At 69.0% G+C, this 220,726-nt stretch carries 226 protein-coding genes, 2 tRNA genes, 1 other RNA gene and 2 pseudogenes (2 of these 231 cut by a window edge); 114 read left to right on the top strand and 117 right to left on the bottom strand.

All coding sequences use genetic code 11. The features are described 5' to 3' along the window. The 3 genes from GGQ61_RS08345 to GGQ61_RS08335 all read right to left on the bottom strand — a co-directional run. On the bottom strand, positions 1-704 hold the 5' portion of the coding sequence (locus GGQ61_RS08345; protein ID WP_183771455.1) for an acyl-CoA dehydrogenase family protein. It extends 610 nt beyond the left edge of the window; only the first 704 of its 1,314 coding nucleotides appear in the window; it begins with the start codon at positions 702-704; its stop codon lies off the left edge, out of view. 356 nt (positions 705-1,060) lie between these two features. Next, positions 1,061-1,444, bottom strand: a complete 384-nt coding sequence (locus GGQ61_RS08340) for a VOC family protein (RefSeq protein ID WP_183771454.1) — start codon at positions 1,442-1,444, stop codon at positions 1,061-1,063. Positions 1,445-1,525: 81 nt separating this feature from the next. Then, positions 1,526-1,945, bottom strand: coding sequence for a hypothetical protein (locus tag GGQ61_RS08335; protein WP_183771453.1), 420 nt, complete (start codon positions 1,943-1,945; stop codon positions 1,526-1,528). 218 nt (positions 1,946-2,163) lie between these two features. On the opposite strand from GGQ61_RS08335, the gene groES reads away from it, so the two are divergent. Next, entirely contained in the window at positions 2,164-2,451 is a 288-nt protein-coding gene (gene groES / locus GGQ61_RS08330) for a co-chaperone GroES (protein WP_056017581.1), read from the top strand. Positions 2,452-2,504: 53 nt separating this feature from the next. Continuing rightward, a complete protein-coding gene (groL, locus tag GGQ61_RS08325) occupies positions 2,505-4,145 on the top strand; it encodes a chaperonin GroEL (protein ID WP_183771452.1) in 1,641 nt (546 codons plus the stop codon). 64 nt (positions 4,146-4,209) lie between these two features. Here groL and GGQ61_RS08320 read toward each other — a convergent pair whose 3' ends face one another. Then, the gene (locus GGQ61_RS08320; protein ID WP_183771451.1) at positions 4,210-4,560 is read right to left on the bottom strand and encodes a phage holin family protein; all 351 of its coding nucleotides are present in this window, start codon (positions 4,558-4,560) and stop codon (positions 4,210-4,212) included. Positions 4,561-4,668: 108 nt separating this feature from the next. Here GGQ61_RS08320 and GGQ61_RS08315 point away from each other — a divergent pair, with 108 nt between their 5' ends. After that, complete coding sequence (locus GGQ61_RS08315; protein WP_183771450.1) at positions 4,669-4,869, top strand: tautomerase family protein; 201 nt, start codon at positions 4,669-4,671, stop codon at positions 4,867-4,869. Positions 4,870-4,941: 72 nt separating this feature from the next. Here GGQ61_RS08315 and GGQ61_RS08310 read toward each other — a convergent pair whose 3' ends face one another. The 5 genes from GGQ61_RS08310 to GGQ61_RS08290 all read right to left on the bottom strand — a co-directional run bounded on the left by GGQ61_RS08310 (position 4,942) and on the right by GGQ61_RS08290 (position 7,328). Beyond that, positions 4,942-5,778, bottom strand: coding sequence for a TIGR00282 family metallophosphoesterase (locus GGQ61_RS08310; protein WP_183771449.1), 837 nt, complete (start codon positions 5,776-5,778; stop codon positions 4,942-4,944). A 6-nt stretch (positions 5,779-5,784) separates the two neighbouring features. Next, positions 5,785-6,360, bottom strand: a complete 576-nt coding sequence (locus tag GGQ61_RS08305) for a 5-formyltetrahydrofolate cyclo-ligase (protein ID WP_183771448.1) — start codon at positions 6,358-6,360, stop codon at positions 5,785-5,787. A gap of 23 nt (positions 6,361-6,383) precedes the next feature. Further along, positions 6,384-6,545, bottom strand: a non-coding RNA gene (ssrS, locus tag GGQ61_RS08300) — 6S RNA. A gap of 201 nt (positions 6,546-6,746) precedes the next feature. Further along, positions 6,747-7,073, bottom strand: coding sequence for a cell division protein ZapA (locus tag GGQ61_RS08295; RefSeq protein ID WP_183771446.1), 327 nt, complete (start codon positions 7,071-7,073; stop codon positions 6,747-6,749). Between the two features lie 6 nt (positions 7,074-7,079). After that, a complete protein-coding gene (locus GGQ61_RS08290) occupies positions 7,080-7,328 on the bottom strand; it encodes a DUF4164 family protein (RefSeq protein ID WP_343056087.1) in 249 nt (82 codons plus the stop codon). Positions 7,329-7,529: 201 nt separating this feature from the next. Here GGQ61_RS08290 and tkt point away from each other — a divergent pair, with 201 nt between their 5' ends. Then, complete coding sequence (tkt, locus tag GGQ61_RS08285; protein ID WP_183771442.1) at positions 7,530-9,500, top strand: transketolase; 1,971 nt, start codon at positions 7,530-7,532, stop codon at positions 9,498-9,500. A gap of 88 nt (positions 9,501-9,588) precedes the next feature. Further along, on the top strand, positions 9,589-10,788 hold the full coding sequence (gene purT, locus GGQ61_RS08280) for a formate-dependent phosphoribosylglycinamide formyltransferase (protein ID WP_183771440.1): 1,200 nt from the start codon (positions 9,589-9,591) through the stop codon (positions 10,786-10,788). A 49-nt stretch (positions 10,789-10,837) separates the two neighbouring features. On the opposite strand, the gene GGQ61_RS08275 is transcribed toward purT, so the two are convergent. Further along, complete coding sequence (locus tag GGQ61_RS08275; RefSeq protein ID WP_183771438.1) at positions 10,838-11,674, bottom strand: MliC family protein; 837 nt, start codon at positions 11,672-11,674, stop codon at positions 10,838-10,840. Between the two features lie 180 nt (positions 11,675-11,854). On the opposite strand from GGQ61_RS08275, the gene gap reads away from it, so the two are divergent. The 4 genes from gap to GGQ61_RS08255 all read left to right on the top strand — a co-directional run bounded on the left by gap (position 11,855) and on the right by GGQ61_RS08255 (position 15,622). Further along, a complete protein-coding gene (gap, locus tag GGQ61_RS08270) occupies positions 11,855-12,862 on the top strand; it encodes a type I glyceraldehyde-3-phosphate dehydrogenase (RefSeq protein ID WP_183771436.1) in 1,008 nt (335 codons plus the stop codon). Positions 12,863-12,961: 99 nt separating this feature from the next. Further along, complete coding sequence (locus GGQ61_RS08265; RefSeq protein WP_183771434.1) at positions 12,962-14,152, top strand: phosphoglycerate kinase; 1,191 nt, start codon at positions 12,962-12,964, stop codon at positions 14,150-14,152. A 24-nt stretch (positions 14,153-14,176) separates the two neighbouring features. Beyond that, positions 14,177-15,262, top strand: coding sequence for a class II fructose-bisphosphate aldolase (gene fba, locus GGQ61_RS08260; protein ID WP_183771432.1), 1,086 nt, complete (start codon positions 14,177-14,179; stop codon positions 15,260-15,262). Between the two features lie 99 nt (positions 15,263-15,361). Beyond that, positions 15,362-15,622, top strand: coding sequence for a hypothetical protein (locus GGQ61_RS08255; RefSeq protein WP_183771430.1), 261 nt, complete (start codon positions 15,362-15,364; stop codon positions 15,620-15,622). On the opposite strand, the gene GGQ61_RS08250 is transcribed toward GGQ61_RS08255, so the two are convergent. The 3 genes from GGQ61_RS08250 to GGQ61_RS08240 all read right to left on the bottom strand — a co-directional run bounded on the left by GGQ61_RS08250 (position 15,619) and on the right by GGQ61_RS08240 (position 18,325). Next, positions 15,619-17,280: an MFS transporter gene (locus GGQ61_RS08250; RefSeq protein ID WP_183771428.1), complete on the bottom strand. Its 1,662-nt coding sequence runs from the start codon at positions 17,278-17,280 to the stop codon at positions 15,619-15,621. The genes GGQ61_RS08255 and GGQ61_RS08250 overlap by 4 nt on opposite strands. A 247-nt stretch (positions 17,281-17,527) precedes the next feature. Beyond that, the gene (gene bfr, locus GGQ61_RS08245; RefSeq protein ID WP_183771426.1) at positions 17,528-18,019 is read right to left on the bottom strand and encodes a bacterioferritin; all 492 of its coding nucleotides are present in this window, start codon (positions 18,017-18,019) and stop codon (positions 17,528-17,530) included. Between the two features lie 120 nt (positions 18,020-18,139). Beyond that, positions 18,140-18,325: a (2Fe-2S)-binding protein gene (locus GGQ61_RS08240; RefSeq protein WP_183771424.1), complete on the bottom strand. Its 186-nt coding sequence runs from the start codon at positions 18,323-18,325 to the stop codon at positions 18,140-18,142. 139 nt (positions 18,326-18,464) lie between these two features. Here GGQ61_RS08240 and thiE point away from each other — a divergent pair, with 139 nt between their 5' ends. The 3 genes from thiE to GGQ61_RS08225 all read left to right on the top strand — a co-directional run bounded on the left by thiE (position 18,465) and on the right by GGQ61_RS08225 (position 21,105). Then, complete coding sequence (thiE, locus tag GGQ61_RS08235) at positions 18,465-19,115, top strand: thiamine phosphate synthase (RefSeq protein WP_183771422.1); 651 nt, start codon at positions 18,465-18,467, stop codon at positions 19,113-19,115. Positions 19,116-19,243: 128 nt separating this feature from the next. Then, complete coding sequence (locus GGQ61_RS08230) at positions 19,244-20,038, top strand: inositol monophosphatase family protein (protein WP_183771420.1); 795 nt, start codon at positions 19,244-19,246, stop codon at positions 20,036-20,038. A gap of 47 nt (positions 20,039-20,085) precedes the next feature. Further along, on the top strand, positions 20,086-21,105 hold the full coding sequence (locus tag GGQ61_RS08225; RefSeq protein WP_183771418.1) for a glycerophosphodiester phosphodiesterase: 1,020 nt from the start codon (positions 20,086-20,088) through the stop codon (positions 21,103-21,105). 19 nt (positions 21,106-21,124) lie between these two features. On the opposite strand, the gene GGQ61_RS08220 is transcribed toward GGQ61_RS08225, so the two are convergent. Next, entirely contained in the window at positions 21,125-22,975 is a 1,851-nt protein-coding gene (locus GGQ61_RS08220) for an ABC transporter transmembrane domain-containing protein (protein ID WP_183771416.1), read from the bottom strand. Between the two features lie 119 nt (positions 22,976-23,094). Between GGQ61_RS08220 and rpmE the strand changes: the two genes are divergently transcribed. Next, positions 23,095-23,319 carry a 50S ribosomal protein L31 gene (gene rpmE, locus GGQ61_RS08215; protein ID WP_056017645.1) on the top strand — a complete coding sequence of 75 codons (225 nt, stop codon included), beginning with the start codon at positions 23,095-23,097 and terminating at the stop codon, positions 23,317-23,319. 237 nt (positions 23,320-23,556) lie between these two features. Here rpmE and rcdA read toward each other — a convergent pair whose 3' ends face one another. After that, on the bottom strand, positions 23,557-24,063 hold the full coding sequence (rcdA, locus tag GGQ61_RS08210; RefSeq protein WP_183771414.1) for a protease adaptor protein RcdA: 507 nt from the start codon (positions 24,061-24,063) through the stop codon (positions 23,557-23,559). A gap of 135 nt (positions 24,064-24,198) precedes the next feature. Next, a complete protein-coding gene (locus tag GGQ61_RS08205) occupies positions 24,199-24,402 on the bottom strand; it encodes a DUF1192 domain-containing protein (protein ID WP_183771413.1) in 204 nt (67 codons plus the stop codon). 77 nt (positions 24,403-24,479) lie between these two features. On the opposite strand from GGQ61_RS08205, the gene GGQ61_RS08200 reads away from it, so the two are divergent. From GGQ61_RS08200 to GGQ61_RS08180, 5 genes are all read left to right on the top strand, one after another. Continuing rightward, the gene (locus tag GGQ61_RS08200) at positions 24,480-25,457 is read left to right on the top strand and encodes a zinc-binding dehydrogenase (protein WP_183771412.1); all 978 of its coding nucleotides are present in this window, start codon (positions 24,480-24,482) and stop codon (positions 25,455-25,457) included. A 340-nt stretch (positions 25,458-25,797) separates the two neighbouring features. Then, on the top strand, positions 25,798-27,294 hold the full coding sequence (locus GGQ61_RS08195; RefSeq protein ID WP_183771411.1) for an MFS transporter: 1,497 nt from the start codon (positions 25,798-25,800) through the stop codon (positions 27,292-27,294). A gap of 22 nt (positions 27,295-27,316) precedes the next feature. Further along, entirely contained in the window at positions 27,317-28,849 is a 1,533-nt protein-coding gene (locus GGQ61_RS08190; protein ID WP_183771410.1) for an MFS transporter, read from the top strand. A gap of 170 nt (positions 28,850-29,019) precedes the next feature. Further along, positions 29,020-30,501: an MFS transporter gene (locus GGQ61_RS08185; protein WP_183771409.1), complete on the top strand. Its 1,482-nt coding sequence runs from the start codon at positions 29,020-29,022 to the stop codon at positions 30,499-30,501. Between the two features lie 104 nt (positions 30,502-30,605). Continuing rightward, positions 30,606-32,045 carry an MFS transporter gene (locus GGQ61_RS08180; protein ID WP_183771408.1) on the top strand — a complete coding sequence of 480 codons (1,440 nt, stop codon included), beginning with the start codon at positions 30,606-30,608 and terminating at the stop codon, positions 32,043-32,045. 64 nt (positions 32,046-32,109) lie between these two features. Here the strand turns inward: GGQ61_RS08180 and GGQ61_RS08175 are convergent, their stop codons facing one another. The 3 genes from GGQ61_RS08175 to GGQ61_RS08165 all read right to left on the bottom strand — a co-directional run bounded on the left by GGQ61_RS08175 (position 32,110) and on the right by GGQ61_RS08165 (position 35,931). Beyond that, positions 32,110-33,744, bottom strand: a complete 1,635-nt coding sequence (locus tag GGQ61_RS08175) for a ubiquitin-activating E1 FCCH domain-containing protein (protein WP_343056083.1) — start codon at positions 33,742-33,744, stop codon at positions 32,110-32,112. Between the two features lie 114 nt (positions 33,745-33,858). Then, complete coding sequence (locus tag GGQ61_RS08170; protein WP_183771407.1) at positions 33,859-35,667, bottom strand: M2 family metallopeptidase; 1,809 nt, start codon at positions 35,665-35,667, stop codon at positions 33,859-33,861. Positions 35,668-35,757: 90 nt separating this feature from the next. Next, entirely contained in the window at positions 35,758-35,931 is a 174-nt protein-coding gene (locus GGQ61_RS08165) for a hypothetical protein (RefSeq protein ID WP_183771406.1), read from the bottom strand. Positions 35,932-36,102: 171 nt separating this feature from the next. On the opposite strand from GGQ61_RS08165, the gene GGQ61_RS08160 reads away from it, so the two are divergent. Continuing rightward, positions 36,103-37,572, top strand: coding sequence for an NAD-dependent succinate-semialdehyde dehydrogenase (locus GGQ61_RS08160; RefSeq protein WP_183771404.1), 1,470 nt, complete (start codon positions 36,103-36,105; stop codon positions 37,570-37,572). 2 nt (positions 37,573-37,574) lie between these two features. On the opposite strand, the gene GGQ61_RS08155 is transcribed toward GGQ61_RS08160, so the two are convergent. Beyond that, the gene (locus GGQ61_RS08155) at positions 37,575-38,138 is read right to left on the bottom strand and encodes a TetR/AcrR family transcriptional regulator (protein ID WP_183771402.1); all 564 of its coding nucleotides are present in this window, start codon (positions 38,136-38,138) and stop codon (positions 37,575-37,577) included. 46 nt (positions 38,139-38,184) lie between these two features. Here GGQ61_RS08155 and GGQ61_RS08150 point away from each other — a divergent pair, with 46 nt between their 5' ends. The 3 genes from GGQ61_RS08150 to GGQ61_RS08140 all read left to right on the top strand — a co-directional run bounded on the left by GGQ61_RS08150 (position 38,185) and on the right by GGQ61_RS08140 (position 40,304). After that, positions 38,185-38,736, top strand: coding sequence for a dihydrofolate reductase family protein (locus GGQ61_RS08150; protein WP_183771400.1), 552 nt, complete (start codon positions 38,185-38,187; stop codon positions 38,734-38,736). A 68-nt stretch (positions 38,737-38,804) separates the two neighbouring features. Then, the gene (locus GGQ61_RS08145) at positions 38,805-39,506 is read left to right on the top strand and encodes a glutathione S-transferase (RefSeq protein ID WP_183771398.1); all 702 of its coding nucleotides are present in this window, start codon (positions 38,805-38,807) and stop codon (positions 39,504-39,506) included. 99 nt (positions 39,507-39,605) lie between these two features. Next, positions 39,606-40,304, top strand: coding sequence for a DUF899 family protein (locus GGQ61_RS08140; RefSeq protein WP_183771396.1), 699 nt, complete (start codon positions 39,606-39,608; stop codon positions 40,302-40,304). Here GGQ61_RS08140 and GGQ61_RS08135 read toward each other — a convergent pair. After that, entirely contained in the window at positions 40,294-40,959 is a 666-nt protein-coding gene (locus GGQ61_RS08135) for an HAD family hydrolase (RefSeq protein ID WP_183771394.1), read from the bottom strand. The two genes, GGQ61_RS08140 and GGQ61_RS08135, sit on opposite strands and share 11 nt — an antisense overlap. A gap of 89 nt (positions 40,960-41,048) precedes the next feature. On the opposite strand from GGQ61_RS08135, the gene GGQ61_RS08130 reads away from it, so the two are divergent. Further along, the gene (locus GGQ61_RS08130; protein WP_183771392.1) at positions 41,049-42,065 is read left to right on the top strand and encodes a zinc-dependent alcohol dehydrogenase family protein; all 1,017 of its coding nucleotides are present in this window, start codon (positions 41,049-41,051) and stop codon (positions 42,063-42,065) included. Positions 42,066-42,069: 4 nt separating this feature from the next. Here the strand turns inward: GGQ61_RS08130 and GGQ61_RS08125 are convergent, their stop codons facing one another. Further along, the gene (locus GGQ61_RS08125) at positions 42,070-42,942 is read right to left on the bottom strand and encodes a crotonase/enoyl-CoA hydratase family protein (RefSeq protein ID WP_183771390.1); all 873 of its coding nucleotides are present in this window, start codon (positions 42,940-42,942) and stop codon (positions 42,070-42,072) included. A 147-nt stretch (positions 42,943-43,089) separates the two neighbouring features. Here GGQ61_RS08125 and GGQ61_RS08120 point away from each other — a divergent pair, with 147 nt between their 5' ends. Both GGQ61_RS08120 and GGQ61_RS08115 read left to right on the top strand, forming a co-directional pair. After that, entirely contained in the window at positions 43,090-44,067 is a 978-nt protein-coding gene (locus tag GGQ61_RS08120; protein ID WP_183771388.1) for an NAD(P)H-dependent flavin oxidoreductase, read from the top strand. A gap of 169 nt (positions 44,068-44,236) precedes the next feature. After that, positions 44,237-44,740, top strand: coding sequence for a GNAT family N-acetyltransferase (locus GGQ61_RS08115; RefSeq protein WP_183771386.1), 504 nt, complete (start codon positions 44,237-44,239; stop codon positions 44,738-44,740). A 4-nt stretch (positions 44,741-44,744) separates the two neighbouring features. Here GGQ61_RS08115 and GGQ61_RS08110 read toward each other — a convergent pair whose 3' ends face one another. Next, on the bottom strand, positions 44,745-45,122 hold the full coding sequence (locus GGQ61_RS08110) for an MBL fold metallo-hydrolase (RefSeq protein WP_343056082.1): 378 nt from the start codon (positions 45,120-45,122) through the stop codon (positions 44,745-44,747). A 240-nt stretch (positions 45,123-45,362) separates the two neighbouring features. Here GGQ61_RS08110 and GGQ61_RS08105 point away from each other — a divergent pair, with 240 nt between their 5' ends. From GGQ61_RS08105 to GGQ61_RS08090, 4 genes are all read left to right on the top strand, one after another. Continuing rightward, positions 45,363-46,847 carry an arylsulfatase gene (locus GGQ61_RS08105; RefSeq protein WP_183771384.1) on the top strand — a complete coding sequence of 495 codons (1,485 nt, stop codon included), beginning with the start codon at positions 45,363-45,365 and terminating at the stop codon, positions 46,845-46,847. 218 nt (positions 46,848-47,065) lie between these two features. Beyond that, complete coding sequence (locus GGQ61_RS08100) at positions 47,066-52,033, top strand: alpha-2-macroglobulin family protein (protein ID WP_425501001.1); 4,968 nt, start codon at positions 47,066-47,068, stop codon at positions 52,031-52,033. Positions 52,034-52,143: 110 nt separating this feature from the next. Beyond that, on the top strand, positions 52,144-54,231 hold the full coding sequence (pbpC, locus tag GGQ61_RS08095) for a penicillin-binding protein 1C (protein WP_183771380.1): 2,088 nt from the start codon (positions 52,144-52,146) through the stop codon (positions 54,229-54,231). A gap of 64 nt (positions 54,232-54,295) precedes the next feature. Beyond that, complete coding sequence (locus tag GGQ61_RS08090) at positions 54,296-54,661, top strand: endonuclease domain-containing protein (RefSeq protein ID WP_183771379.1); 366 nt, start codon at positions 54,296-54,298, stop codon at positions 54,659-54,661. Positions 54,662-54,663: 2 nt separating this feature from the next. Here GGQ61_RS08090 and GGQ61_RS08085 read toward each other — a convergent pair whose 3' ends face one another. From GGQ61_RS08085 to GGQ61_RS08070, 4 genes are all read right to left on the bottom strand, one after another. Continuing rightward, on the bottom strand, positions 54,664-55,287 hold the full coding sequence (locus GGQ61_RS08085) for a carbonic anhydrase (RefSeq protein ID WP_183771377.1): 624 nt from the start codon (positions 55,285-55,287) through the stop codon (positions 54,664-54,666). Next, positions 55,280-55,924, bottom strand: a complete 645-nt coding sequence (gene maiA, locus GGQ61_RS08080) for a maleylacetoacetate isomerase (RefSeq protein ID WP_183771375.1) — start codon at positions 55,922-55,924, stop codon at positions 55,280-55,282. Before maiA ends, GGQ61_RS08085 begins: the two co-directional genes overlap by 8 nt. Continuing rightward, entirely contained in the window at positions 55,921-56,604 is a 684-nt protein-coding gene (locus GGQ61_RS08075; protein ID WP_183771373.1) for a fumarylacetoacetate hydrolase family protein, read from the bottom strand. The genes maiA and GGQ61_RS08075 overlap by 4 nt, the downstream gene beginning before the upstream one ends. 238 nt (positions 56,605-56,842) lie before the next feature. Continuing rightward, positions 56,843-57,433, bottom strand: a complete 591-nt coding sequence (locus GGQ61_RS08070; protein WP_183771371.1) for a DUF4142 domain-containing protein — start codon at positions 57,431-57,433, stop codon at positions 56,843-56,845. Between the two features lie 125 nt (positions 57,434-57,558). On the opposite strand from GGQ61_RS08070, the gene GGQ61_RS08065 reads away from it, so the two are divergent. Continuing rightward, the gene (locus tag GGQ61_RS08065; RefSeq protein WP_183772427.1) at positions 57,559-58,746 is read left to right on the top strand and encodes a CaiB/BaiF CoA transferase family protein; all 1,188 of its coding nucleotides are present in this window, start codon (positions 57,559-57,561) and stop codon (positions 58,744-58,746) included. Between the two features lie 148 nt (positions 58,747-58,894). Here the strand turns inward: GGQ61_RS08065 and GGQ61_RS08060 are convergent, their stop codons facing one another. Next, positions 58,895-59,119, bottom strand: a complete 225-nt coding sequence (locus GGQ61_RS08060; RefSeq protein ID WP_343056080.1) for a hypothetical protein — start codon at positions 59,117-59,119, stop codon at positions 58,895-58,897. A 208-nt stretch (positions 59,120-59,327) separates the two neighbouring features. Between GGQ61_RS08060 and GGQ61_RS08055 the strand changes: the two genes are divergently transcribed. Continuing rightward, a complete protein-coding gene (locus GGQ61_RS08055; protein ID WP_183771369.1) occupies positions 59,328-59,537 on the top strand; it encodes a cold-shock protein in 210 nt (69 codons plus the stop codon). Positions 59,538-59,597: 60 nt separating this feature from the next. Here GGQ61_RS08055 and GGQ61_RS08050 read toward each other — a convergent pair whose 3' ends face one another. Together GGQ61_RS08050 and GGQ61_RS08045 are read right to left on the bottom strand one after the other, a co-directional pair. Then, positions 59,598-60,293: a VIT1/CCC1 transporter family protein gene (locus GGQ61_RS08050; RefSeq protein ID WP_183771367.1), complete on the bottom strand. Its 696-nt coding sequence runs from the start codon at positions 60,291-60,293 to the stop codon at positions 59,598-59,600. A gap of 25 nt (positions 60,294-60,318) precedes the next feature. Next, positions 60,319-60,870 carry a cytochrome b gene (locus tag GGQ61_RS08045; RefSeq protein ID WP_183771365.1) on the bottom strand — a complete coding sequence of 184 codons (552 nt, stop codon included), beginning with the start codon at positions 60,868-60,870 and terminating at the stop codon, positions 60,319-60,321. Between the two features lie 95 nt (positions 60,871-60,965). Between GGQ61_RS08045 and GGQ61_RS08040 the strand changes: the two genes are divergently transcribed. Continuing rightward, complete coding sequence (locus tag GGQ61_RS08040) at positions 60,966-61,769, top strand: alpha/beta fold hydrolase (protein WP_183771363.1); 804 nt, start codon at positions 60,966-60,968, stop codon at positions 61,767-61,769. A gap of 42 nt (positions 61,770-61,811) precedes the next feature. Continuing rightward, positions 61,812-62,864 (top strand): ATP-grasp domain-containing protein, encoded by a 1,053-nt coding sequence (locus tag GGQ61_RS08035; RefSeq protein WP_183771361.1) that lies wholly within the window; start codon positions 61,812-61,814, stop codon positions 62,862-62,864. On the opposite strand, the gene GGQ61_RS08030 is transcribed toward GGQ61_RS08035, so the two are convergent. Further along, a complete protein-coding gene (locus tag GGQ61_RS08030) occupies positions 62,861-64,270 on the bottom strand; it encodes an HWE histidine kinase domain-containing protein (protein ID WP_183771359.1) in 1,410 nt (469 codons plus the stop codon). The two genes, GGQ61_RS08035 and GGQ61_RS08030, sit on opposite strands and share 4 nt — an antisense overlap. Positions 64,271-64,443: 173 nt before the next feature. Between GGQ61_RS08030 and GGQ61_RS08025 the strand changes: the two genes are divergently transcribed. The 4 genes from GGQ61_RS08025 to GGQ61_RS08010 all read left to right on the top strand — a co-directional run bounded on the left by GGQ61_RS08025 (position 64,444) and on the right by GGQ61_RS08010 (position 66,099). Beyond that, positions 64,444-64,767, top strand: coding sequence for a glycine zipper domain-containing protein (locus GGQ61_RS08025; RefSeq protein WP_183771357.1), 324 nt, complete (start codon positions 64,444-64,446; stop codon positions 64,765-64,767). After that, complete coding sequence (locus GGQ61_RS08020) at positions 64,764-65,156, top strand: hypothetical protein (protein WP_183771356.1); 393 nt, start codon at positions 64,764-64,766, stop codon at positions 65,154-65,156. Before GGQ61_RS08025 ends, GGQ61_RS08020 begins: the two co-directional genes overlap by 4 nt. 79 nt (positions 65,157-65,235) lie before the next feature. Then, entirely contained in the window at positions 65,236-65,862 is a 627-nt protein-coding gene (locus GGQ61_RS08015; RefSeq protein WP_183771354.1) for a superoxide dismutase, read from the top strand. A 63-nt stretch (positions 65,863-65,925) separates the two neighbouring features. Continuing rightward, complete coding sequence (locus GGQ61_RS08010; protein ID WP_183771352.1) at positions 65,926-66,099, top strand: DUF1328 domain-containing protein; 174 nt, start codon at positions 65,926-65,928, stop codon at positions 66,097-66,099. Between the two features lie 32 nt (positions 66,100-66,131). Here GGQ61_RS08010 and GGQ61_RS08005 read toward each other — a convergent pair whose 3' ends face one another. Beyond that, positions 66,132-66,932 carry a metallophosphoesterase family protein gene (locus GGQ61_RS08005; protein ID WP_221220925.1) on the bottom strand — a complete coding sequence of 267 codons (801 nt, stop codon included), beginning with the start codon at positions 66,930-66,932 and terminating at the stop codon, positions 66,132-66,134. Continuing rightward, positions 66,929-67,795, bottom strand: a complete 867-nt coding sequence (locus GGQ61_RS08000) for a diacylglycerol/lipid kinase family protein (protein ID WP_183771351.1) — start codon at positions 67,793-67,795, stop codon at positions 66,929-66,931. Before GGQ61_RS08000 ends, GGQ61_RS08005 begins: the two co-directional genes overlap by 4 nt. Positions 67,796-67,935: 140 nt before the next feature. On the opposite strand from GGQ61_RS08000, the gene GGQ61_RS07995 reads away from it, so the two are divergent. Both GGQ61_RS07995 and GGQ61_RS07990 read left to right on the top strand, forming a co-directional pair. Continuing rightward, entirely contained in the window at positions 67,936-68,271 is a 336-nt protein-coding gene (locus GGQ61_RS07995; protein ID WP_183772421.1) for a YMGG-like glycine zipper-containing protein, read from the top strand. A gap of 94 nt (positions 68,272-68,365) precedes the next feature. After that, the gene (locus tag GGQ61_RS07990) at positions 68,366-68,809 is read left to right on the top strand and encodes an OmpA family protein (protein ID WP_246370587.1); all 444 of its coding nucleotides are present in this window, start codon (positions 68,366-68,368) and stop codon (positions 68,807-68,809) included. 199 nt (positions 68,810-69,008) lie between these two features. On the opposite strand, the gene GGQ61_RS07985 is transcribed toward GGQ61_RS07990, so the two are convergent. After that, a complete protein-coding gene (locus GGQ61_RS07985; protein WP_183771347.1) occupies positions 69,009-69,326 on the bottom strand; it encodes a hypothetical protein in 318 nt (105 codons plus the stop codon). A 132-nt stretch (positions 69,327-69,458) separates the two neighbouring features. On the opposite strand from GGQ61_RS07985, the gene GGQ61_RS07980 reads away from it, so the two are divergent. Both GGQ61_RS07980 and GGQ61_RS07975 read left to right on the top strand, forming a co-directional pair. Next, a complete protein-coding gene (locus GGQ61_RS07980) occupies positions 69,459-69,659 on the top strand; it encodes a hypothetical protein (protein WP_183771345.1) in 201 nt (66 codons plus the stop codon). Between the two features lie 18 nt (positions 69,660-69,677). After that, the gene (locus GGQ61_RS07975; protein ID WP_183772514.1) at positions 69,678-69,956 is read left to right on the top strand and encodes a hypothetical protein; all 279 of its coding nucleotides are present in this window, start codon (positions 69,678-69,680) and stop codon (positions 69,954-69,956) included. Here the strand turns inward: GGQ61_RS07975 and GGQ61_RS07970 are convergent. Then, positions 69,953-70,126, bottom strand: a complete 174-nt coding sequence (locus tag GGQ61_RS07970; RefSeq protein WP_183771343.1) for a DUF1328 domain-containing protein — start codon at positions 70,124-70,126, stop codon at positions 69,953-69,955. The two genes, GGQ61_RS07975 and GGQ61_RS07970, sit on opposite strands and share 4 nt — an antisense overlap. 78 nt (positions 70,127-70,204) lie before the next feature. Continuing rightward, a complete protein-coding gene (phyR, locus tag GGQ61_RS07965) occupies positions 70,205-70,996 on the bottom strand; it encodes an anti-anti sigma factor/receiver protein PhyR (RefSeq protein ID WP_183771341.1) in 792 nt (263 codons plus the stop codon). A 223-nt stretch (positions 70,997-71,219) separates the two neighbouring features. Between phyR and nepR the strand changes: the two genes are divergently transcribed. The 4 genes from nepR to GGQ61_RS07945 are packed head-to-tail and all read left to right on the top strand — an operon-like array spanning position 71,220 to position 73,925. Next, on the top strand, positions 71,220-71,408 hold the full coding sequence (nepR, locus tag GGQ61_RS07960; protein ID WP_056018017.1) for an anti-sigma T factor NepR: 189 nt from the start codon (positions 71,220-71,222) through the stop codon (positions 71,406-71,408). Beyond that, on the top strand, positions 71,405-72,013 hold the full coding sequence (locus GGQ61_RS07955; protein ID WP_425500984.1) for a sigma-70 family RNA polymerase sigma factor: 609 nt from the start codon (positions 71,405-71,407) through the stop codon (positions 72,011-72,013). The genes nepR and GGQ61_RS07955 overlap by 4 nt, the downstream gene beginning before the upstream one ends. Before the next feature lie 12 nt (positions 72,014-72,025). Next, positions 72,026-73,750, top strand: a complete 1,725-nt coding sequence (gene phyK / locus GGQ61_RS07950; RefSeq protein ID WP_183771337.1) for a sensor histidine kinase PhyK — start codon at positions 72,026-72,028, stop codon at positions 73,748-73,750. A gap of 37 nt (positions 73,751-73,787) precedes the next feature. Further along, positions 73,788-73,925 carry an entericidin A/B family lipoprotein gene (locus tag GGQ61_RS07945; RefSeq protein ID WP_183771335.1) on the top strand — a complete coding sequence of 46 codons (138 nt, stop codon included), beginning with the start codon at positions 73,788-73,790 and terminating at the stop codon, positions 73,923-73,925. 110 nt (positions 73,926-74,035) lie between these two features. Here GGQ61_RS07945 and GGQ61_RS07940 read toward each other — a convergent pair whose 3' ends face one another. Together GGQ61_RS07940 and GGQ61_RS07935 are read right to left on the bottom strand one after the other, a co-directional pair. Continuing rightward, the gene (locus GGQ61_RS07940; RefSeq protein WP_183771333.1) at positions 74,036-74,863 is read right to left on the bottom strand and encodes a CheR family methyltransferase; all 828 of its coding nucleotides are present in this window, start codon (positions 74,861-74,863) and stop codon (positions 74,036-74,038) included. After that, positions 74,860-75,225, bottom strand: a complete 366-nt coding sequence (locus GGQ61_RS07935; RefSeq protein ID WP_183771331.1) for a response regulator — start codon at positions 75,223-75,225, stop codon at positions 74,860-74,862. Before GGQ61_RS07935 ends, GGQ61_RS07940 begins: the two co-directional genes overlap by 4 nt. 177 nt (positions 75,226-75,402) lie before the next feature. On the opposite strand from GGQ61_RS07935, the gene GGQ61_RS07930 reads away from it, so the two are divergent. Further along, positions 75,403-76,128, top strand: coding sequence for a glutathione S-transferase N-terminal domain-containing protein (locus GGQ61_RS07930; protein WP_183771329.1), 726 nt, complete (start codon positions 75,403-75,405; stop codon positions 76,126-76,128). On the opposite strand, the gene GGQ61_RS07925 is transcribed toward GGQ61_RS07930, so the two are convergent. The 4 genes from GGQ61_RS07925 to GGQ61_RS07910 form a co-directional block, all read right to left on the bottom strand. Further along, complete coding sequence (locus tag GGQ61_RS07925) at positions 76,125-76,796, bottom strand: MOSC domain-containing protein (protein WP_183771327.1); 672 nt, start codon at positions 76,794-76,796, stop codon at positions 76,125-76,127. The two genes, GGQ61_RS07930 and GGQ61_RS07925, sit on opposite strands and share 4 nt — an antisense overlap. Before the next feature lie 70 nt (positions 76,797-76,866). Then, positions 76,867-77,679 (bottom strand): SDR family NAD(P)-dependent oxidoreductase, encoded by an 813-nt coding sequence (locus GGQ61_RS07920; protein ID WP_183771325.1) that lies wholly within the window; start codon positions 77,677-77,679, stop codon positions 76,867-76,869. Positions 77,680-77,744: 65 nt separating this feature from the next. Further along, positions 77,745-78,623, bottom strand: a complete 879-nt coding sequence (locus GGQ61_RS07915; RefSeq protein WP_183771323.1) for a TauD/TfdA dioxygenase family protein — start codon at positions 78,621-78,623, stop codon at positions 77,745-77,747. A 67-nt stretch (positions 78,624-78,690) separates the two neighbouring features. After that, complete coding sequence (locus GGQ61_RS07910; protein ID WP_183771321.1) at positions 78,691-79,077, bottom strand: VOC family protein; 387 nt, start codon at positions 79,075-79,077, stop codon at positions 78,691-78,693. Between the two features lie 76 nt (positions 79,078-79,153). Between GGQ61_RS07910 and GGQ61_RS07905 the strand changes: the two genes are divergently transcribed. From GGQ61_RS07905 to GGQ61_RS22705, 3 genes and pseudogenes are all read left to right on the top strand, one after another. Then, on the top strand, positions 79,154-80,506 hold the full coding sequence (locus tag GGQ61_RS07905; RefSeq protein WP_183771319.1) for a metal-dependent hydrolase family protein: 1,353 nt from the start codon (positions 79,154-79,156) through the stop codon (positions 80,504-80,506). Positions 80,507-80,588: 82 nt separating this feature from the next. Then, positions 80,589-80,783 (top strand): annotated as a pseudogene (locus GGQ61_RS22160) (DUF805 domain-containing protein); the annotation flags it as partial. 58 nt (positions 80,784-80,841) lie between these two features. Next, positions 80,842-80,922, top strand: a pseudogene (locus tag GGQ61_RS22705) (DUF805 domain-containing protein); the annotation flags it as partial. A 142-nt stretch (positions 80,923-81,064) separates the two neighbouring features. On the opposite strand, the gene chpT reads toward GGQ61_RS22705, so the two are convergent. Next, a complete protein-coding gene (chpT, locus tag GGQ61_RS07895) occupies positions 81,065-81,754 on the bottom strand; it encodes a histidine phosphotransferase ChpT (protein WP_343056079.1) in 690 nt (229 codons plus the stop codon). A gap of 67 nt (positions 81,755-81,821) precedes the next feature. Here chpT and GGQ61_RS07890 point away from each other — a divergent pair, with 67 nt between their 5' ends. Further along, a complete protein-coding gene (locus GGQ61_RS07890) occupies positions 81,822-82,019 on the top strand; it encodes a DUF3553 domain-containing protein (protein WP_183771317.1) in 198 nt (65 codons plus the stop codon). Then, positions 82,016-82,780 (top strand): 3'(2'),5'-bisphosphate nucleotidase CysQ, encoded by a 765-nt coding sequence (gene cysQ, locus GGQ61_RS07885; protein ID WP_183771316.1) that lies wholly within the window; start codon positions 82,016-82,018, stop codon positions 82,778-82,780. The genes GGQ61_RS07890 and cysQ overlap by 4 nt, the downstream gene beginning before the upstream one ends. Here the strand turns inward: cysQ and GGQ61_RS07880 are convergent. Continuing rightward, the gene (locus tag GGQ61_RS07880) at positions 82,777-82,947 is read right to left on the bottom strand and encodes a hypothetical protein (protein ID WP_183771314.1); all 171 of its coding nucleotides are present in this window, start codon (positions 82,945-82,947) and stop codon (positions 82,777-82,779) included. The genes cysQ and GGQ61_RS07880 overlap by 4 nt on opposite strands. 228 nt (positions 82,948-83,175) lie before the next feature. Here GGQ61_RS07880 and GGQ61_RS07875 point away from each other — a divergent pair, with 228 nt between their 5' ends. From GGQ61_RS07875 to GGQ61_RS07850, 6 genes are all read left to right on the top strand, one after another. After that, positions 83,176-85,473 carry a TonB-dependent receptor gene (locus tag GGQ61_RS07875; RefSeq protein WP_343056078.1) on the top strand — a complete coding sequence of 766 codons (2,298 nt, stop codon included), beginning with the start codon at positions 83,176-83,178 and terminating at the stop codon, positions 85,471-85,473. A gap of 87 nt (positions 85,474-85,560) precedes the next feature. After that, a complete protein-coding gene (locus tag GGQ61_RS07870) occupies positions 85,561-86,244 on the top strand; it encodes a Fe2+-dependent dioxygenase (RefSeq protein WP_183771312.1) in 684 nt (227 codons plus the stop codon). 44 nt (positions 86,245-86,288) lie between these two features. Further along, positions 86,289-87,086, top strand: a complete 798-nt coding sequence (locus GGQ61_RS07865) for an enoyl-CoA hydratase/isomerase family protein (RefSeq protein ID WP_183771311.1) — start codon at positions 86,289-86,291, stop codon at positions 87,084-87,086. Between the two features lie 46 nt (positions 87,087-87,132). Further along, entirely contained in the window at positions 87,133-88,323 is a 1,191-nt protein-coding gene (locus GGQ61_RS07860) for an acyl-CoA dehydrogenase (RefSeq protein WP_183771309.1), read from the top strand. A 110-nt stretch (positions 88,324-88,433) separates the two neighbouring features. Then, positions 88,434-91,130: a PAS domain S-box protein gene (locus tag GGQ61_RS07855; protein WP_183771307.1), complete on the top strand. Its 2,697-nt coding sequence runs from the start codon at positions 88,434-88,436 to the stop codon at positions 91,128-91,130. A 75-nt stretch (positions 91,131-91,205) separates the two neighbouring features. Continuing rightward, positions 91,206-92,873, top strand: a complete 1,668-nt coding sequence (locus GGQ61_RS07850) for an MFS transporter (RefSeq protein ID WP_183771305.1) — start codon at positions 91,206-91,208, stop codon at positions 92,871-92,873. Here GGQ61_RS07850 and GGQ61_RS07845 read toward each other — a convergent pair. The 4 genes from GGQ61_RS07845 to GGQ61_RS07830 form a co-directional block, all read right to left on the bottom strand. After that, positions 92,867-93,919, bottom strand: a complete 1,053-nt coding sequence (locus GGQ61_RS07845) for a phosphotransferase (RefSeq protein ID WP_183771303.1) — start codon at positions 93,917-93,919, stop codon at positions 92,867-92,869. The two genes, GGQ61_RS07850 and GGQ61_RS07845, sit on opposite strands and share 7 nt — an antisense overlap. A 66-nt stretch (positions 93,920-93,985) precedes the next feature. Next, the gene (gene modB / locus GGQ61_RS07840; RefSeq protein ID WP_183771301.1) at positions 93,986-94,684 is read right to left on the bottom strand and encodes a molybdate ABC transporter permease subunit; all 699 of its coding nucleotides are present in this window, start codon (positions 94,682-94,684) and stop codon (positions 93,986-93,988) included. Beyond that, on the bottom strand, positions 94,681-95,574 hold the full coding sequence (locus GGQ61_RS07835; protein WP_183771299.1) for a precorrin-2 dehydrogenase/sirohydrochlorin ferrochelatase family protein: 894 nt from the start codon (positions 95,572-95,574) through the stop codon (positions 94,681-94,683). Before GGQ61_RS07835 ends, modB begins: the two co-directional genes overlap by 4 nt. Next, positions 95,574-95,885, bottom strand: coding sequence for an MliC family protein (locus GGQ61_RS07830; protein WP_183771297.1), 312 nt, complete (start codon positions 95,883-95,885; stop codon positions 95,574-95,576). The genes GGQ61_RS07835 and GGQ61_RS07830 overlap by 1 nt, the downstream gene beginning before the upstream one ends. Before the next feature lie 121 nt (positions 95,886-96,006). Between GGQ61_RS07830 and GGQ61_RS07825 the strand changes: the two genes are divergently transcribed. After that, a complete protein-coding gene (locus GGQ61_RS07825) occupies positions 96,007-96,495 on the top strand; it encodes a (2Fe-2S)-binding protein (RefSeq protein WP_183771295.1) in 489 nt (162 codons plus the stop codon). Between the two features lie 14 nt (positions 96,496-96,509). Then, complete coding sequence (locus tag GGQ61_RS07820) at positions 96,510-98,693, top strand: xanthine dehydrogenase family protein molybdopterin-binding subunit (protein WP_183771293.1); 2,184 nt, start codon at positions 96,510-96,512, stop codon at positions 98,691-98,693. Here GGQ61_RS07820 and GGQ61_RS07815 read toward each other — a convergent pair. Continuing rightward, complete coding sequence (locus GGQ61_RS07815) at positions 98,683-99,303, bottom strand: nucleotidyltransferase family protein (RefSeq protein ID WP_183771292.1); 621 nt, start codon at positions 99,301-99,303, stop codon at positions 98,683-98,685. The two genes, GGQ61_RS07820 and GGQ61_RS07815, sit on opposite strands and share 11 nt — an antisense overlap. A gap of 29 nt (positions 99,304-99,332) precedes the next feature. Here GGQ61_RS07815 and moaA point away from each other — a divergent pair, with 29 nt between their 5' ends. Genes moaA through GGQ61_RS07785 form a run of 6 tightly spaced genes read left to right on the top strand, consistent with a single transcriptional unit; the run spans position 99,333 to position 103,266 of the window. Then, a complete protein-coding gene (gene moaA / locus GGQ61_RS07810) occupies positions 99,333-100,370 on the top strand; it encodes a GTP 3',8-cyclase MoaA (protein ID WP_183771290.1) in 1,038 nt (345 codons plus the stop codon). A gap of 4 nt (positions 100,371-100,374) precedes the next feature. Then, on the top strand, positions 100,375-100,614 hold the full coding sequence (locus GGQ61_RS07805) for a MoaD/ThiS family protein (protein ID WP_183771289.1): 240 nt from the start codon (positions 100,375-100,377) through the stop codon (positions 100,612-100,614). Beyond that, complete coding sequence (locus GGQ61_RS07800) at positions 100,611-101,063, top strand: molybdenum cofactor biosynthesis protein MoaE (RefSeq protein ID WP_183771287.1); 453 nt, start codon at positions 100,611-100,613, stop codon at positions 101,061-101,063. The genes GGQ61_RS07805 and GGQ61_RS07800 overlap by 4 nt, the downstream gene beginning before the upstream one ends. Continuing rightward, on the top strand, positions 101,060-101,608 hold the full coding sequence (gene moaB, locus GGQ61_RS07795) for a molybdenum cofactor biosynthesis protein B (protein WP_183771286.1): 549 nt from the start codon (positions 101,060-101,062) through the stop codon (positions 101,606-101,608). Before GGQ61_RS07800 ends, moaB begins: the two co-directional genes overlap by 4 nt. Further along, the gene (gene moaC, locus GGQ61_RS07790) at positions 101,609-102,079 is read left to right on the top strand and encodes a cyclic pyranopterin monophosphate synthase MoaC (RefSeq protein WP_183771285.1); all 471 of its coding nucleotides are present in this window, start codon (positions 101,609-101,611) and stop codon (positions 102,077-102,079) included. Further along, positions 102,076-103,266 carry a molybdopterin molybdotransferase MoeA gene (locus tag GGQ61_RS07785; RefSeq protein WP_183771284.1) on the top strand — a complete coding sequence of 397 codons (1,191 nt, stop codon included), beginning with the start codon at positions 102,076-102,078 and terminating at the stop codon, positions 103,264-103,266. Before moaC ends, GGQ61_RS07785 begins: the two co-directional genes overlap by 4 nt. On the opposite strand, the gene GGQ61_RS07780 is transcribed toward GGQ61_RS07785, so the two are convergent. Next, positions 103,263-104,246, bottom strand: a complete 984-nt coding sequence (locus GGQ61_RS07780; RefSeq protein ID WP_183771283.1) for an XdhC family protein — start codon at positions 104,244-104,246, stop codon at positions 103,263-103,265. The two genes, GGQ61_RS07785 and GGQ61_RS07780, sit on opposite strands and share 4 nt — an antisense overlap. A 101-nt stretch (positions 104,247-104,347) precedes the next feature. On the opposite strand from GGQ61_RS07780, the gene GGQ61_RS07775 reads away from it, so the two are divergent. Next, positions 104,348-105,223: a bifunctional regulator KidO gene (locus GGQ61_RS07775; protein ID WP_183771282.1), complete on the top strand. Its 876-nt coding sequence runs from the start codon at positions 104,348-104,350 to the stop codon at positions 105,221-105,223. Here the strand turns inward: GGQ61_RS07775 and ald are convergent. Together ald and mtgA are read right to left on the bottom strand one after the other, a co-directional pair. Continuing rightward, complete coding sequence (gene ald, locus GGQ61_RS07770; protein WP_183771280.1) at positions 105,220-106,338, bottom strand: alanine dehydrogenase; 1,119 nt, start codon at positions 106,336-106,338, stop codon at positions 105,220-105,222. The two genes, GGQ61_RS07775 and ald, sit on opposite strands and share 4 nt — an antisense overlap. Before the next feature lie 59 nt (positions 106,339-106,397). Then, positions 106,398-107,102: a monofunctional biosynthetic peptidoglycan transglycosylase gene (gene mtgA / locus GGQ61_RS07765; RefSeq protein ID WP_183771278.1), complete on the bottom strand. Its 705-nt coding sequence runs from the start codon at positions 107,100-107,102 to the stop codon at positions 106,398-106,400. Between the two features lie 83 nt (positions 107,103-107,185). Here mtgA and GGQ61_RS07760 point away from each other — a divergent pair, with 83 nt between their 5' ends. After that, positions 107,186-107,851, top strand: coding sequence for a nitroreductase (locus GGQ61_RS07760; RefSeq protein ID WP_183771276.1), 666 nt, complete (start codon positions 107,186-107,188; stop codon positions 107,849-107,851). A gap of 105 nt (positions 107,852-107,956) precedes the next feature. Here the strand turns inward: GGQ61_RS07760 and GGQ61_RS07755 are convergent, their stop codons facing one another. After that, on the bottom strand, positions 107,957-108,922 hold the full coding sequence (locus GGQ61_RS07755) for a WD40 repeat domain-containing protein (protein ID WP_183771275.1): 966 nt from the start codon (positions 108,920-108,922) through the stop codon (positions 107,957-107,959). A 205-nt stretch (positions 108,923-109,127) separates the two neighbouring features. On the opposite strand from GGQ61_RS07755, the gene GGQ61_RS07750 reads away from it, so the two are divergent. Then, entirely contained in the window at positions 109,128-109,559 is a 432-nt protein-coding gene (locus GGQ61_RS07750) for a biopolymer transporter ExbD (RefSeq protein WP_183771273.1), read from the top strand. A 205-nt stretch (positions 109,560-109,764) separates the two neighbouring features. On the opposite strand, the gene GGQ61_RS07745 is transcribed toward GGQ61_RS07750, so the two are convergent. Further along, the gene (locus GGQ61_RS07745; RefSeq protein ID WP_183771271.1) at positions 109,765-110,835 is read right to left on the bottom strand and encodes a CobW family GTP-binding protein; all 1,071 of its coding nucleotides are present in this window, start codon (positions 110,833-110,835) and stop codon (positions 109,765-109,767) included. Positions 110,836-111,009: 174 nt separating this feature from the next. Here GGQ61_RS07745 and dmeF point away from each other — a divergent pair, with 174 nt between their 5' ends. The 15 genes from dmeF (at position 111,010) to GGQ61_RS07670 (ending at position 124,011) form a co-directional block, all read left to right on the top strand. After that, the gene (dmeF, locus tag GGQ61_RS07740; RefSeq protein ID WP_221220922.1) at positions 111,010-111,927 is read left to right on the top strand and encodes a CDF family Co(II)/Ni(II) efflux transporter DmeF; all 918 of its coding nucleotides are present in this window, start codon (positions 111,010-111,012) and stop codon (positions 111,925-111,927) included. Positions 111,928-112,019: 92 nt separating this feature from the next. Further along, positions 112,020-112,520, top strand: a complete 501-nt coding sequence (rplU, locus tag GGQ61_RS07735; protein ID WP_183771269.1) for a 50S ribosomal protein L21 — start codon at positions 112,020-112,022, stop codon at positions 112,518-112,520. 28 nt (positions 112,521-112,548) lie between these two features. Then, positions 112,549-112,815, top strand: coding sequence for a 50S ribosomal protein L27 (rpmA, locus tag GGQ61_RS07730; protein WP_183771267.1), 267 nt, complete (start codon positions 112,549-112,551; stop codon positions 112,813-112,815). A gap of 131 nt (positions 112,816-112,946) precedes the next feature. Then, positions 112,947-113,483, top strand: a complete 537-nt coding sequence (locus GGQ61_RS07725; protein WP_183771265.1) for a GNAT family N-acetyltransferase — start codon at positions 112,947-112,949, stop codon at positions 113,481-113,483. Positions 113,484-113,561: 78 nt separating this feature from the next. After that, on the top strand, positions 113,562-114,611 hold the full coding sequence (gene obgE, locus GGQ61_RS07720) for a GTPase ObgE (RefSeq protein ID WP_183771264.1): 1,050 nt from the start codon (positions 113,562-113,564) through the stop codon (positions 114,609-114,611). Then, positions 114,608-115,732 carry a glutamate 5-kinase gene (gene proB, locus GGQ61_RS07715; protein ID WP_183771263.1) on the top strand — a complete coding sequence of 375 codons (1,125 nt, stop codon included), beginning with the start codon at positions 114,608-114,610 and terminating at the stop codon, positions 115,730-115,732. The genes obgE and proB overlap by 4 nt, the downstream gene beginning before the upstream one ends. Before the next feature lie 69 nt (positions 115,733-115,801). Further along, complete coding sequence (locus GGQ61_RS07710; RefSeq protein ID WP_183771262.1) at positions 115,802-117,367, top strand: aldehyde dehydrogenase family protein; 1,566 nt, start codon at positions 115,802-115,804, stop codon at positions 117,365-117,367. 15 nt (positions 117,368-117,382) lie between these two features. After that, entirely contained in the window at positions 117,383-118,033 is a 651-nt protein-coding gene (locus GGQ61_RS07705; protein WP_183771261.1) for a nicotinate-nucleotide adenylyltransferase, read from the top strand. Between the two features lie 79 nt (positions 118,034-118,112). After that, complete coding sequence (rsfS, locus tag GGQ61_RS07700; RefSeq protein ID WP_343056076.1) at positions 118,113-118,568, top strand: ribosome silencing factor; 456 nt, start codon at positions 118,113-118,115, stop codon at positions 118,566-118,568. 41 nt (positions 118,569-118,609) lie between these two features. Then, the gene (rlmH, locus tag GGQ61_RS07695) at positions 118,610-119,074 is read left to right on the top strand and encodes a 23S rRNA (pseudouridine(1915)-N(3))-methyltransferase RlmH (RefSeq protein WP_183771260.1); all 465 of its coding nucleotides are present in this window, start codon (positions 118,610-118,612) and stop codon (positions 119,072-119,074) included. Between the two features lie 35 nt (positions 119,075-119,109). After that, positions 119,110-119,955, top strand: coding sequence for a murein hydrolase activator EnvC family protein (locus GGQ61_RS07690; RefSeq protein WP_246370586.1), 846 nt, complete (start codon positions 119,110-119,112; stop codon positions 119,953-119,955). Between the two features lie 96 nt (positions 119,956-120,051). Next, positions 120,052-121,449: a S41 family peptidase gene (locus GGQ61_RS07685; RefSeq protein ID WP_183771258.1), complete on the top strand. Its 1,398-nt coding sequence runs from the start codon at positions 120,052-120,054 to the stop codon at positions 121,447-121,449. Positions 121,450-121,576: 127 nt separating this feature from the next. Beyond that, positions 121,577-122,728, top strand: a complete 1,152-nt coding sequence (locus GGQ61_RS07680; protein WP_183771256.1) for a divergent polysaccharide deacetylase family protein — start codon at positions 121,577-121,579, stop codon at positions 122,726-122,728. Positions 122,729-122,738: 10 nt separating this feature from the next. Beyond that, positions 122,739-123,230: an RNA pyrophosphohydrolase gene (locus GGQ61_RS07675; protein ID WP_183771254.1), complete on the top strand. Its 492-nt coding sequence runs from the start codon at positions 122,739-122,741 to the stop codon at positions 123,228-123,230. Positions 123,231-123,237: 7 nt separating this feature from the next. After that, entirely contained in the window at positions 123,238-124,011 is a 774-nt protein-coding gene (locus tag GGQ61_RS07670) for an alpha/beta fold hydrolase (RefSeq protein WP_183771252.1), read from the top strand. Positions 124,012-124,014: 3 nt separating this feature from the next. Here the strand turns inward: GGQ61_RS07670 and GGQ61_RS07665 are convergent, their stop codons facing one another. The 10 genes from GGQ61_RS07665 to GGQ61_RS07620 all read right to left on the bottom strand — a co-directional run bounded on the left by GGQ61_RS07665 (position 124,015) and on the right by GGQ61_RS07620 (position 134,149). Then, positions 124,015-125,946 carry a S9 family peptidase gene (locus tag GGQ61_RS07665; protein ID WP_183771250.1) on the bottom strand — a complete coding sequence of 644 codons (1,932 nt, stop codon included), beginning with the start codon at positions 125,944-125,946 and terminating at the stop codon, positions 124,015-124,017. Between the two features lie 169 nt (positions 125,947-126,115). Beyond that, complete coding sequence (locus tag GGQ61_RS07660) at positions 126,116-126,760, bottom strand: hypothetical protein (RefSeq protein ID WP_183771248.1); 645 nt, start codon at positions 126,758-126,760, stop codon at positions 126,116-126,118. Between the two features lie 201 nt (positions 126,761-126,961). Continuing rightward, complete coding sequence (locus GGQ61_RS07655) at positions 126,962-127,228, bottom strand: ATP synthase F1 subunit epsilon (protein WP_183771246.1); 267 nt, start codon at positions 127,226-127,228, stop codon at positions 126,962-126,964. Positions 127,229-127,233: 5 nt separating this feature from the next. Then, positions 127,234-128,826: a F0F1 ATP synthase subunit beta gene (gene atpD / locus GGQ61_RS07650; RefSeq protein ID WP_183771244.1), complete on the bottom strand. Its 1,593-nt coding sequence runs from the start codon at positions 128,824-128,826 to the stop codon at positions 127,234-127,236. A gap of 19 nt (positions 128,827-128,845) precedes the next feature. After that, positions 128,846-129,715, bottom strand: a complete 870-nt coding sequence (locus GGQ61_RS07645) for a F0F1 ATP synthase subunit gamma (RefSeq protein WP_183771242.1) — start codon at positions 129,713-129,715, stop codon at positions 128,846-128,848. A 20-nt stretch (positions 129,716-129,735) separates the two neighbouring features. Then, complete coding sequence (gene atpA / locus GGQ61_RS07640) at positions 129,736-131,271, bottom strand: F0F1 ATP synthase subunit alpha (protein ID WP_183771240.1); 1,536 nt, start codon at positions 131,269-131,271, stop codon at positions 129,736-129,738. Positions 131,272-131,275: 4 nt separating this feature from the next. Beyond that, the gene (locus GGQ61_RS07635; RefSeq protein ID WP_183771238.1) at positions 131,276-131,830 is read right to left on the bottom strand and encodes a F0F1 ATP synthase subunit delta; all 555 of its coding nucleotides are present in this window, start codon (positions 131,828-131,830) and stop codon (positions 131,276-131,278) included. Positions 131,831-132,016: 186 nt separating this feature from the next. Continuing rightward, positions 132,017-132,304, bottom strand: a complete 288-nt coding sequence (locus GGQ61_RS07630; protein ID WP_183771236.1) for a hotdog family protein — start codon at positions 132,302-132,304, stop codon at positions 132,017-132,019. A gap of 163 nt (positions 132,305-132,467) precedes the next feature. Beyond that, complete coding sequence (locus tag GGQ61_RS07625) at positions 132,468-132,809, bottom strand: DUF8200 family protein (protein ID WP_183771234.1); 342 nt, start codon at positions 132,807-132,809, stop codon at positions 132,468-132,470. A gap of 335 nt (positions 132,810-133,144) precedes the next feature. Next, the gene (locus GGQ61_RS07620) at positions 133,145-134,149 is read right to left on the bottom strand and encodes a MerR family transcriptional regulator (protein ID WP_183771231.1); all 1,005 of its coding nucleotides are present in this window, start codon (positions 134,147-134,149) and stop codon (positions 133,145-133,147) included. 157 nt (positions 134,150-134,306) lie between these two features. Between GGQ61_RS07620 and GGQ61_RS07615 the strand changes: the two genes are divergently transcribed. Both GGQ61_RS07615 and GGQ61_RS07610 read left to right on the top strand, forming a co-directional pair. Next, positions 134,307-135,392 (top strand): hypothetical protein, encoded by a 1,086-nt coding sequence (locus GGQ61_RS07615; RefSeq protein ID WP_183771229.1) that lies wholly within the window; start codon positions 134,307-134,309, stop codon positions 135,390-135,392. A gap of 103 nt (positions 135,393-135,495) precedes the next feature. Continuing rightward, positions 135,496-137,463: a transglycosylase domain-containing protein gene (locus GGQ61_RS07610; RefSeq protein ID WP_183771227.1), complete on the top strand. Its 1,968-nt coding sequence runs from the start codon at positions 135,496-135,498 to the stop codon at positions 137,461-137,463. A gap of 8 nt (positions 137,464-137,471) precedes the next feature. Here the strand turns inward: GGQ61_RS07610 and GGQ61_RS07605 are convergent, their stop codons facing one another. From GGQ61_RS07605 to GGQ61_RS07595, 3 genes are all read right to left on the bottom strand, one after another. After that, entirely contained in the window at positions 137,472-139,316 is a 1,845-nt protein-coding gene (locus GGQ61_RS07605; RefSeq protein WP_183771225.1) for a transglycosylase domain-containing protein, read from the bottom strand. 127 nt (positions 139,317-139,443) lie between these two features. Then, entirely contained in the window at positions 139,444-140,181 is a 738-nt protein-coding gene (locus GGQ61_RS07600; protein WP_183771223.1) for a M48 family metallopeptidase, read from the bottom strand. A 10-nt stretch (positions 140,182-140,191) separates the two neighbouring features. Continuing rightward, the gene (locus tag GGQ61_RS07595; protein ID WP_183771221.1) at positions 140,192-141,463 is read right to left on the bottom strand and encodes a polyhydroxyalkanoate depolymerase; all 1,272 of its coding nucleotides are present in this window, start codon (positions 141,461-141,463) and stop codon (positions 140,192-140,194) included. A gap of 227 nt (positions 141,464-141,690) precedes the next feature. Between GGQ61_RS07595 and GGQ61_RS07590 the strand changes: the two genes are divergently transcribed. From GGQ61_RS07590 to GGQ61_RS07575, 4 genes are all read left to right on the top strand, one after another. Continuing rightward, positions 141,691-142,089 (top strand): YciI family protein, encoded by a 399-nt coding sequence (locus tag GGQ61_RS07590; protein WP_183771219.1) that lies wholly within the window; start codon positions 141,691-141,693, stop codon positions 142,087-142,089. A 22-nt stretch (positions 142,090-142,111) separates the two neighbouring features. Next, positions 142,112-143,374 (top strand): RNA polymerase sigma factor, encoded by a 1,263-nt coding sequence (locus tag GGQ61_RS07585; RefSeq protein ID WP_183771217.1) that lies wholly within the window; start codon positions 142,112-142,114, stop codon positions 143,372-143,374. 80 nt (positions 143,375-143,454) lie between these two features. Beyond that, positions 143,455-144,618 (top strand): amidohydrolase family protein, encoded by a 1,164-nt coding sequence (locus tag GGQ61_RS07580; RefSeq protein WP_221220921.1) that lies wholly within the window; start codon positions 143,455-143,457, stop codon positions 144,616-144,618. Between the two features lie 65 nt (positions 144,619-144,683). Next, a complete protein-coding gene (locus tag GGQ61_RS07575; protein ID WP_183771215.1) occupies positions 144,684-145,280 on the top strand; it encodes a TetR/AcrR family transcriptional regulator in 597 nt (198 codons plus the stop codon). On the opposite strand, the gene GGQ61_RS07570 is transcribed toward GGQ61_RS07575, so the two are convergent. Next, complete coding sequence (locus GGQ61_RS07570) at positions 145,259-146,107, bottom strand: TetR/AcrR family transcriptional regulator (protein WP_183771214.1); 849 nt, start codon at positions 146,105-146,107, stop codon at positions 145,259-145,261. The genes GGQ61_RS07575 and GGQ61_RS07570 overlap by 22 nt on opposite strands. Before the next feature lie 26 nt (positions 146,108-146,133). Continuing rightward, the gene (locus GGQ61_RS07565; RefSeq protein ID WP_183771213.1) at positions 146,134-146,739 is read right to left on the bottom strand and encodes an SCO family protein; all 606 of its coding nucleotides are present in this window, start codon (positions 146,737-146,739) and stop codon (positions 146,134-146,136) included. Positions 146,740-146,790: 51 nt separating this feature from the next. Here GGQ61_RS07565 and GGQ61_RS07560 point away from each other — a divergent pair, with 51 nt between their 5' ends. Next, positions 146,791-148,212 (top strand): ActS/PrrB/RegB family redox-sensitive histidine kinase, encoded by a 1,422-nt coding sequence (locus tag GGQ61_RS07560; RefSeq protein WP_343056074.1) that lies wholly within the window; start codon positions 146,791-146,793, stop codon positions 148,210-148,212. 81 nt (positions 148,213-148,293) lie between these two features. Beyond that, complete coding sequence (locus tag GGQ61_RS07555; protein ID WP_183771212.1) at positions 148,294-148,851, top strand: ActR/PrrA/RegA family redox response regulator transcription factor; 558 nt, start codon at positions 148,294-148,296, stop codon at positions 148,849-148,851. On the opposite strand, the gene mmcB is transcribed toward GGQ61_RS07555, so the two are convergent. The 5 genes from mmcB to GGQ61_RS07530 form a co-directional block, all read right to left on the bottom strand. Further along, complete coding sequence (gene mmcB, locus GGQ61_RS07550) at positions 148,848-149,303, bottom strand: DNA repair putative endonuclease MmcB (RefSeq protein ID WP_183771211.1); 456 nt, start codon at positions 149,301-149,303, stop codon at positions 148,848-148,850. The two genes, GGQ61_RS07555 and mmcB, sit on opposite strands and share 4 nt — an antisense overlap. A 40-nt stretch (positions 149,304-149,343) precedes the next feature. Beyond that, positions 149,344-149,865: a lipocalin family protein gene (locus GGQ61_RS07545; protein ID WP_183771209.1), complete on the bottom strand. Its 522-nt coding sequence runs from the start codon at positions 149,863-149,865 to the stop codon at positions 149,344-149,346. A 101-nt stretch (positions 149,866-149,966) separates the two neighbouring features. Further along, complete coding sequence (locus GGQ61_RS07540) at positions 149,967-151,097, bottom strand: ferritin-like domain-containing protein (protein ID WP_183771207.1); 1,131 nt, start codon at positions 151,095-151,097, stop codon at positions 149,967-149,969. Positions 151,098-151,211: 114 nt separating this feature from the next. Next, positions 151,212-151,535 (bottom strand): YnfA family protein, encoded by a 324-nt coding sequence (locus tag GGQ61_RS07535; RefSeq protein ID WP_183771205.1) that lies wholly within the window; start codon positions 151,533-151,535, stop codon positions 151,212-151,214. Between the two features lie 264 nt (positions 151,536-151,799). Continuing rightward, complete coding sequence (locus GGQ61_RS07530; RefSeq protein WP_183771203.1) at positions 151,800-152,930, bottom strand: ferritin-like domain-containing protein; 1,131 nt, start codon at positions 152,928-152,930, stop codon at positions 151,800-151,802. A gap of 403 nt (positions 152,931-153,333) precedes the next feature. Here GGQ61_RS07530 and GGQ61_RS07525 point away from each other — a divergent pair, with 403 nt between their 5' ends. Further along, positions 153,334-155,037 (top strand): MFS transporter, encoded by a 1,704-nt coding sequence (locus tag GGQ61_RS07525; RefSeq protein ID WP_183771201.1) that lies wholly within the window; start codon positions 153,334-153,336, stop codon positions 155,035-155,037. Between the two features lie 9 nt (positions 155,038-155,046). Here GGQ61_RS07525 and GGQ61_RS07520 read toward each other — a convergent pair whose 3' ends face one another. After that, a complete protein-coding gene (locus GGQ61_RS07520) occupies positions 155,047-155,454 on the bottom strand; it encodes a metallopeptidase family protein (RefSeq protein ID WP_183771199.1) in 408 nt (135 codons plus the stop codon). Then, complete coding sequence (locus GGQ61_RS07515) at positions 155,447-156,037, bottom strand: hypothetical protein (RefSeq protein WP_183771197.1); 591 nt, start codon at positions 156,035-156,037, stop codon at positions 155,447-155,449. Before GGQ61_RS07515 ends, GGQ61_RS07520 begins: the two co-directional genes overlap by 8 nt. Positions 156,038-156,128: 91 nt before the next feature. Between GGQ61_RS07515 and divL the strand changes: the two genes are divergently transcribed. Together divL and GGQ61_RS07505 are read left to right on the top strand one after the other, a co-directional pair. Next, a complete protein-coding gene (divL, locus tag GGQ61_RS07510; RefSeq protein ID WP_183771195.1) occupies positions 156,129-158,447 on the top strand; it encodes a cell cycle protein kinase DivL in 2,319 nt (772 codons plus the stop codon). Positions 158,448-158,621: 174 nt separating this feature from the next. Next, a complete protein-coding gene (locus GGQ61_RS07505) occupies positions 158,622-159,203 on the top strand; it encodes a sigma-70 family RNA polymerase sigma factor (protein WP_183771193.1) in 582 nt (193 codons plus the stop codon). Between the two features lie 57 nt (positions 159,204-159,260). Here GGQ61_RS07505 and GGQ61_RS07500 read toward each other — a convergent pair whose 3' ends face one another. The 7 genes from GGQ61_RS07500 to sdhC all read right to left on the bottom strand — a co-directional run bounded on the left by GGQ61_RS07500 (position 159,261) and on the right by sdhC (position 165,624). Next, complete coding sequence (locus GGQ61_RS07500; protein WP_183771191.1) at positions 159,261-160,442, bottom strand: class I SAM-dependent methyltransferase; 1,182 nt, start codon at positions 160,440-160,442, stop codon at positions 159,261-159,263. 78 nt (positions 160,443-160,520) lie between these two features. After that, positions 160,521-160,841, bottom strand: coding sequence for a 2Fe-2S iron-sulfur cluster-binding protein (locus GGQ61_RS07495; protein ID WP_183771189.1), 321 nt, complete (start codon positions 160,839-160,841; stop codon positions 160,521-160,523). Positions 160,842-160,861: 20 nt separating this feature from the next. After that, a complete protein-coding gene (locus GGQ61_RS07490; RefSeq protein ID WP_183771187.1) occupies positions 160,862-162,091 on the bottom strand; it encodes an NAD(P)/FAD-dependent oxidoreductase in 1,230 nt (409 codons plus the stop codon). Positions 162,092-162,171: 80 nt separating this feature from the next. Further along, positions 162,172-162,954 (bottom strand): succinate dehydrogenase iron-sulfur subunit, encoded by a 783-nt coding sequence (locus GGQ61_RS07485; RefSeq protein WP_183771185.1) that lies wholly within the window; start codon positions 162,952-162,954, stop codon positions 162,172-162,174. A gap of 62 nt (positions 162,955-163,016) precedes the next feature. Next, complete coding sequence (sdhA, locus tag GGQ61_RS07480) at positions 163,017-164,804, bottom strand: succinate dehydrogenase flavoprotein subunit (protein ID WP_183771183.1); 1,788 nt, start codon at positions 164,802-164,804, stop codon at positions 163,017-163,019. Then, on the bottom strand, positions 164,804-165,202 hold the full coding sequence (gene sdhD / locus GGQ61_RS07475) for a succinate dehydrogenase, hydrophobic membrane anchor protein (RefSeq protein ID WP_183771181.1): 399 nt from the start codon (positions 165,200-165,202) through the stop codon (positions 164,804-164,806). Before sdhD ends, sdhA begins: the two co-directional genes overlap by 1 nt. Further along, positions 165,202-165,624 (bottom strand): succinate dehydrogenase, cytochrome b556 subunit, encoded by a 423-nt coding sequence (sdhC, locus tag GGQ61_RS07470; RefSeq protein ID WP_183771179.1) that lies wholly within the window; start codon positions 165,622-165,624, stop codon positions 165,202-165,204. Before sdhC ends, sdhD begins: the two co-directional genes overlap by 1 nt. Positions 165,625-165,812: 188 nt before the next feature. On the opposite strand from sdhC, the gene GGQ61_RS07465 reads away from it, so the two are divergent. After that, the gene (locus GGQ61_RS07465) at positions 165,813-166,697 is read left to right on the top strand and encodes a LysR family transcriptional regulator (RefSeq protein WP_183771177.1); all 885 of its coding nucleotides are present in this window, start codon (positions 165,813-165,815) and stop codon (positions 166,695-166,697) included. On the opposite strand, the gene zapE is transcribed toward GGQ61_RS07465, so the two are convergent. Continuing rightward, a complete protein-coding gene (gene zapE, locus GGQ61_RS07460) occupies positions 166,694-167,812 on the bottom strand; it encodes a cell division protein ZapE (RefSeq protein ID WP_183771175.1) in 1,119 nt (372 codons plus the stop codon). The genes GGQ61_RS07465 and zapE overlap by 4 nt on opposite strands. Before the next feature lie 96 nt (positions 167,813-167,908). Between zapE and GGQ61_RS07455 the strand changes: the two genes are divergently transcribed. Beyond that, positions 167,909-168,124, top strand: coding sequence for a hypothetical protein (locus GGQ61_RS07455; RefSeq protein ID WP_183771173.1), 216 nt, complete (start codon positions 167,909-167,911; stop codon positions 168,122-168,124). On the opposite strand, the gene GGQ61_RS07450 is transcribed toward GGQ61_RS07455, so the two are convergent. Next, positions 168,121-168,762, bottom strand: coding sequence for a hypothetical protein (locus GGQ61_RS07450; protein ID WP_183771171.1), 642 nt, complete (start codon positions 168,760-168,762; stop codon positions 168,121-168,123). The two genes, GGQ61_RS07455 and GGQ61_RS07450, sit on opposite strands and share 4 nt — an antisense overlap. A gap of 37 nt (positions 168,763-168,799) precedes the next feature. Continuing rightward, complete coding sequence (locus GGQ61_RS07445; protein WP_183771169.1) at positions 168,800-170,311, bottom strand: CoA-acylating methylmalonate-semialdehyde dehydrogenase; 1,512 nt, start codon at positions 170,309-170,311, stop codon at positions 168,800-168,802. A gap of 117 nt (positions 170,312-170,428) precedes the next feature. On the opposite strand from GGQ61_RS07445, the gene GGQ61_RS07440 reads away from it, so the two are divergent. The 7 genes from GGQ61_RS07440 to trxA all read left to right on the top strand — a co-directional run bounded on the left by GGQ61_RS07440 (position 170,429) and on the right by trxA (position 180,606). Further along, positions 170,429-171,304 (top strand): GNAT family N-acetyltransferase, encoded by an 876-nt coding sequence (locus tag GGQ61_RS07440; protein ID WP_183771167.1) that lies wholly within the window; start codon positions 170,429-170,431, stop codon positions 171,302-171,304. Beyond that, entirely contained in the window at positions 171,301-171,783 is a 483-nt protein-coding gene (gene tsaE / locus GGQ61_RS07435) for a tRNA (adenosine(37)-N6)-threonylcarbamoyltransferase complex ATPase subunit type 1 TsaE (protein WP_183771165.1), read from the top strand. The genes GGQ61_RS07440 and tsaE overlap by 4 nt, the downstream gene beginning before the upstream one ends. After that, the gene (gene amgK / locus GGQ61_RS07430) at positions 171,767-172,858 is read left to right on the top strand and encodes an N-acetylmuramate/N-acetylglucosamine kinase AmgK (protein WP_183771163.1); all 1,092 of its coding nucleotides are present in this window, start codon (positions 171,767-171,769) and stop codon (positions 172,856-172,858) included. The genes tsaE and amgK overlap by 17 nt, the downstream gene beginning before the upstream one ends. Next, complete coding sequence (locus tag GGQ61_RS07425; RefSeq protein WP_183771161.1) at positions 172,855-173,565, top strand: nucleotidyltransferase family protein; 711 nt, start codon at positions 172,855-172,857, stop codon at positions 173,563-173,565. The genes amgK and GGQ61_RS07425 overlap by 4 nt, the downstream gene beginning before the upstream one ends. A gap of 181 nt (positions 173,566-173,746) precedes the next feature. Beyond that, on the top strand, positions 173,747-176,734 hold the full coding sequence (addB, locus tag GGQ61_RS07420; protein ID WP_183771159.1) for a double-strand break repair protein AddB: 2,988 nt from the start codon (positions 173,747-173,749) through the stop codon (positions 176,732-176,734). Then, positions 176,731-180,201, top strand: a complete 3,471-nt coding sequence (addA, locus tag GGQ61_RS07415; RefSeq protein WP_343056073.1) for a double-strand break repair helicase AddA — start codon at positions 176,731-176,733, stop codon at positions 180,199-180,201. The genes addB and addA overlap by 4 nt, the downstream gene beginning before the upstream one ends. Positions 180,202-180,282: 81 nt before the next feature. Then, positions 180,283-180,606, top strand: coding sequence for a thioredoxin (gene trxA, locus GGQ61_RS07410; RefSeq protein WP_183771157.1), 324 nt, complete (start codon positions 180,283-180,285; stop codon positions 180,604-180,606). Positions 180,607-180,639: 33 nt separating this feature from the next. Here the strand turns inward: trxA and GGQ61_RS07405 are convergent, their stop codons facing one another. From GGQ61_RS07405 to aroA, 13 genes are all read right to left on the bottom strand, one after another. Continuing rightward, the gene (locus GGQ61_RS07405; protein ID WP_183771156.1) at positions 180,640-181,323 is read right to left on the bottom strand and encodes a spermidine synthase; all 684 of its coding nucleotides are present in this window, start codon (positions 181,321-181,323) and stop codon (positions 180,640-180,642) included. Then, on the bottom strand, positions 181,320-182,639 hold the full coding sequence (locus GGQ61_RS07400) for a bifunctional folylpolyglutamate synthase/dihydrofolate synthase (protein WP_183771154.1): 1,320 nt from the start codon (positions 182,637-182,639) through the stop codon (positions 181,320-181,322). The genes GGQ61_RS07405 and GGQ61_RS07400 overlap by 4 nt, the downstream gene beginning before the upstream one ends. Positions 182,640-182,819: 180 nt before the next feature. Next, positions 182,820-183,749 carry an acetyl-CoA carboxylase, carboxyltransferase subunit beta gene (gene accD, locus GGQ61_RS07395; RefSeq protein WP_183771152.1) on the bottom strand — a complete coding sequence of 310 codons (930 nt, stop codon included), beginning with the start codon at positions 183,747-183,749 and terminating at the stop codon, positions 182,820-182,822. A 6-nt stretch (positions 183,750-183,755) separates the two neighbouring features. Next, positions 183,756-184,589, bottom strand: coding sequence for a tryptophan synthase subunit alpha (gene trpA / locus GGQ61_RS07390; RefSeq protein ID WP_183771150.1), 834 nt, complete (start codon positions 184,587-184,589; stop codon positions 183,756-183,758). Further along, entirely contained in the window at positions 184,586-184,720 is a 135-nt protein-coding gene (locus tag GGQ61_RS22450; RefSeq protein ID WP_281372644.1) for a hypothetical protein, read from the bottom strand. Before GGQ61_RS22450 ends, trpA begins: the two co-directional genes overlap by 4 nt. 8 nt (positions 184,721-184,728) lie before the next feature. Beyond that, positions 184,729-185,949, bottom strand: coding sequence for a tryptophan synthase subunit beta (gene trpB, locus GGQ61_RS07385; protein ID WP_183771148.1), 1,221 nt, complete (start codon positions 185,947-185,949; stop codon positions 184,729-184,731). Between the two features lie 14 nt (positions 185,950-185,963). Then, complete coding sequence (locus GGQ61_RS07380; RefSeq protein WP_183771146.1) at positions 185,964-186,608, bottom strand: phosphoribosylanthranilate isomerase; 645 nt, start codon at positions 186,606-186,608, stop codon at positions 185,964-185,966. Positions 186,609-186,649: 41 nt separating this feature from the next. Next, positions 186,650-187,054, bottom strand: a complete 405-nt coding sequence (gene mscL, locus GGQ61_RS07375) for a large-conductance mechanosensitive channel protein MscL (RefSeq protein ID WP_183771144.1) — start codon at positions 187,052-187,054, stop codon at positions 186,650-186,652. Positions 187,055-187,136: 82 nt separating this feature from the next. Next, entirely contained in the window at positions 187,137-187,418 is a 282-nt protein-coding gene (locus GGQ61_RS07370; RefSeq protein ID WP_183771142.1) for an integration host factor subunit beta, read from the bottom strand. 226 nt (positions 187,419-187,644) lie between these two features. After that, entirely contained in the window at positions 187,645-189,606 is a 1,962-nt protein-coding gene (locus GGQ61_RS07365) for a DUF3857 domain-containing protein (RefSeq protein ID WP_246370585.1), read from the bottom strand. 212 nt (positions 189,607-189,818) lie between these two features. Continuing rightward, positions 189,819-191,528, bottom strand: a complete 1,710-nt coding sequence (rpsA, locus tag GGQ61_RS07360) for a 30S ribosomal protein S1 (RefSeq protein WP_183771140.1) — start codon at positions 191,526-191,528, stop codon at positions 189,819-189,821. 178 nt (positions 191,529-191,706) lie between these two features. Then, complete coding sequence (gene cmk / locus GGQ61_RS07355; RefSeq protein ID WP_183771138.1) at positions 191,707-192,354, bottom strand: (d)CMP kinase; 648 nt, start codon at positions 192,352-192,354, stop codon at positions 191,707-191,709. Next, a complete protein-coding gene (gene aroA / locus GGQ61_RS07350) occupies positions 192,351-193,673 on the bottom strand; it encodes a 3-phosphoshikimate 1-carboxyvinyltransferase (RefSeq protein ID WP_183771136.1) in 1,323 nt (440 codons plus the stop codon). The genes cmk and aroA overlap by 4 nt, the downstream gene beginning before the upstream one ends. Positions 193,674-193,795: 122 nt before the next feature. Between aroA and GGQ61_RS07345 the strand changes: the two genes are divergently transcribed. Further along, positions 193,796-194,254 (top strand): TIGR02300 family protein, encoded by a 459-nt coding sequence (locus tag GGQ61_RS07345; RefSeq protein ID WP_183771134.1) that lies wholly within the window; start codon positions 193,796-193,798, stop codon positions 194,252-194,254. Positions 194,255-194,372: 118 nt separating this feature from the next. Further along, positions 194,373-194,448: transfer RNA gene (locus GGQ61_RS07340), tRNA-Ala, on the top strand. 62 nt (positions 194,449-194,510) lie between these two features. Here GGQ61_RS07340 and GGQ61_RS07335 read toward each other — a convergent pair. Continuing rightward, on the bottom strand, positions 194,511-194,912 hold the full coding sequence (locus tag GGQ61_RS07335) for a GFA family protein (protein ID WP_183771132.1): 402 nt from the start codon (positions 194,910-194,912) through the stop codon (positions 194,511-194,513). A gap of 207 nt (positions 194,913-195,119) precedes the next feature. Between GGQ61_RS07335 and GGQ61_RS07330 the strand changes: the two genes are divergently transcribed. Together GGQ61_RS07330 and GGQ61_RS07325 are read left to right on the top strand one after the other, a co-directional pair. Continuing rightward, the gene (locus GGQ61_RS07330; protein WP_183771130.1) at positions 195,120-195,533 is read left to right on the top strand and encodes an Hsp20 family protein; all 414 of its coding nucleotides are present in this window, start codon (positions 195,120-195,122) and stop codon (positions 195,531-195,533) included. A 44-nt stretch (positions 195,534-195,577) separates the two neighbouring features. Further along, on the top strand, positions 195,578-195,832 hold the full coding sequence (locus GGQ61_RS07325; RefSeq protein WP_183772404.1) for a DUF1150 family protein: 255 nt from the start codon (positions 195,578-195,580) through the stop codon (positions 195,830-195,832). Positions 195,833-195,884: 52 nt separating this feature from the next. Here the strand turns inward: GGQ61_RS07325 and ptsN are convergent, their stop codons facing one another. From ptsN to GGQ61_RS07310, 3 genes are all read right to left on the bottom strand, one after another. Next, a complete protein-coding gene (gene ptsN, locus GGQ61_RS07320; protein ID WP_183771128.1) occupies positions 195,885-196,349 on the bottom strand; it encodes a PTS IIA-like nitrogen regulatory protein PtsN in 465 nt (154 codons plus the stop codon). Between the two features lie 70 nt (positions 196,350-196,419). After that, on the bottom strand, positions 196,420-197,058 hold the full coding sequence (hpf, locus tag GGQ61_RS07315; protein ID WP_183771126.1) for a ribosome hibernation-promoting factor, HPF/YfiA family: 639 nt from the start codon (positions 197,056-197,058) through the stop codon (positions 196,420-196,422). A gap of 31 nt (positions 197,059-197,089) precedes the next feature. Continuing rightward, positions 197,090-197,707 carry an exopolysaccharide biosynthesis protein gene (locus GGQ61_RS07310; RefSeq protein WP_183771125.1) on the bottom strand — a complete coding sequence of 206 codons (618 nt, stop codon included), beginning with the start codon at positions 197,705-197,707 and terminating at the stop codon, positions 197,090-197,092. Positions 197,708-197,999: 292 nt separating this feature from the next. Here GGQ61_RS07310 and GGQ61_RS07305 point away from each other — a divergent pair, with 292 nt between their 5' ends. Further along, the gene (locus GGQ61_RS07305) at positions 198,000-199,043 is read left to right on the top strand and encodes an aspartate-semialdehyde dehydrogenase (protein ID WP_183771123.1); all 1,044 of its coding nucleotides are present in this window, start codon (positions 198,000-198,002) and stop codon (positions 199,041-199,043) included. Positions 199,044-199,086: 43 nt separating this feature from the next. Here GGQ61_RS07305 and GGQ61_RS07300 read toward each other — a convergent pair whose 3' ends face one another. The 4 genes from GGQ61_RS07300 to GGQ61_RS07285 all read right to left on the bottom strand — a co-directional run bounded on the left by GGQ61_RS07300 (position 199,087) and on the right by GGQ61_RS07285 (position 202,941). After that, a complete protein-coding gene (locus GGQ61_RS07300) occupies positions 199,087-199,881 on the bottom strand; it encodes a MetQ/NlpA family ABC transporter substrate-binding protein (protein ID WP_183771121.1) in 795 nt (264 codons plus the stop codon). A 17-nt stretch (positions 199,882-199,898) separates the two neighbouring features. After that, positions 199,899-200,555, bottom strand: coding sequence for a methionine ABC transporter permease (locus GGQ61_RS07295; protein ID WP_183771119.1), 657 nt, complete (start codon positions 200,553-200,555; stop codon positions 199,899-199,901). Between the two features lie 4 nt (positions 200,556-200,559). Next, positions 200,560-201,531: an ATP-binding cassette domain-containing protein gene (locus tag GGQ61_RS07290; protein WP_183771117.1), complete on the bottom strand. Its 972-nt coding sequence runs from the start codon at positions 201,529-201,531 to the stop codon at positions 200,560-200,562. A gap of 84 nt (positions 201,532-201,615) precedes the next feature. Then, positions 201,616-202,941 carry an oxygenase MpaB family protein gene (locus GGQ61_RS07285; protein WP_183771115.1) on the bottom strand — a complete coding sequence of 442 codons (1,326 nt, stop codon included), beginning with the start codon at positions 202,939-202,941 and terminating at the stop codon, positions 201,616-201,618. Positions 202,942-203,052: 111 nt separating this feature from the next. On the opposite strand from GGQ61_RS07285, the gene GGQ61_RS07280 reads away from it, so the two are divergent. Beyond that, on the top strand, positions 203,053-203,664 hold the full coding sequence (locus GGQ61_RS07280; protein WP_183771114.1) for a TetR/AcrR family transcriptional regulator: 612 nt from the start codon (positions 203,053-203,055) through the stop codon (positions 203,662-203,664). Here the strand turns inward: GGQ61_RS07280 and rpoN are convergent. Then, the gene (gene rpoN, locus GGQ61_RS07275; protein ID WP_183771112.1) at positions 203,661-205,154 is read right to left on the bottom strand and encodes an RNA polymerase factor sigma-54; all 1,494 of its coding nucleotides are present in this window, start codon (positions 205,152-205,154) and stop codon (positions 203,661-203,663) included. The two genes, GGQ61_RS07280 and rpoN, sit on opposite strands and share 4 nt — an antisense overlap. 201 nt (positions 205,155-205,355) lie before the next feature. On the opposite strand from rpoN, the gene GGQ61_RS07270 reads away from it, so the two are divergent. Beyond that, positions 205,356-206,081 carry a helix-turn-helix transcriptional regulator gene (locus GGQ61_RS07270; protein ID WP_183771110.1) on the top strand — a complete coding sequence of 242 codons (726 nt, stop codon included), beginning with the start codon at positions 205,356-205,358 and terminating at the stop codon, positions 206,079-206,081. Here the strand turns inward: GGQ61_RS07270 and lptB are convergent. From lptB to GGQ61_RS07245, 5 genes are all read right to left on the bottom strand, one after another. Further along, a complete protein-coding gene (gene lptB, locus GGQ61_RS07265; RefSeq protein WP_183772402.1) occupies positions 206,078-206,818 on the bottom strand; it encodes an LPS export ABC transporter ATP-binding protein in 741 nt (246 codons plus the stop codon). The genes GGQ61_RS07270 and lptB overlap by 4 nt on opposite strands. A 29-nt stretch (positions 206,819-206,847) precedes the next feature. Beyond that, on the bottom strand, positions 206,848-207,390 hold the full coding sequence (locus tag GGQ61_RS07260) for an LptA/OstA family protein (RefSeq protein ID WP_183771108.1): 543 nt from the start codon (positions 207,388-207,390) through the stop codon (positions 206,848-206,850). A gap of 81 nt (positions 207,391-207,471) precedes the next feature. Beyond that, the gene (lptC, locus tag GGQ61_RS07255) at positions 207,472-208,089 is read right to left on the bottom strand and encodes an LPS export ABC transporter periplasmic protein LptC (RefSeq protein WP_183771106.1); all 618 of its coding nucleotides are present in this window, start codon (positions 208,087-208,089) and stop codon (positions 207,472-207,474) included. A 7-nt stretch (positions 208,090-208,096) separates the two neighbouring features. Continuing rightward, positions 208,097-208,714 carry a ribonuclease D gene (locus GGQ61_RS07250; protein WP_183771104.1) on the bottom strand — a complete coding sequence of 206 codons (618 nt, stop codon included), beginning with the start codon at positions 208,712-208,714 and terminating at the stop codon, positions 208,097-208,099. Between the two features lie 161 nt (positions 208,715-208,875). Beyond that, a tRNA-Leu gene (locus tag GGQ61_RS07245) sits at positions 208,876-208,962 on the bottom strand. A gap of 156 nt (positions 208,963-209,118) precedes the next feature. Here GGQ61_RS07245 and GGQ61_RS07240 point away from each other — a divergent pair. Continuing rightward, positions 209,119-210,087: a complex I NDUFA9 subunit family protein gene (locus tag GGQ61_RS07240; protein WP_183771102.1), complete on the top strand. Its 969-nt coding sequence runs from the start codon at positions 209,119-209,121 to the stop codon at positions 210,085-210,087. A gap of 162 nt (positions 210,088-210,249) precedes the next feature. Here GGQ61_RS07240 and GGQ61_RS07235 read toward each other — a convergent pair whose 3' ends face one another. Next, positions 210,250-211,056 carry an undecaprenyl-diphosphate phosphatase gene (locus GGQ61_RS07235; protein WP_183771100.1) on the bottom strand — a complete coding sequence of 269 codons (807 nt, stop codon included), beginning with the start codon at positions 211,054-211,056 and terminating at the stop codon, positions 210,250-210,252. A gap of 223 nt (positions 211,057-211,279) precedes the next feature. Here GGQ61_RS07235 and GGQ61_RS07230 point away from each other — a divergent pair, with 223 nt between their 5' ends. Together GGQ61_RS07230 and gltB are read left to right on the top strand one after the other, a co-directional pair. After that, the gene (locus GGQ61_RS07230; protein ID WP_183771098.1) at positions 211,280-212,716 is read left to right on the top strand and encodes an NAD(P)-dependent oxidoreductase; all 1,437 of its coding nucleotides are present in this window, start codon (positions 211,280-211,282) and stop codon (positions 212,714-212,716) included. Between the two features lie 5 nt (positions 212,717-212,721). Beyond that, positions 212,722-217,287, top strand: a complete 4,566-nt coding sequence (gltB, locus tag GGQ61_RS07225) for a glutamate synthase large subunit (protein ID WP_183771096.1) — start codon at positions 212,722-212,724, stop codon at positions 217,285-217,287. A gap of 153 nt (positions 217,288-217,440) precedes the next feature. Here the strand turns inward: gltB and GGQ61_RS07220 are convergent, their stop codons facing one another. Together GGQ61_RS07220 and GGQ61_RS07215 are read right to left on the bottom strand one after the other, a co-directional pair. Beyond that, a complete protein-coding gene (locus GGQ61_RS07220) occupies positions 217,441-217,872 on the bottom strand; it encodes a nuclear transport factor 2 family protein (protein ID WP_183771094.1) in 432 nt (143 codons plus the stop codon). 14 nt (positions 217,873-217,886) lie between these two features. After that, the gene (locus tag GGQ61_RS07215; RefSeq protein ID WP_183771092.1) at positions 217,887-219,062 is read right to left on the bottom strand and encodes a citrate synthase; all 1,176 of its coding nucleotides are present in this window, start codon (positions 219,060-219,062) and stop codon (positions 217,887-217,889) included. 76 nt (positions 219,063-219,138) lie between these two features. On the opposite strand from GGQ61_RS07215, the gene GGQ61_RS07210 reads away from it, so the two are divergent. Next, entirely contained in the window at positions 219,139-220,224 is a 1,086-nt protein-coding gene (locus GGQ61_RS07210) for a citrate synthase/methylcitrate synthase (protein ID WP_183771090.1), read from the top strand. 16 nt (positions 220,225-220,240) lie between these two features. Here the strand turns inward: GGQ61_RS07210 and GGQ61_RS07205 are convergent, their stop codons facing one another. Further along, positions 220,241-220,726 carry the 3' portion of an enoyl-CoA hydratase-related protein gene (locus tag GGQ61_RS07205; RefSeq protein WP_183771089.1) on the bottom strand. The gene runs 390 nt beyond the window's last position, so only the last 486 of its 876 coding nucleotides appear in the window; its start codon lies off the right edge, out of view; its stop codon occupies positions 220,241-220,243.

Below are 220,726 nucleotides of genomic sequence, written 5' to 3'. Positions count from 1 at the left end.
GGGCCCAGGATCTTCACGCCGGGCGCGTCGGTCGGCACCAGGATCTGCGACTGGCGCAGGTGGGGCGGGCCGTCGGGGCTGGTCTGGACCATGGTGATCATGATCTTGCAGCGCGGGTCGCCGGCGCCCGAGATGTAGTGCTTCTCGCCGTTGATCACGTACTCGTCGCCGACCAGAGTGGCGCGGGTGTTGATGTTCTTGGCGTCGGACGAGGCGGCGTTGACCTCGGTCATCGCAAAGGCCGAGCGGATCTTGCCTTCCAGCAGCGGCTTCAGCCACTTTTCCTTCTGCTCCGGCGTGCCGACGCGCTCCAGCACTTCCATGTTGCCGGTGTCCGGGGCGGCGCAGTTCATCGTTTCCGACGCCATCGGATTCTTGCCGAGCTCAACGGCGATGTAGGCGTAGTCGAGGTTCGACAGGCCTTCACCGGTGTGGGCGTCGGGCAGGAAAAAGTTCCAGAGGCCCGCGGCCTTGGCCTTGTCCTTGGCGGCTTCGAGCACTTCGAGCTGGCCAGGGGCGTAGCTCCAGATGTCGGTCTTGCCCTCGCCCAGGCGGTGGAATTCCTCGGACATGGGCTGGACCACGTCCTTGATGAATTGCTTCACCTGATTGTAGAGCGGCAGCGCCTTGTCCGACATGCGCAGGTCGTTCAGTTCGTCCTGCACGTTCAGCGTGAAGCTGGACTGTTTGGCGGCCTCGGTCATCTGGGTCTCTCCTGCTGCGATCTTGGTTGGCGGTAGTTTTGGCCCATATTCTCGCAAAATCAAACAAGCGTTTTAATTTTACGGCGTAGAGCGTTGGACGCGCGCAGGCGCGCGGGCGCAAACCCTTACGGAGCAAGGGTGCGCCCGGCGAAATCGGAACTGGAAGAGACCGCCGCAGAGACGCGGGGTCAGGCGTAGAGCGGGGCCGGCAGGCTCAGCACCACCAGGGCGGCGGCGAGCGCCAGGATCGCCAGCGCCGGAACGATCTTGATGATCAGCATCATGGCCTAAATATGGGAGTGACCGGTCGGTAACACCAGGCCTCGCGGCGCCATTTTCGCCGCGCGCCTATCAGGTCAGCCGTGGTGGCAGACGGCTTCGATGTTGTGACCGTCCGGATCCAGCACGAAAGCCCCGTAGTAGGTCGGGTGATAGTGCTCGCGCAGGCCGGGCGGGCCGTTGTCGCGTCCGCCGGCGGCGAGGGCCGCGGCATAGAAGGCGTCGACCGTGGCGCGGTCGGGGGCGACGAAGGCCACGTGCAGCGAGCCGGTGGTCGCGCCGGCGTCGCCGATCCAGAAGTAGGGCTTGCCGTCCGAGCCGTAGCCAAGATGGCTGGTGCCGCCGGTCTGCTCGGGCGCCACCTCCATCATCACGGCCACGCCGAGCGGCGCGAGCGCGGCGTCGTAGAAGGCCTTGGCCCGCTTGAAGTCGCTGACGGTGAGGCCGAGATGGTCGAGCATGGGTTTGTCCTTTGGATGTCGACCGCCAGCCTTAGCGGCGGGACTGACGCAAACCTGTCAGCAGCCCCGCCGGTTCGCCGCCTATTTCGCGGCCAGGCCCGCGGTGTTCTTGCAGACCGCTTCGACCAGCGCCTTGTCCTCGGCGCTCTTGGCCGCGCCCGGGGTAGCGGTGCGCCAGGTGGTCGAGAGTTCGAGAGGTTTCTTCGGGGAGTAGCCGCCGAGGCTGATCATCGACTTGCCGCTGCAGTCGACGGCGGTCACGAAGCCGACCCCGTCGGCCTTGCCCGGACCCGACGGCCCCATGCGCGGCTCGGCGCCCGGCTTGCCGACCGCCTGCATCACGACTACGCGGCCGCTCTGGACGTCGCGGTACGAGTAGTCGGCGTCATAGGACCATTCGAGGCCGTTGGCGGTCTTGGCGTAGGGGGTCCAGGTCTCGGCCTGGGCGATGGTGGCGGCGGCCAAGGCGCAGAGGCCGGCGAGCGCGAAAATGCGGCGCATGGTGGTGTACTTCTCCTGGTGTTCCCTCAGGCTCCAACCTATCTGCCGCCCGCCGCGGTAACCAAGCGGAATCAAAAACCGCCGCGCGCCGCGCTTGACTCGCCTCGCCCCCTTGCCTACCTCCGCCCTGCGTTAGCACTCAGGGCTCGCGGCTGCTAATAGTCGCGCCCGGGGTCTGACCGATAGGCATTCAACCGTCCCGAACGGAGATATAAGACATGGCGTTTCGTCCTCTGGGAGACCGCGTCCTCGTGAAGCGCGTCGAGGAAGAAGAAAAGACCAAGGGCGGGATCATCATCCCCGACACCGCCAAGGAAAAGCCGCAGGAAGGCGAAGTCGTCGCCGTCGGCCCCGGCGCTCGTGATGACAACGGCAAGCTTCAGCCCCTCGACGTGAAGGCCGGCGACCGCATCCTGTTCGGCAAGTGGTCGGGCACCGAGGTCAAGATCGACGGCAAGGACCTGCTGATCATGAAGGAAAGCGACGTCCTGGGCGTGGTCGAGTAACCACCCCCTTTCGCCTTTCCTCCCCCATCCACTCTTTCTGAAAGACGAGAAAAATGGCCGCCAAAGACGTCTATTTCTCCTCCGACGCCCGTGACCGCATGCTGCGCGGCGTCAACACCCTCGCCAACGCGGTGAAGGTGACCCTCGGCCCCAAGGGCCGCAACGTCGTCATCGAAAAGTCCTTCGGCGCCCCGCGCTCGACCAAGGACGGCGTCTCGGTCGCCAAGGAGATCGAACTGGCTGACCGCTTCGAGAACCTCGGCGCCCAGCTGATCCGCGAAGTCGCCTCGAAGACCAATGACAAGGCCGGCGACGGCACCACCACCGCCACCGTGCTGGCGCAAGCCATCGCCGTCGAAGGCCTGAAGTCGGTCGCCGCCGGCATGAACCCGATGGACCTGAAGCGCGGCGTCGACAAGGCGGTGATCAAGGTCATCGAAGAGATCAAGTCGACCGCCAAGAAGGTCACCACCAACTCGGAAATCGCTCAGGTCGGCACCATCTCGGCCAACGGCGACACCGAAGTCGGTGAAATGATCGCCAAGGCCATGGCCAAGGTCGGCAACGAAGGCGTCATCACCGTCGAGGAAGCCAAGAGCCTGGAAACCGAACTCGACGTCGTCGAGGGGATGCAGTTCGACCGCGGCTACCTGTCGCCGTACTTCATCACCAACGCCGACAAGATGGAAGTCGAGCTCGACGAGCCGCTCATCCTGCTCTTCGAAAAGAAGGTCTCCTCGCTGCAGCCGCTGCTGCCGGTGCTGGAAGCCGTGGTCCAGTCGGGTCGCCCGCTGCTGATTATCGCTGAAGACGTCGAAGGCGAGGCCCTGGCCACGCTGGTGGTCAACAAGCTGCGCGGCGGCCTGAAGGTCGCGGCCGTCAAGGCTCCGGGCTTCGGCGATCGCCGCAAGGCCATGCTGGAAGACATCGCCATCCTGACCGGCGGCGAGCTGATCAGCGAAGACCTGGGCATCAAGCTCGAGAACGTCACCCTCGACATGCTCGGCCGCGCCAAGAAGGTCCAGATCACCAAGGACGACACCACCATCGTGGACGGCGTCGGCGCTAAGGACGCGATCGAAGGCCGCATCGGCCAGATCAAGCGTCAGATCGAAGAGACCACCTCCGACTACGACAAGGAAAAGCTGCAAGAGCGTCTGGCCAAGCTGGCCGGCGGCGTTGCGGTCATCCGCGTCGGCGGTGCGACCGAAGTCGAAGTGAAGGAAAAGAAGGACCGCGTCGACGACGCCCTGAACGCCACCCGCGCTGCGGTGGAAGAAGGCATCGTCCCCGGCGGCGGCGTGGCTCTGCTGAAGGCCTCCAAGGTCCTCGACGGCCTGAAGGGCGACAACGCCGACCAGGACGCCGGCGTCGCCATCGTGCGTCGCGCCCTGCAGGCGCCGATCCGTCAGATCTCGGAAAACGCCGGGGTCGAAGGCTCGATCGTCGTGGGCAAGATCCTCGAAAGCACCTCGCCGACCTTCGGCTTCAACGCTCAGACCGAGCAGTATGTCGACCTGGTTCAGGACGGCGTCATCGACCCGGCCAAGGTCGTGCGCACCGCTCTGCAGGACGCCGCCTCGGTGTCGGGCCTGCTGATCACCACGGAAGCGGCGATCGTCGAGGCTCCGAAGAAGAACGCTCCGGCCGGCGGCATGCCGGACATGGGCGGCATGGGCGGCATGGACTTCTAAGTCCACGACACCCGTCGAACTACGGAAAGGGCGGAGCCGCGAGCTCCGCCCTTTTTCTTTGAAGCTACCGCTTGGCGTCGCCGATCACCACGCCGCCGGCCCAGCTGGCGAGGCCAGTGATGATCGCCGCCGCGACGCCCGACCAGAAACCGTGCACCCAGAAGCCGGGCAGCATCCAGGCCACCAGCCCGATCATCGCCGCGTTCAGCACCAGCAGGAACAGCCCCAGGGTGACGATGGTCAGCGGCAGGGTCAGGACGAACAGGATCGGCCGCACCACCGCGTTCAGGACCCCCAGCAGCAGGGCGGCCAGCAGCAGGTCGACGAAGCTGTCGTAGCCCACGCCCCTGAGCAGATAGGCGGCGAGCGCGAGGCCCAGCGCGGCGAAGATCACGCGGGCGATAAAGCGGGTCATCGAGGAAGGCTCCGTAGCTTTGCTGCAAGCGACGATGAGGCCGGGCGCGCGGCTTTGCAATCGCACCGCCGGAGCCTAAGTCTGCTTCGGAACTGGCCAGGAGTCCTCATGCCCTACGTCAACATCCGCATCACCCCCGGCGCCACCGAAGAGCAGAAGGCCGAATTGATCGCGGGGACGACCGACCTGCTGGTCAAGGTGCTGAACAAGAACCCGGCCTCGACCTTCGTGGTGATCGACGAGGTGCCGGCCGAAAACTGGGGGACGGGCGGCATCAGCGTCGCCGCCCGGGACCGCAGGACCGGCTGAGTTTCAGACCGGTCACAAGCGCCCCGCTTTGGCAAGCTGCCCCCTCGAGACGCTGCGCCCGCGCCTGGCGCGCTAGGCGCTCGCCAGGTCCATCTGCGGGATCTGCTGGCTGAGCCGCCCGCCGATGCGGATCGGCTCGACCCGCCGCGCCAGGCCCGTGGAGTCGTCGGTTTCGACGAACACGCCGCATACGGTCGCTGGGCCCTCGGCCGGCTTGTAGCGGCCGCCGGAGATGCGGGTCGTGAACCGGCGCAGCGGCTCTTCCTTCTGGTTGCCGATGACGCTGTCGTAGTCGGCGCAGGCCCCGGCGTCGGTCTGATAGGCGGTGCCGCCCGGCAGGATCTGGCAGTCGGCGGTCGGAACGTGGGTGTGGGTGCCCACCACCAGGCTGGCGCGGCCGTCGCAGAAGTGGCCCATGGCCATCTTCTCGCTGGTCGCCTCGGCGTGCATGTCGACCACCACCGCGTCGGCGACCATGCCCAGCGGGGCCTTGTCCAGCTCGCGGTCGACGGCGGCGAACGGATCGTCCAGCGAATCCATGTGCACCCGCCCAAGCAGGTTGATCACCACGATCCGCTTGCCCTCGCGTGTCTCGAACAGGTTGGCGCCCCGGCCCGGCGCGTCGGCCAGCACCGGATAGTTCAGCGGCCGGATCAGGCGCGGCTCGCGCACGATGTAGGTCAGCGCCTCCTTCTGATCCCAGGAGTGGTTGCCCAGGGTCAGGCAGTCGGCGCCGGCGTCGAACAGCTCGCGCGCGGTGTTCTCGGTGATCCCGAAGCCGGCGGCCGCGTTCTCGGCGTTGATGATCACGAACTCGAGGCCCAGCGCGCGGCGCAGGTGCGGCAGGTGATCGGCGAGGCCCTCGCGGCCGGCCCGGCCGACGACGTCCCCGAAGAAAGCAAAGCGCATGCGGAATTAGTCCTTTCGGAGCTCCGTATACCCGTTTTCCGTGAGAATGGCGTCCAGCCTTTGGTCGTGCGGCTCCATGACCAGGGCGTCGACCTCCTGGCCGGCATAGGCCAGGCCCAGCATGAACACCGGACCGGCCGCCCGCAGCGCCGCGATCGTGCGGTCGTAATGCCCCCCGCCCCGCCCCAGCCGCCCGCCGGCCTTGTCGAAGGCCAGCAGCGGGCAGATCACCAGGCTGGGCGTCACCTGCGGCGCGCTGGCCGGCGGCGTCGGCACACCGAAGGCGTCGATCTGCGGCTCGTCGCCTGCGCGCCAGGCGCGGAAGATCAGCGGCGCGTCGGCGGCGAGCGTCACCGGCAGGGCCAACCGGCCGCCGGCCTTGACCAGCCGCGCGGCCAACGGGGCAGGGTCGAGCTCCGAACCCACCGCATGGTAGCTGGCGAACCACTCGAAGGCGGGCAGCGCCTCGAGCGGCAGCGCCGCCGCGGCGGCCTGGGCGGCGTCAGGCCGCGCCGCGTCGAGCGCCCGACGGCGCTTGCGAAGCACGCTGCGAAGTTTCGTTTTGTCAGGGGGAAGGTTCACCGCGCGAGCTTAGCGCGAAGGGTGGCGGCGCCGCGAGAGCCGTGAAGGACGGTTTTATCCCCTCGGACCTGGTTAACCAGGTGGGCTCCATATGCCCGGCCCCACGGGACCGGACAGGGACAGATCCCTTCGAAGAAATTAAGGTCTCTGGGATAGATTGCCTTCGACGAGAGCCACAGCATGACCCGCCGGGAACCAAGGTAGGGCCGCGGGGGCGCCGGTACAAGCGGGATGGATCATCCAAAGCTGCCATGCCGGTTTCGGCGCAGCCGAAGACCGGGAGTCATTCGCGCCGCAAGTGCGGAAAAAAGGAGGGCGGATCAGGTTTAGATCCATCTGGTGTTCATGGGTCCCGGTCTTGCTTCGCAAACCGGGATGACACGCTGCTACCCCTGCGCCAGCTTCTCGATGCGCTTGGCGGCGTTTTCCAGGGCGCCGACGGCGCGGGTTTCGACCCGGGCCTGATCGGACTGGAAGCGGGCCAGCTCTGCCTGCACCACCGAGAGGCGGCCGCGCAGGTCTGAGAGTTCGTCGGCCAGCAGCAGCGCGCCCATCAGGAACAGTCGCGTCTCGCCCAGTTGGCCCATGTCCTCGGACACCTGGCGCACCTGGCGGTCGAACAGCCGGGCGAGCTCCAACAGGTGATGTTCCTGGCCGTCTTCGCAGCCGACCGCATAGGGCCGTCCGTTCACGGTGATGTTGACCTGAGCCATGGGCCTTTACGCCTCCTCGGTCTCTTGCGCGGCCGGCTCGCCGGACAGCGCCGCCTTGATCTCGGCGATGGCGCGACCCAGAGCCGCAGAGGCCTCCGCGCCGGCCTCCTCCAGCTCCTTCTCGCGCACCTTGGCTTTTTCAAGCTCGGCCGCCAGCCGGACGCCGTCCTGGTCGAACAGCCCGCCGCCGCCCTGACCGGCCGAGCCGGCAAGGCGTTGCTCAAGTTGAGAGATCGCCCGATCCAGCCGTTTCACAGCCTGATCGAGAGGGCTTTCACCCGCCGGCTCCCGCATAATCACGCGCTCCGAAAGTGTGTTCGTTAATCTATAGACTGCGTCGGCCTTGCGCCGAAAGCCGGACTGTGGCGTGACCTTTCCTTGACCCTGCAAGCCTCGCGTGCGAGGGGCGCGCGCAAATTCCCGCACCATTTCCCGCCAGACTCACCGGAACAGATAATGCCCGCACCGCTGCAATCCATGGCCGACGCCATTCGCGTGCTCTCGATGGACGCCGTCGAGCAGGCGGCCTCGGGCCACCCCGGCATGCCGATGGGCATGGCCGACGTCGCAACGGTGCTGTGGTCCAAGTTTCTCAAGTTCGACGCCAGCGCCCCCGACTGGGCCGATCGCGACCGCTTCGTGCTGTCGGCCGGCCACGGTTCGATGCTGCTCTACTCGCTGCTGCACCTGACCGGCTTCAAGGCCATGACGCTGGAGCAGATCAAGAACTTCCGCCAGTGGGGGTCCAACACCGCCGGCCACCCCGAGTACGGCCACACCCCGGGCGTCGAGACCACCACCGGCCCGCTGGGCCAGGGCCTGGCCACCAGCGTCGGCATGGCGATGGCCGAGCGTCACCTGGCCGCCCGCTTCGGCGCCGACCTGGTCGACCACCGCACCTGGGTGATCTGCGGCGACGGCTGCCTGATGGAAGGCGTCAGCCACGAAGCGATCAGCCTGGCCGGCCGCCTCAAGCTGAACAAGCTGACCGTCCTCTGGGACGATAACGACGTGACCATCGACGGCGCCGTGTCGCTGGCCGAGACCGGCGATCAGGTCGCCCGCTTCAAGGCCGCGGGCTGGGCGGTGAAGTCGATCGACGGCCACGACTACGGGCAGATTCGTCGCGCGCTGGCTTGGGCGACCAAGCAGGATCGCCCCTCGCTGATCGCCTGCAAGACCAAGATCGGCAAGGGCGCGGCGACCATGGAAGGTCACCACAAGACGCACGGTGCGGCTCTGGGCGCCACCGAGATCGCCGCCACCCGCGCCAAGATGGGCTGGGCGGCCGAGCCGTTCGCGATCCCGGACGAGGTCGTGAAGCCCTGGCGTTCGGCCGGCCGTCGCGGCGCCAAGGACCGCAAGGCCTGGCAAGCGCGCCTGGCCGGTTCGGCGCACGCCGCCGAGTTCACCCGCGCCATGAAGGGCGAGCTGCCGGCTGACGCCTTCGCGCGCCTGGACGCCCACATCGCCGAAGCCGCCAGCGCCAAGCCGGCCGCCGCGACCCGCCAGCATTCGGGTTCGGCGCTGGACGCGCTGTTCCCGTCGATCCCGGAAATGGTCGGCGGTTCGGCCGACCTGACCGGCTCGAACAACACCTTCGTCAAGAACACTCAAATCTTCGACACCCCGGACTATTCGGGCCGCTACGTGAACTACGGCGTGCGCGAGTTCGGCATGGCCGCGGCGATGAACGGCATGGCCCTGCACGGCGGCGTCATCCCCTACGGCGGGGCGTTCATGGTGTTCTCGGACTACAGCCGCCCGGCGATCCGTCTGGGCGCGCTGATGGGCGTGCGGGTGGTCCACGTGATGACCCACGACTCCATCGGCGTCGGCGAGGACGGTCCGACCCACCAGCCGATCGAGCACCTGGCCAGCATGCGCGCCATGCCCAACCTCAACGTCTTCCGCCCGGCCGATGCGGTCGAGACCGCCGAGTGCTGGAAGGTCGCGCTGCAATCGCAGAAGACCCCGGCGTTCATGGCCCTCTCGCGCCAGAAGGTCCCGGCCGTGCGCGACAGCGCCCCGGAAAACCTCTCGGCCAAGGGCGCCTACGAACTGAAGGCGGCCAGCGGCGAAGCCAAGGTGACGATCTTCGCCTCAGGCACGGAGGTCTCGATCGCCGTGGCCGCGCGCGAGTTGCTTGAAGCCGACGGCGTCCCGACCCGCGTCGTCTCCACCCCCTGCTGGGAACTGTTCGAAGCTCAACCGGAAGCCTATCGGCAGGCGACCATCGGCAAGGCGCCGGTACGCGTCGCCGTCGAGGCCGCGGCCGGCTTCGGCTGGGAGCGGTTCATCGGTGAAAACGGCGCCTTCGTCGGCATGCACGGCTGGGGCGCCAGCGCGCCCGCCGACCGGCTGTACAAGGAGTTCGGCATCACCGCCGAGGCCGTCGCCGCCGCCGCGAAGGCCAAGCTCGGCTAAGCTGGGCTAGGATCGTCTATCGTCAGCCGCGAAAGCCCATCGGCAGGTTTTCGCGGCCGACCTCCACATAGCTGCCAGGATGGCCCGCATGCGTCTCGGAACCCCGCTCTCGCCGTCGGCCGTCAGGGTCATGCTGCTGGGCTCCGGCGAGCTCGGCAAAGAGGTGGCCATCGAGTTGCAGCGGCTCGGCTGCGAGGTCATCGCCGTCGACCGCTACGCCGGCGCCCCGGCCATGCAGGTCGCCCACCGCAGCCACGTCATCGCCATGACCGATGCGACGGCCCTGCGCGCCCTGGTTCTGGCCGAATGCCCGCACCTTATCGTCCCCGAGATCGAGGCGATCGCCACCGACGAGTTGGTCAAGCTCGAGGCCGAGGGCGTGGCGACCGTCATCCCGACCGCCCGCGCCGCCCAGCTGACCATGAACCGCGAGGGCATCCGCCGGCTGGCGGCCGAGACGCTGGGCCTGGCCACCTCGCCCTACGCCTTCGCCTCGTCCGAGGCCGAGCTGGCCGAAGGCGCGGCGAAGGTCGCCGGCTTCCCCTGCTTCGTGAAGCCGGTGATGTCGTCGTCCGGCAAGGGCCAGTCCTATGTCGAGGGTCCCGAGGGCATCGCCGCGGCCTGGCGCTACGCGCTAGAAGGCGGCCGGGTCGAGCAGCCCCGCGTCATCGTCGAGGGCAAGATCGAGTTCGACTTCGAGATCACCCTGCTGACCGTGCGCTCGAAGGGCGCGGGCGGCGAGATCGAGACCAGCTTCTGCGCCCCGATCGGCCACCGCCAGGTCAAGGGCGACTATGTCGAGAGCTGGCAGCCGCAGGCGATGAGCCCGGCCGCGCTTCAGAGCGCCCAGGACATCGCCGCAAAGGTCACCGGCGAGTTGGGCGGGCTGGGCATCTTCGGGGTCGAGTTGTTCGTGCGCGGCGACGAGGTCTGGTTCTCGGAGGTCAGCCCGCGGCCACACGACACCGGCCTGGTCACCCTGGCCACCCAGTACCAGAGCGAGTTCGCCCTGCACGCCCGCGCCATCCTCGGGCTGCCGACCGACGTCGCCCAGCGCGAGCCGGGCGCCAGCGCGGTGATCTATGGCGGCATGGAGGCCCAGGGCGTCGCCTTCGAGGGCGTTGCGGAGTCGCTGAGCGTGCCCGGGTCAGACCTGCGCCTGTTCGGCAAGCCCGAGAGCTTCGAGCGCCGGCGCATGGGCGTGGCCCTGGCCCGCGGCGCCGACGTCGACCAGGCCCGCGAACGGGCGCGGGACGCGGCCGACCGGGTCAAGCCGGTTAAGGCCTGACGACCCTGAGCGGACGCGGCGGGCGGCTGCGTGTCGCGCCCGCTGCCGCCTAGCCGCCCGGTGACGGCTTCAGGGCCGTCTCGGCGATGCGCCACTTGCGCTGCTCGTCGGTGGAGCCGGGGACGTTGTTGACCCGGCGCAGGTTCACATCGCCCTTCATGCTGACCGGCGCGCCGGTCTTCAGCTGGCCGTAGATCACCACCGGCACGCTGACGAACAGCGACCCGGCCCCGCCCTCGATGTCGCCCGGGGCGCCGATCTGGGCGTTGTAGCTCGCATACTTGTCGAAGCTGGCCGCGAACGCCTGCTGGGTCATGCCGCTGGCCTTGCCGCCGTCGCTCCAGAGCTTCCAGGCGTCAGCGTACTTCTTCTCGCCGATCAGCGCGTAATAGGTCTGCACGACATTGGCCGCGCCCTGGGCGCTGTCGGGCGTGAACGGACCTTCAGAGATCGGGGTCCTGTCGTCGGGCAGGCCGCCGGGGCTGCCGGGCGGCGGCGGGGCGACCGGGACGGCGGCCGGCTCGGGCGCCTTGCAGTTGACGCCTGGGGCGCTGGCTATGTCCTCGCCAGCCGCCAGCGGGCTGAGCTGGGCCTGTGCCATGCCCTTGGTCCACCACTGGACGCCGTCGCCGGTGTAACGCGCGCCGCTGGCCGAGATGGCGATCTTCAGAGTGCGGCTCTTGCCGTCAACCTCAACCACAGCGGTGTCGGTGTCCGGATAGCTGGCGCGCACGGTGCGGCCGTCGTCGCAGGCATAGGTGATCACCGGCGAGGCTGGGGCGACCGCCTTGGCCGGCGGCTGGGCCTGTTCAGCCGGCTTGCTGCAGGCCGCCAGCCCGAGACCCGCCATCACCGCCACCGCGGCCAGATGCTGAAGATTCGCCACTCCGAAGTTCCCTCTATTGTTCGGCTTCGCCATAGCGTGCGACCGGCCTTCGCGTTCCCTGACAGTCGTTTGACAACGATAACGGCAACACGTTGTAGCGTGACTTGACCGCCGCGGGGTTGACTCCCGTCCCCCCGGCCTCAAGAAACCGCCCCAAATCAATTGGCTCAGGAGTTTTCGATGACCGTTCGCGTCGCCATCAATGGGTTCGGCCGTATCGGCAGGCTGGTCCTGCGTTCGATCGTCGAGCATGGCCGCAAGGACATCGAGGTCGTCGCCATCAACGACCTGGGCCCTGTCGAGACCAACGCCCACCTGCTGCGCTACGACAGCGTGCACGGCCGCTTCCCCGGCCAGGTGAAGGTCGACGGCGACACCATCGACGTGGGCTTCGGCCCGATCAAGGTCACCGCGATCCGCGATCCGAAGGACCTGCCGCACAAGGACCTGGGCGTCGACATCGCCCTCGAGTGCACCGGCCTGTTCACCACCAAGGAAAAGGCCTCGGCCCACCTGGAAGCCGGCGCCAAGCGCGTGATCGTCTCGGCTCCGTGCGACAACGCCGACAAGACCATCGTCTACGGCGTCAACCACGACACCCTGACCAAGGACGACCTGGTCATCTCGAATGCCTCGTGCACCACCAACTGCCTGGCGCCGGTCGCCAAGGTCCTGCACGAGCTGGCCGGCATCGAGCGCGGCTACATGACCACCATCCACTCCTACACCGGCGACCAGCCGACGCTGGACACTATGCACAAGGACCTCTACCGCGCCCGCGCCGCGGCGATGTCCATGATCCCGACCTCGACCGGCGCCGCCAAGGCCCTGGGCCTGGTGATCCCGGAACTGCAAGGCAAGCTGGACGGTTCGTCGATCCGCGTGCCGACCCCGAACGTCTCGGTCGTGGACCTGACCTGGGTCGCCGGCCGCAAGATCACCAAGGAAGAGATCAACGAGGCGCTGACCGCCGCGGCCAACGGCCCGCTGAAGGGCGTTCTGGCCGTGACCAACGAGCCGCTGGTGTCGATCGACTTCAACCATGAAGCCGCTTCTTCGACCGCCGCCCTGGCCCAGACCCAGGTGATCGACGGCACCCTCGGCCGCGTGCTGTCGTGGTACGACAACGAGTGGGGCTTCTCGACCCGCATGAGCGACACCGCCATCGCGCTCGCGAAGCTGATCTAAAACACTCGCGACGGGCGCCATCCACCGGGTGGCGCCCGTTTCGCATTTCGAACCTGTCGCACCCCAGGCGCGCCCGCCGGGGTGAGCGGAGATATTTTGATGGCCTTCAAGACTCTCGACGACGCCGACCTGGCCGGCAAACGCGCCCTGGTCCGCGTGGACATCAACGTCCCGATGGCCGAGGGCAAGGTCACCGACGACACCCGCCTGCGGGCCATCCTGCCGACGATCGCCAAGCTTCGGACCGGCGGCGCCAAGGTCATCCTGCTGGCCCATTTTGACCGGCCCAAGGGCAAGGTCGTTCCAGAAATGAGCCTGAAGCCGCTGGCCCAGCCGCTGGCCGACCTGCTGGACGCCCCGGTGGCGTTCGCGGCCGACTGCATCGGCGAGGCCGCCAAGGCCGCGGTCGACAGCCTGAAGGACGGCGACGTCCTGCTGCTGGAGAACGTCCGCTTCCACCCGGGCGAGGAAAAGAACGATCCGGATTTCGCCAAGGCGCTGGCCGCCAACGGCGACCTCTACGTCAACGACGCCTTCTCGGCCGCGCACCGCGCCCACGCCTCGACCGAAGGGCTCGCGCGCCTGCTGCCGGCCTATGCGGGCGAGCAGATGCGCCGTGAGCTGGACGCGCTGGAAGCCGCGCTCGGCGCGCCCAAGCGCCCGGTGCTGGGCATCGTCGGCGGCTCGAAGGTCTCGACCAAGCTCGACCTGCTGAACAACCTGGTGACCAAGCTGGACCGGCTGTCGATCGGCGGCGGCATGGCCAACACCTTCCTGGCGGCGCAAGGGATCGACGTCGGCGCCTCGCTTTGCGAGCACGACCTGGCCGACACCGCCCGCGAGATCATGGAAAGCGCCCGGAAGGCCGGCTGCGAGCTGCTGCTGCCGATCGACGTGGTGACCGCAGAGGACGTGAAGCCGGGCGTTTCGTCCAACGTGCGCGAGCTGAGCGGCATCCAGGCGGGCGACCGCATCCTGGACGCCGGCCCCAAGACCCTGGCCAAGCTGATCGCAGCCATGGACGCGTCGGCGACCCTGATCTGGAACGGCCCGCTCGGCGTGTTCGAGGTGCCGCCCTTCGACGTCGCCACCATGGCGGCGGCCCAGCATGCGGCGGATTTGGCCAAGGCCGGCAAGCTGGTGGCCGTGGCGGGCGGCGGTGATACAGTCGCGGCTCTCAACGCGGCCGGCCGCGCCGACGATTTCACGTTCGTCTCGACGGCGGGCGGCGCGTTTCTTGAATGGATGGAAGGCAAGGAGCTGCCCGGAGTGGCGGCCCTGACCAATTAAACTTCAGACTACGGAGGGCAGGGCATGGCCCGGGTTACTTTGAGACAGCTTCTGGATCACGCGGCCGAGCACGGCTACGGGGTCCCGGCGTTCAACATCAACAACATGGAACAGGCGCTGGCGATCATGGAGGCCGCCGAGGCCACCGACTCGCCGGTGATCATGCAGGCCTCGCGCGGGGCCCGCTCCTACGCCAACGACATCGTGCTGAAGCACCTGATCGACGCGATGGCGGAAATGTATCCGCACATCCCGATCTGCATGCACCAGGACCACGGCAACAACGAAGCCACCTGCGCCACTGCGATCCAGTACGGCTTCACCTCGGTGATGATGGACGGCTCGCTGAAGGCCGACGGCAAGACCCCGGCCGACTACGACTACAACGTCGAAGTCACCCGCAACGTCGTGAACATGGCCCACTGGGTCGGCGCCTCGGTCGAGGGCGAGCTCGGCGTCCTGGGCAGCCTGGAAACGGGCATGGGCGAGAAGGAAGACGGCCACGGCTTCGAGGGCAAGCTCGGCCATGACCAGCTGCTGACCGACCCCGACCAGGCGGTCGAGTTCGTGAAGGCCACCGAGGTCGACGCCCTGGCCATCGCCATGGGCACCAGCCACGGCGCCTACAAGTTCACCCGCAAGCCGGACGGCGACGTCCTGGCGATGAACGTGATCGAAGAGATCCACCGCCGCCTGCCCAACACCCACCTGGTGATGCACGGCTCCTCGTCGGTGCCGCAGGATCTGCAGGACATCATCAACCAGTACGGCGGCGAGATGCCCCAGACCTGGGGCGTGCCGGTCGAAGAGATCCAGCGCGGCATCAAGCACGGCGTGCGGAAGATCAACATCGACACCGACAACCGGATGGCGATCACCGGCGCGATCCGCAAGCTGTTCGCCGAGAAGCCGGGCGAATTCGACCCGCGCAGCTATCTGAAGCCGGCCAAGGAAGCCATGCGCAAGGTCTGCGTCCAGCGCTTCGAAGAGTTCGGCACCGCCGGCCACGCCAGCTCGATCAAGCCGATCCCGCTGTCGGACATGGCCAAGCGCTACGCCTCGGGGGAACTCGCCCCGAAGATCGACGTCAGCCGCCAGGCGGCCGAATAGGCCGATCGGCATAGACGACCTGCAGAGCCGCCGCCTCGCCCGAGACGGCGGCTTTCGCATATCTGGGAACCTTGCACGCCCGTCGCAGATTGCAGGGTCATGCGCCGGACCTGGACCCTGATCGCCCTGCTGGCCGCCCTGGCGGCGGTCGCCGGCCTCGGCGGCTGGACGCTCTACGCCAGTTCGCGCCTTGGCTACGGCTGGGAGGGCCTGGGCCAGGTGCTGATCTTCGTGATCGTCGGCCTGATCGCGGTCGGCGGCCTGACCGGCGGTCTGATGTGGCTGGCGTTCTATTCGGCCCGCCGCGGCTATGACGAACCCTATGACATCAACAAGCCGGGCGGGGGGCGGCGGGGCTAGTCGTCGACATTGGCCCCGCGCATCTCGCGCACGAAAATGAAGCCGATCACCGCGGTCGCCGCGGCGATGACGATCGGATACCAGAGCCCGAAGTAGATGTTGCCGGTGGCCGCGACCATGGCGAAGGCGGTTGTCGGCAGGAAGCCGCCGAACCAGCCGTTGCCGATGTGGTAGGGCAGGCTCATCGAGGTGTAGCGGATGCGGGCCGGGAACATCTCGACCAGGGCGGCGGCGACAGGGCCGTAGACCATGGTCACATAGAGCATCAGCAGGAACAGCAGGCCGACGACCGCCGGCTTGTTGATCTGCGCCGGGTCGGCCTTGGGCGGATAGCCGGCTTCCTGCAGGGCGGCGTTCAGGTCCTTGACCCAGGCGTCGCGGGCGACCTTGAACTGCGCCATGTTCATGCCGGTGGCGTCCAGGCCCTCGAAGCCGCGATCGCCGATCATCACGAAGGTGGTTTCCGACCGCGGGGTGGCCTCGACGCTGTCATAGGACACCCCCGCGTTCGCCAGCGCCGCGCGGGCGACGTCGCAGCCGCTGGTGAAGACCTGCTTGCCGACCGGGTCGAACTGGACGTGGCAGCTGGCCGGGTTGGCGATCAACACCACCGGCGCGCGGGCGGCGGCGTGGGCCAGGGCGGGATTGGCCGCCTCGGTCAGCGCCTTGAAGATCGGGAAATAGGTCAGGGCCGCCAGCAGGCAGCCAGCCAGGATGATCGGCTTGCGGCCGATCTTGTCCGACAGCCAGCCGAACACCACGAAGAAAGGAGTGCCGAGGATCAGGGCGAAGGCGACCAGGGTGTTGGTCGTCGGCCCGTCGACCTTCAGCGTCTTTTCCAGGAAGAACAGGGCGTAGAACTGGCCGGTGTACCAGACCACCGCCTGGCCGGCGGTAAGCCCGACCAGGGCCAGCAACACGATCTTCAGGTTCGACCACTGGCCGAACGACTCGGCCAGCGGCTTCTTCGAGGTCTTGCCCTCTTCGACCATCTTCTGGAACACCGGGCTCTCGTTGAGCTTGAGCCGGATCCACAGGGACACCGCCAGCAGGATCGCCGAGACCAGGAACGGGATGCGCCAGGCCCAGGCCTTGAACACCTCTTCGCCGGTCAGCGAGCGCACCGCCAGGATGACGATCAGGCTGAGGAACAGGCCGAGCGTGGCGGTGGTCTGGATCCAGCTGGTGTAGAGCCCGCGCTTGCCCGGAGGGGCGTGCTCGGCGACGTAGGTGGCCGCCCCGCCGTACTCGCCGCCGAGCGCCAGGCCCTGGATCAGCCGCATGACGATCAAGAGCGCCGGGGCGGCGAGCCCGATCTGGTCGTAGCCGGGCAACAGGCCGACCGCGAAGGTCGACAGCCCCATCAGCAACATGGTCACCAGGAAGGTGTTCTTGCGGCCCCAGAGGTCGCCCAGGCGGCCGAAGACGATGGCGCCGAACGGACGCACCGCGAACCCCGCGGCGAAGGCCAGCAGGGCGAAGATGTAGCCGGTGGTCTCGTTGACCCCCGAAAAGAAGTGCTGGGTGATGAAGCCGGCCAGCGAACCGTAGAGGTAGAAGTCGTACCACTCGAAGACCGTGCCGGCCGAGGCCGCGCCGATCACCATGCGGTGGCTCTTCTTCTCGACGACGCTCTCGCCCGCGACCGCTTCGGCCATTCGCTTCCCCCTTGTCGTTGGGGGGAGCGTAGCGGGATTTCGCCCCCTCTCAAGCTCGTCATGGCCGGGCTTGTCCCGGCCATCCACGCATGAGGGTTAGATGGTGTCATCCCGGTTTCGTCGGCGCAGCCGTCGAAGACCGGGATCCATTGACGCGGCGCGGCCAGGTCAAGCTGGTCCGACATCAGGTGTTCATGGGTCCCGGACAAGCGCTACGCGCTTTCCGGGATGACACCGCGCGGAGGGCTTAGTGCCCCTCGCCGCCTTCGAGTTCGCCGAGCGCGCTCTGCAGGTAGTTCGGCTCGCCAAGGGTGCGGACGAGGTTCAGCTGGGTCTCGAGGAAGTCGATGTGCTCCTCGGTGTCGCTGAGGATCTCACGCAGGATCTCGCGGGTGGCGTAGTCGCCGGTGGCCTCGCACTCGCGGATGCCTTCGATCTGGTCGACGCGGCCGGCGACCTCGACGGCGAGATCCGAGGCGAGGCACTCGGGCACGGTCTCGCCGATCTTCAGCTTGTGCAGGTCCTGCAGGTTGGGCAGGCCCTCGAGGAACAGGATGCGCTTGATGAGCTTGTCGGCGTGCTTCATCTCGCCGATGGATTCGTCGTAGGTGATCTTGCCGAGGCGGGCGTAGCCCCAGTCCTGGTACATGCGCGCATGCAGGAAATACTGGTTAACTGCGGTCAGCTCATTGGTGAGCACCGCGTTCAGCCGCCGGATGATCGCTTTGTCGCCCTTCATGAGGACCTCCTCGAATCCACTTCGAGGGGCAAACTCTTCCCGGGGAAGAATTTAGTCAAAGCCTATGTTTGCAAGTGATTCCGCGTTTCGTTCGCACGCCTGCGCAGGCGGCGGCGAAACCTATTCGGCCGCGTAGCGCAGCGCTTCGCCGCGCTCGCCGATCATCTTGCGCATGTCGCAGACGCAACGGGCGCATTGGGGACGAGAATCGCAGGCGCGAAAGACCTCGGCCGGGCGCGTGGCCCCTGCTTCGATGGCGGCGCGGACTTCACGCTCGCGGATGCCGTTACAATTGCAGACGTACAAGGCGGCTTACTCCCGACGACAAGGCTTTGTACCAAATGCGAACGTCGTTGCAACTCATTTGCAAATCTTGGACCGCCTCCGCCAGGGGTGCGACGCGCGGCCGTTTGTCGCTGACCGCGGGCGCGGCTAGAAGGCGGCCATGACCGCCGATTGCCGCCTCTATCTGATCACCCCGCCCCAGCTCGACGACCTCGCCGCGTTCGGGCGGACGCTGGCCCACGCCCTGGACGCCGGCGACGTCGCCGCGCTGCAGATCCGGCTGAAGGATGTGGACGATGCGGTCATCGCTGCGGCGGTCGACGCGCTCATGCCCATCGCTCAGGCCCGCGGGGTGGCTGTGATCCTCAACGACCGGCCGGACCTGGCCGCGCGGCTCGGCTGCGATGGGGTGCATGTCGGCCAGTCGGACGCGCCCTATGCCGAGGCCCGCAAGATCATGGGCCGCGAGGCGATGATCGGGGTGACCTGCCACGACAGCCGCCATCTGGCCATGGAGGCGGCCGAAGCCGGCGCCGACTATGTCGCGTTCGGAGCCTTCTTCCCGACCACCACCAAGGACGCCCCGACCAGAGCCGAACCTGAGATCCTGACCATCTGGCAGGAGACGATGGAGGTTCCGTGCGTCGCCATCGGCGGGATCACCCCCGAGAACGCCGAGGGCTTGGCCAAGGCGGGGGCCGACTTCCTGGCGGTGTCGGCGGGGGTCTGGAACTATCCGGCCGGGCCGGTCGCGGCGGTGAAGGCGCTGAACGCCGCCATCGCCCGCGGTCTGGCGGCGCGGCGAGGCTAGGCTTCGCCCGGGCCGGCGGCATCTGATTCCTTGCTTTCAAGGTCTTCGCCCACTAGGTTCCGCCGCTCGAAATTCCTCGCCTTTCCGGCGCGATGGCGCACGTCTGGCGCCCAGAACTGGATCTCTCCGTGTCGACCCAATCCGCCCTGCTGAAAGTCATGTCCGACGCCGCCCGCAAGGCGGCCCGCGGCCTCAACCGCGACTTCGGCGAGCTCGGCGAGCTGCAGGTGTCGCGCAAGGCGCCGGCGGACTTCGTCTCGGCCGCCGACCTCAAGGCTGAGCAGACCCTGTTCGAAGCCCTGGAAAAGGCCCGCCCCGGCTACAGCTTCATGGGCGAGGAGCGCGGCCTGATCGAGGGCACCGACAAGACCCACACCTGGATCGTCGACCCGCTGGACGGCACCACCAACTTCCTGCACGCGATCCCGCATTTCGCGATCAACATCGCCCTGGAGCGCGAGGGCGTGGTCGTCGCGGCGGTGACCTACAACCCCGTCACCAACGAGCTGTTCTGGGCCGAGAAGGGCAAGGGCTGCTTCGTCAACGACAAGCGCCTGCGCGTCGCCGGCCGCAAACACCTGGACGAGTCGGTGCTGGGCACCGGCATCCCGTTCCTGGGCCACGGCCAGCACGCCCGGTTCCTGAAGGAACTCCACCAGATCAGCCAGCGCGTCGCCGGCGTGCGCCGCTTCGGCGCCGCCTCGCTGGACCTGGCCTATGTCGCGGCCGGCCGCCTGGACGGGTTCTGGGAACGCGACCTGAAGCCCTGGGACATGGCCGCGGGCGTGCTATTGATCACCGAGGCCGGCGGCAAGGTGACCAACGCCGAGGGCGGCGACGACATCATGGGCTCCGGCTCGATCTGCGCGGCCAATCTCGAACTGCACCCGCTGCTGGTCGAGAAGCTCAAGGCCGCCGCCTAAGGGCGAGCCTTGATGCAGGCGTCACCATGGGCGGCTAGTGTCGCCCTATGGACCTCACCCGACGCGCCTTCGCCCTTTCGAGCGCCGCCCTGGCGGCGAGCCCCGCCACGGCCACGCCCCGCGCCAAGCCGATCGTCATCGCCCACCGCGGCTCCAGCGGCGAGCGGCCCGAGCACACCGCGATGGCCTATCGGCTGGCGGTCGAGGAAGGCGCCGACTTCATCGAACCGGACCTGGTGCTGAGCAAGGACGGCCATCTGGTCGTGCGCCACGAGAACGAGATCGCCGGCACGACCGACGTCGCCGGCCGGCCCGAGTTCGCCGCGCGCAAGGCGACCAAGGTCATCGACGGCGAGCGCATCGAAGGCTGGTTCACCGAGGACTTCACCCTCGCCGAGCTGAAGACCCTGCGCGCCCGCGAGCGTCTGCCGCAGCTGCGCCCGGCCAGCGCCCGGTTCGACGGCCAGGAAGCCATCCCGACCTTCCAGGAGGTCGTGGCCCTGGCCAAGGCCGAGAGCGCCCGCACCGGCCGCGCGATCGGCGTCTATCCCGAGATGAAGCATCCCGCCTATTTCGCGTCCGTCGGCCTGCCGATCGAAGCGCGGCTGGCCCAGGCGCTCAAGGACGCCGGCCTGGACGCCGAGGACGCGCCGGTGTTCGTGCAGTGCTTCGAGGTCGAGCCTTTGAAGACGTTCAAGACCCTGTCCAAGGCCCGCCGGGTGCAGCTGGTCGGAGCGCAGACGCCCGGCATGGTCGACGCCGAAGGCCTGAAGCAGATCGCGAGCTACGCCCACGGGGTCGGCCCCGACTGGTCGCTCGTGATCCCGACGGCCGGCGGGGCGCTGGGCGCGCCGACCCCGCTGGTCAGCCAGGCGCGGGCTCTGGGCCTGGAGGTGCATCCCTGGACGGTGCGGGCCGAGAACCGGTTCCTGCCGGCGATGCTGCGCAGCGCAGACGATCCGGCCGCGCACGGCGACGCCGGCGCGGTGCTGAAGGCGCTCTACGCGGCAGGTGTCACGGGCGTGTTCAGCGACTTCCCCGGGCTGGCGGTGCGGGCGCGGGGGTGACTCTGCCCAGTTGCGCCCTTTACGCCGCGACGTCACCGAACTGCAGGGCCGCCAGGCGAGCGTAAAGTCCGCCGCTGGCGATCAGATCCGCGTGGCTCCCCTGCTCGACCACCTTGCCTGCGTCCATGACCACGATGCGGTCGGCCTTGAGCACCGTGGCCAGGCGGTGGGCGATGACCAGGGTGGTGTGGCCGACCATGGCGTCCTCGAGCGCGCGCTGGACCAGGCGTTCGTTCTCGGCGTCCAGCGCGCTGGTGGCCTCGTCGAGCAACAGGATCGGGGTTTCGCGGATCAGGGCGCGGGCGATGGCCAGGCGCTGACGCTGGCCGCCCGAGAGGCTGCGGGCCCGTTCGCCGAGCGGGGTGTCGAAGCCCTGCGGCAGGGCGTCGAGGAAGCCTTCGGCCTGGGCCGCGCGGGCGGCGGCGCGGACGTCCTCGGGACTGGCGTCCAGCCGCCCGAAGCGAATGTTGTCGGCCGGCGAACCGGAGAACAGCGGCGAGTCCTGCGAGACCAGCGCCATGCGGGCGCGCACCTGAGCGGGATCGGCCTCGCGCAGGTCGACGCCGTCGAGCCGGATCGCGCCGCTGAGCGGATCGTAGAAGCGCAGCAGCAGCCGGAAGACCGTGCTCTTTCCCGAGCCCGAAGGGCCGACCAGGGCGACGGTCTCCCCCGGCGCGACGTGCAGCGAGAAGCCGTCGAGGGCAAGGGCGCCCGGCCGGGCTGGATAGGCGAAGCGGACGTCCTCGAAGGCGATCTCGCCACGCGCCGGCTGCGGCAGCGCCTTGGGTTGGGCAGGCGCGGCGATGGTGGGGGTGGCGGCGAACAGCTCGGAGATCCGCTCCATGGCCCCGGCCGCCTTCTGGACGTCGCCCCAGGTCTCGCCCAGCGCCCCGACCGAGCCGGCGGCCATCACCGCCAGGAAGGCGAACTGGAAGAGCGCGCCCCAGCTCATCTCGCCGCGCAGGCCGGCGTGCACGCCCAGCCAGAAGATGAAGACGACGCCGCCGAACACCAGGCCGATGACCAGGGCGGTCATGATCGCCCGCGCGGTCATGCGGCGCAGCGAGGTGCGGAACGAGGCTTCGACCGCCTCGCCGAAGGTGGCCGCGCCCGCGCCCTCGCGCCCGAAGGCCTGGACGGTTTCGAGCGCGTCGAGGGTTTCGCCGGCGTGGCCGACGGCGGCGGCGAACTGGTCCTGGGTCGAGGTCGTCAGCTTGCGCACCCGCTTGCCGTAGAGAAACAGCGGCGCGAGCACGAACGGGAACAGGGCGACGACGAGGCCGGTCAGCTTCGGGCTGACGATGACCAGCAGCACCAGCGCGCCGATCAGGGTCAGCAGGTTGCGCAGCGCAACGGAGATCGAGGTCGAGAGCAGGCTCTCGACAATCTGGATGTCGGTGGTCAGGCGGGACAGCACCTCGCCGGTGCGGGTCTTGGCGAAGAACGGCTGGTCGAGGGTGAGGATGTGGGCGTAGGCGCCCTTGCGAAGGTCCGCGGTGATCCGCTCGCCCAGCTTGGTGACGAAGAAGTAGCGCAGGGCGCTGGAGGCGGCGAGCGCGAGCGCCACGCCGCCGATCAGCCAGAAACGCGGGGCGACGCTGGCGTCGGTGGCGCCGGGCGCGGTCAAGTGGTCGACCAGCAGCCGCACAGCGCCGGACAGCCCCAGGGTCGAGGCCGCCGCGGTGACGAGGAACAGACCGGCCCAGGCGGTGTCGCCCTTGTGGCGGGCCAGATACGGGGCCAGGGCGCGCAGGGCCCCGACGTTGCGGCTGCGGGTCCGACGCTGGGCGGCTTCGTTCAGATCCTGCGCCATGGCGGCGCCGGCGCTGGGCCGTCCTTCGACCGGGACCTCGGCGGCCAAATCACTCATGGAAACTAGCGCCCTTGCTCTTACCGCGCCTTTTCCTGTATACGCGCGGCTTCCTTCGCGCCCGCCCTTGCGGCGGACCGTGAACTTTCTGCCGCTCCTTTACGTCGGTTGCCCTCGCGATGAAACAAGACACCCACCCGGACTACCATTTCATCACGGTCGTGATGACCGACGGTTCGAGCTATCAGACGCGCTCGACCTACGGCAAAGAAGGCGCGACCCTGAACCTCGACATCGACCCGAAGACGCACCCGGCGTGGACCGGCGGCAACCAGACGCTTCTGGACCGCGGCGGCCGCGTGTCGCGCTTCAACGCCAAGTTCGGCGCCTTCACCCGCAAGTAAGGCCTGCGGCGCGCCTGGCGCGCGCCCCCCGCCCTCCGCGAGCAGATACGAAAACGCCGCGCAGCCCGCGCGGCGTTTTTTGCTGTGTGCTTCACGAGCGTCATCCCGGAAGTCCCGCAGCGGCTGTCCGGGCCCCTCTGAAGACCGGAGCTCGCAGGACGGCCCGCGCGCTTCCAATAGCTAGGGCGAATGGGTCCCGGTCTTGCTGCGCGACCGGGACGACAATTCCAGAAGGGTCTAGGCGCCGAAGGCGGCCTGCAGGCGGCCGAACTGGGACAGCACGGGATTGGCGTCCTCCGGCTCGCTCTCTTCGATGTACATGCGGCGGTCCAGGTGGCGGACGCGCTCGTAGAGCCGCTCGGAGCGGTCGAGCAGCACCAGCAGGCCGGCCGGGAGATCCTCGGTCGTCGCGCCGCGGCAGATGTCTTCGGCCCCCAGGCGGTAGCGGTCCTCGCGGGCGCTTTCCGGCGGCATGTCGCCTTCACGCACGGCGCGCTGCACCAGCAACCAGGAGGCGACCTGCATCAGCCGGGTGGTGAGCCGCATGCTTTCGCCGGCATAGGCCAGGGCGGCGCTGCGCGAGAGCAGTTTCGATTCCTGGCGGCCCGATCCGTCCAGGTAGCCGGCGGTCTCTTCGACCAGATCCATGCCTTCCTGGAAGGTGCGGTCGAACAGCTCGGATCGCGCAAAGTCGGCGATAACGTCGGCTCGCCAGGCGCCGCTCGGCGCAAATCCTTCGGTCATGACAGCACTTAGCCTCTAAAATCCTCGCCCGCAGGTGTCTGCGGCTTCGGCGGCGGAGGTCTGCAACCCCCATGCCAGACGTAAACACCCGTTATCGATGACCCGCGTTTACGTTCGGTTATCCGTAAGCGCCGATCAGCTTGGCTTTGAGAATAACGCGTCGGCCGCCGCCCGGCCCGAGCGCTTGCGCTCAATCTGGGCACGGCACCTGTCGATCTCTTCCTGGAGGGCGGAAATGCGGTCCTCCAGCTCGGCCACGCCATAGAGCTCCAGGTCCTCGCGCATGGCCTCGGCCAGCCGCTGACCGCGCTGAACGCGGGTGTTCACCGGTTCGTCCATCGAAGACCTCCCATTGCCAGATCCGTTTCGGCGTCTATCTGGGAGACTACGCTGAAAACCTGCCGGAGGGCGCCCCTGTGACTGAGACCATGACCGCCATCGCTGTGGAGGGCGGGCGAGGACCTGCGGAAAACCTCAAGGCCCAGACCATCGCGCGGCCCGAGCCGGGACCGGGGCAGATCCTCATCAAGGTCGAGGCCGCCGGCGTGAACCGTCCCGACCTGGCGCAACGCATCGGCGCCTATCCGCCGCCGCCCGGCGCGCCCGATACGCTCGGCCTGGAAGTCGCCGGCGAAGTGGTGGTCGGGGCCGGCCGCTGGAAGGCCGGCGACAAGGTCTGCGCCCTGCTCGGCGGCGGCGGTTATGCACAATACGCCGTGGTCGACGCCCGCCACGCCCTGCCGATTCCCAAGGGCCTGAGCGCGCTGGAGGCGGCCGCCCTGCCCGAGACGGTGTTCACCGTCTTCGCCAACGTGTTCGAGCATGGGAGCCTGAAGGCCGGCGAGACGCTCATGGTTCACGGCGCGACGTCCGGGATCGGGACAACGGCGATACAGATGGCCAAGGCGGCCGGCGCCAAGGTGATCGCCACCGGCCGCGGCGCCGGCAAGGCCGCCGAGGCGCTGAAGCTGGGGGCCGACGTCAGCGTCGACGTGACCAGCCAGGACTTCGCCGAAGTCGCCAAGGCGGAAGGCGGGGTCGACGTGATCCTCGACATGGTCGGGGGCGACTACTTCGCCAAGGGCCTCGACGCCCTGAGGACCGGCGGCCGGATCGTGTTCATCGCCGCCCAGGGCGGCGGCGAGGTGGCGCTGCCCATCTTCCGACTAATGATGAAGCGGGCGGTGGTCACCGGCTCGACCCTGCGCCCGCGTGACGCCGACGAAAAGGCGCGGCTCGCCGCGGCGGTGGAAGCGACCGTCTGGCCGTGGATCGAAGCCGGCAAGCTGAAGCCTCTCATCGACAAGACCTTCCCGTTGGAAGACGCGGCGGCGGCGCACGCCTATCTCGAAGGCGGCGCCCACGTCGGCAAGGTAATGCTGACCGCCGACTGAGTCGGAGTTCTAGGGTGCGGCATGGCGGCGGGACCTAGAGCCCGCCGCCGCCGCGGAATGTTTGCAGAACATCGGTAGCGGCGCCGTCCCGCTCCACGAAATCCCTGTGCGGTAACGGTAAGGCGCCCAGCTGCGGCCACGAAATCCGTTGACGATAGGGAAACCCTCCCTCACGATTTGGCCAATTGATCGTGGGCGTCCGCCACAGCTTCAAGGCTATGGTTTGGCGTCTTCATAATGGCGGCTGCGCAGCATTGATCGCGCGGCGGGAGGAACAATTGGTCGACGGCCCATCCAAGCCGATTCTGTTCGCGTGCGCCGAAGGTCCGAGCGGCCGCGCATGAGCGACTCCCGACCACCCCTGAGCCTGGCCACCAAGCTGTTCTACGCGGTCGGCGCCGTCGCAAACGCCGTGAAGCTGCGCGGGCTCTCGACCTTCCTGATGCTGTTCTACAATCAGGTCGTGGGGCTGCCGCCGACGACGGTGACCTTCGTCCTGATGATCGCCCTGGTGTTCGACGCCATCGTCGACCCGCTGGTCGGGCAGATTTCGGACAACTTCAAATCCCGCCTCGGCCGCCGCCACCCGTTCATGTACGCCGCGGCGATCCCGGTCTCGGTGGCGTTCTACATGCTGTGGAACCCGCCGTCCGGGCTCAGCGACGGCCAGATGGTGGCCTATCTGCTGGCCTGCCTGCTGACTGTCCGTCTGTTCGACACGTTTTTCGAGCTGCCGCACTCGACCCTCGCGCCCGAACTGGCCAAGGACTACGACGAGCGCACCAAGCTGATTTCGCTGCGCATGCTGTTTGCGGTGATCGGCGGGCTGGGCATGACCGTGCTGGCCTACCAGGTGTTCCTGAAAGAGAACCCGGACGGCACCGGCGGGGTTCTGGCCCGCGACGGCTATTTCGCCTACTCGCTCTGCGCCTCCCTGCTGATCTTCGTCTGCATCATGCTGTCGACGGCCGGCACCCAGAACCAGATCCCCTATCTGCGCGCCGCGCCGAACCGGAAGATCACCTTCAAGGCCATGGCCAAGGAGGTCGCGGCCACGCTCAACAACCGCGCCTTCGTGATCGCCACCATCACCGGGATGTTCGTGGCCATCGCCGTCGGCGCCCGCAATGCGCTGGAGATCTATTTCGGCCTCTATTTCTGGGAGCTGACCCAGTCGCAGCTCGCCGGACTGGTGACGGTCAGCGTCGTCGGCTCGGCGATCGGCGTGGTCGCCGCGCCGCGGATCGCTCAGCGCATGGGTAAGAAGCACGGCGCGATCCTGATGTTCGCCACCGCGCTGCTGGTCGGGGTCAGCCCGGTCGTGGCCCGTCTGTTCGGCGTCATGCCCGCCAACGGCACCGGCCTGCTTTACGGCCTGCTGATCGTCGAGACGGTGATCAACACCGCGCTTGCCGGCGGCACCGGCGTGCTGCTGGTCTCGCTGGTCGCCGACGTGATCGAGGACGCCGAGGTGAAGACCGGCCGCCGGTCGGAAGGCTTGCTGATGAGCGCCGACAACCTGTTCAAGAAGCTGGTCTCGGGCGTCGGGGTGTTCATCTCGGGATCAGTGCTGGCGATGATCGCCTTCCCCGAGAACGCCAAGCGCGGCCAGGTCGACCCCGAGATCATTCACAACATGGGCCTGATCTACCTGCCCGTGATCGGCGTGCTGTTCGGCCTCGGGATCGTCAGCCTCAGCTTCTTCAACATCGACAAGGCCAAGCACGAGGACAACCTCGCCCGCCTGGCCGAGCGGTCCGGCGCGCCGCGCCCGAATCCCGAGCCCGAACCGGCGCCTGAGCCCCCCGCCGCATCGCCGCAGCCCTTCAAAGCCTGACCCTAAGTCCAGGATTCACGACATGACCGACGCCGTCGCCGGCCTGCCGCCACGCCCGCCCATCACGTTCACGACCAAGGCGCTCTATGGCCTTGGCGCGGCCGCCAACATCATCAAGCAGCGCGGTATCACGACCTTCCTGCTGCTGTTCTACAACCAGGTCGTCGGCCTGCCGCCGGCCATGGTGTCGACGGCGATCATGATCGCGCTGATCTTCGACGCCTTCATCGACCCGATGGTCGGGCAGATCTCGGACAACACCCGCAGCAAGTGGGGGCGGCGCCATCCGTTCATGTACGCCGCGGCCCTGCCGGTCGCGATCGCCTTCTATATGATCTGGAACCCGCCGATCGGCTGGGAGAACGAGGCGCTGTTCGGCTACATGCTGGTCTGCCTGCTGACCATCCGGCTGTTCGACACCTTCTTCGAACTGCCCTCGTCGGCGCTGCTCGCCGAGCTGACCAGCGACTACGACCAGCGCACCAGCATGATCGCCATCCGCTCGTTCTGCGGCGTGGCCGGCGGCCTGATCATGCAGCTGCTGGTCTACCAGGTGTTCCTCAAGAAGAACGCCGACGGCACCGGCGGCCTGCTGTCGCGCGACGGCTGGCAGACCTATTCGATCGTCGCGGCGATCACGATCTTCACGATCATCCTGATCTCGTCGCGGGCGACCCACCACCAGATCCCCTATCTGCGCCAGCCGCCGAAGCGGAAGATCACCGTCGGCGCGATGGTCCGCGAGGTCGCCGCCACCCTGAACAACCGCTCGTTCGTCGCCCTGACGATCTCGGGCATGTTCATGAACGTCTCGCTCGGCCTGAAGACCGCGCTGGAGCTCTACTTCAACCTCTACTTCTGGGGCCTGACCCAGGGACAGCTGGCGGTGCTGACCGTCACTGGCGTGGTCGCCAGCGTGGTCGGCGTCGTCGCCGCTCCGAAGGTCGCCGCCAAGCTCGGCAAGAAGCTGGCCGCCATCACCATGTTCTTCGGCGCGGTGATCGCCCTGCTGCTGCCGATCGGCCTGCGAATCCTGGGCCTTATGCCCGAGAACGGCACCAATCTGCTGTTCGGCATCCTGATCATCGACTTCATGGCCAACGGCGCCATGGCGATCATGACCGGGGTCATGCTGCAGTCGATGATCGCCGACGTCGTCGAGGACAGCGAGGTCAAGACCGGGCGCCGCTCCGAAGGCCTGCTGTTCTCGGCGGACAACCTGTTCAAGAAGATCGTCTCCGGGGTCGGCGTCTTCACCTCCGGCGTGCTGCTGGCCTATGTCGCCTTCCCGCAGGGCGCCAAGCCGGGCGAGGTGGACCCCGATCTGCTGCGCAACCTGGCGCTCATCTACCTGCCGACGATCGGCGGCTTCTACGCCGTAGCCATCACCTGCCTGTTCCTCTACCGGATCGACAAGACCACCCACGAGGAGAACCTGCGCAAGCTGCAGGAGGGGGCGATGGAGGCTCGCACCACCGACGCCCAGATCGAAGGCGCCAGCCCCGCCGCCACCGGCCCGGCCGGCGACCTCAGCCCGGTCGCGCCCAAGGCTTGACGGGGGCGGCGCCGGCCGGCGCCGCTTACTGACCAGATCCCCTCGCGGCCCTGCCGCGAGGGGATTTTCGTTTGCGCGAATAGTCGCTTGCCAGCGCCCCGGTCATACCGAATATTCGAAGCCGTGACGTCCGCGGCGAAGATCGCGGCGCACCGGCCAGGGAGGAGCGCATGGGCCAGGCCCAAGCGGCGGACGGACGCCTGAGCGTCGGGTCCAAGATGTTCTACGGGTTCGGCTCCGTCGCCTTCGGGGTCGCCACGCTCGGCCTCTCCTCGGCGGTTTTGCAGCCCTATCTGAACCGGGTGATCGGACTGCCTGCGCTGTGGGTCGGCGCCGCGATCATGGCCACCCTGATCCTCGACGCCTTCATCGACCCGGCGATCGGCCAGTGGTCGGACAAGCTGCGCACCCGTTGGGGTCGCCGCCACCCGCTGATGTACGCCGCCGCCCCGCTGGTGGCGCTGGCCTGCATCGGTTTCTGGAACTCGCCGGCCGACTGGCCGCCGCAGAGCATCGGCCTCTACCTGATCGGCATGCTGGTGGTGCTACGGATCTGCGTCAGCCTCTACGAGGTGCCGAGTCAGGCGCTGGCCCCGGAGCTGACCTCCGACTACCACCAGCGCACCAGCCTGTTCAGCTACCGGTTCTTCTTCGGGGTGATCGGCGGTTTCGGGATGAACGTGGTGCTCTACCAGGTCTTCCTGAGCCCAGAGAACGGCGGGATCCTCAATCGGGACGGCTATGCCCAGTACGGGATCCTGGCCGGGCTGGTGATGGCCGCCTCGATTCTGGTCTCCTCGCTCGGCACGCACCGGCATATCCCGCGTCTGGCCGCGCCGCCCGAACGCCAAGCCAGCCTGGGCCAACTGCTGCGCGAGATCGTCGGCACGCTGTCCAATCGCTCGCTGGTGGTGGTGATGACCTCGGGCCTGTGCTCGGGCGTGGCGGCGGGCATGACCAACGCGCTCAGCCAGTACTTCTATCTGGAGTTCTGGGGGCTCACCGCCGCCAACATCTCGATGCTGGCCCTGGCCTCTGTGCTCGCCTCGGTGTCGGGCGTGGCGGTCGCCGCCCCGACCTCGAAGGCGTTCGGCAAGAAGGCCGCGATGCTCGGTCTGTTCAGCGTCGCCACGGTGACCGCCTCGGCCCCGATCCTGCTGCGGCTGCTGCACCTGATGCCGCCCAACCATTCGCCATGGGTGTTCGCCATCCTCTGGGTCGACGCGTTCGTGGCCACGACCCTGGCCATCGCCGGCTATATCATCATCTCCTCGATGATCGCCGACATCGTCGAGGACGCCGCGGTCCGCACCCGGGTGCGCTCCGAGGGACTGCTCTTTGCGGCCAACGGCCTGCTGCCCAAGTTCACCGCCGGCATCGGCGTGTTTCTCAGCGGCCTGCTGCTGACCTTCGTGGCCTTTCCGACCCATGCGCCGGCCGGATCGGTCGGCCCGGACATCATGCGCCAGCTGGCCCTGATCTATCTGCCGATCACCTTCGGAATGAACATGCTCTCGATCCTGGTGCTGGTCTTCTACCGCATCGACCGTGAGACCCACGAGCGTAACGTCGCGGCCCTGGCCGGCGAGCAAACCGTCGGCGACGAGGCCCAGCCGCCGCAGGCCGAGCCGGTGATCGCCAGCGCAGGTTGATGCGGCCCCTTCCCTCGCCCTCCTGGTCGCGTTTACAAAAGCGGACATAGAACAGGGGAAACGCCGTGGCGGAAGCCGTACCAGATGCTCAAAAGCAGGGACGCTTGAGCGTCCCGACCAAGTTTTTCTACGGCTTCGGCTCGGTCGCCTTCGGGGTGAAGGACCAAGGCTTCTCCTATCTCCTCCTGATCTTTTACAACCAGGTGGTCGGCCTGCCCTCGGCGACCGTCGGCCTGGCGATCATGATCGCGCTGATCATCGACAGCTTCCTCGACCCGATCATGGGCCAGGTGTCCGACAACTGGCGCTCGCGCTGGGGTCGCCGCCACCCGTTCATGTACGCCGCCGCCCTGCCGGTGGCGCTGTCTTACCTGCTCCTTTGGAATCCGCCGCAGGGCTGGTCGCATGACGCGCTGTTCGTCTACCTGATCGTCGTCGCGGTGATCATCCGCAGCTTCATCACCATGTACGAGATCCCCTCCTCGGCGCTGGCGGCGGAGTTGACCACCGACTACGACGAGCGCACCAAGGTGATGTCCTACCGCTACTTCTTCGCCTGGTGGGGCGGCCTGACCATGACCCTGCTGGCGCTGAAGGTGTTCCTGACCCCGGACGCCGAGCACCCGGTCGGCCAGCTGAACCCGGCCGGCTACGTCACCTACGGCTATGTCGCAGCCGCGGTGATCTTCTTTGCGATCATCGTCTCGGCGATGGGCACCCACAACCAGATTCCGCGGCTGCGCATCCCGCCGGCCCGCAAGCTCAGCCTGGGCCAGCTGGCCAAGGAGATGGTTGGCACGCTCAGCCACAAGTCGTTCCTGGTGCTGATGGGCGCGGGCCTGTTCAACGCCATGGCCGGCGGCCTGGTGCTGTCGCTGAACCTCTACTTCAACACCTACTTCTGGCAGCTGCCTTCGGCGCAGATCGCCATCCTGGCGATGGCCAACTTCATCTCCGCGGCCCTGGCCTTCGGCTTCGCCGCGCCGCTCTCCAAGCGCCTGGGCAAGAAGCAGACCGCGCAGATCACCAAGGTGCTGTCGTTCGCGATCGCGGTCGCGCCGATCACCCTGCGGCTCACCGGCGTGTTCCCCGACAACAGCTCGCCCGCCCTGCTGCCGATCCTGTTCGTGCAGGCGGTGTTCTCGACCGGCTTCTCGATCATCTCGGCGATCCTGATCTCGTCGATGATCGCCGACGTGGTGGAAGACTCCGAGCTGCGCACCGGCCGCCGTTCCGAAGGCCTGTTCTTCGCCGCCGCCGCCTTCGTGCAGAAGGCGGTCTCCGGCGTCGGCATCTTCGCCTCGAGCATGATCCTGCTGGCCATCGGCTTCCCGCAGAACGCCAAGCCGGGCGAGGTCAGCGAGGGCGTGGTTTCGAACCTCGGCCTGACCTACCTGTTCGTGCTCGGCGGCCTCTATGGCGCGGCGATCCTCTGCGTCTCGCTCTACCGCATCACCCGAGACAGCCACGCGGCCAGCCTCGCCAAGCTGGCGGCCCAGGCCGAGCAGGTGGAGGGCGGCGAAGGCCCCGAGCGGGTCGGCTGACGCCCAAAGAAAAACGCGCCGGGTGCGTGACCCGGCGCGTTCGTCTTCGTCCTCGCGGCGGAAGCTACTTGGAGATCCGCAGCGAGTTGATGTCCTGGGCGATCGCCCGGAACGCCACCTTCAGCTCGGTCCCGCCGCTGGGCGTGTAAGCGTACTCGGGCGACGTGGCGCAGTTGTTCATCATCGCGGTGATGTCGCGGTCACTGCTGACGTTGAAGCCGACCGTGTAGATGATCACGCCCTTCTTCTTCATGTTGTCGCAGAGCTTGGCGGCTTGGACGAGCGGATCGCCATTGATGGAGTTGCAGTTGATGCGGTTACTGGCGCTCGCTGCGCCGGAGCTGGAGTCCGCGTCCTTCGCGGCGACGCCGCGGCAATAGGGCGTATTGAAAATGCCGTCGGTCATCAGGATCACGACCTTAAGGAGCTGCGGCTTGCCGTACTCGGCCGGCGCGCTGCTTCCCGTCCAGACCGTGCTCCACTCCGGGGAGATCATGTACCAACCCCAGGCCAGGCCAATCTGACCTGCCGTGGAACCGCTAGCGCTGAGCGAGTCGATTCGGGACTTGAGCGCGGTCTTGTTGGTGGACAGCGGCATGATCGCGGCCGACGGGCACGAGCCGTCGGAAGAGTAGTGCCAGCCGACCGGCGCCGTGGGCCCGGCGTCGGTGTAGGCTTCAGCTCCCAGACGTTCCGTCGCGCAGGTGGAAGCCTGCCAATAGCTAGGATTGGAGATGAGGCTGTTGTTCGCATTGACGAATATGTGCTGAGCGCAGCCTTCGCCCTTGCATTGAGCCGTGCCACCCGACGTGTAGGCGCCGTAGCTAGTGCCGTTGACGTTGCTCGGATACACGGCGTTGGTCTTCAGCTGGAAGGTGTTCTGCGTGACGCCGGTCGCGACATAGGTGACGCCGTTCAGCTGGGTCATGCCCTTGACGCCCGAGATCGTCACGCGCTCGCCCTCATAGAGCCCGTGGTTCGGCGAGGTGACGACGACCGGGTTGGTCTTGGTCGCACCGGTAATGTTCGTGGCGCCTTTTGTCCCCCCACGCGCCGTATTGGCGTACGTCGAGCTCATGTTCACGCCCACCGAGTAGGGCACGATGGCGACCTTGGTATAGTAGGGGGCCTGCACATCCTTGACGACCAAGTCGACCAGATCCTTTGCGGCGGTCTTCAGGTTGGCCATGTCCGCGCTCATCGAGCCGGTGGTGTCGAGCACCAGGGCGACTTCGACATTGTTGGAATTGCGCAGCACCTCGGAGCTGGCGGCGATGTCGGCCTGCACCCACAGCCGCGGCCCCACCGTCGGCGGGGTGATGGTCGCGCGACCCTTGATGGTGATCTTGTCCGCCGCCAGCTGGAACGAGCTGGAGGTGATCGTCTGGCCTGTCGGCAGCTTGAGGTTGGCGCGCAGGGCCGCGTCGCCGGAATTCTGAATGTCCGTCGCGGACGTCGCGGTCGATCTGGCCACGTAGAGCGTGGCGGTGTCGAGGGCGTCCTGCAGTTGGCCGCGCTGGGTCGTGATCATGTAGAGGTCGATCAGACCCATGGTGGCGGGCGCCAGCAGCAGCAGGCCCACAGCGAAGAAGACGGCGGTCGCGCCGCGCTCGTCGCGGACGCCCGCGACGCACCGGGCTTTCAAGCGCCCGGTCATGCCATGAATACGCCTGGCGACTTGCTTGGTGATCTTTTCCACGCCTGGAGTCCCAGCAGTTCAGAGTTGAATCCGCCGGAGCTTGCCAGAGCAGCGTAAACGAACGGGCGCCGAAGACGGTTAAGGCAAAGCTTAATTCGGCGCCCGTTAACCGACTTACCAGCCGCAGGCCTCGCCCTTGTTCTGGACGGTCAGCCAATCGTTCAGCGGCTTGAAGTAGGCCGTCACCGCGCTGGCGTCGGCGGTCTTCTCGCCGGTGAAGGCGGCCATGGCTTCCGGCCACGGCTTGGAGGCGCCCATCTCCAGCATGGCGTTGAATTTCTGGCCCATTTCCTTCTCGCCGTAGACCGAGCAGCGATGCAGCGGACCCTTCCAACCGATCTGGTTGCAGGCCGCGCGGTGGAACTGGAACTGATAGATGTGGGCCAGGAAGTAGCGGGTGTAGGGCACGTTGGCCGGCACGTGGTACTTGGCCGCCGGGTCGAAGGCGTCGGCCGGGCGCGGGCCGGGCGGCGTCAGGCCCTGGTACTTGAGGCGCAGCTTCCACCATTCGTCGTTATAGCGGTCGGGCGTCGCCTCGCCCGAGAACACCTCCCAGCGCCAGCGATCGACCATCAGGCCGAAGGGCAAGAAGGCGATCTTGTCGAGCGCCATCTTCAGCAGGAACGGGATGTCCTCGTCCGCGCCCGGCGCCTTGTCGAGCAGACCGATCTGCTGGAGGTAGGTCGGGGTCAGGGCCGAGAGGCCGACGAAGTCGCCGATCGCTTCGTGGAAACCATCGTTCGCGCCATTCTTGAACAGGAACGGCTGGTCCTTGTAGGCGCGTTGGTAAACGTTGTGCCCGAGCTCGTGGTGAACGGTGTAAAAGTCGTCGGCGTCGACCTTGGTGCACATCTTGATACGCACGTCGTCGCGGTCGTCGAGGTCCCAGGCCGAGGCGTGGCAGACCACTTCGCGGTCCTTCGGACGGGTGATCATCGAGCGCTGCCAGAAGGTCTCCGGCAGCGGCGAGATGCCGACCGAGGTGTAGAAGCTCTCGCCGGTCTTGACCATCTTCACCGGGTCATAGCCCTTTGAAACCAACAGCTTGTCGAGGCTGTAGCTCGACGAAGCGGTCTTCGGCTGGACGACGTCGTAGATGTTGCCCCACTGCTGGGCCCACATATTGCCGAGCAGATCGGCGCGGATCGGACCGGTGCGCGGCTGCACGGCGTCGCCGTACTTGTCGTTCAGCTGGCCCCGCACATAGCAGTGAAGGTTGCGGTAGAACGGCTCGACCTGGCTCCACAGGCGGTCGGTCTCGGCCGCGAACTTGTCCGGATCCATGTCGTAGTTCGAACGCCAGAGGGCGCCGGTGTCCTTGAAGCCCAGGTCTCGGGCCCCCTCGTTGGAAAGCTGCGCCAGCTTGGCGTAGTCGCCGCGCATCTGCGGGGCGACCGAGTGCCAGCCCTCCCAGACCGCCTTCAGCTGCGCCGGATCACGGCTTTTGGCCAGGATCTCCTCGGCTTCGTTGAGGTTCAGGGTCTTGCCGTCGTACTGGAACTTGCCCGCCGAAAAGGTCGAGTCCAGCCGGGTGGCGATGGTCGCCAGCTCGCCGGCGGCGCCGGGACGGTTGGGAGCCGGCGAGACCAGGAACAGCTTGAGCAGCTTGAGCTTGCGGGCGGTGACCGGATCCACGGCGACCCCGTCGTACTTGGCCGCTTCACGGGCGTAGCGGGCGGTCAGCTCGTTCTGCTCGGCCGTGGCCTTGGCCTCCAGCCACTGGGTGTCCTCGGTGATGTAGGTCGCCCGCACCCAGGCCGACTTGGCCACGTACTGGTTGAAGGCGGCGAGCTCGGCCTCGGCCTTGTCGACGAAGGCCTTGGCCTCGGCAGGGGTCGGCTCGGCGGGCTTGGGGGCCTGGGCCGAAGCCGGTGCGAAGGCGAACAAAGCAACCGCCGTGGCGGCCAGCAACTGAGATTTCATGCGGCGAGACGTCCCTAACGCGGCAAATGCGGCCTTGAAGGCCGCGCTGAACGGAAAGGAACGTCTGGGAAGGACGCCGTCAAGCGGCGCTTAGGCGCGGGCCTCGGACGCCGCCGTGCGGATAGCGCTCTCGACCGACGCCTGGGCGTCAGACTGCGACAAGTCGAGGCCCTGGGCGACGGTTTCGCCGTCCTCGTCGAAGATCCGCCAGGCCCAGCCGCATTCGGCGTGGGCCAGGGAGTAGGCGAACGGAAGATCCGTCACAAGCGCCTCCGCGAAACTCATGCTGCAATGCGGCATGCCTACTTTATGACGACTCCAAGACCCGCCTGAGTCAAGCTTTCGGGCGGTTGCGGCGCAACACGAAAAGTTTCATCGGAACCCCAGGCGGGCCTGGGAACCTATAGCCGGGCGTAACCGAGGAAGGGTTTTTCGATGTCAGATCAACCGTCTGTGGACGAACTGAAGACGGGAGCCGCCCGCCTCATCCGCCAGGCGGCGCTCGTCGACGGCGAGTGGATCGCTGCTGCGGGCGCCAACGTCATCGAGGTCGTCAATCCTGCCGATGGGACGATCGTCGGACGGGTCCCAAAGCTGCCGAAAGACCAGGTCGAGCGGGCGATTCGCGCCGCGGCCGACGCCTTCCGGCCCTGGGCGGCGCTGAAGGGGGCCGAACGCGGGGCGATCCTTTCCCAGTGGGCTCAGAAGGTTAGCGAGCACGAGCACGCCCTGGCCGCGATCATCGCGCTGGAGAACGGCAAGCCGTTCAAGGAGGCGCTGGGCGAGATCCGTTACGCAAACTCTTTCGTCAGCTGGTTCGGCAACCTGGCCCAAAGCCTGGACGGCAAGGCGATCCAGAGCCCCAACGGGCAGGATTTGATCCTCGCCTTCCAGGAACCTGTCGGTCCGGTGGCGGCGATCACCCCGTGGAACTTCCCGGCCGCGATGATCACCCGCAAGGCGGCGGCCGCGTTCGCCGCCGGCTGCCCGGTAGTGCTGAAGCCCGCTTCTGCGACGCCGTTCACGGCGCTGGCGCTGGCCGCGCTGGCGCTGGAGGCCGGGGTTCCGGCAGGTTGCTTGTCGGTGGTCACCGGCGCGCAGGACGTGGTCGGCGGGGCGCTGACCGGATCGCCGCTGATCCGCAAGCTCAGCTTCACCGGCTCGACCCAGGTCGGCCGGACCCTGGCCGCCCAGTGCGCCCCGACCCTCAAGCGGCTCTCGATGGAGCTGGGTGGGGCAGCCCCGCTGCTGGTGTTCGACGACGCGGACCTGGAGACAGCGGTCGAGGGGACGGTGGCCGGCAAGTTCCGCGCGGGCGGCCAGACCTGCGTGTGCCCCAACCGGGTCTATGTGCAGGCCGGGATCCGCGAGCAGTTCGTCGAGGCGCTGGTCGCCAAGGTGAAGACCCTGAAGGTCGGCGATCCCTTTGCGCCCGACACGGTGATCGGGCCGCTGATCGATCGGAAGGGCGTGGCCAAGGTCGAGGACCATATCGCCCGCACCGTGGCGGCCGGCGGCCAGGTGCTGACCGGCGGGTCGCGGATCGAGGGCAACTTCTTCGCGCCGACCGTGACCTTCGGCGGCGACGACGAGCTGTTCTGTCACGAGGAGACCTTCGGCCCGCTGGTCCCGGTGTTCGAGTTCGAGACCGAGGAACAGGCGATCGCCCGGGCCAACGCCTCGGAGTTCGGCCTGGCCGCCTTCCTGTTCACCGACGACCTGAACCGCGCGATGCGGGTCGGGCGGGCCATCGAGTCCGGCATCGTCGGCGTCAACGCCGGGCTGATCTCCAACGCCGCCAATCCGTTCGGCGGGGTCAAGCAGAGCGGCTACGGCCGCGAGGGCTCGGTATACGGCGTCGCCGACTACATGCAGGTCAAGGCGCTGACCCTGGCGCTGCGGTAGGTCTAGAGAACGCCGAGGCCGCGCCCCCAGTCCTCAAGCGCGTCCCGCACCTTCACCGCCGGGTCGGCGTCGCGTCGGAACGCCCACCAGACCAGCGTCCCCTGCCACATGCTGAGCATCTGCCAGCCGAGCCGGCCGCCGCGCTCGGGATCGTCGGTAAGGCGGCGCCCGAGCGCGGCGGCCAGGCGCGCGCCCCAGGCCGCGCCGCGGGCCCGCAGCACCGGGTTGCGAACATCCTCGCGCAGCAGCAGCAGCCCGTCGGTGAAGTCATACTCCGCCGCCTCGGAACGGGTCAGACGCACCAACAGCGCGACGGCGCCGGCGGGGTCGGGCGAAGCCGCCGCATCGGCGCTCGCCGTCTCCTCGTCGAGCCGGTCCCAAGCGTGAAGAAGCACCGCCTCGACCATGCCGGCGCGGGTTCCGAACCGCTGAACCAGGGTGGCGGCGGCGAGACCTGCAGCGCCCGACGCCCTGGCGAACGAGACCTCAGCCGGACCATGCTCCAGCACGGCGCCCAGCAGCCGATCCAATAGCTGTTCGTCGGAAATTATCTTGCCTCGGCCCATGCCTCGATAATAAACGAATGATCGTTTATATTCAAGCAAGCGACCTATGGCGAAAATCCTCGGCTACATCGCCGCCAGCCTCGACGGCTTCATCGCGGCGCCGAACGACAGTCTGGACTGGCTGTTCAAATACGACGGCATGGACCTGGGCGAGCACGACTACGCCTTGTTCCTCAAGCAGGTCCGCACGGTCGTCATGGGCCGCGGCACCTACGACTTTCTCGCCCGCGATCCGGCGCCCTGGGCCTACGGCGACCAGCGGGTCATCGTCGTGACGTCGCGGCCGATCGAGGATCCCAAGGGGCCGCTCGAGACCCGCAGCGACGTGGACGCCCTGATCGCCGAGCTACGCGCCCTGGAGGACGGCGACGTCTGGATGCTCGGCGGCGGGGAGTTGCAGATGGCCTTCATGGAGCGCGGCGCGCTCGACGAGATCGAGATCTACGTCATGCCTGAACTGCTGGGCGGCGGGCGCCCGCTGTTTCCAGCGAGGGGGTTCCAGGCAAGCCCCCGGCTCCTGAGCGCCAAGGCGTTGGACCGCGGCTGCGTGCGGCTGCACTACGCTCTGATCCGCGCCGGACAGCGCCCATCTCCGTGACCACGGGCGGCGCGCCGCGAACGATCGGGCGCTCCACGGCGTTGTTCGCTGGAACCCGGAGCGCCCCGATGTCCGACTATCACCTCTACTACTGGTCCGTGCCGTTTCGCGGGCAGTTCGTGCGGGCGGTCCTCGCGCAGGCCGGCAAGAGCTGGACCGAGGCCGGCGACGCGGCGATCGCCGAGCTGATGGACGGCCCGGTCGCGGAGATGCCGGTTCCGTTCATGGGTCCGCCCCTGCTGATCGACCGCAAGGCCGGGGTCGCGATCGCGCAGACGCCGGCGATCCTGCTCTATCTCGGCGAGACCCTGGACCTGCTGCCGGCCTCGCCCGCCCTGCGCGCCCTGACCTTGAAGGTGGTCGCCGACGCCAACGACGTGATCGACGACCTCACCCTCGACGGCGGCCGGCTGATGTGGACGCAGGAGCGCTGGCGCGAGTTCACGCCCCGGCTGGCGAAATGGATGTCGATCTGGGAGGAGACCGGTCGCCGCCACGGGTTGACCGCAGAGGCCGGCTTCCTGCTGGGCGGCGAGACGCCGGGCCTGGCCGACGTGGTGAGCGCGGTCCTGTGGTCGACGATGGCCGAGCGCTTCGCCCCGCTCGCGACGCTGCTGGACGAGACCGCCCCGTTGACCGCCGCCCTGTCGCGTCGGGTCGCAGCGCTGCCGGCGCAGGCCGACCTCGCGGAGCGGACCCGCAAGGCCTATGGCGAGGCCTATTGCGGCGGCCAGATCGAGGCCTCGCTGCGCCAGGTGCTGGGAAGCTGATCGCAGGAACGCATTTGGCCGCGGACGGTTGTCGGCGTTCGGGGGCGTGGGACGTCCTTTGGGGAGCGGCCGCCTGGCCGCGCATGAAGGAGACCGCCGATGGTGACGTTGGTTCCCGCCGCGCAGCTCGCCGCTCAGGGGCGCACGCCGTTTCCGGGCGAAAGCGCGGCCTATCGCGAGGCGCGCCGCGCCCTGCTGGCCGAGGAGATCGAGTTCCGCCGACACATGACCCGGGTCACCGAGCAGCGCCGGGCCTTGCCCGACGGGCCGGTGATCGAGAAGGACTATCGGTTCAGGGACGCGGACGGCGCCGAGGTCGGGCTGCTTGAGCTGTTCGGCGACAAGGCTGCGTTGGTCTCGTACTTCTGGATGTACGGGCCGCAGCGCGAGCGCCCCTGCCCGATGTGCACCAACTGGCTGGGCGCGGTGGCCGGCAACGCCGCCGACATCGCCCAGCGCGTGGCCCTGAAGATCTTCGGCCGCAGCCCGGTGGAACGGCAACTGGCCTTCGCGGAGGAACGCGGCTGGCGAGGCCTGGAGTTCGTGCAGACGGTCGGGGACGACTATGCGCGCGACCTCGGGCTGCTGAACGAGGACGGCAGCGAGAACCCGGCGCTGGTGGTCTTCAAGCGCGACGGCGACCAGGTGCGCCTGTTCTGGGCCAGCGAGATGACGCTGGCGATGGCCGATCCGGGCCAGGACCCGCGCGATGCGCCGGACGTCGCGGCGCTGTGGTCGATCCTGGATCTGACGCCGGGCGGGCGCGGCACCGACTGGTACCCGAAGCTCAGCTACTGAGCAGGGCCAGCGCGGCGGCGGCGAGGTCCTGCGGATCGCCGACCAGGTCGTCGGCGCCTGCGGTTTCGAGCTCGTCGCGGCTGCCATAGCCCCAGAGCACGCCAAGCGCGCGGACGCGGTTGGCGTGGGCGCCGGAGATGTCGTAGCGGCGGTCGCCGACCATCACGCAGGCGGCCGGGTCCAGGCCGTAGCGGGCGATGATGTGGGCGATCAGCTCGGGCTTGTGGTCGAGGGCGCCGCCGGGCTCGGAGCCGTGGATGGCGGCGAACAGCGTCGCAAGACCGGTGTGATCGAGGATGTGCTCGGCGAACGCGCGGCGCTTGGAGGTCGCCAGGATCAACTGAGCGCCGGCGTCGCGCATCGCAGCGAGCGCTTCTGGGATCCCCGGATAGGGGGTGCTGCCCAGCAGCCCGCGCGCGCCGTAGTCGGCGCGATAGGCGGCGACGCCCTCGCCGACGCGGTCGTCGCCATAGGCGGCCAGCAGCACGTGCATGATGTCCTCGATCGGCGGGCCGATCAGCGCGGCGATGTCGAGCTGCGGCGCCGGGACGTGGCCGAGGGCCGTGAGCGCGGCGCGGCAGCTGGCTTCGATCCCCGGCAGGGAGTCGACCAGCATGCCGTCGAGGTCGAGGAGGACGGTCGGTTGGGGGGCCATGGCCCAGCTTAGCGCATGGCGCAGGACAGTGAACGCGGTTATGAAGCCGGGCGGGCGCGCGAAGCGCGGAGATCGCGGTCGGGGGCGCCATGAAGGCTTATCGGTTCGACAGCTTCGACAGCCTGGAGGCGCTGCGCTTGCGCGAGGAGGCCGATCCGGTCCCGCAGCGAGGCGAAGTTCTGGTGCGCGTGCACGCGGTCTCGCTGAACTATCGCGACCTGGCCATGCTGCGCGGGCGCTATCCCCGCAAGTGCGTGCCGGGGCATGTTCCGACCAGCGACGCCGCCGGCGAGATCGTCGCGCTGGGCGAAGGCGTCGAGGCCTTCAAGGTCGGCGACCGGGTGATCGGCGCCTTCCACCCGCGGTGGTTCGGCGGCGACATGCCTTCGACCATCCAGCGCGACAGCTACGGGGCCGAGAATGACGGCTGGCTTTGCGAGCTGAAGGCCGTGAGCCAGGAGGCGGTGGTCCCGATGCCGCAGAGTCTCTCCTACGAGGAAGCCTCCACGCTGCCTTGCGCGGGCCTCACCGCCTGGACGGCGTTGAGCGGCCCGGCGCCGATCCGGGCCGGACGTACGGTGCTGGTCCAGGGCAGCGGCGGAGTGTCGATCTTCGCCCTGCAGTTGGCCCGCGCGCTTGGCGCGGGCGTCATCGCCACCACGTCCAGCGCCGCGAAGGCCGAGACGCTGAAGGCGCTGGGCGCGCAGGCGGTGGTGAACTATGCCGACGACCCGGAGTGGGGTCGCAGCGTGCGGACGCTGACCGGCGGGCGCGGCGTCGACCGCGTGGTCGAGGTCGGCGGACCGGGCACGATCGGCCAGTCGCTGCGCGCCGTGGCGCTGGGCGGCGAGATCGCCTCCATCGGGTTCCTGAGCACCGAGAACCCCGGCATCGACTTCTTCCAGCTGAAGTCGAGCGGCGCGAGCTTTCGCAACATCACCGTCGGCGACCGCGCCGCGCTGCTGGACTTCACGCGGGCGGTGGAGTCCAGCGGCCTGAAGCCGGTCATCGACCGCACGTTCGCCTTTGACGAGGCCCGCGAAGCGTTCAGCCATCTCGAGGCCGGCGCCCACCTGGGGAAGGTCGTCATCAGCTGCGGGGGCTGAGGCCCTATTCCCATGGGTAGAAGGGCGGCATGTGCGAGGCGCGGCCGGCGAACTGCGGCTCGCGCTTCTCGAGGAAGGCGGCGACGCCTTCCTTGCCGTCGCCGATGCTGGCGTAGAACATCGCCAGGGAGTCGACGCGGTGGGCCTCCAGCGGGTGCGGCTGGGCGGCGTTGCGCAGCAGCATCTGGCGGGCCAGGGCCACGGCTACGGCTGAGCGCCCGGCGATGAACTTGCGGGCCAGGGCCTGGGCGTCGGCGACCAGCGTGTCCGGCGCGTGGACCGAGCGGGCGAGACCGCCGCGCAGGGCCTCGGCGGCGTCGAAGATCTCGGCCGACAGCACCCATTCCAGCGCCTGCTGCGGGCCGACCAGGCGCGGCAGGAACCAGCTGGAGCAGGCCTCCGGCACGATGCCGAGCTTGCCGAACACGAAGCCGATGCGGGCCTTCTCCGAGACCATGCGGATGTCCATGGCCAGCGTCATGGTCGCGCCGATGCCGACCGCCGCGCCGTTGATCGCGGCGATGACCGGCTTCTTGCAGTTGAAGATCGCCAGGGTGACGCGGCCTCCGGTGTCGCGCACGCCGTCGCGGATCACGGGGTCGTCCAGCCGATCGTGCATGTCGGCCATGGTCGGGGTCTGGCTCTCGTCGAGACCGAAGACGTTGCCGTCGGCCGACAGGTCCATGCCGGCGCAGAAGGCGCGGCCGGATCCGGTGACCACCACGGCGCCGACGCCGTCGTCCTCGCTGGCGCGCTCGAAGGCTGCGATCAGCTCGTGGGCCATCTCGACGGTGAAGGCGTTGAGCTGATCGGGGCGGTTGAGCGTCAGGGTGAGAACGCGGTCCTCCACCTCCCAGAGCAGGGTGTTGTAGGTCATCGGCGTCTCCCCTCGTGATCTGCCCGCGCCAGTCAGCACAGCGGCGGGGCGGCGTCCAGAAGCGGTTGCGGGGCGGCGGCCGATAGGCGATGCAAGACGCCGAACAGCGCGCGCCACGACGCGCCTCGCGAACAAGGGAACGCCATCATGAAGACGCGCATTACCGAACTGCTCGGCATCGAGCATCCGATCGTCCAGGGCGGCATGCACTTCGTCGGCTTCGCCGAGATGGCGGCGGCGGTGTCGAACGCCGGGGGGCTGGGGATCATCACCGGCCTGACCCAGGGCACGCCGGAGAACCTGAAGGCCGAGATCGAGCGCTGCCGGGCGATGACCGACAAGCCGTTCGGGGTGAACCTGACCTTCCTGCCGGCGGTGACGCCGCCCGACTATCCGGGCTTCGTGAAGGTGATCGTCGAGAGCGGCGTGAAGGTCGTCGAGACGGCCGGCAACAACCCGGCCAAGTGGCTGCCGATGCTGAAGGAAGCCGGCATCGTGGTGATCCACAAGTGCACCTCGGTGCGCCACGCGCTGAAGGCCGAGGCGATCGGCTGCGATGCGGTCAGCGTCGACGGCTTCGAGTGCGGCGGCCACCCGGGCGAGGACGACGTGCCGAACTTCATCCTGCTGCCGCGGGCCGGCGAGGAACTGAAGGTGCCGTTCCTCGCCTCGGGCGGGATGGCGGACGGCCGCAGCCTCGTCGCCGCCCTGGCCATGGGCGCGGACGGCATGAACATGGGCACCCGGTTCATCGCGACGAAGGAAGCCCCGGTCCACCAGAACGTGAAGGACGCCCTGGTCGCGGCCAGCGAGCTGGACACCCGCCTGATCATGCGCCCGCTGCGCAACACCGAACGGGTGCTGGTCAACGCCGGCGTCGAGCGACTGCTGGAGAAGGAAAAGGAGCTTGGCGACAAGGTGACCTTCGCCGACATCGCCGCCGAGGTGGCCGGCGTCTATCCGCGCATCCTGCGCGATGGCGACATGGACGCCGGCGGCTGGTCGTGCGGCATGGTCGCGGGATTGATCCACGACGTGCCGAGCGTGCAGGAGCTGATCGAGCGCACCATGGCCGAGGCCGAGCAGATCATCCGCGGCCGGCTGGTCGGGCTGCTGGACGCGTAGGAACGCGAGTCTCCTCCCCCATCCGCATGGGGGAGGAATTCAGCCTCCCTGGGCGAGGCTGAGCGCCGGAGGAGCCGATGAGCCGTTTCAGTTCGATGTCCGAGCGCGCTTGGGATCATCGCGGCCTCTTTGCTCGGGCGACCCTGGCGCGCGCACCGGCGGCGCGCCCGTGAGCCTGGCGATCGTGCGGGCAAGCGCGGGGGACGCAGCCCTGCTGCAGAATCTTCTCCAGCTCTACACCCACGACTTTTCAGAGTTCTGGGCCGGGACCGCGCGCGGCGAGCTAGGGGCCGATGGTCGGTTCACGGACTATCCTCTGGAACCCTACTTCGCGCGCCCGGGCTGGTCGGCCTGGCTGCTGAAGGCGAGCGAAGCGCCGGCCGGGTTCGCGCTGATCAACGACGAGGCCCACTCGGGCCTGCCGACGCGGCGGTCGATGGCCGAGTTCTTCGTGGTGCGCAAACACCGCGGCCAGGGGGCCGGGCGCGCCGCGGCCCAGGCGCTGATCGCCGACGAGCCGGGACGCTGGGAGATCGCGGTCGCGCGGGCCAACACCGGGGCGCTGGCCTTCTGGCGCAAGGTGGCGGGCGCGTGCGCGGCCGGGCCGATCGAGGAACTGGACATTCTCAGCCCCGACTGGGACGGGCCGGTGCTGCGGTTCACGGCGCGCTAGGGGATCAGCTCTCCAGCTCGTAGCCGGCGTCGCGCCAGACCTTGAGGGCGACGGCGCGGGCGACGGCGCGGGTGAAGCAGGGTTCGCGCAGCGTGGCCGCGGCCAGGGTCGAGATCTTGTCGGAGCGGCGGGTGTGGTCGGAGGTGTGCAGGGCCTGGATGCGCAGTTCGCCGACGATCAGCACATCGCCGTCGTCGAGCCGCAGGTCGGCGTAGGGGGCGGGGCTGAGGCGGTTCATGACCACTGGGAGCTTCTGCAGCTCGCGGCTGGCCGAGAAATGGTCGGCATGGATGTGGGTGTCGACGATGTAGCGGATGTGCAGGCCCATTTGGCCGGCGAGCGACATAGGGTCGATCTGCGAGAGTTCCGGATCGATCAGCACGGGGGCGCGGGTCGCCTCGCAGGTATCTGCTCGAAGATCGTCGCATGGCCCTTAGCGGCGCGCGGGCGGACAGTCGCGCCAACCGCGGCCGGGCGCAAGCCGCACGGCGTTACGTCTGGGGCGAAGACCCAAGGGGGTCGCAGGGGGGCGCCCGATGGCGTCCTGCGGCGCTCGCGGCGAGGCTGACGTCCTGCGGGGAGACGTGTCCGGCGCCCCCGACGACATCAAGGAGCGCGAGCGATGCCGAACGGCAAACCCAACATCCTATTCATCATGGGCGACGACATCGGCTGGTACAATGTCAGCGCCTACAACCTCGGGGTCATGGGCTACCGCACGCCCAACATCGACCGCATCGCCGCGGAAGGCGCGCTGTTCACCGACTGGTACGGCCAACAGAGCTGCACCGCCGGGCGCGCGGCGTTCCTGACCGGCCAGTCGCCGATCCGCACAGGCCTGACCAAGGTCGGACTCCCGGGCGCGGAGTTGGGGCTGGGCCCCAAGGACCCGTGCATCGCCGAGGTGATGAAGGCGCAGGGCTACGCCACCGGCCAGTTCGGCAAGAACCATCTGGGCGACCGCGACGAGCACCTGCCGACCATGCACGGCTTCGACGAGTTCTTCGGCAACCTCTACCACCTGAACGCCGAGGAAGAGCCGGAGAACCCGGACTATCCGAAGGATCCGAAGTTCCGTGAACGGTTCGGTCCGCGGGGCGTGCTGAAGTGCAAGGCCGACGGCAAGGGCGGCCAGACCATCGAGAACACCGGCGCCCTGACCAAGAAGCGGATGGAGACGGTCGACGAGGAGTTCCTGGCTGCGGCCAAGGACTTCATCACCCGCAACCAGAAGGCCGGCGGGCCGTGGTTCTGCTACTTCAACACCACCCGCATGCACGTCTTCACGCACCTGAAGGCGGAGTCGCAGGGCGTCACCGGGCTGGGCGTCTATCCGGACGGCATGGTCGAGCACGACGGGCATGTCGGACAGCTGCTGGCGCTGCTGGACGAGCTGGGCGCCGCCGACGACACTGTGGTCGTCTACACGACCGATAACGGCGCGGAAGTGATGACCTGGCCGGACGGGGGGACGACGCCGTTCAAGGGTGAGAAGGCGACCAACTGGGAAGGCGGATTCCGCGTGCCCTGCGCGATCCGCTGGCCTGGTGTCATCGAGCCCGGCCAGATCATCAACGACATCTGCGCGCACGAGGACTTCCTGCCGACCTTCGCGGCGGCGGCGGGCGACATGGACGTCGTCGAGCGCGTGAAGAAGGGCGGCAAGATCGGCGACAAGACGTTCAAGGTGCACCTGGACGGCAACAACCTGATCCCGTTCCTCAGCGGCAAGGAGAAGGAATCGCCGCGGGAGGGCTTCCTGTACTGGAGCGACGACGGCGACCTGCTCGCGATCCGCGCCCGTAACTGGAAGATCGGCTTCAAGTCCCAGGACCACACCGGACTGAATGTGTGGAAGCTCGACTTCACCAACCTGCGCGCGCCCGATGTCTACAACCTGCGCTCGGACCCCTTCGAACGCGGGCCGGAATCGCTGGAGTACGGCATGTGGATGTTCCAGCGCGCGTTCTTGCTGGTGCCGGCCCAGGCGATCGTCGGCAAGGTGCTTGAGAGCTTCAAGGAGTTCCCGCCGCGGGCCAAGGCGGCGAGCTTTACGGTCGACGACGCGATGGAAAAGATCGCCACCGCCAGCCCGAACCAGAACTGAGCCGAGGACAGGCTGCAGCGGGGGCGAGTTCGCCTCGTCCCCGTCTTTTTGGGCCGTCGTGTCTGGGGACTGACGCCTACCGAAGATTGACGCCGACGAGCCTTTCGCGTCCCATCGCTGCGACATTCCGTCCAGCTTAAGAGAGACCGATGGCGAGCGATCATACGCCCGAGACGCCGACCCCGAAGGGCTGGCTGGCCAAGCTTCGCGCCAGCAAGATGCCGGGGCTGATGGCGGCGGGCCTGGTGATCGCCGCGTTCGGCGGCGGGGTGCTGTCGGCCAAGGGCGTCGACTGGTTCGGCCGGCCCTCGCAGGAAACCCAGGTCGCGCCGGGCGCGCAGGGCTGGTCGCTGTTCGGCAAGCCGCGCGACGCGAAGGCCGCGCGGCGGGGCATTCCCAAGCCGGAAGGGTTCGCCGTCTGGCGCCACCGGATCGACACCTCGGCCAACCAGCCGGCGGCCTGCATCGAGCTGACCCGGCCGCTGGACCCGGCCAAATCCTATGCCGACTACGTGCTGGTCTCGCCCGACCTGGGCGGCGCGCCGGCCGTCACCGTGAAGGGATCGGAGCTGTGCATCGGCGGGACCGGCTTCGCCGACCGCCGCGTGACGCTGCTGAAGGGTCTGCCGTCGAAGGGCGGCGAGACCCTAGCGGCCAACGCCGACGTCGATTTTACCTTTGGTGAAAGGCCGCCCTTCGTCGGGTTCGCCGGCGAGGGCGTGATCCTGCCGCGCGAGGATTCCGACGGGGTCGGGATCGAGACGGTCAATGTCAGCCGGCTGTCGGTCGAGGTCTGGCGGGTCGTCGACCGCAACCTGGTGCGCAAGTCGATCAGCGCCCCCGACCCCACCGCCGAGGGGGAGTGGCCGAGCGACTACGGCTCGGACAGCCCCGACGACGAGGGCCGGGTGGTCTGGAAGGGCGAGCTGCCGGTGACCACGCAGGGCGCCGGCGAGCGCGTGACCACGGTGTTCCCGCTGGGCGCGGTGCTGAAGGAGATGAAGCCCGGCGCCTATGTGATCAAGGTGCGCGACGCCTCGGGCGGCCGCTCGATCAAGGGCGAAGGCTCCGACGACGACTACGATCCGAACCCGCCGGCCCAGGCGCGGCGCTGGGTGGTGTTCACCGACATGGCGCTGTCGGCCTATGACGGGTCCGAGGCGCTGGACGTGGTGGTCCGCTCGCTGAAGACCGCCAAGGTGATGCCGAACGTGCGCGTGACCTTGGTGGCGCGCAACGGCGAGGACCTGGCCGTGGCGCAGAGCGACGCGCAGGGCCGGGTGCGCTTCGACCGCCCGCTGCTGGACGGCGAAGGCGCAGCCGACGCCAAGATGGTGATGGCCTATGGCGCGCAGGGCGACCTGGCGGTGCTGGATCTCGACCGCGCGCCGGTGGACCTGTCCAAGCAGGGGATCGGCGGACGCACCGAAGACAGCGGCGTCGCGGGCCGCACGGCCCAGACCGCCATCGACGGCTATCTCTATGCCGACCGCGGCATCTATCGGCCCGGCGAGATCGTGCACCTGAACGCCCTGCTGCGCGACCGCGAGGCCAAGGCGGTGAAGGACCGCAAGGGCGCGATCGTCGTGCGACGTCCCTCCGGCGTCGAGTACAAGCGCTATCCGTTCGACAAGGCGCCGCTGGGCGCCGTTCCGGTCGACATCGAGCTGCCCAAGAGCGCGCCGCGCGGCCGCTGGACCGCCAAGCTGGAGATCGACGGGCTGGACAAGCCGGCCGGCGAGCTGTCGTTTCAGGTCGAGGACTTCGCGCCACAGCGGCTGGCGGTGACCGCCGTCGGCCAGGAGGCCGTGCCGCTGAAGGCCGGCGAGACCCGCAACATCGACGTCACCGCCCGTTTCCTCTACGGCGCGGCCGGTGCGGGGCTGCAGACGCAGGGCGAGGCGCGACTGCGCGTCGACCCGAACCCGTTCCCGGCCTTCGAGGGCTATCAGTGGGGCGACCAGCGCGAACCGTTCGCCGAGAAGTTCCTGGAGGTCGGCCAGACCGTCACCGACGGCGCCGGCCGCGCGGTGCTGGCGCTGTCGTCGGAGGAAGCGGGCGACACGCCGCAGCCCCTGACCGCCGCCTTCACCGCCAGCGTCTTCGAACCGGGCGGGCGCCCGGTGCGCGAGGGCCTGGACCTGGAGGTGCGGACCAAGGGCGTCTATCTGGGCGCCAAGATCGAGCAGGGGGATTCCAGCGGGTCGGGCGACCCGACCATGATCATCGACCTGATCGCGGTGAACGCCGCCGGCCAGCGGATCGCCGCGCCGGGGACGACCTACACCCTGATCTCCGAGAACTGGGACTATGACTGGTTCCAGCAGGACGGCCGCTGGCAGTGGCGGCGGACCAGCCGCGACGTGGTGGTCGCCAAAGCCAATGTGAACCTCGCCGCCGGCCAGCGGACCCGGATCAGCCGCCGGCTGGGCTGGGGCGACTACCGGCTGGAGATGACCGGGCCGGGCGGCGCCAAGAGCGTCATCCGCTTCGCCTCCGGCTGGGGCGCGCCGGCCAAGGACGTCGAGGCCCCCGACTTCGTGCGGGTCAGCGCCGGGGCCAAGTCCTATGCGCAGGGCGACACGGTCGAGATCACCCTGAAGCCGCCCTATGCCGGCGAAGCGCAGATCGCCGTCGCCACCGACCGGCTGATCGACCTGAAGACCGTCACCGTCGGCAAGGACGGGGCGACGGTGCGGCTGAAGACCAGCGCCGCCTGGGGCGGCGGGGCCTATGTGCTGGTCAGCGTCGTGCAGCCGCGCGATCCGGTCGCCTCGCCCAAGCCGCGGCGGGCGCTGGGCCTGGTCTATGTGCCGCTGGATCCGAAGGGCCGGAAGCTGAGCGTCGAGCTGAACACCCCGGCCAAGATCGACTCGAAGGCGCTGGTCGAGGTGCCGATCACCATCAAGGGAGCCGGGTTCGCCGGCCGCGCCCGGGTCACCCTGGCGGCGGTCGACGAGGGCATCCTGCAGCTGACCAAGTTCCAGAGCCCCGATCCGGTGAAATGGTACTTCGGCAAGCGGGCGCTGACGCTCGACTACCGTGACGACTACGGGCGGCTGCTGGACCCGAACCTTGGCGCGCCCGCCAACGTCAACTTCGGGGCCGACGGCATCGGCGGCGAGGGCCTGAGCGTCACGCCGATCAAGACCGTCGCCCTGTGGTCGGGCGTGGTCGAGACGGGCCTTGACGGAAAGGCGACGATCAAGCTGCCGGCGGCCCAGTTCAACGGCGAGCTGCGGCTGATGGCGGTGGCCTGGACCGACACCGCGGTCGGCTCGGCCAGCAAGCCGCTGACCGTGCGCGAGGCGGTGGTCGCCGACCTCGCCCTGCCCCGCTTCCTGGCGCCGGGCGACAAGGCGTTCGCGACGCTGGAGCTGCACAACATCGAGGGCAAGGTCGGCTCATACATCGCCGAACTGACCAGCGGCGGCGGGGTGCTGGCCCCGTTCAAGAAGGCCTTCCAGCTGGCCCTCGGCCAACGCGTGGCCGAGAAGATCCCGTTCAGCGCGCCGGGCCGGGCCGGCATCGGCCAGGTGGGCTTCAAGGTCTCCGGCCCCGGTTTCTCGACCGCCAAGGACTATCCGATCCAGACGCGGCTGGGCTGGAGCCCGATCACCCGGACGACCTATGAGCTGCAGCAGCCGGGGGCGGCGTTCACGCCGGCCTCCAGCCTGCTGGCGGGCCTCGCGGCCGGCGACGTCACCCTGCACGTCAGCTACTCGCCGTTCCGCGGCTTCGACCCGGCCCCGATCGCGAACGCGCTGTCGCGCTATCCCTATGGCTGCACCGAGCAGACGGTGTCGGCCGCCTATCCGCTGATCTATGCGGCGGAGGCGGCGAGCGATCCGAAGCTGAAGCGCTCGTCCGTGGCGCTGGCCGGGGCGGTCGGACGGCTGCTGGACCGCCAGACCCTGGACGGGGCCTTCGGGCTCTGGCGGGTCGGCGACGGCGAGGCCGATCCCTGGCTGGGCGCCTACGTCACCGACTTCCTGCTCGAAGCGCAGAAGGCCGGGACGCCGGTGCCGCAGGAGGCGATCGACCGGGCCTTGAGCGCCATGCGCCAGGTCTCGCGGCCGGAGGGCTGGGCCTCGGTTTCCTACCGGATGGAGTATCCGGACTGGTGGGCCGGCGGCTCTGACGCCTCCAAGAAGGCGACCGAGCGGATGCGCAGTCGGGCTTCGGCCTATGCGCTCTACGTGCTGGCCAAGGGCGGCCGCGGCGACCTCGCCCGCCTGCGCTGGTGGCACGACGTGCAGATGAAGAGCGAGGCCTCGCCGCTGGCCAAGGCCCAGGTCGGCGCGGGGCTGGCGATGATGGGCGACAAGGCCCGGGCGCGCTCGTCCTTCCGCCAGGCGATCGCCGCGCTCGGCTATCGCGACGAGGCCGACTGGTATCAGAGCCCGCTGCGCGACATCGCCGCCGTGACGGCGCTGGCCTACGAGGCCGGCGAGACCGACCTGGCCCGCGGGCTGCAGAAGCGGCTGGAGAACGCGGTCAAGGATCCCGACAGCCTCAACACCCAGGAACAGGCCCGCCTGCTGCAGGCGGCGCACTGGATGCTGAAGGCGGCCGGAGCGATCCGCATCGACGCCCAGGGCGCCCAGCCGCTGACCGCGGTCGGCGGCGCCCCGCGCTGGGCGGTCGGCAAGCTGGCCGAGGCCCGTTTCGTCAACGCCGGCAAGGGCGCGCTGTGGCGCACGGTGACGGTGACCGGCACGCCGGTCGCCCCGCCGCCCGCCGAGGACAACGGCATCACCCTCTCCAAGCGGCTGGTCGGGTTCACCGGCGGGTCGGTCGATCCCTCGGCCCTGACCCAGGGCGAGCGGGTGATCGTGGTGGTCTCGGGCCGATCCGGCCAGAGCCGCTCGATGTCGCTGGTGGTCGACGACCCGCTGCCGGCCGGCTTCGAGATCGAGACCGTGCTGGGACCGGACGATGCGCAGAGCGGGCCGTTCAAGTTCCTTGGCGAGCTCTCCAGCGCCGACGTCCAGGAGGCCCGCGACGACCGCTATGTCGCGGCCATGGACCTGGCCGGCAAGGGCGCCTTCACCTTCGCCTATGTGGCGCGGGCGGTGACGCCGGGCGACTTCCTGCTGCCGGGGGCGCAGGCCAAGGACATGTATCGTCCGAGCCTGAACGCGCGCACCGGCGCCAGCCGCACGGTGATCGCGCCCGGGCCATGAGTGGAGGCGTCAGCGAGCCTTCTCCCCTTGCGGGAGAAGGTGGCGGGCGAAGCCCGTCGGATGAGGGGTTGTCCGGCCTGACCGGGGCATGGCGGCGGTGGTTTGCGCGGATGGGTGAGCGCGCCCCCGCTGCCCGGGGCCACCTTCTCCCGCGAGGGGAGAAGGACAGGGTTCGCGCCCTCACACTCGGCCTGATCGCCCTGCTGGGCGTGGAGGTCGGGGTGTTCGCGCTGGACGCCGCCTTGCCGCCGGACATGGGGCGGGCGGAGCGGTCCTCGCCGGTGGCGCTGGACCGGCGCGGGGCGTGGCTGCGGGCGCTGCCGGTGGAGGACGGGCGCTGGCGGATCCGGGCCGACCTGACGCGGACGGACGACAGCTTCCAGAAGCGGCTGGTGCAGATTGAGGACGCGCGGTTCTGGATCCATCCCGGCGTCGACCCGTTGGCGGTGGCGCGGGCGGCGGGATCGGCGGCGGTGTCGGGCCGGGTCAGCTCGGGCGCCTCGACCCTGACCATGCAGACCGCGCGGCTGCTGGAGCCGCGGCCGCGGACGATCCCCGCCAAGCTGATCGAGATGGTGCGGGCGGTGCAGATCGAGGCGCGGCTCTCCAAGCGCGAGATCCTGGCGCTCTACCTGACGCTGGCCCCCTATGGCGGCAACCTGGAGGGCGTGCGGGCCGCCAGCCTATCCTACTTCGGCCATGAGCCCGAGACCCTCACCGACGGCGAGCAGGCGCTGCTGATCGCGCTGCCGCAGTCGCCCGAGGCGCGGCGGCCGGACCTGCGCCCCGAGAACGCGCGGGCGGCGCGGCGCGCGGTGCTGGACAAGATGATCCGCGCCCGGATCCTGAGCGAAACTGCGGCGGCCGAGGCCGAGGACGAGCCCCTGCCCGGCCGCAGCCCGTTCCCGGCCCTGGCCTGGCACGCCGCGGGCGAACTGGCCCGGGCCGCGCCGGCGAGCGAGGCCTCGGTGCTGACCACGCTCGACGCCGGTCTGCAGGCGCGGCTGGAGCCGCTGGCCGCACGGGTGGCGCAGAGCCAGGGCCCCGAGGCGACGGCGGCGATCCTGGTGGTCGAGATCAAGGGCCGGGCGGTGCGCGGGGCGGTCGGCTCCGGCGGGCTGGCGCGGCCGGGCGGCTGGATCGACATGACCCGGGCGGTGCGCTCGCCGGGCTCGGCGCTCAAACCCTTCATCTATGGCTTTGCGTTCGACGACGGGCTGGCCGCGCCCGACACCCAGATCGACGATGCGGCGCGCAGGTTCGGCGACTACCAGCCGGAGAACTTCGACCGCATCTTCCGCGGCAAGGTCACCGCGCGCGAGGCGCTGACCTATTCGCTGAACGTCCCGGCAGTGGAACTGCTGGACAAGGTCGGGCCCGCCGCGTTCGAGGCGCGGATCGACGGGGCCGGGGTGAACCTGGTGCGGCCCAAGGCGCAGACGCGCGAGGCGGGCCTGGCCATGGCGCTGGGCGGGGTCGGGATCACCGTGCGCGACCTGGCGGTGCTGTACGCCGCGCTCGGCGACGGCGGGGTCGCCAAGCCGCTGGCCTGGACGCAGGACGAGGCGGCGCGCCGCGAGCGCCAGGGCGGGCGGCGGTTGATGCGCGAGGAGGCGGCCGAACAGGTGCTGGCCATCCTGCGCGAGACCCCGCCCCCGGCCGGGGCGACGGCGGCGGCGCTGACCAAGGGCCGGCCGGTGATGGCGTTCAAGACCGGCACCTCCTACGGCTTTCGCGACGCGGTGGCGGCCGGCGTGGTGGGCCCGTACGTGGTGGTGGTGTGGACCGGCCGCGCCGACGGCGGGGCGCGCGGCGGGCTGACCGGGCGCGACGCGGCGCTGCCGCTGCTGTTCGACGCCGCCGACCTGATCGACGCCCCGGCCAGCGCGCCGCGGCCGATCGCGCCGCGCGGCGCGCCGTCGGCGCTGACCCGGCTGGAGCAGCGCGAACAGGGCCCGCGGCTGATCTTCCCGCCGAACGGTTCGACGGTGCAGGTCGATGCGTTCGGGCCGTCCTCGCGCGGCCTCGTGCTGGCCGCCGGCGGCGAAGGGCTGTCCTGGTACGTGGCCGGCGAGCCGCTGGCCGCCGATCCCGTCAGTGGACGGACGATATGGCGCCCGAAGGGACCGGGGTTCTACCGGCTGACGGTCGTCGACGACCAGGGCCGCAAGGCCAGCGCCCGGGTGCGGGTGAAGTGACCCGCTTCCTTCTCCCACAAGGGGAGAAGGATGACGTGTCGCGCTGATCCTGCGAAGCTCGGGCATGGCCGAAGCTAAGCTAAAGCAGGCTCGACGGATGCGGCGGACGCCGAGCGTCGCCGAGCGCGTGCTCTGGAAGCTGCTCCGTGGCCGGCAGCTGGAAGGCTGCAAGTTCCGCCGGCAGGTTCCGGTCGGTCCCTACATCGCCGACTTCGTGTGCTTCGAGCATCGGCTCATCGTCGAGGCCGACAGCGCGCTGCACGACCAGGCGAGGGATGCGCGGCGAGACGCGTGGCTGAACGCCGAAGGCTTCCGCGTCCTGCGCTTCGCCAACAGCGAGATCATCACGCGACCGGAGAACGTGCTGATGGCGATCCTCGACGCCATTCCGCGTTCCGAGCCGACAGACGCCCTACGGCCGCTGCGCTGAGCCTACTGTCCCTCGTCGCGGGCCTTGTCGAGGTCTCCGGGGCCGCTGATGGTGCAGTTCTGGTCGGTGACCAGGCCGTTGGCGATCGAGTAGACCCAGCCATGGACGCTGAGGCTCTGGCCGCGGGCCCAGGCGTCCTGAACGAACACGTCGGAGGCGACGTTGCGGACCTGGCGCATGACGTTGAGCTCGATCAGGCGGTCGATGCGCTCGTGGTCGTGCAGGGTTTCGAGCTCGTCGCGGTGCTCGGCGTAGACCTCGCGGATCGGGTGTAGCCAGTGGTCGACCAGACCGCGGCGCTTGCCGTCGACCGCCGCGGCGACGCCCCCGCAGCCGTAGTGGCCGACGACCATGATGTGCTTCACCTTCAGCACGTCGACCGCGAACTGCAGCACCGACAGGTAATTGGCGTCCTGCGGCGGGGCGAGGTTGGCGACGTTGCGGTGCACGAACAGCTCGCCCGGATCGAGATTGACGATCTCGTTGGCCGGGACGCGGCTGTCGGAGCAGCCGATCCAGAGATATTCGGGGCTCTGCTGGGCGACCAGGCGTTCGAAGAAGCCGGGGTCGACGGAGAGCTTTCCAGCCGCCCAGCGGCGGTTGTTTTCCTTCAGGTCTTCAAGCATGCACGGCGTCCGGTTGGCGGTCGGGATGGGCGGCGGCGAAGGCCGGGTGCTCGCCCGCATGGGCGGCGGCCGCGGCGATGGCCGGGAACGGGGTGAGGTCCACCTTGTAGCGCTGGGCCGAGTAGACCTGGGGCACGAGGCAGCAGTCGGCGAGGGTCGGCGCGTCGCCGAACGCGAAGCCCTTGCCGTGGCGGGCGACCATTGGCTCAAGCGCCGAGAAGCCGTCGACGATCCAGCGCTGGCTCCATTCGAGGCGGCCGGCTTCGTCGACGCCGAACTGCTCGAGCGCCTTCTGGATGCGCATGTTGTTCAGCGGATGGATGTCGCAGGCGACGATGGCGGCCATGGCCCGAACCGTGGCGCGGTCGAACGCGTCCGTCGGCAGTAGGGCCGGCTGCGGGTGCGTCTCCTCGAGCCATTCGAGGATGGCCAGCGACTGAACCAGGACGTGCCCGTCCGTTTCCAGCGCCGGGGTCAGATGCTGGCGATTGCGCTTGGTCACGTAGTCGGCGGCGTGCTGCTCGCCCTTCAGCAGGTTCACCCCGACATAGCCGTAGTCGAGGCCCTTGAGGTTGAGACCGATGCGGACGCGGTACGGCGCAGTGGCGCGCCAGTAGGAATGCAGGGTGAGGCTCATGCTGACACCGTAAAGTGGAGTTGGCCGACGCCCTCGACCTCGCCCTCGACGAGGTCGCCGGGGACGATCGGGCCGACGCCCTCCGGGGTGCCGGTGAAGATCAGGTCGCCGGGCGCCAGGGTCCAGAGCTTGGAGGCCTCTGCGATCACCTCGGCCACGCTCCAGATCATGTCGGCGACCTGGCCCTCCTGGCGCAGCTGGCCGTTGACGGAAAGCGCGATGCGGCCCTGCGGCGGGGCGCCGTCCCGCTTGGAGATCGCCGAGATCGGGGCCGAGGCGTCGAAGCCCTTGGCCGCGTCCCAGGGATGACCCTTTTCCTTGGCGGCGTTCTGCAGGTCGCGGCGGGTGAGGTCGACGCCGACCGCGTAGCCGAAGACGAGGTCGAGGGCCTGCTCGACCGGCACGTCGGCCCCGCCGCCCTTCAAAGCAACGACCAGCTCGATCTCGTGATGCAGGTCGGCGGTGCGCGGCGGATAGCGGACCGCTCCGCCCGGCGGGACGATCGCGTCGGCCGGCTTGGCGAAGAAGAACGGGGGATCGCGATCGTCGCCGCCCATTTCGCGGCGGTGAGCGGCGTAGTTACGGCCCACGCAGAGGATGCGCCGGACCGGGAAGACCGCCGTCTCGCCCTCCACGGGCACGGAGGCGGGAGCGGGGGGCGGCAGGACATACGCTGTCATGGCGCCGCCTTACGCCTGGGAAAGGGCGATGTGAACCCTGCCGTAGTGGGAACATGGGAGGTTTTTGCGGGAGGCGAGCGCTTATGACGCCAACCGTGTGTCATCCCGGTTTCGACCAAAGGCCGAAGACCGGGACCCATTCGCGCTGCGGGCGCAGCGCGACACCTGACAGATCAGGTGTTCATGGGTCCCGGACAGGCGCTGAGCGCCTTCCGGGATGCACCATGTTTTTGCCCGCCTACTTCACCGCGTCGCGGATGGCGCGGGCCTTGTCGAGGTGCTGCTGCACCGCCGGGGCGGTGGCGGCGGCGAACGCCTTGATGGCCGGGACGTCGCCGTCCTGGGCGTAGCGCTGCAGGACGTCCAGCGCCGCCTGGTGGGCGTCGACCTGGTTGTCCATATAGGCCTTGTCGAAGTTGTCGGCCTTGCCGAGGTCGGTCAGCTTGTCCTGCAGGTCCTTCGGCAGGACGGTCGGCAGGGCCAAGGCGGTCTGGCCGGAGTCGGCGATCGCCTTCTTGAGGCCCTCGGTGGTCTTGGTGTGGGCCGTGACCATTTCGGCGGCGAACTTCTTCACTTCGGGGCTCTTGGCCTTTGTCGCCGCGAGCTTGGCGGCCTCGACCTCGAACATGTCGCTGGCGGCGGCCTTGGCGACGAAGTCGGGGGCGGCGGCCTCGTTCGACGGGGTGATCACGGTCGCGGCCGGGTTGGCGTCGGGCGTCGCAGCCTGTTCGGCCGGGGTCGCCGAACCCTTGGTGTCGGTCTTCTGCCCACAAGCGGCCAGCGAAATGGCAGCGATAGCCGCGCCCGCGATCAGCAGGTGACGGGTCATCAAACCCTCCTCAAGATTGACTAAGATGATCGGCGCGGGTCCAACGGACGGCGCACGGGTCAAGAACTCACAGACGCGTGATCCGTTCCGGGGAGGGAGCAAACGTGACCGACGCCGCCGCCAACATGGGCCCGCTGCAAGGGCTGAAGGTCGTCGAGATGGGGACCCTGATCGCTGGGCCGTTCTGCGGCCAGATCCTCGGCGATTTCGGCGCCGACGTGGTCAAGATCGAGGACCCGAAGACCGGCGACCCGATGCGCCAGTGGGGCCGGAGCCTGCCCAAGGGGCTGTCGCCCTGGTGGCCGGTAATCGGGCGCAACAAGCGTTCGGTGGGGCTGGACCTGCGCACGCCCGAGGGACGCGACGTCGCGCTCAAGCTGATCGACCAGGCCGACGTGCTGATCGAGAACTTCCGGCCCGGCACGCTGGAGAAGTGGGGCATGGGCTATGAGGCGCTGGCGGCGCGCAATCCGCGGCTGATCGTGGCGCGCGTCTCGGGCTTCGGCCAGACCGGGCCCTACGCCAAGCGCGCCGGATACGGCCTGATCGGCGAGGCGATGGGCGGCCTGCGCCACGTCACCGGCGAACCGGACCGGCCGCCGGCGCGGGCCGGCATCTCGATCGGCGACAGCCTGACCGCCATGCATGCGGTGATGGGGATCACCATGGCCCTGCACGCGCGCGAGCGCACCGGCCGCGGCCAGATGATCGACGCGGCGCTGTACGAAAGCGTGCTGGCGGTGATGGAGAACCTGGTCACCGAATACGACCTGACCGGCTATGTGCGCGAGCGCTCGGGCTCGATCCTGCCCGGCATCGCGCCGTCGAACGTCTATCCGTGCGCGGAAGGCGAGATGATCCTGATCGGCGGCAACGGCGACACGGTGTTCGCCCGGCTGGCCGAGGCGATGGGCCGGGCGGACCTGGCTTCCGACCCGAAGTTCGTCAGCCACGCGGCGCGCGGCGTGAACCAGAAGGAGCTGGACGAGATCATCGCCGCCTGGACCGCGACCTGGAAGCTGCCCGACCTAATCGCGCACCTGGAGGAAAGCGGCATTCCGTGCGGCCGGGTGTTCCGCGCCCCGGACATGCTGGAGAACGAGCAGTATCAGGCCCGCGAGGCGATCGTGGAGCTGCCGCACCCGGTGTTCGGCAAGGTGAAGATGCAGAACGCCTTCCCGAAACTGTCGGAGACTCCCGGCGCCGTGCGCTGGCCAGGGCCGGACCTCGGTCAGCACACCGACGAGGTGCTGGCGGAAGTGGGGCTGAGCGCCGAGGACGTGGCGGGGCTGCGCGCGAAGGGCGTGGTCTAGGAGTCGCGGATCGACAGCCCGGCCTGGCGCCCTGTGCAGGCGCTGACCAGTCTGGCGAGGCCCGACGGCGCCGCCCCGGCCATCGGCGGCGCGACCATGGGCTACGCCGCCTTCCTCTTATGAGATCGCCGCGATCGCCTAGCGGCCGCTAGGCGGCGAAAAAGCCAAGTTCGCCGCTGATGCGGACTTGGCAGGGGCGGCCCTTATCCTGCACCTCACGCGCCCGCCTGTTGGCGGCGGCCTTGGCGATGTCTTTGTCGGACGAGTGCCCGAAGGTGTCCCCGTCCAACTCGACGGCCCAAACGCCGTCACGAAATGCGACCGTCAAAACGGCCCGTTCCAAACCTTTTTGCATGGGCAAGCCATAGCACACCTGCCGCCTCGCGTCGAATTTTCCATATATTTCTTGCCGCCTGCAAAATTTTCCCGCAGGTTGTGCTGGTCAAATGTCGTTTTGGCTCGCTGCCGTGACGCTAGTTCTACTTGAGAGATCAGCTTCACAATTGCCTCCGGACCTCTCCGAAAATTTGATCGCGCGACCCGCTCTGGGCGCGAGAACTCATGTCCGGAAAGGGACAACAATGACTATTGGTGTGGTTAAGTGGTTCAATGCCCAAAAGGGTTTCGGCTTCATCCAGCCTGACGATGGCGGCACGGACGTGTTCGTGCACATTTCGGCGGTGGAGCGGGCTGGCATGGCCACCCTGCACGAGGGCCAGAAGCTGAGCTTCGAGCTGGAGCGCGACCAGCGCAGCGGCAAGAATTCGGCCGGCCAGCTGCAAGCGGTCTGATCAGATCCTGATCGACGGATGAACGGCCCGGCGCAACGCGCCGGGCCGTTTTTCTTTGTCTCAGGCCGCGACGCCGAACAGGGCGCCGACCCCGGCGGTGACGGCCATGGCCATCGCTCCCCAGAAGGTGACGCGCAGCACCGGCTTCAGCATCGGCGCCTGGCCTGCGCGGGCGCCGATCGCACCCAGCACAGCGAGGTAGACCAGCGAGGCGCCCGAGACCGCCGGCACTACGACCGGCAATGGCGCAAGCGCGGCCACCAGCAGCGGCAGGCCAGCCCCGACGGAAAAGGTCAGGGCCGAGGTGAAAGCCGCCTGGATCGGCTTGGCGGCGGTGGTCTCGTTGATGCCGAGCTCGTCGCGGGCGTGGGCGCCGAGGGCGTCCTTGGCCATCAACTGCTCGGCCACCTGGCGCGCGAGTTCTGGCGTGAGGCCGCGCCCCACGTAGATCGCCGTCAATTCTTCGCGCTCGAACTCCGGCTGGGTCGCCAGCTCGGCCCGCTCGCGCGAGAGCTCGGCGGTTTCAGTGTCGAGCTGGGAGCTGACCGAGACGTATTCGCCAGCAGCCATGGACATCGCGCCGGCGACCAGGGCGGCGACCCCCGCGACCAAAATGTCTGAGCGCCCTTGGGCCGCGGCGGCCACGCCGACGATCAGCGAGGCGGTCGAGACGATGCCGTCGTTAGCGCCCAGGACCGCGGCCCGCAGCCAGCCAATACGCTCGACGAAGTGGATTTCCTGATGCTTTGGATTCATCGACGCCCCCGGCTCGCGCCGCCGATCATGCGCGGCGCACCCAGAGCATACGCTGCAACGTGCGGTCGCGGTCGTAAACCAGATGTTTTACGGCCCCGGCGACATGCAGGCCGATGAGCGGCCAGAACAGCTTGGTGGCTGCGCCGTGCACCTCCTCGCAGGCCTCATGCAGCCAGTCTACGCGAGCGGCGAACGGGCTGGGGATCGCAAGCACGTCGAAGACCTGCAACGGCTGCCCGGTCGACCAGACGGCCAGCGGGCCGGTCACGATCAACACCGCGATCATCAGCAGGAAAAGGCCCTGCACCGCGCGGGCGGCGATGCGCAGGACACGGTTCTGTTCGATCGGCCGGGGCGACGGCTGAGACGCGCTCCAGAACAGCCGGGCGGCGAGAAAGGCGATCAGCAGCATCGCGACCGAGACGTGCAGATCGCGCGCGAGGATCTTCTGGGCGCGGTCGGGGGCGTCTTCCATCCGCTCGCCGAGGAAATAAAGGGCGGTGACGCCGACCGCACTGATCCAGTGCAGGGCTATAGCGATCCAGCCGTAGGCGGCGCGTGTGTTGGTGAGCGACATGGGACTCCTTGCCTCTCCGAACGCTAGCGGCGAGGCTGGCGCCCGCATTGATAGAACTCAAAGGCGGCAGCGACTGCCGCAGGACCCAGCACGCCATGCCCTTCGCCACCGTGAACGGACTTCAGCTTTACTTCGAGCGCGCGGGAGCCGGCGCGCCGCTGCTGTTCATCTCCGGCACCGGCGGCGACCTGCGGGTCAAGCCGAACCAGTTCGACGGGCCGTTCCCCAAAGCGTTCGACATGATCAGCTACGATCAGCGCGGGCTGGGCCGGTCGGACAAGCCGGACGAGCGCTACAGCATGGCGGACTATGCCGACGACGCCGCGGCGCTGATGGAGAGCCAGGGATGGGCGAGCGCCCATGTCATCGGGGTCTCGTTCGGCGGCATGGTCGCCCAGGAGCTGGCCCTGCGCCACCCAGGCCGGATCCGCCGGCTGGTGCTCGCCTGCACCTCGCCGGGCGGCGCGGGCGGCGCGTCCTTCGCGTTCCACGAGATCGAGCATCTGAAGGGCGAGGAACGGGCCAGATACCTGACGCCGATCTCGGACACCCGCCGCGACGACGCGTGGGCCGCCGCCAACCCGGAACTCTACGCCCAGATCATCGCCATGACCGCCGCCGATCCCTATGCCGACGAACCCGGCCGAGCGCAGGGCGCCCATCGGCAGCTGGAAGCGCGCGCGGACCACGACGCTTGGGAGCGGCTGGGCGAGATCGCCGCCCCGACCCTGGTGGCGGGCGGCCGCTTCGATGGCATCGCCCTGCCCGCAACGCTGGAGCGGCTGGCCGGCAAAATCCCGGGCGCGGAGCTGCGATTCTACGACGGCGGCCACATGTTCATGATCCAGGACCGGGCCGCGGTGCGCGACATGATCGCGTTCCTCAACGCCGCGGACTAGGCGCGCTTGCGCGGCGGCGATCGCACGGAATAGACACCGACGGTGTCACAGTTCCCGCTTACCGAACCCCGTCCCGAGTTCCTGTTCCTGGCGAGCGCGCCGGCCGGCGGCGAGATCCACATGGCCGTCGAGAGCGGATTCGGGCGGCCCCGGTTCATGGTCTACGGCACAGCCAGCTACCTCTCCTTCATGCCCGAACTGCGCCGGCGCGGGCGAGACCTGTGGCTGGACAACCAGGCCGTCGCTTTCCGATTGAGGCTGCCGCGGGTTCCCCTGGTCAACTACATGGCCGATCCGGATCTCTATGCCGCAGCCCTCGCCAAAGCCGAACTGATCGTCGAGCAATCCAGCCTGCCGGTGCTGAACCATCCCTCCGCGGTGCTGAACTCGCGGCGCGACCGCAGCGCCCGGCGGCTGGCGGCGATCCCCGGCGTGCGCACCCCGCGGACCGTGCGCCTCAGCGCGCCGACCCGGGCCGAACTGATCGTCGCGATCCTTGACGCCGGGCTGGGCTTTCCGCTGTTGCTGCGCCCGGCCGGTCGCCACGGCGGCAAGGGTCTGATCCGGATCGACGGCCGCGCGGAGCTTGAGGCCGCGCACATTCCGTTGGGCGTCGACGAGGCCGTGTACGCCAGCGAGTACGTCGATTTCGCCGACGCCGACGGCCTATATCGCAAGCTGCGGCTGTTCGTGGTCGGCGAACGGGTGTTCTGGCGCCACCTGATCGTCGGCGATCGCTGGCTGCTGCACTCGGGCGACCGCACTGCGAACACCGAGGCCGAAGAGCGCGCTTCGCTAGCGGACTTTCGGACTCTTACCTTGCCGCGCCTCAACCCGGCGCTCATGGCGATCCGGCGAGCGGTCGGGCTCGACCACTTCGGTCTGGACATCTCGCTTCGGCCGAACGGGGAGCTGCTGGTCTTCGAGGCCAACGCCTGCATGAACGCGCTCGACAACAGCACCATCGCGCCGCCGAACATGTGGGAGGCGCCGGTCGCTGCCGTGCGTGCGGCGCTGGCCGAGTTGCACGCCCGGCCCGAGCGCTGGCTGCACCCCGGCGCATGGTCGGCGCCGAAGCTCGCTCAGGCGGTCTAGGAGGCCAGCAACGCGCCGACGGCGGCCGCGACCTGGGTCACGTCGTACGGCTTGCGGATGATCGGGGCGTCGAAACCCATCGGCGCGCCGCTGTCCCCGTAGCCGGTGGCGAACACGAACGGCACCCCGCGCGCGGCCAGCGCCTCGGCCACCGGGGTGACCGCCAGGCCGTTGAGGTTTGCGTCGAGCACGGCCGCATCGATCTGGCCGGCCAGCAAGCTCATCGCCTCGGCCAGTTCGTAGGCGGGACCGACCACCTGGGCGCCGGCGTCCGAGAGACCGGTCTCCAGCTCGAGCGCCAGCAGGACGGCGTCCTCAACGATGAGCACGCGCTTGCCGCGCAGATCGACGGGTCCCTGGGCGGCGGGGGTCGCCTCGATCTTCCGCGGGGCCGGGGCCTCGGGCACGGTTTCGGGCCGCGAGACGACGGCGGCGGAACCGGCGCGCAGGCGCACGTTGACGCCGCCGCGGCGATATTCAAGCTCGACCTCGCCGTTGAGCTCGCGGCCAGTGACCTGGCCCAGCAGGGTCGACCCGAAGCCCTTGTGGGTCGGAACCACCACCGGCGGGCCGCCGGTCTCGGTCCAGAACAACTCGAAGCCGCCGTCGGCGACCTGGGCCCAGCGCACCTCGACGCGGCCGCTTTCCACCGACAGCGCCCCGTACTTCACGGCGTTGGTCGCCAGTTCGTGCAGCGCCAGCGACAGGGCGTTGGCCGCCCGCGGAGTCAGGAACAGTTCGGGCCCTTCCCAGCGGGTCTGGCCCGGCGCGATGCCGCCGAGCTCGGCCGCCGCCAGGTGGGCGATGGCCGCGCCGCGCCAGCGGGCGGCGGTCAGCAGCTCGTTGGCCGAGGCCATCGACTTCAGGCGGCCCGAGAAGGTCGAGAGGAAACTGTCGAGCGAAGTGGTGCGCTTGGCGGTCTGGACGGCGAGGGCCTGGACCGCGGCCAGCACGTTCTTCACCCGGTGGTCGAGCTCGGCCATCAGCGCGCGGCGACGGTCTTCCTCGGCCCGGCGGTCGCCGATGTCCTGGGCCACACCGACGGCACGGGTCGGCCGGCCCTCGTCGTCGCAGACCAGCAGACCGGAGCTGCGCATCCAGACCGTGCGGCCGTCGTCCTCGCGGATGCGGCGGTATTCGGCCTCGAAGCGGCCCTCGGCGCGCATCGAGTCTTCCATGAACTGGCGGGTGCGGTCGCGGTCGTCCGGGTGCACGCCGCGATAGAGGAACTCGCCCTTCTCGGCCGGCCATTCGCCGACCGGCAGGCCGCTGACCTCCGACATCCGTGGGCTGATCCGCACGACGTCCTCGATCATGTCCCACTCGTAGTCGCCCAGGCGCGCAGATTCGAGCGCCAGTTCGAGGCGTTCTTGATCCAGATTGCGTCCGGCGGCGGTCTTCACCATGGCGCGACCATTAAGCGGGGTTCGGGTCCGAGCGACAGGAACCAACGGTTGTATGCCCTGAATTGCCTGCGGAGTCTTTCAGTCAATTTTCGGAACCCCCTATTGCCTTTGACGTTGTGGCAAGGCTTCCATGCCATCCCTGCGTTACCTGCTGAATACTTGGAGAATCTGACATGGCCACCAACGCCGTCGACCACGCGAAAGACGAAGCCAAGGCCGCGGCCCAATCGATGGCCGAATCCGCCTCCAAGCTGTCGGCCGAAGCGCAGCGCAGCTTCGGCGAGGCCGCCAAGAAGTTTGAGAAGGTCGTCGCCGAGGGCCTGGAACAGATCCGCGCCCAAAGCCGCACCTACGCCGACAACGCCGGCGAGCACATCGACGACGCGCAACGCTATGTCGTCGAACGCGTCAAGGAGCGCCCGCTGGTGGCGACCGGCGCGGCGCTCGGCGTGGGCCTCCTGATCGGTCTTCTGCTCTCCAGCGGCCGCAAAAATTGATCCTCAAGCGAGCGCTCTATTACGTCGTCGCCGCCGTCGCGCTCGCCGCGACGGCGGTCGTTTGCGTAGTGTTCCTGGCGATGGCCCTGCATGCGGGTCTCAAGCCGATGGTCGGCGAAGCCTGGGCGGGGGTGCTGGTGGCCGCGGCCGCCGCGCTGCTCGCCGGCTTGATCGGGATGGTGCTGCTGATGATGGCCAACCCGCCCCGCCGCCATCACAAGCGCGATCAGGACAAGGATCTCAGCTCGCGCATGTTCGAGCTCGCCCAGGCCAAGCCCTGGGTGGCGCTGGGCATCGTCGGGGCGGTCGCCGCCGTGGCGCTGAAGAATCCGCGCACGACCGCCACCGTCGTTTCGGCGCTGATGGCCGGCCGCGCCTCCAAATCCTAGAGAACCAAACACCACAGTTCGGGTTAGTGTGGGATCGCGGGCGCACGCCTGCCATCCCTCCCCCCGTAGGAAATTTGCTATGTTTGAACTGCCGAACCTTCCGTACGCCCACAACGCTCTGGAGCCCGTGATCTCCGAGGCCACGATGCACCTGCACCACGGCAAGCATCACAAGCGCTACTTCGACGTCATGAACCAGATGCTCCAGGAAGCAGGCGCCAAGCCCGCCTCGCTGGAAGAGGTGGTGCGCGGCGCGGTCGGTCAGGCCAAGCTGTTCAACAACTCCGCCCAGGCGTGGAACCACACTTTCTTCTGGGAATGCATGAGCCCGCCCGGCCAGAAGGTCGCGGGCGACCTGGCCGCGGCCATCGACCGTGACTTCGGCGGCGTCGACCAGTTGAAGGCGCAGTTCGTGGCCAAGGGCGTCGGCCACTTCGGGTCTGGCTGGGTGTGGCTGGCGGCCAAGGGCGACGCCCTTAGCATCGTCGACACGCACGATGGCGTGAACTTGCTGACCGAAGCGGGCGTCGTGCCGCTGCTGGTCGCCGACCTGTGGGAGCATGCCTATTATCTGGACCACAAGAACGACCGCGAAGGCTTCCTGAAGGCCTGGTTCGACGCGCTGCCGAACTGGACGTTCGCTCAGGCCCAGTACGACGCCGCCCGCAAGGGCGAAGCCGGCTGGACTCATCCCGGTCCGGTCTAGATCCCGGAACGTCAGCCACAGCTGAGCGTTTACATATCCGGACACAATAACCGGAGAAACGACATGCTCGGCTGGGCTCTGACCTTCCTGGTAGTCGCCTTGATCGCTGGCGTACTCGGATTTACTTCGATCGCCGGCGCCGCAATGGGCGTCGCCAAGATTCTGTTCTTCGTGTTCTTGGTGCTGTTCGTGGTTTCCCTCGTCATGCACCTGGTTCGAGGGCGCGGCGCGCTTTAGAACCTAAGGACCGAAACGCCGAACGCCCGCCCCTAACCGGGGCGGGCGTTTTGCTTTCTGCGATCCACAGCCCAGGTGCGCAGCGGCTTGAAGCGTGAACCGCTCCAGCCTTGTGCGATGATGCGGATCTGGTCGGCTTCGGCCTCGATGAGGTTGAAGCTGGGGACCACGCCGCGCTCCCGGACCGACAGAGTGCCGGCCCCGACCGCATGGGCGCAACCGCCCCCGAACGGATAGGGCCAGACGAACGGGGCGTGGATGTGGCCGGACAGCACCAGGTCGACGCCGCCCTCGGCCAGGGCGCGGGCGGCCGCCTCGCCGCCCCAGACCTTGCCGGTCATCGGCCCGCCGATCATCTCGACCAGCGGATGGTGCACGACCGCCACCCTCAGCGCCTCGCCCGGGGCGGCCGCCAGCCACGCCAGGGCCTCGCGGCTCTGCGCGCGCGAGATCTGCCCCTTCGACCAGTTGGCGCGGGGTTGAACGCCCCGGGCGGTGTTGAGCCCGTAGACCGCCAGGCCGGCGCCGGCGAAGGTCTGCGCCTCAGCCGGACCGATGAGCCGCGAGAAGCGGCCGAAGGGGGCGAAGAACCGCTCCCACCAGGCGAGATAGGGCGCGTCGTGGTTGCCAGGGCAGACCAGTTGCGGTCCGGGCACAGAGGCCAGCCAAGCGGCCGCCGCCTCAAACTCGCCGACCGCGCCGAACTGGGTGAGGTCGCCCGAGACGATCGTGAGGTCGAAGCCGCCCTGCCGCAGAATCTCCGCCGCGCCCTCCACCGCCGCGACGTTCTCGCCGCCGAAATGGATGTCGGAGAGATGGGCCAGGCGGATCATCGCGCCTCCTCAGCCGGAGCCAGCAGCCGGGCGACCTGAGGCCGCCAGTCGACCGAGGCGCTGGAGCCCAGCCAGATCGGCTCGCCGTCGAGGACGGCCGGCACCCGGCTCGCCGCCCACACCCGGGCGCGATGGCAGGGTCCGGCGCTGACCGCCGGATCGTTGCGCCAGTCGTCGACCAGGGCCTTGAAGCCGATCCGCGCCGCCTCGCCGACGCTCTGCGGATCGATGACCGCCGCCTCCAGGCTCTGAGCTTCATTGTCCAGGGCGGTGGACGCCAGCGGGCAGAGGAAGGCCAAGGCCTCGGCCTTGCCCCGCGGGCCGTCGTCGAGGGCGTAGCGCAGCCGACCGGAGAAGGCGCGCCGCCAGGCCCGCCGCATGCGCGCAAAGGCCAGCCGCAGTTGGCCCTCGCGCACCGCTTCGCGCGCCGGGGCCCACAGGGCCGGCGCCCCGAGGATCGCGGCGACCAGGAAGCTGCGGCCCTCGATCAGTCCGCCGCCGATGTCGCGCTCCAGCGCGCCGGTCAGCGCTTCGCGCCACGGGACCGCGCCATAGACGGCATGCGGCAGCATGTTCATGGTCCCGCCCGGCAGAGGCGCGATCAGCGGCCCTGTCGGTCCGGCCATGTCGGCGGCCGCGCGGGCGGTGCCGTCGCCGGCCAGGATGACCACCAGATCGGGCGCCGTATCGACCGCTGAGCGCAGCCGCCGCTCGATCTCGCCGCCGTCGGCGACCTGGACGTTGGCATGGGCGCCGTACGCGGACAGCAGGGCGCGCATGTCTTCCGCGTCCTGCGCGCTCGCGCCGCCGGATGAGATGTTCACCACCGCCTCGATGCGGGAAATCTTGGGTGCTTGAGCCATTTGTCCTCTGCCAGCGCCCGTGGGAGCAGCCCCCTAACGGCGGCGGTTGGTCGCGGTTCCGTCCGGAACTCTGCCGTAAGGCGCGCGTTGGGGTCGGCGGGATAAGTAAGGAGAGCCCTATGCTCAAGGCCAAATCTCTCATGCCGTTCGCGGCGCTGGCCGGCGCCGCACTGTTGGCGAGCGCTTGCACGACCACTGGCAACGTCGAACGCAATGCCGCGGGCGGCGCCGCGCTGGGCGCGCTGGCGGGCGCGGTGATCGGTAACAATGTCGGCAGCGGCGACGCCGGGACCGGCGCGGCCATCGGCGCGGCCCTGGGCGGCGGCGCGGGCGCGGTCCGCGGTTGCCGTCAGGACGGCGGATGCGGCGCTCAGACCCAGAACCGCCGCCAGTACTACGACGAGCGCGTGGGCCGGTATTACTACTACGACAACGGCTCGGGCCGTTATTACTGGGAAGACGGCAGCCCGCGTTGATCGCGCGAGCGCAACCTAGACTAGCCTGCGGTGGGCGGTCAGCTATGCTGTCCGCCCATCGTCGTATGAGGGCTGCAGGAACATGGGGCTGGGAATGAAGACGTGGACGATCGCGGCGCTCAGCGCCGGACTGCTGGCTGGATGCGCCACCCTGCCGGCCGGCGGCGCACGGGCGAAGATCGAGACCCCCGCGGCCTGCGAGGACCTCACCGTCCAGATCTATTTCGAGCCCGAGAGCGCCGAGGTCACCGACGAGGGCCGCGCGGTGCTGTCGCAGGCGGCCAGTTCGGCCAAGGCCTGCAAAGTCGAGCGGGTGAAGGTGCTGGGCCTGGCCGACGCGGTCGGCGCGCCGGCCGCCAACCTGGAACTGTCCAAGCAGCGGGTAGCCTCGGTGACCAAGGCGCTGATCGCCAACGGTCTGCCGGCCGGCGAGTTCGATCTGGCCGCCGCCGGCCAGCAGGGCGCGGTCACCCAGGACGGCGAAGCCCGGCCGTTGCGCCGCCGCGCCGACGTAACTTTGCAGCTGACCAAGCCCTAAGATGCGCACAAAAGAAAAGGCGGGCTCTAGGCCCGCCTCTTGAGTGCGCATCATCGAGAAAAGGGGTGCGGAGGCGGCAGACCGGCATGTTCGCCGGTCTCAAGTCGGGGGGGGCGTCGCCGCCTCCGCAATCCATAAACCCACGTGCAGTAGGTTCGTTCCCGTAACGCGCGATTTTTTTCGAGGCGTTTAGCGCCGTCTATTTCGGTGCGACATTGACGGCCGGCATGGCGTTGAACTCCGCCTGGCTGAGCGGCGCCGAGAGTTCGCCGCCCTGCTGGCGCAGCGCGCCGAAGGAGAGACTGCGCGGGCCTGCGCCAGGGGGCGCCTTGGGACGCACCAGCACCTGAGCCGGGGTCCCGTTTTCGCGATAGGTCACACGCTCGACGACGCCGAGCACGACGCCGTTCTGGCCGCGCACGGTCATGCCTTCCAGCGCGGCGGGCGCCTGGGCCTGAGCGGCCCCGGCCAGGGAAAGCGCGGCGACCGCGCCGGCGATAAGCTTGGTGCTCTTCATTCCCCATAGATAAGACTCGGCGCGCAGTTGTCGAACCCCCGACGCCCGCAATTTCGCGTGCGGAACGTCCGCCCCCTGCAGGGCGTTAGCCTGAAGCGGGCAGGTTCGCCCGTCTGGTCAGGGGAGAGGGCCATGATCTACGAGCGGAACGGGCGCTTCGGCGCGGCTGGAACGACGGAGGATCACCATCATTCGCTGCGCCGCCGATGGTGGGCGCTGGCGGTCATCCTGTCGGTGGCGCTCGCAGGCGCCCTGCTTGGCCAGATGTCAGTGGATCGCGGAGATTCCGCGCGGCCGGCTCCGCCCGGACCACTCGACCGACTGACGTTTTAAACCCGGAGACGACCCAACATGGCCACGACCCGATACACTTCCCGCCCCGGACTCAACGCCACGCGTGCGCGTCAGGGACGCATGGGCGTGCACATGTTCTGGGTCCTGGCGGTGTCCACCGCCCTCGCCGCCCTTGCGCTGTTCGGCGCCTGGTCGTGGCGGGCCGGCGAACAGTCCGCGGCGCCGCCGAGCAAGGCCGGGGCGGTTCGCACCGCCCAATCCTTCGACCTCGGCGAACCCGCCCACGGCACCCTTCAGACTACGCCCACGGCGGAACAGCCCTCGGTCGCTCGCTAGAGCACCGAGCGCCCGCGGAAGGCGCGGACCACGAAGGTCGCGATCAGGAGCACCAGGAAGATTACGAACAGGATCTTTGCGATTCCCGCCGCCATGCCGGCCAGGCCGGAGAAACCGAGCACGCCGGCGACCACAGCCAGCACCGCGAACACCAAAGCCCATCCGAGCATGCGCATCTCCTGACAGCAAAACGCCGCGCCGGGATATCGGCGCGGCGTCTGGTGAACGCGAGGACGGGAAGCCCGTTCCTAGGCCGCCTTGCGGTTGTTCCGCGGATGGAAGAACAGCGCCTGGCCGATGGCCGCCTTCACGGTCTCCGGCTGGAACGGCTTGGTGATCAGGAACGTCGGTTCCGGCCGCTCACCCGTCAGCAGCCGCTCGGGAAAGGCGGTGATGAAGATCACCGGCACGTCATGTCGGGCCAGGATGTCCTTGACCGCATCGATGCCAGACGAGCCGTCGGCCAGCTGGATGTCGGCGAGCACGAGGCCCGGGGTCTTGCGATTGACGGCGTCGATCGCCTCGGAGCGGGTGGCGGCGATGTCGACCACGGTGTGGCCGATTTCGGTGACCAGCGCCTCGATGTCGGCGGCGATGACCGGCTCATCCTCGATGATCAGGACGTCGGTGGCGAGTTCGGCGTCGATCTCGGCCTGGGCGTCGGCGATCAGCAGCTCGACCTCGCCGAAATCGACGCCCAGGATCTGGGCCGCTTCGGAGGGCGTGAAGCCCTCGAGGGCGGTGAGCAGGAAAGCCTGGCGCGAGCGCGGGGCGATGCGCATCAGCCGCTGGCTGGCGTCGTCGCCGCTTTCATCGCCCCGAGCCTCGAGCTGAGCGCCGCTAGTGAGCCAGATGGCGTGGAAGACGTGATAGAGGGCCACGCGCGGGGTGAGGCTGGCCTCCAGCACCCGATCCCCTGCAGCCAGCGCTTCAAGCGCCACGCGAACATAGTGGTCGCCAGTCGTCTGGTCGCCAGTCAAGGCGCGGGCATAGCGGCGGACATACGGTAGATGCGGCGCCAACCTGGCAAGAAGACTCAAATCAAACTCCTCCCTCTCGAGTTCGATGCAGCCGCCCAGGATTGGTTCCCTGCGCAGGTCCATCATGTGCCCGAACGTAGGCGTTGGGAACCGGTTCCGTCAGAACAAGGTTTTCCTCTTCGTTATAATCTCTACAGATTGGAACCCTGGGTGGGGTGAGGCGTTGACGGGCGACCAAGACGAACCGAGGGGGCGGGCTCAGCGAAAGCCGGGCGCCGAGGCCATGATAGAACAGCGTGCCACAGAGGACCGTCGTCGAGCGCCTGCCGCTCTGGACGAAGCGCGTCTGCGCCAGCAGGCCATCGGGGTGCGCCTGCGTCAAATGTTCGACGAGGTCGTCAGCGAGCCAGTGCCCGACGAGTTTCTCGCCATTCTTCGCCAAGCGGACAAGAAGTCGGCGGAGAACGGTTGATGGCCGAGCAGAGCAAGGCCCGGCCGAACACCCCTCAGGCTGACGACGAAGCCTTCAAGCGCGAGTTGGTCAAACTGATCCCGCACCTGCGGGCCTTCGCGCGCACCCTGGCCGGCGATCCGGCCAGCGCCGACGATCTGGCGCAGGACGCCATGATGAAGGCCTGGGACGCGCGGGCCAGCTTCCAGATGGGCACCAACATGAAGGCCTGGACCTTCATGATCCTGCGCAACCAATTCTATTCCGAAAAGCGTCGCTCGTGGCGCCAGAGCCAGCTGGACCAGGAGGCCGCCGAGCGGACCCTGGTGGCGGTCGACGATCCGGAGGCGCCGGTGGCGCTCGACGAATTGCGGCTGTCGCTCGCCCAGCTGCCGGCCGAACAGCGTGAGGCGCTTATCCTGGTCGGCGCCGGCGGCTTCGCCTACGAGGAAGCAGCCGAGATCTGCGGCTGCGCGGTCGGCACGGTGAAGAGCCGCGTCAGCCGCGCGCGCAAGGCGCTGCACAGCATTCTCGAGGATGGGAGCTATGAACGGGATGGAAGCGCCGCCGGCGACGCCATGAGCGCCATCCTGGCGGACGCGGAGCGGTTGAGCACCGCTCGCTGATAGGGCGGAACCATGGACGGCACGCCCTGGGGCTCTCTTTCCACCATCCGGGTCCGCCTGACCGCGGCGCTGGCGGCCGCGCTGCTGCCTGTCTTGATCCTCGGCATCCTGCAATCGGCGATGTCGTTCCGGCGTGAAGGCGTGCAGCTGCGCGAGGACCTGGCCGCCGCATCCGAGCGCAGCGCCGCCACGGCTCGTGCGCGGATGGAGGCGGCCGACATCCTGCTGGAGACGCTTGCCCCCGGTTCGGTGGGCTTCAACTGCGCCCAGCGGTTAGCCGAAGTCACCCATCGCATCCCCGGCTACCACAACCTGATCCGCTTCGACCGCCGCGGCCGGGTGGCCTGCGCGGCCGGCGACGTGCCGGCCGACATGGCGCGCGCCACCCGCCCCTGGTTCCAGAGCCTGGCCAAGGGCGACAGCCTGGTGATCACCCGCGATCCAGGGGCCAACTATGCGAGCGTGCCGGCGCTGCTGGCCGCCGTCCCGGCGCACGATCCGCGTGTCGGCTTCGACGGCGCGCTGGTGGCGGTGATCTCGTTGGAAAGCCTGGCCCCGCGCACAGCCGACCGCTCGCTGCCGCAACAATCCGAAGTCGCCCTCGCCGACGGCGACGGCGCCTATATCAACGCCACCGACAAGGAGGCCTTCCCGGTGCTGCCGGCCGACTGGCGGGCCAAGGCGCTGAAGCAGGGCTCGATGGTCTGGTACGCCCGCGACATGCGCGGCGAGCGGCGGGTCTATTCAGCCGCCCCGCTGGTCGGCGACGAGCTGTTCGTGATCCTGTCGGCGCGCTCGGGCGGGTTGTTCTCGTGGGCGACGCTCAATCCGCTGACCAGCATCGTCTTCCCGATCCTGACCTTCATCCTTGCGCTGGTGGCCGTGTCGGTGGTCACCGAGCGGGTGGTGATCCGATGGATCGCCTATCTGCAGCGCATCGCCGCGCTGTATGCCCGCGGACGGCTGAGCGTGCGGCCTGTGCAGGCCGACCAGGCCCCGCCCGAGATCCGCGACCTGGCCGAGACCCTCGAGGACATGGCCGACGCCATCGTCGGGCGCGACGCCTCGCTGCGCGAGTCCCTGGCGCAGAAGGACGACCTGATGCGCGAGATCCACCACCGGGTGAAGAACAACCTGCAGGTCATCTCCTCGCTCCTCAACATGCAGCAGCGCGCCCTGACCGACCCGGCGGCGCGAGCGGCGATGTCGGACACCCGTCAGCGGATCACGGCCTTGGCGCTGATCTATCGCGCGCTCTATCAGGGCCCTGACCTGAAGCGGGTGGATCTGCGCACCTTCATGGAGGAGCTCACCGCCCAGTTGATCGCCGCCGACGGCGCCCATGGCGCAGGCGTCAAAACCGAGATCCATGTCGACGACCTGATCATCGACCCGGACCGGCTGGCGCCCTTGGCGCTGTTCGCCGTCGAGGCGGTCACCAACGCCCAGAAGCATGCCTTCGCCGGGCGCGGCGGCACGCTGCGGGTCAACTTCATCGTGCGCGGAGACGAGGCCGAGCTCGAGATCAGCGACGACGGCCAGGCGCCGGCCGACGCGCTGACCACTTCCGGCGTCGGACGCACCCTGATGACCGCCTTCGGCCGTCAGCTGCGCGGCCGCGCGGAGGTCGTGCGCAACGACAAGGGCGGGATCACCGCTCGGCTGATCTTCCCCACGCCGCTCGACGAACACGCCGGCCGGCGGGCCCCGGCGCGAGGGAACCAGGCTGCGGCTTGACCGTTAGCCTCGTGCGCAATTCAAGGGGAGAACTCTCATGCGTAAGTTCGTTGTGCTCGCGGTTCTGGCCGCCAGTCTGGCCGTCACCGCCTGCAACACCGTGTCGGGCGCCGGCCAGGACGTTAAGGCTGCCGGACAGGCCGTCACCAACACCGCCGAAGACGCCAAGAAGTAAGGCCGACTGCATGTAACGGCGGGTCTTCCGCCGTTGTCATGACGAGGCGATTAGACCGTCACCGGGTCGCTTATGGCGCCGGGTGGCGGTTTTCGCATTTATGGCCCCGATCAGGCCGCGACGCGGTAGGCGGGGTTGCGTGCGTAGAGACCAGGCCGGCCAGCGACCGGCTCGAAGGCGTCAGACAGCCCCGCGGCGGATTCTTGGCCTCCGAGGAAAAGGTAGCCCTCGGGGCTCAGGGCGCGGGCCAGATTGATGAGCAGCCGCCCCTTCATCGGCTCGATCAAGGTCGAGAGCACGTAACGGCAGAAGATCACGTCGAAGCGGCCGGCCGTCGACAGGTCAGCCACCAGGTTGACCCGCCGCCAGCGGATCATCTGGCGCAGGCGCGGCGAGACGCGCCAGTTCTCGTCCGACTGTTCGAAATGGCGGACCAGCTGCCGGATCGGCAGGCCGCGTTGCACCTCGAACTGGGTGTAGAGGCCGCTCTGGGCCTTCTCCAGCTGCCGCTCGCCGATGTCGGTGCCGAACAGTTCGACCTTAAGCCCCGGCAGCCGGCCGCGCTCGTCCTCGACGATCATGGCCAGGGAATAGACTTCCTGTCCGGCCGCGCAGGCCGCCGACCAAATGCGCACGGGTTCGGCGCCGCGTTGGCGCGCCAGGGCAGGCAGCACTTCGTCGCGGAACAGGGCGAACGGCTCGCGGTCGCGGAAGAACGCGCTTTCGGACTGGACCATGGCCTCGACGATCGACCAGGCCAGCTTGTCCTCACGTCGCTCGCGCAGCATGGAGAGCATGTCGCCGACGCTGCCGAAGCCGTCCCGGCGGGCGACCGGGGCGAGCCGGCTCTCGATCAGATAGGCCTTCTCCGGATCGACCCGCACGCCCACGCGGGTCGCGCAGAGCTGAGACACCAGTTCGCGATCGCCTGGCGTCATGCCAGCCCGACCTCGGCGAACTTCGCCGTGATGATGTCGCCGTCGAACGGCTTCATGATGTATTCGTCGGCGCCGCTGTCGAGCGCCTCGCGGATGCGCTCGATGCTGTTCTCGACCGTGCAGAACACCACCGTCGGCTGATCGCCGCCCGGCTCCTGGCGCAGGATGCGCAGGAACTCGATGCCCGACATGGCGGGCATGTTCCAATCCAGAAGAACAGCGTCGGGCATGGCCGCGCGACACCAGGCGAGCGCCTCCAGCCCGTCGGCGGCCTCGGCGATCTCGAAGCCGATGTCCTCCAGGATTCGGCGCGCGACCTTGCGGATCACGCGGCTGTCATCGACGACGAGACAGGTCTTCAACGCGGGCGCCTCCCTGTGGCGTTTCTGCCGCTGCGTTGGTTAAGGAGCCGTATGGCGCAGGGCAGATTTCCGCCGCTTGCCCCGGGAAGCTGGGGAGCGTTTCAGAATTTGTCGATTGAGGCGCCACCCGCCCGGCCTAGGCTGGCGGCCTTACATACCCGATGCAAGAGGACCGCGATGATCGACCTCCATTACTGGCCGACCCCGAACGGCAAGAAGGTGACGATCCTCCTCGAGGAGCTCGGCCTGCCCTACAAGATCGTGCCGGTGCACATCGGCCGCGGCGACCAGTTCACCGACGGCTTCCTCCAGATATCGCCGAACAACCGCATGCCGGCGCTGGTCGACCACGAGCCGGCGGACGGCGGGGCGCCGCTCAGCGTGTTCGAGTCCGGCGCGATCATGATCTATCTGGCCGAGAAGACCGGCCGCTTTCTGCCGGCCGACGTGCGCGGCAAGTACGAGGTCATCCAGTGGGTGATCTGGCAGATGGCCAACCAGGGCCCGAAGTTCGGCGAGCGCGGACACTTCAGCCGCGTGGCCCCCGAGCATGGCGACCAGTCCTACGCTCAGCGACGCTTCAACGACGAGGTTCACCGCCTGTATGGCGTGCTGAACAACCGGCTCTACGACCGCCGCTACATCGCCGGCGACGAGTACTCGATCGCCGACATGATCTCGTTCCCCTGGACCGCCAGTTGGGAGCTGCAGGGGATCGACATGGGCGAGTTCAAGTACTTCAAGCGCTGGTTCGACGAGATCAGCGCCCGCCCGGCCGTGCAGCGCGGCATGGCCGTCGTCGCCGATCCCGGCGAGGACCCGAAGTCGATCACGCCGGAAGAGCAGGAGCGTCGGCGCGGCCTGCTGTACAACCAGCGCGCCCGGCCGGCCCCCGCCGTCTAGCCGCCCAGACGCGCGGACCAGTCCTCGACACGGCGCGTCTCCAGCCGGCGCCGCGCGTACTTGCGCCAGCCCTCGGGAAGGTGATCGAGGGCGGCCATGGCTGCCAATTCCTCGCGATTCAGAGTGTCGATATAGAGCGTCCGCCAGAGCCGGTGGATGGTCCAGTCGGGCGAGCGGCGGTCCTGAAGTTCGAAGCTGTCGCCGGGAGCGACGAGGCCCGGTTCGAGCACCCGGTAGTACCAGCCGGTGCGGCCGGTGGCCTGGACCCGCTGGGCCATGTCGGGGATGTCGAGGCGAAGGTTGAGCTTCCAGCAGGGCTGGCGGCCCTGGGAGACCTCGATCAGCGCCGAGCCCAGGCGGAAGACGTCGCCGATCGCGACGGCGCGCTCGTCCAGGCCACGGGTCGAAAGGTTTTCGCCGAAGCCGCCGGGCGCGGCCAGCGCCGGACGCTCGCCGACCTCGGCGCGCCATGTCGCGTAGTGGTCGAAGGGATAGTGATGGACCGCCTTGTCGGGTCCGCCGTGGACGCGGGCGTCGGCTTGGGCGTCGCCCTCGAAGCCGGTCGTGGTCAGGCGCGAAGGGCCGGCGACCGGCGCCTTGGCGATGCCGCTCAGCGTCGTCCCTAGCGGGGCGACCTGGCCGACGAGCAGGTGATCGAGGCGAAGCATGCGCCTGCGATTAGGCGCAGAAAGGTCTGACCGGAAGGTCCGCTGGGGAACCTCCGGCCAGACCAGTTTCCTAGATCAGCGCCGCCGGCTGGACGTCCAGTTCCTTGAGCAGCGGCTCGGCGTAATCGACCCGGCCGGTGACAGTCTGCGGATCGCCCGAAGCCAGCCGGTAGACCGCCTCGGCGATGTACTCGATCGGCTGCACGCGGCTCTTGGTGGCTTCGTTGATCAGGCCGTGGACCGCCACGCCGGGGGTGTCGACGAGGCCCGGCGAGACCACGTTGACCGCGATGTTGTCAGCATAGACCTCGGAGGCCAGGCCGGTCGAGAACCGCTCCAGCGCCGCCTTGCATATGCCGTAGACGGTGCCGCCGCGGCCGGGGCCGTAGGGCTGCTTGGGATGGATGCCGGCCGGCGAGGAGATGTTGACGATCCAGCCGGCGCCCTTGTCGCGCATGCCGGGGATGACCAGCTGCGAGAGGTGGAACGGCGCGTAGACCTGCACCTCCATCATCAGCTTGAAGCGCTTCTCCGGGAACTCCTCGACCGGGATGAAATAGGTGATGGCGGCGTTGTTGATCAGGATGTCGACCGGGCCGTAGAGGGCGGTCGCTTCCTCGACCAGGCGCTCGCGCTCGGAGGCCTGAGCCAGGTCGGCCTTGATAAAGGCCGCCTCGCCGCCGGCCTTGCCGATGCGCTCGACGGTGTCCTGCAAGGTGCCGGGCAGCCGGCTCTCGCCGCTCTCGGCGGTGCGTGCCGAGGCGACGACCTTGGCGCCCTCCTGGGCCAGGCGGGCGCAGATCGCCTCGCCGATGCCGCGGCTGGCGCCGGTGACCAGGGCGACGCGGCCCTTCAGCGTCCCGTTTGGATTGACGGTGACCATTCTCGAAATCTCCCTAATGAAATGTCTTTGTTTTTATTTGGGGACGAGGCCGCTCGCGGCCTCGCCTAGGTAACGCCCTCCGCCGTCTGGAGAGCGGGCTTGCCCACCGTGGCGGGCCAGGCGTCGACCGTGACGCGGCGCATATGCCGCCGCTGCCCCGGATAATCGTTGAGCGCGAAGTGCCAGACCGAGCGGTTGTCCCAGAAGGCCACCGACCCGGCGCTCCAGGCGAAGCGGCAGGTGAAGGCCTCGTAGCGGGAATGCTCGAACAGGAAATCGAGCAGCGGCTTGCTCTCGCGCTTGCTCCAGCCGTCGATCCGCATCGTGAAGGCCGGATTGACGTAGAGCGCCTTGCGGCCGGTCTCGGGGTGCACCTTGACCACCGGATGGATGAACTCGCCGACCGCCCCCTCGGCCTCGACGACCTTCATCGAGGCGCGCTTCTGGGCCGAATGGCCTTGCGAGGAGTATTCGCGGCCCGCCGAGTGGACGGCGTTCAGGCTCTCCAGCGTCGCTTTCAGGCCGGGCGACAGCGCCTCGTAGGCGGCGGCCTGGCTGGCGAACAGGGTGTCGCCGCCCCACTCCGGGATTTCGACCGCATAGAGGATCGAACCGATGGAGGGGTTCTCCAGGAAGCTCATGTCAGAGTGCCAGCCGCCGCCGAAGTTCACCTTGTCGCCCGGCTCCTTGACGATCTCCATGACCTCGGGATGGCCGGGCATGCCAGCGACATAGGGATGGATATTCAGCGGCCCGAAGCGGCGGCCGAAGGCGAGCTGCGCCTCCGGCGTCAGGGCCTGGTCGCGGAAGAACACCACCTGATGGTGGACGAAGGCCGCACGGATCTCCTCGATCACCGCGTCGGGCAGGTCGGCGGACAGGTCGACGCCGGAAATCTCGGCGCCGAGGGCGCCGGCCACCTTGCGGATCTTGAGGCCTGACATCGGACCATCTCCCTCTTGGCTCCCGCGATCAAACAACGCCTGGCCGCCGAGCGCGAGTCAGAAGGTCTCACTTCGGCTGCAGAAGATCCCACCGGTTGCCGTAGAGGTCCTCGAAGACCGCCACGGTGGCGTAGGCCTCGTCGCGCGGCGCCTCCAGGAACTTCACGCCGGCCGCGGTCATGCGCGCATGGTCGCCGGCGAAGTCGTCGGTGTGCAGGAAGAAGCCGACGCGGCCGCCGGTTTGGTCGCCGACCCGCGCGGCCTGGATCTCGCCCGCCGCCTTGGCCAACAGCAGGCCGCCCTGCGAGCCCGGCGGGGTCACGACGACCCAGCGCTTTCCGCCGCCCATGTCGTCGTCGCGGGTCAGCTTGAAGCCGAGCTGATCCACATAGAAGCCGATCGCCTCGTCGTAGTCGCGGACCACGAGGGCGGTGAGGGCGAGGCTTTGGGTCATATAACCTCCAATTGGACTCTAGACCCCGGCGCCACCGAAGCTAGAGTGCGGGCCGTTTTTAAAGGGGGGAGTATCCATGCGTAGAGTCTCGGCGCCCACCGCCGCTAAAATTCTCAGCGTCGCCATTGTTCTGAGTATGGGCGCGAGCGGCCAGGCCGGCGCCCAAGCCCAGCCGGCCACCGTCATCCATGCTGGCGCGCTGCTGGACAAGCCGGGCCAGGCGCCGCGCGGCGCCTCCACCCTGATCGTCCGCGGCGGCAAGATCGAAGCGGTGCGCGACGGCTTCGTCGAACCCGAGGCCGGGGCCAAGGTCGTCGACCTGCGCGACCAGTTCGTGCTGCCCGGCCTGATCGACAGCCACGTCCACATCTTCAGCGACGACGACAAGGTCAAGGGGCGCATGGAAGCGCCCAACCGCGACCTGGAAGACGATATGGTGATCGGCATCGACAACGCCCGCCGCACCCTGGAAGCCGGTTTCACCACCATCCGCGACGTCGGCAGCGACATCCGCAGCGTCACCGCCCTGCGCGACGGCATCAACAACGGCCTTCTGACCGGGCCGACCATTCTGGCCGCCGGTCGCCCGATCGCCGTCACCGGCGGCCATGGCGACGGCTCCAACAATCTCAACCGCGACCTGACCGAAGCCGCCCACCGCGAGGGCGACAACGTCTGCAACGGCGCAGAAGATTGCCGCCGCGCCGTGCGCGCCCAGATCAGCCAGGGCGCGGACGTGATCAAGTTCACCGCCACCGGCGGGGTGCTGTCGAACGTCGCCGGGGGCCTTGGCGCGCAGATGTTCGACGACGAGATGAAGGCGATCGTCGACACCGCCCACATGTTCGGCCGCAAGGTCGCCGCCCACGCGCATGGCACCGACGGCGTCGTCGGCGCGCTGAACGCCGGGGTCGACTCGATCGAGCATGGCACTTTCGGCAACGCCCAGACCGATGCGCTGTTCAAGAAGACCGGCGCCTACTTCGTGCCGACCATGCTGGCTCCGAAGACCGCCCTCGACCAGGCCCGCGCCGGCGCCCGCTCGAAGGCCTCGCTGGAAAAGGCCGAGATCGCGGCCAAGGCGGCGATGGACAACCACCGCCGGGCCATCGCCAACGGCGTGAAGATCGCCTTCGGCACCGACACCGGCGTCTCCGCCCACGGCGACAACGGCAAGGAGTTCGCCCTGATGGTCAGCGTCGGCATGACCCCGACCGAGGCGATCAAGGCCGCGACGGTCAACGCCGCCGACCTGCTGGGCCGCTCGTCCAGCATCGGCACCCTGGAAGCCGGCAAGGACGCGGACATCATCGCCGTGGCCAAGAGCCCGCTGTCGGACGTCACCCAGCTGGAACACCCGACCTTCGTCATGCACCGTGGCGCCGTGGCCAAGATCGGCGGCCAGCGCGCTCCGTTCCCGCCGAACTAGTCGAACCGCGCCCGCACGCGCGGGAGTTGTCAGCTCCCGAAGTTAGGCTAGGGTCCTCCCTAGCTTAGCTTCGGAGGGCACGATGGACTTGATGTTCCAACCGCTCCGCAAGTACGCGGATTTTACCGGCCGGGCGCGCCGGATGGAATTGTGGCTTTTCTGGCTGCTGCTGATCGGGATCCAGATCGTCTTCTCGATCCTGATCGGCTTGGTCGCCGGACCGACGGCGGGGGTGGCCGACCCGACCGATCCGTTCGCGGTCCTGAACGGGCCGGCCAAGGCGCTCTACGGCGTCTTCTTTCTGATGATGCTGGCGCTGCTGATCCCCAGCCTGGCTGGTATCCATTCGCCGGCTGCACGACACCAACCGCACCGGCTGGTGGCTGCTGCTTGGGCTTATCCCGTTCCTCGGCGCGCTGGTGCTGCTGATCTTCTACCTGCTGGACGGCACGCCTGGCCCCAACAAGTACGGCCCCGATCCGAAGGGTCGGGTCTCGGCCGCCGCGGCGTGACCGGCGATCCGGCGGGGCGCGAGCCTCGCCGGACACCCTGTCGGCGTCAGGCCGGCACCGTCGCCGCGAAGGTGACCTTTTCCTCGGCCACGTCAGCGAACACCCGCCCGCCGGCGTCGCCCATGAACAGGTGGACATAGTAGGCCTGGACCCAGTGGCCGTGCAGGCCGTCGCCCAGCGGCTCGCCGCGCAGGCCGGCCAGCACCTCGGGACGCAGGCGCGCGCGCGGACCGACCGCCTCGACCGCGATGGCGATGGTCGCTTCCTGGGCGACGGCACGCACCTTGGCCACGCCGCCGGTCGGCAACGCCGCGCCGGCCATCTGGGCCAGATTCATCAGCGCGCGGGCGGCCGGTTTGTTCACGGTCGGGGCCTCGACCTGCCACTCCAGCGTCGCGCGCATGTGGTTGAAGACGCCCTGGGCCAACTTTTCCAGTTCGCGCGGATCGAAGGTCTCGGCCGAGGCCGAAGCGCCGAACGCAACCCGGGTGAAGGCCAGCAGGTCGGCCAGCTTGCGCGCCGAACCCGAGATCAGGTTCATCGCGTCGTCCTTCATGTCCTGGGCGCTGGGATCGTCCAGCAGATCCAGGCCCGAGACGATGGCGCTCGCGGGGCTGATGAAGTCGTGACACATCCGCGCGGCCAGGTAGGCGGCCACCTCGGCGGTGCGCGGCGGAGCCTTGCCTTCCGGCACGGTTTCAGGGGTCGATTGGGGGGTGTCTACGCCGTCCATCATTACGCTCGCGAACTTGTCCTGATTTGGCGCTTTGGCAAACGCGCCGCTGCACTCTAGAGAACCGCCCATGGGCGGTCCTGATCCCTTCCTCGAGCCCGGCGTGCTGGTGATGCACCCGACCCGCGAGGACTGGGGCCTGGGCCAGGTGCAATCTGTCGCGGGACGCAAGGTGACGGTGAACTTCGAGCACGCAGGTAAACAGGTGATCGACAGCGCGGTGATCGCCCTGAGGTTCGTGAGCGACGACCCGCGAGGCGCCCGATGAGCGGCGCACGCGACGTCGGCGAAGTGCTGGCCGAGATCTGCGAGGAAGCCGCGGCGCTGATCCTGCCGCTCTGGAAGTCGGAACTGACGGTCTATTCCAAGGCCGACGAAAGCCCGGTGACCGAAGCCGACCGGCGCGGCGAGGCGCTGATCCTGGAGCGGCTGTCGGCCGCTTTTCCCGATATTCCGGTAATTTCGGAGGAGGACGCCAGCGAGTTCGGCACTCCCGACGCGATCGGGCCGCGCTTCTTCCTGGTCGATCCGGTCGACGGCACCAAGGCGTTCGTGCGGGGCGATCCGAACTTCACCGTCAATATCGGCCTGATCGAAGACGGCCGCCCGGTGGCCGGGGCGGTCAACGCCCCCGCCACCGGCGAGACCTGGTTCACCTTGGGCGGCGCGGCGATGAAGCGTACGACTGGCGCGGCGGCGCAGCCCGTACGCACACGCCCGTGGCCGCAGGGCGCGGCGGTGGCGCTGATCAGCCACACCATGAAGGACGAGACCGCGCAGAAGCTGGCCGAGCAGTACGGATTCGACCTGCGCGAGCCGATGGATTCGTCGATCAAGTTCTGCCGTATCGCCGAAGGATCGGCCGACATCTATCCCCGCCACGGGCCGACCATGGAGTGGGACATCGCCGCGGGCCATGCGGTGCTGGCGGCGGCTGGGGGGCAGGTGAAGACCCCGGAGGGGCAGGACGTGGCCTACGGCAAGGCCGAGGCCGGCTTCCGCAACGGCTGGTTCGTCGCCAAGGGCTAGCCGGCCGAAGCGCCCGCGACCGTGGCCATCATCGGGGCCTGCGGGTCCGCGCCCAGGCCGGGCGCGCCCGCGCCGATCGCGACGTAGCCGGCGAAACCGACTGCAAACGCGGTTGCGGCGATCCAGGCGAACGGGCGGACGATCTGGTAGGCGCTGACTTCGGTCACTGGATGTTCCTGTCGAGGCTGACGACAGTGGAACAGCCGAACCGGCGGCCGGTTGCGAGCTCCGCGCGACAAAGTTCGGCGAACCGGCGACCAAGCTGCTCAAGGTCCCGCCGATGCGGCCTGGACGACACACCAGCGTCATTTTGCGAATAATTCGCATTGCCAGGTGACCCAGCTGTAATTAATAGCGCTTCGCAGTTTCATTCGCATACGGCCGAGGGGCATTCGGTGATCAATCGACGGACAAACGGCGTTCGCGCCTATGCGCGCAAGGCGCTCACTCCCGCTGCGGTCGCCGGCGTCGCGGGCCTGGCGCTGGTTCCGCAGCTCGCGCTGGCCGACGAGGCGGACAACGCGACCGAAGTGTCGGGCGTCCAGGTCGATGGCCACCAGACCCTTCAGCCGGCCTCGCCCAAGTATACGGCCCAATTGCTCGACACCCCGCGCAGCGTCACGGTGATCCCGCAGGCGGTGATCACCCAGACCGCCGCGACCTCGCTTTCGGACCTGCTGCGCACCTCGCCGGGCATCACCTTCGGCGCTGGCGAAGGCGGCCAGCCGCTGGCCGACCGTCCGTTCATCCGTGGCCAGGCCTCAGGCAACAACATCTTCGTCGACGGCATTCGCGACTCGGGCGGCCAGGTCCGCGAGGTCTTCAATCTGGAGCAGGTCGAAGTCATCAAGGGGCCGGACAGCGCCTACAACGGCCGCGGCTCGGGCGGCGGCTCGATCAATCTGACGACCAAGCGTCCGAAACTGGAAGAGACCATCGCCGCCGGCGCCGCCGTCGGCACCGGCGGCTATCTGCGCGGGACGGTCGACGCCAACCTGCCGGTCGGCGAGACCGGCGCGATCCGCTTCAACCTGATGGGAACGCAGGGCGACGTCCCCGGCCGCGACAGCGTCGACTTCGACGCCTGGGGCGCGGCGATCAGCGGCGCGGTGGGCCTGGGCGCCGACACTCGCCTGACCGCCAGCTACTATCACCTGACCCGCAACGACATGCCCGACTACGGCGTGCCGCTTTACACCAAGCTGGGCGGGGCCACCGCGCCGCGTCCAAACGCCAGCGGCGTGCTCGATGTGCCGCGTGACTCGTTCTATGGGCTGAAGGCGCGCGATTTCCAGAAGACGGAAGCCGACGTCGGCACCCTGATCGCCGAGCACGACATCAACGAGGCGATCACCTTCCGCAACGCCTTCCGCGTCGCCAGGACCCTGAACGACTACGTGGTCACCAACCCGGGCGACGGCGGCGCCGCGCAGTTCGTGGCCGGCGAATGGTGGATGAAGCGCGGCACCAAGTCCCGCTGGAACGAGGCCGTGACCGTCGCCAACGTCACCGACTTCTACGGCAAGTTCCGCACGGGCGGCATCGAGCACAGCTACGACGTCGGCCTGGAGCTGTCGCGCGAGACCAACAGGAACGCGTCCTACGTGATCTACACCACCGGCGGGTCGGCTTGCCCGACCGGCTTCGCCAACAACGTCACCACCGCAGGCGTCGGCGATTGCACCCGCGTCTATGCGCCGAACCCGAGCGACCCGTGGCAGGGGATCATCACCCGCCCGACCCCGTCGGTGAACTACACCAACACCATCGGCGTCTACGCCTTCGACACCATGTCGTTCGGCGACAAGTGGCTGCTGAACCTCGGCGTACGCTTCGACGACTACTCGGTCACGGGCCGCGACGTGGCCGTCACCAGCGCCAGCGGCGTGGTCACCGGCACGACCATCACTCCGCGCAAGGGCGACTGGCAGTTCACCAATTACCAGGTCGGCTTGGTCTACAAGCCGGTGGCGAACGGCAGCCTCTATGTCTCGTACGGCACTTCCTCGACTCCGCCGACGATCGCGGGCGGCGACCAGAACACGGGCGCGGGCGCCGGCTCGGGCAACCTCGCCAACGTCCTGCTCGATCCGGAGGACATCACCTCGGCCGAGGCCGGCGTGAAGTGGGCGTTCTTCCGCGAGCGCCTATCGGCCTCGGCGGCGATCTTCCACATGACCCGTGAGAACGCCCAGATCCAGATCGCGAGCGGAGTCTACGCCCAGGTCGGCGAGACCATGGTCCAGGGCGTCGAAATCGGCGTCACCGGCCGCGTCACCCCGGCCTGGATGGTGTTCGGCGGCTACACGTACATGGACAGCGAGCTGGTCCGCGGCGCCTACAACGGCGTCAACCAGGGCGAACAGCTGGCCAACACGCCCGAGCACACCTTCAGCCTGTTCACGACCTATGACCTCAACGAGCGCTTCAGCTTCGGCGGCGGCGCCTACTACTCGTCGGACAGCTACGGCGGCAACCAGGGCGGCGCGGGCGGCGGCGGCAACCGCGTCTACGCCCCGGCCTACTGGAAATTCGACCTGTATGCGGCGTACCGCATCCGCGAGAACCTGGACCTGCAGCTGAACGTCAAGAACGTCGGCGACGAGGAGTACATCGCCCAGACCAACGGCGTGCACCACGCCGACTACGGTCCCGGCCGCCAGGCGATCCTGACCCTCAACGTCCGCTTCTAGGCTGCTCGGCGAGCGGACGATCAGGCCCTGCCCCTTCCCGGGCGGGGCCTTTTGTCTTTCGAAAAACCCGAACTAAGGTCCCGCGCGATGATGCTGCATATCCCCGAGGTGCTGACCAAGGCGCAGGTGGCCGAGCTGCGCGCGGCGATCGACGCCGCCGACTGGATCGACGGCAACGCCACATCGGGCACGCAGTCGGCCCTGGCCAAGCGCAACGAACAGCTGCCGGAAGGCTCGGCCGCCGCCCGCTTCGCCGGCGGAAAGATACTCGACGCCCTGTCGCACAGCCCGCTGTTCGTGACCGCCGCCCTGCCCCAGACGGTGTTCCCGCCGCTGTTCAACCGCTATGGCGGCGGCCAGACCTTCGCCACCCACATCGACAACTCGATTCGCCAGAGCCGCGATGGGAGCGTGCGGATCCGCAGCGACCTGTCGGCCACCCTCTTCCTGACCGAGCCCGAGGACTATGACGGCGGCGAACTGCTGGTCGAGGACACCTACGGCGTCCACGAGGTGAAGCTGCCGGCCGGCGACCTTATCCTCTATCCGGCTTCCAGCCTGCATCAGGTCACGCCGGTGACGCGCGGGGCGCGGACCTCGAGCTTCTTCTGGATCCAGAGCATGATCCGCGACGACGCCCGCCGCGCTTTGCTGTTCCAGATGGATATCGCGATCCAGCAGCTGTCGCTGAAGGTCGGCGCCGGCGCGCCGGAGCTTGTGTCGCTGACCGGGACCTATCACAACCTGCTGCGCATGTGGGCCGAGGTCTAGCCGCGAACAACGGCGGCGCGGACCTTCGCGAACGGGAGGGCGCCATGACCTACGAGACCATCACCTACGAGACCCGCGGTCAGGTCGGGGTGCTGACCCTGAATCGTCCCGAGAAGCTCAACGCCATCTCCGCCGAGTTACGCCGCGACCTGGAGGCCGGGCTGATCGCGGCGCGTGACGACGACGCTGTCCGCGCCCTGGTGCTGACGGGAGCCGGTCGCGGATTCTGTTCCGGCGCCGACCTGACCGGCCCTGCGCCCGAGCGCGACGGCCCGCCGCCGCAGAGCGAGCGCCTCGACGAAGAGGCCTGGATGGGGCGCTGGGCGCGCCTGCTGCACGACTTCGACAAGCCGCTCATCGGGGCGATCAACGGCGTCTGCGCCGGCGCCGGAATGGCCTGGGCGCTGGCCTGCGACGTGCGTATCGGCTCCGAGCATTCGCGCTTTAAGACCACCTTCGTCGAGCGGGCGATCTCGCCGGACTCCGGCCTGTCGTTCCTGCTGCCGCGGATCGTCGGCTATGCGAGCGCCGCCGATCTGATCTTCACCAGCCGCATGGTGCTGGCCGAGGAGGCGCTGAAGCTCGGCCTGCTCAACCGCCTGACCGACCACGACACTCTGCTGGACGACGCAGTGGCCTACGGCGAACAGATGGCCCAGTGGCCGCCGCTGGCCATCCGGATGGCCAAGCGCGTGCTGCAGACCAACATGGAGTCCGACTTCATCAGCGCCGTGAAGTACGAGTCCGTCGGCCTGGCCCACGCCCGCCGCGCCGTGAACGACGTCAAGGAGTCGGCTGCGTCATTCCGCGAGAAGCGCAAAGGCGTCTACACGGGCACGTAAAATGAGGTCATAAGGCGCGCATACAGTTCCATTGGGAGACCGCGCCATGGCCCTCGACACCGGCGACCAGCAGAAGACCTTCAACTGGGAAGATCCGCTGGACCTGGCCTCGCGCCTCACCGAGGAGGAGCGGATGGTGTGGGAGAGCGCCCGCGCCTACGCCCGCGAAAAGCTGCTGCCGCGAGTCGTCTCGGCATACGCCAATGAGCGCTTCGATCGCGAGATCATGACCGAGATGGGCGCCCTCGGCTTCCTCGGCGCGACCCTGCCCGAGCAGTACGGCGGGGCCGGCGTCAGCCACGTGGCCTACGGCCTGATCGCGCGTGAGATCGAGTCGATCGACAGCGGCTACCGCTCGGCGATGAGCGTGCAGTCCTCGCTGGTCATGTACCCGATCTACGCCTTCGGCTCGGAAGAGCAGAAGATGAAGTACCTGCCCGGCATGGCCCGCGGCGAGATCGTCGGCTGCTTCGGCCTGACCGAGGCCGACGGCGGCTCGGACCCGGCCTCGATGCGCACCGTCGCCAGACAAGTCGATGGCGGCTACGTGCTGAACGGCGCCAAGATGTGGATCACCAACGCCCCGATCAGCGACGTCTGCCTGGTGTGGGCCAAGCTGGACGGCGTGATCCGCGGCTTCCTGGTCGACCGCGGCTCGGAAGGCCTGACCACCCCGAAGATCGAGAACAAGCTCAGCTTGCGCGCCTCGATCACCGGCGAGATCGCGCTCGCCGACGTGTTCGTGCCCGAGAACCAGATGCTGCCGAACGTGACCGGCCTGCGCGGGCCGTTCTCGTGCCTCAACAAGGCCCGCTACGGCATCAGCTGGGGCGCGATGGGCGCCGCCGAATTCTGCCTTCACGCCAGCCGCGAATACACCCTGACCCGCAAGGTGTTCGGCAAGCCGCTGGCCGCCCGCCAACTGGTCCAGAAGAAGCTGGCCGACATGCAGACCGAGATCGCGCTGGGCTTCGAGGGCGCGCTGGCGCTCGGCCGCCTGCTCGACCAGGGCGCCTGGGTGCCGGAAGCCATCAGCCTGATGAAGCGCAACAACTGCGGCAAGGCACTGGCCATCGCCCGCGAGGCGCGCGACATCCACGGCGGCAACGGGATTTCCGGCGACTATCACGTCATGCGCCATGCCGCGAACCTGGAGACCGTGAACACCTATGAAGGCGCGCACGACGTCCACGCGCTGATCCTCGGCCGCGCCATCACCGGCGAAAACGCCTTCTAGAACTCGCGTCGGAGTTTTGATCCACAACCGATGCGTTAGAAAAATGCGGGTCCAAACGTTACGTTTACCGACCCGCGTTACCTTGCCCGCTGAACAAAGGGGCGGGGGCGATGGCCGCAAGGCGGACACCGCAGGAATCGAAGGCGATCGTCGAGTGGCTGTTCGAGAACAGCCGCGAGGTGATGTTCGTCATCGGCGCGGACAAGCGGTTCAAGCTGGTCAATCCGACCTTCGAGCGGGAGACCGGCTGGACGGAGGCTGAGGTCGTGGGCCAGTACGCCCGCGACTTCATCCATCCGGGCGAAGAAGCCAGCATCGAGTCGCACCTTCAGCGCCTGAGGGACCAAGGCTACAGCGACCACGCCTCGCGCATCCGCGCCAAGGACGGCGGCTGGCGCTGGTTCGAGGGCCGCGCCCAGCTGCTCCCCAACGGCGAGATGATCGGGGTGGTCCGCAACGCCACGCGCGAGCGCGAGCTGGACGCGCGGCTGGTCGCCGCCGAACGCACCGGACAGCTGCTCTCGCAGGCGGCCGGCATCGGCACCTGGTCCTACGAACCGGGCGACGACCGCATCGAGTGGTCGCAGGACATCCTCAACCTGACCGGCTATCGCGACGACGAGATCGACGACATCGACAAGGTCGGGGCGGTGCTGCATCCCGACGACGCCCTGGTCGTCCGCACCGCGGTCATGGAGGGCATCCTCTACGGCAAGGGTGGATCGCTCGAGCACCGGCTGAAGGACAAGACCGGCGGCTGGACGCACTGGCGCAACACCTTCCGCACCGAGGCGCGGCCGGGCGGCGAGTACGCCCTTCGCGGGGTGATGCAGGACATCACCGAGTTGGTGCAGGCTCGCGACGGGGCGGTGCGCGGCAAGCAGCAGATGCTGCAGCTGGTGGAAGGCGCGCCGTTCGCCGTGGCGATGTTCGACCGGCGGCTGCGCTATCTGGTGATGAGCGGCGCCTGGCGGCAGATGTTCACCCGCCAGGACAAGGAACAGATCGGCCTGACCCTGGCCCAGAGCTTCCCGCGGGCGCCCAAGCGGCTGGTCAACGCCATGCAGCGCGCGCTGGACGGCGAGATCGTCGCCCGCAACGAGGACCGCATCAACGACATCGACGACGTGCGCCGATGGGTGCGTTGGCAGGCGCGTCCCTGGCGCGACGCCAAGGGCCGGGTGCAGGGCGTGGTCTGCTATGTCGACGACGTCACTCCGCTGACCCAGGCGCGGCGCGAGGCCGAGGTCAACGCCCGGCGCCTGAAGCTCGCCCTGACCGCCGCCGACGCCGGCGTCTACGAGATCGACCACGTCCAGAAAACCTTCTGGGCGAGCCCGGAATTCGAGCGGATGCTGGGCAAGGACATCCGGGGCTACGAAGACGCCCAGACCCTGCAGTTCCCGCGCTTCCACCCCGACGACCTGGACCATGTGCGCCAGTCGTTCCGCGACATCCGCGACGGCAACCGCGCGCCCGGCGCGGCGTTCGAGGCCCGCGCCATCGGTCCGACCGGCGAGGAACGCTGGATCCGCGTCTTCCATCACCTGTCGACCGACCGTCAGGGACGCTGGCTGAAGGGCGTCGGCCTGGTTCAGGACTTTGACCAGCGCAAGCGCCAGGAACTGGACCTGATCGCCGCTCAGCGCGCCGCCCAGGCGGCCGGCGAGGCCAAGGCCGCGTTCCTGGCCAATATGAGCCACGAGATCCGCACGCCGATGAACGGGGTGATGGGCGTGCTGCACCTGCTGAAGGCCGAGACCCTGTCCGACGAGGGTCGGCGGATGCTCGATGAGGCGCTGTCCTGCGGCCAGATGCTGGCCGAGCTGCTCAACGACGTCATCGACTTCTCGAAGATCGAGGCCGGACGGCTTGAGATGGCGCCGGAGGCGGTCGACCCGCGGGCCCTGATCGAGGGCGTCGCGCGGCTGTTGCGGCCCCAGGCCGAGGCCAAGCACCTGAAGCTCGTCGTCGACGTCGATCCGGCCGTGGGTTGGGTGGTGTCCGATCCGGTGCGGCTGCGCCAGGCGTTGTTCAATCTGGTCGGCAACGCCGTGAAGTTCACCCTGAAGGGCCAGGTCACCATCCGCGCCCGTCTGAGGCCGGGCCCGGTGACCCAGATGCTGCGGCTGGAGATCGCCGACACCGGCGTCGGCATTCCCGAGGCCGTGCAGCCGCGGATATTCCAACGCTTCGACCAGGGCGACGCCTCGACGACCCGCAAGTTCGGCGGCTCGGGCCTGGGACTTTCGATCACCCAAAAGCTGGCCCAGATGATGGGCGGCGGGGTCGGATTCGCCTCGACCGAAGGCGTCGGCTCGGTGTTCTGGCTGGAAGTGTCGGCCGCCCCGTCCGAGCCCGCGGTCGCAGCCGAGGAGACCACCGACGATTGGCTGAACGGTCTGCGGGTGCTGGTGGTCGAGGACAATCCGACCAACCGCATGATCGCGACCAAGCTCCTCGAAAGGCTCGGCGCCGACGTCGAAACCGCCGCCGACGGCTATCTGGGCGTCGAGGCGGCGGCTCGGGCGGCCTTCGACCTGATCCTCATGGACGTACAGATGCCCGGCATCGACGGTCTGGAGGCGGCGCGGCGCATCCGGGCCATCGGCGGCGCCGTGGCGGCCACGCCCATCGTCGCCCTGACCGCCAACGTCCTGGCGCACCAGCGCGCGGCCTATCTGGAGGCGGGGATGGACGGGGTGGTCGGCAAACCGATCTCACCCGCCGCCCTGCTCAGTGAAATCGCACGTCTGGCCGAACGCGACGCCGACGAGACGACGATCGACGCTGCCGCGGTTGCCTGACGACGCTTCGCTCCGCCCCTTCCCACACCACCGTTCTCCGAGTTAGACCTTGGTCGGTTTCGGGGGAGACAAGGGATGGCGGACCTCGCCGGGGAGTCGGGCAAGAAGCCCGCGTCGTTGCGCACCGTGGTGACCGCTTCGTCGGCGGGGACCGCCTTCGAGTGGTACGACTTCTTCGTCTTCGGCAGCCTGACCCACGTCATCTCCAAGACCTTCTTCTCCGGCCTGCCGGAGACCGCCGGCTACATCGCCGCCCTGGCCCTTTTCGGGGCCGGCTTCCTGTTCCGCCCGCTGGGCGCATTGGTGTTCGGGCGGATCGGCGACAAGGCCGGCCGCAAGGGCGCCTTCCTGGTCACCGTCGTGCTGATGGGCGCGGCCACCTTCGCCATCGGCCTGCTGCCGACCTACGCCCAGGTGGGACTGCTGGCGCCGGCGCTGCTGGTGCTGATGCGGATCGTCCAGGGCTTCGCGCTCGGCGGCGAGTACGGCGGCGCGGCGATCTACGTGGCCGAGCACGCGCCGGCCGACGGCCGCGGCTGGGCCACCGGCTGGGTGCAGACCTCGGCCGCGCTCGGCCTGTTCGGGGCGCTGATGGTGATCCTGATCACGCGGTTGGCGGTCGGGCGCTATTTCGGTCCCGAAGCCTTCGATCAGTGGGGCTGGCGGATCCCGTTCCTGGTCTCGGCCGGACTGCTGGCGATCTCGATCTGGATGCGCCTCAAGCTCTCCGAGAGCCCGGCCTTCGCCAAGATGAAGGCCGAGGGGACCGCCTCCAAGGCCCCGTTCGCCGAGGCGTTCGGCCAATGGCGCAACCTGAAGATCGTGCTGCTGGCGCTGGTGGCGGTGATGTTCGCCCAGGGCGCCGTCTGGTACACAGCCTTCTTCTACGTCCAGACTTTCATGGAACGGTTCCTGAAGGTCCCGCCCGAGACCATCAACCTCCTGATGCTGTCGGCGACCGCGGTCAGCGCGGTCGGCTACGTCCTGTTCGGATGGCTGTCGGACAAGATCGGCCGCAAGCCGGTGATGCTGTTCGGCATGGTCCTGATGCTGGCCGCCTACTTCCCCGGATTCCACATGCTGACCCAGACCCTGAACCCGGCGCTTTCGGAGGCCCAGGCCCGCACGCCGGTGGTGGTGGTCGCCGACCCTAGCGACTGCTCGCTGCAGTTTGATCCCATTGGAAAGGCTGCCTTCCTGTCGTCCTGCGACATCGCCAAGAGCGTGCTGTCCGGGGCTGGCGTCTCCTACGACAATGAGGTCGGCGCCGCCGGCGCTCCCGCGATGGTGCGGATCGGATCGACCACCGTCCATTCGGCCAGCGCCGTCGGCCTGGTCGGCAACACCGCCAAGGCCGCCAAGGCCAAGGTCGAGGGCGAGATCAAGGCCACCCTCGCCTATGCCGGCTATCCATCCGAGGCCGACCCCGACCGGATGAATCTGCCCGCTGCGTTCCTGGTGCTGCTGGTCTTCGTGACCGCCGCCACCGCGCTCTACGGACCGATCGCCGCCTGCCTGGTGGAACTGTTCCCGACCCGCATCCGCTACACGGCGATGTCGCTGCCCTATCACATCGGCACCGGCTGGGTCGGCGGCTTCACCCCGTTCACCGCCTTTGCGATCGTCGCAGCGACCGGCCATGTCTATTCCGGGCTCTGGTATCCGTTCGCCTTCACCCTGATCTCGGTCGTCGTCTGCCTGCTGCTGCTGCCCGAGACCCGCGGCCGGTCGCTGGATCAGTAGGACGCTGTCCCAACTAGGAGATCCAAGCTTTCCCTCTCCCCCGCGAGGGAGAGGGAAATCAGGGCCAAGGCCTCGGCGAACTGCGGCGTGCGCATACCCTCGATCGCCGCGGCCAGCCGCGCCCTGACGTAGCCGAACCGGCCGGCTTCGGTTTCCAGCACCGGCTCGCCCAAAGTCAGCGCTTCGTGCAGATCTTCGAGCGAGCGCCCAGAGAGGTCCCGCGCCTGTGGTTGGTCGCCGACGGCGTTCGCCATCACCAGCCCGTAGAACAGGTGGTTCACCTGCCGCATGACCTGCAGCCGGGCGCGGCGGGTCGCGTCCGCCGCCCCGAAATAGGTCGCGAGCAACAGGTCCTCCTGGGCCGGCGTGCGGGCGAAGAGATTGGCGATGCAGGCGAGATCGACATAGCGGTCGGCCAGGAACGCCGACTCCCAGTCCACCAGCCATAGACGCGATCCGTCATAGAGGATGTTGCGCGGGTTGAGGTCGTTATGGCTGGCGACGAGGTCGGCCGGATCGGTGCGGTAGCGTGCGCGAAGCTCGCGATAGCGGTCGAGCAACTCGGCCATGGCGGCCGGCGCTACCAGGCCGCGCGCCTGGAACTGGGCGACGAGGGCGTCGATCCCGTCGAGATAGTCAACCAGCGGCGGAAATGGCGGGCCGGCGTGCAGGGCGCGGACGGTCTGCGCCGCCTCGACCACCAGCTGGTCGGGCGTGCCGCAATACTCCAGCGACAGCGGCCGTTCCTCGATGAAGTCCATGATCGCCACGCCGTCCTCGGCGTCGGCGTAGCGAACCCGCGGGGCCAGCAGCCCGGCCGCGGCGATCCGCATGCAGGCATAGGCGCGCTGCGGATCGCGGAAACCGTCGCGCGCCTGGTCCAGCCGCAGCAGGTAGGCGATGCCGCCGACGCGGATGCGGAACACGCCGGCGCCAGAGAGCCCGCCGCCCAGCGCCACGATGGAATCCGGTTCGGCGACGCCGAAGGCCGCGGTCAGGCCGCGGGCGACGGCGGCGCGGACGGGGGGGGAAAAGTCGAGCGCCATGGCGCGTCCTCCTCTGGGGAGGCCCTTTTACCCGGATATAAATGGACGTCAATATTATCCGGGTAATTATTCCCGGTCGCCGCGGGCCGCCCGCGCCGCCCAACGGCTGACCGCGTCGGAGACCAGCACGGCGGCGACCGCGATCGCGGCGGCGACCAGGCAAAGGGCCGCAGCCCGCGCCTCGTCCCCCGGCGATTGGGTCGCCCCATAGATCGCCGCCGGCAGGGTCAGGGTCTCGCCGGGGATGGCGGCGACGAAGGTGATGGTCGCGCCGAACTCGCCCAGCGCCTTGGCGAAGCCGAGGATCGCCCCGGCCGCCACGCCCGGCAGGGCCAGCGGCAGGGTGATGCGGAAGAAGCGGAGCAGCCGCCCGGCCCCCAGGGTGCGGGCGACCTCGTCCACCTCGCGGTCGACGGCCTCGATGGCCAGCCGGATCGGGCGGACCATCAGCGGAAATGCCATCACCCCGGCGGCCAGGGCCGCGCCGGTCCAGTCGAAGGCGAAGACGATCCCGACCTTCTCCAGCGCCTGGCCGAGCGCGCCGCGGCGTCCGAACAACAGCAGCAGCACGTAGCCGGTCGCCACCGGCGGCAGCACCAGCGGCAGGGTGACGGCGGCGTCCAGCACCACTCGCATCGCAAAGCGGCCGCGGGCCTGGGCCAGCGCCACCAGCACCGCGATCGGCAGGGCCACAAAGGTCGCCGCGCCGGCCACCTTCAGCGACAGCATCACCGCGGTGAAGTCTTCGGGCGTCAGCCCGCTCACGGGGCCGCCGTCGGCAGGATGTCGACCGTGACGCAAGCCGCTTCCAGCGCCGCCAGCTGCGCGCGGTCGGGCGGGCCGGTCGTCACCCAGGCGACGACCAGCCCGGCGCGGGTCAGTTCGGCGAGGCGCTGGGCGCTGGCGTCGGCCGGCGCCAGCCGCTCGGCGTCGCGGCGGGCCAGCGAGAGGACGGCCGGGTCGGCGTCCGCCTCGGCGATCAGAACGTCGGCGGCGGCCAGGGCCCGCACCGCGCGCAGGGTCAGCAGGTCGACCGGACCGCCGGCGACCACGATCCGCACGCGGCCCTGGGCGGCGACGCCGCTGGCCAGGGCCTCACGCAGCAGCCGGGCCGCGCCATCCATGTCGCCGACCATGGCGGCCGCGGCGGCCGGACCGGCCAAGGCCTCCCGCAGGAAGCTCCGGCGTTCGTGCAATTGTGGCCGCGCGGCACGGACTTCGTCCTGCATCTGGCGGAACAGCGCCGCCACCCGGCCGGCGCCTTCGGGAACGCGCTGTTCGATGTCGGCGCGCAGCATGGTCGCCAGCATCGGCGAGGCGCCGCCGGTGCCGATGGCGGCCACCACCTCGCCGCGGTCGATCACCGCCGGGGTGGTGAAGTCGCAGAGCTGAGGGCGGTCGACGACGTTGACCGGCACGTGGGCGGCGCGCGCGGCCGCCGCGGCGACTTGCGCAAAATCGTCGTCGGTGCTGGCCACGAAGGCGAGCGCGGCCCCGGCATAGGCGGTGGGATCGGCGGCTTCGTCGCCCTGCAGATGGACGATGCGGGCCGGCGAGCCCTCGAGCAACCGCAGCTTCGCCTCCGCCGGCTCTCCCGAACCGGCGATCACCACTTTACGGCCGCTGAGCGGGAAGAAGGCGGGAAAGGCGTCCATCAGCCGGTCTTGCAGTCGCGGTAGGACTCGCCCGGAACCCCGGTCAGCATCGCGGTGTCGCCCTTGCTGAAGAGCTCGACCCCGCCGCGCGCGTACTTGGCCCCGGACGCGGAACGCACGTGCGGCAGGCTGTAGGTGCGATCGCCGGCCCGCACGACCGCCTTGTCGCCAGCCAGGTCGTAGGCGGCGGTGAACGAGCGGCCGCCGGCGCAGACATAGGTCTGCGGCGCATCGGTCGCGTCCATCGGCGCCGTGCTGGCGCAGCCCGCGAGGACCAGCGCCGCCCCGATCGCCAACATCACCCTTCGCATCCAGGTCCCCTGACTGTCAGGCGCACAGCCTAGCGGTGGTCGCCGCCGAACGCAGCCACTTTACCGGCGAGGCTGAACGTCGTTAGGATGAGCGAACGCTCACATTGCGGGAGGGATACCCATGGCGATGACTCTGGACGTCAACGGCAAGCCCCTGGCCGTCAAGGCCGCGCCCGATACGCCGCTGCTGTGGGTGCTCCGCGACGAGCTGCAACTGACCGGGACCAAGTACGGCTGCGGCGTGGCCCAGTGCGGAGCCTGCACGGTGATGGTCGACGGCCAGGCGGTCCGGTCCTGCGTAACACCGATCGAGGCGGTCGCCGCCGGCAAGATCACCACCATCGAGGGCCTGGGCGGGCAGCACCCGCTGCAGCAGGCCTGGGTCAAGCACGAAGTGCCGCAGTGCGGCTACTGCCAGGCGGGCCAGATCATGTCGGCCGTCGCGCTGCTGAGCGCCAACGCCAAGCCGACCGACGCCGACATCGATGCGGCGATGGACGGCAACATCTGTCGCTGCGGGACCTATCAGCGCGTTCGCGCGGCCATCAAGGATGCTGCGACCATGCCCGCCAACGCCCCGGCCGCTGCGCCGGCGCCGGCCAAGGCTTGAGGGGAGAACCGTAGATGAACGCTCCCGTGAACAAGAAAGCGATCGCCGGCGCCACCCGCCGCGACGTGGTGATCGGCGCCAGCCTGGTCGGCGGCGCGCTGGTGGTCGGCGCCTGCTCGCCCGGCGACATCCTGTCGATCGGCGCCAAGGAAGACTTCGGCGCCTTCGGCCCCTTCATCAAGATCGCGCCAGACGGCGTGGTGACCGTGGTCTCCAAGCACATCGAATTCGGCCAGGGCAATCATGCGGGCCTGGCGGCCATCGTCGCCGAGGAGCTCGACGCCGACTGGTCCAAGGTCCGCGTCGAGCAGGCCCCGGCCATCGCCAAGGTCTATGCGAACACCGGCATGGGCGTGCAGGGGACCGGCGGATCGTCGGCGATCTCCAACTCCTGGGATCAGCTGCGCAAAGCCGGCGCTTCGGCGCGGGCGATGTTCGTCGAGGCGGCCGCCAACAAGTGGAGCGTGCCGGCCGGCGAGATCGCGGTGAAGGACGGCGTCCTGACCCACGCCTCGGGCAAGAGCGCGGGCTTCGGCGAACTGGTCGCCGATGCGGCCAAGGCGACGCCGCCGGCCACGCCGGTGCTCAAGGACCCAAAGACCTTCACCCTGATCGGCACCGACCGCGTGCGCCGCAAGGACGCCCAGGCCAAGTCCGACGGGACGGCCAGGTTCACCCAGGACGTCCAGCTGCCGAACATGCTGATCGCCATGGTCGCGCATGCGCCGAAGTTCGGGGCCAAGGTCGCCTCGTTCGACGCCGCCGACGCCAAGAAGGTTCCGGGCGTGGTCGAGGTCTACCAGATCCCGACCGGCGTGGCCGTGGTGGCCGAAAACACCTGGGCCGCCAAGCAGGGCCGCGACGCGCTAAAGGTCACCTGGAACGAGGACGAAGCGGAAAAGCGCTCCTCCGACGCGATCCTGGCCCGCTACAAGGATCTCGCCTCCGGCAAGGCCCAGCCGGCCGACAAGGAGGCGTGGCAGACCTTCGAGAGCAAAGGCGACATCGCCACAGTCAAGGGCGAGGCGTTCGAGGCGGCCTACGACTTCCCCTTCCTGGCCCACGCGACCATGGAGCCGATGAACTGCGTGGCCCAGGTGGGTGGCGGCAAGGCCAAGCTGACCTTCGGCTCGCAGATCCCGACCATCGACCAGCTCAACACCGCCAAGATCATGACCATGCTGCCCGGCGCGGTGGAGATCGAGACGCTGTTCGCCGGCGGCTCGTTCGGGCGGCGCGCCAACTTCCAGTCCGACTACGTCGCCGAGTGCGTCGAGATCGCCAAGAAGGTCGGCAAGGACCGGCCGGTGAAACTGGTCTGGACCCGCGAGGACGACATGGCCGCCGGCTACTTCCGGCCGATCGCCCACCACACGGTGCGCGTGACGCTCGACAAGGACGGCTATCCGGCCAGCTGGCGCCAGCGGGTGGTCACCCAGACGCTGATGAAGGGCTCGCCGATGGGCCAGCCCAAGCTGGACGAGACCGCCGTCGAAGGCACGCTGGGCTCGCCGTATCTTAAGGCGACGCCGATCGTCGACGCCCAGCTGATCCAGCCGGACTCGGGCGTGCCGGTGCTGTGGTGGCGCTCGGTCGGCGCGACCCACACCGCCTATGTGATGGAGCACACCATCGACCAGCTGGCCAAGAAGGCCGGCAAGGATCCGGTCGAGTATCGCCGCGCGCTCTACACAAAGGCCGGGGCCAACCGGCATCTGGCGGTGCTGAACCTGGCGGCGGAAAAGGCCGGCTGGACCACTCCGACGCCGGCGGGCTGGACCCGCGGCGTCGCCGTGCACGAGAGCTTCGGCTCGGTCGTGGCCCAGGTGGCGGAAGTGAAGCTGGACGGCGGCGTGCCGAAGGTCGGCCGCGTGGTCACCGCCATCGATTGCGGCACCGCGATCTCGCCCGACCAGATCGCCTCGCAGATGGAAGGCGGCACCTGCTACGGGCTGTCGGCGGCGCTGTTCGGCCAGATCACCCTGAAGGACGGCGTGGTCGAGCAGGGCAACTTCGACAGCTATCGCGTGCTGCGCAACTCCGAGGCCCCGACCGTCGAGACCTACATCGTGCCGTCCGGCAACGCGCCGAGCGGCGTGGGCGAGCCGGGCACCCCGGTGATCGGCCCGGCGGTGGCCAACGCCCTGCTGACCCTCACGGGCCAGCCGACGCTCAGCCAGCCGTTCGTCAAGGCCTAGGCTGGCCAGCCAGGTCGCCGCGCTCGTCGACGTCGAACAGCACGCCGTCGTCGGGCGCCGTCACCAGGGCCAGGGCCGCGCCGAGGTCCTTGAGGATCGCCCGCGCCCCGGCGTCGCCATTCAAGGTCAGCAGCCGCGGCAACAGGCCCGCGCCGATCAGCGCCGGATGGCCTCGCCGGCCTTCGAACACCGGGGCGGCGGCCGGCGCGCCGGCGCGAACCGCCTGCGCCAGGCCTTCCAGCACCGCATGCGGCACGCGAGGCATGTCGCCCAGGAAGACAAACGCGCCTGCACAATCGGCGGGCAGCTCGGCGGCGGCCCGGCGCAGCGACGCGCCCATGCCCTCCTCATGGTCGTCTGCATGGACCACCAGCAGGCGATCGGCCGCGCCCGTTCGCGCGGCGAAGTCGCGGACCACGGCCTCGACCTGCGCCGCTGCCGTTCCGGTGACCACGATCACCCGCCGGACGGGCGCGGCGAAGGCGGCCGCCAGGGCGCCGTCCAGAAGGGCGCCGCCTGCCCAAGGCGCGAGCAGCTTGCCGCCGCCGAACCGCCGCCCCGCCCCGGCCGCCAGAACCACAGCCTCGAATTCAGGCGCCTCTGTCGCCAAACCGTGTTCCCCTCTATCTAATGGGCAGCATGACGCCCTATGACGCCGCACCGCCGCAAGAGGCCCGCGTCCAGCCGCCGTTGATCGACGGCTTCGGACGCACGGTGAGCTATTTGCGCGTCTCGGTCACCGACCGCTGCGACCTGCGTTGCGTCTACTGCATGTCCGAGCACATGACCTTCCTGCCGAAGGCCGAAGTGCTGACCCTGGAAGAACTGGACCGCATCGCCTCGGCCTTCGTGGCGCTGGGCACGCGCAAGCTGCGGATCACCGGCGGCGAACCGCTGGTCCGCAAGGGCGTGATGGGGCTGTTCGAGAACCTGTCGCGACACCTGAAGTCGGGCGCGCTGGACGAGCTGACCCTGACCACCAACGGCACGCGGCTGGAGGAATTCGCCGCCGACCTGGCGCGGCTGGGCGTGCGGCGGGTCAACGTCTCGATGGACACCCTCGATCCGGCCAAGTTCCGGGTGCTGACCCGCGGCGGCCAGTTGCCAAAGGTCATCGCCGGCATCGACGCCGCTCTGGCCGCCGGCCTGTCGGTCAAGATCAACGCCGTGGCGCTGAAGGACGACAACGCCGGCGAGCTGCCGGACCTGATCGCCTGGGCCCACGCCCGCGGCTGCGACATGACGCTGATCGAGGCCATGCCGCTGGGCGAGATCGAGGTCGACCGCACCGACCAGTTCCTGTCGCTGAAGGACGTCCGCCGCGGGCTGGAGAGCTTCTGGACCTTGAGCGAGATCGCCCACCGCACCGGCGGCCCGGCCCGCTACGTCCGGATCGAAGAGACCGGCGGGCGATTGGGGTTCATCACCCCGCTCAGCCATAATTTCTGCGAGAGCTGCAACCGCGTGCGGCTCACCTGCACGGGCACGCTGCACACCTGCCTGGGCCGCGAGGACGCCAGCGACCTGCGCGCGGTGATCCGCGACGGCGCCGACGACGCGGGACTGGTGGACGCCATCCGTCTGGCGATCGACGCCAAGCCGCAGGGCCACGACTTCCAGATCGCGCGCGCCGCCGCCCCGGCGGTGGCCCGCCACATGTCGACGACCGGGGGCTGATGTCATGGCGCGCGTGCTGTTGTTCGGTCGCCTGAGCGACGTCGCCGGCTGGCGCTCGCGCGAGCTGGAGGCTGACTCGATCGCCGCCCTCACCGCCCTGCTCTCGGACGAGGACGCGGACCTGGCCGAGGCGCTGGCGCGGCCCGGCGTTCAGGTCGCCCTCGACCAGGAGATCGTGCGCGGCGACGCGGCGCTGACCGCGAGGTCCGAGGTCGCCTACCTGCCGCCGATGAGCGGCGGATGATCAGCCTGACCGACCAGCCGTTCGAGCCCGGCGCGCTGCTGACCGCCTTCAGCCAGGGCCGCGACGAGACCGGCGCCATCGCCACCTTCACGGGCCTGGCCCGCGCCGAGCGCGGCGCGACCACGACCTTGGAGCTCGAGGCCTATCCCGGCTTCACCGAGGCCGCGATCGGCAAGATCGCGAGCGAGGCCAAGGCCCGCTTCGCGCTCGACGACTTCCAGATCGTGCACCGGGTCGGCGCCATCGCGCCCGGCGAGCCGATCGTCTTCGTGGCCACCGCCGCCACCCACCGCCGCGCGGCCTTCGAGGCCTGCGATTTCCTGATGGACTACTTGAAGAGCCGCGCCCCCTTCTGGAAGAAGGAGACCGGCCCCGACGGCTCGCGCTGGATCGAACCGCGCGACCAGGACCACGCCGACATCGCCCGATGGGAGAGCACCAAGCCATGAACGCCTTCACCCCCGGCGGCCGCATCGACGAGAGCCAGGCGATCAGGCCCGTCCGCATCGCGGTGCTGACCGTCTCCGACACCCGCGACGAGGAAAGCGACACCTCCGGCCACGTGCTGGCCGAGCGGATCAAGACGGCAGGCCACGAGCTGGCCGACAAGGGCATCGTCAAGGACGACGTCGCCCAGATCCGCGAGCAGATCAAAGCCTGGGTCGCTTCCGGCAGCGTCGATGCGATCATCACCACCGGCGGCACCGGCATCACCGGCCGCGACGTTACGCCTGAAGCGGTCGAGCCGCTGTTCGACAAGAAGATCGACGGCTTTTCGGTGATCTTCCACCTGGTCAGCTACCAGTCGGTCGGGCTCTCGACCCTGCAGAGCCGGGCCACAGCCGGCATCGTCGACGGCGTGTTCGTGTTCTGCCTGCCCGGCTCCAACGGCGCGGTGAAGGACGGCTGGGACAAGGTGATCTCGGCCCAGCTCGACAGCCGCCATGGCCCCTGCAACATGGTCGAGCTCATGCCCCGGCTGCTCGAGCAGTAAGTGAGCAAGCTCACCCACATCGACGAGACCGGCCGCGCCCAAATGGTCGACGTCTCGGACAAGGCGGTGACGTCCCGCGAGGCGACCGCCGAGGGCTTCGTGCGCATGGACGCCGCCACCCTGGCCCTGGCGCTGTCGGGCGACGCCAAGAAGGGCGACGTGCGCGCCGTCGCCGAGATCGCCGGAATCATGGCCGCGAAGAAGACCGCGGACCTCATCCCTCTCTGCCACCCGCTAGCGCTCAGCAAGGTCGAGGTGCGGGTCGAGCCGGCAGAGGGCGGCATGTCGGTCACGGCGCGGGTGAAGACCTCCGGCCAGACCGGCGTGGAGATGGAGGCGCTGACCGCCGCCTCGGTCGCCTGCCTCACGGTCTACGACATGCTGAAGGCGGCCGACAAAGGCATGACCATCGAGACCGTGCGCCTCTTGACGAAGAGCGGCGGCAAGTCCGGCGACTGGGCCCGCGCATGAAGCTGATGCCCGTCGACGACGCCCGCGCGGCGATGCTGGCGCAGGTCGCCGCCCTGCCCGCCGAAACGGTCGCCCTGAAGACCGCCATCGGCCGGGTCCTGGCCGAGGACGTGACCGCGGTCCGCCACCAGCCGCCGTTCGACGCCTCGGCCATGGACGGATGGGCGCTGCGCAGCGCCGATGCGCCCGGGACTTTGGCCGTCGTCGGCGAGAGCGCAGCCGGCCACGGCTATGAAGGCGAGCTGAAACCGGGCCAGGCGGTGCGGATCTTCACCGGCGCGGCCATGCCGGCCGGCGCCGACACCATCGTCATCCAGGAGGACGCGACCCGCGAGGGCGACCGCGTCACGGTCTCGGCCTCCGCGCCCGGCGCCAATCTCCGCCCCGCCGGCGGCGACTTCAAAGCCGGCCAGGCGCTGCTGAGCGCCGGAACCCGCATCGATCCCTGGCGGTTGTCCCTGGCGGCCTCCGCCGGGCGCGCCGAAGTCCTCGTCCACGCCCGGCCGCGGGTGGCGATCGTGTCCACCGGCGAAGAGATCGTCGAGGCGCCGGCCGCGCCGGGCCCCTACCAGATCTACGATTCCGGCGCGCCGGCCCTTGCCGCCATGGTCGAGGGCTGGGGCGGCGCGGCCTTCAAGTGCAAGCCAGTGCGCGACGAGTTGGACGCGGTGATCGGCGCCCTGCGCGACGCCGACGCCGATCTGATCGTCACGGTCGGCGGCGCCTCGGTCGGCGACCACGACCTGGTGCGCGCCGCAGCCCAGGCGCTCGGCCTGTCGCTCAAGGTCGCCAGCGTCAATGTCCGCCCCGGCAAGCCGACCTTCTTCGGGGTGCTCGGCGACGGCCGCCGGATGCTGGGCCTGCCCGGCAACCCGGCCTCGGCCTTCGTCTGCGCCGAGCTGTTCCTGAAGCCCATCGTCATGAAGCTGCAGGGCGGGGCCGAAAACCTGCCGATGGCGAGCGCCAAAACCGCCGTGCCGTTGGCCGCCAACGGCTCGCGCGAGCACTGGATGCGGGCCAAGCTCAGCTACGTGGACGGCAGCCTGATCGCCGAGCCCTACCGCGACCAGGACTCCTCGCTGGTCAGCGTCTTCGCCGCCGCCGACGCCCTGCTGCGCCGCGCCGCGAACGCCCAGGCCCTGGCCGCCGGCGACCTGGTCGAGGTGCTGCCGCTGGCGCGGGCCTAGGCCGTCGCCCGCTTCGGGGTCGCCTTGCGCGGTTCCTCGGCGAGGCGCGCATGGCGCAGGGCGGTGATCTCGCCGACCACCGACAGCGCCACCTCCCAGGGAGCCTTGCCGCCGATGTCGAGGCCGATGGGAGCGTGCAGCTGCTGCAGCCGCGCCTCGGGGAAGCCGGCCGCGCGCAGCGGGGCCAGCCGCTCGGACAGCCGCTTGCGCGCGCCCAGCAGGCCGACATAGCCGGCGTCGGACGGCAGGGCCGCGGCCAGCGCCTCGCGATCCATCTCGAGATTGTGGGTGGCGATGGCGATCGCCGTCCAGGCGTCGGTCCCGATCGCCGCCAGCGCAGCTCCCGGCTCGTCGCGGCGATAGGCGATCCCGGCGATCGGCGGCGGGCTCTGCGGGCCCTTGGGCCGCACCAGCGTCGTCTCCATGCCCGATTGGACGCCCAGTTGGGCGATGGCCAGAGCGGTCGGGTCGGCCCCGAACACCACCAGCCGCGGGGTCGGCTCATAGGCCTGGACGATGGCCCCGTCCCAGGGCGTCGGCGCCGTCCCGCATTCGCGGCGGACCCCGTCGCTGACCCAGACCACCGGCCGGCGGGCCTCGTGGGCGGCCAATAGTTCGAGGAGGGCCGGGTCGTCGGGGGTCACGCGCTCGACGAAGATCTCGATCCGCGCGCCGCACAGCAGCTGGATGTCGGGCCAGGGACTGCCCGCGCCGTAGACCAGCCGGCGGGGCGTTCCGTCCTCCAGGCAGGCGAAGGCGTGATCGGCCACGTCGCTTTCCACGCAACCGCCGGAAAAGTAACCGGAGACAATCCCGTGGGCGAACACCATCTGGGTTCCCGGCGGCCGCGGACCGCCGCCTTCGACCGAGGTCAGGGTCGCCAGGGCGATGGGCAGATTCCCTTGCTGGGCTTGGGCCAGCGCGGGGCGGACGTCGTCGGCCATGCCGAACATCGGCCATTCGGGGAGCGGCTCTCGCATGGCTCGACTTTAACTCCCTGGAAAGGTCCTAGACACCGCTTCTTTAGGCATTGCGACGAAGATGGCGCTTCCTCGCTTCCGTATCCAGCGTCACCGGCTTCATGATCTCACCGCTCTCCAAGCTCGGCCTCGGCTCCGCACAGTTCGGTCTGGACCAGACCACGCTGGTGCGCGGCCGCGCGCCCAAGGCCGAAGCCAGGGACATCCTGGACATCGCCGCGCGCGCGCAGTTGCCGGTGCTGGACGTCGACGGCCATTCGGCGGTCGCCGAGGCGGCGCTGGGCGAATCCCTGCCGCGCCCGACCCCGTTCCGCATCTCGATCTCGACCGTGCGCCCCGACCGCGGCCCCGACTATGTCGAGGCCGAGGCCCGCGCCACCCTTCGCCGCCTGGGCGTGGAGCAGGCCGACGCCATCCTGGTGCCCTGCGCCGCCGATCTGTTCGGCCCGCACGGCATGGCGCTCTGGAATCGCCTGAAGGCGATGAAGGACGCCGGCCTGACCCGCAAGATCGGGGTCTCGGTGTTCGCCTCCGATGATCCGCTGGGCGTCGCCCGCCGCTTCCGCCCGGACATCGTCCAGGCCCCCGCCTCGCTGCTCGACCAGCGGCTGCTGATCGACGGCACCCTGGCCGCGTTGGCCGGCCTCGGCATGGAGGTCCACCTGCGCTCGATCTTCCTCAACGGCCTGCTGTTCCTGCCGCCGGACCGCGCCCCGACCCACCTGAAGGCCGCCGCCAGCCGCATCTCGCGCGCTCGCCGGCTGATCGCCGAGGGCCGCTCGGACCCGCTGCAGGCCGCGCTGGGCTTTGCGCTCTCGCGCGTCGAAGCCGCGACTGTTCTGGTCGGGGTGACCTCGGCCGCCGAACTTTCGGCCGTGATCGCCGCGGCCTCCAGCCCGCCGCCGGACCTCGACTGGGACGAGATGGCGATCGACGATCCGGTCGCCCTCGACCCGCGCGCCTGGGCCGCGGCCTAGCGCTTGGCCCAGACCCCGAACGGGTCGACGAAGTCCTTCCCCAGCGCCTGCGCCACCGCCGGGTGAGTGATCGCCCCGTTCAGCACGTTCAGCCCCTTGGCCAGGTGCGGGTTCTCCCGCAGCGCCTCCAGCCCGCGATCGGCCAGCGCCAAGCCGAACGGCAGGGTGGCGTGGACCAGCGCCTCCGACGAGGTTCGGGGCGCAGCCCCCGGCATGTTCGCCACGCAATAGTGCACGACGCCGTCGACCACATAGGTCGGGTCGGCGTGGGTGGTCGGACGCGAGGTTTCGAAACAGCCGCCCTGGTCTATCGAGACATCCACCAGCACCGAGCCGGTCTTCATCTGTTTCAGGTGCTCGCGACGGACCAGCTTGGGCGCCGAGGCCCCCGGGGTCAGCACCGCCCCGATCACCACGTCCGCCTTCAGCACCTCCTCCTCGACCGCGTCGAGCGTCGAGTAACGAGTCAGGATGCGGCCGAGGAACATGTCGTCCAGCTGGCGCATGCGCGGGATCGAGCGCTCGACCACCACCACCTCGGCGCCCAGGCCCGCCGCCATCCGCGCCGCATTGGCCCCGACCACGCCGCCGCCCAGCACGCAGACCCGCGCCGGCGGCACGCCCGGCACGCCGGAAATCAGCAGCCCCATGCCGCCGTTGTGCTTGAGCAGGGTCTCGCCAGCCGAGAACACAGCGATCCGGCCAGCCACCTCCGACATCGGCGCCAGCAGCGGCAGGCCGCCGGCCGCGTCGGTCACCGTCTCGTAGGCGATCGCCGCGCAGCCGGACGCCAGCAAGCCGTCGGCCTGCTCGGGATCGGGCGCCAGGTGCAGGTAGGTGAAGAGGATGTGGTCGGGGTTCAGCCGCGCCCATTCGCTGGGCTGCGGCTCCTTGACCTTCACGATCAGCTTGCTGGCGGCGAAGATCGCCGCGGCGTCTGCGACGATGGCGGCCCCCGCGCGCCGATAGGCTTCGTCGGAATAGCCCGCTCCAGTACCCGCGCCCGCCTGCACCGCCACCTCGTGGCCGCGCTCAACATACTCGCGGACGGCGGTGGGGGTCAGTCCCACCCGATGCTCGTTCGGCTTGATCTCGCTGGGAACGCCGACCTTCATGCAGCCGCCTCCGTCAAGGTTTGAGCCCCCGCGGAATTGGATGGCTTATCGACGCGCGGTCAACCCAGAACGCAGGCGGCCATGCCCTCGCGGTTGATGGTCCCCGCCGCCTTGCCGATCTTGCCCGAGCGGCGCTTCACATAGGGGCCTGGCGTCGCCGCCTTCCACTTCAGCGGGCTGGGCAGGATGGCCGCCAGCCGCGCGGCCTGGGCCGGGGTGAGCTTGGCGGCGCTGACCCCGAAGTTCTTCTGGGCCGCGGCCTCGGCGCCATAGACGCCCGGGCCCCACTCGATGGAGTTGAGGTAGACCTCCATGATCCGCGGCTTGCCCCAGATCACCTCGATCAGCACCGTGAAGTAGGCTTCCAGGCCCTTACGGACATAGGAGCGGCCCGGCCACAGGAAGACGTTCTTGGCGGTCTGCTGGCTGATGGTCGAGCCGCCGCGCAGCTTCTTGCCCTTGGCGTTGGCCTCGTAGGCCTTTTCGATGGCCTGGAAGTCGAAGCCGTTATGCTCGCAGAACTTAGCGTCCTCGGCGGCGATCACCGCGCGCACCAGCCGCGGCGAGATCTCGTCCAGCGGCTTCCAGCGGCGGTCGAAGCCGCGTCCCTCGGTCACCCGCTGGACCATCAGCCAGGTCACCGGAGGCGGCACGAAGCGGTAGATGGCCGTGACCATCACCGGGCCGATCAAGCCGAAGATCAGCACCAGCAGCAGAAGCCCGCGCACCAGCCGACCGAACAAACCCCGAGACGCCTTCGCCAAGACCCTTGCCCTTACCCCACGGCCGGATAGTAGCGATGCTTTGAGCCAGGTTTCCGGTCAAGCCGCCGCAAGGACGCAATCTGTTGAACGTTTCCGACGCCGTCGCCGCCCGCATGTCCGTCCGCGCCTTCAGGCCCGACGTCCCGTCCGCCGCCGTGGTCCGCGAAATACTGGAGGCGGCGGCCCGCGCCCCGTCCGGCGGCAACCTGCAGCCCTGGCGGGTCTACGCCCTGGCCGGCGAGCCGCTCGCGCGCCTGAAGGCGGAGGTTGCGGCCAATCCGATGGGCGAGGCGATGGAGTACGACGTCTATCCCCCGGGCCTCTGGGAGCCCTTCCGCACCCGGCGGTTCAGGAACGGCGAGGAGCTCTACGCCTCGGTCGGCATCCCGCGCGAGGACAAGCCCGCCCGCCTGCGCCAGTTCGCCCGCAACGGCGAGTTCTTCGGCGCACCGGTCGGCCTCTTCTTCTGCCTCGATCGCAAGGTCGGCCCGCCTCAATGGTCGGACGTCGGCATGTACATGCAGACCGTGATGCTGCTGGCGACCGAGCGCGGCCTCGACACCTGCGCCCAGGAGTACTGGGCCCGCTATCCTCAGACCGTGGCCAAGGCGGTCGGGCTGCCGGACGACCACATGCTGTTCTCGGGGATGGCGCTGGGCTGGCGCGACGAGACCGCGCCGATCAACGGCTTCCGCTCCACCCGCGACCCGTTCGAGACCTGGGGCGAACTGAAGGGATTTGAGTCCTAGCTCCTCCCCCGCTGCGCCGCCCAGGGTTGTCATCCCGGTTTGCGAAGCAAGACCGGGACCCATGAACACCAGATGGGCGGGATGAGGCGCCCTTGAGGTCGCCGCCTAGACGCTCGCCACGCCGGCCGCGCCGTCCTCGTCGCCCCAGGCGACGCGGGTCCCGTCCTTGCTCATCGCCAGGGCCGCGATCGCCGCACCCTTCTCGGCCTTCAACGGGATGATCTTCTGGCCAGCCAGGTCGCAGGCCCAGACCCGGCCGTCGTCCAGCCCGGCGCAGACCCACTGGCCGCCCGGCATGCCGTCAACCCGCACGACCATGGCGCTCTCATCAAAGCCGACCTCGGCCGCCTGCTTGCCCATCGGCCCCGTGGCGCCCGCGAAGGGCCAGGCCACCAGGCCGTTGGCGCCGGAGGTGATCAGCAACTGACCCTTGGCGACGAACGACATGCTTTTGACCTTCACCGGATAGCCGCCCATCCGCAGGTTCTTCTCGTCGGCGACCCGCCAGCCGTGCAGGGCGTTCTCCTGCATCGCCGACATCAGGAACTTGCCGTCCGGGCTGAAGGCCAGGCCCACATGGCTGCCGGCCCACTTCAGGACATAGGGTTTCTGCTCGGCGATCTTGGCGTACCAGAGCCAGGCGCCCCCATAGGTCGCCGCGGCGACACGACGGCCCTTCGGGTCGAACACCACGGCGGCCACCGACTTCTCGTGCGTGAAGGTGCGGGCGAAGGCCGGATCGGAGGTGTCGCGGACATGCAGGTCCTTGCCGGCCGAAAAGGCGATCAGCTTGGAGTCCGCCGAGGCGTCGACCGAGTCGATCCAGCGGCCCGGGATCCTGGCGATCTCGACAGCGCCCGAAGTCCGCGACCAGACGACGCGTCCGTCGTCGCCGCCGGTGATCAGGCCCTCGCCGCTGGGGTGCAGGCAGGCGCAGAGAATCGCCCCGTCGTGGGCTTCGATCTGCTCGCCCGACTCGAATCGGACGGTGCCGTCGCCGAGGGCGAACAGGGCTCTGCCGTCCTTTCCGAAAAGGGCGGCGGTGACATAGGCGTCGAACTGGAAAGTCATGGCCGGGTCTTACCTGCCTAACATTGGTCTTGGCGAGAGGCGGAATCACTCGGATTCACGCCTCGCAAACAGGCGCCGAGCAGAGCAGGCCGTCAGATGGACGCAAGTTCGCAGGTTCGGGCTTTACAAGCGCATTTTGATTAGCGAAGGGTGTCGCTGACTGTGCGGCGGCCCCAGTGTAGGGGCCCTAGGGAAGGAAATTCATATGGGTGCGAAGCTGGGAGGCGGAGGCGGCGGCAAGTTCGACCTCGGCCAAAACAGCGACATCAACGTCACGCCCTTCGTGGACGTGATGCTGGTGCTCCTCATCATCTTCATGGTGTCGATCCCCGCGGCGACGGTGTCGATTAAGCTCGACCTGCCGCCGGCGATCCCGCCGCCTCCGGGCGCGAAGGTCGAAGAGCCGACGCTGATCAATGTTCAGCAAGGCGGCAAGATCTTCATCGGCGACGTGCCGACCAGCCTCGACACGCTGCCGGCGGATCTGACCCGCATCCTGGACAAGCCGGAACCGACCGAAGAGCGCGTTTACATCCGCGCCGACCGGACCGTTCGCTACGGCGACTTCATGGCGGTGATGAACACCCTGCAGGGCAACGGCTTCTTCCAAGTCGCCCTGATCAACGAAGAGCTCTAAGCAGATCTTCGGACGCGAATAGAAAGGCCCGCCCAGGGAAACCCGGGCGGGCCTTTTCTTTTGCGCCGGCTTCCACCGCTCCCCGTCGTCATGGCCGGGGCGGCAGGTCCCGGCCATCCATGCACGCGAATCTATCCGCAAGGTCTGAGCATATGGACCCCCGGCGCGCTGTCGCGGCCGAGGATGACGATCATCACAGTGGCCCTTAGGCCGCGCAGGCCTCGAAGCCCTCGCGCAGCTTGGCCTCGTCGAGGTTGCGGCCGATGAACACCAGCCGGCTGTAGCGCTTGTCGCCGTCCTTCCACTGACCTTGGAAGTCGCCTTCGAGGATCATGTGCACGGCCTGGAACACCAGGCGGCGATCCTCGCCCTGGACGTCGAGGATGCCCTTGGCGCGCAGAATGTCCGGCCCCTGGTCCTGCAGGACCTGGTTCAGCCAGTTGGTCACCCGTTGCCCGTGGATCGGTTTGTCGAGCGTGAGCGAGATGCCGCGTATGCCCGCTGCCGCCGCATGGTCCTCATGATCATGGTCGTGGTGACCGTGGTCATGATCGTGGTGATGATGATGGTCGTGATCATGGTCGCAGTCCTCGTCGTGAACGTGGCCCGGTTCGCCGTGGGCGGGATTGAGGAATTCCGGCTGCACCTCGGTGATGCGAGCCAGGTCGAAGCTGCCGCGGCCGAGAATCGCCTCGAGCGGCACCTGAGAGCGTTGGGTGCGGTGGATCGGGGCCAGCGGGTTCAACCGGCGGATAGACGCCTCGACCGCGCGCAGCTCCTCCTCGGTGACGAGGTCGGTCTTGTTCAGCACGATCTGGTCGGCGAAGGCGATCTGCTCGACCGCTTCCCTGGAATCAGCCAGCCGCAGCGGCAGGTGCTTGGCGTCGACCACGGTGGTGACGCTGTCGAGCTGGGTTTTGGCCTTCACGTCGTCATCGACGAAGAAGGTCTGGGCGACGGGGCCCGGGTCGGCCAGTCCGGTGGTCTCGACGACGATGGCGTCGAACTTGCCCTTGCGCTTCATCAGGCCCGAGAGCACGCGGATCAGGTCCCCGCGCACGGTGCAGCAGACGCAGCCGTTGTTCATCTCGAAGACTTCTTCGTCCGCGCCGACGATGAGGTCGTTGTCGATCCCCACCTCGCCGAACTCGTTGACGATGACGGCGTACTTCTTGCCGTGGTCCTCAGTGAGGATGCGGTTCAAGAGCGTGGTCTTGCCGGCGCCGAGATAGCCGGTGAGGACGGTGACGGGGGTCTTGTCGGTCATGGACGTCATCTAGTCACTGATCGTGGCGAAGGGAACAGTCTGCGGCCATCGACCGCTTGACCACTATATAGGTGTTATCGAATAACATCGCGCCCCGGGCCCATCGGCCGAAGTGCGACAACACCCGTTCCTGCGCCCATATCGGCGCGCGCGCTCCCCGATCGCCGCTATATAAGAGCCCTCGTGACCTCCTCCGCCCCTGAACGCCAAGGACAGATGGACGCCTTCCGGGGCGACCGCGTGTATCTGGGCGCCGACCACGCCCGCAACGAGCGGCGGACCTGGCTCGTGGCGGCGATCTGCGTGCTGACCCTGGCCGTCCAGATCGGCGGCGGGCTGGCCTTCAATTCGATGGCCCTTATCGCCAACGGCGTGCACATGGCCGCCCACGTCGCCGCATTGGCGGTGGCGGCCGGCGCCTACCGGATGGCGCGCCGCTACGCTCAGGATCATCGGTTCTCGTTCGGCACCGGCAAGCTCGGCTACCTGGCCGGTTTCGCCAACGCCGCGGTGCTGGCGATCAGCGCCGTGCTGGTGGCGATCGAAAGCGGGCGGCACATGCTCTCGCACGCTCCGGTCGCCTACGACGGGGCGCTGGCCCTCGCCGGCCTGGCTCTGGCGATCAACCTGATCTGCATGTGGCTGCTGCGCCCCGCCCACGCCCATGACCATGACCGCGACGGCGACCTCAATCTTTCGGCCGCACACCTGCACCTGGCGGGCGACGCGGCGGTCTCGGCCCTGGCCATCGTCGGCCTCGGCCTCGGACGCGTGTTCGGCTGGGCCTGGGCGGACGGACTGGCGGGCCTCGCCGGCGCGGCGCTGCTGGCCCACTTCGCCTGGCGGCTGATGGTGCGCACTGGCTCGGTGCTGCTGGACGTCAATCCCTCGCCGGAACTGACCGCCGAAATCCGCAAGCGCATGGAGAGCGGCGGCGAGCGCCTGCTCGACCTGCATCTCTGGCGTCTAGGGCCTGGCCACCACGCCGCCATCGTCGTGGTCGAGGCGCGCGAGGTCGTGGCTGCTGAAATCTACCGCGCGCGACTTGCCGGCTTGCCGGGTTTGAGCCACGTGACCGTAGAAACACGCCAGGCGCGTTGACTCTCAACAGTCCCTCTGTATAAGTCCGCGCCTCTCGCCCGCGGGCTATCTCGCGGGCGCAATCCATTTTGCTATAGTCCAAGGCGCCAACGATGTACGCGGTGATCAAAACCGGCGGAAAGCAGTACCGGGTTCAAGCCGGTGACCTGCTGGTCGTCGAAAAGCTCGACGGTGAACCGGGTGCGGAAGTCGCGTTCGGCGACGTCCTCCTGCTCGGCGATGGTGAGGCCATCACGGTCGGCGCCCCGCTGGTCGACGGCGCGAAGGTCTCCGCCACCCTGATCGAAACCCGCAAGGGCGAGAAGGTGAAGATCTTCAAGAAGATCCGCCGCCAGGGCTATCGCCGCACCCGCGGGCACCGCCAGTCGGAAACCGTCCTGCGCGTCACCGCGATCGACGGCGCCGGCAAGTCGGCCAAGTGGGACGGCAAGGTCGACCTGACCTCGAAGGCCCTGCTGGACGCTCGCGCCCGCAACCTGAAGAACGTGGTCGCCGAACTCGAAGCCGCCGCCGCTCCGGCCCCGGCCGAAGCTCCGGCCAAGAAGGCTGCGCCGAAGAAGGCCGCCGCCAAGAAGTCTGACGCCGCCGAATAAGCGCGCACTAGAGAGTTAGGAGAGAGCTATGGCTCACAAGAAATCTGGCGGCTCTTCGCGCAACGGTCGCGACTCGGCTGGCCGCCGCCTCGGCGTGAAGAAGTTCGGTGGTGAAGCTGTCGTCGGCGGCAACATCATCGTGCGCCAGCGCGGCACGAAGTTCTTCCCGGGCGACAATGTCGGCATCGGCAAGGACCACACCCTCTTCGCGACCGCCGCCGGCGCCGTGAAATTCGTGACCAAGCGCGACGACCGCACCTACGTGAACGTGGTTGTGGCTCAAGCGGCTGAATAATCAGGCGAACCTCTTGAAACCGGGTTCGCCGTAAGGCGGACCGGGCAGAGTGCTTCCGAGGGGGAGTCCGGACCGCCGGACTCCCCCTCTTTGCGTTCTGGGGCCCCGACAGAGGGCCGGGAGGTAGACCGATGTGTGCGATCGAACTGGAGCCTGTCATCACGACGCAGCGGCTGCGGCTGCGTAAGCCCCGCAGGGCCGACGCAGCCCGCCTGGCGGTCTACGCCAACGATTTCGACGTGGCCCGCATGACCACCGGCATGCCCTATCCCTATGGGGTGGAGCACGCCGAGGGCTTTCTCGAAAAGGCCGGCGAGGCCGACCCCGCCCGCGAGGCGGTGTTCGTGATCGACCACCCCGAGCATGGCGCGATCGGCGTCCTGGGCTTCGACGCCCGTGACGGCGGCGAGCGCGAGATCGGCTATTGGGTCGGCCGGCCGCACTGGGGCCAGGGCTACGCCACCGAGGCGGCGAGCGGCGCGCTGGTCTGGGCGCACCGCACCTGGGGCCGACGCTACATGCATGCCGGCCACTTCGCCGACAACCCGGCCTCGGGTCAGGTGCTGTGCAACGCCGGCTTCCTCTACACCGGCGACGTCGAGATGCGCCCCTCGATCGCGCGGGGCGGACTGGCCACCGCGACCCGGATGATGGTGTGGCTGGCGTAAGGCCACACGCGCGATGAATCGAAGCGCCCCGCAGCCGCAAGGCTCGACGGGGCGCTTCCCATGCTACAAAAGGCCCCAATGAAGTTTCTCGACCAGTGCAAGATCTATGTCCGCTCCGGAAACGGCGGCGGCGGCGCTGTGTCGTTCCGGCGCGAGAAGTACATCGAGTACGGCGGTCCCGACGGGGGCGACGGCGGCAAGGGGGGCGACGTCTGGATCGAGGCGGTCGACGGCCTCAACACCCTGATCGACTACCGCTACCAGCAGCACTTCAAGGCCGGCACCGGCATTCACGGCATGGGCCGCAACCGCCATGGCGGCGCTGGCGACGACGTGGTGCTGAGGGTTCCTGTGGGCACCGAGGTCCTCGACGAGGACAAGGAAACCCTGATCGCCGACATGGATGTCGCCGGCAAGCGCGTCCTGTTGCTCAAGGGCGGCAACGGCGGCTGGGGCAACGACCGCTTCAAAGGCCCGATCAATCAGGCCCCGCGCCACGCCAACCCTGGCCAGGAAGGCGAGGAGCGCTGGATCTGGCTGCGCCTGAAGCTGATCGCCGACGTCGGCCTGGTCGGCCTGCCCAACGCCGGCAAGTCGACCTTCCTGGCCGCGGCCAGCGCCGCCAAGCCGAAGATCGCCGACTATCCGTTCACGACGCTGGCCCCCAACCTCGGCATGGTCGATCTCTCGCCCAGCGAACGGTTCGTGCTGGCCGACATTCCCGGCCTGATCGAAGGCGCTTCGGAGGGCGCCGGGCTCGGCACCCGCTTCCTCGGCCACGTTGAGCGCACCGCCGTGCTGATCCACCTGGTCGACGCCACCCAGACCGACGTCGCCGAAGCCTGGCGCACAGTCCGCGGCGAACTGGAAGCCTATGGCGAGGAGCTGGGCGACAAGACCGAGATCGTCGCCCTCAGCAAGATCGACGCCCTCGACGACAGCGTCATCGAGATGCAGCGCGAGGCCCTGGAAGAAGCCACCGGCGGCAAGGTCCGCCTGGTCTCCGGCGTGTCGGGCAAAGGCGTCGTCGAACTGCTGCGGGAGGCCTATGGCATGGTCCGCGAGCGCAAGGCCGAGATCGCCCAGGAGGAGGCCGAACAGACCGGCGGAACGGGCTGGACGCCGTGAGCGGCCTGGGGGAGGCCAAGCGCGTCGTCGTCAAGGTCGGCTCCGCCCTGGTGGCCGGAGAGGCAGGCCCTGACTCGGCATGGCTCGCCGCCTTCGCCGCCGACGTCGCGCGGCTGCGCGCCCGCGGCCAGCAGGTGCTGGTGGTGTCGTCCGGCGCTGTGGCCCTTGGCCGCCGCCGGCTCGCCATGGGCCGCCGCAAGCTGACCCTGCCGGAAAAGCAGGCCTGCGCCGCCGCTGGCCAGTCCGAGCTGATGCGGGCCTGGGAAGAAGCGCTTGAGCCGCACGGCCTGGTCGCCGCCCAGGTGCTGATCACCCGCGACGACACCGAGATCCGCAGCCGCTGGCTCAACGCCCATGCGACGCTCACCACCCTGCTGTCCCTGGGCGTGGTTCCGGTGGTGAACGAGAACGACACTGTCGTCACCGAAGAGATCCGCTACGGCGACAATGATCGCCTCGCCGCCCGCGTCGCCCAGATGATCCGCGCCGAGGCCCTGGTCCTGCTGTCGGACATCGATGGCCTCTACACCGCCGATCCGCGCAACAACCCGGACGCCGAGCATCTGCCGCGCATCAGCCAGCTGACGCCGGAGATCGAGGCGATGGCCGGCGGCGCCAACGCCAGCGCCGGGGTCGGCACCGGCGGCATGGCGACCAAGATCATGGCCGCCCGCATCGCCCAGTCGGCCGGCTGCGCCACCATCATCACCCTCGGCCGCCGCCCCGCCCCCCTCGCCGCGATCGAGGCCGGCGACAAGGCGACGGTGATCGAGCCGTCGGTCTCAGTCGCAGCCGCATACAAGGCCTGGATCGCCGGCTCGCTGGCGACCTCCGGCGCGGTCATCGTCGATAACGGCGCAGCCAAGGCGCTGGCTACCGGCAAGAGCCTGCTGGTCGCGGGCATGCTTGCCGTCGAGGGTCGCTTCGGCAAGGGCGACGCAGTTGTGGTGGTCGACGAGACCGGCCGCGAGATCGCCCGCGGCCTGGCCCGCTACGACTCTGAGGACGCCGGGCGCATTCGCGGCCTGAAGTCCGACGCCATCGAGGGCGTGCTGGGCTTCACCTACGGCCCGATGATCCACGCCGACGACCTGGCGCTGGCGGCGCGCACGCCAGCCTGACCTGACGACGGATTTGCGACGGGCTCCAAAGGAGCCTACTAAACCTCAAACTGAGCATTAGGGCGCGTGATGGACGACGCGGCGGCGAGCACCAAGGCCGAGACGGGAGCCCGGACGGGCAAGCTGGAGACGCTGGTCGCCGGCATGCCGATCCCGTTCGGCGGCGACCGCGTAGCGTATGTCTCCGACAAGCTGGCGGCAGCCTTCGCGCCGGGCGACCGGCTGGTCGTGGTTCAGGAGACCGGCGACCTGCTGCATGTGCCGGCCGCCGTCCAGGCGATCGCCGCCGGCGCCGTGGGCCGCGCCCATGAGGCGTTCGGCCAGCTCGCCCGGGTCGGCGACGAGGCGATCACCGCCTTCTTCGCCGCCTTCGCCGACAACCTCGCCGACGACGGGGCCTGGAGCGCGATCGCCAAGGCCAACGCCGACGACGTCGCCCGCGCCCAAGCCCGCGGCCGCTCCACCACTCGCCTCGCGGTCAGCGAGGCGATGCGCGCCGACATGATCGCCGGCCTGCACGTCTGGCGCGACGCCAAGGTCGGCCGCGGTCGGCTGGTGGAGCGCGTTGAGCATCCGGGCTGGAGCGTCGAGCAGGTCGCCGCCCCCCTGGGCGTGGTCGGCTTCATCTTCGAGGGCCGCCCCAACGTCTTCGCCGACGCCACCGGCGTGCTGCGCACCGGCAACACCGTGGTCTTCCGCATCGGCTCGGACGCGCTGGGCACCGCCCGCGCCATCGTCGAGCACGCGCTCGACCCGGCGATCGAGGCCGCGGGCCTGCCGCCCGGGTCCGCCGCCCTCGTCGACAGCCCCGAGCACGCCGCCGGCTGGGCGATGTTCTCCGATCCGCGCCTGGCCCTGGCCGTCGCCCGCGGCTCCGGCCCCGCCGTCGCCCAACTGGGCGCCATCGCGCGCCAGGCCGGCGCGCCGGTCAGCCTGCACGGCACGGGCGGCGCCTGGATGGTGGCCGCCGCCGACGCCGATCCGGCTCGCTTCAAGGCCGCCGTCTACCACTCGCTGGACCGCAAGGTCTGCAATACGCTCAACGTCTGCGCCATCGTCCGCGAGAGCGCCGACGCGCTCGTTCCGGCCTTCCTCGAAGCGTTGGACCTCGCCGGCGAGCGCCGCCGCAATGTGAAGCTGCACGTGGTCGAGGGGTCGGAAGACGCCCTGCCCGCCGCCTGGCGCCAGGCCCGCGTGGTCGTCGGCCGCGCCGAGGGCGACGTCGAGGAGCCCAAGGTCGAACTGCTGGCCGAGCGCGACCTGGCCCGCGAATGGGAATGGGAAGAGACCCCGGAGCTGACCCTGGTGCTGGTCGACAGCGTCGAGGCCGCCGCCGCCCTCTTCAACCGCTACAGCCCGCAGTTCGCCGCCAGTCTGATCTCAGCCGATCCTGCCGCGCACGAGCTATTCTATGGCGCCGTCAACGCGCCGTTCGTCGGCGACGGCTTCACCCGCTGGGTCGACGGCCAGTTCGCCCTCGACCGGCCCGAGCTCGGCCTCTCGAACTGGGAGCAGGGCCGCCTGTTCGCTCGCGGCGGGGTCCTGTCCGGCGACGGGGTGTTCACCGTCCGCGCCCGGGTCCGCCAGAGCGACCCCAACCTCGACCGCAATCCGGCCACGGCGAAAACGCTTTGAAGTCCGGGGACGTCCATGTGGTTCGCCGGCCCCGCTAGGCGCCGGCCCGGTGCGGGGCGTCCGGGGGCCCTGCGGCTCGGCTTCGAACTGAAGCCGGGAATGCGCGTGGGCCTCTATGGCGGCTCGTTCAATCCGGCCCACGAGGGCCACGCACACGTCGCCGAGACCGCCCGCCGGCGACTGCAGCTCGACCGGGTGATCTGGCTGGTATCGCCGCAGAACCCGTTGAAGTCCGCGCGCGAGACCGCGCCGCTGGCCGAACGCATGGCCGGGGCCCGGACCGTCGCCCGCGGCCGCAGCATGATCGTCAGCGACGCCGAGACCCGGCTGGGCTCGCAGTACACCATCGACACCATCCGCGCCCTCAAGGCCCGCTTTCCGGGAGTCGACTTCGTCTGGATCATGGGCGCCGACAGCCTTGCGACCTTCCACCGCTGGCGCGGCTGGACGCAGATCATGGCCGAGGTCCCGGTGGCCGTGGTCTCGCGGCCGTGGATCTCGCTGAAGAGCCGCTCCTCGCCCGCGGCGCGGCGTTTCGCCACCACCCGGGTCTCGTTGCAGGAAGCCAAGCTGCTCCCCGGGGCCACCCCGCCGCGCTGGGTGTTCCTCACCGGCCCCTTGAATTTCCAGTCGTCCACGGCCTTGCGCGCCCGTCAGGCCAAATAGCCGCAGGCCAGGGCGGGAACGATCCCGAAGCCGCCGGCTTGAAGACTCGTGACGCTGGGCTGACCAAAGCCCCCAATCCGTGCTAAGGGTCTCCCAGCGAGGCAACAAAGGAGCGACCCCGCTGAGCCCTGACCCTGCGCCTAGAGCGCACGAAGCCCCGGTTTCCGGCGCTTCTTCCGACCCCGAGGCGAAGATCACCGCCCTCGGCGACCTGATTCTGCAGCGCCTGGATGATGACAAGGCGCAGGACGTCGTCTTCATCGACCTGAAAGGCAAGAGCGCCGTCGCCGACGCCCTGATCGTGGCGTCCGGGCGTTCGCACCGTCATGTCGGCGCGATGGCCGACCACCTGCTGCGGGCGCTGAAGGAAGAAGGCCTGGGCAAAGCCCGGGTCGAAGGCCTGCCGCACTGCGACTGGGTGCTGATCGACACCGGCGACGTGATCGTTCACCTGTTCCGCCCGGAAGTGCGCCAGTTCTACAACATCGAGAAGATCTGGTCGGTCGATTCCGCGCACCGCACGCCGACGAGCTGATTTTCCTCCTCTCCCATCACGATGGGGGAGGAAAAGACCGCATGAAAATCACGATCCTCGCCGTCGGACGCCTGCCGCGCTCGCCGGAAGTCGAGCTGGTGAAGCTCTATGTCGACCGCGCGACCGCCGCCGGCCGTTCGCTCGGCCTTGGTCCGGTCGATGTCATCGAGGTCGAGTCCCGCAAGCCGGGCAAGGGGCCTGAAGCCGACGTGCTGCGGCCCCACCTCGAAGGCGCCCACGTCATCGCCTGCGATGAGCACGGAACGGCCAGGGCGTCGCGCGCATTCGCCGCCGAGATCGGCCGCCTGCGCGACGACGGCGTGCGCCGTCTGGTTTTCATGATCGGCGGGGCCGATGGCCTGGACCCGTCGCTGCTCGCCGCCGCCCATGGCAAGCTGGCCTTCGGGCCGCAGACTTGGCCCCACGCCATGGCGCGCGCCATGCTGGCCGAGCAGGTCTACCGCGCCGTCACCATCCTCGCCGGCAGCCCCTATCATCGCGATTGAGGGCGCGCGGAGCTCAGTCTATCCCTGATGCGATGATGCGCCGCGGCGTCCTCCTGACCAGCACCTGCGCGGCCGCCGCGACCCTGGCGGCCGGCGCGATCGCCTATGCGGCCACCGAGAGCCAGGCCCGGCTGGAACGGCTCAACGTCCGCGAGACCGTGCTTAGCGCCGAACAGGGGCGCAACCTTAACCGCATGGCCAGGCTGCTGACGGCGCTGGCGCAGTTCCGCCGCGATCCGCCGCCCGCCCTGCTGGTCAGCCCCGGCGACGCCACGGATGCGGTGCGCGCCGCCATCCTGGTCAAGGCGATCACCCCCGAACTGCAGAAGCGCGCCAAGGTCTACGCCGCCGAAGCGGGCGAGATCGCCCGTCAGCGTCGGTTGGCCGCGGTGGCGAGCGAAGCGCTGTTCACCTCCGACTCCGAGCTGGCCGAACGCCGCGAGCGACTGGAGGCCACCCCGCCGGGCGCGGCGCCCGTCGAAAGCGGCCCGATCACCCCGCCGATTCGCCTGCTGGCGCCGGCGAAGGGCAAGCTGGTCCAGCGCTACGGCGCGCCGCTCACCGGCGGCGGCGAGGCGTCTGGCGTCACCTTCGCGGCGGACCACGGCGCCTCGGTCGCAGCGCCCGACGCCGGCCTCGTGCAGTTTGTAGGCCCCGTTAAGGGGTGGGGGACTATTTTGATCTTGCGGCTGGCCGGGGGCTACCATCTGGTATTGGCTGGCCTTGATCGAACGACGGTCGGGGTCGGTCAATCAGTCGCGGCGGGCGCGCCTGTCGGGTGGATGACGGATGGACGAAACTCCCCATCTGAACTCTATCTGGAGGTCCGAGAACGCGGCGTTCCAGTCGACCCGGCCAGATGGCTGGACGGGCTGAGCTGAAAATAGAACCAATTCCGCCGGATTCCTCGCGGAACATGGGTTCGGGAATACCGGTGCGGCGCCGTTTCGCCGCCAAGGGAGGCTTCAAGGCCTGACATGCGTAAGTATCTTCTGATCGGGGCTTCGGCCTTCGTGCTCGGCGCCGGCTCCATGGCCTATGTGAGCCAGCAGGCGCTCGCCTCGGCCCAGGCGCCGAAGGTGAAGACCTACAAGATGCTCGAGCTGTTCGGCGACGTGCTCGACACCGTCGAGCGCCAGTACGTCACCGAGGTCGACGATCAGAAACTGATCGAGGCGGCCATCGACGGCATGCTGACCTCGCTCGATCCGCATTCCGGCTATCTGAACCCCGACTCCTTCGACGACATGCGCGATCAGACGCGCGGCGAATACGGCGGTCTCGGGCTCGAGGTCACCAGCGAAGAAGGCGTGGTCAAGGTCATCTCGCCGATGGACGGCACGCCCGCCTTCAAGGCCGGCGTGAAGCCCGGCGACTTCATCACCGCGGTCAACGGCGAGAGCGTGCTCGGCCTGTCGGTCAACGAGGCTGTCAAGCAGATGCGCGGCAAGCCGGGCGAGGCGGTCACCCTGACCATCGCCCGCGAAAAGTCCGATCCGTTCGACGTGAAGATCGTCCGCGAGGTGATCAAGCCGAAGTCCGCGACCGCCAAGATGGAAGGCGACTACGGCTACCTGCGCGTCTCCGGCTTCAACGAGAAGACCACCGACGAGGCCGAGGCGGCCCTGGCCGAACTCAAGGCCAAGAACCCGAAGATGAAGGGTCTGATCCTCGACCTGCGCAACAATCCGGGCGGCCTGCTCGACCAGGCGGTCGGCATCTCCGACATGTTCCTGGAAGGCGGCGAGATCGTCTCCCAGCGGGGCCGCGATCCGCGCGACATCGAGCGCTACAACGCCCGCGCCGGGGACGTGACCGGCGGCCTGCCGATGGTCGTGCTCGTCAACTCCGGTTCGGCCTCGGCGGCCGAGATCGTGGCCGGCGCCCTGCAGGACCGCAAGCGCGCCGAAGTGGTCGGCCTGACCACCTTCGGCAAGGGCTCGGTGCAGACCGTGATCCCGCTGCGCGGCGGCATGGACGGCGCGCTGAAGCTGACCACGGCGCGCTACTACACGCCCGCCGGCCGCTCGATCCAGAAGACCGGCATCGAGCCCGACCTGGAAGTCGCCGAAACCCGCGACCAGGCCCAGCGTATCGCCAACCGCGCCTTCCAGTTCTCGGAAGCCTCGTTCCGCAACGCGCTGAACGCCGAAGAAGGCAAGGCCCGCCGCGGCGCCCACATCCCGGCCGAAGCCCCGCCCAGCGGCTTCGACGAAGACAAGGGCGACTTCCAGTTGGCCCGCGCCATGGACGTGCTGAAATACGGTTCGGTGGCTGCGACTCCGAAGCTGCCGAAGCCCGAACCGAAGATGGCTGCGGTGGTCTCGCCGAAGGGCGCGCCGGCCCTCGAAAAGGCCTCTCCGGACAAGAAGTAGGCGGCGAAAACGCCGGCGCGATTAGTTAATTGAAAGTTAACGAAAATCGCGCCGGCGTTCACTGTATAAGTCGTTTGTTAACCATATTCGCGGACGCTCCAATGCCGGAACGTTCCGTGATCATGTGATGTTTTCGAAGAAGCACCTCGCCCCAGCGATCGCCGCCCCTGCGCCGGCTCCACCGCTCTCCGAAACCGCGCTGCGCGCCTTGGCGAACCCCTATGTCGGGGCGGGCGCCGCCGGCGCGCTGTTCATCGTCGTGCTGCTGACTCTGGTGGCGCTGATCGGCGACCCCAAGGCCAGTTCGCCCGTCGTGCGGCTGTCGCTGGCCAAGATCGGCGGCGAGGCCGCCCCCGACGGCTGGCGAGAGGCCCTGGCCCGCGGCGGCGGGCAGCCGAGCGTGACCGAGGACATCTTCCGGCTCTCCGAGACCCCGATCGGCGCCGACGCCGCGATGGGCGAGGCGACCATCACCATGCAAGGCGGCGGCGCCTTCCACGCCGCCGACCCGCTGCCCCAGGCCCCGCTGGCCGGCTTCCACTCGCAGGGCCCCAGCGGCCCGCTGCCGATCATCGCGGCCAACGGCAAGACTCCGGCCGAGGCCTATGCCCGTCCCTTCGCGCCGAACGGCCGCCCCAAGGTGGCGCTGGTGATCGGGGGGCTGGGCCTCAACGCCGCGGCCACCCGCCAGGCCATCGACACCCTGCCGCCGGAAATCACCCTGTCGTTCGTGCCCTATGCCGAGGGGCTGCAGGGCTGGATCGACCTGGCCCGCGCGGCCGGGCATGAGGTGCTGCTGGAAACCCCGATGGAGCCCAGCGATTATCCGGACAACGACCCGGGCCCCTATACGCTGCTCGCCGACTCGCCCGGATCGGAGACCGTCAAGAAGCTGGAATGGGTGCTCTCGCGCGCCACCGGCTATTTCGGGGTCACCAACTATCTCGGCTCACGGTTCATGACCTCGGATGCCGGCATGAACGCCTTCCAGACAGCGCTGCGCGGCCGGGGGCTGGCCTTCATTGACGACGGCCAGGCCGCCCGCCGCACCGGTCCGATGCGCGCCTCGGCGGCGCGCATCATCGACGAGCAGCTGTCGGGCCAGGCCATAGACCAGCAGCTGCTGGCGATCGAGGCCGGCGCCCTGCAGCACGGTCAGGCTCTCGGCTCGGGCTTCGCCTATCCGGTTACGCTGTCGCAGGTCGCAAAGTGGGCTGAATCGGTCGAATCTAGGGGTTATCAGCTGGCTCCGGCTTCCGCTTTGATCTCACGTCGCTAAATGGAATGAGATGACCGACCTGACCGCCTATCGCCCGAACGTGGGAGTGGTGCTCTTCCACCCCGATGGCCGGGTGTGGCTGGGCCGCCGGTTCCAGACCCCCGAGCCCTATAACTGGCAGTTCCCGCAAGGCGGCGTCGACGCCGGCGAGGACCTCTATCTCGCCGCCTGCCGCGAGCTGGCCGAGGAGACGGGCGTCGTCACCACCACCCTGCTCGGCCGCACCGACGGCTGGCTGGCCTATGACTTCCCGCCCGGACACAACGGTTCCAAGATCGCCAAGGGCTGGAAAGGCCAGCGTCAGGTCTGGTTCGCCCTGCGCTTCGACGGCCAGGAAAGCGAGATCGACCTCAGCGGGGACGGGCATCCGGAATTCGACGCCTGGCGCTGGGGCAGCCTCGATGAGGCCCCCGGCCTGGTCGTGCCGTTCAAGAAGGCGACCTACGAGACCGTGGTCCGCGCCTTCCATGTCTTCACGGGCCAGCCCGGCCGCGCGGCCTGACCGGCCCATGAGCATCGCTCCGCCGCCGATCGTCATGGTGCATGGCGCCTTCTGCGGCGGCTGGGCGTTCGAGCGCCTGCGCGAGCCGTTCGAGGCGGCCGGCCACTTCGTCCTCACCCCCGACCTGCGCGGCCACGCCGCGGACGACCCGCCCCACGCGGTGCTCGGCGTCTCGGTCACCGACTACGCCCGCGACCTCGCCCGGCTCTGCGCCGGTCTCGACCAGGCCCCGATCCTGGTCGGCCATTCGATGGGCGGGCTGGTCTGCGCCCTGGCCGCCAGCCGCACGCCGGTGCGGGCGATGGTGCTGCTGGCCCCGACCGCGCCCTGGGGCGTGGCCGCCTCGTCGATGGAAGAGGCGATCACCGCTTTCGGCCTTCACGCCCTGGGGCCGTTCTGGGCGCAATCAGTCGCCCCCGACCGCAGTCTGGCGCGCCGCTACAGCCTCGACCGCATGGATGGCGCGGAGCGCGAGGCCGTCGCTTCCCGCATGCGCCCCGAAAGCGGTCGCGCGCTCTGGGAAACGCTGAACTGGTGGCTCGACCCCTTCATGACCACCAGCGTAGGCCCCCTGCACGTGCCGACCCTGGTGATCGGCGGCGAGCGCGACGTCGTCCATCCCCCCGCCACCGTCCGCCAGACCGCCGCGCGCTTCGGCGCAGAGTTCATCGAAGCCCCCGGCATGAGCCACTGGCTGGTCGCCGAACCCGGCTGGCGCGAGATCGCTGAGATCGCGCAGGGCTGGCTGGAGGGGACGCTGGCCTCGGCTCCAGCCGACTAGCGACTACTTCGTCCCCAGCACCTGCTTCAGGAACACGATCTCGCTGGCGCGGACCGCCTCGGCGTTGGCCTTCTTGGCGACCCCGTGTCCCTCGTCGAGGGCCAGCACGTACCAGACCTCTGTGCCCTGTGCGCGCAGCCTGGCGACCATCTGCTCGGACTCCGACTGCGGCACGCGCGGATCGTTGGCGCCCTGATAGATCATCATCGGCTTCTTCATCCGCTCGCTCATGTTGAGCGGCGAGATCTTGTCGAACACCGCGGCCATCTTCGGATCGCGCTCATCGCCGTACTCGGCCCGGCGCAGGTCGCGGCGATAACCCTCGGTGTTGGCCAGGAAGGTCTTCCAGTTGGAGATGCCGTAGAGGTCGATCGCCCCGGCGATGCGGTCGTTGTAGTGAGCGGCCACGGCCAGCGACATATAGCCTCCGTAGGACTGGCCGACGACCGCCACACGGCTGGCGTCCAGGTCCGGCTGCTTGGCGATCCAGTCGAGCAGCGCGCCGATGTCCTTGACCGAGTCCTCGCGCTTCTCGGCGTTGTCGAGGCCGATATAGGTCTTGCCGTAGCCGCTGGAGCCGCGGACGTTCGGGATGATCACCGCGGCCCCGACCTCGTTGACCCAAGACTGGCGGCGCGGATTGAAGCTCGGCTGCTCCTGGCCCTCCGGCCCGCCGTGGATCTGGATGACCACGGGCAGCTTCTCGCCGGCCTTGGCCGCCGGCTTGTAGATGAAGGCCGGGATCGAGCGCTTGTCGAAGGTCGGGTAGCGGAACAGGGTCGGCTCGACCAGCTTGGCCGGCTCCAAGCCGCCCAGCTCGCTCTGCGTCCAGCGGACCAGCTTCTGATCGGCCAGGGCGAAGCTCCAGACGTCGCCGGACGAGGTCGAGGTCGAGAGGCTGAAGCCCAGCTGCTTGCCGTCCGGCGAGAAGCCGAGGCCGGTCAGCACGCCCATCGGCAGCGCCGGGCTCGGCACGGTCTTGCCGCTGGCGACCTCCTTCACGACGATCTTCGAATAGCCTTCCTCGTTCACCAGGTAGGCGATCAGCGCGCCGTCGGGGGACAGGTCGAAGCCCTCGGCCGGCCACTTGGCGCCCGGCTCGAGGTCGCGGACCGCGCCGCTGGCGACATCGATCACGACCGGCCGGGCCATGTCCGACTTGTCGTCGGAGAGCGTGACCACATGGGCGCCGTCCGCGGCGAAGGCGCCGCCGACATATGCGATCGGACGGCCGGTCGGGCCGACCGGCTTCACCGCCCCGCTGGCGATGTCGAGCACGAACAGGTCGGTCGAGGCGACCGAGTTGTAGCGGCTCAGCAGCAGGCTCTTGCCGTCCGGCGAGAAGTCGAGCACCGCCATCGCGCCCGTGCCCTCGTGGACGACCCGGCGGCCTTCGGGCTGGGCCGGGTCGGCCAGCATGATGTCGTAGTTGGGGTCGCCGGGCGTCACCTGGCTCCAGGCCACCAGCTTGCCGTCGGCCGAGAAGGTGAAGTTGGAGTTGCGTGTCTTCGGCGCGGTCAGCTGCGTCTCGTCCCCGCTCAGGCCGCGGATATAGCCCTGGTAGTACTCGGCCCCGCCGACGTCGCGCGGATAGACGAAGCGGGCCTGGCCCGGCTGGCCCTTGGCGCTGTTGACCGGCTCGGGGAAGAAGGTCAGCTGGGTGCGGGCTGCGCCCGGCGCGGCCACGCGGTGGATCTGGTTCACGTCGCCGAAGCGGGTGGCGATCAGGATCGAGCCGTCGTCCATCCAGTCCTCGAAAACCGCCGAGCGGGCGTTGTAGTACGGCGCGATCGCCGTCTTCAGCGCGGCCGGGGTCTCGGGGACGTTGTCGTAGACGATCTGGCCGGACTGGCGCTTGGCCAGCTCCGCGGCCGGGGCGGCGGCGGCGCAGGCGAAGGCGAGGACGGTGCCAAGCAGCAGGGCGCGCGTCGTCATCGGGGGGAACTCCAAACAGTCGAGGTTTGGGCGCGACCCTGGCCGCGCCGGGCGGCCCCCGTCAACGCCCGATCAGCGGGTGGCTTGCGGCGGATAGGACAAAGGGCGCGGGAGAAGCTCCCGCGCCCTTCGGTTGGATATCCGCGCCGCTGAAGGCGGCTTCGACGTCCTAGAACTTGCGTTCCGAGTAGAGCACTTCGGCCAGATCGGCGTTCTTGCCGGCCGGCGTGCCGTCCGGCTTCTTCAGCTGCAGGAACACCAGGCCGATCGATTCCTTGTCGGTGTAGTATTCCCACGAGTTGGTGATGCGCTTGAAGTCCGTCGCCGGCACGAAGTCGTTACGCTGCTGGACCAGCTCGGGCTTGTGCAGGAACGAGAAGATGTTCAGGCCGACGATGATCGGCTTCTCGCCGTCGATCGGATAGCTGAGCGTCAGGCGGCAGACGTCCTTGTTGGAGCCCTGCGGCCAGATGGTCAGGGTGTAAGGCTTCTCGACCAGGGTGCCGACATAGGTCCCTTCGCGCTTGTTCAGCTTGTAGCCGGCCATGCCGCCGGCCAGGGCCTTGAAGTCGCCGCCCTTCACGAGCGGTTTGCAGACCCGGTTGATGACGTCGATGATCTGACCCTCGGCGCCGGTGGTCGGCAGCACGTAGGTCTTTTCTTCGGCGGCCGGCGCGGCCGGCGCGGGCGCGGCGGCGGGGGCCGGCTCAGCGGCGGGGGCGGCGGCCGGCGGGGCCGCTTCGGGCGCCGGCTGGGCGTGAGCCGCCGTGGCGAGCCCAGCGAGAGCGATCAGACTGACGAAGGCGGTGCGCATGGCGAAGTCCCCTAACTTAAGCGTGCCGCATAACACTCGAAACAGGCCGTCCCTCGCAACCCCTCTAGCGAAGCAATTGGACCGATCGGTGGCGATTGCCCGGCCCGAGCACGGCAAAATCGCGTGACTTGCCCGCCAGATACGAAAAGGCCCCGGCGCCTGGGGCGTCGGGGCCTCTGATCGTTGGGCTTCGGCCGGCGGTTAGGCGGCCACTTCCGTCGCCTGTTCGGCGAGGATGGTCAGGCCTTCAGGGGTCACGTCGGCGAAACCGCCTTCGATCTCGAAGACCTTCACGGCGCCGCCGTTATAGACCTTCACCTGTCCGACCTTCAGCGTGGTCATGAAGGGCGCGTGGTCGGCCAGCACGCCGAAGTCGCCTTCCGTGCCCGGCGCGTCGACCTGGTCGACATCGCCCGAGAACAGTTCGCGCTCGGGCGAGACCAGCGAGAAGTGAAGCTTCCCAGCCATGATCCTTAGGCTTCCGCGGCCAGCTTTTCGGCCTTGGCCACCGCGTCTTCGATGGTGCCGACGTTGTAGAAGGCCGCTTCCGGCAGGTGGTCGTATTCACCGTCCACGACCGCCTTGAACGAGCGGATGGTGTCTTCCAGGCTCACGAAGATGCCCGGCATGTTGGTGAACTGTTCGGCCACGTGGAACGGCTGGCTCAGGAACTTCTGGATCTTCCGGGCGCGGGCCACGGTCAGCTTGTCCTCTTCCGACAGCTCGTCCATGCCCAGGATGGCGATGATGTCCTTCAGGGCCTTGTAGGCCTGCAGGGTTTCCTGAACGCGGCGGGCGACGCCGTAGTGCTCTTCGCCGATCACCAGCGGGTCCATGATCCGCGAGGTCGAGTCCAGCGGGTCCACGGCCGGGAAAATGGCCTGGGCGGCGATGTCACGCGACAGAACGGTGGTGGCGTCCAAGTGAGCGAACGAAGCGGCCGGGGCCGGGTCGGTCAGGTCGTCGGCGGGAACGTAGATGGCCTGGACCGAGGTGATCGAACCCTTGGAGGTCGAGGTGATGCGCTCCTGCAGGTTGCCCATCTCGGTGGCCAGGGTGGGCTGATAGCCCACGGCCGACGGGATACGGCCCAGCAGAGCCGACACTTCCGAGCCGGCTTGGGTGAAGCGGAAGATGTTGTCGATGAAGAGGAGCACGTCCTTGCCCTCTTGGTCGCGGAAGTACTCGGCCTGGGCCAGGCCGGTCAGCGCGACTCGGGCGCGGGCGCCGGGGGGCTCGTTCATCTGGCCGTAGACCAGGGTGCAACGGCTCTCGCCGCCGCCGCCGGGCTGGTTCACGTTCGACTCGATCATCTCGTGATAGAGGTCGTTGCCTTCGCGGGTGCGCTCACCCACGCCGGCCAGCACGGAGTAACCGCCGTACGCCTTGGCGATGTTGTTGATCAGCTCCTGCATGGTCACGGTCTTGCCCACGCCGGCGCCGCCGAACAGGCCGATCTTGCCGCCCTTGGTGTAGGGGCAGAGCAGGTCGATGACCTTGATGCCGGTGACGAGCACTTCGGCCGCCGTCGACTGCTCGGCGAAGCTCGGGGCTTCCCGGTGGATCGGGGCGTAGAACTGGGTGTTGATCGGACCGGCTTCGTCGATCGGGTCGCCGATGACGTTCATGATACGGCCCAGGGTCGCCGGGCCGACCGGCACGGTGATGCTGCGGCCGGTGTCGGTCACGGGCTGGCCGCGGGTCAGACCCTCGGTGGTGTCCATGGCGATGGTGCGGACGGTGTTCTCACCCAGGTGCTGGGCGACTTCCAGCACCAGGCGGAACGGGGCGCCGGTCCGCTGGTCGGTGTTGGTGGTTTCCAGCGCGTTCATGATCGCCGGCAGGTGGCCGTCGAACTCGACGTCGACGACGGCGCCGATGATCTGCGAGATGCGGCCGGTGGCGACGCCGGCGACGGCGGCGACCTTCGGAGCATCGGCCTTCGCGGCGGCGGGAGCCTTCGGAGCAGCGGCCTTCGGCGCGGCCTTGGCGGCGGCGGCCTTCGGCGCGGCGGCCGCTTTCGGGGCGGCGGGCTTCTTGGCGGGAGCCTTGGGGGTCGTAGCCATGGGTTCGGACTCTTTCGGGTTAGAGCGCTTCGGCGCCGGAGATGATTTCAATCAGCTCCTTGGTGATCTGCGCCTGGCGTGAACGGTTGTATTGCAGGGTCAGGCTGGCGATCATGTCGCCGGCGTTGCGGGTGGCGTTATCCATCGCCGTCATCTGGGCGGCGTAGAACCCGGCCTGGTTTTCGAGCATCGCCGACAGCACCTGAACGGTCAGGTTCCGCGGCAGCAGGGTCTCGAGGATTTCCTCTTCGCCCGGTTCGTACTCGTAGGCCGCGCCCTTCAGGTCGATGGTCGCGCCGCCGTCCTGAACCTGGGCCGGGATCAGCTGGCTCAGGGTCGGAACCTGCGACACCACCGACTTGAAGCGGCTGAACGCCAGGGTGACGACGTCGATCTCGCCGGCCTCGAACAGCTCGGTGATCTTGTCGGCCACCGGCTGGGCGGTCGCCATCGACGGATTGCCGGCCTCGAAGAAGGCCACGATCTTTTCGCCGTACTGACGCTTCAGCTGGTCACGGGCCTTCTTGCCGACGACGAGGATCTTGACGTCCTTGCCCTGGCCGATCAGCTCGTTGATCTTCTCGCGCGCGGCGCGGATGATCGAGGTGTTGAAGCCGCCGGCCATGCCGCGGTCCGAGGACGTCACGACCACCAGGTGGCGATCGTTCCGGCCCGTGCCGACCAGCAGTTTCGGGGCGCCGTCTCCCGACACCCCAGCCGCCAGGTTGGCGATGACCGAAGCCATGCGCTGGGCGTACGGGCGGGCGTTCTGCGCAGCGTCCTGCGAACGGCGAAGTTTCGCCGCCGCCACCATCTGCATCGCCTTCGTGATCTTCTGCGTGGCTTTCACGCTTCCGATCCGATTGCGCATCTCCTTGAGGCTGGCCATCTCCTAAAAGCCCCGCTGACTTACGCGAAGCTCTTGGTGAAGGCTTCGAGAGCTTCCTTCAGCTTGGCCTCGGTGTCCGCCTTCAGCTCCTTGCTGGTGCGGATGGTGTCCAGGATGTCCTGGTGCTTGCCGTGCAGACGGGCCAGCAGCTCGGTCTCGTAGCGGCCCACGTCGGCGGTCGCGATGCCGTCGAGATAGCCGCGGGTGCCGGCATAGATCACCGCCACCTGCTCTTCGACCTTCAGCGGCGAGTACTGCGGCTGCTTCAGCAGCTCGGTCAGGCGTTCGCCGCGAGCCAGCTGGCGCTGGGTGGTGACGTCGAGGTCCGAACCGAACTTCGCAAAGGCGGCCATTTCCCGATACTGGGCCAGTTCGCCCTTAATCGGACCCGAGGCTTGCTTCATCGCCTTGATCTGGGCCGACGAGCCCACGCGGCTGACGGAGATACCGACGTTCACGGCCGGACGGATGCCCTGGAAGAACAGGTCGGTTTCCAGGAAGATCTGGCCGTCGGTGATCGAGATCACGTTGGTCGGGATGTAAGCCGACACGTCGTTGGCCTGGGTTTCGATGACCGGCAGAGCGGTCAGCGAGCCCGAACCGTTGTCTTCGTTCAGCTTCGCGGCGCGCTCCAGCAGGCGGCTATGCAGATAGAAGACGTCGCCCGGATAGGCCTCGCGGCCCGGCGGACGGCGCAGCAGCAGCGACATCTGGCGGTAGGCGACGGCCTGCTTGGAAAGGTCGTCGTAGATGATGACCGCGTGCATGCCGTTGTCACGGAACCACTCGCCCATGGCGCAGCCGGCGAACGGGGCCAGGAACTGCAGCGGGGCCGGTTCCGAGGCGGTCGCCGAAACGACGATGGTGTATTCCAGGGCGCCGCGCTCTTCGAGCGTCTTGACGATCTGGGCGACGGTCGAACGCTTCTGGCCGATGGCGACGTAGATGCAGAAGAGCTTGGCGCTCTCGTCGTCGCCGGCGTTGACCGACTTCTGGTTCAGGATGGTGTCGACCGCGACGGCGGTCTTGCCGGTCTGGCGGTCGCCGATGATCAGCTCGCGCTGGCCGCGGCCGACCGGGATCAGCGAGTCGATGGCCTTCAGGCCGGTCTGCACCGGTTCGTGCACCGACTTACGCGGAATGATGCCCGGCGCCTTAACGTCCACGCGGCGACGTTCGGCCACGTTCTGGATCGGGCCCTTGCCGTCGATCGGCTCGCCCAGCGGGTTCACGACCCGGCCCAGCAGGCCCTTGCCGACCGGAACGTCCACGATTTCCGACAGGCGGCGGACTTCATCGCCCTCGGCGATGGCGCGGTCTTCGCCGAAGATAACGACGCCGACGTTGTCCTTTTCCAGGTTCAGGGCCATGCCCTTCACGCCGGCCTTGGGGAACTCGACCATTTCGCCCGACTGGACGTTGTCGAGGCCGAAGACGCGGGCGATGCCGTCACCGACGGACAGAACCGAACCGACGTCCGAGACATCAGCTTCTTCGCCGAAATTGGCGATCTGCGACTTGAGGATGGCCGAAATCTCGGCGGCGCGGATATCCATGGGCTTACGCTCTCTTCAGGGCGAACTTGAGGGAGTCGAGCTTCGAACGCAGCGAAGCATCGAACAGACGGGAACCGACCTGCACCTTGATGCCGCCCAGGAGGGCAGGATCAACGCGGGTCTCGATTTCGGGGTCCTTGCCGAGCGCGGTTCGCAACGCGGCGGCGACACCCTTCGATTGGGCTGGGGTCAGCGGCACGGCCGTGGTCACCTGGGCCGAGATCGCGCCGCGCGCGTCAGCCGCCAGGGCCTCGAAGGCCGTGATCACCGCCGGGAGCGCCGAGGCGCGGCCGTTCGCGGCCAGCAACCCCAGGAACTTCCTGGTGGTGGGATTGAGCTTCGCCTTCGCGCCAAGGGCGGCCAACGCCTTGCCCTTGTCGTCGGCGCTGAACGCCGGCGAAGCCAGCAAGGTCCGCAGATCCTTGCTGTCGGCGCTCATCTTTTTCAGCGCCTTTAGGTCGGCCTCGACGGCCGACAATTTCTTCTCATCGTTCGCGAGATCAAACAGGGCTTGGGCATATCTGCCGCCCACATTCGAAACCTTGGAATCGTCCGCCACTTATTTTGTCCGCCCGGTGCGCGCAAAAGGCCGCGGCGAAGAAATCTCCACTGCGACCCTAAAGGCTTGAAAGCGCTTGGAAAAGCACATTGGCCATCGAGACTGGAAAAGCCCCTGGCCCGAAGCCGCGCGCCTGATAGCACGCGATTTTCAGCGTCGCAACCAAACCGGCCGCGACACCTTGTATTATCTGGCGTTCAACCTACGGAAAACTGCAGCCCCGGTGGCAAGCACCGCGCCGTCCTGGGCCAGCACCCTGCCATAGGTGAAGACCAAGGTGCGGGTGGCGCGCTCGACAGCGGCCTCCACATTCACGCCAGCGCCGGCCACGGCGGAAACGCCATAGTCGATGGTCAGGGATATGGGCTCGGCGCCTTCGCCGGCGACCTGCGTCAGCGCGGGCTCAAGCAGGCTGGCGGCCGGGGCCGGGCCAGCGGGAAATACAGTCTCTAATGAAATGGCGTCTTGGGTCATCGCGGCGGGTTCATAAGCGGCGCTTGCGCCGCGGCCAAGCCGGACCGGCGCCGCACACATAGAAAGACGGGCGCCGGAGGGCCCGGCGCCCGAGTTACAGGCTCGACTAGACTAGCGGCTGGGAGGCGCGCCTAGATGTGCGCGAACCTGGATCCTTCAGCCTTTAGCGGTTGGCCACTTGCTGGGCCGGCAGGGCGGCGGTGTTGCACTGCTCGAGCTTGGCCGCTTCCAGCTGCTTACGCGCGCCGCCGAACGAGGCGACGGCGCCGACGTTCTTGGCCACTTCCTTACAGGTCGCCGCGCCGTAGGTGCGCGAGGACGGAGCCGCCGCCAGGCAGGTGTCGCCTTCGCAGGTGAAGACGGCGCCGCCGGCGATGAACTTGGTCTTTTCCGCGACCGGGGTCTGCAGCTTGGCGGTGATCGGATCGTCAGCCAGCGCCGCGCCGGCGGCGAAGGAGACGGACATCATGGCGGCGCAGGCGGCCGCGAGGGTACGGAGCTTCATCGAAAGCCCTCCAGCGTTCGGGGAGAATGTGCGAGTCCGGGTGGGGACACGGCTCGGGCCAATCCGGGGATCCGCAACCGGTATCCCCACCGGTTGCGCGAGTTGAACTAAGCATCGCTAAGATAACGGTGTTAAGATCATCAGCAACCGCTTTTTTCGCAACGCGGTTATGCGAAAATGTTGGGATTGCGAACCGATAGCAGCGTTCCCATGTAGGCGGGCTCGCCTTCCGCGAGCGCCGAGGTTGCGTTGCACGCCTCCTTTCGCCGCCGATTGCGCCACGCTCCCCGCCCCCGATCAAACGATGCTTTCGCCGGATGCTCCGTGAGCTGGGCTCACGAGGCGGCGCGCCCGGCCTCCGGGCGCCAGGCGATCATGCCGTGGGTCCGCGCCCGGACCTGCGGCGGCGCCAGGCACATGGCCAGGGCTTCGTAGCCGGCCGCGCCGGGCTGCAGCGCCACATGGATCGGCGGGCTGTGATTGGCCGGGCAATAGATCGCGCGCTCGCCGGGGCCGACCGCGGCTAGGTCGAGGATTGCGTCCGACCTCGTCATCAGCACCAGCGGCCGAGCCTGAAGCCCCCGCCGACGCAGATAGGCGATCAGCGCGACCTGGGTCGTTTCGTCCAGCCCGTCCTCGACCATATCGACCACCAGCACCCCGTCGTCTTCCACCTCCAGCTCGGAGAGCAGCGACAGCAGCGCCGGGCTGCTGATCGCGCCGTCCTCGACGAGCCAGGCCGCGGCGGCCGCCGCGCGCTCGGTCGGCATGGACGGGGCCTCCAGGCGTTCGAGCCCGACAAAGCGCGCGCCCGGCAGTTCCTGCGCCAGCCGCATGGCCAGCCGCGTCTTGCCGCTGCCGAGCGGCCCGACCAGGTAGGTCAGCGGCCCCAGCTCGCCCAGATCGAAGCGCTCGCCGCCCCACGGCCAGGGCAACTCGAAGGCGACCGCCGGGGCCGCCAGCAGGCTCGCCAGCTCCGCCGTGCTCGGCGCCGCGCCGGCCGCCAGCTGCGCCCGCATCCGGGCCACCCGCTCGATGGTCGTCGCCAGGCGGCGCCCCTGCGCCTCCAGCGCCGCCTGATGCGCGGCCAGCGCCGGCTCCAGCACGCTGGCGTCGCCGCCGAGCACCCGTTCCACCTGCGCCAGGCTGAGTCCCAGCGCCCGCAAGGTCGCGATCTCGCCGCCCCGCGCCAGCTGCTCGGGGCCATAGGCGCGCCAGCCGGCGGCGGTCCGCAGGGGCGCGATCAGGCCGCGCGCCTCATAGAGCCGCAACGCCTTGGCCGAGACCCCCAGCCGCCGGGCGGCCTGAGAAGGGCTCAGGAATTGAACGGTACCGGTCACGAATCACCTCGCTGCGCTGCTGACCGACGCATTGAGGGGAGCGGCCCCAGGGGCCGGGTCAAGTCGCTGTTCCATTGCAGAGCTAGTAAGGCGCGGGCAGGCTGCGCTCATGCTGGATCCGCAAGCCGCCTCGAGAGCCGCATTCTGGATAGCAGGCGTGGTCGCCCTGGCGTTGGGCTTGCTGGTCAGCGGGTTCCGCTGGGAAGACTTCCCTTTGGGGCACTACGAAGCCTCGGCCCCGCTCCCGCGAACGGCCCACAATGCGTCGGTGGAGCGCGCCGTCTTCGCTCAAGATCGTCTTTGGCTCCTGACCTCCGCAGGAGAGGTCTGGACTGTCAGCAAGAATGCGCCGGCCCCCTCGCGGATAGCGATTCCCGAACCAGCCGCCGAACTATGCGACGACGGCGATACGGTCGTCGCCGTGACCACGCCTGCCGGAAGCCCGACGACCTACACGGTGCGCCGGCGAGTGGGCTTGGACTGGCAAGCGATCGCAGCCGTACCCTCCCGCAACGAAGGACTGGTCGGCGTCCAATGCCCGGCGGACGGAGTCGTCCTGGTCACCGCACAGCGACTGGTGGACCTCCGTCCAGGCGGCGGACGTAGCCTCGCGCTTTCCCACCGCGTTCCCTCCGCACACGTCAACGTCCTGCACCTCACGCCGACGCACGTCTTCGTCGGCGTGAATGCCGGCGAGTGGGGAGGCGGGCTGCACCGGATCGACAGACGGACAGGCCAGGTCGCGTTCCTCGAGCGCAATGCCCACGGCGATCTCTGCGGCGGCCCGCTCAACGGCGGTTGCGATCCAGTCAACGGGCTCGCCGAGCGGGCCGGCAAGCCCGGGTGCATCGTCGCCGCCGTGGGCTTGGTGCACATGAGGTCGCGCGGACAGCTCGTGGAGGTGTGCGGCGAGCAGATCGAGTTGCTGTATCGGCAGCCCTGCCCTCGCGCCTGGGACCCCGATGGCTCTGTCGACAAGCATGGCGAGCCGTTTTGCACCATCGCCTTCTTCGGCCTTGGTCGGCGGGGAGACGCACTCTTCGCAATGGGCGTCGATGGTCTCCATGTGATCGAGGGCGGGAGCGCCCACAATCGTGGGGTTCCAAAGTTCCAGGCCTACGGGCCGTTCCGGGTCTCGTTCGATTTGCCTGAGGCGGTGCTCGTACTGACCGACGTCAATCAGCGCACTTCGCTCAGCGGCATGACCCCGCTGATGGCGATGCGCCCGCCGGGAACCCTTTAAGGCCGAGCTTGTTCATCGCTCGTCAATCATGTCGCGCGCTTGGTGCGCATCAGCTATCTAGCCGCCTCGGGGCGGGTATTCGGCGAACTCTTTAGGACGACACATGGCCAAGTCAGGACCGGGCCCTCGCCGGCCGGCCCAGCGTACCCCGTTGCAGGCGCTCCTTTATTGGACCGCAGTCCTCGGCGTGTGGGGGCTGATCTTCGTCGTGGCCTTCTTCGCGGTGTTCGCGGTCGATCTGCCCGACACCTCCAAGCTCAACGACGTCAGCCGTGCGCCGTCGGTCTCCTATCTCGACCAGTCGGGCGCGCTCGTCGCCGTGCGCGGCAGCCAGAACACTCCGCCGGTCGATCTCGACTCGCTGCCGCCCTACGTGCCGAAGGCGTTCATCGCCATCGAGGACCGCTGGTTCTACTGGCACCCAGGGTTCAACCCGTGGGGCATCCTGCGCTCCCAGATCTACAACATGCAGAACAAGGGCGGGCCGCTGCGCGGCGGCTCGACCATCACCCAGCAGTTGGCGCGCAACCTGTTCCTGACGCCCAGCCAGAACTATCGCCGCAAGGCCCAGGAGTTGATCCTGGCCATGTGGCTGGAGGCCAAGTTCTCCAAGAAGGAGATTCTCTCCCTCTATCTGAACCGGGTCTATTTCGGCGGCGGGGCCTATGGGATCGAAGCCGCTTCGCAACGCTATTTCGGCAAGCCCGCCAGCCAGCTGACCCTCGGCGAAAGCGCCCTGCTGGCCGGCATGATGAAGGGCCCCAGCCGCTATTCGCCGGTCTCGGCCACCGACCGCGCCGAACGTCGCGCGACCATAGTGCTGGACGAGATGGTCCGCACCGGCGCCATCACCCCGGCCGAGCGCGACGCGGCCTTCAAGACCCCGGTTCGGGTCAACCCGACGCTCGCCAACCAGCGCGCGCAGTACTTCACCGACTGGGTCGACGACCAGGTCCGCAGCCTGGTCGGCGAACCGACGGAAGATTTAGTGGTCGAGACCACCCTCGACCTCCCGATCCAGACCGCCGCCGAGCAGGCGATCCGCAAGGGGGTCGAGGCCGGCAAGAGCCAGGGGATCGGCCAGGGGGCCCTGGTCGCCATCGACGGCGAGGGCCGCATCCGCGCCTATGTCGGCGGCGCCAACTACAACGACAGCCAGTTCGACCGCGCCACCACCGCCCGCCGTCAGGCGGGCTCTGCATTCAAGCCCTTCGTCTACCTGGCGGCGATGGAGGCCGGGCGCACCCCGGCCGACATGGTGGTCGACGAGCCGATCAAGATCGGCAACTGGGCGCCGCGCAACTACACGAACGACTTTCGCGGGCCGATGACTCTGCAGACGGCGCTGGCCCAGTCGATCAACACCGTCGCCGCGCGGCTCGCGAACGAGGTCGGCACCGGCAACGTCGCTGCGGCCGCCCGCCGGCTCGGCATCAACTCGCACATCCAGCTCGATCCCTCGATGGCGCTGGGCGCGGTCGAGGTCAGCCCGCTGGAGATGGCCCAGGCCTACGCCCCGTTCGCCAACGGCGGGTTCCTGGCCAAGGGCTACGGAATCCAGCGGATACGCACCGCCGGCGGCAGGATCCTCTACGACCACAGCGTCGAGAAGACCGCCCGCACCCAGGTCATCGGCACGCCCGCCCTGCAGTACATGAACCAGATGATGCGCCAGGTGGTGACCAGCGGCACCGGGACCCGCGCCAAGGTTCCCGGCTACGACCTGGCCGGCAAGACCGGCACCACCAGCGATTATCGCGACGCCTGGTTCGTCGGCTACACCGGCGGCTTCGTCGCCGCCGTCTGGGTCGGCAAGGACGACAACAAGCCGATGAAGCGGGTCAGCGGAGGCGGCGCCCCGGCCGGCATCTGGCGCGACTTCATGGGCCAGGCCCTGCCGCGGCTGAAGGTCCAGGCCATTCCCGGCGGGACCTACGAGCCGCCCGCGCCCAGCGATCCGATCGGCGATCTGGTCGACGGCATCGCTGACGCCATCGGGGTCGGCGGCCAGCCGGCGGCCCAGCCGCAGGCCCCGCAGCCGAAAGCCCCGATCGACGACATTCCCTTCTAGGGCGCGCCCTAGATCGGCGGCCGGTCGAGCACCTCGGCCGTCGTGGTGGTCGGCGCCGGCTCAGGCGCCGCCTTGAGCAGCGTCTCGATCGTCTCCGGCGCAGGCGGGGGCGGCGACGCCGGCGGCGGCGGACCATAGGGAATGGCCACGGCCGGGCCGCGCTTCAGCGCCGTCGTCATGAACCCGCGCCACAGCTCGGCCGGCGCCCCGCCGCCGGTCACCCGCTTCATCGGCGCGCCGCTGTCGTTGCCCATCCAGACCACGGTCGTGAAGCCGCCGCTGTAACCGGCGAACCAGGCGTCCTTGTAGTCGCTGGTGGTGCCGGTCTTGCCCGCAATGTCGTAGCCTGGGATCTTCGCGCGGGTTCCAGTGCCGGCCGCGATCACGCCCCGCAGCATGCGGTTGAGGTCGCTCAGCGCCGGATTGCCGATCACGTTCGCCGCCGAGGCCGCCTTGCGCTGATAGAGCACCTGGCCGCCGACCGTGCGGATCCGCTCGATGCCGTAGGCTTGCACCCGGTTGCCGCCGTTCGAGAACGCGCCGTAGGCCTGTGCCATCTCCAGCGGCGAGACCAGGCTGGTGCCCAGCGCCATGGCCGGGTCGGTGTTCACCGCCGAGACCACGCCCAGCCGTTTGGCGGTGGCCGCGACATTCCCGCGCCCGACCTCGTCAGCCAGCCGCACCGCCACCGTGTTGGTCGACTGCGCCACCGCCTGCTCCAGGGTCAGGGTTCCGGCGAAGGTGTTGCTGTAGTTCTGCGGCGACCAGGTCCCGATGGTGGTCGGCTCGTCCACCACCGCCATGTCCGGCGTGCGGCCGGCCTCCAACGCGGTCAGGTAGACGAACGGCTTCCAGGCCGAGCCCGCCTGCCGCTTGGCGGTGACCGCGCGGTTATACGGAGCGCTCGCATAGTCGACGCCGCCGACCATGGCCCGCACCCGGCCCTGTCCGTCCAGCGCCACCAGCGCCGCCTGGCTGACGTCCTGGGCCTTGTAGCGCTCGACCACGGCGCGGGCCTGGCTCGCGGCGGCGGCCTCCAGACCGGCGTCCAGGGTGGTCTCGACGATGACGTCCTGCTTGGGCGCGCCGACCAGCTGGCGGCGCTGGCCGTCCAGCCAGTCGATGAAGTAGTTGGCCGAGGCGCTGTAGGACCCGCCCGCCAGCTTCAGCGGCTGGGCCATGGCCTGCTTGCGCTGGGCCGGGGTGATCGCGCCGGTCTCGACCATGGCGGCCAGCACCAGGTCGGCGCGGGCCGCGGCGTTGGCCGGCTCCTCGATCGGATTGTACTTGGTCGGCGACTTCAGCACCCCGGCCAGGGTCGCGGCCTCGCGCAAGCTCAACTTGGCCGCGCTCTTGCCGAAGTAGCGGCGCGAGGCCTGCTCGATCCCATAGGCGCCGGAGCCGAAATAGACCCGGCTCAGATAGAGCCCGAGGATCTGCTTCTTGGAATAGGTGCGCTCCAGCTGGACGGCGTAGACCACCTCCTTGGCCTTGCGCTCCATGGTCTGGTCGGCGCTGAGGAACAGATTGCGCGCCAGCTGCTGGGTGATGGTCGAGGCCCCTTGCGCCGCGCGGCCCTGCTCGGCGTTGGCGACGATGGCCCGGGCGATGCCGATCGCGTCGAACCCGGTGTGCTCGTAGAAGCGCCGGTCCTCGATGGCGACGAAGGCGGCCGGCACATGGGCCGGCAGCTTGGCGATGTCGACGGGCGGACCGTAGCGGCCGCCGCGCACGCCCAGCACCGCGCCGGCGCGGTCCACATAGACGACCTGCGCCTCGCGCTTGATCGGCGGCAGGGGCGGAAGTTCCGGTGCGGTCAGCGACAGCGACGCGGCGAGCGCGAGGGAGATCAAGTCTTAAGGCTCCAACGGCCGCACGCGCGGCTTACCGCTCCTTCTCCCTCCGGTCCGGAGCCGAGCCAAGATAATTCGCGGTAATGGTCGAGGTCGGCGATGTCGCACATTAGTGCGCCCCGGGAGATCACCGCCCGAACGCGTGCAGCCGTGCGCCCTCGGCCCGCAGCCAGGCGCGGTGCGGACGCTCGTCCCCGACCATGGCGCTGACATGGGCCCAGAACTTCGGCCCGTGGTTCAATTCCAGCAGATGCGCGCACTCGTGGGCGGCGACATAGTCGGCCACCTCGTACGGGGCCAGCGCCAGGCGCCAGGAATAGCGGATCGCCGCCGGCTTGCCGGGCAGGCCCGGCCGGCACGAGCCCCAGCGGGCGCGGGCGTCCATCATGGTGACGCTCGGCAGCTTGGCCCCCAGTTGGGCGCAGTAGAACGCCGTGCGCTCGGTGAACACCGCCAGCGCGTGGCGCTTGATGATCCGGATCACAGCGTTTGCGTAGGCCTCGCCCTCGCCGCGGGCGCTGATCCGCAGCGGCGCCTCTTCCGTCGCCGGATGCAGCCGGGCCGGCTTGTCGCTGGCCTCCAGCCGGCAGGGCTGGCCGAACAGGCTGATGGTCATCCCCGGCGCGATCGCCTGGCTCTGCGGCAGCTCGGCCAGCCGCTCGGCGATCCACGAGGCCCGGTCGCGCGCAAAGGCTGCGGCCTCCGGCAGGCGCCGCTGGCTGGGCGCGGTGGCGATGATCTCGCGCTTTGTGCGGTCGAGCCGCAGGGAAATGCGCCGCGCGCGGGCGTGAACCTTCAGGCGAACTGTGGCGCCGGCCACTTCGAGCCGGTCGCCGTCCGCAAGCGAACGGCCGAAGATACTCATGACGCCAGACTTAAGCTGCGTCGCGGGCCTTTTCGAGTGCGCCTTCCATGCGACGGATGAACGCCCGCACCCGCGGATAGATCTCTTCGCGGAAGCGGCGGCCGTTGAACACCCCGTAGTGGCCCACGTGCGGCTGCACGTAGTCCTCCTTGAAGTCGTCCGAGAGCCCGGTGCACAGCGCGTGCGCCGCCTGGGTCTGGCCGATGCCGGAGATGTCGTCGTTCTCGCCCTCGACGGTCAGCAGCCCGATGTCGCGGATCGATCCGGGCTGGATCGGCCGGCCGCGATGGACCAGCTCGCCCTTCGGCAGCAGGTACTGCTGGAACACGTAGTCGATGGTCTGCAGATAGAATTCTTCCGGTAGGTCGAGCACCGACAGATACTCGTCGTAGAACTCCAGGTGCTTCTCGGCCGCGTCGCCGTCGCCCTTCATCAGGTCTTCCAGGTAGCGCAGGTGCGCGTCCTGGTGCTTTTCGGCGTTCATCGACATGAACGAGTAGAGCTGCACGAAGCCCGGATAGACCCGCCGGCCCATGCCCGGATAGGGCGCCGGCACGGTGTCGATCATCGTCGACTTGAACCAGGCGAACGGCTTTTCCTCGGCCAGCTTGTTGGTCACGGTCGGCGACAGGCGCGCATCGATCGGCGAGCCCATGATGGTCATGGTCCCGGGGCGGCACTCCTCGCCGTCCTCGGCCATCAGCGCGGCGGCGGCTAGCACCGCCGGCCCCGGCTGGCAGACCGCGACCACGTGGGGGCGCGGCCCCAGCTGGCGCAGCATGTCGCGGACATGGTCGACAAAGTCGTGAAAGTCGAAGCGGCCTTCCATCACCGGCACGTCGCGGGCGTTCGACCAGTCGGTGATGAAAACCTCGTGGTCCTGCAGGAAGGCCTCGACCGTGCCGCGCAGCAGCGTGGCGTAGTGGCCCGACAGCGGCGCGACGATCAGCACCGCCGGCTCCAACTCGCGGCGGCCGGCCTTGCGCATGTCGGCCATGTCGCGGGTGAAGTGGACCAGTTTCACCCACGGCGTCGACCAGACCTCGGTCGGGCGCACGCGCACGCTCTCGCCTTCGATCTGCACGGAATCGATGTTCCAGGCCGGGCGGCCATAGCGGCGCGTCAGGTTGGCGAACAGGTCCGAACCGGCGAACAGCCGCCGGCCGAGTTCGCTGTCCTTGGCCGGATTGAGCGGCGACGACCAGAAGTCGCGCGTGGCCCGCGCGGCCCAGCGCAGCGGTGTGGAGGCGTAATAGCCGGCCTCATAGAGCGTGTAGAGCATCGCCGAGTCCTCTTTGCTGCGCCGCAGCATAACATGGCAGTGGTTAAGCGAGTCCAGCGCTGATGCCGCACCCAGGCAGCGAATTTCATGCGCACGCTCGCCTGTCCGGGCCTTATCTGCGATTTTTTTCAGCCTCGCCTGTCGGTCTGGCGGCGCCTGGTTCGTCGATCCATGTAGCGGGAGGACTCGCGGGCGTTCCTCGCCCCGGCCCGCCGAGGAGGAATTCCATGCGCTTCATGTTCTTCATCACGTCCGCGCACACTACTCCGCCGACGCCCGAACTGATCGAGGCGATGGACAAGCTGGCCAACGAGGAGATCAAGGCCGGCCGGATGATCGACACCGGCGGGCTGATGCCGCTGGTCACCGGCGCCCGCGTGCGGCTGGAAAGCGGCAAGGTATCGCTGATCGACGGGCCGTTCATCGAGGCCAAGGAAATGGTCGGCGGCTACGCGATCTTCGAAATGCAGAACAAGGAAGAGGCCGTCGCCTCGGCCATGAACTTCATGCAGATGCACGCCGACCATATGCCGGGCTGGGAAGGTACGTGCGAGATCCGCGCCATGGCCGGCGACGACTTCGAGGCCGGCTGCCCGGTCTCGGTCGCCACCGCGGCCGACGCTTGACGCTGCAGCCCGGCCGGCGGCGATGAGCCTCGCCGAAACCCATCGCGCCATCCTCGCCGCCTGGCGCGTCGAACAGCCACGCCTGATCACCGGGCTGGCGAGGATGCTGCGCGACGTGCCGCTGGCGGAGGAATTGACCCAGGAAGCGCTGGTCGCCGCCCTCGAACGCTGGCCGCAGACCGGCGTGCCCGAGCGGCCCGGCGCTTGGCTGATGGCGACCGCCAAGCGGCGCGCCCTCGACCACCTGCGGCGTCGGCCGATGCTGGCGCGCAAGCACGCCATGGTCGCCCACGAGCTGGAGAGCGAGCAGCAGGCCATGCCGGACCTGGACGCCCCCCTCGACGACGACATCGGCGACGAGATGCTGCGCCTGGTGTTCACCGCCTGCCATCCGCGGCTGCCGCGCGAGGCCCGCGCCGCCCTGGCGCTGCGCATGGTCTGCGGCCTCACCACCGCCGAGATCGCCCGCGCCTTCCTGCTGCCGGAAGCGACGATCGGCCAACGAATCCTGCGCGCCAAGCGCACGCTCGCCGAGTCGGGCCTGGCCTATGAGACCCCGCGCGGCGAGGAATTGTCGGAACGCCTCGGCTCGGTGCTGGAGGTCGTCTACCTGATCTTCAACGAGGGCTTCACTGCCGCTCGCGGCGACGACTGGATGCGGCCCCAGCTCTGCAACGAGGCGCTGCGCCTGGCCAGGGTGCTGATCGCCGTCGCCCCGCAGGAGGCCGAGGCCCACGGCCTCCTGGCGCTCATGGAGCTCAACGCCTCGCGCGCCAGCGCCCGCGTCGATGCGCAGGGCGACCCGATCCTGCTGCTCGACCAGGACCGCCGCCGCTGGGACCAGCTGCAGATCCGCCGCGGCCTGCGCGCCCTGGCCCGCGCCCACGAACTCGACCCGGTCGGCGGCCCCTACGCCCTGCAGGCCGCCATCGCCGCCTGCCATGCCCAGGCCGAGGCGGCGGCCGACACCGACTGGGCGATCATCGCCGCCCTCTACGGGCGACTGGCGCAGGTCGCGCCCTCGCCGATCGTCGAGCTGAACCGGGCCATCGCGGTCGGCATGGCCGACGGCCCCGCCGCGGGCCTGGCCCTGGTCGAACAGCTGACGGGCGAGCCGGCGCTGGCCGCCTACCACCTGCTGCCCAGCGTCCGCGGCGACCTGCTGCTCAAGCTCGGCCGTCGCGATGAAGCCCGCGCCGCCTTCGAGGCCGCGCTGGCCTTGGCCGAAAACCGCCGCGAACGCGACCTGTTGCGCCGCCGCGCCGACGAGGCCGCCGCCTCCTGACTTCGCCGCGCCCGGCCACGCTTGCGGCCGCGGGGCTGGCGCCTTATTGGTGCAATAGTCAAAACATTGGGGAGATGGTGATGACCTATGCCGCCGGGCGCGTGATTCACGACGCCGACAGCCATGTCATGGAGACCCGTGAGTGGCTGGAGCCCTTCATCGAGGACGCCGTGCGCGGGGCGCTGAAGCCGCTCTACGGCCGCGAGCGCAACCGCATCGACGACCTGCTCGACGGCGCCAAGGCTCGACAGGGCGACGCCGCGGCGATGCAGAAGGCCATGGAGAACCCGATCGCCGGCCCCAAGGGCTGGGTGGCGGCCGGGGCCTTCGATCCGAGCGAGCGCGCCCAGGTGCTCGACCGGTTCGGCTTCTCCAGCCAGCTGGTGTTCGCCACCTCCTCGCTGCGCCCAGCCCTCTCGGCCGGCACGGCTGACGGCCTCTACGCCGGCGCCCGCGCGCACAACCTGGCCATGGCCGCGTTCTGCAAGGCCGACCCGCGACTGGTCGGCGTCGCCTACGTGCCGCTCGACGACGCCGAGCGGGCGCTCGAGGAGACCCGCATCGCCCTGGAGGTCGGCAACGGCGCGGTCTGGGTCTCGGCCGGGCCGGCCGGCGAGAAGTCCCCCGGCCATCCCGACCACGACCCGATCTGGGCGCTGCTGGAACGGGAGCGGGTGCCGTTCGTGCTGCACATCGGTCCGGGCACCAAGACCCAGCCCAAGGCCTTCCAGAACAACGGCCGCGAGCGTGCGCCCGACCTGCATGGCGGCGGCGAGAACCTGCGCTTCGCCGACTATGTGATGTTGTCCTTCGCGCCGCAGGTGTTCCTGACCGCCATGGTCTATGACGGCGTCTTCGAGCGCTTCCCGAACCTCAAGGGCGGCGTCATCGAGTCGGGCGCCGGCTGGGCGCCGGAATTCCTGCGCCAGCTCGATCTCGCACACCGCAGCTTCCAGCGCACCGACCCGCACCTGAAGGCGATGAGCTTGAAGCCCTCGGAGTATCTGCGCCGGGCCGTGAAGTTCACACCGTTCCCCGGCGAGGACATCGGCCGGATGATCGCCGACGGCGGCGCCGAACTCTTCCTGTTCTCCAGCGACTACCCGCACCCGGAGGGCACCAACGACCCGCTCGGCCGCTTCGAGCGGACCATGGAAGGCGTCGACGAGGCCGCCAAGGACCGCTTCTACCGCCGCAACTACGAGGAGATGATGGGCATGGAGGCGCTGGTCGCCGCCGAGTGACCGAGCCTGGGGGCCTCGCCTTGAGGCCCCCTTGGTCCTATGACCTCCCGGGCGGGAGGCGCGATTTGGCGGCAGGCGGACGACTATCGGCGGAGGAACGGCGTCGCCAGATCCTGCAGGCCGCGCGCGCCGCGCTGGTCGCCCAAGGCCATCTGCCGCTGGTCCCGGAGCGGCTCGCCGCCGAGATCGGGATCAGCAAGGCGCTGATCTACACCTACTTCCCCGACCAGGCCGACCTCGCCAACGCCATCGCCGCCGAGGATTTCGCGCGTCTGGCGGCCGGCGGCCTCGACGCGGCGGCGCGCCTGCCCGATCTCGAAGCCGCGGCGGTCGCCAGCGCCGAGCTCTACTTCCGTCACGTCTGCGCGCACGGACCGGCGCTGCACGTGATCCTGCGCGATCCCTACATGCGCGGCCGCCTGTCCCCCGCCGTCGCCATCGCCCGCGACCGCGCCGCCCGGTCCCTGGCTCGTCGCGCGGCCAAGGCCATGGCGCTGACTCCCGCCGAAGCCCTCGGCGCCTTCAGCCTCCTCCTGGCGATCCCCGAGGAGGCTGGACGCCTGGTCTGGCAGGGAGAGTTGTCAACTGACGCCGGGCTGGAACTCTGCCGTCGGCTGACGGCTGCGGCCGTGCAAAGCCTTCAGCCGCCGGACGGACGATAGGCGCGCACCAGCGCCCGGTTGCCGGCCTCGACCATGGCCAGGGTCAGCGGCTCGGCGGCCTCCAACGACAGCCGCCCGCTCGCCACCAACCGCCCAGCGCGCAGCGTCACCGCCGTCAGCACCCGCGTCGCCCCGACCGCCAGTTCAGGCGGCAGGCCGTAGGCCGCCTCCAGGCCTTCGGACACCCTGCGGCTCTCGCTGGTCCGGCTCGCCGCGCGCTCAGCCCGCAATCCCTCGCGCACCTCGGCGCTGGCCGTCAGCAGTTGGATCAGGGCGCCGCGCTGGGCGACCTCGCGCAGATAGGCCAGGGTCGAGCGCCGCACCCGTTCCTGGCGGTCGCGGCCCTGGTCGAGCTCGTCGCGGCGGCGTGCTTCCATCGCCTCGAGCTCGCGGCGGGCCAGCGCCACCAAGAGGTCGGCGCGGCGCGCGAAGTGATTGTGGGCCTGGGCTTCGCTGAGGCCCACCCGTCGTGCGGCGGCCTTCAGCGTTGCGGCCGGCAGCCCTTCGGCGACGATGATCTGCGCGGCTGCATCCAGCAGTTCCGCGCGGCGCACCTCGGCCGGCGCCCGGGTCTGACGCCGCCGCGTGCGCGAGCGTTCGCCCGCCGTCAGCGCCGGCGCGGCGCCTTGCCCCGGCAACGGAGGAGGTTCGGACGCGCGGCCCGCCTTGGCCCGCGCCCAGTGGCCGCGGGGCGGATAGGGAATCAGCAGCCGGTCGCAGATCTTGGCGAGGCCGCCGCCGGACAGGCCGAGTTCGGCCGCCACCTGGGTCATCGGGGCGGCCCATACGCGGTCGTAGAGTTGCTGGCGGGTCAGCGCGGCGCTCATGGCCTCACCCTAGCCCGCCCGGGGGCTCAGCGCATCGCGTCGGCGATCTGGCGGGTCGTCTCTTCCGGGGAGATGCCATAGGGCAGCACGCGGTCGAACTGGCCCTTGGGGTTCATCAGATAGGCCGGGGTCGAATGGTCGACCAGATAGTCCGAGCCCTCGCCGTTCTTCTTGTAATAGACCCGATAGGCCTTGGCGGCGGCGGCCACCTGCTCGGGCGTGCCGGTCAGGCCGATGGTCCCCTTGGGGAACACCTCGTTGGAGAGGTAGGTCTTGATCTGCTCAGGCGTATCGCGCTCCGGATCGACTGAGATGAACACCACCTGGAACTTGTCGGCCTTGGGGCCCAGGTCGCGCTGGGCCGCGCCCAGCACCTGCATCGTGGTCGGGCAGACGTCGGGGCAGTAGGTGAAGCCGAAGAACACCGCCGTCCACTTGCCCTTCAGAATCTTCTCGTCGACAGGCTTGCCGTTCTGATCGACCAGTTGGAACGGGCCGCCGACCAGCGCCGTTCCGGAAGCCGAACTCCCGGCGCGCTGGCCGTCGAACACGCCGGCGCGCCAGGCGAGCGCGCCCATCAGGACCAGGCCGACCAGGCAGGCGGCGATAAGGATGAGATTGCGGCGGGACATGGTTGACCTTTGGGGCTCGTCAGGCGCGGCGTTAGGGGCGATGCTCGCGGCATGATGGCGTCCATCCGGAACCCGTCGCCGTCGCAGCCGTCGCCCGGTCTCGATAGGCAAACGGCCGACCCTGCGCAAGGCGTCGCCGACCTCGGCGCGGCCGGCTGGGGGGTCGAAGGCTGGAACCCGGCCAGCACCCACGGCGGGCGGCTGCGCATGCGCACCCTGGTCACCCTGCGCTGGATGATCATCGGCGGCGAGCTCCTGATCTTCGCCCTGGTCGGGCTCGTGCTCGGCTTCGACGCCCCCTACACGCTCTGCTTCACGGTCATTGGAGCCTCGGCCTGGGTGAACCTGCTGACCGGCGTCGCCTCGCCGGGCCAGCGGCTGATCGGCGGCTGGGAGGCGGTGTCCCAGCTCGGCTTCGACATCGGCCAGATCTCGCTGCTGCTGTTCCTGACCGGCGGCACCGCCAATCCCTTCATCCTCATGCTGCTGGCCCCCGTGACGCTTGGCGCGGCGACCCTGGCCCCGCGCTGGATCAATCTGCTGGCGGGGCTGGCGATCGCCTCGTCCCTGCTGCTGGCCTTCGTGCACGCGCCGCTGCCGTCGCTGAACGGAACCTTCACCGAGCTGCCCACCGCCTTCATGATCGGCTGCGCCATGGCCAACGTCGCCGGCATCGTGGTCATCGCCGGGACCGTGCGCCAGGCCGCCGAAGAATCCTCGCGCATGGCCCTGGCGCTCGACGTCACCCAGGCGGTGCTGGCCCGCGAACAACGGCTCTCGGCCCTCGGCGCCCTGGCCGCCGCCGCCGCCCACGAACTGGGCACGCCGCTGGCGACCATCTCGATCGTCTCCAAGGAGCTGGCCCGCGAGGCGCCGACCCCCAGCGTCAAGGAAGACGCCGAACTGCTGATCGCCCAGGCCGAGCGCTGCGGCGAGATCCTCAGGCGCCTGACCGACGCGCCGGCCGCGGCCTCCGACGAGGTCCACGAGCGGATGAGCCTGCTGCAGCTGGTGCACGAGGTGATCGAGCCCCACGCAGAGGTAAAGGGCGTGCGCGTCGAGGCGATCGTCACGGGCGCGCCGGGCGTCGCCGCCCCCGACATCTGGCGCATGCCCGAGGTGCTGCACGCCATGACCTCGTTCGTCGAGAACGCCGTCGATTTCGCCGCCTCGGAGGTCTTGGTCACCGTCCGATTCGACGCCGACACCATCAGCGTCCAAGTCCGCGACGACGGTCCCGGCTTCGCGCCCGAGGTGCTCGCCAAGCTCGGCGAGCCCTACGTCACCAGCCGCGCTGGCGTCGCCGGCGGGCGCACCGGTCACGTCGGGATGGGCCTCGGCTTCTTCATCGCCAAGACCTTGCTGGAACGAACCGGCGCGACAGTCACTTTTCAGAACGGCAGACCGCGCGGGGCCGTCGTAGCGGCGCGGTGGCCTCGCGCCCGTATCGAAGTGAAACCGTCGTCTGCGTGAAGACACTTGCGAAGCTGCGACAAGCAGCGACATGATGCCGCAGGGGGCGTGTGATCAGAACGCCCCTATCGGAGGTTGCGCATGACCGATCTCTCCGCCGATATCGCCGCCCTGCCGGACAGGAGTCTGCTTGTCCTGGACGACGACGCGCCGTTGCGCACACGACTCGGCAGGGCGCTCGAACAACGCGGATTCGAGATCGTGCTGGTCGGCAGCGTCGCAGAAGCCCTGGCCGCGGTGAAGTCCAGCCCGCCGGCCTACGCCGTGCTCGACATGCGGCTGGAGGACGGCACCGGGCTGAAGGTCGTGGAAGCGGTGCGCGAGGCGCGCCCCGACGCCAAGGTCGTCATGCTGACCGGCTACGGCAACATCGCCACCGCGGTGGCGGCGGTGAAGTCCGGCGCCATCGACTATCTCTCCAAGCCGGCCGACGCCGACGACGTCGCCCGCGCCCTGCTGGCCCGCAAGGACGAGGCTCCGGCCCCGCCCGACAACCCGATGAGCGCCGACCGAGTCCGCTGGGAGCACATCCAGCGGGTCTACGAACTCTGCGGCCACAACGTCTCGGAAACCGCCCGGCGGCTGAACATGCACCGGCGCACCCTGCAGCGGATTCTGGCCAAGCGCGCCCCGCGCTAAGCCTCCAGCCGCACCGCAGCCACCCCCATCGCCCGCATCGCCGCCATCCGCGCGAAGCCGATGGTCAGCGCCTTGCGCCGGGCTGGGGCCAAAGGCGTGGCCGGCGCCTCGCGTAGCACCGCCCCGCCGAATCCGTCGCAGACGATCAGCCCCGGCTCCTCGGGCAGGATGTGCTGTGGGAACTCGGGCGCAACGGCGAAGGCGAAGCGGTCGCAATAAGGCAGGTATTCATGCCACTTGCGGTCGACGCGATAGTCTTCGATCCCCGATTTGACTTCGATGATCGCCAGTTCGCCCTTGCGCGACACCGCCATCAGGTCGGCGCGGCGGCCGTTGGGAAGGGTCACTTCCGCGAGCGGCGCATAGCCGAGGTCGACCAGCAGCCGCGCGGCCCCACGGGTGACGTTAGCGGTGATCTCCGGCCGCGTGACGGTGACGATGGTGACGTCCATGCCGAAACCATGTTCCGGTTTCGTTCGTGACGCAAGCGCCTCAGTTTCGGGCCGGCTGCGGGAATTCCAGGCGGCCCACGTCATAGCCCAGTTGCTTGAGGCGGGCGACCGCCTGGCTCTTCACCGCCGCTGGCAGGGTAGGGCGCTGCGACATCAGCCACACCGAACGGCCGCCCGGCGTGCCGAGGATCAGCCAGCCCTGATCGCTGCGGTGGTCGAGCACCCAGTACTCCTGGCGCTCCAGGCCGTTGAAGAAGGTCATCTGCAGCTTGGCGTTGGTCGAGGGGTCGAGGACCTTGGCCCTGGCCTTCCACTCGGTGACCGGCGCCGACAGCGAGCCCTTGTGACAGGCCTGCACCACCGCAAAGCCGTCGGCGACCCGCTGCCAGTCCGAGGTGCCGCCCTGGCAACCGGTCTGGATCTTGTTGGGCAGCCGCGCGACCTCGTACCAGCGGCCCATCATCTTTGTCAGCTCAATGCGCTGGGTCGGGGCCGGCGGCGCGGCCAGGGCTGAGCCCCCAGCGAGGGCGAAGGCGAGGACCAGAGGGGCGAGTGCGCGCATGACAGACGTTGGGGCTCGGTTGAATTGACAAGGCCCGCGGAATCTCCCGCGGGCCTCAGTGCAGTATCAACTCAGAATTTGGCGCTTCCGCGGCGCCGCGTCTACTCCGCCGCGAGCGTCACGTTGGCCGCGATGCGGTCCTTGAAGTTGATCTTCTGGAGGTACTTGATCCCCTCCTCGGCGATGTCGTCGCCGACCATGCGGTCGCCCTCGGCCTTCAGCTCCTCCATGTCGACATACATGCCATAGAAGGCCCGCGTGCGGTCGGTGATGATGCCGGCGTTGAGCAGGGTCTTGATCAGCACCCGGAAGATGTTGGTGCTTTCCTTCATGTCCTCGCGCCGCACCTCGTCGGTGGCGATCAGCTGGATCTCCTCCAGCACCTTGGCCGGATCGAGCCCGAACTCCTCATAGAGCGCGGTCTGTTCGCTGGGCGAAACCAGGTTGAACAGCAGGATCTGGAAGCAGTGCGCGGCCCAGTCCTCGACGATGTTGTGCTCGGCTTCCGACAGCTTCGGAATGGTGCGGTCGGCCCAGATCTTCCCGAACTTGTGATGGAAGGCCTCGTCGGTCATCACCAGCTGCATCAGCTGGCGGCCGAGCGGGTCGTTGAGTTTCTGGTAGAAGGTCGCGAAGGCGCCCATCGCCAGGCCCTCAACCAGCATCTGCATGCCGATGATCTTCTTGTAGACCTCAGGGCTGCCGATGATGTCGACCAGCAGCTCCTGCAGCACCTTGCTGCACTGGATCGGCCGACCCCAACGGGCCTTGATGTACTTGGCGAAGGCGGTGACGTGACGCGCCTCTTCGCGGGTCTGGTTGGCCGCGTACTCCTGCGCGCCCTGGTCCAGCAGCACGTGGCAGAGGCTGGCCGACAGGTTCAGCGCGCCCTGCTCGCCGTGCAGGATCGAGGAGAACGAATAGAGCAGCGACTTGTTGACGAACTGCGCCCGCAGCTCGGGCGTGTTCAGCTTGGCCTTCACGTAGTCGGTGTGCAGCGCGACGTTCAGGTCCTCGCTGACCAGCGGCTGGCTCTGCATGTCCCAGGGGGCCGAGAAGTCGATGTATTTGGGGTCGAGAGGGTCCCAGAAGTGGTCGTGGGTGGCCGAGATGATCTTGTCGAACGCGGTCGAGCGGTTGTTGTAGCGATCGAGGTCGAGCATCGACTCGAAGTCGTCCGGCGCCACCGCGTCGTAGATGATGTCCTTGGTGATGTTGCCGTCAGCGGCCATGACGTCTCTCCCTGAGCCCCTTTGCCGGGCCTTTGGTCGAAACTCCAACACCGATGGTCCGGAGCGTCAAAGGAAAATGACGCACCCGTCAAATTTGTAATGAACGGCGATAAGCTAGGCCGCGCGCGGCCCCAGCAGAATGATCCCCGCCCCCGCGATGCACACCGCCGCCCCGATCAGGTCCCAGCGGTCGGGCCGCACGCCCTCCACGGTCAGCAGCCAGATCAGCGAGGCGGCGACGTAGATCCCGCCATAGGCCGCATAGGCGCGGCCCGCGGCAGCGGAATCGACCAGGGTCAGCAGCCAGGCGAAGGCGATCAGGCTGGCGATCCCCGGCACGATCCACCAGACCGCCTTTCCCTCGCGCAGCCACATCCAGAACGAAAAGCACCCAGCGATCTCGGCGGCGGCGGCGGCGATGTAGACGAGCGCGGTCATGGCGGGAGATGGCCGCATCGCGCCGCCAAGCACAACCATTGTCATCCCGGTTTCGGCGAAGCCGAAGACCGGGGCCCGTGAACACCGGATGGCGCAGGATGCGGCGCGGCCGCGCCATTCACTCGCACTCGGCCGCGAATGGGTCCCGGTCTTGCTCCGCAAACCGGGATGACACTCGTGGGACGCCACGCGTCCCCAAAACGAAAACGGCGCCCCAGCCTCAGGCCGGAGCGCCGCTCTTACGCGCGACTGTGCGGTCGCTGGTTACTCCGCCGCGATCGAGATGCTCGTCGCCAGGCGGTCCTTGAAATTGATCTCCTGGAGGTACTTGATGCCCTCCTCGGCGATGTCGTCGCCGACCATCCGGTCGCCCTCGCCGCGCAGTTCCTCGATGTCGACATACATCGCGTAGAACGCCTTGGTGCGGTCGGTGATGATGCCGGCGTTAAGCAGGGTCTTCACCAGCACCCGGAAGATGTTGGTCTGCTCCTTCATGTTCTCGCGCCGGGTCTCGTCGGTGACCATCTCGGCCATCTCCGCGATCACGCGGTCCGGATCGAGGCCGAACTCCTCATAGAGGTCGCGCTGCTGGCTGGGCGAAACCAGGTTGAACAGCAGGGTCTGGAAGCAGTGCGCCGCCCAGGTCTCGATGATCTCGTGCTCGGCCTCGGTCAGGTGCGGGATGGTGCGGTCGGCCCAGATTTTCCCGAACTTGTGGTGGAAGGCCTCGTCGGTCATCACCAGCTGCAGGAGCTTCTTCCCCATCGGGTCGCGGATGTTGTTGAAGAAGGTGGCGAAGGCGCCCATCGCCAAGCCTTCCACCAACATCTGCATGCCGATGATCTTCTTGTAGACCTCGGGGCTGCCGATGATGTCGACCAGCAAGGCCTTGAGGGTCGGGCCGCACTCGACCGGACGGCCCCAGCGGGCCTTGATGTATTTGGCGAAGGCGGTGACGTGGCGCGCCTCTTCGCGGGTCTGGTTGGCCGCGTACTCCTGCGCGCCCTGGTCCTTCAACACGTGGCAGAGGCTGGCCGAAAGGTTCAGCGCGCCCTGCTCGCCGTGCAAGATCGACGAGAACGACCGCAGGGTCGACTGGTTGATGAACCGGGTGCGGGTCTTCGGATCGCTGAGGTGGTTCGACACGTAGTCGGTCGACAGTGAGATGATCATGTCCTCGGGCAGGAGAGGTTCGTTCTCCATGTCGAAGGGCTCGTCGAAGTCGATGTACTTCTTGTCGAGCGGATCCCAGAAGTGGTCGTGGGTGGCCGAGATGATCTTGTCGAAAGCCGTAGAGCGGGCGTTGTAGCGATCCAGCTCCAGCATCGACTCGAAGTCGTCCGGCGCGACCGCGTCGTAGATGACGTCCTTGGTGATGTTGCCGTCGGCGGCCATCGGCTCTTCCTCCTGACAGGGCGCGCAAAGGCGCCCGCTGTTTCTCGTTGAGAAAAGCCTCCCCCGAGAACAGCGATCCGTCAAGAAAAATGACGGCGGCGTCACCTTTGCGAACAGCTGTCAATTGCGCCATGGGCGCTTCAGGAGGGAACCACGCCCTGCACATTCGCGGCGTATGCAGCGTCGGGGCTCAGGCGCGCCGACGCCGGAAGGCGTGACGGCGAATTCTTGCCAGCGTCCTGGCTGACGGCGGCCAGGCTGAGCGCTTGTGGCGGCGGCCGAAAACCGGCGCACAGGTTGTGGTCATTGAAGATTTTGGATCGAAGCGCTGGCCGGGCCGGGCGGCCCCGGCCTATGGTTGCCGCAGGGGGCGACTGGCTTCCAGTAGCGAGTACGCTTTGGCATGAACAGGCCCCTCGGATCGGACAACGCTTCCTCCTCGACCAGCGACGAACGTCCCGAGCCTGCGCCTACGCTCCTGTCGCCGTTCGCCAGCCCCATTTTTCGCGCCATCTGGCTCGCAAGCCTGGTCTCCAACTTCGGGGGCATGATCCAGTCGGTGGGGGCGTCATGGCTGATGACCTCCATCGGTTCGGACAGCATGGTCGCGCTGGTCCAGGCCGCCATTACTCTGCCGATCATGTTCCTCTCGCTGCCGGCCGGGGCGCTCGCCGACACCGTCGATCGCCGCAAGATGCTGCTCGCGGCGCAAGGCTTCATGCTGGCCATGTCGATGGGGCTGGCGGCATGCGCGGCTCTCGGCTGGATTACGCCATGGAGCCTGCTCTTCTTCACGTTCATGATCGGCTGCGGGGCCTCGATGAACGCTCCGGCCTGGCAGGCCTCGGTCGGCGACATGGTGCCCAGGCGCGACCTCGCCGGCGCGATCGCGCTGAATTCGATGGGCTTCAACCTCGCCCGCAGCGTAGGCCCGGCGATCGGCGGCGTCATCGTCGCGGCCGCCGGCGCAGCCGCGGCGATCTTCGTCAACACCTTCAGCTACATCGGCATCTTGCTCGTGCTTGCCAAATGGAAGCCTGAGCCGAAGGTCGAGCACCTCCCCCGCGAGACACTCTGGGCGGCGATGGGCGCGGGCCTTCGCTACGGGGTGATGTCGGGCCCGCTGAAACTGGTGATGACGCGCGCCCTGGTGTTCGGCGTCGCAGGCAGCGCGGTTCTGGCGCTCATGCCTCTCGTGGCGCGCGACACCCTCGGCGGCGGCCCCCAGACCTACGGACTGCTGCTCGGGGCCTTCGGCGTCGGCGCCGTCGGCGGCGGCCTGGCCACGACCCGACTGCGCAGTCGGGCCGCGAACGAACACATCATCATGGGATCGTGCATCGCCTTCGGGCTGGCCGCGATCGCGCTGGGCTTAAGCAGCTGGCTGGCCGTCAGCATGGCCGCACTGGCGCTCGGGGGCGCAGCCTGGGTGCTGGGCCTCTCCACCCTCAACGTCACGGTGCAGATGTCGGCGCCGCGCTGGGTCGTGGCCCGGGCCTTGGCGCTCTATCAGCTCGCGGCCTTCGGCGGCATGGCTCTGGGAAGCTGGCTGTGGGGCGTCACGGCCGAACGCGAAGGCCTGACCCTGGCCCTGGCAGGCGCGGGCCTCCTCCAACTCGCCTGCGCTGCTTTGGGCCTGCGGTTCCCCCTGCCGTCCACGCACGGCCTGAACCTCGACCCGGCCGGTGGCTGGACCGCTCCCAGCCTGCCCGCCCAGATCACGCCTAGCAGCGGACCGGTGGCGATCACGATCGAATACGACATTCCCGAGCAACACACGGCCGCGTTCCTACGCCTCATGGCCGAGCGCCGCCTCGCCCGCCGTCGGGACGGCGCCCGCGGCTGGACCCTTCTGAGGGACCTCGGCGAACCGGAGATCTGGATCGAACGCTATCAAAGCCCGACCTGGCTGGACTATCTGCGGCACAATCAGCGCGTCACCCAGGCTGATCGAAAGATCGCCGAAGGCCTGGTCGCGTTGCACCGCGGACCCGACCGCCCCAAGGTCCGGCGCTGGCTGGAAAGCCCTGCCCGCGCCGTCCGCGAGGAGCCGGGGCCGCCCCCGCCGCTTTCCGAGCCTCTGACTGATCCTCATCAGACCAGCTGACGCCGCCGTCTACTCCGCCGCGTCCTCGATGGCGTCGATGTCGTTGTCGCTGAGCCCGAAATGGTGGCCGATCTCGTGGACCAGCACGTGGCTGACCAGCTCGGCCAGGGTGACGTCGCCGCGCTCGGCCCACTCGTCGAGGATCGCCCGGCGATAGAGGAAGATCCGGCTCGGACCTGGCGAGGGATCCAGCACCGAGCGGTGGCCGATGTGCACGCCGCTGTAGAGACCCGACAACTCGAACGGGTTCTCGATGCCCAGTTCGTCCAGCACCTCATCGCTGGCGAAGTCATCGACCCGGAAGATCACGTCTCCGGTCAGCTTTCGGAATTCGGCCGGCAGGGCGGCGAAGGCGGTCTCGGCCAGGGCGGCGATATCATCGAGGGAGGGCGCGCGGCCCGCAAAGGGATCACTCATCAGGCACGACTATATGGGGAGCCTCCGGCAGGCGCGTCTCGAAAAGTCCGATGTCGAGCGGCTGCTGCGGCTTCACCGCCAATAGCGGCTGGCGGGTCAGCGCCCTCAGGGTGTCGCGGTCGATGTCCTCGCCGCCCTTGCGGCGGGCTTGCCGCGCCTGCGCGTCGCCGGCGTGGCGCATCGGGGCCGCCCCGATCCGCCAGTACGAGATCATCGCCCGCCAGACCGTCGCCGGCGGCGGCGCGGGAGCCGGCCAGCGACGGCCGTCCTCGAAGGTGGGCTTGACCGGCGCCGGGGCGTGGGACCGCTTGCCGGCCTTCGGGGCGACCTGTTCGACCAGTTGCACCACCCGGTCCTCGGGCGGCAGGCTCGCTGCGCGACCCGGACGGTCGTCCTCGACCCGGCCGGCCAGGGCGTCCAGCGCCGCCTCGCGGGTGGCGTAGAGCGGCCCCATCAGCTCGGTCACGAAGGCGACCTGCTCGCCGGCCACCGCCACGGCGTCGCGCTCGCGCGCAGCCCGCCCCTTGGGCGCGGCGAAGGCCTGGCCCGCATCGACGGCCACGGGATAGAGGATCGCAGTCATAACCTCCCGATCATCGCCGAAATGCGCGGACCAAACTATGGTCGCTTGAGATGATTCGCCGTCTTCGACGACCTGCGGCGACGGAGCGCCGATGAGCGAGCAAGATCTGATCCTGGGGGCCGCGGCTGGCGCGGTGCTGCTCGCCCTCTGCGCCATGTTCTGGCTGGTGGACCAGCGCCGCCGTAATGACGTCCGGCTCGAGGCGCTGCACGCCCGCATCGCCGAGTTGGAAGCCGGCGCCGAGGCGGCCCAGGCTTCGGTCGACGCCTTCGATTCCGCCCTGCTTTCGGTCGAGGACGGACATGCGCGCCTGACCTCCGGCGAGGAGAGCCTGGCGGTCTGCGCCGAGGCCCTCGGCGCGGCCAGCCCAGACCCGCAGGCGGTGGTTTCGGCCCTGATGCGCGCCGACCCCGACCATGCGCGGCGCCTGCGCGCCCTGTTCGAGCGCGGCGAAGCCTGCGCCTTCGAGGTGCAGGGCCCGGCCGGGGTCGTGTCGGTCGAGGGCCGTGCGGCCGGGGCGCTGGCCTGGCTGCGGCTGTCGGCGGTGATCGGCGAGGACGCCGGCCTGCCGACCGCCCCACGCTTCGCCGCCTTCCTGGCCACCCGCGCCGCACCGGCCTGGATCGCTGCGGCCGACGGCGCGCCGGTCTGGGTCAACGCCGCGTGGCTGGCCGCCGCCGGCGCCGCCAGCCTGGACGAAGCCGCCGAGCGCGGCGCCTCGTTCGACAAGGGCGCCGAAAGCCTGGCCAGCGAGGCGGCCAATCTCGGCTCAAAGCGTCAGGCCCTGCGCTGGACCACGCTCGGCGGCCGCCGCCGCGCGTTCCAGGTGACCGCCCAGCCGCTCGAAGGGGGCGGGGTCGGGGTCTGGACCGACGACGTCACCGAAACCGAGGAGCTGCGCGAGGCGCTTAAGCGCCATGTCGAGGCCCACGACGAGACGCTGAACCACATCGCCGACGCCGTCGCCATCTTCGGCGAAGGCAAGCGGCTGATCTTCCACAACACCGCCTTCGCCGAGCTCTGGGGCCTGGAGCCGGCCTGGCTCGCCGACCGTCCGACCCACGGCGAGGTGCTCGACCGCCTGCGCCAGCGCCGCCGCCTGCCCGAGACGGTCGACTACGCCAAGTGGAAGGCCGCCGAACTCGATCGCTACGAAGACACCAGCTCCGGCCCCGACGACCTCTGGAGCCTGCCGGACGGCCGCACGCTGAAGGTAGGCCGCCAGCCCCATCCGATGGGCGGGGTGGTGCTGCTGTTCTCCGACATCACCGGCGAGTTGCGCCTGAAGGCCCAGTACAACGGTCAGATCCAGGTCCAGCAGGCCACCCTCGACAAGCTCAACGACGCCGTCGCCGTGTTCGGCTCGGACGGACGCCTGCGGCTGCACAACGAGGCCTTCGAGCTGTTCTGGAACGTCACCGGCGACCAGCTGCAGGTCGCCCACGACTTCGAGGGCGTGGTCGAACTCTGCGTGCGCCGCCTGCACGACATGAACTTCTGGCGCGAGCTCAAGGGCCGCGTCGCCGATCCCGATCCGCAGGCCCGCGCCCCGATATCGGGCGAGGTAAAGACCTCGGACTCGCGCATAGTCGTCTATCAGAGCCGGCCGCTGCCGGACGGCGCGACCCTGATCGCCTTCGCCGACGTCACCGACGCGCGCAAGCTGGAAAGCGCGCTGGCCGACCGCTCGGCCGCCCTGGCCGAGGCCGAGCGCCTGAAGCGCGACTTCGTCGGCAACGTCTCCTACGAACTGCGCACCCCCCTCACGACCATCATCGGCTATTCCGAGCTGCTCGAGCGCTCGGGCGAGAACCTGTCGGAACGCGGCCGCGGCCACGCCGCCGCCGTGCGCACCGCCGCCACCCAGCTGGCCCGCTCGATCGACGACGTGCTCGACATGGCCCAGATCGACGCCGACGAGATGGCGCTGGATCTCGAGGACGTCCGCGTCGCCGACCTGCTCGCCGAGGCCGCCGCCCGCTGGCAGAAGGAAGCAGAGGCCGCTCAGGTGGTCATCCAGGTCGAGCATCCCGAGGACATCGGCCTGCTGCGCGGCGACGTGCGCCGCCTGGCCCAGACCCTCGACCATTTAGCCGAGAACGCCCTGCGCCAGACCCCGCCGGGCGGCGTCGTGACCCTCGCCGCCCGTCGCGGCCTGGGCGAGGTGCAACTCCAGGTCACCGATACCGGCCGCGGCATCCCCTTCCACGTTCAGGCGCACATCTTCGACCGCTTCATCGGCCGCGAACGCGGCGGCCCTGGCCTCGGCCTCGCCCTCGTCAAGGCGCTGGTCGAGTTGCACGGCGGCTGGGTGGCTCTGGAAAGCGAGCCGGGGGCCGGCGCGACCTTCACCTGCCATCTGCCCGAAGCCGCCCAGGGCGCCGCCGGCCACCCGGAACTGAGCTTCTAGGCGCGCGTTTCGACGCATTCGCGCCATATTGCTGCGCCGCCCTGGGTGAAGCTTCACGCCTGACCCTACAAGGTTTTGTGATCGCCAATTGTCACGCCAAGCGGAGCCTTTGACGAGCCGCCGCGTTTACGCCTCAAGGGGCGTCTAAGGTCCCTAGTGAACGGAGGTGACCTAATGACCGAACAGGCTCAAGCGGACCACGAGTTCAAGACCGAGCTCACGGCTTTGATCCCTCAAATGCGCGCGTTCGCCCGCTCGCTCTGTCGCGATGCGACCGCCGCCGACGATCTCGCGCAAGATGCTCTCCTCAAGGCCTGGAACAACCGGGCCAGCTATGAACCCGGCACCAACATGAAGGCCTGGACCTTCATGATCCTGCGCAACCAGTTCTATTCGGACAAGCGCCGGTCGTGGCGTTCCAGCCAACTGGACCCGGAAGTCGCCGAGCGTACCCTGGAGGCGGCCTCCAATCCCATGGCGAGCCTGGAGCTTGACGAGGTGCGCCGCGCGTTGGCTTGCCTGCCCGACGACCAGCGTGAAGCGCTGATCCTGATCGGCGCCGGCGGCCTTTCCTACGAGGAAGTCTCCGAGATTTGCGGGTGCGCCATCGGCACCATCAAGAGCCGCGTCAGCCGCGCCCGCGATCGCCTGGCGGCGATCATCGAGGACGGCTCCTACGGCCAGGACGACATCCGCCCCTCGAGCGCCATGGTGACCATCATCGCCGAACTGGACGGGCTGCGTCAGGTCGCCTGATCCATATCGACCCCAGGAAGCAAAGCGCCGCGCCGGGCCCCGCCTGGCGCGGCGTTTCTATGTCCGCAGCCCGCGCCGCGACCATCCCGAATAGGTGAAGCTCGCCGGTTGCGGCGCCTGGGCGTAGCAGTGCCCTTTGAGCCCGCTGCTGCTGCGCAGCTCGGCCCGGACCATCGCGCCGGCCGGGACCGCCAGCCGGAAGCGCCAGCCCACCGGCGCGTTGGCCGATCCGGGGAAGTGTTTCTGCACGTCGCTCCGCTCGCCCGCCGGGACGACGGCCTGCACCTCCTGACCGTCGACGAACACCGCGACAGCCTCGATCGCCGCGCCCGGCGTGCGCTCGATCGCCCAGCCGGCGTACTCGATCTCGCCGGTCGACAGCGTTGCAACCGTCTCGAAACCGCCCATGGGGACCGAACCGAGCGTCAGACCCGACAGGTCCACGCCCGCCGCGCCGACCACGTAGAGGTCCTGGTTCTCGTACAGGCCCTTGGGGAATCGCCGCCACGACAGCCCCTGGCCCAGCTGCGCGATCGCGCGACCGACGAAGGCCTCGGTCACGTACGACATGCCGTAGATGTCGAGCTCCAGCGAGCCGCTCTCGGAGAACCGCATGAAATGGATGCCGCCCGCGTCCATGGTCTCGCCCGCCGGCATGATCGCCTCGTCGTGGACGCTGAACGCCAGCACCCCACGGGCCGACACCAGGCTGTAGAGCTTGGCGAGCCAGGCGTGGAACAGGCCCTCCGGCAGGTGCGAGAACATCGAACCGGCCAGCACCAAGTCGTGCCGTCCGGCGTAGCTCAGCCGCGCCGGGTCCTTTTCCGAATGGATTCCTGCAACCCCGAAGGTGGCGACCTGCCAGTCGACGGCCTGGTGATAGATGTCGGCGACGCTGATCTGGCCCGTCGGCAGCCGCTGTTCCAGGTAGCGCGTCAGTCGCCCCCAGCCGGACGCGAAGTCGAGCACCGGCCCGACCTTGTCGAAGCCGCCGAACACGCCCTCGACCAGCTGGCGGTAGGCCTCGCCCAGGCGGATCGTCGACTCGACGAACTTGAACGCCGAGATCGAGGGGTCGAACTCGTAGTTCGGCAGGATGGCGTTGAAGAACATCTCGTCCTGGCCGGGCAGCGGCCTGCAGAGCCGGGCCGGGTCCAGGCCGTGGAGGCGCAGATAGTCGTCGATGAAGCCGCGATAGACGGGATCGACCCGATCGAACGAAAGATCAGGCGCGTTCAACTCTGCGTCCACTTGGGTAGTGCCTCCGGTCCGGCGCGCCCCCGCGCATCCGGACCGGGCTATAGCATGCCGCGCTTCTTAGTGCTGGCTTTCCGGCATCCGCACGACGAGGCCGTCGAGCGCGTCACTGACCTTGATCTGGCAGGACAGACGGCTGTTCGGCTCGACGTTCTCGGCGAAGTCGAGCATCGAGTCTTCCATGGCCGAGGTGGAGCCCGTCTTGTCGCGCCAGGCTTCGTCCACATAGACGTGGCAGGTGGCGCAGGCGCACGCGCCGCCGCAGTCGGCGTCGATGCCCGGGATGTTGTTCTTCACGGCGCCTTCCATGACCGTCAGGCCATTCTTCACGTCGACGACGTGTTCGGTGCCGTCATGCTCGATGTAGGTGATCTTGGCCATTTACTCCCCTTCGTCGCCTGTTAGGCGGCGACCTCTTTCATGGAAACCGTTGGATCAGCAAGCTTATCGGTGTTCACCGGCTTGCGGTTGGCGATGAGCTGCTTGCCCATCATGAACTCCGGGGGCGAGTTGATCGCCTCCACGGACTGCACCTGATCTCCCTTCAGGTGGAACACTGCGAACTTGCCGCTGGCCGGATCCCCGCGCAGCAGCACGCGGTCGGCGTCGAACGGCAGGCCGGCGATCTGCAGCTTCAGGTCATACTGGTCGGACCAGTTCCACGGGACCTCCGGCGAGGGCGCCGGGCGGCCGGTGATGGCGCTGGCGGCCTGCTTGGCCTGCTCCAGGGCGCTGGGCACGCTCTCGGGGCCGAACATGCGGCCATAGTGCGGCATCGGGCGATGGGTGACGTCGCCGATCGCAAAGACGCTTGGATCGGCCGTGCGGGCCTCCAGGTCGACGACGATGCCGCGGGCGCACTCCAGGCCGGCGTCACGCGCAATCTCGTCGTTCGGGATGGCCCCGACGCCCAGCAGCACCAGGTCGCAGGGCTCGACCCGGCCGTCGGCCAGCCGCACGCCGGTCACCCGGCCGTTCTCGCCGACGAAGCCGGCGACGCTGGCCCCGAGCAGGAACTGGACGCCACGGTCGACGTGATAGCCGTAGAAGAAGTTGGACAGCGGTTCGCAGGCGCTCCGCGCCAGGATGCGGGCCTCGCGCTCGATGACCACGGCCTCGGCGCCGAGGGCGCGGGCTGAAGCGGCGACCTCGAGCCCGATATAACCGCCGCCAACGATGGCCAGGCGTTTGCCGGGGCCGAGGGCGGCCTTGATGGCCTCGGCGTCGGCCGCGGTGCGCAGGGTCAGCACCCCGGCAAGATCGGCGCCCTCGATCGGCAGGCGGATCGCGCGCATGCCAGTGGCGATGATCAGGATGTCATAGGGAACGGTCGACCCGTCCGACAGGGTCACGACCTTGTCGGAGCGGGCCAGCTTCACCGCCCGCAGGTTCGGCCGGAAGTCGATGTTCTGCTCGGCGTAGAACTCGAGCGGCTTGAGCGCCAGAGAATCGGCGTCGGCCTCGCCCTTCAGCCAGGCCTTGCTCAGGGGCGGGCGCTGGTAGGGCGGAATCGGTTCGTCGCCGACCATGGTGATAGGGCCCGCGTGCCCATACTGACGAAGCAGCGCGGCGGCGGTGCCACCGGCGTGGCCCGCTCCCAGGATCACAACATGCGCGTCCGACTGGCTCATATAAGCCCCATGCAGAAAAGTGACGGCGGCGTCAACTTTCCAAACACAGTTCGGATCGTTCGCCCTCTCCTAGAGAAGCGTCAGACGACCCGATCCACCAGCATCTTCTTGATCTCGCCGATCGCCTTGGCGGGGTTCAGCCCCTTCGGACAGACCTGGGCGCAGTTCATGATCGTGTGGCAGCGATAGAGCTTGAAGGGGTCTTCCAGCTCGTCCAGGCGCTCTCCGGTGGCCTCGTCGCGGCTGTCGATCAGCCAGCGGTAGGCGTGCAGCAGCGCGGCCGGGCCGAGATACTTGTCCCCGTTCCACCAGTAGCTCGGGCACGAGGTCGAGCAGCAGGCGCAGAGAATGCACTCGTAGAGACCGTCGAGCTTTTCGCGGTCTTCCGGGGTCTGGCGCCATTCCTTCTGCGGCTCCGGCGTTTCGGTGTGCAGCCACGGCTCGATCGAGGCGTACTGCGCATAGAACATCGTCAGGTCCGGGATCAGGTCCTTGACCACCGGCATGTGCGGCAGCGGGCTGATCTGGCAGGCCGAGCCGTGCGTCTCGTCATGGCCGTGGGTGCAGGCCAGGGTGTTGCGGCCGCCGATATTCATCGCACAGGAACCGCAGACGCCTTCGCGGCACGAGCGGCGGAAGGCGAGCGTCGGATCGATCTCGTTCTTGATGTGGATCAGAACGTCCAGGACCATGGGGCCGCAGGCGTCGACGTCGACGTCATAGGTGTCCCAGCGCGGGTTCTCGTTCCCTTCCGGATCGTAGCGATAGATCCGGAACGTCTTCACGTTCTTGGCGCCGGCCGGGGCCGGGTGGTGCCGGCCCTTTTGGACGCGGGAGTTCTTGGGCAGGGCGAGCTGAACCATCAGACGCTTTCCTTGACGGCGGACGCGTTGAGCAGAGTGTGGAGGGCGATCATCGACAGGACCTAGTAGACCCGCGCCTTCGGCGGGATGTAGGCGATGTCGTTGGTCATCGTGTAGCTGTGCACCGGCCGGTCATCGATGCGCACCTTGCCGGTGGCGTCGTCGAACCAGGTCAGGGTGTGCTTCATCCAGTCCTGGTCGTTGCGGTCCGGATAATCCTCGTGCGCGTGAGCGCCGCGGCTTTCGGTGCGGTTGTGCGCGCCGACCACGGTCACCGTCGCCTGACCGATCAGGTTGTCCAGCTCCAGAGTCTCGAGGAGGTCGGTGTTCCAGATCAGGCCTCGGTCGGTGACCTTCAGGTCCGGACGCTTGGCGTGCACGGCTTCCAGGCGCCTGACGCCCGAGGCCAGGGCCTCGGTGGTGCGGAACACCGCGGCGTCCTCCTGCATCGCCTGCTGCATCTCCAGCCGCAGGTGCGCTGTCGAGGTGCCGCCGTTCGCGTTGCGCAGCTTGTCAAAGCGGGCCAGGTGGCCGTCGGTCATCGAGGCCTTCAGCTCCGGCTGGGTCGCCCCGGCCTTGATCGTGTCGGCGCAGCGCAGCGCGGCCGAGCGGCCGAACACCACTAGGTCGATCAGCGAGTTGGAGCCCAGGCGGTTGGCGCCGTGCACCGACACGCAAGCCGCTTCGCCCACGGCCATCAGACCCGGAACCACCTTGTCGGGGTTGTCGCCCTCGCGGGTCACGACTTCCGAGAAGAAGTTCGTGGGGATGCCGCCCATGTTGTAGTGCACGGTCGGCAGGACCGGGATCGGCTCCTTGGTCACGTCGACGCCGGCGAAGATCTTGGCGCTTTCCGAAATGCCCGGCAGGCGTTCGGCCAGCATCTTCGGATCCAGGTGATCGAGGTGCAGGAAGATGTGGTCCTTCTTCGGACCCACGCCGCGGCCTTCACGGATTTCGATGGTCATGGCGCGGCTGACCATGTCGCGCGGGGCAAGGTCCTTCACGGACGGCGCATAGCGCTCCATGAAGCGCTCGCCTTCGGAGTTGGTCAGGTAGCCGCCTTCGCCGCGGGCGCCCTCGGTGATCAGGCAGCCGGCGCCGTAGATGCCGGTCGGGTGGAACTGCACGAACTCCATGTCCTGCAGCGGCAGGCCGGCGCGCAGGGCCATCCCGCCGCCGTCGCCGGTGCAGGTGTGGGCGCTGGTGGCCGAGAAGTAGGCGCGGCCGTAGCCGCCGGTGGCCAGGATCACCTGCTGGGCCTGGAAGCGGTGCAGGGTGCCGTCGTCGAGCTTCCACGCGGTCACGCCGCGGCAGACGCCTTCGTCCATGATCAGGTCGAGGGCGAAGTACTCGATGAAGAACTCGGTGTCGTGGGCCAGGCTCTGGCCATACATCGTGTGCAGCATGGCGTGGCCGGTGCGGTCGGCCGCCGCGCAGGTGCGCTGGATCGGAGCCTCGCCGAAGTTCTTGGTCATGCCGCCGAAGGCGCGCTGGTAGATCTTGCCCTCAGGCGTGCGCGAGAACGGCACGCCCCAGTGCTCCAGCTCGTAGACCGCGGCCGGCGCGTTGCGGCAGAGGTATTCGATGGCGTCCTGGTCGCCCAGCCAGTCCGACCCCTTCACGGTGTCGTACATGTGCCAGCGCCAGTCGTCCTGGCCCATATTGCCGAGGCTGGCCGAGATGCCGCCCTGCGCCGCCACCGTGTGCGAGCGGGTCGGGAACACCTTGGTGATGCAGGCGGTCTTCAGGCCCGCCTGGGCGCAGCCGAGCGCCGCGCGCAGGCCGGAGCCGCCGGCGCCGACGACGACGACGTCGAACTTGTGGTCGATGAAATTGTACTCGGCCATCAGAAGGCTCCGGAGAAGGCGGCCTTGAGGATCGCGAAGACGCCCAGGGCGCCGGCGAGGACGCAGATAGAATAGTTGAGCAGAAGCAGGACGGCCTTGGTGATGAAGCGGCCGATGTAGTCCTCGATGACCACCTGCATGGCGTTCTTCACGTGCACCAGCGTGCAGACCAGCAGCACGGCCAGCAGCACGGCGTTGACCGGCTTGGAGATCCAGTAGGCGGCCGCGTCATAGCCTTGGCCGGCCAGTTGGATCGCCACCCAGGCGCCCCAGAGGCCGAGCGGCACAAGCATGACGGCGCTGACGTGTTCGACGATGAAGTGGCCCACGCCGTGATGCGCCGAGCCGAGGCCCAGGGCGCGCGAACGCGGGGTGCGAAGGGTCGGACCCGTGTTCATCACAGCACTCCCAGGATGAAGAGGACGGCCCAGAAGGCCAGGGTGGTCGCAACGGCGAAGGCGATGATCGCGATCGAGCCGGCGTTGGCCTCCGGAATCTTGAAGCCCTTGCCCATGTCCCAGAACGCCTGACGCACGTTGTAGGCCAGGTTGAAGAACAGCATGAACGACAGGGCGAACAGGACCAGCAGCCCGAGCGGCGAGCCGAGCACGCCGGTATAGGCGTCATAGCTCTGGGGCCCGCCGGCGAGGGCCAGCAGCCAGCCCGCCAGCAGCAGGGCCGACAGGTAGAGCCCGAAGATGCTCGCCCGATGGAAGATCGAGGTCGCCATGGTGATGTGCCAGCGCCAGAGCAGCGGCGAGCCGAGGCCCCCCGTCATCAGGTGCGGTGAGAGCGGGCGTGGGCGAGGTGCGTCGGACATGACGGGTCGTAGTTCCTGAATAGGAAGAGGCGGCTCCGCTTTTAAGCCGCGGCCTTCGAGTGTCAACGAAGGCGCAGTCCCGCTCTTTACAGAGCAGCGACCTCCCCTTCGCCAAAGCCGAAGTTTCCGAGCTTTTTCTTTTGGTGCAATGCGTCTTTCCCGTATGCATCCTTCGCGGGAGACGAAGGATGCGCTTTGACCTGGTCGATTTGAGGCTGTTCTGCGAAGTGGCTGACGCCGGATCCATCACTCGTGGGGCCGAACGTTGCGCCCTGGCGCTGGCCGCCGCCTCCACGCGCATCCGCAATATGGAGGACGCGCTCGGCGCGCCGTTGCTGGAGCGATCGCGACAAGGGGTTACGCCGACGCCGGCCGGCCGCATCCTGATCAAGCACGCCCGCACGATCCTGGCTCAGACGGCGCGGTTGCGCGAAGACCTCGGCGCCTATGCCGGCGGCCTGTCGGGCGAAGTCCGGCTGCTCGCCAACACCAACGCCCTGACCGAGTTCATCCCCGAAGCTCTGAGCCGCTTCCTGGCCGAGCACCCGCACGTCAGCATCAATCTGGAGGAACGGCTCTCCGACGAGATCGTCGGCCTGGTCGCGGAGGGCGTCGGCGACATCGGCATCGTGGCGGGCACCGTCGACATGGGCAGCCTGGAGACCTTCCCGTTCCGCTCGGACCGCTTCGTGGTGGTGACCAGCGCCATCCATCCTCTGGCGCAGCGCCAATCGATGACCTTCGCCGACGTGCTCGGTTGCGACCTGGTCGGGCTCGACCGCGCCTCCTCGCTGCAGCGCTTCCTGTCGGCCAAGGCGGTGCGCGAGGGCCGCCCCCTGCGCCTGCGAGTCCAATTGCGCAGCTTCGATGCGGTCTGCCGGCTGGTGGAGTGCGGCGTCGGGGTCGGCATCGTGCCCGAGACCACCGCCCGGCGCGCGGCGCGCACCATGTCGCTCGGCATCGTCGATCTCACCGACGACTGGGCCCAGCGCGAGCTGACCATCTGCGTGCGCAGCCTGCAGGGCCTGGCGCCCTACGCCCGCGATCTGGTCGAGAGCCTGAAGTCGAGCTAACCGGCGTCCTCGGCCAGCCAGTCCGCCGAGCGCATCTCCTGAAGACGCGAAGCGGTGCGCTCGAACTCGAACGCCCCGTCGCCCTGCGGATAGAGCGTGGTCGGCTCGGCCTGCGCCAGCACGATCAGCTTGGCGTGCGCCTCGTAGAGCGCATCGATGAGGATCACGAACCGCCTCGCCTCCTCGCGCCGGTTCGGCGTCAGCCTCGGCACGTCCTCCAGGAACAGCGTGTGGAAGCGCTCGGCGATGGCGATGTAGTCGTTCGGGCCCAGCGCGACCGAGCATAGGCTGGCGAAGGTCGCCCGAACCATCCCGCCCTGCGCGTGCGGCAGGTGCACCTTGCGGCCCAGCACCTCCAGGGTCTCGCCGACCTCTTCCTCGCCGCCGAGCATGTCCTTCCACAGCGCCTCGAAGCTGCGGGCGTTGTCCGGGTCGTTGGGGCTGAACCAGGTGCCGGCCGCGCGCAGGCGGTCCAGCCGGTAATCGTGCGGCCCGGCGACGCTGACCACCTCGACCTTGCTCTTCAGGAGCTTGATGAACGGCAGGAACAGTTGGCGGTTGATGCCGTCTTTGTAGAGCTGGTCCGGCAGCCGGTTCGAGGTCGCCACCAGAGTCACGCCGCGGGCGAACAGCGCCTCGAACAGCCGGCCCAGGATCATCGCATCGGCGATGTCGGTGACCTGGAACTCATCGAAGCACAGCAGCCGCGCCTGCCCGGCCACCACGTCGGCGACCGGCGGGATCGGGTCGTCGCCCTTGTGCTGGCCGAACCTGGCCTTGCGGGCGGCCGGGTCGCCCTTGCGCCAGGCGTCGATCAGCCGGTGGATCTCGCCCATGAACACGTGGAAGTGGATACGCCGCTTCTTCTCGACCGGCGCGTGGGCGAAGAACAGGTCCATCAGCATGGACTTGCCGCGCCCCACCGGCCCGATCAGGTAGACGCCCTTTTGGCTCTCGGGCTTCTTGAAGAACGAGGCGAAGCCGCTGGGCTCGGCCCGCGCCAGATCGCCTTCCAGCCGCACCAATGCCGCCAGCGCGGCGGCCTGGGCCGCGTCGGGACGGATCTCGCCCTGCGCCAGGCGGGCGTCGTAGGCGGCTTGCAGGTGCGAGGGCATGGCCTTCGCCTAGCCCGTCGCAGCCCGCGCCTCAAGCACGGAACGGCCCGGCCCCTGAGCGGTTGATCTAGTCGCACCCACGATGAGGAGCCTGCCATGGCCGGAAAGACCCGCGACGCCACGCCCGAGCCCGCCATCGACGACGAGACCGGTCCGCAACTCGAACTCGGCGCGGTCGACGAGCTCGAGGACGAGGCCAGCCGCCAGAGCTTCGGACGTCGCGCCAGCGGCCATCCCGCCGACCGCGAGCACGGCATGAAGACCCGCGTGCGCAGCAAGCAGATCGTCAGCGGCCGCCCCTACGCCAGCTAGCTGGCCAGGCCCAGTTCCTTGCGCACGAAGCGGTAGGTCTCGCGCCGTTCGCAGGCGCAGGCCCGCATCTTGCCGTCCTTGGTCCACCAGACCAGGGTCGGATAGGCGAACTTCACGCCATTGGCCTTGAGCAGCGGCTGCAGGTCGTCCACCAGCTTGCGGCCGGCCTCGACCACCGCGGTCCGGGCCATGTCGCCGTCGGCCGGGGGAATCCCCTCCGCGGTCCAGGCCTCCGCCGGGGTGTCCTCCCAGCGCTCCATCAGCGGCCAGGAGCGTCCGAGCCACAGCTCGGCCACCGTCGCCCGCTCGGCCGGGGTGGACTTGGAAACGCCGTTGACGTCGCGCCGCGCGATCTCGATCACCCGGGTGTCGACGCCCGCCGCCTGCAGCGCCGGAAACTCCTCGGCCTTGAAGCGCACGCAGTCGGGGCAGGTGCGGAACGAGATCATGTAGAGCTTCGGCCCGGTCTTGCCCGGCGACACCCAGCCCGAGGTCTCCAGGATCCTGGCGATCTCGTCCTGGTGCTTGGTGATCGTGTGCGGCCGCCAGCGCAGGTCGTAGTTCCACCACGCAAAGCCGCCGGCCCCCGCCAGGGCGAGGACCAGGACAAGGATCGCCCAGAGCTGGAACCGCTTCATCGAACCTCCGCCGCAAAGTCGCGGCAGAGTAGTTCCATCACCGCATGGTGGGAATGACGAACGCGCTGTCCTCGGTCATGCCCTCCGGCCAGCGGGCGGTGATGGTCTTGATCTTGGTGTAGAATTTCACGCCCTCGACGCCGTGCTGGTTCACGTCGCCGAACGCGCTGCGCTTCCAGCCGCCGAAGGTGTGATAGGCCACCGGCACCGGGATCGGCACGTTGATCCCGACCATGCCGACATTGACGCGGGCGGCGAACTCGCGCGCGGCGCGGCCGTTGCGAGTAAAGATCGCCACCCCGTTGCCGTATTGGTGCTGACTGGGCAGGGCCAGCGCCTCCTCGAAGCTCTCGGCGCGGACGATCTGCAGCACCGGGCCGAAGATCTCCTCCTGATAGGTCTTCATCGTCGGCCTCACCTGATCGAACAGGCTCGGGCCGATGAAGAAGCCCTTCTCGAAGCCCTGCAGCGCGAAGCCCCGGCCGTCGACCACCAGCTCGGCGCCCTCGTCGACCCCGATCTGGATGTAGTCGGCGATCTTCTTCCGATGGGCGGCGCTGACCACCGGGCCGTACTGGGCCGAGGCGTCCGTCGAAACGCCCACCTTCAAGGTCTCGATCTCAGCCAACAGCCGTTCGCGGATCGCGTCGGCGGTCTTGGCCCCCACCGGCACCACCACCGGCAGCGCCATGCAGCGCTCGCCGGCCGAGCCGTAGGCCGCGCCGACCAGGTCCTTGACCGTCTGGTCCAGGTCGGCGTCCGGCATGACGATGCCGTGGTTCTTGGCCCCGCCCATCGCCTGCACGCGCTTCCCGTGCGCCGTGCCGGTCGAATAGACGTAGGAGGCGATGTCGGACGAGCCGACGAAGCTGACCGCCGCGATCGCCGGATGGGTCAGGATCGCGTCGACCGCGACCTTGTCGCCGTGCACCACGTTCAGCACGCCAGCCAGGTCCATGCCCAGGTTCGCCCCGGCCTCCATGAACAGCTGCGCCAGCCGCACCGGAACGCTCGGGTCCTTCTCGGACGGCTTCAGGACGAAGGTGTTGCCCACCGCCACGGCGATGCCGAACATCCACATCGGGATCATGGCCGGGAAGTTGAACGGGGTGATCCCCGCCGCCACGCCCAGCGGCTGGCGCATCGAATAGACGTCGATGCCGGGTCCCGCGCCCTCGGTGTATTCGCCCTTCAGCACATGCGGGATGCCGCAGGCGAACTCGATCACCTCCAGCCCGCGCTGGATGTCGCCCTTGGAGTCGGCGATCACCTTGCCGTGCTCGGACGACAGCAGGCCGGCAAGCTCGTCCATCCGCGCCTCGACCAGGCGCTTGAACTCGAACATCACCCGTGCGCGGCGCTGCGGATTGGTCGCCGCCCAGGCCGGCTGGGCCTTCAGCGCGGCCTGCACCGCGACGTCGACCTCGGCGGCGGTCGCGAGGGCGACTTTTGCCTGCACCTCGCCGGTGTTGGGGTCGAAAACCTCGCCGAACCGCCCGGACACGCCAGGCTGGGCCGCACCGGAGATGAAGTGTTGGATGTCACGCATACCGGCGTTGTATGCCCTCCGTAGGGGCCTGGGTAGACTTCACCCAACGTGAGCCCGCCGGTGTTTTTCGCCCTCCGCTTGCTCCGGCGCGGCGGGCCGTCGCATTCTGCGCGTCCGATGACGAGCCTTTCGCCCACCGCGACCGCCCTGCCCGCGCGCAGCGCCTACCACGACCATATCGTCGACACCCTGATCGCCGAACGGGCGCCGCGGCTGTCGGGCGGCCCCCTGTGGCCGCTGCTCCGCCCCGCGCTCTACAGGATCCTCGACTACCGCAAGGCTCGGGCCATGGCCGACGCCATCGCCCCGATGCCCGGCCGAGCCGCGCTCGACCATGTCTCCGACCTGCTCAGCGTGAAGGTCTCGGCCCGCGGCCTGGAGCATGTCCCGCCCAAGGGCCGCGCGATCTTCATCTGCAACCACCCGACCGGTATCGCCGACGGCGTCGCGGTGTACGACGCGCTCAAGGCCGTGCGCCCCGACATCTGCTTCTACGCCAACTCCGACGCCCACCGCGTCGCCCCGCACTTCGACGAGGTGCTGATCCCGGTCGAGTGGGTCGAGGAAAAGCGCACCCGCGAGCGCACCCGCCTCACCCTGCAGCTGACCCGCGAGGCGATGGAGGCCGAGCGCGCCCTGATGATCTTCCCGGCTGGCCGCCTGGCGCGGCGGGGTCGCGACGGCGTGCTCAGCGATCCCGAATGGATGCCCAGCGCCATTTCGCTCGCCCGCAAGTACCAGGCGCCGGTGATTCCCATGCACCTCGACGGCCCGTCCTCGACCCTGTTCCACTTCTTCAACCGGTTCTCGAACGAGCTGCGCGACATCACTCTCTTCCACGAGCTGCTGAACAAGCGCGGGCAGGAGTTCTCCTTGATCCTCGGACCGCCGGTGGCGCCCGACGCGCTCGATCCCGACGCCGTGGCCGCGACCGAGGCGCTGAAGGCCTATGTCCGCACCCTGCCGCAGCACCCCGAAAGGCCGTTCGCATGATCACTCCGGCCGAAGGCGACTTCCGTCTCGACAACGAGGCCGCCACCGGGCGGCTGGGCGCCGCCATCGCCGCGGAGCTCAAGCCCGGCGAAGCCATCTGCCTGACCGGACCGCTGGGGGCGGGCAAGTCGACCCTGGCCCGCGCCCTGGTCCGCGCCCTGACTACGCCGACCGAAGACGTGCCCAGCCCGACCTTCACCATCGTGCAGTTCTACGAAGGCGCGCGGCTCAAGGTCGCGCACTTCGATCTCTACCGCCTCACCTCGGCCGACGAGGCCTATGAGATCGGCCTGGACGAAGCGCTCGAGGACGGCGCGGCGGTGATCGAATGGCCCGAGCGCCTGGAGGGCCATCTTCCGCCCGACCGACTTGATGTAGAGATCGTCATCGATGAGTCGCCGGACGGCGGGGAGGCGCGGCGCGCGCGGCTGACGCCGGCGGGCGCCTGGGAAGGACGTGGGCTTGAATTCCGATCGTGACGGCCGCAAGGCCGAGTTCCTGAAGGCCGCCGGTCTGGCGGACGCCCGCCGCGAACTGCTGGCCGGCGACGCCTCGACGCGCGCCTATGAGCGCCTGCACCGGACCGACGGCTCGACCGTGATCTTCATGGACCAGCCGCCGGCCGCCGAGAGCGCGGTCTGCCCGCCCGGGGCGACCGAGGCCGAACGCTTGGCCATGGGCTACAACGCCGCCGCCCGCCTGGCCGCGGGCTCGGTCGCCGCCTTCGTCACCACCGCCGCCTGGCTGCGCGACCACGGCCTGTCGGCTCCGCAGATCCTCGCCCACGATGTCGAGGCCGGGCTGGCGGTGCTTGAAGACCTCGGCGACGGCCTGTTCGCCACCCTGATCGCGGACGGCGAGGCCGAGACCCCGCTCTACGAGGCCGCCGTCGACGTCCAGATCCGGCTTCAGGAAACCGCCCCGCCCGACCTGCTCGTCGCCGAGGGCGCGTCCTGGCCGTTGCTGACCTACGACGCCCTGGCGCTGGAGGTCGGGACCGACACCTTCCTCGAATGGTGGCCGCAGTTCGCGAAGACCCCGGCCTTCTCGACCGAGGCGGTCGCCGAGTGGGGCGCCCTCTGGGCCCCGGTGTTCGACCGCGGCGCGGCCGGCGCCAGCGTCTTCACCCACCGCGACTACCACGCCCAGAACCTGCTCTGGCTGCCGCAGCGCGCCGGCGCGGCCCGCGTCGGGCTGCTCGACTTCCAGGACGCCCTGCGCGCCCATCCGGCCTGGGACCTCACCCACCTGCTGCAGGACGCGCGCCGCGACGTCTCGCCGGAACTGGAAGCCGCCATGCTGGACCGCTTCCTGACCGCCCGTCCGGGGCTGGACCGCGAGACCTTCATCCACGACTACCGCGCGCTCGCCGCCTCCAACGCCGCGCGCATCCTCGGCCGCGTCTTCGCCCGCCAGGCCCTGCTCGGACGCCAGCAGTACGAGGCCTTCATGCCCCGCACCTGGCGCTACCTCGAACGCAACCTCACCGACCCGTCGATGGCCGGCCTCAAGGCCTGGTTCGACCGCCACGTACCGGCCGAGGCCCGCCGATGACCCCGATCAAGACCGCCATGGTCCTGGCCGCGGGGCTCGGCACCCGGATGCGGCCGCTGACCGACGATCGGCCCAAGGCGCTGGTGACCGTCGCCGGTAAGGCGCTGATCGACCACGTCCTCGACCGGCTGGTCGCCGCCGGGATCGAACGCGCGGTGGTCAACGTCCACCACTTCGCCGACCAGATGGAAGCCCACCTCGCCGGCCGCCGCGACATCGAGATTCTGATCTCGGACGAGCGCGCCGCCCTGCTCGACTCCGGCGGCGGCATCAAGCACGCCCGCCACCTGCTGGGCGACGATCCGATCCTGATCGCCAATATCGACTCGCTATGGATCGAGGGCGAGACGCCGGCCCTGGAAACGCTCAAGGCGACCTGGAATCCGGAGGCCATGGACCTCTGCCTGCTGCTGGTGCGCCGCGGCCACGGCATCGGTTTCGAGGGGCCGCAGGGCTTCTTCATGGACGAGGCCGGCCGCCTGACCCACTCGGCCAAGCCCGAGCCGCCGACGCCCTACGCCAATGTCGGCTTCCAGATCCTCAAGCCGCAGATCCTCGACGGCGAGCCCGACGGCGCCTTCTCGATCGTGCCGGTCTGGTGGCGCCTCTCCGAACAGGGCCGCCTCCATGGCGCGGTGATGGACGGCTTCTGGATGCACGTCGGAGACCCCGCCGCCCGGGAGGCGACCGAGGCCAAGCTAAGGTGACGGTCGTCGTCAACAGCGACTGTCATCCCGGTTTCGGCTGTAAGCCGAAGACCGGGACCCATGAACACCTGATCGTGCAGGACGCTGCGCGGTCTAAGCCCCACTTGGCCTCTTCGGTGCGAATGGGTCCCGGCCTTCCGCTTCGCTCCAGCCGGGATGACATCTGGGGTTCGAACTCCCCATGACCCTCTTCACCCGCCCAGGTCCCCGCTGGTTCAACATCCCCGCCCACCGGCCCTTCGTGCAGGATCTGGCCGCCGGGCTCTACGACGCCCTGACGCCGCTCGGCCCTGACGCGCTCTCCCAGGCGATCATTCTCACCCCGACCCGGCGCGGCGCGCGGGCCCTGGCCGACGCCTTCATCGCCGCGGCCGGCGGAAAGGCGGTGCTGCCGCCGCAGATCCGCCCGCTCGGCGACCTCGACGAGGGCGAACCGCCGTTCGAGCCCGGCGACCTCGCCGTCGAGCTGCCGGCGGCCATCGGCTCGCTGCGCCGCCGCTTCGAGCTGACCCGGCTGGTCAAGGCGCACGAGAAGCAGCTGGGCCGCGAACTCGACGCCTCCGCCGCCCTGGAACTGGCCGACGCGCTTGGCGGCTTCCTCGACAGCCTGCAGATCGAGGAGGTGCGCGGCGACGGCCTTGCCGAACTCGTGGGCGCCGACCTCGCCGAACACTGGCGCATCAGCCGGGAGTTCCTGGAGATGGCCCAGGTCGCCTGGCCCGCGCGCCTGGCCGAACTCGGCCTGGTCGACGTCTCCCAGCGCCGCGTGGCGCTGCTGCGCAAGCTGGCGCAGGCCTGGACCGAACGCCCGCCGCAGGGCGTGCTGATCGCCGCCGGCTCCACCGGCACCGCTCCGGCCACCGCCGACCTGCTGGCCGTGGTCGCCGCCGCGCCGCAGGGCGCGGTGGTCCTGCCCGGCCTCGACGACAGCCTGGCCGAAAGCGCTTGGGTCGAGGTCGGCGAACAGCATCCGCAGGGCGCCATGCGCCGTCTGCTGCACCGGGCCGGGGTCGGGCGCCGCGACGTCATGGAGTGGCCGGCCTCCTTCACCCTCGACGCCCGCGGCCGCTGGCGCCGCCGGGTCATCAACGAGGCCCTGCGCCCGGCCGAGCGCACCGCCGACTGGCTGTCGGTGATCGAGAGCTTGCGCCGCGAGGGCGACAAGGAAGGCGTCGACGCTATCGTCGAAGGTCTGTCAGGCCTCTCCGTCGTCACCGCCCGCGCCGAGGAGGAGGCCGCCACCGCGGCCGCCCTGCTGCTGCGCGAGGCGCTCGAGACACCGGGCCGCACCGCCGCCCTCGTCGCCCCGGACCAGGCCCTGGCCCGCCGCGTCGCCGCCAAGCTGGCCCGCTGGGGCGTGGCCGCCGACTCCTCGGCCGGCCTCTCGCTGTCGGGCTGTCCCGGCGGCGTGCTGGCCGGCCTGGTCGCCAAGGCCGCCCTCGACCCGCTCGATCCGATCACGCTGTTGGCGATCCTCAAGCATCCGCTAGTCCGCCTCGGCCTTGATCCCGAATATCTGATCGAGGCCCGCGCGGCGCTGGAGCGCGAGGGGCTGCGCGGCCCGCGCTCCACGACTTGGCCGGCGCTGGAGGCGCGGCTCGGCAACTCCGAGATTGCGCTGGCCCTCGCCCGCACGCTGCAAGCCGCGCTCGCCCGCCTGCTGATCGATGCGCCCGACCAGTCGCCGGCCGACGCCGCGCGCCGGCTGACCGAAACGCTCGAAGCCCTCGCCGCCGATCCGCTCGGCGACACCGGCCAGCTCTGGGCCGACCACGGCGGCGAGGCGCTCGCGCGACTGCTGGCCGGGCTGATCGACGAGTCCGAGGGCCTGCCGCATGTCACCGCGCGCGGCTTCGCCGACCTGCTCTCGCGGCTGATGGCCGGCGAAAGCGTACGAACCGGCGGCTCGACCCATCCGCGCCTGCGCATCCTCGGCGCCATCGAGGCGCGCCTGACCCGCGCTGACCGCCTGGTGGTCGCCGGCCTTGAGGAAGGCGTGTGGCCGCAGGGCGCGCCGCTCGACCCGTTCCTCTCGCGGCCGATGCGTGAGCGCCTGGGCCTGCCGCCGCCCGAGCGCCGCGTCGGTCTCGCCGCCCACGACTTCGCCCAGGCCGCCTGCGCGCCCGAAGTGATCCTGCTGCATTCCGAGCGCCGCGAGGGCGCGCCCGCCGTGAAGTCACGCTGGCTGTGGCGGCTGGAAACCCTGGCCCGCGGCGCCGGCGTCCTGCTGCCCGGCCGTGCCGACGTCCTCGACTGGGCCCGCGCCCTCGACGCCGCTCAGAAATACGAGCCGGCGAAACGCCCGGCCCCCTCGCCGCCGATCGAGGACCGCCCCCGCAAGATGGCGGTCACCCGCATCGAGGCCCTGACTCGCGATCCCTACGGCGTCTGGGCCCGCGACATCCTCAAGCTCTTCCCCCTCGACCGCCCTGACGAGGCGGTCGAGGCGCGCGCCCGCGGCACCGCCATCCACGCCGCCTTCGAACGGTTCGCCACCGACTATCCGCGCGAGCTTCCGCCCGACGCCGCCGCGATCTTCGAGGCGATGTACGTCGCCGAGCTCGAGGCCGCCGGCATGCCGCATGAAGCTCTGGCGCGCGAGGCCGCCCTGGCGCGCGAAGCCGCGCTCTGGGTCGCCGACCTCGAAGCCCGCCGGCGCGCCGACGGCCGCGCCATCCACGTCGAAAAGGCCGGCGAGCGCACGATCCAGGCCCTGGCCGGTCCGTTCACCGTCACCGCCAAGGCTGACCGCATAGAGCTCGACGCTCACGGCTACGGTCACATCCTCGACTACAAGACCGGCAAGGCGCCGTCGAAGAAGGTCGTCGAGACCGGCTTCTCGCCGCAGCTCACCCTCACCGCCGCCATCCTGGCCGGCGGCGGCTTCCCCGACATCGGCCGCGCCGAGCCCGGCGAGCTGACCTATCTGGAGGTCACTGGCCGCAAGCCCGCCGGCCGCGAGGAGGTCCGCGCCGCCGCCGGCGAGGAAAGCGCAGACGCCGCGGCCCGCGCCCTGGAGGGCCTGGCCAAGCTGATCGACCAGTTCGACCGCGGCCGCCCCTACGCCTCGCGCGTAGCCCCGCAGTTCGTGAAGCTCCACATGAGCGACTACGATCATCTGGCCCGCGTCTTCGAGTGGTCGACCAGCGGCGAGGAGGACGGCGAGTGAACGCGATCATCACCGACGGCGACCCGCAGCGACTGGCCGCCGATCCCGCCATCTCGGCCTTCGTCACCGCCAACGCCGGATCGGGCAAGACCAAGACCCTGATCGACCGGGTGGCCCGCCTGCTGCTCGCGGGCGCGAAGCCCGAGACCATCCTCTGCGTGACCTACACCAAGGCCGCCGCCGCCGAGATGCAGCGCCGGCTCTACCATCTGCTGGGCGGGTGGTCGGTCTATGACGACGACAGCCTCCGCGCCGAACTGGCCAAGCTCGAAGGCCGCGCGCCCCAGGCCTACGACGCGCGCAGCCTCTCCAAGGCCCGCGCCCTGTTCGCCAGCGCCCTGGAGACGCCGGGCGGGCTGAAGATACAGACCATCCACGCCTTCTGCGAAAAGCTGCTGCGGCGCTTCCCACTGGAGGCCGGCGTCTCGCCCGGCTTCCGGGTCATGGACGACAGCGCGAGCGCCGCCGTCGCCGACGCCGCGCGAAAGGCCGTCGCCCGTCACGCCCTGCGCGGCGAGGGCGCCGTCGCCCAGGCCTATGCCCGCTTTTCGGTCGCCCTCGACTTCCAGAGCTTCCAGGGCATGTTCGCCAGCTTCGAAAGCCAGCGCGGCGCGCTCGGCGCCTATTTCGACCGTCACGGCGGCCTGGAAGGCGCTGTCGCGGACGTCTGGCAAGTCTGCGGCTTCGACGCTCCGACCGATCCCGACGAGGTCGAGTCCCAGGCCATGGGGCAGATGAACCGCTCGGCCTGGCGCGACTGCGTCGAGGTGCTGGCCCAGGGCGGCGTTGCTCGTCGGAAGGATGCGAACCTGCTGCTCGCAGCACTCCAACCCGAAGCCGGGTTGGATGCCTGCCTTGCAGCGCTGTTTACGGATAAGGGGACGGGCAAGCCGACAGCGTGGGTAGCGACAACCGGTGATCTCAAGGTCCGCGAGGATCTGCGCTTCTTCCTGCTCGCCGAACAAGACCGCCTGGAGGTCGCCCGCGAACGCCGCCGCGCAGCCCGGGTCGCCCAAGACACCCACGGCGCGCTGATCCTGGCCAGCGCCTACCTCGCCGCCTACGCCATCGAGAAGGCCGCCTCCGGCGCGCTGGACTTCACCGATCTCATTGAAAAAACACGCGATCTCGTCGCCTCGCGGCCCATGGCGGCCTGGGTGCTCTACAAGCTCGACGGCGGGGTTGATCATGTCCTCGTTGACGAAGCCCAGGACACCGCTCCCGAGCAGTGGGAGATCGTCCGCGCCCTGACCGAGGAGTTCTTCTCCGGCTCCGGCCAGCCCACCGAACGCCTGCTCGACCGCAACATGTTCGTCGTCGGCGACGAGAAGCAGTCGATCTACTCCTTCCAGGGCGCGCGGCCCGAGCTGCTGATCCAGGAGTTCGAATTCCACCGCGAGCGCGCCACCGGCGCCGGCTACCGCTTCGAGCGCGTCGACCTGCTGACCTCCTGGCGCTCGACGCCCCAGGTGCTGCGTTTCGTCGACGCCGCCTTCTCCCCGCCGGAGCTGGCCGCCGCCATCCTGCCCCGCGTCGAAGCCGAGGCCATCGTCCATCGGGCGGTGCGCTCGGACGCCGGCTGCGTAGACCTCTGGCCGCTGGAGCGCGAGGAGAAGGGCGACGTCCGCGACGCCTGGGACGCGCCGCTCGACGAAGAAGGCCAGGCCAGCGCCAACAAACGCCTGGCCGAGAAGATCGCCGGTGAGATCGCCGCCCTGATCGAGCGCGGGGACGCCGTGCTCGACAAGGACAGCCGCCAGCCCCGCCCGGCCACCGCCGGCGACGTGCTGATCCTGGTCCGCCGCCGCAGGGCGCTGTTCGAGGAGATCCTGCGCGCGCTCAAGCACCGCAAGATCCCCGTGGCCGGCGCCGACCGGCTGGCGCTCAGCGAGCACATCGTCTTCGACGACCTGCTGGCCCTCGCGCGCTTCGCCCAGTTCCCGGCCGACGAACTGACCCTGGCCGCCCTGCTGCGCAGCCCGTTCTGCGACCTCTCCGACGACAGCCTCTATGCCCTGGCGCACGGCCGCGGCCGCGAGAACCTGGCCGCGCTGCTGCGCCGGCGGCGAGAGGAGACATCAGCGTGGGGCGCGGCGGCCGACCTGGTCGAATGGCTGGGCGCCAACCGCGCCGCACGGCCCTTCGAGTTCTACTCGCGGCTGCTGGCTCTGCGGGATGCCGACGGCCGCTCGATGCGCCGGCGACTGATGGAACGCCTGGGCGCCGAGGCCGAGGACGCCCTCGACGAATTCCTCGCCCAAGTCTTGGCCGCCGAGGGCCGCGGGGTCGAGGACCTCGAAAGCCTGGCCGCCGCCCTCGCCAGCCTCGACATCACCGTTAAACGCGAGATGGAGGCGGGACGCGACGAGGTGCGGGTGATGACCGCCCACGGCGCCAAGGGCCTGGAGGCGCCGATCGTCTTCCTGCCGGAAACCACGCTAGGCCGCACCGCGCGCGGCTCGCCGCTGATGCGGACCCAGGAAGGCGGCTTCCTCTGGAGCACGTCCAAGGGGACCGACTGCGCCGCGTCGCTGGAGGCCCGCGAATGGCGCGCCCGCAAGGACGAGGAAGAGGCCGCGCGCCTGCTCTACGTCGCCCTGACCCGCGCCCGCGACCGGCTGGTGCTGTGCGGCCGGGTCTCGGCCACCGCCAAGGAAGAGAACATCAAGGGCTGGTGGGGTGCGGCCGTCGCCGCCTTCGACCATGCCGATGTCGGCGGCGAGAAGCGCACCATCGTCGGCGGCGGCCGCGAGTTCGTGCGCTTCGGCCCCGATCCGGTCGCTCTGGGCCGCGCCCAGGCCCAGGCCGAAACGACCGCGCCGCTGCCGACCTGGGCGCAGATCGCCCCGCCGGCCGAGGCCTTCGCCCGCTACGCCTCTCCGTCCCAACTGGGCGAGGACGTGGCCACGCCCGCCACCTCGCCATTGATCCGCAGCGATGGTCTCGGCCGCTTCCGGCGCGGAGACCTCATTCACCGCCTGCTGCAGATCTTGCCCGATCTCCCGCCCGCGGAGCGCGAGTCCGCCGCCGCGCGCATCCTCTCGCGCGAACTTGATCTGTCGCCTGAGCAGCGAGCCGAGATGACCGCCGCGGCCCTGGGCGTGCTGACCGACGCCCGTTTCGCCGAGGTGTTCGGCCCCGGCAGCCGCGCTGAAGTCTCGGTCGCCGGAACCGCGCGCGGCCTGCCGCCAGGCCTGGCGATTTCCGGCCGCATCGACCGACTGGTGGTGCTGCAAGACCGTGTCCTGGTGGCGGATTTCAAGACCAACCGCCCCTCGCCCGAACGCATTGAGGACGCCGATCACGCCTATCTGCGGCAGATGGCGATCTACGCCGCGGTGTTGGAGGACATCTTCGAAGGCCGGCGCATCGAGGCGGCTCTGGTCTGGACCGATGGTCCGAAGCTGATGGCGGTTCCAGAAAACCTGTGGCGGCAGACCCTTGCCGACCTCCATCGTGAAGGTTGATACCAGAGCCATGCCCGCCTACATCGGCGGATCGAGAGCCGCAGCCACGCGTTCTTCCGGCTGGGCTATAAGGAGCTTTTCATGAGCACCGTGACGGTCACGGACGAATCCTTCGACAAGGACGTCCTGCAGGCTTCCAAGCCTGTGCTGGTGGACTTTTGGGCCGAGTGGTGCGGCCCCTGTAAGCAAATCGCTCCGGCCCTGGAGCAGATCGCCGCCGAGCTCGGCGAGCAGGTCACCGTGGCCAAGCTGAACATCGAAGACAGCCCGACCACTCCCTCGCGCTACGGCGTACGCGGCATCCCGACGATGATGCTGTTCAAGGGCGGCCAGATGGCCTCGATGAAGGTCGGCGCCATGCCCAAGCAGAAGATCGTCGAGTGGCTTAACGAGGCCGGCATCTAAGCTTACGCGGCGCAGCCGGGCCTTCCGGCTGCGTCAGCCTTTCGCGGGCGCCGTCGCCATCCAGATGACGTGCCGCGCGCCGCGCTTGCCACCCGTGGCGCGCACCCCTACTTCCTCTACATCGTAGCCCGCCTTGCGCAGACGCTTGGTGAAGCGCTCGTCGCGGGCTGACGACCAGACGGCCAGGATTCCGCCCGGCCGAAGGGCGCGACGCGCCGCGGCCAGGCCGCTGTCGCTGTACAGCCTGTCGTTCTCCGCCCGGCTCAGACCCTCCGGCCCATTGTCGACATCCAGCAGGATGGCGTCGTAGCTCTCGCGGCCCGCGCGGATCAGGTCGCCCACGTCTCCTAGCGCGATCGTCACGCGCGGATCCTTCAGGCATTCGCCCGACATATGGGCCATCGGTCCGCGCGCCCAGTCGATGATCTCGGGCACCAGTTCGCCGACCGTGACCTGCGCCGACGGGCCCAGGTTCTCCAGGGCAGCGCGCAGGGTAAAGCCCATGCCGAAGCCGCCGATCAGGAAGTGCGGCCTTGGCCGAGCCTTGAGGCGCTCGCAGGGCAGGGTGGCCAGGGCCTTCTCCGATCCGCTGAGTCGGCTGCTCATCAGTTCGATGGCCCCCGACATGATCGAAAACTCGGTCCCGCGCTGCATGAGCCGCAGTTCGCCGCCGTCGCCCGGCACGACTGCGGTTCCCAGGTGAACCCAGGGGATCATGTCGGCCAGGTCTCGGGGCTCATGGCCAGCACCTCGCCGGCGAAGTGCAGTCCGCCGCAGATCAGGATGTGCGGCGCAGGTCCCGGCATGGCCAGGGCGCGGCGCACGCCTTCCGTCACGTCGGCGACCTCCTCCACCGCCAGGCCGGCCTGGGCGGCGGCGGCGGCCAGTTCGTCGGCCGGCGCCGCATTGGGCGAATCGAAGGTGGTGGCGAACACGGTCGGCTTGAGATCGGCAAAGGGCTGGAAGAAGCCCAGGGCGTCCTTGCGGGCGAACATCGCGGCGACCAGCACCAGCGGCCGCGGATCGCGCGCCGTCAGCCGCCCGGCCGCCTCGGCCAGGGCCCGGCCGGCGTGAGGATTGTGCCCGCCGTCCAGCCACAGGTCAGAACCACGCTCGGCGGCCAGATGCGCCATCGGCCCTTTGGTCAGCCGCTGGAATCTGGCCGGCCAGACGGCGCTGGAGACGCCCTTGGCCAGCGCCGCCTCGTCGATGCGCGGATCGCCCAGCGCCAGCGCCGCGGCCACGGCCAGGCCGGCGTTGGCGAACTGGTAGCCGCCGAACAGGCTGGGCGCCGGCAGGTCGTAGAGCTGGTCGGGCATCTGCACGAGCAGCCGGCCGCGCTCTTCCCAGGCGTCGAAATCGCGGCCCATGAGGGTGACCGGCGCGTCCAGCTTCTCGGCCTCCTCCAGGATGACGGCCTCGCCCTCCTCCATCTGCCGGGCGACCACGACCGGGCGGCCGCGTTTGATGATCCCGGCCTTCTCCCAGGCAATCTTGGAAAGCTCCGGCCCCAGCATCTCCAGGTGATCGTAGTCGACCGGGGTGATGACGCTGACGGCGGGGGCGTCGAAAATGTTGGTGGCGTCGAACCGACCGCCCAGCCCCACCTCGACGATGCAGAGGTCGGCCGGCGTCTCGGCGAAGGCCTGGATCGCGAGCACGGTGGTGATCTCGAAGAAGCTGATCGGCTCCCCGGCGTTGGCCGTCTCGAGCTTGTCGATCAGCTCGCTCATCCGCGCGTCGCTGATCAGCTCGCCCGCCACTCGGATCCGCTCGGCGAACCGCACCAGGTGCGGCGAGGTGATGACATGGACCTTCAGGCCGGCCGCCTCGGCGATCGCCCGCAGGTAGGAGACGGTCGAGCCCTTGCCGTTGGTGCCCGCGACATGGATCACCGGCGGCAGCCTGCGCTCCGGATGGCCCAGCGCCGCCAGCAGCCGCTCGACGCGGCCGGTCGTCAGGTCGATCAGCGAGGGATGGTGCGCCCGCAGCCGCAGGATCGCCTCGTCCGAAGCACGGATGGGATCATACATGAGCGGGGTCCTGACCTTTTCCTCCGCCAGCTGTGCGGGAGGGGGACCGCGAAGCGGTGGAGGGGGCGAGCGGCGGATGCTGAGGATGGGGCTTGCCCCCTCCACCACGCTGCGCGTGGTCCCCCTCCCCCGCTTGGCAGGGGAGGAACGAGCGGGGCTCAGGCAATTGCGTGAGAAACCTTAGGCGGCTTTCGAACGGTCGCGCCCCATCATCAGGGTCTTGAGCAGCGAACCCAGCACGGGCCGCATCTCGGCGCGGGTCACCACGCGGTCGATCTGGCCGCGTTCGACCAGGAATTCGGCGCGCTGGAAACCCGGCGGCAGCGTCTCGCGGATGGTCTGCTCGATCACCCGGCGGCCGGCGAAGGCGACCATGGCGTTCGGCTCGGCCAGGTGGATGTCGCCGAGCATCGCGTACGAGGCCGAGACCCCGCCCGTGGTCGGGTCGGTCAGCACCACGATGTAGGGCAGGCCGGCGGCCTTGACCTCGTTGAGCGCCAGGGTGGTGCGGGCCATCTGCATCAGGGCCAGCGTGCCCTCCTGCATGCGCGCGCCGCCGGCGGCGGTGAAGATCACATAGGGCACGCCGCGCTTCACGGCTTCCTGCGCGGCCTTGATGAAGGCCTCGCCGACGCCGACGCTGAGCGAACCGCCCATGAAGCTGAAGTCCTGCACCGAGACGACGCAGGGCACGCCCTCGATGGTTCCGACGCCCGAGCTCATCGCGTCCTGCGCGCCGCTCGCCTTCCGGGCCGCCTTCAGGCGTTCCATGTAGGGCTTGGTGTCGGGGAACTTCAGCGGGTCGTCGACCACGCCCTTCGGCGCTTCCAGCTTCTCGTACTGGCCGTCGTCGAAGGTGTAGCGCAGGCGCTGCTCGGCGCCGATCCGCATGTGGTGGCCGGACGGAGTGACCCACAGGGCCGCCTCCAGGTCCGAGCGGTAGATCATCTCGCCGGTGTCGGGGCACTTGACCCAGAGGTTCTCCGGGGTCTCGCGCTTGGCCACGAGATTGCGCACGCCGGGCGCGATCCGGGACAGCCAGCCGCGGCGTTCGCGGGGCGCCTGAGGGCCTTTGCCCGGTTTGTCGTTTCGCTGTTCAGCCATCGCCATTGGGTTCTACACCGTGAGGCTTTCGACTCGCGCGGAGCGCACAGCCTTAGCCAAGGATTCTACTTTGGAAAGAACCCGGGCGGTCACAGATTCGTTCATTGCCACGCCTGTTGCGACCTCTTCGACAAGCGCCGAACCGACCACCGCTGCATCCGCCACGCGGGCGATCTCGGCCGCACGCTCGGGCGTCTTGATTCCGAAGCCCACGGCCACCGGCAGGCCCGACGCGGCGCGGATGCGCTCGACGTTCGGGGCCACCGCGGCGGCGTCGGCTTCCTTCACGCCGGTCACCCCGGCGACGGAGACATAGTAGACGAAGCCCGAAGTCCGGCGAATCACCACCGGCAGCCGCTTGTCGTCGCTGGTCGGGGTCGCCAGGCGGATCAGCGACAGCTCGTTCGCGTCCAGGGCGTCGGCCAGCGGATCGGCCTCTTCCGGCGGGATGTCGACGCAGATCACGCCATCGACCCCGGCCGCCGCCGCGTCGCGCGCGAAGGCCGCGTAGCCGTGGTGCACCAGCGGATTGGCGTAGCCCATCATGATGATCGGCGTGGTCTGGTCGCCCTTCCGGAACTGGGCCACCATCTCGAGGGTCTTGTTAAGGGTCTGGCCGTTCGCCAGCGCCCGCTGGGCGGCGCGCTGGATCGGGGGCCCCTCTGCCATCGGGTCGGAGAACGGGAAGCCGACCTCGATGAGGTCCGCGCCGGCGCCGGGCAGCCCCTGCAGAATCTCCAGGCCGGTCGCGTAGTCGGGATCGCCGGCCATCACATAGGCGACGAACGCCGCCCGGTTCTCCGCCTTCAGTTGGGCGAAGCGGGCTTCGATACGGGATTTCGTCATTGGGGCGCCCTGTGCACCGTGGGGGTCGGGTCGAGCTCGACGTTCACTTTGACGACGCCGGTCGCCCAGGCCGCGCCCAGCAGCAGGGCCACGGCGACGACGATCTGCAGCGCGAACCTCAGCCGATCCATGGAGGCCGTCAAATCTGGCGACCCAGGTGGTCGGCGACGGTCTGCACGTCCTTGTCGCCGCGCCCGGACAGGTTCAGCACCACGATCCCGTCCTTGCCCACCTGCTTGCAGATCTCCGGCAGGCGGGCCAGAGCGTGAGAAGACTCGATCGCCGGCAGGATGCCTTCCAGTTCGGCCAGCAGCTTGAAGGCGTCCAGCGCCTCCTGGTCGGTGCAGGTCAGGTACTTCGCCCGGCCGACGTCGTGCAGCCACGAGTGCTCCGGCCCGATGCCCGGATAGTCGAGGCCGGCCGAGATCGAGTGCGCCTCGGTGATCTGGCCTTCTTGGTCCTGCAGCAGGTAGGTCATGTTTCCGTGCAGGACGCCGGGACGGCCGCCGTTGATCGCCGCGGCGTGACGGCCGGTGTCCATGCCGTCGCCCGCCGCTTCGACGCCGATGAGCAGCACGTCTTCGTCGTTCAGGAACGGATGGAAAAGGCCGATGGCGTTCGAGCCGCCGCCCACGCAGGCGACGACCGCATCGGGCAGCCGGCCTTCCAGCTCCAGGATCTGCTGCTTCACTTCATTGCCGATCACGGCCTGGAAGTCGCGGACCATGGCCGGATAGGGGTGCATGCCCGCCGCCGTGCCGATCAGATAATAGGTGTCGTGAACATTCGTGACCCAGTCGCGCAGGGCCTCATTCATGGCGTCCTTTAGGGTCGCCGAGCCGGCGGTCACCGCCTCGACCCGCGCGCCCAGCAGGTTCATCCGGAAGACGTTCGGCTTCTGCCGCTCCACGTCGACCGCGCCCATATAGACTACGCACGGCAGGCCGAAGCGCGCACAGACGGTGGCGGTCGCCACGCCATGCTGGCCGGCGCCGGTCTCGGCGATGATCCGGGTCTTGCCCATCCGCATGGCCAGCAGAATCTGGCCCATGCAGTTGTTGATCTTGTGCGAGCCGGTGTGGTTCAGCTCCTCGCGCTTCAGATATATCTTCGCCCCACCGTAGTGGCGCGTCAGGCGCTCGGCGAAATAGAGGGGGCTCGGGCGGCCCACATAGTGGGTCAGGAAGCTGCGCAGCTCTGCCTGGAAGGCCGGATCGTTCTTGGCCGCCGTGTAAGCCGCGTCCAGATCGTGGACCAGCGGCATCAGCGTCTCGGGGACATAACGCCCGCCATAGTCGCCGAAACGGCCGGATGCGTCGGGATAGGCGGTGTAGTCGTTTGGTTTCGCTGGGGCGTTCACAGGAATCTGCAACTTCAAGCGCGGCGGACGGCGTCTAGAAACGCCGAGATTAGAACCGGGTCCTTTAATCCGGGACCGCGTTCCACGCCAGAAGAAACGTCCACAAGCGGCGCGCCCGACAGCTTGATCGCCTCAGCTACGTTCCAGGGGTCGAGCCCGCCGGCCAGCAGCCAGGGCCGCTGGAAACGTCGACCGGCCATGATCGTCCAATCGAAGCGCGCCCCGGTGCCGCCGGGCAGCTCGGAGTCCTTCGGCGGCTTGGCGTCGAACATCAGGTGATCGACGATCGGCTCGAACGCGGCCGCGGCCGCGATGTCCGAGGCCTCTGACACCGACAGCGCCTTGACGACCCCGACGCCGGTGCGCTCGGCGACCTGGTGCGCGCGGGCCGGCGTCTCCTTGCCATGCAGCTGGATCAGGTCGGGCTGCAGCGTCGCCATCAGCCGGTCCAGGAACATGTCGTCCGGATCGACCGTCACCGCGACGATCTTCACGCCGCGCGCCCGCGCCGGCCGGGCCAGGATCGCCGCTGGCTCCAGCTCGACATAGCGTGGGCTCTTGGGAAAGAAGTTGAGGCCGATGTGGCTGGCCCCGCCGTCGGCGGCCGCGCGCACGGTCTCAGGCGTCGAAAGTCCGCAGATCTTGGCGCGCACGGTCATGGGCCGCAGTTAGACCCGCCGGCGCGCCAAGCCAAGCCGGATCAGGACTTGGTCTTCAGAAGGTCGCGGATTTCGGTCAGCAGCGCTTCGCTCGGGGTCGGGGCGGCGGGAGCTTCCTCCTGCTTGCGACGCAGCGTGTTCACGCCCTTGACCAGCAGAAAGATCACCCAGGCGACGATCAGGAACTGGATCAGGGTGTTGATGAAGGCGCCGTACTGGATGGCCACCAGTTCGTTGGCGGCGGTGGCCGGATCGTCCGGCTTGAGCACCCACTGCAGCTTCGAGAAGTCCAGCCCGCCGGTCAGCAGGCCGATCGGCGGCATGACCACCTGGGTGACGAGGCTTTCGACGATCTTGTTGAACGACGCGCCGATGATCACGCCGACCGCAAGGTCGATGACATTGCCGCGCGCGATGAACTCGCGGAATTCAGAGAAAATACCCATGGATCACCGTTGCCGCCGAAAAAGAAGGCTCAGGATCGACTGAGCGCTTCCCTACGGTCAACTGCAAACCTCTGTGAGGCGACTAGTCGGCGTTGAGCCGTTCGCGCAGTTCCTTGCCGCTCTTGAAGAACGGCACGTGCTTGGCGCGCACGTCGACGGATTCGCCGGTGCGCGGGTTGCGACCCGCGCGGGCGTCGCGCGAGCGCACCGAAAGCGCACCGAAGCCGCGCAGTTCGACGCGGCCGTCCGATTCCAAGGCTTGGATCATCCGCTCAAGGATCACCCCGACCACGCGCTCGACGTCGCGTTGGGTCAGGTGCGGGTTTTCCTCCGACAAGCGGGCGATAAGTTCCGACTTGATCATGCCTATTTCCGGGTCCCCGAGCCGTGGGGAGACGGCTCATAGGCTTTCAACTAGGAGCAACAATTTCGCCAGACGGCGCGCCTCGCAAGAAATCGCTGGAAGCGAGCGGGACCATGGTCGAGTCCGATTGGATGTTCAAGGCGCAAAGAAGGTTGAAGCCCCCTGCGCCACGCCCGTTCGCCGGTTTTTCAACCGTCAGGTGACGTGAGGAAAGTGTCACGCCACGTCATTTGGGCGCCCGCACGAAGTATTCCTGAGCCGCCAGGGCCCGCAGGCCGCGATTCGCCGTCTCGATTTCGCTGGCCGGAATCTCAGGCGTCAGCGAACGAACCTGGGTCGAGAACCGCGCCACCTGTCCGTCGATCACGGAGGACTGCTTGACCTCGTAGCCGCCGATGGACTGGTCTGCGTTGGGCCCGCGGATCGTGAAGCCGCGCCCGCCGCCCGGCAGCACGACCTCGGTCACCGACTCGCGGAAAGTCGGGTAGGCGACCGCATAGGGCGCCTCGCGGTTCGGACCCGGCTCGCGCCGCGGGTAGGCGGCCACGCCGCCGCCAGCGCCAGGCAACTTGAACTCCCGCACCCCGAGATCCGGGTTCTCGCGCCACTCGACCTCGGCCTTGCCGGTCATCACCAGCGAGAAGCTGTTGTCGTCCGGTCGGCTTTCCCAGATCACCCTGTCCAGCTCGATCCAGCTGTAGGTCGAGGAGAACGCTTGCCGGAACGTGCGCTCCAGATCCTCCCTGGGCGCCCGCGCGGCGACCTGCCGGAAGCCGGCCGCCGCATCGCCGTGCATCCGAAGTTCGACCCGCGCCGGCGCGGCCTCCGACAGTCCCTTGGACGCGTCGAGGTGGATCACCGACACGATTTGCGGCTGGGTCGGGGCGGTCTCGACCACCCGTTCCAACTCGGCGCCGTCAGCGCGAAGCGGCAGCGCCCAGCGCCAGCCGGGCGCCGGCAAAGCGTCGATCCCGCCGCGGTCGCCCGTGCGGGTGCCGTCCAGCCAGTAGGTTTTCCCGTCGATGCTGGCTCGCACCAGCACGTGGTTGAACGCCGACAGCGAAGGCAGCCGCTCGTCCATTCCGTCGCCGCCGCCCAGCGACACCAGCGCCGGTTCAGCCTCGACGCTCAGTTCTTTCAGCAGCGCCAGCAGAAGCACGGTCTTCCCCTTGCAGTCGCCGAACCGCCGCTGCCAGGTCTCCTCGGCCGAGGCCGGCACATAGCCGCCCTCTCCCATGCCCAGGAACAGGTAGCGGGTCTGGTCCTCCACCAGCTTGAGCGCGGCGAAGGCGCGGTCCTTCGGCATCTTGTGCGCGGCGGCGATGGCGGCGGCCTGCACCTTCGCCTCGGACTCCGGCCCTAGGGTCGCGGCCTTGACGAAGTGCGGGTGCATGATCTTCGAAACGTCGGCCCAGGCGCCGTAGCTGGAGACCTCCAGATCGCCCAGCCGCTGGAAACGCAGCGGTGCGCCGAGCGGCGGCTTTGGCGCCGTGGCCAGGGCCTGGTCGCGTTCCAGCGTCGTCCACCCGTCCTTGCTGGTCAGGGTCGGTTCGCCGAAGCCCTCGGTCCCCCGCCAACGCACCGAGCGGCCCTCAGGCCACGATACGCGCACCCGGTAACGCCCCGCCGCCCCCGGGAACTGCATGCGCTCATAGTCGTAGGAGCGGCCTTCGACGATCGGGTCACGGCGGGTGGTCGTCCAGGCCATGTCGACCAGGTCGCCGACCTGCAAGCCTTCGATCTGGCGGCTGGCGGTCATCCGTCCGTCAAGCATCGCCCGCTCGAGATTGGTCTCGCGTCGCAACACCAGCAGATCCTCGCCGCCCTTCAGCAGGTCGATGGTCTTGCCGTCACGGACGATCCGCAGCGTGTGCCACGCCACCTGCTCGACCGACGGATCCCAGGTCACGTTGCGCGACTGGAAGTTGGCCAAGCCTTCGGGGCGCGTCACCCGGTAGACGCGCCGGTTGTAGTAGGCGTCGCCGTCCGGCGAAAACCGCGTCTGGTTGTCGTCCAGCACCACCTGCACCGCGGCCGCGCCGTCCTGCGGCGGGGCCTGCGGAATCTCGGCCACCGCCACCCACGCGGCGGGTGGCCCGAAGCTCGGCCGGTCAGCCGCGTGCGCAAGGGTCGAGACGGCGGCGAACGGCATGGCGAGCGACGCCGCCAGGGCGAGACGGAACAGCAAGCACGGGCCTCCAGGCGATACGAGCCCGACAGGCTCCGGCCCGCGCACGATACCGGCATGTCCGCAAAAGAAAACGAGAGACCGGCTGTCCGATCCCTGGCCCACCAAACGAAAACGGCGATCGGTTTCCCGATCCCCCAGCCCCAAAAAGAAAACGGCGGATCGGTCGCCCGATCCGCCGTCAGCTTCAAACCGCTATGCGGCCTTGAGGCTTATTCCTTGCCGGCCTTCTCGCGAAGGGCCGCGCCGAGGATGTCGCCGAGCGAAGCGCCGGAGTCCGACGAGCCGAACTGCTCGATGGCTTCCTTTTCTTCCATCATCTCGAGCGCCTTGATCGACAGCGACACGCGGCGAGCGGCCTTGTCGATCTGGGTCACTTGAGCGTCGACGCGGTCGCCCACGGCGAAGCGCTCCGGACGTTGGTCGGCGCGGTCGCGCGACAGGTCCGACTTGCGGATGAAGGCGGTCATCGGGGCTTCGTCGTCGCCGAACTTCACTTCGATACCACCGGTGGTGATCTCGGTGACGGTCACGGTGACGGTCTGGCCGCGACGGTAGGTGTCGCCTTCCATCGGGTCGCCGGCCAGTTGCTTGATGCCCAGCGAGATGCGTTCCTTCTCGACGTCGACGTCGAGAACGCGGGCCTTGACCACGTCGCCCTTGTTGTACTTGGCGATCGCTTCTTCACCCGGCACCGACCAGTCGAGGTCGCTGAGGTGCACCATGCCGTCGATGTCGTTGTCCAGGCCGATGAACAGGCCGAACTCGGTGGCGTTCTTGACTTCGCCCTCGACGGTCGAACCGATCGGGTGAGCGGCCACGAAGGCGTCCCACGGGTTCGCCATGGCCTGCTTCAGGCCCAGCGAAACGCGGCGCTTCGACGGATCGACGTCCAGCACGACCACGTCGACTTCTTGCGAGGTCGAGACGATCTTGCCCGGGTGGACGTTCTTCTTGGTCCAGGACATTTCCGAGACGTGGACCAGACCTTCGACGCCCGGCTCCAGCTCCACGAAAGCGCCGTAGTCGGTGATGTTGGTGATCCGGCCGGTGAACTTCGCGCCCACCGGGTACTTGGCTTCCACGCCGTCCCACGGGTCGGACTGCAGCTGCTTCATGCCGAGGCTGATGCGCTGGGTGTCCGGATTGATCTTCACGATCTGGACCTTCACGGTGTCGCCGACCGCGAGCACCTGGCTCGGGTGGTTCACGCGCTTCCAGCTCATGTCGGTGACGTGCAGCAGGCCGTCGATGCCGCCCAGGTCAACGAACGCACCGTAGTCGGTGATGTTCTTGACCACGCCTTCGCGGACTTCGCCCTCTTGCAGCTGGCTGACCAGCTCCGTGCGCTGTTCGGCGCGGGCTTCTTCCAGGATGGCGCGACGCGAGACGACGATGTTGCCGCGCGGACGGTCCATCTTGAGGATGGCGAAGGGCTGTTCCTTGCCCATGAGCGGGCCGACGTCGCGCACCGGGCGGATGTCGACTTGCGAACCCGGCAGGAACGCCGAGGCGCCGCCCAGGTCGACGGTGAAGCCGCCCTTCACGCGGCCCACGATCGAACCCATGACCGGTTCGTTCTTCTCGTAGACGCCTTCCAGACGGGTCCAGGCTTCTTCGCGGCGGGCCTTGTCGCGGCTGATGACCGCTTCGCCCATGGCGTTCTCGACGCGCTCCAGGAAGACCTCGACGGTGTCGCCCACCTTCAGGGTCGGCTTGCCGTCTTCACCCAGGCCGAATTCCTTCACGGACACGCGGCCCTCGGTCTTCAGACCGACGTCGATGATCGCGAAGTCCTTTTCGATGCCGACCACGGCGCCCTTGACGACGGTGCCTTCCATGAAGTCACGGCCGCCCATCGAGGCGTCGAGCAGCGCGGCGAAATCGTCACGCGAGGGGTTCAGGCTAAGATCGTCAGCCATTGATGTTCTTTCGTCTTGAATAACGTCGAATCCCTTTGGAAAGGGCATGATCCCGGCCGAACGGAGTTCGGACGGAGTCCCGGCGTCAGGTTGAGGGTTGCGACCGATGACGCGGGAAACCCCGCGCCGGTGAAATGCCCGCAGCCGTGCGAGGGAAAGGCGCGGTTGGATTTGCGGGCTAGGAGTTCTCCCAGCGCGCGCGCGCCGCCTCGACGATACGGCGGGCCGCATCGGTGGCCTGCTCTATAGTCATTTCACTGGTGTCCAGCAAGACGGAGTCGTCGGCCGGCCGCATCGGACTGTCGGCCCGCCCCCCGTCGCGGGCGTCGCGCTTGAGGATGTCGGCGAGTATGTCCTCGTAGGTGACCGCCTCCCCCTGGGCCAACAGCTGCTTGAAGCGTCGCTCGGCGCGAACCTCCGGCGTTGCTGTGACATAGAGCTTGGCCGGCGCCTGGGGCGCGATGACCGTGCCGATGTCGCGCCCGTCGATGACTGCGCCGCCGGGCCGGCGGGCGAAGTCCTGCTGCATGTCGCGCAGCGCCTCTCGCACCGGGGGATGCACGGCCACGCGGCTGGCCGCCTCGCCGGCCTCGCGGGTGCGGAACGCCGGGTCGGTCAGCATCTCGGCGGTCAGGTCGCGGGCGACCTGGGTCGCCGCGGCAACGTCGTCCAGGTCGCCGCCATGGCGCGTCAGCAGCACTCCGACCGCGCGATAGAGCAGGCCGGAATCCAGCATCGGCATGTCGTAGGCGGCGGCCAGGCGGCTGGCGATCGTGCCCTTGCCCGAGGCCGCCGGCCCGTCGACCGCGATGACGAACGTCCTCACGAGATCTCCGCGCCCATGCCGCGCATCAGCTCCACGAAGCCGGGGAAGCTGGTGGCGATCATGCCAGGCTCGTCGACCGCGACCGCTTCGTCCGACGCCAGGCCCATGACCAGGTGCGACATGGCGATCCGGTGATCGCCCTTGGTGACCACTCGCGCGCCGCCGGCGACCGGGTGGTTGCCGCGGACCGAGCCGACCACGATCAATCCTTCCGGCTCTTCCTCGACCCCGACGCCGCAGGCGGCCAGGCCGGCCGCCATCAGCGCGATGCGGTCGCTTTCCTTCACGCGCATCTCGCCGATGCCGCGCATGTAGGTCGAGCCGTCGGCGAAGGCCGCGGCCACCGCCAGGATCGGATATTCGTCGATCATCGACGGCGCACGCTCAGGCGGCACCGCCACGCCCCTCAGCGCCGAATGGCGAGCGGTGACGTCGCCGACCTGTTCGCCGCTCTCCTCGCGCACGTTGGAGATGACCAGGTCGCCGCCCATCTCCTGCAGGGTGGTGAAGAGCCCAGTACGCAACTCGTTCAGCAGCACGCCCTCGACCGTCACCTCGGACCCTGGCGTGACCAGCGCGGCCACCAGCGGGAAGGCGGCCGAGGACGGGTCGCCCGGCACTCGAACATTCGTGCCTGTCAGGGTCTGGCCGCCCGGGAGGGTGATCCAGCGGCCGTCGGCCTTGTCCTGAACCTCGACCACGGCGCCGAAGGCGCGCAGCATTCGCTCGGTGTGGTCGCGAGTGGCTTCCGGCTCGATCACCTGGGCGCCGCCCTCGGCGTGCAGCCCGGCGAGCAGCACCGCCGACTTCACCTGCGCCGACGGCTCGGGCAGGCGATAGGAGAGATGCTTCAGCGCCCCGCCCTGAAGCGTGAGCGGCAAGCGGCCGTTCGAGCGGCCGATGAAGGTCGCGCCCATCTGGGCCAGCGGCCCCAGCACCCGGCGCATGGGCCGGCCGCGCAGCGACTCGTCGCCGGTAAAGGTGGCGGCGAACGGAAAGCCCGCCATCGCGCCCATGATCAGACGCACCCCGGTTCCGGCGTTGCCGCAGTCGATCACGTCGGCGGGTTCGGAAAAGCCGCCCGCACCCTCGACGCGCCAGCGGCCTTCGCCGAGCCGTTCGACCTTGGCGCCGAAGCTGCGCATCGCCGCGGCGGTGCGCAGCACGTCGTCCCCCTCGAGAAGCCCTTCGATCTCGGTCGTTCCCGTCGCCAGCGCGCCGAGGATGAGTGACCGGTGAGAGATCGATTTGTCGCCTGGGGCGCGCACGCGGCCCCGCAGCGGGCCGCCGCGTTTCGCGGTCAGTCCTGCTGACGTCATGGGATTGCCAAGCCTCCTTAAGGCCTTGCTGTTTTTCGAAAAGGGGTTTGCTTTTGACAGCGCTCCCCGCCCATGGCAAGGGAGCCGGCTTCAATTCCAACCTCTCTAAGAGGCTACGCCCCTTGGCCAATCCAGAACTGGGCGCAAAGCAAATTTGCCCCAACTGCCAGGCGAAATTCTACGACCTGCAGCGCCGGCCCGCCGTCTGCCCCAAGTGCGGCACTGAGTTTGATCCGGACGAAGCCGTCCGCAACCGCCGCGTTCGCGCCCGCGCCGCCCCCGTCGATCACGAGGACGTCGAGGACCAGGTCCGCGGCAAGGCCGCCGACGAGGACGAAGAGGAGGAGGAGGCGACGACTCCCGAACTCGACGAAGTCGCCGACGAGCCGCCGCTGGTCTCTGACGACGACGACGAGGCGCCCGACGCCACGCCTGAAGACCAGCTTTCCGAGTTCAGCGAGGACGACCTCGAGGACGAGGAAACCGACGACGTGCCGTTCCTGGAAGACGAGGACGAGGACGATTTCGACGACGCCGAAATCGAAGGACTCCCCGGCGAAGGGGACGACGACGACCGGTAAATTCCGGGGTGCGACAACCCACTCAAATTTTTCTTTCAGGGTGGGTTGATCGCACGAAACTCTCAGACTAGGTTCCGCGCCTCTTCGGGGGGCGACCACTGAAGAGACCCGAGACCTCGGGGCTATAGCTCAGTTGGTAGAGCGCTTGAATGGCATTCAAGAGGTCAGGAGTTCGACTCTCCTTAGCTCCACCATGGAGGCCCGCAGGACACCCTGCGGGCCTTCGCCTTATCTGGCGTCCGACGACCGCGCCGTCTCACCAGCTGTTGCGCCCGTCCACCTTCTCCACCGCGATCGCCGACCAATCGAGGTCGTCCACCAGCCTCAGGTTCAGGGCGTGGATTCGCGCGCTCGGGAACGATCCGGCCTCGAAGCCGGGCTTCGGCGTTCCGTCGACATTGTAGACCGAGGCCCAGTCCGGGGACTCCCCCCAGGTCTGCATCCCGCAGCGGCCGCAGAAGTGATGCAGGTTGCCGGCTTCGCTGGCCGAGTAGGTCGCCTCGCCCTCCTGTGAGAGCATCTGCATCTCTCCAGGCTTGTAGTAGGCCCACACCGCCCCGGTGCGGGCGCAGTAGGTGCAGTTGCATTCGGTGGCGCTGGTCGGGACGGGCGCCTGGATCTTGGTGGCGCCGCAGTGGCAGGAGGCGATCAGAGGCATCGGCTTGGCTCCATGGACGATGGATCCCACCTAACGCGCCAGCCGCCGAAACCTGTCAGCAGCGTGTCAGCCTTGGCGGTTCGAGGCCCGCCGACTCGCTGCGCCGTTGAAATCGCCGCCATCAATCGCCACATGAAATCCAACCGGACCGCCGCGCCGAGCTTTGGGCGGAGGTCCCGGGGAGTCGCTTAAACCGAGGACTCTGGAATGAACCGGTCGCTTGTTTTCGACAGCCCTTTCCTGCTGGGTTTCGATCATACCCGCAGCCTGATCGAGCGCGCGGCGAAGGCCGCCGCCGAGAGCTATCCGCCGTATAACGTGGAAGACCGCGGCGAAGGCGCCCTGCGGATCACCCTGGCCGTGGCCGGGTTTACGCCCGACCAGCTGCAGGTGACGGTCGAGGAACGCCAGCTGGTCATCGCCGGGAAGCGCGAAGGCGCAGCCGATGAGGCCTATCTGCACCGCGGCATCGCCGCGCGCGGGTTCACCCGGACGTTCGTCCTGGCCGACGGCATGAAGGTCGACGGCGCCGTTCTGGCCCATGGCCTGCTGCACATCGACCTGGTCCGCCCGGAGCCGGAGCGCCTCGTCCAGCGGATCCCCATAAAGACGGCCGGCTGAACCGGCGGCCGTTCGACGCGTTGAGTTTTATGGAGGTGGTCATGATGACGCCCAATCTTACGACTGAAGCTTTCGCCGCGCTCGGCGCCCCGGACCTCGTTTATGTCCGTCCGATCAAGGCTGCCGAGATCATGGCGAGCACGCCCGCTGCACAGATTCAGGGGTTTCAGCTCGATCCCGATCAGATTTTGTATGCGGTCCACCGTGCCGACGGCGAACGCTTGGCGGTGCTGACTGACAAGGATTCGGCCGTCGCCGCGGCGCTGGCCCACGAACTGGCGCCGGTCTCGGTGCACTAACTCACATTGGAACGACGCGCGGGCCGGGCCTGACGCCCGGCCCATCGCCATATCAGGCCGCCGCCGACGGCCGCTCCTGAACCAGCAGCGCGTGAATGGCGTCAGGCGTCCTCGCCTGGCGTAGATGCTCGCGCAGGTCGCCCTGGCGCAGCATGCGCGACACGCGGGCCAGGGCCCGCAGGTGCTCGGAGCTGGCGTTCGGCGGCGCAAACAGCGCGAAGATCAGATCGACGGGTTGCTCGTCCACCGACTCGAAGGCGACGGGCTGGTCCAGGCGCACGAACACGCCGCGCATCTGGGTCAGGCCCTCCAGGCGCGCATGCGGCACGGCCACGCCATGGCCGACGCCCGTCGAACCGGCGTTCTCACGCTCGATGAGCGCGTCCAGCACGACGCCCGCATCGATCCCGAAGCGCCTGGCGGCGATCTCCGCCACCACGGCCAGGGCCTGACGCTTGCTTGGCGCGCTCGCACGCGCCGCGATCGCCGCGCGGTCCAGGATGTCGCCTATTTGCATAATCTCGTGACGCCCAAACTCGAACAAAGCCCGACCCACGTCCGGCTCTGAGGGCGACGTAATGCAGCGCCTAGACGCTGGTTCCGTTTACGCCGTTCCCATCGAGCGATTTCGTACGTTCGGGATCGATCCAGCCGATATTCCCATCCGGCCGGCGGTACACCACGGACAAGCCTCCGTGAGCGGCGTTCCTAAACACGATTGTTTGAGATTCCGTCAAGTCCAACTCCATGACCGCCATGGAAACAGTCATTTCGCGAACCGGCTTTTCCGTTTCTGCGATCACCATCCCCGAAGGCGGCGCATGCGCGGCCTGCGACGTTTCGCCGTCGTCCCACTCGACGTCCTCGTCGCCCTCGGGCGCGCGGATGACGAAATAGGACGCCGTCTCCGCCTGCTTGGCGTTCGCCGCGGCCGAATGGCTCTTGAGGCGACGCTTGTAGCGGCGGATACGCGTCTCGATCTTGGCGAGCGCTGCATCGAACGCGCCGTGCGCATCGCTCCCCAGGCCATGGGACTGCAACGCCTGGCCTGAGGCCAGCTTCACCGCGCAGTCTACTCGGAAGGAATGGCCCTCACGACTGACCACGACGTCGGCGTCTCCGCCACGTTCGAAGTACTTGCCGATGGAACCGGTGATTTCGTCGGTGACCCGCTCGCGCAGGGCCTCCCCGACGGCGACATGCTTGCCAGAGACTAAGACTTGCATGACGTAACAACGCGCCCGTGCGGCTTGGGTGTCAAGCGCCCCCGAGCCAATTCACGAGAAGGCGAACACCGGCGACCACGGCGTCGGCCGCGACGTACAAAAGAAAGGCGCTGAAAGCCGCCAAAACGTAGCCGGCGACCGCAAAAAAGCCGTCTCGCTGGAACAGCGAGAATCCCAGAACGCCGATCGTCAGACCCGGCAGCAGGTTGCCCAACGGGATAGGCAGGATCAGCACGAGGGCCAGCAGCGAGCAGATCAAGCCGATCAGTTGCTGGCCCCATGGGCTGAACAGCACCCCGATCCGCGGGCGGGAAATCTTCTCGAACCGCTCCACCCACGGCAGCAGCGGCGCGAACACCTTTTTGAGATCCGCCCCACTGATTCGGCGTCCGTCCACCGCGCGCGGCAGCCACGGCGCATCGACCCCCAGCGCCACCTGCGGCGCCAGCAGCAGCAGCGGCGCGCCGAGCACGGTCGAGGACCCCGGCGGCAGCGGCAACAGGTTTGGCAGGGCGAAGATGAACAGCAGCGCCCCAAAGGCGCGGGTGCCGAACCGGTCGACGATCTCGCCGACGCTCACGCTGTCGCGCGCACTCAGCTCACGGACGATCGCCGAAATGGACGTTTGGTCGGTGTCGTCGTCGCTCATGCCTCGCCGTGGGCGGTCCCTTCGTTTCCCAGTGCGACCACAACGCCCAGGACTTGATTTGGATTTGGCCTGCATTTCTTCATTTACAAGCAGGCGCCTCTTGCCATATCGGAGCGCCATGCGTCGTTCGACCATTAAAAGCGCGATTAAAACCACCATGCCCGCGGGGCTTGGGGGTTCGCGCGTGCTCGCCGCGTAAGACCCCAAGGACCCCGCCGGCAGGCTGGGGTCGCATTCTCGAATAGCGAAAGACCTCGGCCTCCCGGAACTCACCACCGGAGACGATAGAGTCATGCTTTCCACCGAAGTCGCCCGCCCCGCCGGCCAGCGCCTGTTCAACGTCGCCATCGTCGGCGCCACCGGCGCCGTCGGCGTCGAGCTGATGGAGTGCCTCGAGCGCCGCAACTTCCCGGTCCGCTCGCTGAAGCTGCTGGCCTCGCCGCGTTCGGCCGGGCGCACCTACCAGTTCCAGGGCCGCCAGGTGGCCGTCGAGGCGCTGACCGCCGAGTCGTTCACCGGCGTCGACATCGCCCTGTTCTCGGCTGGCGCCAGCATCAGCCGCGAGTTCGCGCCGATCGCCGCCGCCAAGGGCTGCGTGGTGGTCGACAACTCCTCGGCCTTCCGCATGCAGCCGGAAATCCCGCTGGTGGTGCCGGAAGTGAACGGGCGCCTGCTGGGCGAGCAGCCGCGCATCGTCGCCAATCCCAACTGCGTCGCAGCCATCGCGGTGATGGCCCTGGCCCCGCTGAACGCCAACAACAAGGTTCAGCGCGTCATCGGCGCGACCTATCAGTCGGCCTCCGGCGCCGGCGCCGCGGCCATGGCTGAACTCGAACAGTCGACCGCCGCCTATCTGGCCGGCGAAGCCTTCGAGCCCAAGGTGCTGCCGCACCCCTACGCCTTCAACCTGTTCAGCCATAACGCCGGCGTCGACGCCGAGACCGGCTACAACGGCGAGGAGCTCAAGGCGATGGAGGAGATCCGCAAGATCATGTCCGCGCCCGACCTGCGCCTGTCGTTCACCTGCGTGCGGGTGCCGGTGCTGCGCGCCCACTCGATGTCGCTGACCGTCGAGTTCGAAAACCCGATCACCCCCGAAGAGGCCGTGGAGTGGCTGGCCGCCGCCCCGGGCGTGAAGCTGGTCAACGACGCGCTGCGCAACCACTTCCCGATGCCGAATGAAGCCTCGGGCGGCGACGACGTGCTGGTCGGCCGCATCCGCGCCGACCTCTCCGACCCCACCGGCCGCACGCTCAGCCTGTTCGTGGTCGGCGACCAGCTACTGAAGGGCGCCGCTCTCAACGCCGTCCAGATTGCTGAAGTCGTCGCGCGATAGGAGCCCAATCCCCCTCTCCCCCTCGGGGGAGAGGGACGCGGGATCAGAAGGCCGGCTGCACCGCGCCGGCGTACTTCTGGGCGATGAACGCCTTCACCTCGGGCCCGGTCAGCGCCTTGGCCAGCTTCTGCACGCGCGGGTCGTCCTTGTTGTCGGGCCGTGCGACCAGCAGGTTCACATAGGGGCTGTTCCCGTCCTCCAGGATCAGCGCGTCCTTGGCCGGGTTCAGCCCCGCGTCGAGCACGTAGTTGGTGTTGATCACCGCCAGGTCCAACTCGCCCAGCACCCGCGGCAGGGTCGCGGCCTCCAGCTCCTTGAACTTCAAGCCCTTGGGGTTGGCGACGATGTCGTTCAGCGTTGACAGCGGATTGGCCGGGTCCTTCAGGGTGATCAGCCCGCCCTTCTGCAGCAGCAGCAGCGCCCGGCCGCCGTTGCTCGGCTCGTTGGGGATCGCCACGCTGGCGCCCTGGGGCAATTCGGCGAGGCTCTTGATCTGCTTCGAGTAGGCCCCGATCGGCTCGATGTGCACGCCGACGACCTTCACCAGGTCTGTGCCGCGCGCCTTGTTGAACTCGTCGAGATAGGGTGCGGTCTGGAAGTAGTTCACGTCCAGCTGCTTCTGCGCGACCTGCAGGTTGGGCTGCACGTAGTCGTTGAACACCTTCACATCCAGCTTCACCCCCTCCTTGGCCAGGATCGGGCGCACGACCTCCAGTATCTCGGCGTGCGGCACCGGGGTGGCGGCGACGACCAGAGTGTCTGTCGCGGCCGGCTTCTGGCCGCAGGCCGCCAGCGCCAGGGCGGCGGCGGCCAGGATCAGGGTGCGCTTGTTCAGCATGGACTTCCTTTCGCCGCTCAACGGCGGCTGAGCTTGATGACCAGGCGGTCGCCCGCCCATTGCAGGCCCTGCACCAGGGCCAGCAGCAGCAGCACCGTCACGACCATGACGTCGGTCTGGAACCGCTGGTAACCGAAACGGATCGCGAGGTCGCCCAGGCCGCCGGCCCCGACCACGCCGGCCATGGCGGTGTAGGAGACCAGCGCGATCGCCGTCACCGTCGCCCCGGCCACGATGCCGGGCAGCGCCTCGGGCAGCAACGCCCCGAACACGATCTGGCGCGGGCTGGCGCCCATCGCCTGGGCCGCCTCGATGACGCCCTTGTCGACCTCCCGCAGCGCCGTCTCGACCAGCCGCGCGTAGAACGGCGCGGCCCCCACCACCAGCGGGGGAATGGCGCCGGCCACCCCCAGCGAGGTGCCGACCAGCAGCATGGTCAGCGGGATCATCACGATCAGCAGGATCACGAACGGCACCGAGCGCAGCACGTTGACCGCGAACGACAGCGCCGCGTGCGCCGGCCCGTTCTCCAGCAGCTTGCCCTTGCCGGTCAGGAACAGGATCACCCCCAGCGGCAGGCCCAGCAGCACCGAGAAGCTTAGCGATCCGGCCAGCATGACCAGGGTGTCGAGGCTGGCCTGGCCAATGTCGGCCCAATTGATGTTGGCGAACATGGCTTTACGCCTCCTCGACCCGCACGCCGGCGGCGCTCAGCCGCTCGCGCGCCGCGGCCACGTCGCCGCCGACCAGGCTGACCAGCAGCTGGCCGTAGGGCTCGTCGCGGATGCGGTCGATGCGTCCGGCCAGGATCGAATAGTCGACCCCGGTGTCGCGGGCGATTCGGCCCAGGATCGGCTCATAGGTCGCCTGCCCGCGGAAGGTCAGCCGCAGCGCGCCGGGCGTCGCGGCCGCGCCCAGGCCGGCCGCGTCCGCCACCAACGCCCGCGTCACCGCATGCTGCGGATGCAGGAACACCTGCGCCACCTCGCCGCTCTCCACCACCGAGCCGGCGTCGAGCACGGCGACGCGATGGCAGACGCGGCGGATCACCTCCATTTCGTGGGTGATCAGCACGATGGTCAGGCCCAGCTCGCGGTTCAGTTCGCTGAGCAAGTCGAGGATCTGCTCGGTGGTCTGCGGGTCCAGCGCGCTGGTCGCCTCGTCGCACAACAGGATCTTCGGGCCGTTGGCCAGCGCCCGGGCGATGCCGACGCGCTGCTTCTGGCCGCCGGACAGCTGGGCCGGATACTTGGCCGCGTGATCGGAGAGGCCCACCCGCGCCAGCAGCTCGGCCACCTTCGGCCCGACCTGCGCCTGCGGCACGCCCGCCACCTTCAGCGGATAGGCGACGTTCTGGGCCACGGTCTTCGACGACAGCAGGTTGAAGTGCTGAAAGATCATCCCGACCCGGCGACGCAAGGCGCGCAGGCCGGCGGCGTCCAGCGCCCCGACATCCTCGCCATCCGTTGTCACCGTCCCGGCGCTCGGCCGCTCCAGCCCGTTGATCAGCCGGATCAGGGTCGACTTGCCCGCCCCCGACTGACCGATGACGCCGAACACCTCGCCGGCCGCGACCTGCAAGGTGACGTCATGGAGCGCGGGCGCGGCGGCGCGCGCGAAGGTCTTGCCGACGGATTGAAAGCTGATCACGCGGGCATCCCTAGCCGGACGCCCGCGAGGCTCAAGACAGAATTTCTCGCAAAGCCCGCAGGAGCGGGCGCGTTCTTGCCGAAATCAGGCCGCGGCGCGCACGCCCTGGGTCGGCCGATAGGCCCCGGCGTCGGTCGTGAACTCCGCATGGCCGTAGAGCTGCAGCAGCGCGCGAATCTTGCGCACCAGCGCCGCATCGGCGGCTCCCCGCAGGCCGGGGATCCGCGCGGCCCAGCGATAGGCCGCCATGCGCAGGCCGATGACCACGGCCACCGCCGCGAACACCGCCCGGTCGCGGCCGCTGATCGGCACGCCCATCCGCTGCGCCGCAGCCCGGTCGCCCTTCAGGAACTGGCGCAGGAAGAACGCCTTGGCGAAGCTCTTCTCGATGACGTTGTGCAGCCGCGCCATCGGCGCGCGGCTGGCGGGCAGATAGGCCGACAGCGTCGCGCGGATCAGCTCGCCGCAGGTCTCGTCGTCGAACCCGTGGCGCAGGGTCGAGTTGCGCGCGGTCATGATCCGCACGATCCCCTCGGGCGTGGTGGCCAGCAGGTCCTCAGGCAGGCCCAGCAGGAAGCAGCGATAGCGGGCCAGCTCGACCTGCGCCCTCTCGTCGGCCGTGAACTCGCGCCGCCCCTGGCCGACGATCTTGAACGCCATCAGGAAGATCGGGATCAGCCCGGCCGGCATTTGGTCCACCTGCGGGATCGGCACGCCATAGACGGCGCTGTCCCAGCGGCCGCTGCGCAGGGCGTTGAACCGCACCATCGAATGCATCAGCCGCACCATGGCCGCGGCCTTGAACCCCTCGCCGCGGCGCTCCAGCGCGCCGGGCAGCACCGTGGTCGCAAAGAAGGTCGCGGTCTCGTTGACCCGCCGCGCGGCCGTGTCGTTGCTGAGCGTCCCGGTCAGGGCCATCGGCAGGGCCGAGTACTTGTTGAGGAAGGTGGCGATGAACGCCCCGCGGATGGCGAACGGCGCCAGGTTGGCGGTGGCGTTTCGGTCCAGCCGCGCGCCCTCGGCGACCAGGTCCATGTCCACCCAGTCCGGCGTCGCCTCCATCGCCGCGATGAACGCGGCCAGCTCCGGCGGCGCGTTCTCGACCGCCTCGATTCCCTGGTCGCAGGCCTGCACCAGCATCGCGATCAGTCCGCGAAAGCCGTACTTCGGGATCAACGCCGCATAAGCGTCGGCCACCACGTCGCCCAGCATCGCATAGGCGCGGACCAGTTCGATCTCCTCGTCGGTGACCCGCACGCCCAACGGCGCGCGGTCGCGCACCACCGCAAATGCAGGATCGTCGGTGAAACGCTCGGGCTGACGGTCGAAATCCACGCCGCCGTACATCAGCGGCAGCTGCGCCTTCTGGGCGGCGATACGCTGGCGGGCGCGCTCGACGGCGGGGCTCATGGACGTCTCCGGACGTTCAGATCATTGACTGCCTGGAACGATATGTAAGCATTCCTCACATTCCTACTCGCGTTCACACGGCCACGCGCCGCCGCCCTTCGGTTTAGTCAAATGACTGAAAGACAACGCAGAACGCCGCGCCAGGCCCGCGCCGAATCGACGATCAAGGTGATCCTCGACGCCACCCTTCAACTTCTCGAAGCTGAAGGCGCCCAGCGGCTGACCACCAACCACATCGCCGCCCGCGCCGGGGTCAGCATCGGCACCGTCTACCAGTACTTCCGCGACAAGGACGACATCCTGGCCGCCCTGGCCGAGCAGCGGGCCAGCGCCGTGCGTGACGACATCGCCGACCTGGTGATCAGCCCGCCGGGCGCGAACGCCGTGCGCGCCATCGTCCAGGCCCTGACCCGCAGCTTCGACGACGCCCCGCGCGGCCGCGCCGCCCTGCTCGACGCCATGTACCGGCGGCGCGGCGACGACGGCGGCTTGGCCCAACACCACCAGGCGTTCCTGGCCGCGATCGAGGGCAAGGCCCAGTTCTCCATGGAGCTGACGCCCGAACGCGCCTTCGTGCTCACCCACGCGCCGATCAGCCTGCTGCGCGCGGCCGCGGCTGAGCCGGGGCTGGGGCTGGATCCCGCCGCGCTCGAAGATGAGCTGGTGCGCCTGCTGGAGGCCTATCTGGCGGCCCTGCCGGCCGCCGCCGCGCCGGGCGGCTAGACCGCTTCCTTCAGCATCCGCCGGCGCTCGACCGACGAGGGGATGCGCATGGCCTCGCGGTACTTGGCGACCGTCCGGCGGGCGATGTCGACGCCGGTTTCCTTGAGAATTTCGACGATCCGGTCGTCGGAATGCACGTCGCGCTCGCCGCGCTCGGTGTCGATCAGCTGCTTGATCTTGTGGCGCACGCTCTCGGCCGAGTGCGCCTCGCCGCCCGAGGTCGAGGCGATCGACGAGGTGAAGAAGAACTTCAGCTCGAACAGCCCGCGCGGCGTGGCGATGTACTTGTTGGAGGTCACCCGGCTGACCGTGGATTCATGCATGCCGATGGCGTCGGCCACGGTCTTCAGGTTCAGCGGCCGCAGGTGCTCGACGCCGAAGGCGAGGAATCCGTCCTGCTGTCGCACGATCTCGCTCGCCACCTTGAGGATGGTCTTGGCCCGCTGGTCCAGGCTCTTCACCAGCCAGTTGGCGCTGGCCATGCAGTCGGAGACGAACACCTTCTCCTGCTCGGTGCGCGCCCCGCCGGCGACGCGCGCATGATAGCGCTGGTCGATCAGCAGCCGCGGCAGGGTGTCGGTGTTCAGCTCCACGTGCCACAGACCGCCCAGGCCCTCGCGCACGAACACGTCGGGCGCCACCGGTTGGCTCGGCTCGCCGCCGAACGCCGCGCCGGGCCGCGGGGTCAGGCCGCGCAGCTCGGCGACCATCTCGCGCATGTCCTCGTCGTCGACGCCGCAGACCTTGCGCAGCGCGCTCATGTCCCGCCGCGCCAGCAATTCCAGATTGTCGAGCAGGGCTGTCATCGCCGGGTCGCAGCGATCGCGTTCCTTGAGCTGCAGCATCAGGCACTCGCGCACGTCCCGGGCGAAGACCCCTGTCGGCTCGAAGCCCTGCAGGGTGGTCAGCACGCCCTCGACCGCGGCCAGTTCGCAGCCCAGCCGCTCGGCGGTTTCGATCAGGTCGACGCGCAGGTAGCCGCCCTCGTCGACGCCGTCGATCAGGATGGCGGCGATGGCGTTCTGCGCCGGCGTCAGCCCCGCCACGGCCAGCTGGTCGTGCAGGTGCTCGCTCAGCGTCTTTTCGCGGGTCAGCCGGCCTTCGAAGTCGTCGGTGTCCTCGAAGCCGCCGCCCTTGCCGGCCTTCGACCAGTCGACCGCCCCGCCCGCGTGCTGGGCCTCCTGGGCGTCGCCGGTGGCGTGTTCGCCGGGCGAGGCCTGGTCGTGCGAGGTGTCCATGTCCGCCGCGGCGGCATGGTCGCTGACCTGGTCGGTGGAATAGTCGTCGGCCTCGCTGCGCGGCTGCTCCTCGCGGTCGGGCTCTGATTCGCGCTCATCGCGCTGCAGCAGCGGATTGCGCTCCAGCTCGCCTTCGACGAAGGCTTCGAGCTCGAGGTTCGAGAGCTGCAACAGCTTGATCGCCTGCTGCAGCTGGGGCGTGATGACCAGCCCCTGCCCCTGCCTCAGCTCCAAACGCGCGCCGAGCGCCAAATCCGCCTCCTGGCCTGTTTCTTGCTGGCGAGGTTAGCGCGCTCATCCCAACCGAAGTGTTAACCGCACGGCGCCGCTTCGTTGACGCGGCCATGGTCTCGCGTCCCTCCCGGAAAGTACTCCATTGGCTTAGAACCCGACTGCTGCCACCATGCTGTCAGCATCGCAAGTCGATGCTCCAGCCCCATGAAGCGGATCTCCATGCGTCGCGCCGACCGCCTGTTCCAGATCATCCAGATCATGCGCCGGGCGCGCGCGCCGATCACGGCCGACGCGATCGCCGAGGAGCTCGAAACCTCCAAGCGCACGGTCTATCGCGACATCGCCACCCTCATGGGCCAGCGGGTGCCGATCCGCGGCGAGGCCGGCATGGGTTATGTGCTCGACCAGGGCTTCGACCTGCCGCCGCTGATGCTCACCCCCGACGAGATCGAGGCCGCCGTGCTCGGCGCCCAGTGGGTGGCCAGCCGCGGCGATCCCTCGCTGGCCCGCGCCGCCCAGGACCTGATCGCCAAGATCGGCGCCTCGGTGCCCGAACGCCTGCGTCCTTACGTGCTCGAACCGGCCGGCCGCGCCGTGCCCGCCTGGCGATCGGCCCCGCCCGACCAGCTGGACATGGCCCTGGTGCGCACCGCCATCCGCGCCGGCCGCAAGATCACGCTGCAGTACCGTGACGAGCAGGACCGCGAGAGCCGGCGCACCGTCTGGCCGGTTACGGTCGGCTATCACGAGACCGTGCGGATGCTGGTCGCCTGGTGCGAACTGCGCACGGACTTCCGCAACTTCCGCACCGACCGGGTGGTGGCCGCCGAGTTCCTGGAAGACCGTTACCCAGACCGTCCTGCGCTGCTCCGCGCCCGCTGGCGCGCGGCGCTGGAGGCGGAGCATCGACGCTATCTGGAGAGCGCCAAGGCCGATCCCGACTAGTCCTGGCCGAAGCGCTCGCCGAGATAGACCCGGCGCACTTCCGGATCATCGACGATCTGGTCCGGGGTGCCTTCGAACAGCACCTCGCCAGCGTGGATGATCGAGGCGCGGTCGATGATGTCCAGGGTCTCGCGGACATTGTGGTCGGTGATCAGAATGCCGATGCCGCGGCCCTTGAGATAGGTGATCACCTCGCGGATGTCGGCGATGGCCAGCGGGTCGATGCCGGCGAACGGCTCGTCCAGCAGCATGAACGACGGCTCGCTGGCCAGGGCGCGGGCGATCTCGACGCGGCGGCGCTCGCCGCCCGACAGCGACACCGCCGGCGAGGTGCGCAGGTGCTCGATGCGCAGCTCCTGCAGGAGCTCGGTCACCGTCTGCTTGGCGCGCGCCTGGCTGCGCTCGCGCAGCTCGACCACGGCCATGACGTTCTCCTCCACGGTCATGGCGCGGAAGATCGAGGTTTCCTGCGGCAGATAGCCGACGCCCATGCGCGCGCGCTGGTACATCGGCTGGCGGGTGATGTTCTCGCCGTCCAGGTAGATCGACCCGTAGTCGGCCGGGATCAGGCCGGTGATCATGTAGAAGCAGGTCGTCTTGCCGGCGCCGTTGGGGCCGAGCAGGCCCGCGACCTCGCCGCGCGCCAGACGCAGCGAGACGCCCTTGACCACCGCACGCTTGCGGAAGGACTTGCCGATGTTGTCGACGACAAGACCCTCGCCGGCCAGGCCCGGCAACGACTGTTCGGCCTCGGCCAAGTGAACTCCTAGCGGCGGGCGGCGGGTTGGCCCGCCTGCTGGTTCGGGAAGATGACGGCGCGCGGGCGCGCCTTGCCCGGGCCCTTGGCGCCCGACTGCATCTGCGCGTCGCCAGTCGCGACATTGACCACCAGTCGGTCGCCGCGGATCACGTTCTGTCCGGAGACGGCGACCACGTCGCCGGTGATGACAATGCGCTCGGCGGTCACGTCGTAATTGGCTTTGTCGCCGCGGACCTTCTGCTGCGGGGTCACGTAGTAGACGTTGCCGATCGCCTCCATGCGGTCCAGCGCGCCGCACGCGCCGCCGGCGCCGCCCGGCCGGGCCGGCTGCTGCTTGGAGAAGGTCTTGATGACGTCGGCGCGCAGCCGCGTGCGGTCCTGCAGGGCTTCGGCCGATCCGCTCCAGATCGACAGGCACTGGTTGTTCACGACCTCCAGCGCGTCGGCGGTGATGTCCACCGGCGCGTCCGAGCTCTGGCTCAGCTGCGCAGCCGCCGGGCCCGCGGCCAGCGCCATCGTCAGTGCGGCCACGGCCGCCAGCTTCGTCATTTCAAGCCCGCTCATGCTCATGAAGCCCATCTGGGAAGCCCGGTCCGAAAGTCGAGTGCGAAAAAATCGAGTCCGCAAGCTCTACTTCGAATCGATGCGTCCGCGCACCCCGCCCTTGAAGACCAGGCGCTCGCCCTTGTCGTACACGCCATAGGACTTCGCCGTGATTTCGCCAAGCGACGAGGCGCCGGAGATCAGCCCCTCGCCCTCCAGTTCGCCCGTCGCGGTGTTGAAGATCGAACTGGCGGTGTCGAAGGTCACGTCGCCGCCGCTCATCTTCACCCCGCCGTCCAGGTTCAGCATTCGCCGGTCCTCGCTGTAGACGCCGGACTTGGCGGTCACCCGCGTCGGGTTGACCCCTTCGGCGTCGAGGATCAGCGCCGGCTTGTCCAGCAGCACCCGCTGATAGTCCTTTTCGTCGCGCACCGCCGTCGACGCCGTCAGCACGAAGGCGCGGCCTTTGTCGTCCTTGCCGACGAAGCGCGGATTGACCAGTTCGATCGGCGCGTCCGCCTCACGCGGCTTGGCCTCGCGGCCGAGAAAGGTCGTGTGCACGATGAAGCCGAGCAGGGCCGCCAGGATCGCCACGATCAGCGTCGGCAGGATGACCCGCAGCCGCCGGATCAGCCGCGAACGCCGCCGCCAGCGCTCGAAATCGCTGCGGACGGGCGGTTGGACTGTGGCGGCGGCCAGCGTCATCGGCGCCTCAGGCGTGCGCGAAGATGTCGACCTCTTCCCAGCCCCTCACGTCCAGCAGGGCGCGGTGCGGAAGGAAGTCGAAGCAGGCGCGGGCCAGGCCGTCGCGGCCCTCGCGGGCCAGCATGGCGTCGAGCTTGTCGCGCAGGGCGTGCAGGTGCAGCACGTCCGAGGCGGCGTAGGCGATCTGTTCGTCCGACAGCTTGGCCGCGCCCCAGTCCGAGCTTTGCTGGGCCTTGGACATGTCGACGCCCAGCAGTTCCTTGCTGACGTCCTTCAGGCCATGGCGGTCAGTGTAGGTGCGGGCCAGCTTCGAGGCGATCTTGGTGCAGTAGACAGGCGCGGTGACCACGCCCAGATGCAGATGGAACATGGCGATGTCGAAGCGCCCGAAGTGGAAGATCTTCAGGATCTTCGGATCGGTCAGCACCCGCTTCAGGTTCGGCGCGTCATAGGTCTCGCGGTTGAGCTGGACCAGATGGGCCTCGCCCTTGCCGTCCGACAACTGCACGACGCACAGCGGGTCGCGGCCGAGTTGCAGGCCCATGGTTTCCGAATCGATCGCCACGGCCTCGGCGTCCGCGAAGAGGCCGTCGGGCAGATCGCCGATATGCAGGTGGTTGGCCAAGAACCGTCTCCGAAACTTCACGTCGCGCCACCCTATATAGCGCGCGATCCGCGTCGCACAGGCGCAGACCGGCGATCGACATACACCTGTCGCGGCCGCGCAACGCAACCTGCAGGATCCATGATGTCTGGGAGCTGAACGAGCGCCACCCTGTGAGAGAGTGGTGCCCAGGAGAGGACTCGAACCTCCACGACCTTTCGGCCACTGGCACCTGAAGCCAGCGCGTCTACCAATTCCGCCACCTGGGCCCGGTCCCTTCGGATCGGGGAGGGCGCTCTTTAGGGCGCCGCTCAGCCGCGGTCAACACGCTCTGTCGCAATATTCGAAGTCTCGTTGCAGCGCCGAGCCGGTTCGTCTATCCGGGCGGCTCGGAACCACTTTGTTTTCATATGCGGACGCACGGCATGCAGGATCTGGTCACGGTCTTCGGCGGATCAGGCTTCATCGGAACCCAGATCGTTCGGGCCCTCGCCAAGCAGGGCCTGCGCATTCGCGTGGCCGTCCGCCAGCCGCATCTGGCCCACACCATGCGCCTGATGGGCGACGTCGGCCAGGTCGAGGTCGTGCAGGCCAACATCCGCGACGAGGCCTCGGTGCGCCGCGCCCTCACCGGCGCGCAGGCGGCCATCAACGCGGTCGGCATCTTCCATGACACCGGCCGTCAGAAGCTGGCTGCGGTCCATGTCGATGGCGCGCGCAACGTCGCCCGCGCCGCCCGCGAGCTCGGGGTCGAGCGTCTCGTGCTGATCTCCGGCATCGGCGCCCACACCGCCGGCGCGGCCGCCTACGTCGCCTCCAAGGCCGAGGGCGAATCGGTCACCCGCGCCGAATTTCCCGACGCCGTCATCCTGCGTCCGTCGGTGGTCTTCGGCCAGGGCGACAAGCTGCTCAACACCTTCGGCCAGATGGCGGTCTACAGCCCGGTGCTGCCGCTGATCGGCGCCGAAACCCGCCTGCAGCCGGTCTATGTCGGCGACCTGGCCCGCGCCGCGGCCGCCGCCGTCACCGATCCGGCCTGCGCCGGCCGCACCTTCGAGCTGGGCGGACCGGGCGTCTTCACCGTCCGCCAGATCGTCGAGCTGGTGGTCGCCGAGACCGGCCGCCGGCGCATCCTCGTGTCCGTGCCCTTCGGCGTCGCCGGGCTGCTGGCCAAGCTCAGCGCCCCGATCGGCCTGATCACGCCGCTGTCGCCGCCGATCACCGCCGGGCAGGTCGAGATTCTGAAGACCGACAACGTCGCCGACCCGTCCCTGCCCGGCCTCGCCGATCTCGGCGTCACCGCGCCGATGACGCTTGAGGCGATCGCCCCGACCTACCTCTATCGCTTCCGAAAGGGCGGCCAGTTCGCCGACCAGGCCCTCACCGCGGCCTGATCGCGGCCTCGCTGCCGCACACATGTCATCCCGGTTTCGGCGCAGCCGAAGACCGGGACCTATGAACACCGGATCCCGCATGCTTCGGCGAGGCTGCGCGCCATTCCGCCCTTACAGCGCGGTCTTGCTGCGCAAACCGGGATGTATGCTTGGGCGGCGGCCTCAGCCGCCGTGGACGTACAGCACGCCCAGGCCGATCACGCCCGCCACGATCCGCCACCAGCCGTAGGGCGCCAGCCCGAAGCGGTTGATGAAGTCGAGCATCGTCTTCACGACGATCAGCCCCGACAGGAAGCTGACCACGAAGCCGATGGCGATGATCCCCAGATTGTCGCCCGTCAGCACGTCCTTGTTCGACCAGAAGTCCAGGACGAACGCCCCGACCATGGTGGGGATAGCCATGAAGAACGAGAACTCGGCCGCCGCGCGCCGGTCGATGCCGATCATCACGCCGCCGACGATGGTGGCGCCCGAACGCGACACCCCCGGAACCATGGCCAGGCACTGACAGAGGCCGACGCCCAGCGCCCGCTTCCAGGTCAGGTTCATCGCGTCGTCTTCCTTGGGCGTGGGGGCCCAGCGGTCGACCAGCAGCAGGATCACCCCGCCGACGATCAGCATCACGCAGATCAGGCCGATGCTCTCGAACAGCACGGTCTTGATGAAGTCGTGCGCGAAGAACGCCACCAGCATCGACGGCAGCACCGAGATCAGCACGCTGGCCGCGAACCACCGCGCCTTCGGGTCGCTGGGAAGGCGGATGAACACCCCCCATAGCCTTTGGAAATAGATCACCACGACCGCCAGGATCGCGCCCAGCTGGATCATGACGCTGAACGTGTCCCAGAAGCCGCTGGGCAGGCCGAGCAGCTTCTTGGTCAGCAGCAGGTGCCCCGTCGACGAGACCGGAATGAACTCCGTCAGGCCTTCGACAAGGCCGAGAATGACGGCTGCGATCCAGTCCGACACGGGCGACTCCATGGAATGAGATTGAGCGATCAAGGGCGATGAACAGCGTAAATTTCCCGTTCATCCATTTTCGGGACTATTTATCGGGACTGGTCGCCGATTTGGGCGGCGCGCGGCCTCGCGACGACTGAATTAGTCCCATGATTTTACCACCAACTTATGCCGACGCGAATTCGCCGCTACAGAACCCTGCCTGACATCCGGGTGTGGAGGTTTTGCGGCCATGGCCGAGCGCATGCTGAAGTTCACGACGGTCGAACGCGCGACTCCGGCCAAGCGCGCGGCGCAAACCCGGTCGGGCGACTTCCACGAGATCTACGCCGACTTCATCGACGCCAAGGCGGCCGAGCAGGCTTCGCGCTGCTCGCAGTGCGGCATTCCGTTCTGTCAGACCCACTGCCCGCTGCACAACAACATCCCCGACTGGCTGCGGATGACCGCCGAGGGCAGGCTGCAGGAGGCCTATGCGCTCTCCCAGGCGACCAACTCGATGCCGGAGATCTGCGGCCGCATCTGCCCGCAGGATCGCCTGTGCGAAGGTTCCTGCACGATCGAGCAGTCGGGCCACGGCACCGTCACCATCGGCGCGGTCGAACGCTACCTGACCGACAAGGCCTGGGAGGAAGGCTGGGTCCAGCCCCTGCGCGCCGGTCCCGCCCGCGGCCAGTCGGTCGGGATCATCGGCGCCGGCCCCGCGGGCCTGGCCGCCGCCGAGCGGCTGCGCGAAGCCGGTTATGACGTCACCGTCTACGACCGTCACGACCGCGCCGGCGGCCTGCTGATCTACGGCATCCCCGGCTTCAAGCTGGAAAAGGACGTCGTCGAGCGTCGCACCCAGCGCCTGGCCGACGGCGGGGTCGAGTTCAAGCTCTCCTTCGAGGTCGGCCGCGACGCCAGCCTCGACGAACTGCGCGCCCGCCACGACTCGATCCTGATCGCCGCCGGCGTCTATGCGGCCCGCGAGCTGATCGCTCCGGGCTCCGGCTCGTCCGGGGTCGCCGCGGCGCTCGACTACCTCATCGCCTCCAACCGCGTAGGCCTGGGCGACAGCGTCCCGGCCTACGACAGCGGCGAGCTCAACGCGGCGGGCCGCAACGTCGTCGTGGTCGGCGGCGGCGACACCGCCATGGACTGCGTGCGCACCGCCGTGCGCCAAGGCGCCAAGTCGGTCACCTGCCTCTACCGCCGCGACCGCGCCAACATGCCCGGCTCGGCCCGCGAGGTCGCCCACGCCGAGGAGGAAGGCGTGGTCTTCGAATGGCTGGCCGCGCCGCGCGCCGTGCTCGGCGACGCCGGCCACGCCGACGGCCTGCGCGCCGTCCGCATGCGGCTCGGCCCGCCCGACGCCTCAGGCCGCCAGGCCCCCGAAGAGGTCGAGGGCGGCGACTTCGACCTGCCCGCCGGCCTGGTGATCAAGGCTCTCGGCTTCGATCCCGAGGACCTGCCCAATCTGTTTTCGGCCCCCGATCTGGCGGTCTCGCGCTGGGGTACGGTCAAGGCTGACTTCAAGACCATGCAGACCAGCCTGCCCGGCGTCTTCGCGGCCGGCGACATCGTCCGCGGCGCCTCGCTGGTGGTCTGGGCCATCCGCGACGGCCGCGACGCCGCCGACGCCATCCACCAACACCTCTCGCAGCGCGCGCTGCTGGCCGCGGAGTGATCCCGATGAGCGACCGCCAAGACGAATGGTTTGAAGCCGACACCGCCCGCTACCTCGCCAACCGCGCCGCCCTGACCGCCGCCCATGCCTATTCGCCCGCCGACGAGCGCGACGCCTGCGGCGTCGGCCTGGTCTGCGCGCTGGACGGCAAGCCGCGCCGCGAGGTGGTCGAACTGGCCATCACCGCGCTGAAGAGCGTCTGGCACCGCGGCGCGGTCGACGCCGACGGCAAGACCGGCGACGGCGCCGGCGTGCTGCTCTCGGTGCCGCAGGACTTCTTCGCCGACCAGGTGACCCGCATCGGCCACGTGCTGCGCCCCGGCCCCATCGCCGTCGGCCAGGTCTTCCTGCCGCGCAACGACCTCGGCGCCCAGGAAGCGGCCCGCACCATCGTCGAGGCCGAGGCCCTGCGCTTCGGCTTCTACATCTACGGCTGGCGCCAGGTGCCGGTCGACACCTCGGTGATCGGCGAGAAGGCCAACGCCACCCGCCCCGAGATCGAGCAGATCATGCTCTCGCCGCCGCCGGGCCTGACCGGCGAGGCGCTGGAGCGCGCCCTGTTCCTGTGCCGCAAGCGCATCGAAAAGCGCGTCGCCGCCGCCGGCATCCAGCACTTCTACCTGTGCTCGTTCTCGGCCCGGCAGCTGATCTACAAGGGCATGTTCCTCGCCCAGCACATCGACGAGTTCTATCCCGACCTGCGCGACGAACGCTTCGCCGCGGCGGTGGCGATCTTCCACCAGCGCTATTCGACCAACACCTTCCCCGAATGGCGCCTGGCCCAGCCCTTCCGGATGCTCGCCCACAACGGCGAGATCAACACCAAGAAGGGCAACGTCAACTGGATGAAGTCGCACGAGATCCGGATGGCGGCCGACGCCTTCGGCGAGATCGGCGACGACGTGAAGCCGGTCATCCAGGACCCGCACGGCTCGGACTCGATGGCGCTCGACAACACCTTCGAGGTGCTGGTCCGCGCCGGCCGCGACGCGCCGATGGCCAAGGCCCTCCTAATGCCGGAGGCCTGGAACGCCCGCTCGGACGAGCAGATCAAGCCGGCCCACAAGGCGCTCTACGCCTACTGCAACTCGGTGATGGAGCCCTGGGACGGTCCGGCCGCCATCTGCGCCAGCGACGGCCGCTGGGTCGTGGCCGGCAAGGACCGTAACGGCCTGCGCCCCTTGCGCGTCGTCTACACCGACGACGGCCTGCTGATCATGGGCTCGGAGGCCGGCATGTGCCGGGTGGAAGAGTCGCGCATCGTCCGCAAGACCCACATCTCCGCCGGCCGGATGATCGCCGTCGACCTGGCCGAGGGCCGCCTCTACGGCGAGGACGAGATCATCGACGAGCTCGCCCTCCGCCACCCCTACGACCAGTGGCTCGGCAACATGGTCGATCTGGAGACCACCATCGCCCCCGGCCCGGAGCCCCGCGCCTATTCGCGTGAGGAGCTGGTCCGCCGCCAGGTCGCCGCCGGCCTCAGCCTGGAGGACATCGAGCTGATCCTCGCCCCCATGGTCGAGGACGGCAAGGAAGCGGTCGGGTCGATGGGCGACGACACGCCGCTGGCCGTGCTCAGCGACCACTACCGGCCGCTGTCGCACTTCTTCCGCCAGAACTTCAGCCAGGTGACCAACCCGCCCATCGACTCGCTGCGCGAGACCTCGGTGATGAGCCTGAAGACGCGGTTCAAGAACCTCGGGAACATCCTGGCCCAGGACGAGGCCCAGACCGACGTCTTCGTGCTGGAAAGCCCGGTCCTGACCACCGGCATGTATCAGCGCATCGTCGAGTTCATCGGCGAGAAGAGCGTCGCAGTCATCGACTGCACCATGCCGCTGCCGGCCCCGGAAAGCCGCGACGGCGACGCCCTGCGCGCCAACCTCGACCGCATCCGCGCCGAGGCCGAGGACGCCGCCCTGCGCGGCTGCGCCACCATCGTCCTGACCGACGAGGCCACCGGCCCCGAGCGCGTCGCCCTGCCGATGATCCTGGCTACCGGCGGGGTGCACTCCTCGCTGGTCGCCAAGGGCCTGCGCTCCTACGTCTCGCTGATCGTCCGCTCGGCCGAGTGCCTCGACACCCACTACTTCGCGGTGCTGGTCGGGGTCGGGGCGACCGCGGTCAACGCCTACCTCGCCCAGGAAAGCTTCCAGGACCGGCTCGACCGCGGCCTGACCGGCGATCTGTCGCTGCGCGACCTCTGCCTCAACTACAAGCACGCCATCGAGGGCGGCCTCCTGAAGATCATCGCCAAGATGGGCATCGCGGTGATCTCGTCCTATCGCGGCGGCTACAACTTCGAGGCGCTGGGGCTCTCCCGCGCCCTGGTCGCCGAGTTCTTCCCCGGCATGCCCTCGCGCATCTCCGGCATCGGCCTGGCCGGCATCGAGGCCAAGGCCCTTGAGCTGCACCGCAAGGCCTGGGACGCTTCGGCCATCACCCTGCCGGTCGGCGGGTTCTATAAGGCCCGCCGCGCCGGCGAGGCCCACGCCTTCGAGGCGCGGATGATCCACGCCCTGCAGCGGGCCTGCGACACCGGCAGCTACGCCGCCTACAAGACCTTCTCCGAAGGTATGCGGCGGATGCCGACCATCCAGCTGCGCGACCTGCTCGACCTGCGTTCGCCCGAGCGTGCGATCAGCCTCGACGAGGTCGAGAGCGTCAACGAGATCCGCAAGCGCTTCCTGACCCCCGGCATGAGCATGGGCGCGCTCAGCCCCGAGGCGCACGGCGTGCTCAACATCGCCATGAACCGGATCGGCGCGAAGAGCGTCTCCGGCGAAGGCGGCGAGGACCCCGCCCGCTACAAGCCGCTGCCCAACGGCGACAACCCGAACTCGGCGGTCAAGCAGATCGCCTCGGGCCGCTTCGGCGTCACCGCGCAGTACCTCAACGAGTGCCGCGAGATCGAGATCAAGGTCAGCCAGGGCGCCAAGCCCGGCGAGGGCGGCCAGCTGCCCGGCTTCAAGGTCACCGAACTGATCGCCAAGCTGCGCCACTCGACGCCGGGCGTGATGCTGATCAGCCCGCCGCCGCACCACGACATCTATTCGATCGAGGACCTGGCCCAGCTCATCTACGACCTCAAGCAGATCAACCCGGAAGCCCGGGTCTGCGTGAAGCTGGTGGCGATGACCGGCATCGGCGCGATCGCGGCCGGGGTGGCCAAGGCCAAGGCCGACGTCATCCTGATCTCCGGCAATGTCGGCGGCACCGGCGCCTCGCCGCAGACCTCGATCAAGTACGCCGGCGGTCCGTGGGAAATGGGCCTGTCGGAGGCCAATCAGGTCCTCACCCTGAACAACCTGCGCCACTCGGTGCGCCTGCGGGCCGACGGCGGCATCCGCACCGGCCGCGACGTGGTGATCGCCGCCATGCTCGGCGCCGAGGAGTTCGGCATCGGCACCGCCAGCCTGATCGCCATGGGCTGCATCATGGTCCGTCAGTGCCATTCCAACACCTGCCCGGTGGGGGTCTGCACCCAGGACCAGGCGCTGCGCGACAAGTTCTCCGGCAGTCCGGAAAAGGTCATCAACCTCTTCACCTTCATCGCCGAGGAGGTGCGCGAGATCCTGGCCGGCCTCGGCTTCCGCAGCCTCAACGAGATCGTCGGCCGCACCGACCTGCTGCAACAGGTCAGCCGCGGCGGCGAGCACCTTGACGACCTCGACCTCAACCCGCTGCTGGTCCGCGCCGACCCCGGCCCGCACGCGCCGTTCTGCACGGTCGAGGGCCGCAACGAGGTGCCCGACACCCTCGACGCCCAGATCGTCCGCGACGCCGCCCCGCTGCTCGAGCGCGGCGAGAAGATGCAGCTGACCTACACCGTGCGGAACACCGCCCGGGCGATCGGTTCGCGCACCTCCTCGCACATCGTCCGCAAGTTCGGCATGGAGGGCCTGCCGCCCGGCCACCTGACCGTCCAGCTCAAGGGCTCGGCCGGCCAGAGCCTCGGCGCCTTCGCCGTCCAGGGCCTGCGCATCGAACTGACCGGCGAGGCCAACGACTATGTCGGCAAGGGCCTGTCCGGCGCGACCCTGGTCGTGCGGCCCGCCCCGCAGCTGGCGTCTCCGCAGACCAACGCCATCATCGGCAACACCGTGCTCTACGGCGCCACCAGCGGTCGGCTGTTCGCCGCCGGCCTGGCCGGCGAGCGCTTCGGGGTGCGCAACTCCGGCGCCGTCACCGTGGTCGAGGGCTGCGGGACCAACGGCCTGGAATACATGACCGGCGGCGTCGCCGTGGTGCTGGGGCCGGTCGGCTTCAACTTCGCGGCCGGCATGACCGGCGGCATGGCCTACGTGCTCGATCTCGACGACCGCTTCCTGACCATGCTCAACCGCGACAGCGTCGTGGTCGAACGGATCGGCGCGCGCCACTGGGAAGCCGAGCTCAAGGCTCTCGTCGAGGAGCACGCGCGCGAGACCGGTTCGGTCCTGGCCGCTGCCATCCTGCGCGACTGGGACCGCCATCTGCCCAAGTTCTGGCAGGTGGTCCCCAAGGAAATGGTCCACCGCCTCGACAAGCCCCTGGCCGAGGAGGAAGCGGTGCACCACCGCGCCTGAGGGGGGCCGGCGCAGGCGGAACGTACGCCGCCGACAACGCCTCCACGTCGCGGGCACGTCCTCAATCGGCGTCTGGCGCCCGCACGCTGCCCAGCCGCGGGTTGTCGAGATCGACGATCAGGCTGGGTCAGGGCCCTGAAACCGAAGGTGGAGCTACCCCACCCCGTGCTGTTTCAGCAGGGCCTCTTCGTCGCCCGAGATCCAGCCGAATACCTTCGGCTCTCCGCCCCGCGTCTGGACCAGGTAGTGGACCACGAAGTCGATGGAGACATCGTCCCGCCCGTCCCGGGCATAGGTCGCTTTCCAGGCCACATGCGCCACACAGTGCAGCTCGTCGATCGGTGAGACGCGCACCGCCCGGATCTTCATCGCCTTGGTCCCGATCGCCCGATAGCGCTCATGGCCCTGGGCCATCGCCGCCAGGAACGCGTCGTCGTTCTTGCCGCTCGTCACGCCCGCCGGAGTGGCGGCGATGAACTCGGCCGCATAGAGCGACGCGGCCTCGGACTCGTCGAGGTCCCCGCCCAGGGCGCGCATGAAGAAGCGCTCGTACCGATCGAACAATCGCCTGACGGCGGCTTCCATCGCGTCCTCCAGCTTCAGCCCGCGTCCACCCCGACATAGCGGGCGCGTGGGCGAATAACGCCGCCGCCCTGGCCTTGTTCGATCGCGTGGGCGATCCACCCGGCGCAGCGGGCGACGGCGAACAGCGCGAACGGCGCGTCGGCCGGCAGCTTCAGGGCCCGCGCCATCGCCACCAGCGCAAAATCGACATTGGGGGCGAGGCCGGTCAGGGCGCTGACCGTCGCCTGCAGCCGAAGCATCTCCGGGTCGGGCTCGAAGCGCTCCAGCAGCGCCGCGGCCCGAGGATCGCCGTCCGGATAGAGGTTGTGGCCGAAGCCTGGGATGTGCCGGTCCTCGACCAGCCGCGCGTTCACCGCGCCGCGCGGCCCGATCTCGCCGGCCTCGCGCGCCAGGCTCTGCACCGCCGCCGCCGCCCCGCCGTGCCGCGGCCCCGACAGCGCCGCCATCCCGGCCAGGGCGCAGGCCGCCAGCGAGGCGCCGGTCGAGGCGGCCACCCGCGCCGCGAAGGTCGAGGCGTTGAGCTCGTGGTCGGCCAGCAGCACCAGCGCGCGGCGGATCAGGTCGGCACCCGGCCCGCCCGGCCCCTGCCCCCAGGCCAGCGCCAGCCGCCCGGCGATCGCCCCGCCGCCCTGCTGTCCGGCCACGGCGTCGGTCAGCACGTCCAGCAGCGTCGCGGCCTCGACCGCCAGGGCCAGCGGATTGCGCCCGCGGGCCGGCGGGTCCTCGCCGGCCCGCGCCGCCAGCGCCAGGAACGCCCGCGAGCGCATGTCCGCGCCCTCGGGCGGCGGCGGCCGGTCCGTGCGCTTCAGCGCCGCGCCGTGGCCGCCGCGCAGCAGCCGCGCCACCGACTCCAGGGTCTCGGTGTGCGCCAGCTCGGCGGCGTCACGTCCGCGATAGAACAGCCGCCCGCCCGAAACCGTGGTGATCGCCGAGGTCAGCACCGGCTCGCCCCACGAGATCGCGCCCGCCGCCACCTCGGCGACCTTGCGGCTGCGGCTCTTGCGGTCGGTCAGGGCGGCGATGTCGGCCACCCGGTAGAGGCTGCGGCGCGGATCGTGCGGATCAGGCCGCACCTGCACGCGCCCGCGGCTCACATAGGCGTAGAGCGTCTGCGAACGGACGCCCAGGCGCGCCCGCGCCTCGTCGGCGGCGATCCATTCGGGCGGTCTGGCGGGGGCCGATGCAGGCATATGTTGATTATATTGATCAAGATTGACGATCCCAGCTTGCGGGCAAATATCGCGGCAAGCAAGAGGAGTTCTTTCCATGTCCGATGGCCTTGAAGACGTCGTCGCCGCCAACACCGTGATGTCGGAAGTCGACGGCCAGCGCGGCGTGCTGATCATCCGCGGCCATTCGCTCGACGAGCTGGCCGGCGCCACCCGGTTCGAGGATCTGGTCCGCACCCTGTTCGACGGCTTCTTCGAAGCGCTGCCGGCCGATCTCGCCCCGGCCCTGGGCGCGGCCCGCGCCGAGGTGTTCTCCGAGGTCGCCGCCCTCGACCCGGGCCTGCTCGACCTGACCCAGGTCGAGGCGATGCGCGCCCTCACCGCCCGCCTGCCGGACGGTGACGACCTTGCCACGGCCCTGCGCCTGATCGCAGCGCCGGCGGTGTTCACCGCCGCCGTGGTCCGCGCCCATCAGGGCCAGGCCCCGGTCGCGCCCGACCCGGCGCTCAGCCACGCCGCCGACGCCCTTCGGATGATCTCCGGCCGGGTCCCGGCCAAGGCCCAGTCCGACGCCCTCGACACCTATCTGGTCACGGTCAGCGACCATGGCCTCAACGCCTCGACCTTCGCCGCCCGGGTGATCGCCTCGACCCGCGCCGGCCTGACCTCGGCCGTGCTCGGCGGGATCAGCGCCCTGAAAGGCCCGCTGCACGGCGGCGCGCCCGGCCCGGTGATCGAGATGCTCGACGAGATCGGCGAGCCCGCCAACGCCCGCGCCTGGATCGAACAGGCCCTGGCCCGCGGCGACCGGCTGATGGGCTTCGGCCACCGCGTCTACCGGGTCCGCGACCCGCGCGCCGACGCACTGAAGGCCGCCGTGCGCCGGCTGGACGACGGCTCCAACGCCCGGCCCGGCCGCATCGCCTTCGCCGAGGCCGTCGAGGCCGCCGCCCTGGCGATCCTCAAGGAGCACAAGCCCAACCGGCCGCTGGACACCAATGTCGAGTTCTACACCGCCCTGCTGCTTGAGGCCCTCGACTTCCCGCCCAGCGCCTTCACCTGCGTCTTCGCCATGGGCCGCGTCGCCGGCTGGATCGCCCACGCCCGCGAGCAGGTGGCGGGCGGCCGCCTGATCCGGCCGCAGTCGGTCTATGTCGGGCCGGCCCCGCTCAAGGCGGCTTAGGGCGGCTCAAGGCGGCTTACGGGGCCGCCTGCTCGCCCCACCACGGATAGCCTCGCGGCATGTCGGACGAGACCTTGCCCGGAAAGTTCGGCGCCCGCTTCTCAAGGAACGCCGCCACGCCTTCCTTGACGTCGCCGCCGGCGCCGAGGGTCATCGCCATCCGCCCGTCGACCTTCAGAACCTCGGCCGGCGAAGGCGCCTGCGACAGCCGCCACAGCATCTGCCGGGTCAGGGCCACCGACACCGGCGCGGTGTTGTCGGCGATCGAGCGGGCGATCGCCCTGGCCCGCGGCAGCAGTTCCTCTGCGGCCACGACCTCGCTGACCAGCCCGCCGGCCAGCGCCTCGCTGGCCGGGAACAGCCCCCCGTCCAGACACCAGCGCAGCGCCTGCGGCAGCCCGACCAGCCGCGGCAGGAACCAGGCGCTGCCGGCTTCGGGGACCAGCCCGCGCCGCGCGAACACGAAGCCGAACCGCGCTCCCTCCGCGGCGATGCGAATGTC

The organism is Phenylobacterium haematophilum (assembly GCF_014196295.1).
In the GTDB taxonomy this organism is placed as follows: Bacteria; Pseudomonadota; Alphaproteobacteria; order Caulobacterales; family Caulobacteraceae; genus Phenylobacterium; species Phenylobacterium haematophilum.
This window is presented reverse-complemented; position numbering and strand designations above follow the sequence as displayed.

Bases quoted from the DNA above. Each gene is read 5' to 3' on its own strand.
- thiE (WP_183771422.1), top strand. From the start codon at position 18,465: ATGACCGCCGATTGCCGCCTCTATCTGATCACCCCGCCCCAGCTCGAC.
- GGQ61_RS07285 (WP_183771115.1), bottom strand. From the start codon at position 202,941: ATGAGCCCCGCCGTCGAGCGCGCCCGCCAGCGTATCGCCGCCCAGAAG.
- atpA (WP_183771240.1), bottom strand. From the start codon at position 131,271: ATGGATATCCGCGCCGCCGAGATTTCGGCCATCCTCAAGTCGCAGATC.
- GGQ61_RS07785 (WP_183771284.1), top strand. From the start codon at position 102,076: ATGAAGCTGATGCCCGTCGACGACGCCCGCGCGGCGATGCTGGCGCAG.
- GGQ61_RS08205 (WP_183771413.1), bottom strand. From the start codon at position 24,402: ATGGACGAACCGGTGAACACCCGCGTTCAGCGCGGTCAGCGGCTGGCC.
- GGQ61_RS08040 (WP_183771363.1), top strand. From the start codon at position 60,966: ATGCCCTTCGCCACCGTGAACGGACTTCAGCTTTACTTCGAGCGCGCG.
- GGQ61_RS07495 (WP_183771189.1), bottom strand. From the start codon at position 160,841: ATGGCCAAGATCACCTACATCGAGCATGACGGCACCGAACACGTCGTC.
- rpsA (WP_183771140.1), bottom strand. From the start codon at position 191,528: ATGGCTGACGATCTTAGCCTGAACCCCTCGCGTGACGATTTCGCCGCG.
- GGQ61_RS08025 (WP_183771357.1), top strand. From the start codon at position 64,444: ATGGCCACCAACGCCGTCGACCACGCGAAAGACGAAGCCAAGGCCGCG.
- rcdA (WP_183771414.1), bottom strand. From the start codon at position 24,063: ATGACCGAAGGATTTGCGCCGAGCGGCGCCTGGCGAGCCGACGTTATC.
- sdhA (WP_183771183.1), bottom strand. From the start codon at position 164,804: ATGGCCGAGTACAATTTCATCGACCACAAGTTCGACGTCGTCGTCGTC.
- GGQ61_RS07685 (WP_183771258.1), top strand. From the start codon at position 120,052: ATGCGTAAGTATCTTCTGATCGGGGCTTCGGCCTTCGTGCTCGGCGCC.
- GGQ61_RS07280 (WP_183771114.1), top strand. From the start codon at position 203,053: ATGACTGAAAGACAACGCAGAACGCCGCGCCAGGCCCGCGCCGAATCG.
- GGQ61_RS07705 (WP_183771261.1), top strand. From the start codon at position 117,383: ATGTGGTTCGCCGGCCCCGCTAGGCGCCGGCCCGGTGCGGGGCGTCCG.
- GGQ61_RS08120 (WP_183771388.1), top strand. From the start codon at position 43,090: ATGAAGACGCGCATTACCGAACTGCTCGGCATCGAGCATCCGATCGTC.
- GGQ61_RS08090 (WP_183771379.1), top strand. From the start codon at position 54,296: ATGGCCGAAGCTAAGCTAAAGCAGGCTCGACGGATGCGGCGGACGCCG.
- GGQ61_RS07300 (WP_183771121.1), bottom strand. From the start codon at position 199,881: ATGCTGAACAAGCGCACCCTGATCCTGGCCGCCGCCGCCCTGGCGCTG.
- GGQ61_RS07405 (WP_183771156.1), bottom strand. From the start codon at position 181,323: ATGATCCCCTGGGTTCACCTGGGAACCGCAGTCGTGCCGGGCGACGGC.
- GGQ61_RS07555 (WP_183771212.1), top strand. From the start codon at position 148,294: ATGACCGATCTCTCCGCCGATATCGCCGCCCTGCCGGACAGGAGTCTG.
- mmcB (WP_183771211.1), bottom strand. From the start codon at position 149,303: ATGGACGTCACCATCGTCACCGTCACGCGGCCGGAGATCACCGCTAAC.
- GGQ61_RS07925 (WP_183771327.1), bottom strand. From the start codon at position 76,796: ATGCTTCGCCTCGATCACCTGCTCGTCGGCCAGGTCGCCCCGCTAGGG.
- GGQ61_RS08105 (WP_183771384.1), top strand. From the start codon at position 45,363: ATGCCGAACGGCAAACCCAACATCCTATTCATCATGGGCGACGACATC.
- rplU (WP_183771269.1), top strand. From the start codon at position 112,020: ATGTACGCGGTGATCAAAACCGGCGGAAAGCAGTACCGGGTTCAAGCC.
- GGQ61_RS08070 (WP_183771371.1), bottom strand. From the start codon at position 57,433: ATGACCCGTCACCTGCTGATCGCGGGCGCGGCTATCGCTGCCATTTCG.
- GGQ61_RS07545 (WP_183771209.1), bottom strand. From the start codon at position 149,865: ATGCGCGCACTCGCCCCTCTGGTCCTCGCCTTCGCCCTCGCTGGGGGC.
- GGQ61_RS08295 (WP_183771446.1), bottom strand. From the start codon at position 7,073: ATGGCTCAGGTCAACATCACCGTGAACGGACGGCCCTATGCGGTCGGC.
- GGQ61_RS07725 (WP_183771265.1), top strand. From the start codon at position 112,947: ATGTGTGCGATCGAACTGGAGCCTGTCATCACGACGCAGCGGCTGCGG.
- GGQ61_RS07330 (WP_183771130.1), top strand. From the start codon at position 195,120: ATGAACCGGTCGCTTGTTTTCGACAGCCCTTTCCTGCTGGGTTTCGAT.
- GGQ61_RS08145 (WP_183771398.1), top strand. From the start codon at position 38,805: ATGTCCGACTATCACCTCTACTACTGGTCCGTGCCGTTTCGCGGGCAG.
- rlmH (WP_183771260.1), top strand. From the start codon at position 118,610: ATGAAAATCACGATCCTCGCCGTCGGACGCCTGCCGCGCTCGCCGGAA.
- GGQ61_RS08065 (WP_183772427.1), top strand. From the start codon at position 57,559: ATGGGCCCGCTGCAAGGGCTGAAGGTCGTCGAGATGGGGACCCTGATC.
- trpA (WP_183771150.1), bottom strand. From the start codon at position 184,589: ATGACGAAATCCCGTATCGAAGCCCGCTTCGCCCAACTGAAGGCGGAG.
- GGQ61_RS08050 (WP_183771367.1), bottom strand. From the start codon at position 60,293: ATGAATCCAAAGCATCAGGAAATCCACTTCGTCGAGCGTATTGGCTGG.
- GGQ61_RS07660 (WP_183771248.1), bottom strand. From the start codon at position 126,760: ATGCGCACCGCCTTCGTCAGTCTGATCGCTCTCGCTGGGCTCGCCACG.
- sdhC (WP_183771179.1), bottom strand. From the start codon at position 165,624: ATGTCCGACGCACCTCGCCCACGCCCGCTCTCACCGCACCTGATGACG.
- GGQ61_RS07560 (WP_343056074.1), top strand. From the start codon at position 146,791: ATGATGGCGTCCATCCGGAACCCGTCGCCGTCGCAGCCGTCGCCCGGT.
- GGQ61_RS08160 (WP_183771404.1), top strand. From the start codon at position 36,103: ATGTCAGATCAACCGTCTGTGGACGAACTGAAGACGGGAGCCGCCCGC.
- GGQ61_RS07850 (WP_183771305.1), top strand. From the start codon at position 91,206: ATGGCGGACCTCGCCGGGGAGTCGGGCAAGAAGCCCGCGTCGTTGCGC.
- GGQ61_RS08015 (WP_183771354.1), top strand. From the start codon at position 65,236: ATGTTTGAACTGCCGAACCTTCCGTACGCCCACAACGCTCTGGAGCCC.
- GGQ61_RS07820 (WP_183771293.1), top strand. From the start codon at position 96,510: ATGAACGCTCCCGTGAACAAGAAAGCGATCGCCGGCGCCACCCGCCGC.
- GGQ61_RS08190 (WP_183771410.1), top strand. From the start codon at position 27,317: ATGACCGACGCCGTCGCCGGCCTGCCGCCACGCCCGCCCATCACGTTC.
- GGQ61_RS07970 (WP_183771343.1), bottom strand. From the start codon at position 70,126: ATGCTCGGATGGGCTTTGGTGTTCGCGGTGCTGGCTGTGGTCGCCGGC.
- chpT (WP_343056079.1), bottom strand. From the start codon at position 81,754: ATGATGGACGGCGTAGACACCCCCCAATCGACCCCTGAAACCGTGCCG.
- GGQ61_RS08045 (WP_183771365.1), bottom strand. From the start codon at position 60,870: ATGTCGCTCACCAACACACGCGCCGCCTACGGCTGGATCGCTATAGCC.
- GGQ61_RS08130 (WP_183771392.1), top strand. From the start codon at position 41,049: ATGAAGGCTTATCGGTTCGACAGCTTCGACAGCCTGGAGGCGCTGCGC.
- GGQ61_RS08315 (WP_183771450.1), top strand. From the start codon at position 4,669: ATGCCCTACGTCAACATCCGCATCACCCCCGGCGCCACCGAAGAGCAG.
- GGQ61_RS07240 (WP_183771102.1), top strand. From the start codon at position 209,119: ATGCAGGATCTGGTCACGGTCTTCGGCGGATCAGGCTTCATCGGAACC.
- gltB (WP_183771096.1), top strand. From the start codon at position 212,722: ATGAGCGACCGCCAAGACGAATGGTTTGAAGCCGACACCGCCCGCTAC.
- GGQ61_RS08265 (WP_183771434.1), top strand. From the start codon at position 12,962: ATGGCCTTCAAGACTCTCGACGACGCCGACCTGGCCGGCAAACGCGCC.
- GGQ61_RS07490 (WP_183771187.1), bottom strand. From the start codon at position 162,091: ATGAGCCAGTCGGACGCGCATGTTGTGATCCTGGGAGCGGGCCACGCC.
- moaA (WP_183771290.1), top strand. From the start codon at position 99,333: ATGACGCCCTATGACGCCGCACCGCCGCAAGAGGCCCGCGTCCAGCCG.
- GGQ61_RS07910 (WP_183771321.1), bottom strand. From the start codon at position 79,077: ATGACCCAAAGCCTCGCCCTCACCGCCCTCGTGGTCCGCGACTACGAC.
- GGQ61_RS07370 (WP_183771142.1), bottom strand. From the start codon at position 187,418: ATGATCAAGTCGGAACTTATCGCCCGCTTGTCGGAGGAAAACCCGCAC.
- GGQ61_RS07440 (WP_183771167.1), top strand. From the start codon at position 170,429: ATGACGAGCCTTTCGCCCACCGCGACCGCCCTGCCCGCGCGCAGCGCC.
- GGQ61_RS07455 (WP_183771173.1), top strand. From the start codon at position 167,909: ATGGCCGGAAAGACCCGCGACGCCACGCCCGAGCCCGCCATCGACGAC.
- GGQ61_RS07230 (WP_183771098.1), top strand. From the start codon at position 211,280: ATGGCCGAGCGCATGCTGAAGTTCACGACGGTCGAACGCGCGACTCCG.
- GGQ61_RS07940 (WP_183771333.1), bottom strand. From the start codon at position 74,863: ATGACGCCAGGCGATCGCGAACTGGTGTCTCAGCTCTGCGCGACCCGC.
- accD (WP_183771152.1), bottom strand. From the start codon at position 183,749: ATGGCGATGGCTGAACAGCGAAACGACAAACCGGGCAAAGGCCCTCAG.
- GGQ61_RS07595 (WP_183771221.1), bottom strand. From the start codon at position 141,463: ATGCTCTACACGCTCTATGAGGCCGGCTATTACGCCTCCACACCGCTG.
- GGQ61_RS08320 (WP_183771451.1), bottom strand. From the start codon at position 4,560: ATGACCCGCTTTATCGCCCGCGTGATCTTCGCCGCGCTGGGCCTCGCG.
- GGQ61_RS08010 (WP_183771352.1), top strand. From the start codon at position 65,926: ATGCTCGGCTGGGCTCTGACCTTCCTGGTAGTCGCCTTGATCGCTGGC.
- GGQ61_RS07845 (WP_183771303.1), bottom strand. From the start codon at position 93,919: ATGGCGCTCGACTTTTCCCCCCCCGTCCGCGCCGCCGTCGCCCGCGGC.
- GGQ61_RS07665 (WP_183771250.1), bottom strand. From the start codon at position 125,946: ATGACGACGCGCGCCCTGCTGCTTGGCACCGTCCTCGCCTTCGCCTGC.
- GGQ61_RS07655 (WP_183771246.1), bottom strand. From the start codon at position 127,228: ATGGCTGGGAAGCTTCACTTCTCGCTGGTCTCGCCCGAGCGCGAACTG.
- GGQ61_RS07915 (WP_183771323.1), bottom strand. From the start codon at position 78,623: ATGTCAGGCCTCAAGATCCGCAAGGTGGCCGGCGCCCTCGGCGCCGAG.
- moaB (WP_183771286.1), top strand. From the start codon at position 101,060: ATGAACGCCTTCACCCCCGGCGGCCGCATCGACGAGAGCCAGGCGATC.
- GGQ61_RS07425 (WP_183771161.1), top strand. From the start codon at position 172,855: ATGACCCCGATCAAGACCGCCATGGTCCTGGCCGCGGGGCTCGGCACC.
- tkt (WP_183771442.1), top strand. From the start codon at position 7,530: ATGCCCGCACCGCTGCAATCCATGGCCGACGCCATTCGCGTGCTCTCG.
- ald (WP_183771280.1), bottom strand. From the start codon at position 106,338: ATGAAGGTCGGCGTTCCCAGCGAGATCAAGCCGAACGAGCATCGGGTG.
- GGQ61_RS07215 (WP_183771092.1), bottom strand. From the start codon at position 219,062: ATGCCTGCATCGGCCCCCGCCAGACCGCCCGAATGGATCGCCGCCGAC.
- phyK (WP_183771337.1), top strand. From the start codon at position 72,026: ATGGACGGCACGCCCTGGGGCTCTCTTTCCACCATCCGGGTCCGCCTG.
- addB (WP_183771159.1), top strand. From the start codon at position 173,747: ATGACCCTCTTCACCCGCCCAGGTCCCCGCTGGTTCAACATCCCCGCC.
- GGQ61_RS08220 (WP_183771416.1), bottom strand. From the start codon at position 22,975: ATGAGTGATTTGGCCGCCGAGGTCCCGGTCGAAGGACGGCCCAGCGCC.
- GGQ61_RS07590 (WP_183771219.1), top strand. From the start codon at position 141,691: ATGCGCTTCATGTTCTTCATCACGTCCGCGCACACTACTCCGCCGACG.
- GGQ61_RS08000 (WP_183771351.1), bottom strand. From the start codon at position 67,795: ATGGCTCAAGCACCCAAGATTTCCCGCATCGAGGCGGTGGTGAACATC.
- GGQ61_RS07860 (WP_183771309.1), top strand. From the start codon at position 87,133: ATGGCCCTCGACACCGGCGACCAGCAGAAGACCTTCAACTGGGAAGAT.
- GGQ61_RS07400 (WP_183771154.1), bottom strand. From the start codon at position 182,639: ATGTATGATCCCATCCGTGCTTCGGACGAGGCGATCCTGCGGCTGCGG.
- GGQ61_RS07295 (WP_183771119.1), bottom strand. From the start codon at position 200,555: ATGTTCGCCAACATCAATTGGGCCGACATTGGCCAGGCCAGCCTCGAC.
- hpf (WP_183771126.1), bottom strand. From the start codon at position 197,058: ATGCAAGTCTTAGTCTCTGGCAAGCATGTCGCCGTCGGGGAGGCCCTG.
- groL (WP_183771452.1), top strand. From the start codon at position 2,505: ATGGCCGCCAAAGACGTCTATTTCTCCTCCGACGCCCGTGACCGCATG.
- GGQ61_RS07930 (WP_183771329.1), top strand. From the start codon at position 75,403: ATGATCGACCTCCATTACTGGCCGACCCCGAACGGCAAGAAGGTGACG.
- tsaE (WP_183771165.1), top strand. From the start codon at position 171,301: ATGATCACTCCGGCCGAAGGCGACTTCCGTCTCGACAACGAGGCCGCC.
- fba (WP_183771432.1), top strand. From the start codon at position 14,177: ATGGCCCGGGTTACTTTGAGACAGCTTCTGGATCACGCGGCCGAGCAC.
- GGQ61_RS08030 (WP_183771359.1), bottom strand. From the start codon at position 64,270: ATGGTGAAGACCGCCGCCGGACGCAATCTGGATCAAGAACGCCTCGAA.
- GGQ61_RS07305 (WP_183771123.1), top strand. From the start codon at position 198,000: ATGCTTTCCACCGAAGTCGCCCGCCCCGCCGGCCAGCGCCTGTTCAAC.
- GGQ61_RS08155 (WP_183771402.1), bottom strand. From the start codon at position 38,138: ATGGGCCGAGGCAAGATAATTTCCGACGAACAGCTATTGGATCGGCTG.
- GGQ61_RS07325 (WP_183772404.1), top strand. From the start codon at position 195,578: ATGACGCCCAATCTTACGACTGAAGCTTTCGCCGCGCTCGGCGCCCCG.
- GGQ61_RS07580 (WP_221220921.1), top strand. From the start codon at position 143,455: ATGACCTATGCCGCCGGGCGCGTGATTCACGACGCCGACAGCCATGTC.
- GGQ61_RS07755 (WP_183771275.1), bottom strand. From the start codon at position 108,922: ATGACTTTCCAGTTCGACGCCTATGTCACCGCCGCCCTTTTCGGAAAG.
- atpD (WP_183771244.1), bottom strand. From the start codon at position 128,826: ATGGCTACGACCCCCAAGGCTCCCGCCAAGAAGCCCGCCGCCCCGAAA.
- GGQ61_RS08100 (WP_425501001.1), top strand. From the start codon at position 47,066: ATGCCGGGGCTGATGGCGGCGGGCCTGGTGATCGCCGCGTTCGGCGGC.
- gap (WP_183771436.1), top strand. From the start codon at position 11,855: ATGACCGTTCGCGTCGCCATCAATGGGTTCGGCCGTATCGGCAGGCTG.
- GGQ61_RS07565 (WP_183771213.1), bottom strand. From the start codon at position 146,739: ATGTCCCGCCGCAATCTCATCCTTATCGCCGCCTGCCTGGTCGGCCTG.
- GGQ61_RS22450 (WP_281372644.1), bottom strand. From the start codon at position 184,720: ATGGATCGGCTGAGGTTCGCGCTGCAGATCGTCGTCGCCGTGGCCCTG.
- GGQ61_RS07805 (WP_183771289.1), top strand. From the start codon at position 100,375: ATGGCGCGCGTGCTGTTGTTCGGTCGCCTGAGCGACGTCGCCGGCTGG.
- purT (WP_183771440.1), top strand. From the start codon at position 9,589: ATGCGTCTCGGAACCCCGCTCTCGCCGTCGGCCGTCAGGGTCATGCTG.
- GGQ61_RS07220 (WP_183771094.1), bottom strand. From the start codon at position 217,872: ATGGAAGCCGCCGTCAGGCGATTGTTCGATCGGTACGAGCGCTTCTTC.
- rpmA (WP_183771267.1), top strand. From the start codon at position 112,549: ATGGCTCACAAGAAATCTGGCGGCTCTTCGCGCAACGGTCGCGACTCG.
- GGQ61_RS07515 (WP_183771197.1), bottom strand. From the start codon at position 156,037: ATGACTGCGATCCTCTATCCCGTGGCCGTCGATGCGGGCCAGGCCTTC.
- GGQ61_RS07465 (WP_183771177.1), top strand. From the start codon at position 165,813: ATGCGCTTTGACCTGGTCGATTTGAGGCTGTTCTGCGAAGTGGCTGAC.
- GGQ61_RS07535 (WP_183771205.1), bottom strand. From the start codon at position 151,535: ATGACCGCGCTCGTCTACATCGCCGCCGCCGCCGCCGAGATCGCTGGG.
- GGQ61_RS07905 (WP_183771319.1), top strand. From the start codon at position 79,154: ATGCGTAGAGTCTCGGCGCCCACCGCCGCTAAAATTCTCAGCGTCGCC.
- GGQ61_RS07450 (WP_183771171.1), bottom strand. From the start codon at position 168,762: ATGAAGCGGTTCCAGCTCTGGGCGATCCTTGTCCTGGTCCTCGCCCTG.
- GGQ61_RS08055 (WP_183771369.1), top strand. From the start codon at position 59,328: ATGACTATTGGTGTGGTTAAGTGGTTCAATGCCCAAAAGGGTTTCGGC.
- GGQ61_RS07335 (WP_183771132.1), bottom strand. From the start codon at position 194,912: ATGCCTCTGATCGCCTCCTGCCACTGCGGCGCCACCAAGATCCAGGCG.
- GGQ61_RS08335 (WP_183771453.1), bottom strand. From the start codon at position 1,945: ATGCGCCGCATTTTCGCGCTCGCCGGCCTCTGCGCCTTGGCCGCCGCC.
- GGQ61_RS07985 (WP_183771347.1), bottom strand. From the start codon at position 69,326: ATGAAGAGCACCAAGCTTATCGCCGGCGCGGTCGCCGCGCTTTCCCTG.
- GGQ61_RS07675 (WP_183771254.1), top strand. From the start codon at position 122,739: ATGACCGACCTGACCGCCTATCGCCCGAACGTGGGAGTGGTGCTCTTC.
- aroA (WP_183771136.1), bottom strand. From the start codon at position 193,673: ATGACGTCAGCAGGACTGACCGCGAAACGCGGCGGCCCGCTGCGGGGC.
- GGQ61_RS07210 (WP_183771090.1), top strand. From the start codon at position 219,139: ATGTCCGATGGCCTTGAAGACGTCGTCGCCGCCAACACCGTGATGTCG.
- GGQ61_RS08310 (WP_183771449.1), bottom strand. From the start codon at position 5,778: ATGCGCTTTGCTTTCTTCGGGGACGTCGTCGGCCGGGCCGGCCGCGAG.
- GGQ61_RS07520 (WP_183771199.1), bottom strand. From the start codon at position 155,454: ATGAGTGATCCCTTTGCGGGCCGCGCGCCCTCCCTCGATGATATCGCC.
- GGQ61_RS07670 (WP_183771252.1), top strand. From the start codon at position 123,238: ATGAGCATCGCTCCGCCGCCGATCGTCATGGTGCATGGCGCCTTCTGC.
- GGQ61_RS08150 (WP_183771400.1), top strand. From the start codon at position 38,185: ATGGCGAAAATCCTCGGCTACATCGCCGCCAGCCTCGACGGCTTCATC.
- GGQ61_RS07680 (WP_183771256.1), top strand. From the start codon at position 121,577: ATGTTTTCGAAGAAGCACCTCGCCCCAGCGATCGCCGCCCCTGCGCCG.
- maiA (WP_183771375.1), bottom strand. From the start codon at position 55,924: ATGAGCCTCACCCTGCATTCCTACTGGCGCGCCACTGCGCCGTACCGC.
- GGQ61_RS07585 (WP_183771217.1), top strand. From the start codon at position 142,112: ATGAGCCTCGCCGAAACCCATCGCGCCATCCTCGCCGCCTGGCGCGTC.
- GGQ61_RS07600 (WP_183771223.1), bottom strand. From the start codon at position 140,181: ATGAGTATCTTCGGCCGTTCGCTTGCGGACGGCGACCGGCTCGAAGTG.
- GGQ61_RS07975 (WP_183772514.1), top strand. From the start codon at position 69,678: ATGGCCACGACCCGATACACTTCCCGCCCCGGACTCAACGCCACGCGT.
- GGQ61_RS07270 (WP_183771110.1), top strand. From the start codon at position 205,356: ATGCGTCGCGCCGACCGCCTGTTCCAGATCATCCAGATCATGCGCCGG.
- GGQ61_RS07505 (WP_183771193.1), top strand. From the start codon at position 158,622: ATGACCGAACAGGCTCAAGCGGACCACGAGTTCAAGACCGAGCTCACG.
- GGQ61_RS07380 (WP_183771146.1), bottom strand. From the start codon at position 186,608: ATGACCGTGCGCGCCAAGATCTGCGGACTTTCGACGCCTGAGACCGTG.
- rpmE (WP_056017645.1), top strand. From the start codon at position 23,095: ATGAAACAAGACACCCACCCGGACTACCATTTCATCACGGTCGTGATG.
- lptC (WP_183771106.1), bottom strand. From the start codon at position 208,089: ATGACGCTGGCCGCCGCCACAGTCCAACCGCCCGTCCGCAGCGATTTC.
- GGQ61_RS07920 (WP_183771325.1), bottom strand. From the start codon at position 77,679: ATGGTCACCGTCAATCCAAACGGGACGCTGAAGGGCCGCGTCGCCCTG.
- GGQ61_RS07445 (WP_183771169.1), bottom strand. From the start codon at position 170,311: ATGCGTGACATCCAACACTTCATCTCCGGTGCGGCCCAGCCTGGCGTG.
- GGQ61_RS07570 (WP_183771214.1), bottom strand. From the start codon at position 146,107: ATGAGCGCCGCGCTGACCCGCCAGCAACTCTACGACCGCGTATGGGCC.
- GGQ61_RS08340 (WP_183771454.1), bottom strand. From the start codon at position 1,444: ATGCTCGACCATCTCGGCCTCACCGTCAGCGACTTCAAGCGGGCCAAG.
- GGQ61_RS08225 (WP_183771418.1), top strand. From the start codon at position 20,086: ATGGACCTCACCCGACGCGCCTTCGCCCTTTCGAGCGCCGCCCTGGCG.
- GGQ61_RS07310 (WP_183771125.1), bottom strand. From the start codon at position 197,707: ATGAGCGACGACGACACCGACCAAACGTCCATTTCGGCGATCGTCCGT.
- GGQ61_RS08125 (WP_183771390.1), bottom strand. From the start codon at position 42,942: ATGACCTACAACACCCTGCTCTGGGAGGTGGAGGACCGCGTTCTCACC.
- GGQ61_RS07540 (WP_183771207.1), bottom strand. From the start codon at position 151,097: ATGGCCGCTGACGGCAACATCACCAAGGACATCATCTACGACGCGGTG.
- GGQ61_RS07645 (WP_183771242.1), bottom strand. From the start codon at position 129,715: ATGGCCAGCCTCAAGGAGATGCGCAATCGGATCGGAAGCGTGAAAGCC.
- groES (WP_056017581.1), top strand. From the start codon at position 2,164: ATGGCGTTTCGTCCTCTGGGAGACCGCGTCCTCGTGAAGCGCGTCGAG.
- bfr (WP_183771426.1), bottom strand. From the start codon at position 18,019: ATGAAGGGCGACAAAGCGATCATCCGGCGGCTGAACGCGGTGCTCACC.
- GGQ61_RS07775 (WP_183771282.1), top strand. From the start codon at position 104,348: ATGATCTCACCGCTCTCCAAGCTCGGCCTCGGCTCCGCACAGTTCGGT.
- GGQ61_RS07710 (WP_183771262.1), top strand. From the start codon at position 115,802: ATGGACGACGCGGCGGCGAGCACCAAGGCCGAGACGGGAGCCCGGACG.
- GGQ61_RS07825 (WP_183771295.1), top strand. From the start codon at position 96,007: ATGGCGATGACTCTGGACGTCAACGGCAAGCCCCTGGCCGTCAAGGCC.
- trxA (WP_183771157.1), top strand. From the start codon at position 180,283: ATGAGCACCGTGACGGTCACGGACGAATCCTTCGACAAGGACGTCCTG.
- GGQ61_RS08135 (WP_183771394.1), bottom strand. From the start codon at position 40,959: ATGGCCCCCCAACCGACCGTCCTCCTCGACCTCGACGGCATGCTGGTC.
- mscL (WP_183771144.1), bottom strand. From the start codon at position 187,054: ATGGGTATTTTCTCTGAATTCCGCGAGTTCATCGCGCGCGGCAATGTC.
- cysQ (WP_183771316.1), top strand. From the start codon at position 82,016: ATGAGCGGCGCACGCGACGTCGGCGAAGTGCTGGCCGAGATCTGCGAG.
- GGQ61_RS07525 (WP_183771201.1), top strand. From the start codon at position 153,334: ATGAACAGGCCCCTCGGATCGGACAACGCTTCCTCCTCGACCAGCGAC.
- GGQ61_RS07690 (WP_246370586.1), top strand. From the start codon at position 119,110: ATGCGCCGCGGCGTCCTCCTGACCAGCACCTGCGCGGCCGCCGCGACC.
- GGQ61_RS07530 (WP_183771203.1), bottom strand. From the start codon at position 152,930: ATGGCCGCCGACGGCAACATCACCAAGGACGTCATCTACGACGCGGTC.
- GGQ61_RS08195 (WP_183771411.1), top strand. From the start codon at position 25,798: ATGAGCGACTCCCGACCACCCCTGAGCCTGGCCACCAAGCTGTTCTAC.
- GGQ61_RS07990 (WP_246370587.1), top strand. From the start codon at position 68,366: ATGAAGACGTGGACGATCGCGGCGCTCAGCGCCGGACTGCTGGCTGGA.
- divL (WP_183771195.1), top strand. From the start codon at position 156,129: ATGAGCGAGCAAGATCTGATCCTGGGGGCCGCGGCTGGCGCGGTGCTG.
- GGQ61_RS07980 (WP_183771345.1), top strand. From the start codon at position 69,459: ATGATCTACGAGCGGAACGGGCGCTTCGGCGCGGCTGGAACGACGGAG.
- GGQ61_RS07780 (WP_183771283.1), bottom strand. From the start codon at position 104,246: ATGCGAGAGCCGCTCCCCGAATGGCCGATGTTCGGCATGGCCGACGAC.
- GGQ61_RS07485 (WP_183771185.1), bottom strand. From the start codon at position 162,954: ATGGTTCAGCTCGCCCTGCCCAAGAACTCCCGCGTCCAAAAGGGCCGG.
- nepR (WP_056018017.1), top strand. From the start codon at position 71,220: ATGATAGAACAGCGTGCCACAGAGGACCGTCGTCGAGCGCCTGCCGCT.
- GGQ61_RS07945 (WP_183771335.1), top strand. From the start codon at position 73,788: ATGCGTAAGTTCGTTGTGCTCGCGGTTCTGGCCGCCAGTCTGGCCGTC.
- obgE (WP_183771264.1), top strand. From the start codon at position 113,562: ATGAAGTTTCTCGACCAGTGCAAGATCTATGTCCGCTCCGGAAACGGC.
- zapE (WP_183771175.1), bottom strand. From the start codon at position 167,812: ATGCCCTCGCACCTGCAAGCCGCCTACGACGCCCGCCTGGCGCAGGGC.
- GGQ61_RS07610 (WP_183771227.1), top strand. From the start codon at position 135,496: ATGGCCAAGTCAGGACCGGGCCCTCGCCGGCCGGCCCAGCGTACCCCG.
- GGQ61_RS07625 (WP_183771234.1), bottom strand. From the start codon at position 132,809: ATGAAGCTCCGTACCCTCGCGGCCGCCTGCGCCGCCATGATGTCCGTC.
- GGQ61_RS07865 (WP_183771311.1), top strand. From the start codon at position 86,289: ATGACCTACGAGACCATCACCTACGAGACCCGCGGTCAGGTCGGGGTG.
- pbpC (WP_183771380.1), top strand. From the start codon at position 52,144: ATGGGTGAGCGCGCCCCCGCTGCCCGGGGCCACCTTCTCCCGCGAGGG.
- GGQ61_RS08170 (WP_183771407.1), bottom strand. From the start codon at position 35,667: ATGAAATCTCAGTTGCTGGCCGCCACGGCGGTTGCTTTGTTCGCCTTC.
- GGQ61_RS07260 (WP_183771108.1), bottom strand. From the start codon at position 207,390: ATGACGAAGCTGGCGGCCGTGGCCGCACTGACGATGGCGCTGGCCGCG.
- ptsN (WP_183771128.1), bottom strand. From the start codon at position 196,349: ATGCAAATAGGCGACATCCTGGACCGCGCGGCGATCGCGGCGCGTGCG.
- GGQ61_RS08185 (WP_183771409.1), top strand. From the start codon at position 29,020: ATGGGCCAGGCCCAAGCGGCGGACGGACGCCTGAGCGTCGGGTCCAAG.
- GGQ61_RS08255 (WP_183771430.1), top strand. From the start codon at position 15,362: ATGCGCCGGACCTGGACCCTGATCGCCCTGCTGGCCGCCCTGGCGGCG.
- GGQ61_RS08085 (WP_183771377.1), bottom strand. From the start codon at position 55,287: ATGCTTGAAGACCTGAAGGAAAACAACCGCCGCTGGGCGGCTGGAAAG.
- GGQ61_RS07890 (WP_183771317.1), top strand. From the start codon at position 81,822: ATGGGCGGTCCTGATCCCTTCCTCGAGCCCGGCGTGCTGGTGATGCAC.
- sdhD (WP_183771181.1), bottom strand. From the start codon at position 165,202: ATGAACACGGGTCCGACCCTTCGCACCCCGCGTTCGCGCGCCCTGGGC.
- GGQ61_RS07800 (WP_183771287.1), top strand. From the start codon at position 100,611: ATGATCAGCCTGACCGACCAGCCGTTCGAGCCCGGCGCGCTGCTGACC.
- GGQ61_RS07995 (WP_183772421.1), top strand. From the start codon at position 67,936: ATGCCGTTCGCGGCGCTGGCCGGCGCCGCACTGTTGGCGAGCGCTTGC.
- GGQ61_RS07830 (WP_183771297.1), bottom strand. From the start codon at position 95,885: ATGCGAAGGGTGATGTTGGCGATCGGGGCGGCGCTGGTCCTCGCGGGC.
- GGQ61_RS07630 (WP_183771236.1), bottom strand. From the start codon at position 132,304: ATGACCCAAGACGCCATTTCATTAGAGACTGTATTTCCCGCTGGCCCG.
- GGQ61_RS08005 (WP_221220925.1), bottom strand. From the start codon at position 66,932: ATGATCCGCCTGGCCCATCTCTCCGACATCCATTTCGGCGGCGAGAAC.
- GGQ61_RS07750 (WP_183771273.1), top strand. From the start codon at position 109,128: ATGGGTGCGAAGCTGGGAGGCGGAGGCGGCGGCAAGTTCGACCTCGGC.
- GGQ61_RS08140 (WP_183771396.1), top strand. From the start codon at position 39,606: ATGGTGACGTTGGTTCCCGCCGCGCAGCTCGCCGCTCAGGGGCGCACG.
- GGQ61_RS07835 (WP_183771299.1), bottom strand. From the start codon at position 95,574: ATGGACGCCTTTCCCGCCTTCTTCCCGCTCAGCGGCCGTAAAGTGGTG.
- GGQ61_RS07855 (WP_183771307.1), top strand. From the start codon at position 88,434: ATGGCCGCAAGGCGGACACCGCAGGAATCGAAGGCGATCGTCGAGTGG.
- GGQ61_RS08075 (WP_183771373.1), bottom strand. From the start codon at position 56,604: ATGACAGCGTATGTCCTGCCGCCCCCCGCTCCCGCCTCCGTGCCCGTG.
- GGQ61_RS08250 (WP_183771428.1), bottom strand. From the start codon at position 17,280: ATGGCCGAAGCGGTCGCGGGCGAGAGCGTCGTCGAGAAGAAGAGCCAC.
- GGQ61_RS07870 (WP_183771312.1), top strand. From the start codon at position 85,561: ATGATGCTGCATATCCCCGAGGTGCTGACCAAGGCGCAGGTGGCCGAG.
- GGQ61_RS07745 (WP_183771271.1), bottom strand. From the start codon at position 110,835: ATGACGTCCATGACCGACAAGACCCCCGTCACCGTCCTCACCGGCTAT.